General features: G+C 71.7%; 184 protein-coding genes and 1 pseudogene (2 of these 185 running past the window's edge). 84 read left to right on the top strand and 101 right to left on the bottom strand.

Going from position 1 to position 230,686, the window contains the following annotated elements; all coding sequences use genetic code 11:
* Together POL25_RS07825 and POL25_RS07820 are read left to right on the top strand one after the other, a co-directional pair.
* On the top strand, positions 1-296 hold the 3' portion of the coding sequence (locus POL25_RS07825) for a putative ABC transporter permease (RefSeq protein ID WP_272085285.1). 154 nt of this gene lie to the left of the window's left edge; the window shows 296 of its 450 coding nt (coding positions 155-450); its start codon lies beyond the left edge, outside the window; its stop codon occupies positions 294-296.
* A 461-nt stretch (positions 297-757) separates the two neighbouring features.
* Positions 758-1,702, top strand: a complete 945-nt coding sequence (locus POL25_RS07820) for a hypothetical protein (RefSeq protein WP_272085284.1) — start codon at positions 758-760, stop codon at positions 1,700-1,702.
* A 121-nt stretch (positions 1,703-1,823) separates the two neighbouring features.
* Here POL25_RS07820 and POL25_RS07815 read toward each other — a convergent pair whose 3' ends face one another.
* From POL25_RS07815 to POL25_RS07790, 6 genes are all read right to left on the bottom strand, one after another.
* A complete protein-coding gene (locus POL25_RS07815) occupies positions 1,824-2,123 on the bottom strand; it encodes a hypothetical protein (protein ID WP_272087240.1) in 300 nt (99 codons plus the stop codon).
* A 57-nt stretch (positions 2,124-2,180) separates the two neighbouring features.
* Positions 2,181-2,882, bottom strand: a complete 702-nt coding sequence (locus tag POL25_RS07810) for a hypothetical protein (RefSeq protein WP_272085283.1) — start codon at positions 2,880-2,882, stop codon at positions 2,181-2,183.
* A gap of 17 nt (positions 2,883-2,899) precedes the next feature.
* Positions 2,900-3,952: a beta propeller repeat protein gene (locus POL25_RS07805; RefSeq protein WP_272085282.1), complete on the bottom strand. Its 1,053-nt coding sequence runs from the start codon at positions 3,950-3,952 to the stop codon at positions 2,900-2,902.
* Positions 3,953-4,185: 233 nt separating this feature from the next.
* The gene (locus POL25_RS07800; RefSeq protein WP_272085281.1) at positions 4,186-4,578 is read right to left on the bottom strand and encodes a hypothetical protein; all 393 of its coding nucleotides are present in this window, start codon (positions 4,576-4,578) and stop codon (positions 4,186-4,188) included.
* A gap of 105 nt (positions 4,579-4,683) precedes the next feature.
* Positions 4,684-6,012, bottom strand: a complete 1,329-nt coding sequence (locus tag POL25_RS07795) for a restriction endonuclease subunit S (protein WP_272085280.1) — start codon at positions 6,010-6,012, stop codon at positions 4,684-4,686.
* Positions 6,009-7,880, bottom strand: coding sequence for a type I restriction-modification system subunit M (locus POL25_RS07790; RefSeq protein WP_272085279.1), 1,872 nt, complete (start codon positions 7,878-7,880; stop codon positions 6,009-6,011). Before POL25_RS07790 ends, POL25_RS07795 begins: the two co-directional genes overlap by 4 nt.
* A gap of 256 nt (positions 7,881-8,136) precedes the next feature.
* Between POL25_RS07790 and POL25_RS07785 the strand changes: the two genes are divergently transcribed.
* Positions 8,137-8,868, top strand: coding sequence for an RNA recognition motif domain-containing protein (locus tag POL25_RS07785; RefSeq protein WP_272085278.1), 732 nt, complete (start codon positions 8,137-8,139; stop codon positions 8,866-8,868).
* 695 nt (positions 8,869-9,563) lie between these two features.
* Here POL25_RS07785 and rpsI read toward each other — a convergent pair.
* Positions 9,564-10,031 (bottom strand): 30S ribosomal protein S9, encoded by a 468-nt coding sequence (rpsI, locus tag POL25_RS07780; RefSeq protein WP_373372086.1) that lies wholly within the window; start codon positions 10,029-10,031, stop codon positions 9,564-9,566.
* Positions 9,988-10,422 (bottom strand): 50S ribosomal protein L13, encoded by a 435-nt coding sequence (rplM, locus tag POL25_RS07775; protein WP_267703748.1) that lies wholly within the window; start codon positions 10,420-10,422, stop codon positions 9,988-9,990. Before rplM ends, rpsI begins: the two co-directional genes overlap by 44 nt.
* 291 nt (positions 10,423-10,713) lie before the next feature.
* Between rplM and POL25_RS07770 the strand changes: the two genes are divergently transcribed.
* The 3 genes from POL25_RS07770 to recN are packed head-to-tail and all read left to right on the top strand — an operon-like array spanning position 10,714 to position 14,345.
* A complete protein-coding gene (locus POL25_RS07770; RefSeq protein ID WP_272085276.1) occupies positions 10,714-11,652 on the top strand; it encodes a GGDEF domain-containing response regulator in 939 nt (312 codons plus the stop codon).
* Entirely contained in the window at positions 11,652-12,569 is a 918-nt protein-coding gene (locus tag POL25_RS07765; RefSeq protein ID WP_272085275.1) for an NAD(+)/NADH kinase, read from the top strand. The genes POL25_RS07770 and POL25_RS07765 overlap by 1 nt, the downstream gene beginning before the upstream one ends.
* A 39-nt stretch (positions 12,570-12,608) precedes the next feature.
* Positions 12,609-14,345: a DNA repair protein RecN gene (gene recN / locus POL25_RS07760; RefSeq protein WP_272085274.1), complete on the top strand. Its 1,737-nt coding sequence runs from the start codon at positions 12,609-12,611 to the stop codon at positions 14,343-14,345.
* Between the two features lie 134 nt (positions 14,346-14,479).
* Here recN and POL25_RS07755 read toward each other — a convergent pair whose 3' ends face one another.
* Complete coding sequence (locus POL25_RS07755; RefSeq protein ID WP_272085273.1) at positions 14,480-16,330, bottom strand: serine/threonine-protein kinase; 1,851 nt, start codon at positions 16,328-16,330, stop codon at positions 14,480-14,482.
* 209 nt (positions 16,331-16,539) lie between these two features.
* Between POL25_RS07755 and POL25_RS07750 the strand changes: the two genes are divergently transcribed.
* From POL25_RS07750 to POL25_RS07735, 4 genes are all read left to right on the top strand, one after another.
* Positions 16,540-17,337: a hypothetical protein gene (locus tag POL25_RS07750; protein ID WP_272085272.1), complete on the top strand. Its 798-nt coding sequence runs from the start codon at positions 16,540-16,542 to the stop codon at positions 17,335-17,337.
* A 268-nt stretch (positions 17,338-17,605) separates the two neighbouring features.
* A complete protein-coding gene (locus POL25_RS07745; RefSeq protein ID WP_272085271.1) occupies positions 17,606-19,354 on the top strand; it encodes a CFI-box-CTERM domain-containing protein in 1,749 nt (582 codons plus the stop codon).
* Positions 19,355-19,396: 42 nt separating this feature from the next.
* Entirely contained in the window at positions 19,397-19,630 is a 234-nt protein-coding gene (locus POL25_RS07740) for a hypothetical protein (protein WP_272085270.1), read from the top strand.
* A 292-nt stretch (positions 19,631-19,922) separates the two neighbouring features.
* On the top strand, positions 19,923-21,713 hold the full coding sequence (locus POL25_RS07735) for a serine/threonine protein kinase (protein WP_272085269.1): 1,791 nt from the start codon (positions 19,923-19,925) through the stop codon (positions 21,711-21,713).
* Positions 21,714-21,745: 32 nt separating this feature from the next.
* Here POL25_RS07735 and POL25_RS07730 read toward each other — a convergent pair whose 3' ends face one another.
* The 3 genes from POL25_RS07730 to POL25_RS07720 are packed head-to-tail and all read right to left on the bottom strand — an operon-like array spanning position 21,746 to position 23,748.
* Positions 21,746-22,210, bottom strand: a complete 465-nt coding sequence (locus tag POL25_RS07730) for a hypothetical protein (protein WP_272085268.1) — start codon at positions 22,208-22,210, stop codon at positions 21,746-21,748.
* 4 nt (positions 22,211-22,214) lie between these two features.
* Complete coding sequence (locus POL25_RS07725) at positions 22,215-23,288, bottom strand: PAAR domain-containing protein (RefSeq protein WP_272085267.1); 1,074 nt, start codon at positions 23,286-23,288, stop codon at positions 22,215-22,217.
* Between the two features lies 1 nt (position 23,289).
* Positions 23,290-23,748, bottom strand: coding sequence for a DcrB-related protein (locus tag POL25_RS07720; RefSeq protein WP_272085266.1), 459 nt, complete (start codon positions 23,746-23,748; stop codon positions 23,290-23,292).
* A gap of 244 nt (positions 23,749-23,992) precedes the next feature.
* Here POL25_RS07720 and POL25_RS07715 point away from each other — a divergent pair, with 244 nt between their 5' ends.
* Both POL25_RS07715 and POL25_RS07710 read left to right on the top strand, forming a co-directional pair.
* Positions 23,993-25,909: a type VI secretion system Vgr family protein gene (locus POL25_RS07715; RefSeq protein WP_272085265.1), complete on the top strand. Its 1,917-nt coding sequence runs from the start codon at positions 23,993-23,995 to the stop codon at positions 25,907-25,909.
* A gap of 13 nt (positions 25,910-25,922) precedes the next feature.
* Positions 25,923-28,415: a serine/threonine protein kinase gene (locus tag POL25_RS07710; protein WP_272085264.1), complete on the top strand. Its 2,493-nt coding sequence runs from the start codon at positions 25,923-25,925 to the stop codon at positions 28,413-28,415.
* A 192-nt stretch (positions 28,416-28,607) separates the two neighbouring features.
* On the opposite strand, the gene POL25_RS07705 is transcribed toward POL25_RS07710, so the two are convergent.
* The 3 genes from POL25_RS07705 to POL25_RS07695 all read right to left on the bottom strand — a co-directional run bounded on the left by POL25_RS07705 (position 28,608) and on the right by POL25_RS07695 (position 31,915).
* Positions 28,608-29,279 (bottom strand): hypothetical protein, encoded by a 672-nt coding sequence (locus POL25_RS07705; protein ID WP_272085263.1) that lies wholly within the window; start codon positions 29,277-29,279, stop codon positions 28,608-28,610.
* Between the two features lie 318 nt (positions 29,280-29,597).
* Positions 29,598-31,217, bottom strand: coding sequence for an adenylate/guanylate cyclase domain-containing protein (locus POL25_RS44180; protein WP_272085262.1), 1,620 nt, complete (start codon positions 31,215-31,217; stop codon positions 29,598-29,600).
* Entirely contained in the window at positions 31,214-31,915 is a 702-nt protein-coding gene (locus tag POL25_RS07695) for a geranylgeranylglyceryl/heptaprenylglyceryl phosphate synthase (RefSeq protein ID WP_272085261.1), read from the bottom strand. Before POL25_RS07695 ends, POL25_RS44180 begins: the two co-directional genes overlap by 4 nt.
* 317 nt (positions 31,916-32,232) lie before the next feature.
* On the opposite strand from POL25_RS07695, the gene POL25_RS07690 reads away from it, so the two are divergent.
* The 4 genes from POL25_RS07690 to POL25_RS07675 all read left to right on the top strand — a co-directional run bounded on the left by POL25_RS07690 (position 32,233) and on the right by POL25_RS07675 (position 37,974).
* Complete coding sequence (locus tag POL25_RS07690) at positions 32,233-33,786, top strand: NHL repeat-containing protein (RefSeq protein ID WP_272085260.1); 1,554 nt, start codon at positions 32,233-32,235, stop codon at positions 33,784-33,786.
* 245 nt (positions 33,787-34,031) lie between these two features.
* Positions 34,032-35,297 (top strand): outer membrane protein assembly factor BamB family protein, encoded by a 1,266-nt coding sequence (locus tag POL25_RS07685; RefSeq protein WP_272085259.1) that lies wholly within the window; start codon positions 34,032-34,034, stop codon positions 35,295-35,297.
* Between the two features lie 475 nt (positions 35,298-35,772).
* A complete protein-coding gene (locus tag POL25_RS07680) occupies positions 35,773-36,615 on the top strand; it encodes a hypothetical protein (protein ID WP_272085258.1) in 843 nt (280 codons plus the stop codon).
* Positions 36,616-36,651: 36 nt separating this feature from the next.
* Positions 36,652-37,974, top strand: a complete 1,323-nt coding sequence (locus POL25_RS07675; RefSeq protein ID WP_272085257.1) for an RNA polymerase sigma factor — start codon at positions 36,652-36,654, stop codon at positions 37,972-37,974.
* Here the strand turns inward: POL25_RS07675 and POL25_RS07670 are convergent.
* Positions 37,943-38,317, bottom strand: a complete 375-nt coding sequence (locus tag POL25_RS07670; RefSeq protein WP_272085256.1) for a hypothetical protein — start codon at positions 38,315-38,317, stop codon at positions 37,943-37,945. The genes POL25_RS07675 and POL25_RS07670 overlap by 32 nt on opposite strands.
* On the opposite strand from POL25_RS07670, the gene POL25_RS07665 reads away from it, so the two are divergent.
* The 3 genes from POL25_RS07665 (at position 38,289) to POL25_RS07655 (ending at position 43,318) form a co-directional block, all read left to right on the top strand.
* On the top strand, positions 38,289-39,710 hold the full coding sequence (locus tag POL25_RS07665; RefSeq protein WP_272085255.1) for a hypothetical protein: 1,422 nt from the start codon (positions 38,289-38,291) through the stop codon (positions 39,708-39,710). The two genes, POL25_RS07670 and POL25_RS07665, sit on opposite strands and share 29 nt — an antisense overlap.
* 107 nt (positions 39,711-39,817) lie before the next feature.
* Entirely contained in the window at positions 39,818-41,623 is a 1,806-nt protein-coding gene (locus tag POL25_RS07660) for an FG-GAP-like repeat-containing protein (protein WP_272085254.1), read from the top strand.
* A 111-nt stretch (positions 41,624-41,734) separates the two neighbouring features.
* The gene (locus POL25_RS07655; protein WP_272085253.1) at positions 41,735-43,318 is read left to right on the top strand and encodes an FG-GAP-like repeat-containing protein; all 1,584 of its coding nucleotides are present in this window, start codon (positions 41,735-41,737) and stop codon (positions 43,316-43,318) included.
* A 69-nt stretch (positions 43,319-43,387) separates the two neighbouring features.
* Here the strand turns inward: POL25_RS07655 and POL25_RS07650 are convergent, their stop codons facing one another.
* From POL25_RS07650 to POL25_RS07605, 10 genes are all read right to left on the bottom strand, one after another.
* Positions 43,388-44,893 carry a hypothetical protein gene (locus POL25_RS07650; RefSeq protein WP_272085252.1) on the bottom strand — a complete coding sequence of 502 codons (1,506 nt, stop codon included), beginning with the start codon at positions 44,891-44,893 and terminating at the stop codon, positions 43,388-43,390.
* Positions 44,894-44,991: 98 nt separating this feature from the next.
* Complete coding sequence (locus tag POL25_RS07645; protein ID WP_272085251.1) at positions 44,992-46,065, bottom strand: hypothetical protein; 1,074 nt, start codon at positions 46,063-46,065, stop codon at positions 44,992-44,994.
* A 4-nt stretch (positions 46,066-46,069) separates the two neighbouring features.
* Positions 46,070-48,730, bottom strand: a complete 2,661-nt coding sequence (locus POL25_RS07640; RefSeq protein WP_272085250.1) for a TonB family protein — start codon at positions 48,728-48,730, stop codon at positions 46,070-46,072.
* Between the two features lie 166 nt (positions 48,731-48,896).
* Positions 48,897-49,670 carry an energy transducer TonB gene (locus tag POL25_RS07635; RefSeq protein WP_272085249.1) on the bottom strand — a complete coding sequence of 258 codons (774 nt, stop codon included), beginning with the start codon at positions 49,668-49,670 and terminating at the stop codon, positions 48,897-48,899.
* On the bottom strand, positions 49,667-50,086 hold the full coding sequence (locus POL25_RS07630; RefSeq protein WP_272085248.1) for an ExbD/TolR family protein: 420 nt from the start codon (positions 50,084-50,086) through the stop codon (positions 49,667-49,669). Before POL25_RS07630 ends, POL25_RS07635 begins: the two co-directional genes overlap by 4 nt.
* Before the next feature lie 3 nt (positions 50,087-50,089).
* Positions 50,090-50,815, bottom strand: coding sequence for a MotA/TolQ/ExbB proton channel family protein (locus POL25_RS07625; protein WP_272085247.1), 726 nt, complete (start codon positions 50,813-50,815; stop codon positions 50,090-50,092).
* Between the two features lie 12 nt (positions 50,816-50,827).
* Positions 50,828-51,769 carry a hypothetical protein gene (locus POL25_RS07620; RefSeq protein ID WP_272085246.1) on the bottom strand — a complete coding sequence of 314 codons (942 nt, stop codon included), beginning with the start codon at positions 51,767-51,769 and terminating at the stop codon, positions 50,828-50,830.
* Positions 51,770-51,773: 4 nt separating this feature from the next.
* Entirely contained in the window at positions 51,774-53,552 is a 1,779-nt protein-coding gene (locus POL25_RS44175) for a porin (protein WP_272085245.1), read from the bottom strand.
* Positions 53,549-53,956, bottom strand: a complete 408-nt coding sequence (locus POL25_RS07610) for a hypothetical protein (RefSeq protein WP_272085244.1) — start codon at positions 53,954-53,956, stop codon at positions 53,549-53,551. The genes POL25_RS44175 and POL25_RS07610 overlap by 4 nt, the downstream gene beginning before the upstream one ends.
* 48 nt (positions 53,957-54,004) lie before the next feature.
* Positions 54,005-55,186, bottom strand: a complete 1,182-nt coding sequence (locus POL25_RS07605; protein ID WP_272085243.1) for a hypothetical protein — start codon at positions 55,184-55,186, stop codon at positions 54,005-54,007.
* A gap of 820 nt (positions 55,187-56,006) precedes the next feature.
* Between POL25_RS07605 and POL25_RS07600 the strand changes: the two genes are divergently transcribed.
* On the top strand, positions 56,007-56,291 hold the full coding sequence (locus POL25_RS07600; RefSeq protein ID WP_272085242.1) for a hypothetical protein: 285 nt from the start codon (positions 56,007-56,009) through the stop codon (positions 56,289-56,291).
* Between the two features lie 830 nt (positions 56,292-57,121).
* On the opposite strand, the gene POL25_RS07595 is transcribed toward POL25_RS07600, so the two are convergent.
* Positions 57,122-58,225: a TolB-like translocation protein gene (locus POL25_RS07595; RefSeq protein ID WP_272085241.1), complete on the bottom strand. Its 1,104-nt coding sequence runs from the start codon at positions 58,223-58,225 to the stop codon at positions 57,122-57,124.
* A 385-nt stretch (positions 58,226-58,610) separates the two neighbouring features.
* Between POL25_RS07595 and POL25_RS07590 the strand changes: the two genes are divergently transcribed.
* The gene (locus tag POL25_RS07590) at positions 58,611-62,084 is read left to right on the top strand and encodes a WD40 repeat domain-containing protein (RefSeq protein ID WP_272085240.1); all 3,474 of its coding nucleotides are present in this window, start codon (positions 58,611-58,613) and stop codon (positions 62,082-62,084) included.
* A 26-nt stretch (positions 62,085-62,110) separates the two neighbouring features.
* Here POL25_RS07590 and POL25_RS07585 read toward each other — a convergent pair whose 3' ends face one another.
* Both POL25_RS07585 and POL25_RS07580 read right to left on the bottom strand, forming a co-directional pair.
* Positions 62,111-62,539, bottom strand: a complete 429-nt coding sequence (locus POL25_RS07585) for a hypothetical protein (RefSeq protein WP_272085239.1) — start codon at positions 62,537-62,539, stop codon at positions 62,111-62,113.
* 117 nt (positions 62,540-62,656) lie between these two features.
* Positions 62,657-64,066 (bottom strand): sensor histidine kinase, encoded by a 1,410-nt coding sequence (locus tag POL25_RS07580; RefSeq protein WP_272085238.1) that lies wholly within the window; start codon positions 64,064-64,066, stop codon positions 62,657-62,659.
* 579 nt (positions 64,067-64,645) lie between these two features.
* Here POL25_RS07580 and POL25_RS07575 point away from each other — a divergent pair.
* Together POL25_RS07575 and POL25_RS07570 are read left to right on the top strand one after the other, a co-directional pair.
* Complete coding sequence (locus POL25_RS07575) at positions 64,646-65,296, top strand: FAD-dependent oxidoreductase (protein WP_272085237.1); 651 nt, start codon at positions 64,646-64,648, stop codon at positions 65,294-65,296.
* On the top strand, positions 65,263-65,841 hold the full coding sequence (locus POL25_RS07570; protein ID WP_272085236.1) for an NAD(P)/FAD-dependent oxidoreductase: 579 nt from the start codon (positions 65,263-65,265) through the stop codon (positions 65,839-65,841). Before POL25_RS07575 ends, POL25_RS07570 begins: the two co-directional genes overlap by 34 nt.
* A 15-nt stretch (positions 65,842-65,856) precedes the next feature.
* On the opposite strand, the gene POL25_RS07565 is transcribed toward POL25_RS07570, so the two are convergent.
* From POL25_RS07565 to POL25_RS07535, 7 genes are all read right to left on the bottom strand, one after another.
* Positions 65,857-66,465, bottom strand: a complete 609-nt coding sequence (locus tag POL25_RS07565) for a histidine phosphatase family protein (protein WP_272085235.1) — start codon at positions 66,463-66,465, stop codon at positions 65,857-65,859.
* Between the two features lie 80 nt (positions 66,466-66,545).
* Positions 66,546-66,698 (bottom strand): hypothetical protein, encoded by a 153-nt coding sequence (locus tag POL25_RS07560; RefSeq protein ID WP_272085234.1) that lies wholly within the window; start codon positions 66,696-66,698, stop codon positions 66,546-66,548.
* Between the two features lie 260 nt (positions 66,699-66,958).
* Positions 66,959-67,816 (bottom strand): efflux RND transporter periplasmic adaptor subunit, encoded by an 858-nt coding sequence (locus tag POL25_RS07555; RefSeq protein WP_272085233.1) that lies wholly within the window; start codon positions 67,814-67,816, stop codon positions 66,959-66,961.
* A 191-nt stretch (positions 67,817-68,007) separates the two neighbouring features.
* A complete protein-coding gene (locus POL25_RS07550; protein ID WP_272085232.1) occupies positions 68,008-70,215 on the bottom strand; it encodes a peptidase domain-containing ABC transporter in 2,208 nt (735 codons plus the stop codon).
* 15 nt (positions 70,216-70,230) lie between these two features.
* Complete coding sequence (locus tag POL25_RS07545) at positions 70,231-71,190, bottom strand: efflux RND transporter periplasmic adaptor subunit (RefSeq protein WP_272085231.1); 960 nt, start codon at positions 71,188-71,190, stop codon at positions 70,231-70,233.
* Positions 71,191-71,198: 8 nt separating this feature from the next.
* Positions 71,199-72,146: an ATP-grasp domain-containing protein gene (locus POL25_RS07540; protein ID WP_272085230.1), complete on the bottom strand. Its 948-nt coding sequence runs from the start codon at positions 72,144-72,146 to the stop codon at positions 71,199-71,201.
* Between the two features lie 100 nt (positions 72,147-72,246).
* Positions 72,247-72,471 (bottom strand): hypothetical protein, encoded by a 225-nt coding sequence (locus POL25_RS07535; protein ID WP_272085229.1) that lies wholly within the window; start codon positions 72,469-72,471, stop codon positions 72,247-72,249.
* Between the two features lie 643 nt (positions 72,472-73,114).
* On the opposite strand from POL25_RS07535, the gene POL25_RS07530 reads away from it, so the two are divergent.
* On the top strand, positions 73,115-73,915 hold the full coding sequence (locus POL25_RS07530) for an OmpA/MotB family protein (RefSeq protein WP_272085228.1): 801 nt from the start codon (positions 73,115-73,117) through the stop codon (positions 73,913-73,915).
* 69 nt (positions 73,916-73,984) lie between these two features.
* Here POL25_RS07530 and POL25_RS07525 read toward each other — a convergent pair whose 3' ends face one another.
* Both POL25_RS07525 and POL25_RS07520 read right to left on the bottom strand, forming a co-directional pair.
* Entirely contained in the window at positions 73,985-74,245 is a 261-nt protein-coding gene (locus POL25_RS07525) for a hypothetical protein (RefSeq protein ID WP_272085227.1), read from the bottom strand.
* Complete coding sequence (locus POL25_RS07520) at positions 74,242-74,538, bottom strand: hypothetical protein (RefSeq protein ID WP_272085226.1); 297 nt, start codon at positions 74,536-74,538, stop codon at positions 74,242-74,244. The genes POL25_RS07525 and POL25_RS07520 overlap by 4 nt, the downstream gene beginning before the upstream one ends.
* 497 nt (positions 74,539-75,035) lie before the next feature.
* Here POL25_RS07520 and POL25_RS07515 point away from each other — a divergent pair, with 497 nt between their 5' ends.
* The 3 genes from POL25_RS07515 to POL25_RS07505 all read left to right on the top strand — a co-directional run bounded on the left by POL25_RS07515 (position 75,036) and on the right by POL25_RS07505 (position 77,854).
* On the top strand, positions 75,036-75,818 hold the full coding sequence (locus POL25_RS07515) for a hypothetical protein (protein ID WP_272085225.1): 783 nt from the start codon (positions 75,036-75,038) through the stop codon (positions 75,816-75,818).
* 225 nt (positions 75,819-76,043) lie between these two features.
* Positions 76,044-76,646, top strand: coding sequence for a hypothetical protein (locus POL25_RS07510; protein WP_272085224.1), 603 nt, complete (start codon positions 76,044-76,046; stop codon positions 76,644-76,646).
* 89 nt (positions 76,647-76,735) lie between these two features.
* Positions 76,736-77,854 carry a Type 1 glutamine amidotransferase-like domain-containing protein gene (locus POL25_RS07505; RefSeq protein ID WP_272085223.1) on the top strand — a complete coding sequence of 373 codons (1,119 nt, stop codon included), beginning with the start codon at positions 76,736-76,738 and terminating at the stop codon, positions 77,852-77,854.
* A gap of 94 nt (positions 77,855-77,948) precedes the next feature.
* On the opposite strand, the gene POL25_RS44170 is transcribed toward POL25_RS07505, so the two are convergent.
* Positions 77,949-80,153, bottom strand: a complete 2,205-nt coding sequence (locus tag POL25_RS44170; protein WP_272085222.1) for a DUF11 domain-containing protein — start codon at positions 80,151-80,153, stop codon at positions 77,949-77,951.
* A 283-nt stretch (positions 80,154-80,436) separates the two neighbouring features.
* On the opposite strand from POL25_RS44170, the gene polA reads away from it, so the two are divergent.
* Positions 80,437-83,106, top strand: coding sequence for a DNA polymerase I (gene polA, locus POL25_RS07495; protein WP_272085221.1), 2,670 nt, complete (start codon positions 80,437-80,439; stop codon positions 83,104-83,106).
* 64 nt (positions 83,107-83,170) lie between these two features.
* Positions 83,171-83,968, top strand: coding sequence for a leucine-rich repeat domain-containing protein (locus tag POL25_RS07490; RefSeq protein WP_272085220.1), 798 nt, complete (start codon positions 83,171-83,173; stop codon positions 83,966-83,968).
* A gap of 134 nt (positions 83,969-84,102) precedes the next feature.
* Here the strand turns inward: POL25_RS07490 and POL25_RS07485 are convergent, their stop codons facing one another.
* The 3 genes from POL25_RS07485 to POL25_RS07475 form a co-directional block, all read right to left on the bottom strand.
* Positions 84,103-85,113, bottom strand: a complete 1,011-nt coding sequence (locus POL25_RS07485) for a ferritin-like domain-containing protein (protein WP_272085219.1) — start codon at positions 85,111-85,113, stop codon at positions 84,103-84,105.
* Between the two features lie 253 nt (positions 85,114-85,366).
* Positions 85,367-85,909, bottom strand: coding sequence for an STM3941 family protein (locus tag POL25_RS07480; RefSeq protein WP_272085218.1), 543 nt, complete (start codon positions 85,907-85,909; stop codon positions 85,367-85,369).
* 54 nt (positions 85,910-85,963) lie between these two features.
* Complete coding sequence (locus tag POL25_RS07475) at positions 85,964-86,746, bottom strand: hypothetical protein (protein WP_272085217.1); 783 nt, start codon at positions 86,744-86,746, stop codon at positions 85,964-85,966.
* Positions 86,747-86,829: 83 nt separating this feature from the next.
* Here POL25_RS07475 and POL25_RS07470 point away from each other — a divergent pair, with 83 nt between their 5' ends.
* The 3 genes from POL25_RS07470 to POL25_RS07460 all read left to right on the top strand — a co-directional run bounded on the left by POL25_RS07470 (position 86,830) and on the right by POL25_RS07460 (position 90,222).
* Positions 86,830-88,020, top strand: a complete 1,191-nt coding sequence (locus tag POL25_RS07470; protein ID WP_272085216.1) for a hypothetical protein — start codon at positions 86,830-86,832, stop codon at positions 88,018-88,020.
* A gap of 348 nt (positions 88,021-88,368) precedes the next feature.
* Complete coding sequence (locus tag POL25_RS07465) at positions 88,369-89,766, top strand: DUF1552 domain-containing protein (RefSeq protein ID WP_272085215.1); 1,398 nt, start codon at positions 88,369-88,371, stop codon at positions 89,764-89,766.
* A 168-nt stretch (positions 89,767-89,934) separates the two neighbouring features.
* On the top strand, positions 89,935-90,222 hold the full coding sequence (locus tag POL25_RS07460; RefSeq protein ID WP_272085214.1) for a hypothetical protein: 288 nt from the start codon (positions 89,935-89,937) through the stop codon (positions 90,220-90,222).
* 51 nt (positions 90,223-90,273) lie between these two features.
* On the opposite strand, the gene POL25_RS07455 is transcribed toward POL25_RS07460, so the two are convergent.
* Positions 90,274-91,266, bottom strand: coding sequence for a hypothetical protein (locus POL25_RS07455; protein ID WP_272085213.1), 993 nt, complete (start codon positions 91,264-91,266; stop codon positions 90,274-90,276).
* Between the two features lie 57 nt (positions 91,267-91,323).
* On the opposite strand from POL25_RS07455, the gene POL25_RS07450 reads away from it, so the two are divergent.
* Together POL25_RS07450 and POL25_RS07445 are read left to right on the top strand one after the other, a co-directional pair.
* Positions 91,324-91,899 (top strand): 3'-5' exonuclease, encoded by a 576-nt coding sequence (locus POL25_RS07450; protein ID WP_272085212.1) that lies wholly within the window; start codon positions 91,324-91,326, stop codon positions 91,897-91,899.
* A complete protein-coding gene (locus tag POL25_RS07445; RefSeq protein WP_272085211.1) occupies positions 91,896-92,369 on the top strand; it encodes a 3'-5' exonuclease family protein in 474 nt (157 codons plus the stop codon). The genes POL25_RS07450 and POL25_RS07445 overlap by 4 nt, the downstream gene beginning before the upstream one ends.
* A 113-nt stretch (positions 92,370-92,482) precedes the next feature.
* On the opposite strand, the gene POL25_RS07440 is transcribed toward POL25_RS07445, so the two are convergent.
* On the bottom strand, positions 92,483-93,343 hold the full coding sequence (locus tag POL25_RS07440) for a PAS domain-containing protein (protein WP_272085210.1): 861 nt from the start codon (positions 93,341-93,343) through the stop codon (positions 92,483-92,485).
* Between the two features lie 102 nt (positions 93,344-93,445).
* Here POL25_RS07440 and POL25_RS07435 point away from each other — a divergent pair, with 102 nt between their 5' ends.
* On the top strand, positions 93,446-95,278 hold the full coding sequence (locus POL25_RS07435) for a sodium:solute symporter family protein (RefSeq protein ID WP_272085209.1): 1,833 nt from the start codon (positions 93,446-93,448) through the stop codon (positions 95,276-95,278).
* 254 nt (positions 95,279-95,532) lie between these two features.
* On the opposite strand, the gene POL25_RS07430 is transcribed toward POL25_RS07435, so the two are convergent.
* From POL25_RS07430 to POL25_RS07420, 3 genes are all read right to left on the bottom strand, one after another.
* Positions 95,533-98,022, bottom strand: a complete 2,490-nt coding sequence (locus POL25_RS07430) for a PAS domain S-box protein (RefSeq protein WP_272085208.1) — start codon at positions 98,020-98,022, stop codon at positions 95,533-95,535.
* Positions 98,023-98,618: 596 nt separating this feature from the next.
* Positions 98,619-99,089 (bottom strand): nuclear transport factor 2 family protein, encoded by a 471-nt coding sequence (locus POL25_RS07425; RefSeq protein ID WP_272085207.1) that lies wholly within the window; start codon positions 99,087-99,089, stop codon positions 98,619-98,621.
* A gap of 922 nt (positions 99,090-100,011) precedes the next feature.
* A complete protein-coding gene (locus POL25_RS07420) occupies positions 100,012-100,230 on the bottom strand; it encodes a helix-turn-helix domain-containing protein (RefSeq protein ID WP_272085206.1) in 219 nt (72 codons plus the stop codon).
* 1,036 nt (positions 100,231-101,266) lie between these two features.
* Between POL25_RS07420 and POL25_RS07415 the strand changes: the two genes are divergently transcribed.
* Positions 101,267-102,433 (top strand): serine hydrolase domain-containing protein, encoded by a 1,167-nt coding sequence (locus POL25_RS07415; RefSeq protein WP_272085205.1) that lies wholly within the window; start codon positions 101,267-101,269, stop codon positions 102,431-102,433.
* 53 nt (positions 102,434-102,486) lie between these two features.
* Here POL25_RS07415 and POL25_RS07410 read toward each other — a convergent pair whose 3' ends face one another.
* Together POL25_RS07410 and POL25_RS07405 are read right to left on the bottom strand one after the other, a co-directional pair.
* Positions 102,487-103,188: an oxygen-binding di-iron domain-containing protein gene (locus POL25_RS07410; protein ID WP_272085204.1), complete on the bottom strand. Its 702-nt coding sequence runs from the start codon at positions 103,186-103,188 to the stop codon at positions 102,487-102,489.
* A 145-nt stretch (positions 103,189-103,333) separates the two neighbouring features.
* Positions 103,334-103,891, bottom strand: a complete 558-nt coding sequence (locus POL25_RS07405) for a hypothetical protein (protein ID WP_272085203.1) — start codon at positions 103,889-103,891, stop codon at positions 103,334-103,336.
* Positions 103,892-104,096: 205 nt separating this feature from the next.
* Here POL25_RS07405 and POL25_RS07400 point away from each other — a divergent pair, with 205 nt between their 5' ends.
* The 4 genes from POL25_RS07400 (at position 104,097) to POL25_RS07385 (ending at position 107,912) form a co-directional block, all read left to right on the top strand.
* The gene (locus tag POL25_RS07400) at positions 104,097-105,224 is read left to right on the top strand and encodes a hypothetical protein (RefSeq protein WP_272085202.1); all 1,128 of its coding nucleotides are present in this window, start codon (positions 104,097-104,099) and stop codon (positions 105,222-105,224) included.
* A 74-nt stretch (positions 105,225-105,298) separates the two neighbouring features.
* Positions 105,299-105,886: an RNA polymerase sigma factor gene (locus POL25_RS07395; protein WP_272085201.1), complete on the top strand. Its 588-nt coding sequence runs from the start codon at positions 105,299-105,301 to the stop codon at positions 105,884-105,886.
* Positions 105,876-106,685 carry a hypothetical protein gene (locus tag POL25_RS07390; RefSeq protein ID WP_272085200.1) on the top strand — a complete coding sequence of 270 codons (810 nt, stop codon included), beginning with the start codon at positions 105,876-105,878 and terminating at the stop codon, positions 106,683-106,685. Before POL25_RS07395 ends, POL25_RS07390 begins: the two co-directional genes overlap by 11 nt.
* A 255-nt stretch (positions 106,686-106,940) precedes the next feature.
* Positions 106,941-107,912 (top strand): hypothetical protein, encoded by a 972-nt coding sequence (locus POL25_RS07385; RefSeq protein ID WP_272085199.1) that lies wholly within the window; start codon positions 106,941-106,943, stop codon positions 107,910-107,912.
* Positions 107,913-108,017: 105 nt separating this feature from the next.
* Here POL25_RS07385 and sigJ read toward each other — a convergent pair whose 3' ends face one another.
* Positions 108,018-108,902 (bottom strand): RNA polymerase sigma factor SigJ, encoded by an 885-nt coding sequence (sigJ, locus tag POL25_RS07380; protein ID WP_272085198.1) that lies wholly within the window; start codon positions 108,900-108,902, stop codon positions 108,018-108,020.
* 480 nt (positions 108,903-109,382) lie between these two features.
* Entirely contained in the window at positions 109,383-110,294 is a 912-nt protein-coding gene (locus POL25_RS07375) for an alpha/beta hydrolase family protein (protein ID WP_272085197.1), read from the bottom strand.
* 219 nt (positions 110,295-110,513) lie between these two features.
* On the opposite strand from POL25_RS07375, the gene POL25_RS07370 reads away from it, so the two are divergent.
* A complete protein-coding gene (locus tag POL25_RS07370; RefSeq protein ID WP_272085196.1) occupies positions 110,514-110,849 on the top strand; it encodes a winged helix-turn-helix transcriptional regulator in 336 nt (111 codons plus the stop codon).
* Positions 110,850-111,014: 165 nt separating this feature from the next.
* Here the strand turns inward: POL25_RS07370 and POL25_RS07365 are convergent, their stop codons facing one another.
* Positions 111,015-112,064: a DUF4241 domain-containing protein gene (locus POL25_RS07365; protein ID WP_272085195.1), complete on the bottom strand. Its 1,050-nt coding sequence runs from the start codon at positions 112,062-112,064 to the stop codon at positions 111,015-111,017.
* A gap of 118 nt (positions 112,065-112,182) precedes the next feature.
* On the opposite strand from POL25_RS07365, the gene POL25_RS07360 reads away from it, so the two are divergent.
* Positions 112,183-113,559 (top strand): mercuric reductase, encoded by a 1,377-nt coding sequence (locus POL25_RS07360; protein WP_272085194.1) that lies wholly within the window; start codon positions 112,183-112,185, stop codon positions 113,557-113,559.
* A gap of 63 nt (positions 113,560-113,622) precedes the next feature.
* On the opposite strand, the gene POL25_RS07355 is transcribed toward POL25_RS07360, so the two are convergent.
* Complete coding sequence (locus POL25_RS07355; RefSeq protein WP_272085193.1) at positions 113,623-117,129, bottom strand: CHAP domain-containing protein; 3,507 nt, start codon at positions 117,127-117,129, stop codon at positions 113,623-113,625.
* A gap of 475 nt (positions 117,130-117,604) precedes the next feature.
* On the opposite strand from POL25_RS07355, the gene POL25_RS07350 reads away from it, so the two are divergent.
* Both POL25_RS07350 and POL25_RS07345 read left to right on the top strand, forming a co-directional pair.
* Positions 117,605-120,367 carry a serine/threonine-protein kinase gene (locus tag POL25_RS07350; RefSeq protein WP_272085192.1) on the top strand — a complete coding sequence of 921 codons (2,763 nt, stop codon included), beginning with the start codon at positions 117,605-117,607 and terminating at the stop codon, positions 120,365-120,367.
* Between the two features lie 206 nt (positions 120,368-120,573).
* Positions 120,574-121,437: a sigma-70 family RNA polymerase sigma factor gene (locus tag POL25_RS07345; RefSeq protein WP_272085191.1), complete on the top strand. Its 864-nt coding sequence runs from the start codon at positions 120,574-120,576 to the stop codon at positions 121,435-121,437.
* 491 nt (positions 121,438-121,928) lie between these two features.
* On the opposite strand, the gene POL25_RS07340 is transcribed toward POL25_RS07345, so the two are convergent.
* From POL25_RS07340 to POL25_RS07330, 3 genes are all read right to left on the bottom strand, one after another.
* Positions 121,929-122,369: a hypothetical protein gene (locus POL25_RS07340; protein WP_272085190.1), complete on the bottom strand. Its 441-nt coding sequence runs from the start codon at positions 122,367-122,369 to the stop codon at positions 121,929-121,931.
* Positions 122,370-122,963: 594 nt separating this feature from the next.
* Positions 122,964-123,248: a hypothetical protein gene (locus POL25_RS07335; protein WP_272085189.1), complete on the bottom strand. Its 285-nt coding sequence runs from the start codon at positions 123,246-123,248 to the stop codon at positions 122,964-122,966.
* A gap of 54 nt (positions 123,249-123,302) precedes the next feature.
* Positions 123,303-124,709 carry an inorganic phosphate transporter gene (locus POL25_RS07330; RefSeq protein WP_272085188.1) on the bottom strand — a complete coding sequence of 469 codons (1,407 nt, stop codon included), beginning with the start codon at positions 124,707-124,709 and terminating at the stop codon, positions 123,303-123,305.
* 292 nt (positions 124,710-125,001) lie between these two features.
* Here POL25_RS07330 and POL25_RS07325 point away from each other — a divergent pair, with 292 nt between their 5' ends.
* A complete protein-coding gene (locus POL25_RS07325) occupies positions 125,002-125,862 on the top strand; it encodes an Ig-like domain-containing protein (protein WP_272085187.1) in 861 nt (286 codons plus the stop codon).
* The gene (locus tag POL25_RS07320) at positions 125,859-126,236 is read left to right on the top strand and encodes a hypothetical protein (protein ID WP_272085186.1); all 378 of its coding nucleotides are present in this window, start codon (positions 125,859-125,861) and stop codon (positions 126,234-126,236) included. The genes POL25_RS07325 and POL25_RS07320 overlap by 4 nt, the downstream gene beginning before the upstream one ends.
* A 130-nt stretch (positions 126,237-126,366) precedes the next feature.
* On the opposite strand, the gene POL25_RS07315 is transcribed toward POL25_RS07320, so the two are convergent.
* From POL25_RS07315 to POL25_RS07290, 6 genes are all read right to left on the bottom strand, one after another.
* Positions 126,367-128,043 (bottom strand): hypothetical protein, encoded by a 1,677-nt coding sequence (locus tag POL25_RS07315; protein ID WP_272085185.1) that lies wholly within the window; start codon positions 128,041-128,043, stop codon positions 126,367-126,369.
* A 103-nt stretch (positions 128,044-128,146) separates the two neighbouring features.
* Entirely contained in the window at positions 128,147-129,376 is a 1,230-nt protein-coding gene (locus POL25_RS07310) for an ABC transporter permease (protein WP_272085184.1), read from the bottom strand.
* Positions 129,373-130,110: an ABC transporter ATP-binding protein gene (locus POL25_RS07305; protein ID WP_272085183.1), complete on the bottom strand. Its 738-nt coding sequence runs from the start codon at positions 130,108-130,110 to the stop codon at positions 129,373-129,375. The genes POL25_RS07310 and POL25_RS07305 overlap by 4 nt, the downstream gene beginning before the upstream one ends.
* 13 nt (positions 130,111-130,123) lie before the next feature.
* Positions 130,124-131,656, bottom strand: a complete 1,533-nt coding sequence (locus tag POL25_RS07300; RefSeq protein ID WP_272085182.1) for an efflux RND transporter periplasmic adaptor subunit — start codon at positions 131,654-131,656, stop codon at positions 130,124-130,126.
* 115 nt (positions 131,657-131,771) lie between these two features.
* On the bottom strand, positions 131,772-132,152 hold the full coding sequence (locus tag POL25_RS07295; protein WP_272085181.1) for a hypothetical protein: 381 nt from the start codon (positions 132,150-132,152) through the stop codon (positions 131,772-131,774).
* An 84-nt stretch (positions 132,153-132,236) separates the two neighbouring features.
* Positions 132,237-133,982 carry a serine/threonine-protein kinase gene (locus POL25_RS07290; RefSeq protein WP_272085180.1) on the bottom strand — a complete coding sequence of 582 codons (1,746 nt, stop codon included), beginning with the start codon at positions 133,980-133,982 and terminating at the stop codon, positions 132,237-132,239.
* 182 nt (positions 133,983-134,164) lie between these two features.
* Here POL25_RS07290 and POL25_RS07285 point away from each other — a divergent pair, with 182 nt between their 5' ends.
* From POL25_RS07285 to POL25_RS07265, 5 genes are all read left to right on the top strand, one after another.
* Positions 134,165-135,178: a PAAR domain-containing protein gene (locus tag POL25_RS07285; RefSeq protein WP_272085179.1), complete on the top strand. Its 1,014-nt coding sequence runs from the start codon at positions 134,165-134,167 to the stop codon at positions 135,176-135,178.
* A gap of 18 nt (positions 135,179-135,196) precedes the next feature.
* Positions 135,197-136,309, top strand: coding sequence for an immunity protein Tsi6 family protein (locus POL25_RS07280; protein WP_272085178.1), 1,113 nt, complete (start codon positions 135,197-135,199; stop codon positions 136,307-136,309).
* A 7-nt stretch (positions 136,310-136,316) separates the two neighbouring features.
* Positions 136,317-137,096 carry a hypothetical protein gene (locus tag POL25_RS07275; protein WP_272085177.1) on the top strand — a complete coding sequence of 260 codons (780 nt, stop codon included), beginning with the start codon at positions 136,317-136,319 and terminating at the stop codon, positions 137,094-137,096.
* A gap of 74 nt (positions 137,097-137,170) precedes the next feature.
* A complete protein-coding gene (locus POL25_RS07270; RefSeq protein WP_272085176.1) occupies positions 137,171-138,955 on the top strand; it encodes a protein-arginine deiminase family protein in 1,785 nt (594 codons plus the stop codon).
* Entirely contained in the window at positions 138,952-139,611 is a 660-nt protein-coding gene (locus tag POL25_RS07265) for a hypothetical protein (RefSeq protein WP_272085175.1), read from the top strand. Before POL25_RS07270 ends, POL25_RS07265 begins: the two co-directional genes overlap by 4 nt.
* 173 nt (positions 139,612-139,784) lie before the next feature.
* Here the strand turns inward: POL25_RS07265 and POL25_RS07260 are convergent, their stop codons facing one another.
* The 6 genes and pseudogenes from POL25_RS07260 to mgtA all read right to left on the bottom strand — a co-directional run bounded on the left by POL25_RS07260 (position 139,785) and on the right by mgtA (position 145,822).
* Positions 139,785-140,810 carry a cytochrome-c peroxidase gene (locus POL25_RS07260; RefSeq protein WP_272085174.1) on the bottom strand — a complete coding sequence of 342 codons (1,026 nt, stop codon included), beginning with the start codon at positions 140,808-140,810 and terminating at the stop codon, positions 139,785-139,787.
* Positions 140,758-140,943 (bottom strand): annotated as a pseudogene (locus POL25_RS44875) (cytochrome c peroxidase); the annotation flags it as partial. The pseudogene POL25_RS44875 and the gene POL25_RS07260, both read right to left, overlap by 53 nt.
* Positions 140,944-141,233: 290 nt before the next feature.
* A complete protein-coding gene (locus POL25_RS07250; protein ID WP_272085173.1) occupies positions 141,234-141,740 on the bottom strand; it encodes a hypothetical protein in 507 nt (168 codons plus the stop codon).
* Positions 141,741-141,820: 80 nt separating this feature from the next.
* Positions 141,821-142,192, bottom strand: a complete 372-nt coding sequence (locus tag POL25_RS07245) for a DUF7668 domain-containing protein (RefSeq protein WP_272085172.1) — start codon at positions 142,190-142,192, stop codon at positions 141,821-141,823.
* 8 nt (positions 142,193-142,200) lie between these two features.
* Positions 142,201-143,121, bottom strand: coding sequence for a cation transporting ATPase C-terminal domain-containing protein (locus POL25_RS07240; RefSeq protein WP_272085171.1), 921 nt, complete (start codon positions 143,119-143,121; stop codon positions 142,201-142,203).
* A gap of 19 nt (positions 143,122-143,140) precedes the next feature.
* Positions 143,141-145,822, bottom strand: coding sequence for a magnesium-translocating P-type ATPase (gene mgtA / locus POL25_RS07235; protein WP_272085170.1), 2,682 nt, complete (start codon positions 145,820-145,822; stop codon positions 143,141-143,143).
* Between the two features lie 298 nt (positions 145,823-146,120).
* On the opposite strand from mgtA, the gene POL25_RS07230 reads away from it, so the two are divergent.
* The gene (locus POL25_RS07230) at positions 146,121-146,591 is read left to right on the top strand and encodes a hypothetical protein (protein WP_272085169.1); all 471 of its coding nucleotides are present in this window, start codon (positions 146,121-146,123) and stop codon (positions 146,589-146,591) included.
* Between the two features lie 117 nt (positions 146,592-146,708).
* On the opposite strand, the gene POL25_RS07225 is transcribed toward POL25_RS07230, so the two are convergent.
* Together POL25_RS07225 and POL25_RS07220 are read right to left on the bottom strand one after the other, a co-directional pair.
* Positions 146,709-147,725 (bottom strand): family 43 glycosylhydrolase, encoded by a 1,017-nt coding sequence (locus POL25_RS07225; RefSeq protein WP_272085168.1) that lies wholly within the window; start codon positions 147,723-147,725, stop codon positions 146,709-146,711.
* 271 nt (positions 147,726-147,996) lie between these two features.
* The gene (locus tag POL25_RS07220; protein ID WP_272085167.1) at positions 147,997-148,761 is read right to left on the bottom strand and encodes a haloacid dehalogenase type II; all 765 of its coding nucleotides are present in this window, start codon (positions 148,759-148,761) and stop codon (positions 147,997-147,999) included.
* A 96-nt stretch (positions 148,762-148,857) separates the two neighbouring features.
* On the opposite strand from POL25_RS07220, the gene POL25_RS07215 reads away from it, so the two are divergent.
* Genes POL25_RS07215 through POL25_RS07205 form a run of 3 tightly spaced genes read left to right on the top strand, consistent with a single transcriptional unit; the run spans position 148,858 to position 152,526 of the window.
* Positions 148,858-149,751, top strand: a complete 894-nt coding sequence (locus POL25_RS07215) for a LysR family transcriptional regulator (protein ID WP_272085166.1) — start codon at positions 148,858-148,860, stop codon at positions 149,749-149,751.
* A gap of 22 nt (positions 149,752-149,773) precedes the next feature.
* Complete coding sequence (locus tag POL25_RS07210) at positions 149,774-150,928, top strand: DUF8467 domain-containing protein (protein ID WP_272085165.1); 1,155 nt, start codon at positions 149,774-149,776, stop codon at positions 150,926-150,928.
* Positions 150,929-150,981: 53 nt separating this feature from the next.
* Entirely contained in the window at positions 150,982-152,526 is a 1,545-nt protein-coding gene (locus POL25_RS07205) for an amidase (protein WP_272085164.1), read from the top strand.
* A 50-nt stretch (positions 152,527-152,576) separates the two neighbouring features.
* Here the strand turns inward: POL25_RS07205 and POL25_RS07200 are convergent, their stop codons facing one another.
* The 6 genes from POL25_RS07200 to POL25_RS07175 all read right to left on the bottom strand — a co-directional run bounded on the left by POL25_RS07200 (position 152,577) and on the right by POL25_RS07175 (position 160,119).
* Positions 152,577-152,831 carry a hypothetical protein gene (locus POL25_RS07200; RefSeq protein WP_272085163.1) on the bottom strand — a complete coding sequence of 85 codons (255 nt, stop codon included), beginning with the start codon at positions 152,829-152,831 and terminating at the stop codon, positions 152,577-152,579.
* A gap of 171 nt (positions 152,832-153,002) precedes the next feature.
* Positions 153,003-155,192 (bottom strand): M4 family metallopeptidase, encoded by a 2,190-nt coding sequence (locus POL25_RS07195; RefSeq protein WP_272085162.1) that lies wholly within the window; start codon positions 155,190-155,192, stop codon positions 153,003-153,005.
* 693 nt (positions 155,193-155,885) lie between these two features.
* Positions 155,886-156,869 carry a TFIIB-type zinc ribbon-containing protein gene (locus POL25_RS07190; protein WP_272085161.1) on the bottom strand — a complete coding sequence of 328 codons (984 nt, stop codon included), beginning with the start codon at positions 156,867-156,869 and terminating at the stop codon, positions 155,886-155,888.
* Positions 156,856-157,749, bottom strand: coding sequence for a TFIIB-type zinc ribbon-containing protein (locus POL25_RS07185; protein ID WP_272085160.1), 894 nt, complete (start codon positions 157,747-157,749; stop codon positions 156,856-156,858). The genes POL25_RS07190 and POL25_RS07185 overlap by 14 nt, the downstream gene beginning before the upstream one ends.
* 335 nt (positions 157,750-158,084) lie before the next feature.
* Positions 158,085-159,032, bottom strand: coding sequence for a WD40 repeat domain-containing protein (locus tag POL25_RS07180; RefSeq protein ID WP_272085159.1), 948 nt, complete (start codon positions 159,030-159,032; stop codon positions 158,085-158,087).
* Between the two features lie 184 nt (positions 159,033-159,216).
* On the bottom strand, positions 159,217-160,119 hold the full coding sequence (locus POL25_RS07175; protein WP_272085158.1) for a LysR substrate-binding domain-containing protein: 903 nt from the start codon (positions 160,117-160,119) through the stop codon (positions 159,217-159,219).
* 121 nt (positions 160,120-160,240) lie between these two features.
* Here POL25_RS07175 and POL25_RS07170 point away from each other — a divergent pair, with 121 nt between their 5' ends.
* Positions 160,241-161,155 (top strand): SDR family oxidoreductase, encoded by a 915-nt coding sequence (locus POL25_RS07170; RefSeq protein ID WP_373372085.1) that lies wholly within the window; start codon positions 160,241-160,243, stop codon positions 161,153-161,155.
* A gap of 46 nt (positions 161,156-161,201) precedes the next feature.
* On the opposite strand, the gene POL25_RS07165 is transcribed toward POL25_RS07170, so the two are convergent.
* Entirely contained in the window at positions 161,202-161,999 is a 798-nt protein-coding gene (locus POL25_RS07165; RefSeq protein ID WP_272085156.1) for an AraC family transcriptional regulator, read from the bottom strand.
* 101 nt (positions 162,000-162,100) lie between these two features.
* On the opposite strand from POL25_RS07165, the gene POL25_RS07160 reads away from it, so the two are divergent.
* Entirely contained in the window at positions 162,101-162,925 is an 825-nt protein-coding gene (locus tag POL25_RS07160) for an NAD-dependent epimerase/dehydratase family protein (RefSeq protein ID WP_272085155.1), read from the top strand.
* Positions 162,926-162,979: 54 nt separating this feature from the next.
* Here POL25_RS07160 and POL25_RS07155 read toward each other — a convergent pair whose 3' ends face one another.
* A complete protein-coding gene (locus POL25_RS07155) occupies positions 162,980-163,117 on the bottom strand; it encodes a hypothetical protein (RefSeq protein WP_272085154.1) in 138 nt (45 codons plus the stop codon).
* A gap of 305 nt (positions 163,118-163,422) precedes the next feature.
* Between POL25_RS07155 and POL25_RS07150 the strand changes: the two genes are divergently transcribed.
* From POL25_RS07150 to POL25_RS07125, 6 genes are all read left to right on the top strand, one after another.
* Complete coding sequence (locus tag POL25_RS07150) at positions 163,423-163,572, top strand: hypothetical protein (RefSeq protein ID WP_272085153.1); 150 nt, start codon at positions 163,423-163,425, stop codon at positions 163,570-163,572.
* Positions 163,573-163,683: 111 nt separating this feature from the next.
* The gene (locus POL25_RS07145; RefSeq protein WP_272085152.1) at positions 163,684-165,054 is read left to right on the top strand and encodes a vWA domain-containing protein; all 1,371 of its coding nucleotides are present in this window, start codon (positions 163,684-163,686) and stop codon (positions 165,052-165,054) included.
* Between the two features lie 256 nt (positions 165,055-165,310).
* Entirely contained in the window at positions 165,311-166,360 is a 1,050-nt protein-coding gene (locus tag POL25_RS07140) for an ABC transporter permease (protein ID WP_272085151.1), read from the top strand.
* The gene (locus POL25_RS07135) at positions 166,357-167,127 is read left to right on the top strand and encodes an ABC transporter ATP-binding protein (protein WP_272085150.1); all 771 of its coding nucleotides are present in this window, start codon (positions 166,357-166,359) and stop codon (positions 167,125-167,127) included. Before POL25_RS07140 ends, POL25_RS07135 begins: the two co-directional genes overlap by 4 nt.
* The gene (locus tag POL25_RS07130) at positions 167,124-168,047 is read left to right on the top strand and encodes an MlaD family protein (RefSeq protein WP_272085149.1); all 924 of its coding nucleotides are present in this window, start codon (positions 167,124-167,126) and stop codon (positions 168,045-168,047) included. Before POL25_RS07135 ends, POL25_RS07130 begins: the two co-directional genes overlap by 4 nt.
* 17 nt (positions 168,048-168,064) lie before the next feature.
* Entirely contained in the window at positions 168,065-168,712 is a 648-nt protein-coding gene (locus POL25_RS07125) for an ABC-type transport auxiliary lipoprotein family protein (RefSeq protein ID WP_272085148.1), read from the top strand.
* Positions 168,713-168,773: 61 nt separating this feature from the next.
* Here POL25_RS07125 and POL25_RS07120 read toward each other — a convergent pair whose 3' ends face one another.
* The 4 genes from POL25_RS07120 to POL25_RS07105 all read right to left on the bottom strand — a co-directional run bounded on the left by POL25_RS07120 (position 168,774) and on the right by POL25_RS07105 (position 175,954).
* Positions 168,774-172,439, bottom strand: coding sequence for a M36 family metallopeptidase (locus POL25_RS07120; RefSeq protein WP_272085147.1), 3,666 nt, complete (start codon positions 172,437-172,439; stop codon positions 168,774-168,776).
* Positions 172,440-172,659: 220 nt separating this feature from the next.
* On the bottom strand, positions 172,660-173,451 hold the full coding sequence (locus POL25_RS07115; RefSeq protein WP_272085146.1) for a hypothetical protein: 792 nt from the start codon (positions 173,449-173,451) through the stop codon (positions 172,660-172,662).
* A gap of 980 nt (positions 173,452-174,431) precedes the next feature.
* Complete coding sequence (locus POL25_RS07110; protein ID WP_272085145.1) at positions 174,432-174,938, bottom strand: hypothetical protein; 507 nt, start codon at positions 174,936-174,938, stop codon at positions 174,432-174,434.
* Between the two features lie 101 nt (positions 174,939-175,039).
* Positions 175,040-175,954 (bottom strand): SMI1/KNR4 family protein, encoded by a 915-nt coding sequence (locus POL25_RS07105; protein ID WP_272085144.1) that lies wholly within the window; start codon positions 175,952-175,954, stop codon positions 175,040-175,042.
* 284 nt (positions 175,955-176,238) lie between these two features.
* Between POL25_RS07105 and POL25_RS07100 the strand changes: the two genes are divergently transcribed.
* Entirely contained in the window at positions 176,239-177,129 is an 891-nt protein-coding gene (locus POL25_RS07100; protein WP_272085143.1) for an FHA domain-containing protein, read from the top strand.
* 112 nt (positions 177,130-177,241) lie between these two features.
* Positions 177,242-178,411 carry a hypothetical protein gene (locus POL25_RS07095; RefSeq protein WP_272085142.1) on the top strand — a complete coding sequence of 390 codons (1,170 nt, stop codon included), beginning with the start codon at positions 177,242-177,244 and terminating at the stop codon, positions 178,409-178,411.
* Between the two features lie 100 nt (positions 178,412-178,511).
* Here the strand turns inward: POL25_RS07095 and POL25_RS07090 are convergent, their stop codons facing one another.
* The 3 genes from POL25_RS07090 to POL25_RS07080 are packed head-to-tail and all read right to left on the bottom strand — an operon-like array spanning position 178,512 to position 183,084.
* Positions 178,512-180,569, bottom strand: coding sequence for a cation:proton antiporter domain-containing protein (locus POL25_RS07090; RefSeq protein ID WP_272085141.1), 2,058 nt, complete (start codon positions 180,567-180,569; stop codon positions 178,512-178,514).
* 24 nt (positions 180,570-180,593) lie between these two features.
* Positions 180,594-181,616, bottom strand: coding sequence for an AI-2E family transporter (locus POL25_RS07085; protein WP_506417449.1), 1,023 nt, complete (start codon positions 181,614-181,616; stop codon positions 180,594-180,596).
* A gap of 58 nt (positions 181,617-181,674) precedes the next feature.
* Positions 181,675-183,084 (bottom strand): WS/DGAT/MGAT family O-acyltransferase, encoded by a 1,410-nt coding sequence (locus POL25_RS07080; protein WP_272085139.1) that lies wholly within the window; start codon positions 183,082-183,084, stop codon positions 181,675-181,677.
* A gap of 447 nt (positions 183,085-183,531) precedes the next feature.
* Between POL25_RS07080 and POL25_RS07075 the strand changes: the two genes are divergently transcribed.
* A complete protein-coding gene (locus tag POL25_RS07075) occupies positions 183,532-185,154 on the top strand; it encodes a sensor histidine kinase (protein WP_272085138.1) in 1,623 nt (540 codons plus the stop codon).
* Positions 185,155-185,392: 238 nt separating this feature from the next.
* On the opposite strand, the gene POL25_RS07070 is transcribed toward POL25_RS07075, so the two are convergent.
* Positions 185,393-185,944 carry a hypothetical protein gene (locus POL25_RS07070; RefSeq protein ID WP_272085137.1) on the bottom strand — a complete coding sequence of 184 codons (552 nt, stop codon included), beginning with the start codon at positions 185,942-185,944 and terminating at the stop codon, positions 185,393-185,395.
* A 300-nt stretch (positions 185,945-186,244) separates the two neighbouring features.
* Between POL25_RS07070 and POL25_RS07065 the strand changes: the two genes are divergently transcribed.
* The gene (locus POL25_RS07065) at positions 186,245-186,961 is read left to right on the top strand and encodes a hypothetical protein (protein ID WP_272085136.1); all 717 of its coding nucleotides are present in this window, start codon (positions 186,245-186,247) and stop codon (positions 186,959-186,961) included.
* Positions 186,962-187,097: 136 nt separating this feature from the next.
* Here the strand turns inward: POL25_RS07065 and POL25_RS07060 are convergent, their stop codons facing one another.
* Both POL25_RS07060 and POL25_RS07055 read right to left on the bottom strand, forming a co-directional pair.
* Positions 187,098-187,676 carry a hypothetical protein gene (locus tag POL25_RS07060; RefSeq protein ID WP_272085135.1) on the bottom strand — a complete coding sequence of 193 codons (579 nt, stop codon included), beginning with the start codon at positions 187,674-187,676 and terminating at the stop codon, positions 187,098-187,100.
* 129 nt (positions 187,677-187,805) lie between these two features.
* On the bottom strand, positions 187,806-188,216 hold the full coding sequence (locus tag POL25_RS07055) for a nuclear transport factor 2 family protein (protein WP_272085134.1): 411 nt from the start codon (positions 188,214-188,216) through the stop codon (positions 187,806-187,808).
* Between the two features lie 86 nt (positions 188,217-188,302).
* Between POL25_RS07055 and POL25_RS07050 the strand changes: the two genes are divergently transcribed.
* Complete coding sequence (locus tag POL25_RS07050) at positions 188,303-189,136, top strand: helix-turn-helix domain-containing protein (RefSeq protein WP_272085133.1); 834 nt, start codon at positions 188,303-188,305, stop codon at positions 189,134-189,136.
* A 22-nt stretch (positions 189,137-189,158) separates the two neighbouring features.
* On the opposite strand, the gene POL25_RS07045 is transcribed toward POL25_RS07050, so the two are convergent.
* Positions 189,159-191,048: an ABC transporter ATP-binding protein gene (locus tag POL25_RS07045; RefSeq protein WP_272085132.1), complete on the bottom strand. Its 1,890-nt coding sequence runs from the start codon at positions 191,046-191,048 to the stop codon at positions 189,159-189,161.
* Positions 191,049-191,515: 467 nt separating this feature from the next.
* Between POL25_RS07045 and POL25_RS07040 the strand changes: the two genes are divergently transcribed.
* Positions 191,516-192,364: an oxidoreductase gene (locus POL25_RS07040; RefSeq protein ID WP_272085131.1), complete on the top strand. Its 849-nt coding sequence runs from the start codon at positions 191,516-191,518 to the stop codon at positions 192,362-192,364.
* A 19-nt stretch (positions 192,365-192,383) separates the two neighbouring features.
* Here the strand turns inward: POL25_RS07040 and POL25_RS07035 are convergent, their stop codons facing one another.
* Both POL25_RS07035 and POL25_RS07030 read right to left on the bottom strand, forming a co-directional pair.
* Positions 192,384-192,986 (bottom strand): nitroreductase family protein, encoded by a 603-nt coding sequence (locus tag POL25_RS07035; RefSeq protein WP_272085130.1) that lies wholly within the window; start codon positions 192,984-192,986, stop codon positions 192,384-192,386.
* A 264-nt stretch (positions 192,987-193,250) separates the two neighbouring features.
* On the bottom strand, positions 193,251-194,066 hold the full coding sequence (locus POL25_RS07030; protein WP_272085129.1) for an alpha/beta fold hydrolase: 816 nt from the start codon (positions 194,064-194,066) through the stop codon (positions 193,251-193,253).
* Between the two features lie 644 nt (positions 194,067-194,710).
* Here POL25_RS07030 and POL25_RS07025 point away from each other — a divergent pair.
* From POL25_RS07025 to POL25_RS07015, 3 genes are all read left to right on the top strand, one after another.
* Entirely contained in the window at positions 194,711-196,996 is a 2,286-nt protein-coding gene (locus POL25_RS07025) for a WD40 repeat domain-containing protein (protein ID WP_272085128.1), read from the top strand.
* 81 nt (positions 196,997-197,077) lie between these two features.
* A complete protein-coding gene (locus POL25_RS07020) occupies positions 197,078-197,698 on the top strand; it encodes a hypothetical protein (RefSeq protein ID WP_272085127.1) in 621 nt (206 codons plus the stop codon).
* 419 nt (positions 197,699-198,117) lie between these two features.
* Positions 198,118-199,587, top strand: a complete 1,470-nt coding sequence (locus POL25_RS07015) for a hypothetical protein (RefSeq protein ID WP_272085126.1) — start codon at positions 198,118-198,120, stop codon at positions 199,585-199,587.
* Between the two features lie 42 nt (positions 199,588-199,629).
* On the opposite strand, the gene POL25_RS07010 is transcribed toward POL25_RS07015, so the two are convergent.
* Positions 199,630-200,748: an MBL fold metallo-hydrolase gene (locus POL25_RS07010; RefSeq protein WP_272085125.1), complete on the bottom strand. Its 1,119-nt coding sequence runs from the start codon at positions 200,746-200,748 to the stop codon at positions 199,630-199,632.
* Positions 200,749-201,137: 389 nt separating this feature from the next.
* Here POL25_RS07010 and POL25_RS07005 point away from each other — a divergent pair, with 389 nt between their 5' ends.
* The 7 genes from POL25_RS07005 (at position 201,138) to POL25_RS06975 (ending at position 208,073) form a co-directional block, all read left to right on the top strand.
* Positions 201,138-201,743, top strand: coding sequence for a hypothetical protein (locus tag POL25_RS07005; protein WP_272085124.1), 606 nt, complete (start codon positions 201,138-201,140; stop codon positions 201,741-201,743).
* A 285-nt stretch (positions 201,744-202,028) separates the two neighbouring features.
* The gene (locus tag POL25_RS07000) at positions 202,029-202,229 is read left to right on the top strand and encodes a hypothetical protein (protein WP_272085123.1); all 201 of its coding nucleotides are present in this window, start codon (positions 202,029-202,031) and stop codon (positions 202,227-202,229) included.
* Between the two features lie 378 nt (positions 202,230-202,607).
* Entirely contained in the window at positions 202,608-203,336 is a 729-nt protein-coding gene (locus POL25_RS06995; RefSeq protein ID WP_272085122.1) for a hypothetical protein, read from the top strand.
* 95 nt (positions 203,337-203,431) lie between these two features.
* Entirely contained in the window at positions 203,432-204,415 is a 984-nt protein-coding gene (locus tag POL25_RS06990; RefSeq protein ID WP_272085121.1) for a glutathione S-transferase family protein, read from the top strand.
* 278 nt (positions 204,416-204,693) lie between these two features.
* Positions 204,694-206,055 (top strand): sigma 54-interacting transcriptional regulator, encoded by a 1,362-nt coding sequence (locus POL25_RS06985; RefSeq protein WP_308477890.1) that lies wholly within the window; start codon positions 204,694-204,696, stop codon positions 206,053-206,055.
* A gap of 85 nt (positions 206,056-206,140) precedes the next feature.
* Complete coding sequence (locus POL25_RS06980; protein ID WP_272085120.1) at positions 206,141-206,413, top strand: hypothetical protein; 273 nt, start codon at positions 206,141-206,143, stop codon at positions 206,411-206,413.
* Between the two features lies 1 nt (position 206,414).
* On the top strand, positions 206,415-208,073 hold the full coding sequence (locus POL25_RS06975) for a hypothetical protein (RefSeq protein ID WP_272085119.1): 1,659 nt from the start codon (positions 206,415-206,417) through the stop codon (positions 208,071-208,073).
* A gap of 33 nt (positions 208,074-208,106) precedes the next feature.
* Here the strand turns inward: POL25_RS06975 and POL25_RS06970 are convergent, their stop codons facing one another.
* The 5 genes from POL25_RS06970 to POL25_RS06950 all read right to left on the bottom strand — a co-directional run bounded on the left by POL25_RS06970 (position 208,107) and on the right by POL25_RS06950 (position 217,479).
* A complete protein-coding gene (locus POL25_RS06970) occupies positions 208,107-209,210 on the bottom strand; it encodes a hypothetical protein (RefSeq protein WP_272085118.1) in 1,104 nt (367 codons plus the stop codon).
* Positions 209,211-209,244: 34 nt separating this feature from the next.
* Positions 209,245-209,604: a hypothetical protein gene (locus POL25_RS06965; RefSeq protein ID WP_272085117.1), complete on the bottom strand. Its 360-nt coding sequence runs from the start codon at positions 209,602-209,604 to the stop codon at positions 209,245-209,247.
* A gap of 15 nt (positions 209,605-209,619) precedes the next feature.
* Positions 209,620-210,948: a GAF domain-containing sensor histidine kinase gene (locus POL25_RS06960; RefSeq protein WP_272085116.1), complete on the bottom strand. Its 1,329-nt coding sequence runs from the start codon at positions 210,946-210,948 to the stop codon at positions 209,620-209,622.
* Between the two features lie 616 nt (positions 210,949-211,564).
* Complete coding sequence (locus tag POL25_RS06955; RefSeq protein WP_272085115.1) at positions 211,565-213,901, bottom strand: hypothetical protein; 2,337 nt, start codon at positions 213,899-213,901, stop codon at positions 211,565-211,567.
* Between the two features lie 362 nt (positions 213,902-214,263).
* Complete coding sequence (locus POL25_RS06950) at positions 214,264-217,479, bottom strand: serine/threonine-protein kinase (RefSeq protein ID WP_272085114.1); 3,216 nt, start codon at positions 217,477-217,479, stop codon at positions 214,264-214,266.
* Positions 217,480-217,581: 102 nt separating this feature from the next.
* Between POL25_RS06950 and POL25_RS06945 the strand changes: the two genes are divergently transcribed.
* Positions 217,582-218,508 (top strand): ADYC domain-containing protein, encoded by a 927-nt coding sequence (locus tag POL25_RS06945; protein WP_272085113.1) that lies wholly within the window; start codon positions 217,582-217,584, stop codon positions 218,506-218,508.
* Between the two features lie 147 nt (positions 218,509-218,655).
* Here POL25_RS06945 and POL25_RS06940 read toward each other — a convergent pair whose 3' ends face one another.
* The gene (locus POL25_RS06940; protein WP_272085112.1) at positions 218,656-220,149 is read right to left on the bottom strand and encodes a lamin tail domain-containing protein; all 1,494 of its coding nucleotides are present in this window, start codon (positions 220,147-220,149) and stop codon (positions 218,656-218,658) included.
* A 415-nt stretch (positions 220,150-220,564) separates the two neighbouring features.
* Here POL25_RS06940 and POL25_RS06935 point away from each other — a divergent pair, with 415 nt between their 5' ends.
* Entirely contained in the window at positions 220,565-223,039 is a 2,475-nt protein-coding gene (locus tag POL25_RS06935) for a WGR domain-containing protein (RefSeq protein ID WP_272085111.1), read from the top strand.
* Between the two features lie 48 nt (positions 223,040-223,087).
* Here POL25_RS06935 and POL25_RS06930 read toward each other — a convergent pair whose 3' ends face one another.
* Both POL25_RS06930 and POL25_RS06925 read right to left on the bottom strand, forming a co-directional pair.
* Positions 223,088-224,062: a hypothetical protein gene (locus tag POL25_RS06930; RefSeq protein ID WP_272085110.1), complete on the bottom strand. Its 975-nt coding sequence runs from the start codon at positions 224,060-224,062 to the stop codon at positions 223,088-223,090.
* An 88-nt stretch (positions 224,063-224,150) separates the two neighbouring features.
* Positions 224,151-225,692 carry a metallophosphoesterase gene (locus POL25_RS06925; protein WP_272085109.1) on the bottom strand — a complete coding sequence of 514 codons (1,542 nt, stop codon included), beginning with the start codon at positions 225,690-225,692 and terminating at the stop codon, positions 224,151-224,153.
* A gap of 705 nt (positions 225,693-226,397) precedes the next feature.
* Here POL25_RS06925 and POL25_RS06920 point away from each other — a divergent pair.
* The 3 genes from POL25_RS06920 to POL25_RS06910 are packed head-to-tail and all read left to right on the top strand — an operon-like array spanning position 226,398 to position 230,087.
* The gene (locus POL25_RS06920) at positions 226,398-228,491 is read left to right on the top strand and encodes a type VI secretion system Vgr family protein (RefSeq protein WP_272085108.1); all 2,094 of its coding nucleotides are present in this window, start codon (positions 226,398-226,400) and stop codon (positions 228,489-228,491) included.
* 22 nt (positions 228,492-228,513) lie between these two features.
* Entirely contained in the window at positions 228,514-229,284 is a 771-nt protein-coding gene (locus POL25_RS06915; protein ID WP_272085107.1) for a hypothetical protein, read from the top strand.
* A gap of 2 nt (positions 229,285-229,286) precedes the next feature.
* Positions 229,287-230,087 carry a glycoside hydrolase family 19 protein gene (locus POL25_RS06910; RefSeq protein WP_272085106.1) on the top strand — a complete coding sequence of 267 codons (801 nt, stop codon included), beginning with the start codon at positions 229,287-229,289 and terminating at the stop codon, positions 230,085-230,087.
* Between the two features lie 9 nt (positions 230,088-230,096).
* On the opposite strand, the gene POL25_RS06905 is transcribed toward POL25_RS06910, so the two are convergent.
* On the bottom strand, positions 230,097-230,686 hold the 3' portion of the coding sequence (locus POL25_RS06905) for an immunity protein Tsi6 family protein (protein WP_272085105.1). Its footprint extends 526 nt past the window's final position; 590 of the gene's 1,116 nt are visible here — the last part of the coding sequence; its start codon lies off the right edge, out of view; it ends in the stop codon at positions 230,097-230,099.

Below are 230,686 nucleotides of genomic sequence, written 5' to 3'. Positions count from 1 at the left end.
ACACGTATGTGTGGATGTTCCCGCTGTACGGGGCGGGCGGGCTGCTGTTCGAGCCGATCCACGAGGCGATCCGCGGCTGGCCGTGGCTCGGGCGCGGGGCGCTGTGGATGGTGCTGATCTTCGTCGTCGAATACGTGGCCGGGGCGGCGCTCTGTCGATTGACCGGGCGCTGCCCGTGGGACTACAGCTATTCGCGCTATCACCTCCACGGCCTCATCCGCTTCGATTACATGCCGGTGTGGTTCTTGTTCGGGCTGGTGCTCGAGCGCTTCCATGACGCGGTGGCGGCGATGTGAGAGCGAGCGCCGGGCGAGCGACGAGCGTCGCGAGAATGACGGGACCGCTGGCGCGCGAGCGTGCGCGGGAGGCGGGCACCTGCGCGCACGGACAATCGTCGCGGTCGCTCGTCCGCGCCGGCGGATCGCGCAAGCCGGCAAATCGCAGATCCTGCTGAAACCGCGGTAACGCCCGCAAACAGCGAGCAGCGTGCATTCACAGGATAGCTCGCATTGCGCCACACCAGCCCTGTTCGTGGTTGCGCTCGCGCTCGCAACATCATGGTCGAGCCCGCTGCGCGTTCGACGAGGCGCGCCGTGGCGGCGAAGCTCGGCGCTGGCAGGCAATATTCACGGCCGCACGAAAAAATCATGCAAACGCCGGCCGCCGGGGAAACGTGTTCTATATGTCTCAAAGAACACATCGCACATTGCGATCCCGCCCGTGGCCGGCGGCGGGCACGTGATGTACCCTCGCGGCCATGCAACTCTCATTTCTTGTGAAGACGCCGGTGATTTCCCTGTTCGTGGCCATGCTCGCTGCCGGCTGCGGTGACGACAAGGGCGGCGATACGGAGACCTCCGGCGTCGCCACCGATTCGACCGCCGGCACCCAGGGCACCCAGGGCACCCAGGGCACCGACGCGACCGCGGGCACCGACGCGACCGCGGGCACCGACGGAACTGCCGGCACCGACGGAACTGCCGGCACCGACACCGAGACGGTGCCGACGACCGCGGGCCCGACGACCGAAGACCCGACGGCGGGCGGCAACGGTCAGTTCTGCCAGGAGGCCTGCGCGGGCGACGACGACTGCAAGCTGATGGGCCTCGACCAGGGCTACACCTGCCAGAACGAGCGCTGCGTCAACGACTCGTTCAAGTGCTCGACCGACACGCAGTGCAACGCGACCATCAGCGGGTGGGTGCTCGACTGCGCGGCGCAGGCCGACTGCATGATGGGCTACGCCTGCGTCGACATCGGCGAGGGCGTCGGCAAGTGCGCCATCGTGCCGAGCGACTTCATCATGTGCGAGACGCTGACGCAGGAGCAGATCATGGCCACGCCGATCGAGGGCGGGGCGGAGGTCGCGGTCTGCGGCAAGACCGGCGCCAAGTGCGAGAACGAGGCCTGCTTCGACCCGTGCGAGGCCAACACCGACTGCCCGGCGCAGGGCGGCCACCCGGTGTGCAACACCGGCTCCGGTCGTTGCGAGTGCGGCAGCGACGCGGACTGCTCCGGCGCGGGCATCCCGGGCTACGCGGTCTGCAACAACGGCGTCTGCGGCTGCGGCCAGGACTCCGACTGCGCCGGCACGCAGTACTCCGACACGTGCTTCGAGGGCTCGTGCGGCTGCTCGACGGTCGATGTCTGCATGAACGCGCAGGTGTTCGACGGCACGACGAAGATCTGCGAGGGCGTGTGAGCCCGGCGCCGCCGGCCGCTCCGTGATGGACGGAGGCCGGCGGTCGCACCGACGCCCGGGCGCCCGGGCGTGAAGTGCCACGATTCGCGCGAGCGCGCGGGTCGTGGCATTCGCCGTTGGTTCAGCTGCGGTACAGCGGGAAGAACTGGAAGGCGCGCGGCCACTCGGCGCGCGGCTTGAAGGCGAGGGCCACCTCGGCGCCGTCCAGCGCGGACTCGGTGAGGACGACGAAATCACCGGCGGCCCGGGCGGCGGCGAACTCGGCGTCGCCGACCTTGCACACGACCTTGCGGAACGGACCGGCGAGCCACTCGGTGACCTCGGGCTCGTCGCGGAAGCGCAGGTAGGCGGCCAGGGAGGCGTGGGCCGCGGCGACCATGGCGAACCCGAGCGGGACGCTGGCGCGGATCAAAATGTACATCTTCACGGGCCGGATCCTCCGCGAGGTTTTGGCGTATGTCCCGAGGGACAGGCGCGCTCAGGGGCCGAACATGCAGCCATCCTCGGTCAGCTCGGTCGGGGCCGACAGCGGCATGGTGGCGTCGAAGCTGAGGGTCTGGCCGGCGGCGTCGAGCCCGACGTGGACCTCGGCGAGCAGGCCGTCGAGCACGGCGGGATCGGGCAGCTCGTCGGGCGGGATGATCGGGACGACGCCGAGCACGCCGCCGAGCACGTCGTCGCAGCCGACGTAGTAGTAGACCTCGCCGCTGAAGAAATGGCCGGCGGGGTTGATGTCGTAGCCCTCGACGTCGACGGTGAGGTTGAAGATCACCATCTCGCCGGCGGGCAGGTAACCGCCGAACTCGGGGTAGAGGCCGAACATCCACGAGCCCTGGCCGCCGCACTCGAGCGGGAGGGTGACGCCCTTGGCGAGCTGGTTGTCCTGGTAGTCGTAGAGATCGAGGAAGGGCGCGGGGGCGCCGGCGTCGAAGCCCCAGCAATAACCTGGGTCGCCGGTGGTGCTGCTGGCGGTGGTGTCGCTGGTCGTGGTGAGCTCGCCAGAGGTCGGGGTGCCGGTGGTCGGGGCGGTGGTCGAGCTGGTGGAGGTGGTGGCGTCGGTGGTCGTGCTCGTGCCGTCAGTGGTGGTCGTGCTCGTGGCGACGTCGGTGGTGGTGCCGGGGTCGGGGGTGCAGGCGGCGACCCCGAGCAGGAGCAGGACGGACAGCGAAGGCAAGCGCATGCGGCGAGGATACGCGGTCACGGACCGGGGTGGCGGAGGATGACGCCGACGTGCGGCGGCATGCCGGCGAGGTTGCCCCCGACGGCGAAGCGCGGGCCGCCGGTGAAGCCGAACGCGGCGTGCAGCAGCAGGTGCGTCGGGCTGTCCTCTGGTTCAGGCTCGAGGCTGCCCGCGGTGACGCGGAGGATCTGTCCGCCCGAGCCGGTGACGAAGCCCGCGCCGCTGTCGTCGAGCCACACGCCCGACAGGCCGGGCCGATCGAGCGTGGTGCCGGTCCACTGCTGGCCGTCCCACCAGGCGAGTCGCGCGTTCGCGCGTCCGCCGACGGCGAGGCGGTGCGCGGCGGGGCCGCTGACGCTGATGAGGTCGGCGATCGAGCCGGTGTCCTGCTGCGTCCAGGCGGCGCCGTCGTACTGCAGGATGACGCCGAGGTCGCCGACGGCGGTGATGTCGGCGGGGCCGGTGCCGACGATTTTAAAGAGGGCGTGGCAGCCGTCGGGCAGCGGCGGCAGGATTTCGGGGGCCCAGGCTTCGCCGTCCCAGCGCAGCACGGAGGGGCCGCCGACGAAGCCGTCGCCGCCGACCGCCCACACGGCGTCGGGAGCGGCGCCCCAGACGCCCCACAGCGGCAATTCGAAGCCGGTCGCGGTCGAGGTCCAGGTGTCGCCGTCACGCCGGAGCGCCGCACCGGCCTCGCCGACGGCCCATATGCCGTCGCCGACGCCGGCGATCCAGTGCAGGCGCGGGGTGCCGGGGGGGAGGGCGAGCTCGGTCCACTCGATGCCGTCCCAGCGCAGGGCGAGGCCCTTCGAGGTCGGGCCGACGCCCTGGCCGCCGACGGCGATCACGTCGTCGGGCTGCGGGCCCCACAGGCTGAACAGCGCGCCCTTTTCGACGCCGAGCTCGAGCGCGACCTGCCAGCCCGCGGGCTCGCCGGTGGTCGGGTCGGTGGTACCGGTGGTGAGAGTCGTGGTGGTCGTGGTGGTGGTCGCGTCGGTGGTGGTCGCGGGGGCGGCTGGGCAGGCGCCGAGCAGGAGAGTCGCGGCGCAGAGGCGCAGGCGGGCGAGCATGCGGGCGAATCTAGCGCGGGCGGAGGCGGATGGGCAGGAGCGAGCGCGCGCGCCGGGGAGGTGCACGGAGGGGATTGCGGGTATGTCCCCAGGGACATGTCGTGGCGGGCATGTGGGATATGTCCCGAAGGACATGCTCTTCAAGGCATTTCGCGGTGCTACGATTGCCGAGGTCGTCGGATACGCATGAAGAAGTGAATGCACGTCGGCGCCGCGCGGACCCGGCTCCGCGCTCAGCCGGCGCCGCGGTGGAGCAGCAGCTGCAGCGGGGTGCGGCCGGTGGCGCGGGGCAGGCCGCGGAGGCAGGCGACGCCGAGGACGAGGTCGACGAGGGCGATCAGCACGACGATCCGGCCGGCGGTGGCGGGGAAGTCGAGGGCGAAGGTGAGGAAGAAGAACGCCAGGCGGCTGATCGCGCTCCAGTAGGGGAACGTGCCGTAGCGGCGCAGGTCCGAGGCCGACACCCACAGCACGAGCACGCTGAACAGCGCCAGCAGGGCCGGCAGCCACAGCCAGAACGGGGAGGGCGGGACGGTGATGCCGAGCAGCGGCAGGACGCCGGGCACGAGGAACGCGGCGATCATGCTGGCGTTGAAGAGGGCGCAGATCCGTACGAGCTTCTTCATCGGGGAGCCTCCGCAGGCCGGGGGCCACCACGATAACCCCGGGGCGCGGTCCGGGTCACGCGGTCGGCGGCGGCGGGACATGTCCTCGGGGACATGTCGTGCGGCTCACGGGCGCAGGCGGGCCTGGGCCGACATGAGGCGGAGCAGCAGCTCGTCGCGGGTGGTGACGAGGGCGGCGCGGAGCTCGTCGCAGGCGCCGATCTTGGCGAAGTAGGGGGCGGTGAGGGCGTCGAAGGCGTCGCGCATCATCACCGGCGGGAACTCGATGATGAGCGTGCGCAGGTCCTTGAGGGTGACGTGGCCGAGGCCGGTGGTCTGCTTGGCGCGGGCGAAGGCGAGCAGCTGCGGCTTGAGGCTGCGCAGGAGGCCGAACAGGTAGGCGCGGTCCTCGGGGCGCTTGCCGGCGATCTTGAAGATGTGCTGGTTGAGCCAGGCGGGGCCGCCGAAGTAGAGGAAGGTGTCGATCGAGGTGTCGGGGTTGCCCGACCAGGACAGCAGCAGGTCGCCGCGATCGATGCGCCGCCCGCCGTCGCGGCGCTCGCAGTAGCGGGTCTGGCGGGTGATGCCTTGCTTGAGCTCGCCGATCTTGATGACCGGCAGGCCCTGACCGGTCGGGCTGAAGTCGGGGAGGCCGAAGGCGCTGCCGTTCTGGAACTCGGCCAGGTCGGTCAGCGGCAGCAGGCGGTAGGCGAGCGGGAACTTGCGGTCGGCCTCGACGGTGAACGCGGGCGCGAGCCGCGAGTGGAGCGCCTCGTCGACCGACGGGTGGCGCAGGCCGCTCTCCTTGGCGGCGGTCGGCGCATGTTCGATGAACCATGTCCGAAAGAGCAGGTCGACGAGCTGGACGAGCACGGCCCGCTGGTCGTCGCACAGGCTGATCCGGCGGTCGAGGGCCGAGAGGGCGGCGGCGATGGCCCGCTGCTCGGCGAGCGGCGGGAGCAGCAGCGGGGTCTGGCGCAGGGTGCTGAGGTTGGTGTGCGGGACGCCGGCGGCGATGGTCCAGTTCTCGACGTAGCGCTGGACCTCGGGCGAGCGGCACCAGTAATAGACGTACTCGGGGTCGGCGCGGGCGAGGTCGCAGGTCAGCTTCATCTGGCTCTGCGACAGCACGAAGCGCCGCCACGGCAGGTCGTCGGGCACGAGGCCGACCTGCGAGACGGTGCCGCGCTGGGTGAAGATGACGTCGCCGGGGTAGGCCTGCGAGCGGCGCAGCGCGTCGGCCTTGTCCGGGTGCACGAACACCAGCTCGTCAGGGTAGAAGCGCCGCTCGCCGTGGCCGAGGTTGCAGCCGCGGATCACCGGCACGCCGTCGGGGTCGTCGACGTAGTCGGCCTGGGTGAGGTCGGAGCCGAACGGGCCGCCGGCGATCGCGTTGTCGGTCTCGGCCTTGATGGCGTCGAGGGTGCAGCGCACCCAGTGGGCCGGGGCGCTCACGGGACCTCGACCCGGGCCAGCGCTTCGGCGATCTCGCGGTCGAGCGCGGCGGCCCGGTCGATCTGGTCGAGCAGCTCGCGGCGCAGCCCGGTGAACTGCTCGGCGAAGTCCGGCGCGGCGTTGGCCGCCTCGGCCGGCTGCACGTGCCGCGTCGGCGCGAGGATGAACTCGTGCTCGGCGAGGGTCGGCAGGTCGACGGCGCGGCAGCGACCGGGCACGTCGGCGTATGTCTTTTGGGACATGCCCTCCTGGGCAGGTGCTCCGCGCCAGGCGTGGTAGAGCCCGGCGATCTCGGCCAGCTCCTCGGGGCGGAGCGCGAGGTGGGTGCGGTCGAGCATCGCGCCCATGTCGCGGGCGTCGATCATGAGGATCTGGCCGCGGCGGTCGCGGCCGCTGGTCTTGTCGCGGGCGAGCAGCCACAGGCACACGGGGATCGAGGTGCTGTAGAACAGGCGGGCGGGCAGGGCGATGATGCCGTCGACCAGGTCGGCCTCGACGATCCGGCGCCGGATCTCGCCCTCGCGGCCGCCGACGGTCAGCGAGCCGTTGGCGAGCACGAGGCCGGCCAGGCCGCGCGGCGCCAGGTGATGCAGGATGTGCTGGACCCACGCGAAGTTGGCGTTGGCGTCGGGCGGCAGGCCGAAGCAAAACCGCGGGTCGTCGGCCAGCGCGGTGGCCCCCCAGGCGCGCGCGTTGAACGGCGGGTTGGCGAGGATGTAGTCGGCCCGCAGGTCGGCGTGCATGTCGCGCATGAAGCTGTCCGAAGGCTCAGCCCCGAGGTCACCCTCGATGCCGCGGATGGCGAGGTTCATGCGGGCGAGCCGCCACGTGGTCGGGTTCGACTCCTGGCCGACGATCTTGAGCTCGCCGCGGTGACCGCCGTGATCTTCGAAGTAGCGCTCGCTCTGCACGAACATGCCGCCCGAGCCGCAGGCGGGGTCGTAGATGGTGCCGCGGGTCGGCGCGAGCAGGGCGACGAGCAGGCCGACGACGCTCGGCGGGGTGTAGAACTGGCCGCCGTTGCGACCCTCGGCCGAGGCGAAGCAGGTGAGGAAATACTCGTAGACGCGGCCGAGGACGTCGTGGGCCTTGCGGCCCTGCGAGCCGAGATCGGGGATGTCGTCGAGCAGGTGCAGCAGCTCGCCGAGGCGCGCCGCGTCGAGCCCGGGGCGCTGGTAGATCTGCGGCAGGATCCCGCGCAGCGTCGGGTTCTGGGCCTCGATCGCGGCCATCGCCTGATCGAGGTCGTGGCCGAGCTGCGGCGAGTGAGCCTTGCCGAGCAGCTTGTCCCAGCGCGCGGCCGCGGGCACCTTGAAGCCGCGCGTCGGCGGCGGCTTGGCCCCGGCGGCGCGCAGCGGCGGGCCGACCTCGCTGATGAACTTGAGGAGGAGGAGGCCGAGCACGACGTGCTTGTACTCGGCGGCGTCCATGTTGTTGCGCAGGCGATCGGCGGCCTGCCACAAGGTGGCCTCGAAGCCGAGCTCACCGCGGGCCTGACTCTTGGCTCCGCGGCGCTTGGGCGGGGCCGCCGGGGCGCCCGCAGGCGGAGGCGCGGGCGCCCCCGGAGCCGCAGGTGCGGGCGGGGGCGCGGGCGAGCGGCCGTCGGTGAACAGCAGGCGATCGATGAGTTCGGCCGGGTCGCCGAAGGTGTCGCGCAGGCCGACGAACCCGCAGACCTCGCGCAGCTCGAGCACGCTCAGTCGCTCGAGGAAGCCGCGGAACTCGTGATAGCGGGCGGTGCAGAGGAGGTCGATGAGCTGGCCCCGCTGGCGCTGCGCGGGCTCGGAGATCTGGAGGACGCGAGCGAGCTCGATCAGGCGCGGGGTCTCCAGGGCCGCGAGGATCATTTCGTGGCGTGAGAAGAACATGAAGCGGGTGCCGTCCGGGGAGGGGCGCGCCGGCGCCAGGAGCGAGGCGTGACGCAGTTCAGGACCGCCCTCAAGGGCGTGGGGGTTGTACGACATTTCTGCCCCGCTTGTGGCCGGAGACGAGAGGCCGAGAGGAGAGGCCGAGAGGACGGGAGACGAGAGGACCGAGAGCAGATGGAAGCAGGAAGACGGTCTGGCTGTCGGCGCCGCCGGGGCGCCGATTGACAGAAGGCATGGTTCGCGCGCAGCATCCGAAGTGAGGCGCCGCGCGCACGCGCAGAGCGAAGAGAGAATGGCGAGGAAATTATTTGTCGGTGGCCTGAGCTGGAACACGACCGACGAGGGATTGAGAGCCGCATTTGCAAACTTCGGCGCCGTGACCGAAGCGAAGGTCGTGACCGACCGTGAGACCGGACGATCGCGGGGCTTCGGCTTCGTCGCGTTCCAGGACCCGGCCGACACCGAAGCGGCGATGCAAGCGATGGACGGCGCGACGCTCGACATGCGGCAGATCCGCGTGAGCGTGGCCGAGGACAAGCCCCGTGGACCGCGCCTCGATGGCCCGCCGCGCCCGGGCGATGGCCCGCGCCCCGGTGGGCCGGGCCGTTCTTTCAATGATCGCGGCGGACCCGACTCGCGCCCGCTGCCGCCGCGCGAGGGATCGCCGGGCGACCGCGGGTTCGGCTCGCGCCCGCCAGGCCCGCCGAACGATCGCGGGTTCGGCTCGCGTCCGCCGGGCCCGCCCGCCGGACCGGGGCGGCCGTCTCGCAACTTCGATTCAGGCCCGAGCCACGACCGCGGCGGGCCGCCCGCGCGAGGCTTCGTGGCGGCGCCACCTCCGGAACCCCCACCCGCCGAGGGCCGCGGGCGGAAGGACCGGGACCGGGACCGGGACCGGGACCGCGACGAGAGCGACGGCCCGAAGAAACGCGCCGGCCGCGGGCGTCGACGCCACGAGGAAGGCGACGGCGACCTCGACCTGGACTAGGGGTCAGGAGCTCGGAGAGAGGTGACGGCGGTCCGCGAGGCCGCCGTCGCGGGGCCCATGCGACGGGCGCAGGCGTGTCCGAGAGCACGGGGCCATGCGGCGGCGGGCGCAGGCGTGTCCGAGGGCACGGGGCGAATCGAGGAGGCGATCCCTGGCGCCGACGACCGTGGCCGTCGTTGCGGATGCACGGACCGGGGCGGAGCATGCGGGTCGCAGGGGCGAGTGGGGTCGAACGACCCGCGTAGAGCTCACCCGTCGGGATACGCCGCGAGGTTCCCTCGCCTGTGAAGCACGAGGCCGCGGGCCCGGCCGAGCCCAGCCGCGCGACGGGGACCGGAGCACGAGGCCGCGGGTCCGGAGCGAGCCCAGCCGCGCGGCGGGGACTGAGGCATGAGGCCGCGGATCCGGGTCGGGCCCAGTCGCTACGGGCACTGAGGCACGAGGCCGCGGATCCGCGTCGAGGTCCAGCCGCGCGGCGGGGACTGAAGCATGAGGCCGCGGAACCGGGTGGAGTCCAGCCGCGGGTCGCCGCTGCGGGAGCATCCCGGGTACGACCAGACATGCTCCTGAGGACATGTCCGAACGTGCAGGTCGCAGGGGACATGCCCCCGAGAGACAGTCGGTATCTCGGGCGCCGAAAGCAGCGAGAGCGGAGCTGTGAAGCTCCGCTCTCGGGGGCGCGAGCGCCAGGGGGCTCAGCGCTTGCTGAACTGGAAGCGACGGCGGGCGCCGGCGCGGCCGTACTTCTTGCGCTCGACGGCGCGGGAGTCACGGGTGAGGTAGCCGGCGCTCTTGAGCGACGAGCGAGCCTCGGGGTCGATCTGCAGGAGGGCGCGAGCGATGCCGAGGCGGATCGCGCCGGCCTGGCCGGACAGACCGCCGCCGTTGGCGGTGGCCCAAATGTCGTACTTCTCGCGGCTACCGGCGGCGACCAGGGGCTGCTCGATGAGCTTGAGGTTGGTCGGGCGGCAGAGGTAGCTGTCGGCCTCGCGGCGGTTGATCAGGATCTTGCCCTCGCCGGGGAACAGCCACACGCGGGCAATCGCGCTCTTGCGACGGCCGGTGGCGTAGTACTTCATCGTGTCTTTGGCCATGAGACGAACCGTGGGTGCTGGAGTGTCAGAACGGGAGCTTGTAGGGCTTGGGCTGCTGCGCCTGGTGATTGTGCTCGGGCCCGGCGAACACCTTGAGCTTGCTCACGGTGGCGCGACCCAGCGGCGAGCGGGGAAGCATGCGGCGGACCGCGATGGTGATCAGCTCTTCCGGCTTCTTGCCGAGCAGGGTGCGCGCCGAAGCGGACTTCATGCCGCCCGGGAAGCCCGAGTTGAAGTAGTAAAACTTCTTGTCGAGCTTGTCGCCGGTGAGCTTGACCTTGTCGGCGTTGACGCAGATCACGAAGTCACCCACATCGAGATGCGGGGTGAACGTGGCCTTGTGCTTGCCGCGAAGGATGTTGGCGATCTGACTCGCAGCGCGACCGAGGGTCAGACCGGTGAGATCGATCAGCAGCCAGTCGCGGCGGATATCGGCGGGATTGGGGTAGTGCGTACCCATGGGCCGGGGATGGATACGCGAGCCCTCCGGGGCTGTCAAGCGCGGGTCGCGGCGTCGGCGTCGCCCTGGGAGGCTCCTGGCTGCGATGGGGCGGGAGGTTCGGGCTCAGACTCACATTCCGGGCGGGGAGCGGGTGGGCGATCTCCGCCGGGGTCGCCGGCGGGGAGAGGGCTGGGCCCCTGGCGACGACTCGGACATACTGGGGCGAGTGGTTTCCGGGCAGACACAATCCCCTCGGCGCCCCGGGCCCGAAGGCGTCGGCCCGGCGGGCCGGAAGGTGAGCTGAACGGGGTGACCGCGGGCCAGTCCAGCTCCGGCGTGAAGATCCTGGTCGCCGACGACTCGCCGGGCGAGCGGGCCACGGCGCGCTCGGTGCTCACCGAAGCCGGCTTCGTGGTGGTCGAGGCGAACGACGGCCAGCAGGTGCTGGAGCTGTTCAACAGGGAGCGCCCGGCGCTGGTCATGCTCGACGTCGTCATGCCCAGGATCGGCGGCCTCGAGGTGTGCCGGATCCTCAAGGCCAAGGCCAGCGGGTTCCTGCCGGTCCTCATGGTCAGCACCCGCAACTCGGTCAACGCCCGCGTCGAGGGCCTCCGCAGCGGCGCCGACGACTACCTCGGCAAGCCCTACAACCCCGACGAGCTGCGCGCGCGCATCGACGTGCTGCTGCGGACGCGGGCGCAGTTCTCGCTCGGCGACGGCGCCGAGGGCGACGGCCCGCGGGCGCGGCGGGTCGAGCTGGGCGCCGACGAGTTCCGCCGGCGCCTGCAGGAGGAGTTCGAGCGGGCCGAGCGCTACAGCGACCCGCTGGCCTGCTTGCGCATCGAGGTCGACGAGCCCGAGGGCGCGCGGCCGGCGGCGGAGCTGACGCCGGCGCTGCACGCGATCATCGAGGGCAACGTCCGCAAGATCGACCTCGTGCAGCGCACCGACGATCGCGGGTACTTGCTGGTGCTGCCCAACACGCACTTCCCGGGGGCGCTGACGGTCGCCGAACGGGTCGCGCGCGAGGCCCGGCGGCCGCTGCTGCACCCCTCGGCGGTCCGCACCGCGGCGACGAGCGGGTTCTCGGTGTCGATCGGCGTGTCGTTTTATCCCAACAAGGACACCCGCTCGCTGCAGGACCTGCTCGACCTCGTCGACGCCGCGCTCGAGCGGGCCCGGCGCGAGCAGGGTGGCAAGATCTGCCTGTTCCAGCACCAGGGTTACCTCTACTCGCCCGACGACTGATGTCGAAGCGTGTACCGATCGCCGCGGTCCGCCGCGTCCTCCTCTACCCGCGCGACGGTGCGCGGGCGTTCGAGGCGACCGTCAACGCGACCCGCTGGCTGCGCGAGCACGCGGTCGCGGTCAAGGTCTGCGCGCTGCCCGACGACAGCGGCGCCGCGGCGCTGCGACGCGAGGGCGCGGAGGTGGTGGAGAGCTGCGAGGGGTTGGCCGAGGGCTGCGACCTGGTGGTGGCGCTCGGCGGCGACGGCACGCTGCTGCGCGCCAGCCGGTGGGCGGCGGAGGCCGGGGTGCCGGTGCTGGGCATCAACCTCGGCGACCTCGGCTTCCTGACCGCGTACCAGGCGGAGCAGGGGGAGGTCGGGCTGGCGGCGGCGGTGCAGGGGCAGCTGGCGTGGGAGCCGCGGCTGCGCATGCAGATCGAGCTGCTGCGCGGCGGCCGGGTGTTCCTGCGCGAGGCGGCCTGCAACGACGCGTACATCAAGCACGGCGAGTTCCCGCGGCTGCTGGCGCTGGCGACCGACGTCGGCGGTCAGTTCATGGCCACGTACAAGGCCGACGGGCTGATCGTGTGCACGCCGATGGGCTCGACCGCCTACAACCTGGCCGCCGGCGGTCCGATCGTGGCGCCCAGCGCGACCGCCTTCACGATCACGCCGATCTGCCCGCACAGCCTCACGCACCGGCCCGTGGTGGTCGACGCGGCGTCGCTGATCGAGATCACCTACGAGGGCCCGGAGGAGGGCGGCGCCTTCCTGACGATCGACGGCCAGACCAGCGTGTCGCTCGAGCTCGGCGACCGCATCACCATCGGCGCCGCGCCTGACCCGCTGCGCCTGTGCCCCCCGGAGTACAGCGTGTTCCGGGTCCTGGCCACCAAGCTGGGCTGGAGCGCCGGTATGAGCGGGCGGACCCGCTGACGCGCTGACGCGCGGCTGTGCGCATGCTATAGCGCCGTCGTGCTCAGCTACTTGCACATCCGCGGGCTCGCCCTGCTCGACGACGTCGGCCTCGAGCTGGGGCGCGGGATGAACGTCCTCACCGGTGAGACCGGCGCGGGCAAGTCGATCATCGTCGACGCCCTGGCGCTGCTGCGAGGGGCCCGCGGACGGGCCGAGATCGTGCGCCAGGGGGCCGACGCGGCCCGGACCAGCGCGCAGTTCGAGCTCGACGCCGGGACGCTGCGGCGGCTGGCCCCGGCGCTCGACGAGCTGGGGATCGCCGAGGGCCGCGAGGCGCTGGTGCTGGAGCGCGTGGTCGGCCGGGCCGGCCGCGGGCGCTCGGTGGTCCAGGCGGTGCTGACCACGCAGGGCATGCTCGAGCGGGTCGGCGAGCAGCTGATCGACATCTGCAGCCAGCACGAGCACCACTCGCTGACGCACGTGGCCCGCCACATCGACCTGCTCGACGCCTACGCCGGGCTCGACGGCGATGCGACGACCTACGCCGAGCAGTACCGCGAGTGGCAGGCGGCGGCCCAGGCGGCGGCCGACCTGCGCCGGCGCGCGGCCGAGGGGGCGGCGCGGGCCGATTTCCTGCGCTTCCAGATCGAGGAGATCGATCGCGTGAGCCCGGAGCCGGGGGAGCTGGTCGGGCTGCGCCAGCGGGCGCTGCTGCTGCGCGACGCCCACCGCTGGGCCGCGTTCGCCCGCCAGGCTCACGACGTGCTGTACGAGTCGGACGACGCGATCGCGGGCCGCCTGGCGATGCTGCTCGACGAGGCCCGGCGCGGGGCCGACAGCTCGCGCCTGCTGGGGGAGATCCAGGAGCAGCTGGTGGCGGCCCAGGTGGCGTGCGAGGAGGCGGCGGCGGCGGCGGCCCGGTTCGCCAACGAGATGTCCTTCGAGCCAGGTGACCTCGAGCAGGTCGAGGAGCGCCTGCACGACCTCGAGACGCTGAAGCGCAAGCACGGCGGCGACCTCGAGGCGCTGCCGGCCAAGCTGACGGCGATGCGCGAGGAGCTGTCGCAGCTCGAGCACGCCGATTCGCACCTCGAGGCGCTCGACGCCCGCGAGCAGGAGCTGCGCGGCAAGTGCCTGCAGCGCGCGGGCCAGCTGCACGCGCGCCGGGCCGCGGCCGCCGAGGGGCTGGCGCGCGCGGTCGAGGCCGAGCTGGCGGCGCTGCACATCCCGCGGGCCCGGCTCGAGGCCAGGGTGGAAGAGCTGCCGCCGGCGCAGCTCGGGCCGCGCGGGCTCGACCGGGTCGAGTTCATGTTCTCGGCCAACCCGGGCGAGCCGGTGGCGCCGCTCAACCGCGTGGCCTCGGGCGGCGAGCTGTCGCGCGTGCTGCTGGCGGTCAAGAGCGTGCTGTCGACCGGCGACGCGGTCACGACCTACGTGTTCGACGAGGTCGACGCGGGGGTCGGCGGCGCGGTGGCCGAGGCGATCGGCCGCCGCCTGCACGCGGCGTCGCGCCAGCGCCAGGTGCTCTGCATCACCCACCTGCCGCAGATCGCCGCGTTCGCCGACGCCCACTTCCGGGTCGAGAAGCACACCCAGGCCGGCCGCACGATCACCCGCGTGGTCAAGCTGTCCGACGAGGAGCGCGTCGAGGAGCTGGCGCGCATGCTCGGCGGCTCGCGCGTGACCACCAGCGCCCGCGAACACGCGCACGCGCTGATCGCCGAGGCCCGGGCGACGCCGCCGCGCAAGAAAGAGCCGCGCGCCGGTCGGCGCGCGCAGGCCCCTCAGTCCTGAGGGCGGCCTGTCCTCCGGGACATGCTCGTTCGGGCATGCTCCCGAGGGCATGTGCTTCGGGGCATGTCTCGAAGGGCATGTCGCAAGGGGCAGGCTCGCGGACCTGTCCTCGCGGACAGCGGCCTCGCGCGAGCCTATAGCGAGACCTTGCGGCCGAGGACCATCTTCGGCTCGAAGGCGGTCGAAAGCACCGCGTCGGCCAGGCACTTGCCGAGGGCGTCGTGGACCGAGGGCACCGAGCGGGTGACTTTGCCGTCGAGGCCGATCGCGTAGTCGATGACGATCTTCGGCCCTTCGATCGCGCCGTGGGTCTTGCGACACTTCTGGGCCTTGCGCTCGATCTGCTTGAGCGGGTCGACCGGCGCCGCGGGCTTGGCGACGCCGCGCTTCTTCTCGACCGCGGGCGTGGGCGGCGTGACCTCGGGCTCGAGCGGCGGCAGGGCCTGCTCGGGCGTGGGCGTGGGCGGCTCGGCGTCGGGCGTCGAAGGCTCGGGCGAGGCGACGGCGGGCGGGTTGCTCGGTGGGGTCTGCTCGGGCGCCGGATCCGACGGGGATGAGGGCGCGGGAGGAGGGGACGGCGGAGACGGTGAGAGCGCGGCGCTCGGCGGGGTCTCGACGCGCTGCGGCTGCGCGGGCGTCGGGTCGTCGCCGCGGGTCAGCGCGAACGCGACGGCGGCGGCGCCGAGCACCCCTGCCGCGGCGAGCACGAGCAGCGGACGCGAGCGACGGGGCTGCGGCGGCGCGAAGGCGGTGGTCGGGCTGGTCCGCGTGCCCTCGCCCGGGGTCGCGGCGTCGGACGTGAGCCCGCCTGCGGACCGGCCCGCCTGCGGCTCGTGCACGGGGGTGGTGACGGGCGTCCTGGCTTCGTGTGCCGCGGCCGTCGCGGCGTGCTGCGGCGCCGTCGGTGCGGTGGTGGCGTGCTGCGGCTCGTGTGCGCCCTCGGCGACGGGCTGCTTCGGCGCGTGCGCCGTCGCGGCCTCGGGGCGGGCCGCCTCTTGCGTGGGCGCGGTCGCGGGGCGGGCGAGGTCTTCGAGCCGGTTCGTGCCCGGCTGCGTCACCGGGCTCTGCAAGTCGCGCGAGAACCGATTGGAAGTGGTGATGGGCGCGAGCGCGGGCGCCTCGCGCTGCAGCAGCTCGGCCAGCGCCAGGCCGACCTCCTGCATCGATTGAAAGCGATCACCTGGCCTCTTGGCCATGGCCTTGAGGACGATGGCGTCGAGCGCCGGCGAGATGCCGGCCGCGGGCGCGAGGCTCGACGGGGCCGGTGGCGCGGACTCGCAGTGCTGCATGGCGACCTGGATCGGCTCGCCGGTGAACGGCACGCGGCCGGTCAGCAGCTTGAACATCACCACCCCGAACGAATAGATGTCGCTGCGGCGGTCGAGGTTGGCGTTGCGGACCTGCTCCGGCGACATGTAGCTCGGCGTGCCGAGCGTGATGCCGGTCTCGGTCAGCTCGGAGTCGTCCTCGGCGCGGGCGATGCCGAAGTCGAGCAGCTTGCAGATCTCCTCGCCGTCGCGCTTCTGGGCCAGGAACACGTTCGAGACCTTGAGGTCGCGGTGAATGAGGCCGTTGTCGTGGACGCAGGCGACGGCCCGGGCGATCTGGCTGGACCACGCGCAGGCCTCGTGGACCGTGAACGGTCGCTCGCCGCGGCGGCGCACGCGGGCGTCGAGGTCCTCGCCCTGCAGCAGCTCCATCGCGAAGTACACCAGCCCCGACGGCTCCTCGCCGAACGCGTAGATGTCGACGATGTTGGGGTGGTCGAGCGAGGCGATCATCTGCGCCTCGCGCAGGAACCGCTCGACGCTGGTGCGATCCTCGGCGAGCTTGGCGTGGAGGATCTTCAGGGCGCAGCGGCGGCGCAGCCGGGTGTCCTCGCCGACGTACACGTCGCCCATGCCGCCGCGGCCGAGCAGGCCGATCACGCGGTACCGATTCTCGAGCACCGTGCCGATCACCTGGGCGTCGCGGTCGGCCACCATTTCAGGGCTCTCTACCACCCCTGCGCGGGCAGCAGCAACGCGGGCGACCAGGTGCACTAATGCGCGGCGCGATATCGTGGCTCGCGGCGCGGCGCAGGCGCGGCCGCGGGACGTGTTACGGTCGCGGCATGGCATTTCGTCGCGTGCGAGGACGCATCCAGGCGCTCCTCGTCTGGCCCCTTTGCGCTTCGCTCTCGCTCGCTCCGGCCGTGACGAGCGCCGCTCCGGCGCCGGCCGACGACCTCGTGAAGTTCGACAGCGGCTTCCGCGAGGGGCAGGACCAGTTCAACCGCGGCGAGTACCTGTCGGCCGCGCGCACGTGGAGCGGCGCGGTCGAGCGGCTCCACGAGTCGCCCGACAACAAGGACAACCGCGCGGCGGTCTACAGCTACATCGCCGACGCCTACGGCAAGTCGGCGCGGAACGGCGCCGGCCTCGACATCGTGCGCGAGGGGCTGGCGGTGCTCGACGCCTACGCCGCGCAGTTCACCGCCGCCTATCCGGGCGAGGCGCTGCCGGCCCAGGTGATCGAGACGCGCGATCGGTTTCGGGCCGCCAGCGACGCGGCCGACGCCGCCGCAGCGCCGCAGCCGCCCGTGACGGGGCCGCGCGAGCCACCCGGCGCGCCCGTCGACGCGCCGAAGCAAGGCAAGCCGTGGCGCGGCCTGGCGATCGGCGGCGGCGTGTCGCTCGGCCTCGGCCTCGCCAGTCTCGGGTTGTTCGCTGGCGGGCTGGCGCGGGTCCGCGACGGCCAGCGGCAATTCGACGACCCCGCCAACGCGTGTCCGCCGAACGACCCGCAAGGCGCGTGCAAGGCGATCGACGACGGCGCCAAAGCTTGGGACGTGGCGGCGACGCTCGGCGTGTTCCTGGCGCCGGTGCTGCTCGGGGCGGGCGGGGCGTTGCTGGCGGTCGGGCTCAAGCGGCGCGCGGCGGAGCGGCGGATGAGCATGGCGCCGACGTTCGGGCTGCGCTCGGCCGGGGTGACATGGGCGCTGCGGTTCTGACGCGGCGCACGGAGTGATTCGCTACGGTCGTGTACGCGGCCGCGCGAGCGACTCTCGCGGGCATGATTCGGGATGCGGTGCAGAGCTCGCGCTTCGGGATCTTCTCCGAGGAGTGATTCGCGAGCGAGACCTCGCGCGCCGCGAGTGACTCTCGCGGAGGATTCCTTCGACGGGTGACCCGGGAGGCGCTCTGCCCTGGCCACGACGCCCGCCTTGCTCGTCGTCGCGGCCGACGAAGTCCGCCGCGGGCCTGTGCTATCGTCCTCGCGTGCCGCGCTCGCCGACGCTCTTGCTCGCCGCGCTCCTGCTCGCGCCGACGTCGGCCGTGCGCGTCGCTGCAGCAGCCGAGCCGGTGCTGGTCGAGTTTCACTTCACGCCGGTGAAGAACGCCCAGATTGCGATCTGGCTCGAGGACGCCAAGGGCAATTACGTCCGGGACGTCATGGTCACCCAGGCGGTCGGCAAGTACGGGATCGGCAACCGGCCGGGGATCTGGAACTTCCTCTCGAGCTGGCGCGCGCCGTACGGGCCGCGCGTGTCGGTGCTGCCGGTGTGGGCTCACCGGCGCGGCAAGACCTACCCGAAGATCATCCTTCACGACGAGGATCCTGGCGACCTCGACTCGCTCGGCTTTCACGAGAACACCTCGTCGGACGAGCCCTACTTTTGTCGGCCGCTGTCGCCGTCCGAGCACGAGACGGTCGCCGTCGACACCATGACCTGCCCCTCGCCCAAGGTCTTTAATTCGGACAAGGGGCAGTTCGATCCGGAGGGCGACATCAGCTGGTACCCGCCGCGCAACGACATCCTCGCGTTCGACCCAGCGCTCGACGCCGAGGAGACCCAGACCTACGCGACGCTCAACGACCTCGACGCCGTCACGGCCGCGACCCCGCCCGGCGACCAGGCCGCGTTCGTGACGGTGCTGGTGCCGCCCGAGGCGATGGCCGGGGCGCCGCTCACGGCCTACCTCGAGATCGGCGTCGAGGCCGACGAGAATTCGGCCTTCAGCTTCGACCGCGACGCCGATCATTATGTCGACCCCGACCTCTCGGCCTACGGCGTCGAGTACCTCGGGCAGCCCTCGGTGGTCTACGCCGTGCCGTTCGATCCGTTCACCCAGGGCTTTCGCGGCACCGTCGATTACGCTGGCTACGCCGACTGGGACGGGGCGACCGGCGCGCTGCATCCGCCCGATCCGACCATCAGCGCGGCCGACGGCAGCGGCGCCGATCGCCTCAAGCTCATGAGCAAGAACGGTGAGACGTTCCGCTGGGGCGTCTACTCGCACGGCGGCCCGGGCGAGGGCGGCACGACCGGCGACGGCGGGAGCGGCAGCGACAGCGGCGAGTCCGACGGTCCGGACGGCACGACCGGCGGCGATCCCGGCGACGGCTGGGGCTCGTGCGCGCAGGTCCACGCGCTGGCGCCGATCGAGGACCTCGCGCTGGTCGGCGAGTCGTTCGATCGCGTGCAGGTCAGCTTTCGCCTGCCGCCGCCCGCCGACCCGACGATCGCGCTCAAGGAAGTGCACGTGTTCTCGATCGCCAGCAACGCGCCGCTCACCGAGGAGCTGCTCGGCGCGGCCCACCAGTCGACCTTCTCCGCCGCCGAGCTGGGCCGCACCGAGGGCCTGGTGAGCGTCGAGGTCGGTGAGCTGTGGGCCGATTACACCTACCAGTTCGCGGTCCGCCACGAGGACGCGTGCACCAACCGCAGCCCGCTGGTGACCGCGGACATCACCACCGAGGCGCAGAAGTTCCAGACGGTCGACACGTTCTGCTTCCTCGCCACCGCCGCCTGGGGCGCGCCGTGGGCGGCCCAGGTCGCGGCCCTGCGGGCGTTCCGCGACGATTTTCTCAAAGCCTCGCCGACCGGTGTCGACCTGGTCCGCTTTTACTACGCCCACAGCCCGCCGCTCGCGCGGGTGATCGCCCGCGAGCCGTTGCTGCGCGGGCTGGCGCGGGTGGTCCTGCAGCCGGTCGCCGACGCGGCCGCGCTGGCGACGTCGCGCTGACCTTGTGGACATGTTCCTAAGGACATGTTGAGAGGCGATCCGATGGCACGTTCTTACAAGCGGCACCCGGTGGTCGCGGTCACCACGGCGAGCAGCGAGAAGCAGGACAGGCTGCGTGACAGCCGGTGCCGGCGGCGGAAGCTCCGCGCGGCGTTGAAGTCTTCGTCCTGCGAGCCGCCGGTCGAGCCGCGGCGATCGGGGAGCGCGGTGTTCGCCAAGGACGGCAAGCGCTGGCTGGCCGCGGACGCCTCGCCGCTCCGGCGACTGCGCAAGTAGCTGCGTGACCGCGCTCGGTTCGTCGGGCTACGCGTGCGAGGCTCCGCGCGGCGGCCGTCCGCGGATGGCCTCGTGGCCTCGCCGAGTGATTCTCCCGCGACTGCGATCGATAGCGACGCCGGACCGCCGTCCGCGGATGGCCTCGTGGCCTCGCCGGGTGACTCACCCCGCGACTGCCACCAATCACAGCAGTGCGCGCTCGCGGCTCGGCCGGCGACGCGCGCCCTCGCTCGCGGCCGCTCGCGTTGACGGCCACGCGGGCCGCGGCCTATCCTCCGGTCGCACAGCGCTCTTGTCCGGCAGCTTCCCACCGCGCGTCGGCGATCGGATCGCCAATCGTTACAAGCTCACCGCGTTCGTCCGCGGCGACGGTCCGGCCCAGGTCTTCCGCGCCCAGGACGCGCAGGGCGGCGGGGTCGTCCTCGTGGTCTTCGACCCCGCGCGCTGCGAGCCGGACACCTGGGCCTCGTTCGCGCAACTTATCGAGGTGACGACCGCGGCGGCGCTGCCCGGCTTGTCGCTGCTGCAGGGCGTGAGCGAGACGCCGCCGTCGCCGCCGCACTGCCTGGCCGAGGTGGACCTCGGCCGCAGCTTCGACAGCCTGCGCGCCGAGGAGGGCCGACTCCCGTGGCAGCGAGCGCTGAGCCTCGGCGAACAGGCGGCGGCGATCCTCGAGGAGGTCGAGGCGACGATCGGTCTGCCTCATCGCGCGCTGACGGGCGCGCGCTGCTCGGTCGGCGCGCAGGGCCAGGTCAAGCTGCTGGACTATGGGATCGCCGAGCTCGAGCCGATCGAGGGCCGCGCCGACGAATTGGGGTACCGCGCGCCGGAGCAGCAGAAGGGCCCGGGCGACGCGGCCAGCGACGTGTTCTCGCTGGCGGTGATCTTGTTTGAAATGATCGCCGGCGAGCGGCCCTCGCCGAAGCAGGCCAGGAGCCTGCGCTCGCTGGTGCCGGAGGTGCCGCCGGCCGTCGACGAGCTGCTCGCGCAGGCGCTGGCCGTCGAGCCCGAAGCGCGCCCGCCGAACGCGGCGGCCCTGCGTGCTTCGCTGCGCGAGGTGCTCGGGATCGACCCCGCGCCGGGCTTGCCGGGCGCGTCGCCGACCCTCGAGTCGGCCGCGAGCGAGAAGCCGACGGCCGCCGGCCCTGCCAAGCCCGCGATCGCGCCGAGCGCCCCGCCGACGCTGACGATCGGCGGGAGCTCGCAGGCGCTGCCGGCCCCACCCGCCGGGGCGAGCTCGGTCCGCTCGCTGGCGGCCGGCCTGGCGCCGCTGGAGGAGCCGCGGACGTCAGGGCTGTTCGAGCGACTGCGCGGCCCCTCGGCCCCGCTGGCAGGCCCACCGCGCAGCGAGCCGCTGCCGTCGACGGTGCGCGGCGCGGCGGCCCTGCGCATGTCGGAGGTCCCCGCCGCGCGCATGGCCTCGGGCCCGAGCGCCGCCGCGAGCGCGTCCGGGCGCATCGATCGGACCGAACTCCTGCCGGAGGCCAATGCGACGCCGGCAGGCCGTAGCGACCGCACGGAGATCTTCGTCGAGGACAAATCACAGCCGGTAGCTCGCACGGAGATCTTCGTCGAGAACAAATCACCGCCGGCAGCTCGCAGCGATCGCACGGAGATCTTCGTCGAGAACAAGTCACAACCGGCAGCTCGCACGGAGATCTTCGTCGAGAACAAATCGGCGCCGGCGGCCCGCACGGAGATCTTCGTCGACAGCAAGCCAGCGGCCCGCAGCGACGGCGGAGCGGCGCCGGTTCGCAACGACCGCACCGAGATCTTCATGGGCAACAGCGGCCAGTCCGGCGCGCGCACGGAGATCTTCATGGGCAACAGCGGCCAGTCCGGCGCGCGCAACGATCGCACCGAGCTGCTGCCGCCCTCCGTCTCTTTCACCGCCGGGCAACCCCAGCCTGACCGCGAGCGCTCGCTCGCTCCCGCCGCGGCCCCGCCGGCGCGCTCCGGGCCGCCGAGCCCCTCGGCAGCGCCCGCGCCCGAAAAAGCGGCCAGGTCGCCCGTCAAGGTCGCGCTGATCGTCGTCAACACGGTCCTGCTATTGCTGGTCGCGCTGGTCCTCGCATTGCGCTGAGGCGACCGCCTCGCCTGGCTCTGAGGACAGCTTCAGCGCCCGACCGGCGGGTTGCCGTCGCGCACCGCGTCGTCGAACACCTGCCCGAGCAGCTCGGCCGCCTTGGGGTCGCCGTTGCGTACGGCGAGCAGCAGGCGGGCGATCGGCTCGGCGATCGGCAGCACGTCGACGACTCCGGTCGCGCGCTCGATGCGGAGCTCGAAGCGGCCGTCGGTGCGCTGCCAGAACGAGCGGGCGTGGGCCTGGATCGTCTCGCCGAGGTACTGCGCGGCGCGGCGCGACACCTCCTCGAGCGCGTCGGGCGAGCCCTCAGCCAGCACCTGGGCCACGATCGGCGCCAGCTTGGCCAGCGAGGCGCGGCTGAAGTCGAGGTTCTGCCGCCAGAACATCAGCCGCGGCGGCATGTAATTCCGCTCGAGCCAGCGTCCGGCCAGGTCGGCCTCGACGATGAAGCCCTCGAGCAGATCGTCGACCTCGTCTTCGTCCGTGTGCGGCATGGCGTCATCCCCCTGCCGGAGCATGCCACGACGTGTCGCAGTTGTGGCCCTCGGGGGGCTTGGCTTCGATCGCCTTTTGGAACGCCGAGTTGAGCGCGCCGAGCAGGTCGGGCGTGCCGAGCTCGAGCGGGCCGGCCGACATCAGCGAGGTCATCACATTGTTGACCCGCTGGTTGCGCGTCACGCCCGGTCTGACGCCCTCCTTGCCGACCAGGTGGGTCCAGTTCTGCGACCACCGCTGGTACGACCACGGGGTCTTGCCCTCGGCGGCCTTCCTGGTGAGGTAGCGCTGCCATGACTGCGACCGCGCCACCGAGCTGGTCGCGCTCCACGAGCCGACGCGGGGCAGCTTGCCGGCCGCCGCCCCGCCGAACATCCCGAGGGTCAGCTCGATGCCGATCGCGGCGTACCCGGGGTCGACGCCGAGGGCGTTGCCGACGGTCGTGTTGATCGCCTTGTAGGTGCCGTAGTCCGACTGGTACAGCCCGACCGCGGCCAGCGAGCCGAGCGCCGACGCCGGGTAGATCGCGATCGTCGTCGCCGTCAGGACGAAGCCGAGGCGCGGCAGGATGAAGTCGATCAGCCCCTTCTCCGTGCCCTTGACGCGGTGCTTGGGGCCGCCGACGAACACGTTCGGCGAGCCGGCGCCGACGATCGCGTCGCACAGCAGCTGATCGCCGACCCGCGTGACCGGGGCGCAGTGGACGAGCACCGTGCCGCTGCCCTCGACGACCACGGTCTCGCCGTGCGGGAACACGACCGGGATCCAGCACGGCTCGGCTTTGCGGCCGACGGCGACGATGTGCTGGTTGTTGACGTGCACGTCCGGGTAGCCCTGCGACAGCGCGCCGGTCGTGATGTTGGAGCCGAAGGCGCGGGCGATCAGCTCGCCGGCGATGCCGCCTCCGACCGCGCCCGCGGCGGCCAGGGCGATGAGCGCCGCGCCGCCGGTCGCGGCCGTCGCCACGGCGATCGCCACCACCGCGACGGCGCCGACCACCGCGCCGATGGCGAAGCCCATCAGCCCGGGGCTGTGCTCGATCGGGTCCAGGACGCGCGCGACGGCTGCCCCGGTCATGTCACTTCCCCGCCGGCGTGAATCGTGCGCCCCGCAGCACCGCCTCGAACGTCTCCTTGAACTCCGGCAGGTGGCGCTGCGAGGCCGAGGTGATCACGCACGCGACCTGCCCGGGGGAGTACATCACGCTGGTGTGGGTCTGCCGGTACACCGTGCCCTGGGCGGTCCACGTGAACTCGATCTCGAGCGCCGGCTGCCCGCCGAGCTTCGAGTCGCGCCGCTCGATCAGCGAGAACCCCGGCAGCGTGCGCGCCAGCTCGATCATCAGCCCGTCGACGAAGCGCGTCAGCTTGGTGCGGGCGTCGATCGACTCGACGCGCACGACGACGCTCGCGCCCTCTTCGCCCTCGACGCCGTTGGTGAATGCGACCAGCGCCTTCTTGCCCCACGTCTTCGGTATCGGCAGGAACATGCCCTCGCCGGCCGACATCTCCTCGAATTCCTTCTCGTCCGTCTTCATATCGTCGCCGCCATCGCGCGGGGTCGCGTCGAGCGGCCACGATATCAGCCCGCCGCGGCCGAGTCATGCGCCGCGGCCGGGCGCGCGAACGCGCCGGCCCGCGCGCGCGATCGTTCGCCGGGCGACTGCTCGCATTCGCCACTGTGCATTCATCTCCGCGCATGAGGCCGCCGGCGCGCACGTTTGACCTCGGCTCCGGCCCGGGTGTAACCTCGGAATGTGGAGCGCCTCGCTCGATTGACGTATGACTGTCGATAATTCACGTCTCACCGTATTCGAGCTGAAGGTCGCCGGGACGCCGATGGGGGTGGTCCGAATGGCCGGGCGCGAGGCCCTCTCGAGCCTGTTCGAGTTCCACGTCGAGGTCGCCGACCTCGACCTCGACCCCGAGACGCTGCTCGGTCAGCCCGCGCTGCTCGAGATCCGGGCCCTGGACGCGCCGCGGCTGGTCCAGGGGATCGTCACCGAGGCCGAGTACGTCGGCCAGACGCGCAGCCACCAGCTCTACGAGCTCACGATCGCGCCGCTGGCCCACCGCCTGGCCCTGCGCGAGGGCTGCCGGGTGTTCCAGAACAAGACGACCGAGCAGATCGTGACCGACGTGCTGGTCGCGGCCGGGATCCCGCGCGACTTCTTCGCCTTCAACCTGACCGCCGAGTACGGGCCGCGGAACTACTGCGTGCAATACCGTGAGACCGACCTCGCGTTCGTCCACCGGCTGCTCGAGGAGGACGGGATCTTCTATTACTTCAAGCACGAGGAGGCGCGGCACGTGTGGCTGATGGCCGACCACGTGCAGGCGCACCAGCCGATCGACGGCACGCCGACGGTCGACTACAACCCGCCGACGGGGGCGGTGCAGGACCGCGAGCACGTGCACGAGTTCCGCTTCGGCGGGCGCCTGCGGCCCGGCAAGCTGTCGCTGCGGGACTTCAACCTCCACCGGCCCGACCTCGGGCTCGAGGCCCAGGAGGCGGCCCGCACCAACACCGACCTCGAGGTCTACGAGTTCCCGGGCGAGTACCAGGAGCCCGGGCGCGGCGGCCCGCATCAGGGCCAATTCTTGGCCAAGACGCGGCTCGAGGAGCTGCAGTCCCATCGCAGGTTCGGCTCCGGCGTGAGCGACTGCCCGCGGCTGTCGGCGGGGCGCACGATGACCCTCGCGGGCCACCCGAAGCACGAGCTCAACGCCGAGTATCGCATCATCCAGGTCGAGCACACCGGCAGCCAGCCGCAGACGCTCGGCCAGGACGAGTCGGGCGCGAGCGAGTACCGCAACCGCTTCACGGTGACCGAGCTGCGGCTGCCGTTCCGCCCGGCGCGTCAGACCCCGCGGCCGGTCATGCGCGGCGTGCAGACCGCGACGGTGGTCGGCCCCGAGGGCGAGGAGGTGCACACCGACGCCGAGGGCCGCGTGCGCGTGCAGTTCCACTGGGACCGCGAGGGCCTGCACAACGAGACCAGCACGACGTGGGTCCGCGTCAGCCAGGCCTGGGCCGGCAACGGCTACGGCTCGATGTTCCTGCCGCGGATCGGCCACGAGGTGCTGGTCGACTTCATCGAGGGCGACCCGGACCGACCGATCGTCATCGGCCGCATCTATCACGGCGGCAACGACACGCCGTATCCGCTGCCGGCCGAGAAGACGAAGAGCACGATCAAGAGCGACAGCTCGCCGGGCGGCGGCGGCTTCAACGAGCTGCGCTTCGAGGACCGCAAGGGCTCCGAGGAGATCTTCCTCCACGCGCAGAAGGACTGGAACACCCAGATCCTCAACAACATGACCGAGTCGGTCGGCGTCGACTGCACCGAAACCATCGGCTCCAACCTGACCACGTCGGTCGGCTCCAACCGCACGACGACGATCGGCAGCAACGACTCGTGCCTGGTCGGCGCGGTCCACTCGGTGACGATCGCCCAGCCGTCGACGCCCCCGCCGAGCGTGCCGGCGACCGGCACGACCATGCAGGACACGTTCTACAAGGTCACCAGCGGGGCCGCGCGCATCGTCCTCAACGGGCCCGACGTCTTCATCATCGCCGAGGGCAGCGTCGCGGTGTCGGCGACCGCCAACATCACCCTGGCCGCGGGCGGCAACATCAGCGTCCTTGCGACCGAGCAGCTTATCCTCAATGGTAAGCTGGTGAAGATCAACTGCTGAGCCGCGAGCGTCCGTGCCCGAAGCCTTCGCACCCGCTGTCGGTCACCGCTTCGCCGGTCGCTTCGAGCTGCAAGAGCTGCTGCGCGGCAGCGGACCCGCGCGCGTGTTCATGGCCGCCGACGGGGCCGCCAGACCGCTCGTGCTCGTGTTGTTCGATCCGTCTGCTTGCAGCCCGAGCGCCTGGGCCGCCTTTCTGCGGGTCGTGCACGCGGCGGCGGAGGCCGGCCTGGGGGCGCTGCGCAACGTCCCGACGACGCCGCCCGATCCGCCGTTTTGCCTCGCCGAATCGCCGGTCGGCTGGAGCTTCGATCGCCTGCGCCAGGGCGGTCCGGCGTGGTGGCTCAAGCAGACCACGCCGCGCTGGGATCGCGCGCTCCGCCTCGGCGAGCGCGCGGCGGCGCTGCTGGAGCGCGCCCACGCGGCGCTCGGCGTGCCGCACCGCGCCCTGACGCCGCAGCGCCTCGTCGTCACCGAGAACGACGAGCTGACGATCCTCGACTTCGGCGTCGGCGAGCTCGAGCCGGTCGCCGGCCGGGCCGATGATTGCGGCTACCGTGCGCCCGAACAGGCCACGTGCGCCGGCGATGCCCGCAGCGACGTGTTCTCGCTCGCGTCGGTGGTGTTCGAGCTGATCGCGGGCGAGCGGCCGTCGCCGAGGTCTCCGTCGCGGCTGCGATCGCTGGTCCCGGGGGTGCCGCAGGCCGTCGACGAGCTGTTCGCCGAGGCGCTGGCGACCGAGCCCTGGCAGCGCTACGCGGACATGGCGGAGCTGCGGGCGGCGATGCGCGAGGTCCTCGGCCTCGGACCGGCGCCGGCGGTCTCGGTCGCGCCTGAGGCTCGATACGAGCCGCCTGCGAGCGTCTCGGCGGAGCACGATCCGGAGGCCGTGCTCCCGCGCAGCGACCTGCCGATCTTGCCGGGCTCGCCGGGCGCACCTGGCCCCGCGAGCGTGGTGCCGCCGGTCCGGGAGCGGTGGATCGCGCCGACCTCGCCGGGCGCGGTCGCGTCGGCGCCGGTGAGCTCGATCGTGTCGGCGCCGCCCGGTGGGGTCGCACCGTCGGCGTCGTCGAGCCTCGCGAGCTCGATCGTATCGGCGCCGCCGGGTGGGGTCGCACTCGCGGCAGCGCCGAGCCCCGCGAGCTCGTTCGCATCGCCGCCGCGCGGGTCTCTGCTCGCGCCGCTGGGGCTGCCGTCGTCGCCGGTCCCCACGCGCCCGGCCGATTCGGCGCCGCCGCGCGGATCGCTGCTGCCGCCCATCCAGCCGCGGGCCGTCACGCCGGCGTCGTCGCCAGCGAGCGGCGAGGCGCCCGTGAGCAAGACGGAGATCGACTGGACGCGGCCGCGCCCCGACTCGTCGTCGTCCGCGAGCTCCGGTTCGCTGCGGTACTCGAAGCTGGTGGGCGCCGAGAAGACCGACATCCTCGCGGTGCCGGAGGACCCGATCCGGCCGCCCGCGGCGAAGACGGAGCTGCTGCCACCATCACCCGCGCAGGCGGCCTTCACGCCCGTGAAGACGGAGCTGCTGCCGCCATCACCGACGAGCCCGGTGGGAGCGCGGACAGAGATTTTGTCGTCACCGCCGGCGAGCACGGTGGGGGCGCGGACGGAGATATTCACGTCACCACCGACGAGCACGGTGGGGGCGCGGACGCAGATTTTGTCGTCACCGCCGGCGAGCACGGTGGGAGCGCGGACGGAGATTTTGTCGTCACCGCCGGCGAGCTTGGCGGGGGCGCGGACGCAGATTTTGTCGTCACCGCCGGCGAGCACGGTGGGAGCGCGGACGGAGATTTTGTCGTCACCGCCGGCGAGCTCGGCGGGGGCGCGGACGCAGATTTTGTCGTCACCACCGGCGAGCACGGCGGGAGCGCGGACGGAGATGTTTACGTCGTCGTCGGTGAGCCCTGCCGCGCCACGGACGGAGATGTTCACGTCGTCGGTGAGCTCTGGCGCGCCACGGACGGAGATGTTCACGTCGTCGTCGGTGAGCCCCGCCGCGCCACGGACGGAGATTTTCACGTCGTCACCGGCGCGTCCCCTTTCGCCAGAGGAAAGGCCGGCCGAACGGACGGAGGCGTTTCACGCGGACGAACCGGCGCCGGCCAACCGGGCCGCTCGCACCGAGATCTTCTTCGGCCATGGCGCGACCACGAGCGCCGAGCGCACCGAGATCTTCGTCGGCGATCCCGCGAGCGGAAGGACCGGCCGCACCGAGCTCTTCGTCGGCAATCACGCGACGCCGGCGGCTCGCTCGGAGCGCACCGAGCAGCTGTCACCCGGGCCGAACTTCACCGAGCCGCCGCGCACGCCGGCGAACCTCGAGCACGCCCCCGAAAGCGCGGCGACAGGCCCCGCGCAGCCGAGGCCCACATCGGAGGTCGCGCGGCCCGCGACCCGCGGCGCGCCGCTGCCGGGGAAGGCATCGGGGTCGCCGGTCAAGCTGCTCCTCTTCACCGTCAATGCGGTGCTGATCGTGGTGATCGTGCTGGTCCTGGTACTGCGCTGATCCTGCTCACAGCAGGAGCTCGCTGCTCCGACAACAAGCGTGCCGCGGCTCGAGCCAGTCGGCTGACGCAGCAAGCAGCAGCGAAGCATCCACCGGCATGGACCTCGGCAGGTCGAGGTGTTCAGATTTTCTAGCGAAACCATGATGATATGTCCAAAGGGACATATCATCGCACCACGAACCTCGCCCGGCTCACCGGCGGAACGGCAGCGCCTTGTACTGGGCGACCACCACCTGCTGATCGTGGACCACGGCGAGCAGGCGTTGCCAGCGGGCGTTGGCGTCGGCGAGGGCGGCCACGCGGGTCGACAGCGCCGACTGGCTGGCCTCGACGGCCTCGAGCTGCATCGAGGTGCGGGCGCCCGCCAGCCAGGCCACCGCGGGGGCCATCATCAGCATGAAGCTCATCCATAGCGACAGGCGGAAGTAGCCGCCCACGCCCGGGACCGCGGCGGCGCAGATGAGCGCGAACACCAGCGCGCTGACCCCGAGCAGCAGGGCGACCGGGCCGGCGATCTGGACCAGGCGGACCACGCTCGGTGGCGGCGGCGCGCCGTCGCGGCGGGCGGCGACCAGGCGAACCGCGACCTGGCGTGATGGACATGTCTCCAGGGATAGGTTCTCGGCGTAACATTGGGCGCTGACGACCGCCGAGAACTCGCCGCGGGACACCGACAGGCGCACACCCTCGATCAGTCCGTTCAGCTCGGTGGCCTCGGTGCGGAAGCCCTCCGAGGGCGGGAAGTGCACCTGGCACGCGTCCTCGACGGTATTGGCGACGTTGCGTACGAGCTCCCCGGCCTGGCGCACTGTCCACGCCGGGCGCCGGACCGCCCACTGGTAGTTCAGGTCGCTCGTCCCCATGACAGATCTTTTTACCCGCAGGCGAACGTCCCGTCCACCGCGGCCGCCCCGGGCGCGAACACGATGGCGATCGAGGCCGCGCGGAGCGGGCGCGGCGGTCTGGCGCGGCGACCCCGAGCGCGCATTCCGAGCGAGCCGAGCGCCGCGAATCATTCGCGCTCACGAGGTGCCGACGCGGCGAGCCCGAGCGCGGTTTGCCACGTTCGCCCGGCGCTCGCCCGGCGCCCCGCGGCGACTACGTGCGAGCGCGACCCGCCATTCCCCCCGGTGACCTGCATGGCGATCCGCTCGCCGGCCCCCGCAGACGACCTCGCGGGCTTACGAGGTCTTCAGGCCCAGCAGCGGGAACACCGCCGTGGGGCGCGATTTGCCCTTGAGATGGACCGTCACCGGCGCGCCCACGACCGCCGCGTCGCCGAGCAATACCCGCGTGACCTCCGAGATCAGCACGTCGTGGCCGACCTCTTTGCACGCCGACTCGATGCGGGTCGCCGTGTTGACCGAGTCGCCGATCAGCGTGTAGTCGAGCCGCTGCGGCGCGCCGATGTTGCCGGCGATCGCCTCGCCGGTGTGGACGCCGACGCCGATCCGCAGCGGCTGCGAGCCCTCCGCCGCGAGCGCGGCGTTGAGCTGCGCGAGCCGGCGCTGCATGCCCAGGGCCGCGCGGGCCGCCGCGCGGGCCGAGAGCTCGGGGGCGAGCCGGACCGGGGCGCCGAACACCACGAGGATCGCGTCGCCGATGAACTTGTCGATGAGGCCGCCGTGCTCCATGCACTCCTCGACCATCTCGGTGAAGTAGCGGTTCAAGATCCGCACCACCTGCTTCGGCGGCATGTGCTCGACCAGCGGGGTGAAGCCGCGGATGTCGGCCATCAGGATCGTCGCCGTGACGAGCTCGCCGCCGAGCTCGAGCCCGCCCTGCATCACCACGTCGCGGACCTGGCGGGTGACGTAGCGGGTGAAGGCGTCCTTGATGAAGTCGCGCTCCTCGAGGCCGCCGAGCATGCCGTTGACGGCGGCGCTGAGCTGGCCGACCTCGTCGCCGCCGATCGGCAGGGCGCGGCGCGACAGCTGGTCGGGCGTCAGCGTGCCGACGAGGTCGGTCAGCTCGCGCAGCGGGTCGGTGGTGTGACGCGTGACCAGCAAGCAGCCCGAGAGGCTGACGAGCAGGCCGATCGCGGTGACCACGAGGATGTGCAGCGCCAGCGCCGACGGCTCGTGGGCGGCGATCGCCGCGCTCGCGCCGCGATAGGCCAGGGTGCCCGAGATCACCGCCCCGGCCAGCTGCACGCCGACGATCACGATCGCCATCTTGGCGCCGAGGCCGAGGCGGACGATCCCGGGGCCGATGACCGGCAGCATCGGGCTGCGCGCGATCAGGGCCCGGCGCAGCGGGCGGGTCGCGGCGTCGGTGTAGAGCCAGGCGAAGATCGCGTCGAGCACCGCGGCGAGCAGCCCGCCGACGGCGATGTGGAGGCCGAGCCAGACGTCGCCGGTGATGGCGATCATGATCGCCGCCGCGCAGAGGCCGACGGCCACCGCCGACAGGCCGATGAAGATCGAGATGCGCGCCGGCCAGCTCAGCGCCTGGCGCCAGGCGTCGAGGTCGACGCTGTCGCCGGGGCGGCGCAGCCACGGTCCCAGGCGGTCGACGAAGCGGAGGTGACGGAGGTAGACGACGGCGATCGAGGTGACGACGAGGCCGGCGAGCACGACCAGGAATTGCGGCAGCGCGCCCGGCGGGAACTCGGTGGCGACGGTGATGTAGTAGGCGCCGACGACGGCCGCGGTCGAGCCGATGGCGATCGCCACCGCGAACACGCGCAGCAGCTCGCGCGGGGGCGGCAGCGGCAGGTCGGGCCCGGCGGCGGCGCGCGGGCGGGTGAGCAGGCGCAGGCGGGGGGACGTGCCTGCGGGGTCGTGCGGCGGTTCGTTCACGCGGGCCTGAGCAGGGCGTCGTAGAATTCGCGGGCCAGGCGGAGCGGGTCGCTGGCGTCCTCGTACATGTCGGAGGGCGTCACGACGGTGTCGGCGCCCATGCGCAGCGCCTTCTCGCCGCTGGCCGGATCGAACTCGTCGGAGATGACGAGGTGGAGCCCGGAGACCTGCTTGAGCGCGGCGATGAGGGCCGGGTCGATCGCCAGCGCCGGGTCCTCGTAGTCGAGCGCGAGGTAGCGGTAGCCGATCATGCGGGCATAATTGGCGTAGCCGAGGATGATCTTCGGCGACGGGACCAGGAACGCGTCGAAGTACCAGCGCGCGGTGCTGTTGCCCATGATGAAGTAGGCCAGCGGGATGAAGTTGAGGCCGCGACGCGCCACGTGCATCGCCGTGGCCACCGAGCCGGACCCGAACGGCCGCGCGTAGTGCGAGTTCGAGTTCATCACGTCGGGCAGCAGCACGACGTCGGCCGGCGCCAGCGAGTCGGGCCCGGCCGGGTAGAGCACGACCTGCAGCCGGGTCTGCTCCTTGATCTTCATCGTCAGCCCCGGCAAGTCGGCCGAGCCGGTGCCGCCGAGCAAGATCTGGCGGTAACCGATGCGCTCGAGCTCGCGGTAAAAAGCGAGGTCGGAGAAGCTGTCAGGATCGAGCAGCGGGAGATAGCGCTCGAACACGAAATTGCGGTCCTGCTCCACGTCTGGGCCTCCGGTCTCTCCGGCCCGCTGGGCCTTGTGGGCCCCAGGGTATCGCATCCGCGGTCGGCGCGGTTGTGCGGAAACGAGCAAGCTCCGGGGCCGGGGGCGTGGGTTCCCTCGCGTGCGCGCCGCGGGCAGCCCGGCGATCGTGACAGTGGATAGGCAGGCATCGGGGGCGGCGACGTGAATGTAGCGACCCGTCGCGGCGAGTCCCGCCATTCTCGAAGGTCTCGCCGTTATCTGCAGCGCCTGGGGCAATCCGCCCGGCGAGCTCCGCCCCGGATCGCGGCCCGGCGATCGGGTGTATGCTGCGAGCCATGATGTTTGTCCGCCCGTTATTCCTGGCCGCTTCGATCGTGCTCGCCTGTGGCCCGCCCAAGGATTCGGGGGACAGCACCGAGTCCGCGGGGACGACGGATGAGGAGCCTGGCATGTCGACCACGGGGGCGACGCCGACGACGAGCGGGGGGATGACGGGCACCTCGACGACCGGCACCTCGACGACGGACGGCAGCGGCACCGACGGCGAGTCGGAGGAAGAGCTCTGCGGCGCGCCGGGCCAGGTGCGGTGGATCAAGCAGTTCGACGCCGCCTCCGACACCGGTTACAACGGGCTCGGCCTCGCCGTCGACGGCGGGGGCAATGTGATCCTGGTCGGCAAGTTCCACCACCCCGCCAGCTTCGGCGGTGAGACCTTCGCCGTCACCGACGATTGGCCCGACGCGTTCGTGGCCAAGTTCGACACCGAGGGCAATCACCTGTGGAGCCGCCATTTCGGCGGTCTCGGCGAGCAGCGCATCGACGAGGTCGCGGTCGACGACGACGGCAGCATCGCGCTCGGCGGGCGGTTCAGCGGTTCGATCGATCTCGGCGGCGGAGAGCTGACCGCGGTGAGCTTCATGGACGTCCTCGTCGCTCGGCTGTCGCCCGAAGGCGAGCACCTGTGGAGCCGCAGCTTCGCGGGCTCGGACATGGCCACCGTCGGCAGGGTGTCCCAGATCGCGGCCGTGCACGGCGAGACGGTCTTCGCGGCGGACATCGGCACGCCCACCGACTTCGGCGGCGGGCAGATCGGGCAGCCCGACAGCAACAACAGCTTCGTGGTGACGCTCGACGCGGCGGGCGAACACGTGTGGAGCCAGGCGATGGGCGTCGACGCGCCGGGGAGCTTCGAGTCGACCGGGCTGGCGGTCGATGGCGACGGCGTGGTGTGGGTGTCGGGCCGGTTCGAGCATTCGGCGCTCAGCGACGACCAGCCGCCGATGCCGTTCACGACCATGAGCATGTATGTCGCGCGCTTCGCCGCCGACGGCCAGCCGCAGCCGATGCTGGTGAGCACGGGCGACCCGGCCCACATGCCGTACTTTCCGACGCTCGCGGCCGATGGCGTGGGTCGGGTCCACGTCGGCGGCTCGTTCTTCGGCGGGCTGGAATTCGGCGGGGCGCTGCTGGGCAGCAGCGGCTCGGTCGACGGCTTCTTGCTGACGCTCGACGGCGAGGGCGCGCCGCTGCGGCAGCTGGCGTTCGGACAGGGAGAGCACGAGGAGCAGGGGCTCCTCGACATCGCCGGCGACGCGGCCGGCAGGACGGCCCTCGCCGGCCAGTTCCAGAGCGGCATCGATCTCGGCGGCATCTCCCTGAGCGGCAACCCGGCGGTCGACGGCTTCGTGGCCAAGCTCGAGGTCGACGGCGCGACCCGGTGGGCGCGGTCGTTCGGGGCGGAGAGCTGGGGGGTCAGCTCCGAGGTCGCGCTCGACGCCGCGGGCGCGGTGTACGTCGCGGGGCAGTTCCGCGACTCGATGGCGCTCGACGGCCACCTGGTCGGGCCGGCCGACGATTACGACACGGTGCTGATGAAGCTGTGCCCGTGAGGGGTCACCGCGGCGAGCCCGGGGTGATGCTCGCCGGTCTCGCCGGTGGCGTGCGCGCCGAGTCACTCGATCGCACGAGCAGGTCCGACCCGGGTCGGATGGGCGGCGCGCACGCGTCGCGCACGCGGAGTGATTCGCAGGTGCGGCCCTCGCTTCGTGGGCCCCGCGAACTTTTTTCCCCGATCGACGGGCGCCTTGACGGAAACCGTGGGGGCCGGGGACGAGCTTCGGTGGAGGACAACACCATGCGATTTGCCGCCCTATCCCTCACAGCGCTCGCTCTATCGGCCTGCGTCCCCTCGATCATCGTCGGTGACGCGCAGCAGGGTGAATCCGCCACCGACGAGCCCGTGCTCACCACCGGCGATCCGGCCGGCGGGGAGATGCCCACCGGCTCGACCACCGGCGCGCCGCTGCCCGCGGTGTGTGGCGACGGCGTGGTCGGCGACGGCGAGGCCTGCGACGACGGCAACGACGAGCCCAACGACGGCTGCGACGCCGACTGCACGGTGACCGGCACTGTCGTGTGGACCCGCCAGGGCAAGGGCCAGCTCACGGACCTCGCCGCGGCGCCGGACGGCACGATCTACATCTGCACCACCGGCGTGTTCGAGGAGCTCTCCAAGCTGAGGGCCTTCGCGCCCGACGGCGCCGAGCTGTGGACCATCGATCTGCCGGACAGGGGACCTATCACCGTCGCCACCGGGGGGCAGATCGTCCTGACGACCCCTCACTCCGGGATTCATCGATTCGCCCCCGACGGCACGGAGCTGGGCTCATGGACGCCGCCCGAGGAGTTCATCATCGACATCGCCGCCGCCGGCGACGGGCTGTTTGCGATCTCGGGCTCGAACGCGGTCGAGGGGCAGATGCTGGTGCGCCGCCACGATCTCGAGACGGGCGAGATCGTGTGGGAGACGGCGACGGCGGAGGGCCCGATCGTCAGCCCCGCCGAGGTCGTGGTGGTCGGCGAGCGGGTCCTCGTGCCCGGGCACCTCTTCGACGAAGAGCGGCGGCCGATGCTCGCCGCGTTCGCCACCGACACCGGCGCCGCGCTCTCGCTCGCGCTCGACGACCCGCTGAACCCGGCCTGGAAGTCGGTCGCGAGCCTCGGCGACGGCGGTCTCGCGCTGGCCGGGCAAATCGTCGAACCCGGGGCGCACATCGTCCGGCGTGTGACGGCCGATCAGCAAGCGGCGTGGACCGAGCTCACCCTCGACACCGCCATGCAGCGGCTCCGGCCGGAGCAATTGGCTGCGGGCGCGGGGGGCCACGTCGCCGTCGTCGGCGCCGACGCGCGGGACAACTGGACCGCGACTGTCCACCTGTTCGACGGTGAGGGCGAGGTGCGGTGGACTTCGCGGTTCTCCGACCCGTCCGAGGACAAGCTCGGCGAGGCGCTCGCGGCGACCTTCGGCGCCGACTACCTGGTGGTCGGCGGACACGTCTTGACCCGGCTCGATCACGACGACAACAACCAGTGGTGGGTGCGGCGCTTCGCCGTGGATTGAGCGCTCGGCCTGGCTCTCAGGGCATGCTCGAAGGGGCATGCTCGAAAGGGCATGCTCGAAGGGGCATGCTCGAGCGGACATGTCGTTGATTTGACGGCTGGGAGTCGCGGCCGAAGAGGGAGCTCGGGGTCGTCGAGGCGTACCGAGTCCCATGGGATTTCCGCGAGGCGAGCATCGACCTCACGAGCCGCGTGCGAGGGCGCGGCGGTCCGGAGCATGATCTTTCGGACATGCTCGAATGGTCATGTGCTTTGCGCCGCGTCCTCGTCCGAGCGCGTCTCGCAGCGTCGGGTCGGCGGGTGAAATGGGTGGCTCGTCCCGGGTCGGCGGCCAGCTTGCGCGATCGAGCGTGAAGCGGCCTGCGCGGGTCGGCGCCGCCGGAGCGGGCGTGTGCCGAGCTCGACTGTGGGCCTCGTCGCCGCTGCTCGGTCCCGCCGCTTGCCGGAGCAAATGCCCGGCCGGTACCATCGCTGCGGTGCTCGCCCCCTTCTCGCTGTCGCTGCTGCTGGCGTCCGCGCCGGCCGTGGCGTGGCAGGCTCCGCCCGAGTGCCCGACGGCCGCGGACGTGCGGGCGCGGCTGCAGACGACCGTGGCCGACGTGCCGCGCTCGGCGGTGACCGATTTTCGCGCCCGCGTGACCCGCGTCGACGCGCAGACCTGGCGGCTCGAGACGGCGGCGCGCGGCGAGTTCGGGACCACCGAGCGGCCGGCGGTCGAGTCGGGCCATTGCTTCGAGTTGGTCGACGACTTCATCCATTACGCCGACACCGTGTGGCGCACCTGGGCGGTCGACGAGGCGCCGGCGAAGCGGCGGCCCGCGCTGCACGTGCGCCTGGCCGGGCAGGTCGGGCTCGGGCTGCTGCCGCGCGGGGCCTTTGGCGGCGGGCAGGCGATCCTCGGGGTGGTGTGGAAGCACGCGCGGCTCGAGCTCGGGCTCGCGGCCGACGGGGTCGACGGCCTGCGGCTGCGGCCCGACGACCCGGCGTTCCGCTCGGACTGGGTCCGCGGCTCGCTGCTGGTGCGCGGCTGCGGGGTGCTGCCGACCCGGCGCGTCGATTTTTTGCTGTGCGCGGGGGTCGAGGGCGGGGCGCTGGCCGGGCGCGGCGGGGCGGCGTGGAACCGCGCGGTCCCGACCTTCAACGTCCACGCGGCGCCGGGGCTGGTGTGGTGGTTTCACCGGGTCGTCGGCCTGTGGCTCGGGGCCTCGGGCGGCCCGCTGCTGCCGCCGCTGGAGCCCCGAGGCGCCGGCGGGAGCTACGGAATCACTCGGTTTTTCTTCGCCGGCGGGCTCGGCCTCGAATTTCGTGCAAGCCAGTGACGGAACGCCCCGGAGCCGGGCAGCCCAGAAGACCCCATGACCCGCGACCCGAAGTTCGCCGCCATTTACACCGAGCACGCCGCGCACGTGTGGCGGCTCGCGCGTCACTTCGGCGTCCCACCCGAGCAGCTGCACGACGTCGCGCAAGAGGTGTGGGTCTCGGTGTTCCGCCAGCTGGAGAGCGTCGACCTGACGCGCCCGCTGAAGCCGTGGCTGACGGCGGTGGTGTGGAACCACGTCCGCCACCTGCGCCGTGGCTACGCCCGCCACATGCGCAAGGCGCAGGCGCTGACCGACGCCGAGACGGCCCGCGAGGCCCGCGAGGAGCCGATGTCGCGCAGCGAGGCGGCCTGGACGCTCGAGGCGGTGCTGCGCGAGCTGCCCGAAGACCAGCGCGAGGTGCTGATGCTGTGCGACGGCGAGGGCCTGTCGGCGCCGGAGGTGTCGGAGGCGCTCGGGGCCCCGCTCAACACCATCTATTCGCGCCTGCGCCTGGCTCGCCGCCGCTGCCAGGCGTTCGCGGCGACGCTTGGCGCGGCCGGCTGGGCGCTGCTGATCCAGCGCCACTGTCTGCAGCAGGGGCCGGCCCCGGGCGAGCTCGATCGCCTGAGCGCGGCGCTGTCGGGGCCGATCCCGGCGCAGCTGGGCCCGGTGGCGGCTGCCGGGCAGGCGGCGCCGCGCTCGGGGCTGCTGCTGGGGGCGGCGGCGATCGTGGCCACGGTGGTGGCCGCGGCGGCGCTGATGGCGGGGCTGCGCGAGGAGTCGACCGGGCCGGCGATCGCTGCCGTCGGCGCGCGAGGCGTCGAGGCGCAGGAATCACCGCAGGCCGCGGCGAGCGGCGAGGCGGGGGAATCAGCGCAAGCGAATGGTGGGGGCGAATCCTCAAAGGCGGGCGAGGCAGCATTGCCGGTGGCGGGTGAATCACCGCAGTCGGCCGGCGAGGACGAATCACCGCAGTCGGCCGGTGAGGACGAATCATCAAAGGCCGCGATCGGGAGCGAGCCCTCGCCGCCGACTGTCGCGCCGCGTCGTCCGGCGCGCCGCAGCGCTCCGCCGCCGCCCGTGAGCGCCCCGCCGGTCGAAGATCCGTCGAGCGCGCGCCGCAACAGCCTGGCCGCCGAGCACCGGATCCTCGACGAGGCCAAGGCCGCGCTGGCCGCGGGCAACACCAGCCTGGCCCTGTCGCTGCTGGACGAGCACCGGCGCGATTTCCCGCGCAGCCCCAGCGCGGACATCCGCGACCTGATGCGCGTGCGCATCCACTGCACCCGCGGCAACGTGGCGACGGCGCGCACGGTCGCCGACCAGTATCCGAGCGATCCGCAGTTCACGGCGCTGATGAAGCGGTGCAAGGCGTGAAGCCAGCGACGACGCGATCCGCACCTCGCCGGCTGTCCAGACACGACAGGGATGCGGCGGCGCGAGGCGTGAGGTCGGGTGCGACGCGATCCAGACCGCGCCGGTCGTCCAGACATGACAGGGATGCGGCGCGAGGCTTGAGGTCTGCGACGAGGAGAATCACCGGTTTGCGACGGCTCGCATGGACTGTGATCCTCGCCTGCACGCCGCAGGTCGTGCCGATCGACAGCGACGGGGCCGGATCGACCTCGGTCATCACCAGCACGACGACGGGGGGCGAGACGACGATCGCGGAATCGACGTCCTCCGGGGCGATGATACCGACGACCACCGGCACGACCACGGGCGCGCTCGAGTGCGAGCCGCCGAGCGGACCGGGGAGCTCGATCGCCTCGCTGATCCACGTCACCGGCGCCGGCAAGCAGACGCTGCAGGCGGTCGCGCTCGACGGGGCGGGCAACACCTACGTGGCCGGCAACTTCGACCAGGAGATCGCGATCGGCGGCTTTCAACACGCGCTGGCGATCGGCGAGCAGGCGCCGTTCGTCGCCAAGTTCGACTGCGCCGGCGCGCTGCAGTGGTTCACCGCGGGCGAGCCGCAGGACGCGGGCGCGAGCGGCGTCGCTCTGGCGCTCGTCGTCGGCGAGACCGAGGTGTACATCGGCGGCAGGTGCGCGGCGCCGCTGAGCTTCGGCGCGCTGCCGGTGCTCGCGGGCGGCGGGGCGTTCGTCGCCAGCTTCGCTGTCGAGGACGGCGCGCCGACGGCTGCCACCACCGCGCTGGGTCAGGCGACCGAGGTGCGAGCGCTCGCGCTCGGCGACGCGGGGCAGCTGTTCGCGGCCGGCGACTGTGCCAGCGCCGATCCGGACACCTTTGGCTTTCTGATCGCCGCCCTCGCGCCCGCGCTCGACCAGGTCACGCCGCGCTGCCTCTTGAGCCCGCCGGTGATCGATCCGATGAACGGAGAGCCGGTGCGCACCACCACCGCCTCCGCCGTCGCGGTCAGCGGCGACGCGGTCTTCATCGCCGGCCAGATCACCGGGCCGGTCGCGGGTGACGAGCCCGTGGTCGTCGGCGCGGCCAATGGATTCGTCGCCCGCGTCGGGCTCGACCTGCCCGAGGATTCGGAGGCCATGTTCGCCGGCGACAGCTGGATCGTCACGCTCGGCAGCAGCTACAAGGACCGCGTCAACGGGCTCGCCGTGACCGACGACGGCAGCGGCGACGTCGTCGTCGTCGGCCTCGGCGAGGGGCAATTCTTCCCGGGCCTGCCTGGCTGCGAGGACGACTCGCTCGATCGTTACACCGGCTTCGTCACCCGCCTCTCGGCGCTGGACGGCGGCTGCGTCGCCCATGACATGCTCGAGTCCGGCACGATCCAGGCCGGCGAGGTCCACGCGGTCGCGGTCCACCAGGGCGCCATCTACGTGCTGGGCCAGTTCGTCGGCACGCTCGAGGTCGCTGGCGACACGATCGCGGATGTCGGCGACACCGGCATTCGCATGTTCCTGCTCGACCTCGATTCCGAGCTGCGGCTCAACTCGCACGCGATCAGCGACCAGGAGCCGGGGGGCGAAATCTGTGTCGGCGACGGCGAGTCGCGCGCGCTCGGCTATGGCATCGCCGCCAGCGCGGAAGTGGTCGCCGTGGTCGCGGACGCCTGCGGCGACGGGGTTGGGCTCGGTGGCCAGGCGATCGCCGACAGCGACGCCATCCTGGCCGGATTCGTGCCGTGACCGCGCCTCGAAAAAAATCGTCGTCGGCGTGACGGGCCGTGACGGATGGTCGGCGAGCCGGGAAGACAGCGTGAGAGGTGACCGAGTCACCCCAAGGAGTCCCACGCATGTTCGTCTCGACCGATTCCTCGCGGCCCGCCCGCGGCGCTGCCGTCCTCGCCCTCCTCACGCTGCCGGCCCTCGTCGGCGCCTGTACTGACATGGCCGCCGACGCCGTCGACACTCTGGATGATGATGTCGACCTCGCCGAGGGCGAGGAGCCCGGCGACCCGCGCGGCATGCAGCCCGGCATGGCGGACCTCGTCCAGCCCAGCGAGCCCGCGGCCGGCAGCATCCAGGCCCCGCTGCCGGCGGCCTACTGCACGATCAACGTCGCCGGGGTCAATCGTGCCACCGAGACCGATTACATCCCGCGCGTCATCGCCTGCGAGAACGGCGGCGCCGACTTCGAGGCGCTCAAGGCCCAGGCGATCGCGGCCCGCTCGGTCGCTTATTACGCGATGGCCAATGACGGCACGATCTGCGACAGCCAGGGCTGTCAGGTCTACTCCTGCGGGATCGCGCCGCAGGCGATCCATTACGAGGCCGCGGCCGAGACGGCGGGGCAGTACCTGTCTCACAACGGCTGGCTGACCTACGGCTTCTACGTCGCCGGCGATCCCAACCTGCCGCAGTCGAGCTGCATCGACACCGCCAACGGCTCGGTCGCGGCGACCGAGAAGTACGTCACCTTCAACGACGGCAAGAGCGGTCAGGGCGTCTCGCAGACCACGCTCGGCTACGTGTTCCCGCTCGGTTCGGCGGGCTACGGGCAGAATCGCGGCTGCATGTCGCAGTGGGGCGCGCGCTGCCTCGAGCAGAAGGGCCGCGACAGCAGCGGGATCCTCCGCTTCTACTACGGGGCCGACATCCAGATCCTGCAAGCCCAGGGCGCGTGCGTGGTGCCGGCCGAGCCGCCGGAGCCGCCGAAGCCGCCGCTCAAGCGAGCGAGCCAGTCGAGCAACCGCGACTACAACGGCGACGGCGCGGACGACATCTTCTGGTATCAGGCGGGCGACGGCGCCGATCCGCTGTGGCTCGGCAAGGCGGCCGGCGGGTTCACGCAGACGTTCGCGCCGAACGTGCAATCGCTGTACTTCACGGTGGCGGGCGACTTCAACGGCGACGGCCGCGGCGACGTGTTCTTCTACGCGCCGGGCGAGCTGCCCGAGGCGATCTGGAACGGCACGGCCAATGGTGGGTTCACCAAGTCGACGCCGAAGACCAGCGGCGGGGCGGTGTTCAACGTCGGCGGCATGCACTACCAGCCGATCGCCGGTGATTTCGACGGCGACGGGTTCGACGACGTGCTGTGGTACGCGCCGGGCGAGGCCGACGATTTTGTGTGGTACGGGCTCGGCGGCAACAAGTTCGAGAACGTGCCGATCACGATCGCCGGCACCTACTTGCCGGTCGCGGGCGACTTCGACGGCGACGGCCGCAGCGACATCCTGTGGTATGGCGGCGGCGAGGCCCCGGAGGCGGTGTGGTACGGGCGGGCCAGCACCAACGTGCCGTTCGACAAGACGACCACCAGCAACGTCGCGGGCCTGTATCTGCCGTTCGCCGGCGACTTCAACGGCGACGGGCGCGACGACATCTTCTGGTACGCGCCGGGCGAGGCGCCCGACAACCTGTGGAACGGCACGGCGGCGCGCGGCTTCAGCAGCAGCCAGCCGAAGCGGCAGGACGGGACGGCGTGGAACGTGATCGGCGGGTTCACGGCGGTGCCGGGCGACTTCGACGGCGACGGCGACACGGACATCGTGTGGTACGGGCCGGGCGGCGACAACGACAGCGTGTGGTACGCGACCGGCAGCAACCGCTTCGAGCCCGGCCTCCTCAGCGTGTCCGGCAATTACGGGCCGGTCTGACAGTCACGCGAAACAACCTTTGCAATGTTGATAGCGCCGCGCACCTTCGCGGCCCGACAATCGGTGGAGATGACGACCATGCATTCCATGTTCAATGGTAATTCCCTGCGAATGAAGCTCCTGCGGCCCGCCCTGGCGGCGGCGGCCCTGTGCGCCTGCGATGCCGAGCAGGTCGACGACCTGGCCGACGCCGAGACCACGGCCGACGCCGAGGACCCGGCCGGCGCGCCCGAGGGCCTGCCCGACGGCCACGAGCACGGCCGCGAGTACACCAGCGAGGACCGGCCGGCGGCCGGGATCAGCTGCGCCGCCTCGAGCGCGACCGGCTACGTCGACGGGGTGCCGTTCCAGATCGAGCTGGTGACGGTCGACGGCGAGCCGGTCCAGATCGCCACGGCGAACGCGTTCTACGTCATGCAGCAGGCGGCGGCGGCGGGCGGGGTGCACATCACGGTGGGCAGCGGCTTCCGCACGATGGCCGAGCAGGAGTACTTCTGGAACTGCTACCAGACCTGTTCGTGCAACAACTGCAACATCGCCGCCAAGCCGGGCTACAGCAATCACCAGAGCGGGCACGCGCTCGATCTCAACACCTCGTCGTCGGGGGTGCTCGCGTGGCTGAACGCCCACGGGGCCAGCTACGGGTTCAAGCGCACGGTGCCGAGCGAGCCGTGGCACTGGGAGTGGTGGGGCGGCGGTCCGGGCGGCGGTCCGTGCGGCGCGGCCCCGCCGGAGCCGCCGGAGCCGCCGAAGCCGCCGCTCAAGCGGGCGAGCCAGTCGAGCAACCGCGACTACAACGGGGACGGCGCGGACGACATCTTCTGGTATCAGGCGGGTGACGGCGCCGATCCGCTGTGGCTCGGCAAGGAGGCCGGCGGGTTCAACCAGACGTTCGCGCCGAACGTGCAATCGCTGTACTTCACGGTGGCGGGCGACTTCAACGGCGACGGCCGCGGCGACGTGTTCTTCTACGCGCCGGGCGAGCTGCCCGAGGCGATCTGGAACGGCACGGCCAATGGCGGGTTCACCAAGTCGACGCCGAAGACCAGCGGCGGCGCGGTGTTCAACGTCGGCGGGATGGACTATCAGCCGATCGCCGGTGACTTCAACGGCGACGGGTTCGACGACGTGTTCTGGTACGCGCCCGGCGGCGCCGACGATTTCGTGTGGTACGGGCTCGGCGGCAACAAGTTCAACAACGTGCCGATCACGGTCGACGGCAACTACCTGCCGGTCGCGGGCGACTTCGACGGCGACGGCCGCACCGACATCCTGTGGTACGGCGGGGTCGAGCTGCCCGAGGCGGTGTGGTACGGGCGGGCCAGCACCAACGTGCCGTTCGACAAGACGACGACGACCAATGTCGCGGGCCTTTACTTGCCGTTCGCGGGCGACTTCAACGGCGACGGGCGCGACGACATCTTCTGGTACGCGCCGGGCGAGGCGCCCGACAACCTGTGGAACGGCACGGCGGCGCGCAGCTTCAGCAGCAGCCAGCCGAAGCGGCAGGACGGGACGGCGTGGAACGTGATCGGCGGGTTCACTGCCGTGCCGGGCGACTTCGACGGCGACGGCGACACGGACATCGTGTGGTACGGGCCGGGCGGCGACAACGACAGCGTGTGGTACGCGACCGGCAGCAACCGCTTCGAGGCGGGGCTGCTGAGCGTGTCAGGCAACTACGGGCCGGTGTGATCGCGGTGTGATGATTCGGCGCCCCCGGGGTCCGCGATGTCGCGGGCGCCGGGGCGCTTTCGTGGCCCGTCACGGCGCGCGCGCCAGAGCTGCTTGTACGTCGGCGTTGTCGACGTCGCGCAGAGCATCGAGGCCGCGCGAGGCGTCGAGAGCGAGCTCGCCGCAGGCCCTCAGCAAGGCCAGGTGCACGCCCCAGTGCACGCGGGGGGGCGCCTCGAGGAGTGGCAGCAGCGACGCGAGGGCGGGCGCGGCCTGCAGCTCGATCAGCGCTTCCACGGCGCGGAGGCGGACAGCCTCGCGCGGATCTTCGAGCACGTGCCGCGTCAGGAGCGGGATGACCTCGGCGCGCGGCGTATGTGCCACGCAGGTCGTCAGCGCGTAGGCTGCGTCCATGCCCGCGACCCACGGACGCGCGAGGTAGTCCCGGGCGCACTGCGCGACGGCGGCGTCCGGGGTGGTCTTGGCCAGCCAATCGATCGCATGGCTCGCCACGGCAGGGCGCGGATCGCCGACGAGGCGGAGCAGCGCCGCCTGTTCGCCCCACGCGGCGAGGAGGTGCCCGCACGCGCCGCGCACTCGCGGGTCGGGGTGCTCGACGAGGAAGGGCACGAGCCGCGCTCGATCGGCCGGGCCGACCAGCGAGGGCTCGGCCCGCAGCCGGCGCAGCTTGTCGCCCCACGGGCCGTCGGGATCGGCGAGGTCGCGGAGCAGCCGGGCGGCGTCGAGCGGCTGGCGCACGGGCCTGGGCGCCGACGTCGGCTCGCTGGCCGACGGCTGCAGGTCGTCCTCGGTCAGCGCGAGGATGTCCCAGACCGGCTTCATCCAGGCGAGCAGGTCGGTTCGTCGGGCGCCGACCGGTCCTTGCAGCGCTTCCGCGAACGAGTCCTGGTTGTCGAGCGCCTTCGCGGCCGCCTGCCCGCGCTCGCCCGCGGCGGCGCGCACCTCGGCGAGGCGCAGCACGACCCGCCGGGTCGGGTAATAGGCCAGGGCCTGCGCGGCCGCGATCGCCACGGCGTCGACTGAATCGTCGAGGGCGCGCAGCAACGGGACCTCGGCGGCGACCGGCTCGTCCCACAACAGGGTCTCGGCAGCGGCCTCGCGCACGCGCGCGTCCGGGTGCGCGAGGGCGGCGATCTTCAGCGCCTGAAACCGCGGCGCCTCGAAGCCCCAGGCCATCGTATGGATCGCCGCGCGATGGAGCGAGTGCCCGGGATCGGCGGCGATGGTGGCGACGAGTCCCGCTTCGTCGTGCTCCATGGCGACCATCGCCTGCCATTGCTCGACCGGATCGCCGTCGCGGATCAGGCCGGTCAGTGTGCGGCGATCGAGGCCCCGGCCGGCGCGCAAGACCGACGCGGCCGCGCTCCGCAGCGCTTCAGGACGCGTGCGATCGGCGAAGATGGCGACGAGCGGGGCCTCCGCGCGCGGATCGGCGAGGAACTGCAGGGTGATCACGATCTCGTCCTGCTCGTCCTCCGTCAGCTCGGGCACGACGAGGCGCGCGAGCAACCGCGCGGTCCAGGAACAATCCTTCGTGTCGCGGATCTTCGTGTGCGGGATGACGGGGCCGGACATCGCGGGCCCGAGTTTAATGGAAGTTCCGCCCGGCAGCGCCAATGCGGCGGCCTGATGTTTTTAATGGGAAAACATGTCCTGGAGGACGTGAGTGAGCGTCACTCGACGCGCACGGCGAGCTCGCGCCAGTCGGCGGCGCCGCGGTCGTCGCGGAGCACCACCCACAGCGTGAAGTCGCCCGGCGCGTCGGGGGCGGTCCACACGTTGTCGCTGAACGCCTCCGCCTCGGCGGGCGCGCGGCCGGTGCGAGCGGCGTCGTAGCGGCCGCCGGTCGCGTACCAGGCCACGCGGATCGCCTCGCGCGTGGTGACGAGCTCCAGGGTGGTCGGGTCGAAGCGCAGGTAGGTCTCGGCGCCGCCGCAGCCGAGCGGGCCGCCGCAGTCGGCGGGGCAGCTGGCGGCGGCCTCGTCGAGGGTGCACATGGAATCGCCGCACACCGGTGCTTCGGGACATGTCGCCCAGGCCAGGCGCAGCGGCAGCGCGCCGCCGGGCTTGACCTTCGTGACCGCGTCGGCGGCAATGACCTGTCCGTCGCGCTCGACCGCCACCACCGCCGGTGCGCGGTTGGGCCGGGCCCGGGCGCGGTACTCGGCCGACTGCTGCTGGGCGGCGCCGGCCAGGCCGCAGGTGATGCGCAGCTGAAACAGCGTCAGGTCGCTGTCGTCGTCGCCTGCGACGATGCGCAATGGCTGGTAGTAGCCACCGGTGATGTCGGGATCGACCGGGCGCCCCGCCGGCTGGTCGCCGATCGCGGGCGGCGGCTCGGGTCCGAACAGGCGGCAGCCGGGCGCGGGCGCGGGTGCGGTGACGGAGAGACCTGTCCCGAGAGCCAGCAGTGCGTCGCCCTCGCGTTCGAGGCAGGCGCGGCTGACCGGCCCGAGCTCGGCGAGCGGGCGGCGGGCGGCGCAGAAGGCCCACTCGAGCGGGCCGTCGACGAGGGTGCCGCTGGCGTCGACGTAGAGGGCCGACAGCGCGACCGGCTCGCCCGGTACGACCTCGGCCGGCTCGGCGCGCACGGCCAGCACGCGCGGGGCGTCGACGCGGGCGAGGTCGACCTCGAGGTCGGGCACGCAGGCGAGCAGCGGGGCGACGGCGAGCAGGTGGCGCATAAGACATGTCCTCAAGGACATCATAAGACCCGACTGCGTGATGAAACATGTCTCATCGGACATCTCATCAGAACTCCCACTGCAGGCCGAAGGCCGGTAGGACGGGGAAGCCGCGGATGTAATCGCGGACCGCGAAATCGGGGGAGTAGGCGATCTCCTCGGCGTTCTTGCGGTTCCAGGCGTTGAGCACTTCCAAAAAGACGTCGAGGTGGGTCCTGGCGATGTCGAAGCGCTTGCCGATCCGCAGGTCGAGCTGGACGAAGGCGGGGATGCGCGTCGAGTTGTGGGCGCCGAACACCGGCTGGAACCGGTCGAAGGTCGAATCATGGTAGGCGCCGACCACGGGGGTGCGCGGGAAGCCGGTGGCGTAGCGGAACCGGCCGCTGACCTCGAAGCCGCGCGGCAGGGCGTAGGCGAGCACCGCGGTGAGGATGTGGGTCTGGTCGTAGTCGGAAAGGCGCACCGGCGCGTCGGGGCCGTTCTGTCGCTCGGAGCGCATGAGGGTGTAGGCGACCCACCCGAACAGGCCCTTGAACAGCTCCTGCCGCAGCAGGAACTGGGCCCCGTACGAGCGGCCGCTGCCGAGAGGCGCCAGACCCTGGGCCGGCAGCGGCGAGTCGACCGGGCTGCGCATCGCCAGGCGATTGCTGCGGGTGAAGAAGGCGGTGACGTCGAGCGAGAGGGTCCGGGTGAACTTGACGGCGGCGCCGACGACGGTGTGCAGCGCCCGCGAGGTCGGCAGGCGCGGGTTGCCGAACACCGCCGAGAGATCTTCGGGCGCGGGCATCTGGCGATAGAGGCCGGTGGCGCCGCGCAGCTGCACGCGCCAGTGCGGCTCGCCGACGACGGCGAAGCGCGGCTCGACGGCGAAGTCCTGCTCGAACAGACCTACGGCCGGGACGCCGCTGGCCGGCGGGTTGCGGCGGCTGACGCTGCGCGCGTAAGGATCGATGCGCAGGCCGGGCAGGACGCGCAGCTTGCCTGACCAAAAGGACAGCTCGGCCTGGGCGTAGGGCGCGAGCCCGACCGAGGTAGTCTGCCAGTCGTCGCCGCCGATCTGGTCGGGCGGCGGCTGGCCGAACACGCGGATGTCGCCCTCGCGCGCGGGCAGGCCGAGCGAGCCGCGGCGCGACAGCTGCGTGATGTTGACCTCGGCGTCGAGGCCGACGTCGAAGGTGAGCCAGCGAGCGGCGCGCAGCCGCCGATTGGCGCGCACGCCGACGAGCCAGCCGGAGGAGGCGAGCGAGGTGGCGACGTCGCCGTAGCTGCTGACCTGGGCGGCGCGGGTGTAGCCGACGAAGGGGGTGACGGTGAGGTTGCCGCCGCCGTCGTAGTCGCGGGTCCAGCGGGCGTAGACGCGGCCGAAATCGAGGCGCCGCTGGTCGAGCACGGCGAGCGCAGGGTCGGCGCTGGGGATCCCTCGCGCGAACCGGTCGCCGCTGGCGAGGCCGACGATCTCGATGCGGTCGCGCGAGGAAGGTTTAATAGCGAGGCGCAGCTGGCCGTCGCCGTAGCGGGGGATCGGCAAGAAGGCGCGGGCCGATGGGTCGAGCAAGCGGTCGGCCCACAGTTTTAAATAGGAGGCCCGCACGGCGACGGCGAGGCGGACGCGCTCGCGCTTGTCGAGGGCGACGGAGACGACGGCGGAGGCGTCGAGGGTGTCGGCGGCGAGGCGGCCGCGCACGCGCTTGCCGTCGGGCGTGCGCGTGCCGACCGAGACCATGCCGCCGAGGCCGCGGCCGAACGCGGCGCCGTATCCTCCGGGCACGAGCTCGATGCTTTCGACGAGCATCGGATGAATGACGGAGCGCAGGCCGCCCTCGTGATAGAGGCGGGGGATCGGTACACCGTCGACGTAGACGCGGGTGTCCTGCGGAGCGGCGCCCCACACGATCAACTGGCCCGCACCGGCGGCGCTGCGGGCCACGCCGGGCAGGCTCTCGACCACGCGCAGGACGTCGCCGGAGGTGCCAGGGACCTTGCTGGCCTCCTCGGCGCGCACGGCCGTCGATACGACCTCGCGGCGCAGCGGCGGGGCGACGACGACGATCTCGAGGTCGTCGCCGCTCGGCGCCGCGGGCTCGGGGTCGACCAGCGAGACCTCGTAGGCGAGGTCGTGCTCCTTGCCCGACTCGAGCGCTTCGGTGAGCTCGAGCGCGGGCAGGCGATCGCCTGCGAGGGTGACGGTGGCTGTGCCCGGGGGCAGGTCGCTGAACCGGAACTCGCCGGCGGCGTCGGTGACGGCGACGACCGGCGCGGCCAGGCCAGGGAGGCTGACGGTGACGGTGACGCCGGCCACCGGCGCTCCGCTGCCGCGGCGCTTGATCACGCCGTGGTAGGCGGCGGTGGTCGGGACGGCGGCGGCGAGCTCGAATACGTAGCGGTAGGCGAGCTTGATCGCCGACGGCTTGCCGTCGACCTCGGCCGGGCTGAACCTGAACTTGAGGGCAGCCGCGACCGCGGCGGCGTCGAACGCCGGGCCGGCCGACTCGGTGACCTCGGCGCTGTGGACCGCGCCGGTCTCGTCGAGGTGCAGCCGCAAGGTCACCGCGGCCTGGCGCCCCGCCGCCTTCTCGCTCTCGGGGTAGTCGGCCGGGACGAACTCGACCAGCTCGGGCGCGCGGGTCAGCTGCGGCGCCGGCGGGGCCCAGGCGTGGGCGGCGGCGACCGTCGGGGCGAGGGCCAGCAGCGCCGCCAGGATTGTGGAAACTGCTGTCTTCAGGGACATGTGCGAAAAGACAGACGACGAGCTCGTGCGAGTGGCTGTCCTCGAGCACATGTCGAGGTCCTCGCTCGCGGCTGTCTTCTTGGACATGCGCGAACGGACAGGCGCGGGCTCGCGGCGCGAGGATGGCTTCAGGGACATGTCGAAACGGGCAGCCATGCGCCGACGGTCACAGCGTGAACTTGATCGAGATGGTGAGCGTGGTCGCGACCGGCTTGCCGCAGCGGGTCGCGGGCTCGAACCTGGCGGCCTTTGCGGCGACCTTGGCGGCGGCGTCGAGGTCGGGGTGGAGCGAGGCGAGCACGGTGACGGCGCCGACGCTGCCGTCGGCCTTGACCTCGAGCTGGACGCGGACCTTGCCCTCGACGCCGGCGGCCCGCGCGGCCTCGGTGTACTGCGGCTGCGGCAGCTCGAGCGGCTTCGGCTTGACCTCGGGCTCCTCGCAATTGTCGGCGGCAGCCTTCTTGGGCCTGGGGTCGAGCGAGCGCGTCTTGGTCTCGACCTTCTCGCGCTTGGCCCCGCCGCCGCCGGGGCTGCCGCCGGGGTCGCCGGCCGGCACGGACAGGCCGCCGGGTCCGCCGGCGTTCGTCATCGGCACCCCGAATTCGGGCACCTCCGGGGCCGCAGGCGGGCTCGCGGGCGCGGGCTCCGGGGCGGGCTTGGGCTCGGCCTTCCTGGCCTTCGGGGCAGGTGGTGCGGGCGGCGGCGGGGCCTCGGGCGCGGGCGCCGGCGGGGCCTCGGCGATCGGCTCGGGCGGCGGTGGTTCGGGCTCGGGCGGCGGTGGCTCGGGCTCGGGCGGCGGCTCGGTGACCTTGATGACGATCGGCGGCGGCGGCGGCGGCTCGGGCTTGTCGACGCTGCGCACGCCCAGCCACAGCGCGCCGTGAAACAGCGCGCTGATGACGTAGACCGCGCGGGCCGTCAGCCGCCGCCGATCGCTCATGGCTTCTTGCGCTCCACGTTGACGGCGAAGCTGGTGATGCCCTCGACGCGCGCGAGGTCGAGGACGTGCACGACGGCGCCGTGGTCGGCCCGCTCGTCGGCGCTGACGACCAGCGTCATGGCCTTGTCGGCGGCGTAGAGGCCGCGCAGGCCGGTGACCAGGGCGGCCTCGTCGACGGGCTGCTTGTTGAGGTAGAGCGCGTGCGCGTCGGTGATGGTGACGGCGGCGACGGTGGCGGTCTTGCCGTCGCTGGTGGCCGTCTTGGGCAGCTCGACCTTGAGCGTCTGCGACACGATGTAGGTCGCCGACACCATCATGATGACGAGCAGCACCAGCATGACGTCGACCAGCGGGGTGACGTTGATGGCGGCGATCGGGGCGCGGCGGCGGCCGCCGGTGTCGGTGGTGCCGGCCATGGCCTACGCGCCTCCGCTGCGGATCGGCTCCAGCGGGCGACGTGCCGCGCGCGCGGGCAGGCGCGCCAGGTTGTCGGGGTCGTGCGCCTCGGCCTCGGCGCGCGCCTCGGCCAGCTTGAGCCAGGCCGACAGCAGCCGCGCCAGCGCCAGCACGCTGTTCTCGAGCTCGCCGGCCTTCTTCTGGGCGACGTTGAAGCCGATGACCGCGGGGATGGCGACGAAGATGCCGACGGCGGTGGCGACCAGCGCCTCGGAGATGCCGCCCATGACGTTGCCCATGGCCGACTGGTCGCCGGTGCCGAGGTAAGAGAACGCCTCGATGATGCCGAGCACGGTGCCGAACAGGCCGACGAACGGGGCGTTGTTGCCGATCGTGCCGAGCAAGACGGTGCCGCGATCGAGGCCGGCGCGCTCCGAGGCCAGGCCGCTCTCGACGGCGTCGAGGAAGGCCGCCGAGCCGCCCTCCTTGAACAGCATGGCCTGACGCAGGACCTCGGCCTCGACCGTCTTGCTGCCGGCGAGGGCGGCGTCGATGCGGTCCTCGTCGCGGGCGGCGATGGCGGCCAGCAGGTCCTGGCGCAGCTGCTCGCCGCCGGCGCGGTTCTTGCGGAAGAACAGCCCGCGCTCGACCATCGCCGCGATCGACAGCACCGACAGGGCGAACAGCAAGTAGAGCACCCAGGTCGCGCCGAGCAGGGCGATCTTGATCAGTTCATCGACGACGTTCATAAGGCACGGTCCTCACGGTTGCTTGCTGGCCATCACGTAGAGCGGGGTCTTGCCGCCTCCCGTGGCCTGGAGGTCGACGAGCGCGCCGCCGGTGCGCGCGTCCTCGACGAGGGCGAAGGTGCCGTCCTCGCGCTCGACGCGGCGGTAGACGGCGGCCGAGAACAGGGTGCCGGGGGCGCCGCAGGCGTCGTAGAGATCGGCGTAGATCAGATAGGTGCCGCGCGCGGGCGGCTCCTGGAACACGACCGACTCGCTGTTGCGGCCGTCGATGGCGCAGCCGGCGTTGCTGTCGCGCACGAGCCTGCCGGTGGTCGGGTCCTTGACGACGCCGGCCGGGACCTCGGTGTCGATCTTCTCGCCTGAGGTCGGGGTGGCGTGGGCGATCCGCTTGCCGCCCGGGGTCTCGACCACGAGGTCGAGGTCGACGTCCTGGTCCCACTCGAGCGTGATCACCAGCGCGGGCGGCGGGATGGTGGCGTCGCAGGCGTTGAGGTTGTCGGGCAGGCGATCGTCGCGGACGCACACCTCGAGCTCGAAGGCCGGGCCGCAGCGGCCGGCCTCGTCGATCGCCGCGAGCAGCAGGGTGTGCACGCCGGGCGGGGCGCCGCCGCCGATGTCGTGGCGGAGCTGGAAGTCGCGCTCGCCGGGGTACATCGGGTTCTTGTCCTGGACCGGCCGCACCCACCAGCCGCTGCCGAGATCGGCGAAGCGCACCGCGATCGCGTGGGCATCCTCGGTCGTGCGGCCGCTCAGCAGGCGATCGCGCTGGCCGACGGTGAGGATGCCGGACGAGGTGTCGAGCGACGTGACCTTCGGGCCCGCTGCGACGAGCGGCGGCTCGGCGTCGAGCAGCTCGCCGTCGGGCACGCGGATCGGCTCGAAGAGGCCGAGCTGCTGCTCGACCTCACCGGTGCAGGCGACGGTAAACAACAATGCGAGCAGCGCCGCGCGCATTTGATTAAAATTCCCCCTGCAGGCGGACGATGAACTGGTCGTTCTTGAGGTTGGCCGGGACGCCGCGGCTGTCGCGACCGAGGGCGTCGAGCACGGCGTCGTACTGCAGCACCAGGCGACCGCGCACGCCGGGGATCCACCCTGGCGGCAGGAGGGCGCCGACGATCGGCGAAATGGTGTGGATGGCGGCGGCCTTCGGCACGAACTCGCCGCGGCGGCGGTCGAGCAGGTCGGTGTTGGGGTCGTAATAATCGTAGCGGCCGCCGACGACGGCCCGGCCGAACAGCTCCTGGATGACTGCGACGTAGCCGTGGAGCTCGCGCAGGTCGGCGCCGACGACCACGGGGTCGGCGACGATGAGGTCGCGGTCGAGGTTGCTGGCGATCGTGCCCTCGGCGAGGATCTGGGTCCAGCCGGCCTTCGAGCGCAGGCCGACCTGGAAATCGGCGCCGACGGCCCAGCGGCGGAAATTGAGCGACGGCGTGGCGGCCTGGCCGGGCACTGCCACCAATTCGCCGGTGTCGATCGCGCCGTTTTCGTTGAGGTCACTCCATTCGAGCCGGTTTTTGGTCGCCTGGCTGCCGCGGTGGAAACCTGTCCCATAGAGCAGGCTGACGCCGCCGCTGAGGGCGTGCTTGCCGGGGCGAGCGGCGAAGCCGAAGCGGCCGATGTAGTCGGGGGCGCGGGTCGGGTCGGTGGTGTTGCGGGCGCCGGCGCGGTCGTCGAGCGGGGTGCCGTTCATGACCGCGAGGTCGTAGCGGAACGCCGCGATGCCGCCGCGCACGCGCACGCCGACGTCGACCGGGCCCGGGAAGAACGCCAGCGAGCCGAGCGAGCGCTCCATGAACATCATCTCGCGCTGGCCGAGGCGCAGCTCGTGGCCGAACGGAGCCTCGGTGAGGCCGGCGGTGACCATCAGGTACGGCGGCCGGGCGGCGTCGGGGTTGCGCCAGACGAAGCTCAGGTTGGCCTGGCGCACGCCGACGAACGGGCCGCGGGTGGTGCTGCCGTCGAGCTCGAAGTCGAAGGCGACCCATTTCCAGTCGCCGCTGATCCGCAGGCGGCCGCGGCGGACCATGAAGCGGTTCTGATTGAGCGTCGCCCCGCCTTGCTGGATCTGGTCCTCCGACAGCTGGCTCCACTGGTACTGCGATTGGATGTACCCGCTGAGGCGCACGCCCCATTGCGACACGCCCGCGCCGGGGCCGAAGCCGATGTGCGTCGGCGCGATCTCGGCGCGGCCGACGTCGCCGACCCGCACGAACGGGTTGCGCGCGCGGGACTTGAGGTGCTCGGCCTTCTCGACCCGGCGCTCGTTCTCCACCGTGTCGAGGCGGGCCTGCACTGCCGCCAGTTGCTCGCGCAGCCCGGTCAGCTCGGGGTCGGGCTGCCGCGGTGGTTCGGCGACCGGCTCTTCGATCGGGACGGCGTCGAGGTCCGGGGTTGCCGGCGCCGGTGGGGGTGCGGCAGGCGACGTCGATTGGTTCGCGGGCGTCGCCGGCGCGGTCGTCGGTGATTTGCTCGCAGTCGCCGGCGCCGTCGAGGTCGTCGGGGACGAGGGTGATTTGCTCGGGGTCGGCGGGTTGCTCGGCGGCGACGTCGGCGGGTTGCTCGGCGACGTCGGGGCGGGTGTCGGCCTCGGTGATTTTGTCGGGGGCGGCGGCGCGTCGTCCTCGTCCTCGATCTCGATCGAGACCGACGGCGCCGCGGCGGCGACCTGCGGGTACGCCAGGACCAGCGCGCCGAGCCAGGCCACGGGGTGGGTGCGTCGAGAGAAGATCACGGCAGCGGCGGCAGCGTCCCGTCGTCCTTGAGCAGCGGGAGGCGGTCCTTCGTGTTGGGGAAGGGCTCACAGGTCGCGTCGGAGCACGCGCTCAGGTGCTGCTTGTGCGTCGTGGGCGGGCAGCTCCAGCAGCCTTCCGGGGTCTCGCACTCGGCGGGGTCGCCGGTGGTGCTGGTGGGTGGGTCGGTCGGCTCGTCGGTGGTCGAGCCCTCGCTGGTCGAGGTCCCGGTCGGGTCCTCGGTGGTGGTGCCGGGGTCGGTGGTGTTGCTGGTCGGCGTGGCCGAGGTCGCGGGGTCGTCGGTGTCGTCGCCGGGCGGCTGGACCTGCTCGTTCGAACAGGCGCCGACGAGGCCGACGGCGAGCGCGAGGACGAGGGCGCGGGCGGGGAGGGAGGCGATGGGCATGGGGCTCCTGGAGGCTTGGCGGATGGCGCGAGGGACAGGTCGCAAGGGTCAGATCACCTCGCAGTAACCGTGGCGGCAGACCGGCGCGTCGGCAGAGCAGTCACCGTCGCCCGCGCACGCGTGGCAGTCGGTCCCGCCCGCGGCCCGTGACTCGTAGTAGCAGCCGCACGGCGCGTCGGGCTGGAGGCTGTAGAGCGGCCCGATCTCCTCGTCGCGCCACACCTGCATCGCGCACTGCGGGATGGTGCCGTTGTCGATGATGATGTCGAGCAGCGGCAGGCCATCGGGCAGCGGCTCTTCGCCGGTGAAGAAGCCGACCAGGCGGCGGGTCTCGGGGTTTGTGATCACGCCGTCGCCGCCGACCGGGGCGTAGAAGTTGTAGGGGCTCCACAGGTCGTAGTGGCCGTCGCGGACGTTGCGCTTGTCGAACCCGGTGGCCGTCGAATCGGGCCAGTAGGCGCAGGTCTGGTCGCGGGCCTGGTAGGCGAGCGTGTGGACGGTGTCGCGGTTGAGGTCGGCGACCTCGGTGCTGACGAAGCCGAGCGCGGCCTCGGGGTTGACCGACTGGCCGACGCCCGAGATCATGGCCTGGTTGGTGCCGACGTCGTTGCCCTTGAACTTTGTCGGCGGGATGCCGGCGCCGAGGGCGATGGCGATCAGCGCGGCCGAGGTGGCGTTGCGGCTGTAAAGCTCGGCGTCGACGGTCCACGGGGCGACCTGGCCGAGCGCGGCGCCGAAGCCGTAGACGAAGTAGACCGCGGCGGCGCTGATGGTGGTCTGGCTCGAGTTGTTGGAGGCGATGAGGCTCCACGAGGTGATCGGGCCCGGGAACTCGGCGATGCCGTCGGGGATGGCGTCGACGCCCTCGCACAGGGTGCCCTTGACGCCGAGCATGCCGAAATCGGGCTCGGTGCCGGTCAGGGCGAGGTCGCAGGTCTGCTCGGCGCCGTCAGCGTCCCAGTAGTTGGCGGTGCCGGTGATCTTGGTGCCGTCGACGAAGTAGGTGATGCCGAAGCAGGCGCCGGGGCTCTGGTAGACGAGGTCGATCGGGTCGTCGATGGCGTGCAGCGCGGCCGCGACCTTGGCCAGCAGCGGCTTGCTGGCGCTGCCGCCGATGCCGATGACGGGGTTCGGGAGATCCGCGCAAGGAGCGGCCAGGACCCCGCGCGGCGCGAGGGTCAGCCCGAGGGCGGCCGCGAGCGGGACGTACGAGGCGAGGCGAGGGGACATGCTGCGTGGAGGAATCCATTAAAAAAGATGCCTTGCAAGTTAAACTGAACGACCTCCAGTTCGGCTCCAGGCCGGATTTGCGGACGTAGAGCCGCAAGAACGGGGATATGGGGCATATCTTCGTTGGAAGAGGGGGTCCTTAAGGGTGTCGGGTCGTTAATTTTAGTGAAGGCGCAAAAACGAACGTGCGGAGAATGGAGCCGCGTCGCGCAAGCGACATGGCGCGAGAGCCAGGCCGGTCGTCGCGGGTGTTCGGTCGAGACTTCGAAATATGGGTGGGCAATGCAGTGAGTTTGCGGGGGCCGAACTGTGGAGCGCATGAGCCTGAGAGGATTCCCGGGTGCGAGCCGTCGGCGGCGGTCGTACACGCGTCGACGAGGGGAGAATGTGGGTACTTCTCAATGCGCATTTTGGTTCAGGCAAGCGGAGGTCCGAATGCCGTCGGTTGGGGTGACGAGGCCGCGGTGCGACCGCCGAGAGCGAGGAACGGCGTGCCGTCGGCGGATTCGCCGTTCGGCCGCGGATGCGTGAGGAGCACGGCTTTTGCTCGCGGCGGCGTGATGGCGTGATTTCAAAAATCGGGGCTTCGATCGGGGCGTCGTGGTGGCGTGATTTCAAAAATCGCGGCGTTCGCTCGGCGCAATGGCGTGATTTGAAAACTCGCGGATTTCGCTCGCTGCCGCCTGTTGGCGTGATTTCAAAAGCATTTTGCAGGCAACGGGTCGCGAACAGGTCTTGACTCCTCGCTGCATTCTGCGAATCTCATGAGGACCGCGTCGCTCGAATGGGTCGGGGACGGCGGTACACTTTGGAGGTTTCTATGCGTTTGACTCAAATGTGGTCCCTGATGGCTGTGGTGCTGGCGTTCGGCGGGGTCGGTCTGGCTTCGCAGACCGCGAAGGCGATTTGTTGCAACGCGCCCCTCTGCCAGCGGGAGGAGCCGCCGTCCGTCTGCAACAACTGCGTCGAATGCCCTGGGGTCGAGGCCGAGCAGATGTCGGCGGTCCGCGAGATGGTGTACGACGAGGTCGAGGGGGTCTGCTACGAGACCGGCGACGTCGAGGCGGTGCCCTGCGAGGGCGCCGAGGCCGGTCCGGCGAACTGAAGCGCCTCGCGGCCGCAGAAGGCCGTGTTCGGAGGCCGAGGATCGACGGTCGCGCTGTCGTGAACCGGCGCGTCGGCGGTCGGCGTGAATCGTCGATTACATACCGGTGGTCGTGCATCGGCGGTAGGAATCGTCGCCAGCGTGGCGGCTGTCGTGAATCGATGCGGGATCCGGGTCCGCGCATTCGCAAGAGCTCCGCGGTCCGTTCGCGACGGATCGGGGGGAACTCGCCCTGGCGCTCGCCAGGGCGAGGATTGGCTTACTCCGACGAGTCCGTGGATTCGTCGGAGTGTCGGGCTATTGGGTCGGCAGCGGCCGCCGTGGGCCACGGACGTGGACGCGTTGGGTCCTTCGCGTCGGCCGCAGGCGTGGCTAGTTGCGCCTCGTCTGCATGGCTCACAACCTGCGAAATTTGTTTTCGCAGTCGGTCGCGCCGCATCCGCCGCTGCTCGGTGAGGCTACCCGCGCGGCGACAAGCGGGGCCGGCGACGCCCTCCGCAGGCGGGCACGGAGCGGCGGAGTGGGACGCAGGTGGGAGCGGCCGCAGGCAACCGCGCGCAGGCGCCATCGTCCGCGAAGTGCACACGAACCTGTCCCAAGCGACAGGTCGCCATCGAAGCCCGAGGGCGCCGAGCACGTTGCCTGGGAGGGCCCCGCCGCGGCGAGGGACCCGCTCCGCCGCTCCGTGCCCGCCGTCACCCAGCTCTCCAGGCCCCGCGTCTTCGGACGCGCCGTCACCCAGCTCTCCAGGCCCCGCGTCTTCGGACGCGCCGTCACCCAGCTCTCCAGGCCCCGCGTCTTCGGCCGCGCATCTATCTCAGGCAGGCCGCCTAGCGGCCGAGCGAGAGCACCCGGACGTCGATCGTCTCGCGCACGCAGCTCATGCCCGGCGGTTCGCCCGATGGGTCCGTGTACCACTCGACGCAGCGGACGGCGGAGTCGGCGATGAACAGCCCACCGCCGTCCCCGAACACCGGGCCCGCGACGGCCATCGCGTCGGCGGTCCAGAGCACGTCGGGCGGCATGCCGTCGGTGATGCGCACGACGGCGCCGCTGTCGTGGACCCCGTAGAGCTGCCCGCCCGCGTGGAGCAGCTCGCCCGGGAGCGCGGCGCCGCCGAGGTCGAGGACTCGCGGCGCGCCGCCGGTCCGCGAGACTCGCTCGATGGCCATGGGGTCGGTGCCCTGCGTCCGGAAGTAGTACACGTGCTCGCCGACCTCGACCCCGGTCGGGCGCTCGTCGCCGAAGCCTTCGACCAGCACGCTCGGCGGACCCCCGGCGACCGGCAGCGCGAACAGCAGGCGGTCGCTCGCGGCCGGGTCGGACTCCGGGAGGTAGCCGGCGGCGTAGACGACCCCGTCGGCGAGGTCGAAGTCCCAGCCGTGGCGGTGACGCGCGAGCACCCGGGTCTCGCCGCCGTCGACAGGGACGGCGAGCAGCTGCGACTCGTCGGGGAACCCGGACACCGCGGTGTTCCACACGACCGTCTCACCGTCGACGCGGAGCCGGTGGGCGTAACCGGCGAACTCGGCGAGCACGACCGGCGCGCCGCCAGCCGCCGGCGCGCTCAAGATCCGCGGGCCGACCGTGCCGTCGTCGCCAGCGATCCAGAAGAGCGTGCCATCGGCGAGCGCGAGGCCGTCGTTGAACGGCCGCGCGTCGGCGATCAACAGCTCTGCCGGGCCGCCACAGCGAGGCACGCGGTGGATCGCCCGTCCGTCGGCGAAGTACACGAACGCTTGGTCGGCGACCAGCTGATCCGGCGCGTACAGGTGGGTCGTCGCGTCGGTGAAGGTCGCCGTGTGGATCGCCGTGCCCGGCAGCACCTCGCACATGCCGGGGCCCTCCTCGGTGTCCGTCGTGTCCGTGCCGCCGTCGCCGGAGAGCGGACCACACGCGGCGAGGACGAGGACGCAAATGCGCAGGCGAGGCATTTTTCGAGTATGGCACGGTGCGCTGCGTCGTCGCGTTTTGACGCCGCCGCGTCCGCGGCGGGCCTTTTCGATCGTCGTGGGTGCTGCGGGCCGCAAAGCAGTGGACTTGTAGGTCTCGTGCCAGCGTTCGAGTTTGCCGTTGGGCTGTGGGTAACCGGTCGAGATCCGGACATGGGTCATGGCGGCGACGCGGATGAATCCCGTGAAGTCGTGGGCGATGCACCGCGGGCCGCAGCGGCAGCCTGCAACGACAGGCAATGGCGGCGGCATCGGTGCCAGCGCGGCAGAGGATCCGCCCGAGCGAGACCGAGGGGCGCGACCTGGCGCCGAGCAGGGTTCCTCCGGTGATGGATCGAGGGCGCGAAAACGGGTAGACCCGGAGGCGATGGCCATCGAAGTCCGCGGCAAGACCGTCGTCCTCACGGGGACTTTTTCGAAGTTGAAGCGCGCCGAGGCGGAGAAGCAGCTGGCGGCGCTCGGGGCCAAGATCGGGAGCAGCGTCGGCAAGACGACGCACATCCTGTTCGCCGGCGAGAAGGCGGGCAGCAAGATCGACGCGGCCGGGCGGCTCGGGATCATGGTGCTCGGCGAGGATGAATTGATGGCGGTGCTGGCCGGCGAGGACGCGGCGGCGAAGCCGGCCGCGGCGACGACGGTGGTCTCGAAATTCGCGGGGCTCGACGCGGACGCGGCTGGGCCGGCGCTGGCGAAGGCGATCGAGGCGCTGCCGTGGGATGCGTTCGAGGCCGACCGCGACCTGCCGCCGCTGCGCGAGGCGCTGTACGCCCACGAGGCGGCGCACGGGATCACGGCGGCGCACCGGGCCGCGACGGCGCGGGTGCAGGAGCTGGCGACGCTGGGGCACGCGCACGGGCACGACGTCGTGCCGGAGTGGAGCGCGCTGTCGGCCGACGGGCGCTTCCTCGCCACCGGGTCGTGGGTCGGGGCCGACTACGAGCGCGGCGGGGTGCTGCAGATCTGGGACGTGCGCGCCGGTCGCTGCGTGAACATCCTGCGGATCCACGGCGGCGTCGGCTGGCCCGACTACGGCGACTGCGTGCAATGGCGACCCGATGGCAAGCGCGTCGGCCTGGCGTTCGACACCAACGGGGTCGGCAGCTTCGATCCGTTCGCGGCCAGCGGCCAGCCCGATTCATGCGCGTACGTCACCGACGGGTGGAGCCGGCCGCCGTCGTGGGCGTGGTCGTCGAACAGCCGCGACGTGTACATCGCCTGCTGGGGGCCGAACCTGGCGCTGGGGGCGATCGTGCCGCTGACGGGGCGCAGCCCGAAGCCGCGGTGGTGCGAGTCGGCGGGCCTGTCCGACCCGAGCGATCCGAACTCGGAGCCGCGGCTGCAGCCGATGAAGGGGGTCGACTGGTCGCACTCCGATCGCATCATCGGCTACAGCGGGTGGTCGCAGCTGTTCGCGCTCGACTCGCGGACAGGCAAGCTGCTGTGGGAGCAGAAGGCCCACTCACCGGTGTCATTCTCGCCCGACGGCAGCGAGTTTGCGATGCACCCGGCGGGGATCGTCTATTACGACGCGAGCACGGGGCAGCCGAACGGCAAGCTGCCGATGCACGTGGGGGCGGCGTCGCTGCTCTATTCGCGCGACGGGTCGCGCCTGGCGGCGATCGTGGCGCCGGGCAATCCGTATGGCGCGGAGCCGGGGATCTTCATCTACGACGGGGGCAATTACCGCTACAGCCCGGACGCGCCGGCGCTGGCGACCGCGGAGGACGAGGACGAGGACGAGCAAGGCTCGTACGATTTCGCGTGGCGCCCTGACGGCAAGGCGGCGGCGATCTCGGTGAATGGTCGCTTGCAGCTGTGGGACCTCGGCGAGACGCCGACGCTGCGGCTCGACATCGCCGAGCCGAGCGGTGGGGTGAGCTACGGCGACGGGGTGCTGGTCAGCCACACGTCGAAGGGGCTGGCGTTCCTGCGCGAGCGCGACGGGGCGGAGATCGGGCGGTTCTTGCCGGCGGTCGAGGCCGACGGCGAGAGCCCGTTGATGTTCGGCGATGAGGACTACGGGGAGTCGTGGGATTGGAACCCGGCGTTCCCGCTCGACGGCGAGCGGGTGGCGGCGGCGCTGCCCGAAGGGGTGGTGATCGGGCCGCCGGAGGCGAGCGCGACGGTGGAGGAGGTCGACGCCAAGATCGCGTGGGTCGTCGGCCGCAAGTGGGCGTGGCCGTGGCGCTGGGGCGAGGCGAAGGTGTGGCCCGACGCGGCTTCGGCAGCGACCGACAAGGCGGCGCCGGCGGGGTTCAAGCGCAAGTTCGGGGCCAAGAAGGGCAAGGCGGCGCCGGTCCGCGCGGCCAAGTCGAAGGAGCTGCCGCCGGGCGGCACGCTCGACGACGTGGCGGCGCTGGTCGAGAAGGGGGTCCAGGGGATCGGCGAGAGCTATCACGGCAATGATTACCGGCGGAAGCTGGCCGAGCGGTCGATGGTGCTGGGGATGTTCGAGCGCGCGGCGGCGGCGGTCGACAGCGCCGATGGCTGGTGGACATGGGAGGACCCGTGGTTCGCGGCGTCGACCCGCGGCGAGGTGGTGGTGGCGGCGCTGGCGTGGCGCACGGCCGGGCCGCCGCTGACCGACGTGCAGACGGGCACGCTGCGCCGCTGGCTGGGCGAGGCAGAGAAGCTGCTGAAGAAGAAAGAGGCCAAGCAGCGCTCGCTGGCGCCGCCGCAGGCGATGATCGGCGCCGGCTGGGTGCTGCTCGGCGAGCGCGAACGCGGCGAGGCGCTGCTGGAGACGGCGGTCGCCGGCGCCGATCCGGAGAACAACGCGAGCGAGAACCGGCGCCCGATCGCCGAGGCGTTGACGGCGGTCGGCAGGATCCGCGAGGCGATCGACGTGCTGGCCGACGGCAAGGAGGAGCCGTCGTGGACGGAGACACCGCGGGCGTTCTCGACGATCTGCCCGCGCGCGTCGGTGGCCGAGCTGAAGCACCTGCTGAAGAAGATGAAGGCGCGCGGGGCGGCCAGCGAGTTCTCGCTGCTCGACCGCGGGCTGGCGCGGCTCATCGCGCTCAAGGCCTGGGACGAGGCGGAGGCGTGGATCGCGGCGAGCGAGGGGCTTTCGACGACGGCGGCGCAGTCGCGGCTGGTGACGGCGATGGCGGCCGCGGGCGAGTCGGCGCGGGCCGAGAAGGCGCTCGCCGCCGAGCTGGCGCCGAAGCACCCGAGCTGCGCGACGCACCTGCTGGCGCTGGCGCGCGTGGCCCCGGAGCAGGCGCGGCCGCACTTCGAGAAGATCGTCAAGGCGGCGGCCAAGCTGCACAAGGCGGGCGAGGGCGAGTTCCTGCGCGACCTGGCCGGCGTGGCGGCGACGCTGGATCGGCTCGAGGTGGCGGAGAAGCTCGAGAAGCTGGCGACCGACGCGGGCGAGCGGTTCGAGGCCCGCGTGGGCGTGCTGACGGCGCTCGACCCGAAGCACGGCGAATGGCAGCAGTGGTTCACGCGGGCCCGCGAGGAGCTGCCGAAGCGGCGCCACACGGTGCAGCAGCTGGCGGGGCTGGCGTTCCGCGGCGGGCTGACGGACGTGGCGAAGACGCTGCTCGACCAGGCGATCGAGCAGGCCCGCGCCGAGAGCTACCCGGACGTGGTGCTCGAGGAGGTGAGCAAGGTGATGAGCGAGTTCGGCGACCAGGCGGGGGCCCACCGCGCCTTCATGGCGATCAGCAAGGGCATGCGCTCGTATCGCAACGGGGCGCTGCTCGACGCCTACGAGGCGCGCGGGCAGTACGCGGCGGCGGTCGAGATCTTGCGGCAGATGCCGCAGGGGCTGAACGGGGCGCCGCAGCGCGGGCTGCAGATGCTGCTGAAGGCGACCGACCGCGACGGTTTCTAGGCGGGGCCGGAGCGGAGTCCGGCGCGTCAGCGCGGGCCAGGCGGCGGGGCGGGGACAGCGAGCTCGGGCGCGAACTCGGCGGTGAGCTCGGCGACCAGCTCGGCCTCGAGCTCGGGCTCGAGCTCGGCGGCGGGCTCGGTCGCCAGCTCGGCCTCGATCTCGGCGTACGGGCGGCGGTCGGTGGTCGAGAGATCGCAGGCGACGCCCGGGTCGTCGGAGAACTCTTCGTCGGTCAGCAAGCGGCCGTCGGCGACGTCTTCGCCGGTGGCCCAGCGGTGGTGCTCGACGCAATCACCGCCGCGCTTGTGATGGTGGTGGCCGTTCACCGAGTCGGTGGCCCACACGCCGTGGCCGCAGTCGTGGCCGCGCTTGTGGTGATGATGGCCGGCCGCGTCCGAGGTCGCCCACCAGCCGTGATGGCAATTCTCGCCGCGCTTGTGATGGTGATGTCCCATGTCTCCTCCGGCCACCAAGCGTTGCGCGGATCGGCGGCGAAGCATGGGCGTGCGCGCGAGCGGGTGACCGCGGCTACGAACGGCGCGAGAAACCGCGCGCGGGCCGGCGCGCGCGGTTCAATGCGAGAGGGAGCGCAGGGCGGTCAGCGGGGCGGCCACGGCGCGGCGGGGCGGCAGCGTGGGGACGCGGGCCGGCGCGGGCTCGGCGGTCCAGCGGCGCGGGACGGCGATCGTGAAGGTGGTGCCGACGCCGAGGCGGCTGGTGACGTTGATGCAGCCGCCGAGCAGCTGGACGATCTCGCGCGTGAGCGCGAGCCCGAGGCCGGTGCCGCCCTGGCGCCGCGTGGACTTGTCGTCGACCTGCACGAACGGCATGTAGATCCGCTCGAGGTCGTCGGCGGCGATGCCGATGCCGGTGTCGACGACCTTGAACTCGATGCTCGTCTCGCCGCGGCCGTAGACCTTGTGGATCGACAGCTCGATGGTGCCGCCCTCGGTGAACTTGCAGGCGTTGCTGAGCAGGTTGAGCAGGGCCTGGCGCAGGCGGACCTCGTCGGTGAACACGGCCCCGGAGGCGTCGCCCGAGACGACGAGCCGGTTGCGGTGTACGCCCGCGAGCGGCGCGGCGAGGCTCTGCAGGCGCGCCACGAACTCGCTGAGGTCGAACCAGTCGGCCCGGACCTCGAACTTGCCGACCTCGACCTTGGAGAGGTCGAGGATGTCGCTGATGATGGCGAGCAGGTGACTGCCGGCGCCGTGGATCTTGGTCAGGTCGGCGCGCACGCCCGGATCGTCGGTGTCCTCCTCGAGCATCTCGGAGAAGCCGATGATCGCGTTGAGCGGGGTGCGCAGCTCGTGCGACATGTTGGCGAGGAAGATGCTCTTGGTGTTGTTGGCCAGGTCGGCGCGCTCGCGGGCGACCTTGAGGTCCTCGACGGCGCGGTTCTGCCGGCGGAACAGGTCGCGGCTGCGGGTGGCGTCGATGAAGGCGGCGGTCGCCGTCGTCACCAGCAAGGCGTCGAGGATCATCAGCTTGCCGAAGTTGTAATAGGGGCCGTGGCTGCTGGGCGGGAGGTACACCAGCATGAGGGTGGTGAGCGCCAGGTTGAGCGCGAGCATCCACCAGATGAACCGCGGGCGCAGGGCGAGGCCCGAGATGATCACGCCGAGCGCCATAAACCAGATGCCGTCGTTGAGCCCGTGGAAGCGGAACAGGATCGCGGCGGCGACGCTGAGGCTGAGGTTGGCGCTGACGAATATGCCGGCGAGGTCGACCCAGCCGCGCCGCGCGAACATGATACCGAGGCTATAGTTGCATATCACCGAGGCGAGCACGACGAAGCTCATCGGCAGGTCGCCGGCCGGATCGGCGAGGCCGATCGGGATCGCCAGCAATACGGTGATCGCGGCGAAGGTGATACAGAGGGTTATGAACGACCGCGCCCGCCGGACCACGTCGTGATCCTCGCTGCGGACGGTGAACAGTCCCCGCAACAACAATGAACCGGTGGATAACACCTCAGGCATGACCGGATAGCGGGAGGTTGGCATACGCCGGGTCGGGGCGCCACGGACGACAGGGCGTCAAAGATGATGCAAATTTGCAGGGAGAAGCTTTGTAGAGGTAGCTGTAGGGTTGATGCCAGGGTGGGCAAACTGCAGAGTCTGGCGGAGATACACGCACTTGTCCTAGCGTGAATGGCCGGTGCGCCAGTCTGCCTGTGAAGAAGGCATAATGAGTGGTGGCGCGATTTCGTACGACCGGCGAGTCGTGGCAATCTGCGGGGCAATGGCACGAGTTTGCGGGGGCGGGCGCGCGGGCAATGGCAGGTGGATGACGCCGCTCCGCCAGAGGCTGGTCGCCGGTTTGGCTCGCTCGTGCGCACGCGCGCCCTGACGTGATTGGACGCGTGCTCGCTGCCTGCCACGGGGCCCGTCGTGGGGACGCAGGAGAGATCTCGGCGGAGCGAGCAGTGCTGTCGCGGCGGTCGCGATCGCGGGCCGAGACCGAGGCGCGACGCGTGTCCTGAATCGATGCACCGGACTCGGCCGCGGCGCGGGCCCGGTGGGCCGGACAGAACTGTGTTAGCTTGCCCGTCCGCGCGCATGGCCCGTCTCACCCGCGAGCGAAATCTCCGTACCGGCCGCTCGTTGTGGACCCTCAGCCCGGGCCTCGGGGTGCCGGTGCGGCCGCTGACGGAGGCGATCGCGGTCGATGTGGCGGTGGTCGGCGCGGGCGTCAGCGGGGCGCTGATGGCCCGCGAGCTGGCCCGCGATCACACGGTGGCGGTGCTCGACCGCCGGGCGCCGCTGATGGGCTCGACGATCGCTTCGACGGCGCTGATCCAGTGGGAGATCGATCGCTCGCTGGTCGACCTGGGACGGCGCGTCGGTCCGGCGCGGGCGCGGCGGGCCTATGCGCGCTCGTACGCGGGGGTGGCGGCGCTGCGCGAGATCGTGGCCGAGGATCGGATCCGCTGCGGGCTGCAGCCGCGGGCGACGCTGTACGTGGCCGGTGACCTGTACGGAGCGCGGGCGCTGGAGGAGGAGGCGGCGGCGCGGGCCGAGCTGGGGCTGCCCAGCCGGTTCGTGGCGGCGGAGGAGCTGCGCGAGCGGTTCGCGGTGCCGCGCACGGGGGCGATCCTGTCCGAAGGGTCAGCTTGCGCCGACCCGGGGCGATTGACGGCAGGGCTGCTGCGCCGGGCGATCGATCGCCGGTCGAGGTGGCGGAGGCTTTCGGCGATCCGGAGGGGGTGACGCTGACGACGACGGCGGGGCCGGCGGTGCGCGCCCGGGCGGTGGTGTTCTGCTGCGGCTATGAATTCCCGAAGTGCGTGCCGACCGACGGGGCGAAGGTGGTGTCGACCTGGGCGCTGGCGTCGCGGCCGCGCACGCGCTGCCCGGAGTGGCTGAAGCGCACGCTGGTGTGGGAGGCGTCGTCGCCGTACCTGTATGTGAGGACCACGCCCGACGGCCGGGTGGTGGCCGGCGGCGAAGACGAGGACGGGCCGACGGCCCACGCCGACCCGGAGCGGCTGCGCCGCAAATGCGCGCAGGTGGTGGCGGCGCTGGGCGAGCTGCTGCCGGCATTGACGCTGAAGGTCGAACACCGCTGGGCCGGCGCGTTCGGGACCAGCGCCACCGGGCTGCCGCGCATCGCGGCGGTGCCCGGGCTGCCGCACGCGTGGGCGGTGATGGGGTTCGGCGGCAATGGCATCACGTACTCGGCGATCGCCAGCGAGATCGTGGCGGCGGCGATCCGGGGCGAGCGAGATCCGGACGCGGACCTGTTCGAGGCGTGACCGCGCCGGCGCGGCTCACGGGCGGTAGCGCAGCTCGAGCGTGTGGACCTGGCCGCGCGCGCCCGGCAGGGTGACGACGAACAGGCGATCGTAGGCGTCGTCGGGGAGGTTCGGCTGGCCGCCAGATTCGACGGTGTCGCGCACCTGGCCGCCGAGCGCCTCGACGAGGCCGGGCACGGTGTTGGAGTGGCCGGCGACGACCGCCACCGCCCCGGCCGGGAGCGCGCGCAGGGCCGCGACGAGCTCCTGCGGGGCGCCGGCGGGCAGGACGGCGATCTGCACGCCGGTGGCGTCGGCGAGCGGGCGCAGGGTCGCCTGGGTGCGCCGGTATTCGCTGGCGAACAGGTGGGTGACGCCGGCGCGCACGAGCAGGGCGGCCAGCGCCTGCGCGCGCGCCTCACCGGCGGGGCTCAGGCCCGGATCGCGCGGATCGTCGGTGGCCTTCTCGCCGTGGCGCGTGAAGAGGACGGTGGTGAGGGCCACGGCGGCCTCGGGCTCGGGGGCCGACGCGGGGGCGGTGGAGGGCGTGGCGGGCTTGCAGGCGCTCGTCGGCAGGGCGAGCAGGCCCGCCAGGCCGAGCGCGGCGCCCAGACGTCGGCGCGAACACAGGAGGGGGCGAAGCATGGATGTGTCTCGGATGCGCGCGGCGGGCGGGAGGTTTCTCGGCGCGCGACGAACGCGAGAAAATCATTGGACGAGGTCGGTCAGTAGCGCTGGTGGGCGATCGCCTCCTCGACGAGGTCGAGCTGCGATCCGTCCCAGCTCCACAGGTTCTCGACCTGCAGCCCGTGGCGCGGGCCCCACAGAGTGCCGGGTCCATGACCTCGCGCGCGGGGATCGGTCGGGCGGCGTGGCACTGATGGGCGTGTTCCAGCAGCCGGCGTTGCCAGTCGGCCTGGTCGCGCGAGGGCGGGCGGGCAGGGCTGGTCGGCGCGGCGGTTGGTCGGCCGCGGCCTTGCGCTTGAAGAGGTCGAAGAGGCCCACGCCACGACCTTATCGCGGATGGCGCGGCGGCACGAGGGCTCAGCGGCGAACGGGCGACCGGCGGATCGTTCGCGTTTGAGTGAACATAAATTTGAAGACATGTTCTTTGGGGCATGTCCCGAGAGGCATGCGTTCAGTCGCCGGCGAAGCGGACCTCGGCGACGGTGCCGACGCGCAGGGCCGCGGCCTGGTCGCCGGCGAGGCGCGCCTCGGCGAAGATCAGCCGGGTGCCGACCTCGATCTCGGGGGCGATCGTGATCACCTCGGCGGCGACCTCGGGGCCGCCGGCGAAGCGCACGCTGACGGGGGCGCCGAGGCGCAGGGCCTGGCTGCGGGCCTCGGGGACGGCGAAGCGGAGCACGCGGGCGTCGGAGATCAGGCGCACGACCGGCTCGCCAGCGGTCAAGGTGGCGCCGGCGTCGACGTGGCGGCTGGCGATGACGCCGGCGAACGGGGCCCGCAGCTCGGCCTCGGCGATCCGCGCGGTGGCCTCCTCCATCTTGCTGCGCTGCTGCGACATCGAGGCCCCGGCCCCGCGCTTGCGGGCGGCCGCGAGCTTCTCGGCGTAGCGCTGCTCGCGGAGCTCGGCGCGCGAGACGTAGTCCTCGAGCTGCTCGACGTCGGCGCGGGTGACCCGGGCCCGATCGAGCTCGAGCTCGAGCCGCTCGAGCTCGGCGCTCGAGGCCTTCCACGCGGCGGTCGCGGCCGCGAGCTCGCTGCGATCGCCGCGCACGTCCATCTCGGCGACGACCTCCCCCTGGTCGACGTGGTCGCCGACCTCGAGGTCGAGCCGCTCCAGCCGCGAGAAGCCGGACGAGACCAGCACGACCTCGGCCTCGGGCACCAGCACGCCGACCATCGGCGCGGGGGCGAGGGCGGGCGCGGTGGTGGACGCGGGGCGGTGCTCGGCCGGGGCGGCGTCGACCCGTGCGGGCGCGGGCTCGCTGCAGGCGGCGAGCAGGGCGGCGAGCAGGCATGGCACGAAGGACATGTCCGCGAGGACATGTCGTGCCGTGGCGACGAATCGCCGGCGGGCGGGCGAGCGCGGCGGCTGTGGCCGGTCGGGCAGCGCGGCATGACGCTGCCGGGTTCGCAAGCCCGCGCCGGTCGAGGTGTCGAGATGTCTCTCGGGGCATGTCGAGAGGGACATGTCCGAACGAGCATCCATTTTGTACGGGAGCGTCACGGCGCCTCCCTCTCGTAGAGCCGGCGGTACGGCGGGCAGCGCTCGAGCAGGTCGCCGTGGCGGCCGGCGTCGACCAGGCGGGCCTGGTCCATCACCAGGATGACATCGGCGGCGATCACGGTGCTGAGGCGGTGGGCGATGACGATCCGGGTGCAGTCCAGGGCCGCGAGCGAGCGCTGGATCGCCGCCTCGCTGATCGTGTCGAGGTTGCTGGTGGCCTCGTCGAGCAGCAGGATCGCGGGCTTGCCGGCGAGGGCGCGGGCGAGGGCGAGCCGCTGGCGCTGGCCGCCCGACAGCGAGGCGCCGCCGTCGGCGAGGATCGTCTCGTAGCCCATCGGCAGGGCGGCGATGGCGTCGTGGATCGCGGCGCCGCGGGCGGCTTCGACGACCTCGTCGAGGGTCATGTCGGGGCGGCCGAAGGCGATGTTGTCGCGGATCGACACGCCGAACAATTCGCCGCGCTGGGTGACGACGCCGAGCTGCTCGCGCACGCTGCGGAGGTCGAGGCCGGCGAGGTCGAGGCCGTCGTAGAGCACGCGGCCCTGCTGCGGGCGGTAGAGACCGACCAGCAGCTTGGCGAGGGTCGACTTGCCGGCCCCGGAGGCGCCGACGACGGCGACGAACTGACCGGGGGCGATGTCGACCGAGACCTCGACGACGGCCGGCGGGACGCTGTCGGAGTAGCGGAACGAGATCGCCTCGGTCTGGATCCGCCCGGTCAGCCGCGGCGCGCGCTTGACCTTGCCGGGGTCCTGCTCGGGCTCGGACTGCATGACGTCCTCGATGCGCTCGAGGTAGCTGCCGAGCAATTGGAACTTGAGGGTGACGGCGACCAGGGCCGAGAGCGGGCCGAGGAAGCCAGCGCCGAGCGCCGACAGGCCGAGCATGGCGCCGAGGCTGAGCTCCCCGCTCAGCACGAGGGTGGCGCCGGTGCCGAGGATGATGAGCGGCGCGGCCATGCCGAAGCTGGCCAGCAGGGCGCCGACGAGGGCGTCGAGCCGGCCGCGGCGCAGCGAGACGTTGAGGGCGTCGACGAACAGGTTGGACCAGCGATCGACGGCGCGGAACTCGGCGCCCATGCTCTTGAGGGTCTCGATGCCGCCGAGCAGCTCGACCTCGTAGCTCGAGGTCTTGGCCTGGGCGGCCAGGCTCTCGCTCATCAGCTCGCGCTGGATCCGCCGCGTGGCCCAGTAGAGCGACAGCTGCACGACCGCGAGCGCGACGACGACGCCGCCCATCAGCGGGCTGGCCCAGAAGATGAGCACGAGGTAGAGGCTGACGAGGGTGCCGTCGAGCACGGCCGAGAGCGCGCCGGAGGTGAGGATCTCGCGGACCACGGCGTTGCTGCCGAGGCGCAGCATGAGGTCGCCGGTCGAGCGCCGCTGGAAGAAGGCGAACGGCAGGTCGACGAGGTGGTCGAGGAAGCCGATCGTCATGTCGGCGTCGAGCAAGGTGCGCAGCTGGACCAGCAGGTTGGCCCGCACCCACGCGCTGATGAAGGTGAAGATCACCGTCATCACCAGGCCGAAGGCGAGCACCTGCAACAGGTCGAGGTCGCCGCGCGGGATGATGCGGTCGACCAGCAAGGTGGTCATCAGCGGCAGCGCCAGCGCCAGTAGCTGGACCAGGACGGACATCATCAGCGCGCGGGTCCACAGCGCCGGGTGAGCGAGGATCCGCGCGAGGTAGCGGCGCACGAGCGGGCGCTTGCGGGCCTCGGGCGAGAAGGCCTCGCCGGGCTCGAGCAGCAGGGCGACGCCGGTGAAGGACTGGTCGAACTCGGCGGGCGAGACGCGGCGGCGACCGTGGGCCGGGTCGAGGATGTGGACGCCGCGGCGGTCGAGGCGATCGAAGACGACGAAGTGGTTGAACTCCCAGTGGAGGACGGCGCCGCGCGGGACCAGGCCGAGGTCGTCGAGGTCGTCGACCTGGACGCCGCGGCCGCGCAGGCCGTAGCTGCGAGCGGCGCGGAGGATGCCCAGCGCGCTGACGCCGTTGTGGTCGGCGCCCATGGCGGCGCTCAGCTCGTCGATGCCGACGTGGCGGCCGTGGTAGCGCAGCACCATCGCCAGGCAGGCGGCGCCGCAGTCGGCGGCGGTCATCTGCTGCACGTGCTCGAGCTGGCCGCGCGGCCCGGAGGCGCCCAGCCGGCTGAGCGCCGGGAAGCGGCGAGACAGCGCGCGGTCGGGCTCGGGCGAGGTCATGACGGGCGGCCGATCTCAGAGTTGTTGCAGCGCCGGGACCAGGGTCTCCAGCAGCGTCGCCGAGCGCACCTTGGCCTCGAGCGTGCCCTGCATGCCGTCGTAGACGCGGTACTCGGTGCCGTCGGCGACGAAGGTGTCGGCCGGCAAGACGGTGACGACGACCACCACCGGGCCGCTGAGGTCGAGCGCGCCCTCGCGGTCGCGGCCGAGGTAGCGCATGGCCTCGGCCGGACCGACGACCTCGTCGGCGACCGTGCGCACGACGACGTCCTGGCGGCTGTCGGGGAAGCCCTCGAGCGCGAGCGACAGGCGGGTGTCGGCGGCGCCGAGCAGCGGCCGGTAGTGGCCGGGGAACAGGCCGACGACGACGGTCTGGGCGGCGTCCTGCTCGACCGCGACGACGGCGTCGCCGGGCGCCAGCGCCTGGCCCGGGCGCACGCGCACGTCGGACACCACGCCGGGCTCCGGCGCGACCACCGAGCGCTCGGCCGCCCGCGCGCGCGCGAGCTGCAATTGGCCGTCGAGCGCGGCCAGGCGCTCGCGCCGGGTGTCGTCGGCGGGGGCCCGCAGCAGCTCGACCAGGCGCTGCTCGTACTCTCGCTCGACGCGCGCGAGCTCGGCCCGCTGCGAGGCGTCGTCGAGGCGCACCAGCACCTCGCCGGCCTCGACGCGCTGGCCGAGGCGCACGGGGATGCTCTGCACGGTGCCGGAGGCGGAGGTGGTGACGACGAGCCGACCCTCGCGGCGGACCACCGCGCGGCCCTCGGCGTACTCGCCGACGCGCACGGTGGCGGCGAACACCAGGCCGGCGCCGACCAGCAAGAGGGTCACGGTGACGGCCCAGCGCGTCCAGGTGGGGACGATGTGCAGCGGGTGCCCGGGCCGCGAGGCGCCGCGGTGGGCCGCGAGGGCGGCGTCGCGAAACACGACGCGCCGCGCGGCCTGGTCCGCCTCGTGGTTTCTGGGCTCGCTCACGGTGTCCCTCAGGCGCCGCGTCGGCCCCGATGCGCGAGCAGAGCGTCGCACAGCGGGCCGCGGATGTCGACGCCGGCGCGGGCCTCGAAGCCGAGGAACATCGCCGAGGGGTTCAGCTCGAGGATCCTGGAGCGGCCGTGGCGGTCGGCCTTGATGTCCATGCCGGTGTAGCGCAGGCCGATGATCTCGGCCGCGCGCACGCACTCGCGGGCGACGGCGTCGTCGAGCGCGATCGGCTCGATGCGCTGCTCGTTCTGGCGGAAATCGATCGCGTCGGTGACGATCCGCAGGGCGCACACGACGGCGCCGTCGATCACGTAGACGCGCACGTCGTCGCCCGGCAGCAGCTCCTGGAAGCACACCGGCGCGGCCTGGAGCTTGTCCAGGCGCTCGTCGACGAGGTCCTTGGCCTCGACCTTGCGGGTCGCGGCGCCGCCGGCGACCGGCTTGTAGACGACGTCGCCGTGGAGGTCGCAGAACCGCCGCACCGCCGCGGGATCGTTGGTCCACAGCGTGGCCGGCACCGGCAGGCCGGCGGCCTGCAGCAGCGCGATCTGGTACGGCTTGGTGATGTTGTGGGCGGTGCCCGTCGGGTTGTAGAACGCGGCGCCCAGCGCCTCCCAGCGCAGCAGGATCGCCGACAGCAGGGTCGAGCGCTCGCGGAACGCCAGGGTCGTGCGCCGCCAGTCCTCCTTCATGGCCTCGTCGGCGTCGACGCCGTAGGCCGCGGGGCTCTGGTAGAGGCTGCGCACGTACACGGCCGCGGGGCGACCGACGCGGCGGCCCGCGATCACGATGTCCTCGGGCGCCTCGCCGAGCGCGATCGGCAGGTCCTCCGGGAACTGCTGGGCGTCGAGCACCACCGGCTCGCAGCCGCGGGCGCGCACTCCCTCGAAGACGGCGGCCGCGTGCGGATCTTGGAGCGAGCCGACGATGACGATCGGAGAATCGGACATGGAAAAACGCCTGGAGAGTACGAGGTTGCAGGGGCGAGCGACGCGGACGAAGCGGCGAGCGCCGGGGGCAGACGAGCCGCCCCCGGCGCTCGCAGACGGGCTATTCCTCGCCCAGCGCCTTGGTGGTCGGGCCGCCGCCCTCCTCGCCGATGGCGAGGGTGGTCATCGGCGGGTCCTCCTCGCCGATGGCGAGCGTGGTGGGCTCCGGGCCCTCCTCGCCGAGGGCGAGCGTGGTGTAGATCGGGCCCTTGCCGCCGGTGACCTGGCCGAGGTCCTCGATGAACAGGTCCTTCAGCTGCTTCTTGCTCTTCTTGTCGTTCTTCATGACGTTCTCTCTGTATTGCGGGTAATGACCAATGGAATGGTGGACGGACGCGCATTCGTCCGCGCGTACGAATGCGCTCACTCGGAGGCGCCATTCGCGCCCCGAAGTGGTACTGAGAATGCACGATCGGCCCCGTTCAGGCCCAGTTATTTTTTCGTCGTCACGTCCGCTCGTAGTCACGCCGATCACGCCCGATAGTCGTGATCCGTCCGTGAGGACGGTGCAACGGCGCCCCCAACGATGTTCTTCGTGCGGCCCTAGGCCCCCACGCGGGAGAACTCCGCGCTGATCCTCGGGATTATGCTGTGTGTATCTCCGCCCCTTCGCGGGGAGTCCGCACATTGCGCGACGAACGCTGCGGGTAATTCCCGATCGCCGGTGATCGCCCGATCGCTGAATGATAGCCGTGATCGACGTCACCGGAGCGGCCGCGCAACGCCGTGTCCGAGCCGACCGGTCGGCGGACATCGCGACCCGAGGGCGGCAAACGCGGGCGCGGCCCGTCCGCTACAATGACCATAGTGTCACATTCGGCGCAGGCCCCGCGAGCTCGCGTGCGGGCCAGCGACCCCGACCGTGGCCCGCGGAGCCGATCGACGATCGCGGGCTCCCGCGCCGGCCGCGAGTCCGCTACGCTTTCGCCATGCCGAACAAGCATCTCCGTGCAGTCGTCGCCGTCGCGGCATTCATCGCAGGCTCTGCCTGCGGCGCGCAGCAACCGGGCGGGTCCGGCTCCGCAGCTTCACGCGAGGCCGAGCCCGGCGCGAACCCGCGGGTGCAGCAGCTCGAGGAAGAGCTGGCCGCGGCCAAGCGCGAGCTCGACGCGCAGAAGGCCGAAGGCGAGGTCCTGCGCAAGTCGGAGACCGAGCTCAAGGTCAAGGCCGACGAGGCCGAGGCGCTGCAGAAGAAGCTGACCGAGGTGGTCGGCAAGTTCGGCGACGTCACCACCGAGGACGGGATGGTCCGCGTCGAGCTGATCGACAAGATCCTGTTCCCGGTCGGCGAGGCCGACCTCACCGACAACGGCCGCGAGGTGCTGGCGCAGGTCGGCGCGGCCCTGAAGGACATCGAGGACAAGCAAGTGTGGGTTCAGGGGCACACCGACGACTCGCCGATCGTGATTCGCAAGCCGAAGAAGGGCGAAGAGGCCAAGGCCAAGAAGGGCGACAAGGCCGACAAGACCGCCAAGGCCGACCCGAAGGCCGCGAAGGGCGAGGAGCCGCCGGCCCCCAACGACGCGGTGCTGCCGTTCGTCACCAACTGGGAGCTGTCGGCCGCGCGCGCGCTGACCGTCGTCCACTATCTTCAGGACGAGACGAAGATCGATCCGTCGCGGCTGGCCGCGGTCGCGTTCGGTCAGTACCGCCCGAGCAGCAAGTCGAAGGCGAAGAACCGCCGCATCGAGATCGTGCTGTATCCGAAGGCGAAGCTGGCGCCGAAGTGACACGGACGAGCCCGGCTGGCATCCCGCGAGGGACCGAGGATGCCAGCGGGCGCGACCGCGGGGCTGAGATCAGTAAGGGTCGGGGACGCGGATGTACTCGACCTCCCACGCGGAGCCGTCGGTCGTGACATAGGCGACGTGCATTCGCGTCTCGGTCACTTCGATCTGCCCGCTGCCCGCGCGCCAGCCGGCGACGTCGCCCTCGACGCGATACATGCCCTCGGGGAGCTCCTCGGGGCAGGGCTCGTTGCAGCCGAGACCGGGCGAGGCGGCGCCGAGGGCCGTGGCGGCGACGAACAGCACAGTGTTGCGAAATCGTTGCAGCGTCATGGTTCGCTGTCCCGGCTGATATGGAGGAAGAGCACCTCGTTGCCGGCGTCGTCGACCGTGGTGAACGTGCGCTCCGCGAGCCGGAGGACCGCGTGGCCTGACCACACCTGCGCCGAGGGATCGCCGTCGCCGGCGACGCGACGGACCTCGTGCAACTCGCCATACTCGTTGTCTTCGCAATCGAGGGAGTAGGCCCGCGCGTCGCGGGTGCGGAGGGCCGCTCCGAACGAGAGTCCCGCCGCGACACAGAGTGCGGCGGCGATCCAGCTGTTGCGCTCGTACCAACGTCTCATGAGGAGTCCTCCCGGGCGAGAATACGCGGCCCGCTCGATCGGGCCGCGCATGCCCGGAGTCGCCGCCGCGGGGGGAAAAATTGCGGGTCGCTCCAAAAGAGGAAGCGGAGCCTGCTGGCGCGAGGCCGGGTCTCACGGGCGCGCGCTCGTGGCCGACTGTGGGGGGCAGAGCCCGGGGCGAGCACGCTCCCGGGGCGGCGGCGGCTCGCCGGGAGCAGAGCCGGGGCGAGCAAGATCTGGCGCCGTGGCGGCGCTGCGGACAGCAGTCTGCGGGCGGGCCGGGGTGGGCCGGGGCGACGGACCGCGCGAGCTGCGGCGGGGGCGTGCCGTGGCCGGCCGGCGTAGGGGCCTCGGAGACGCCGTTCGCCGGGTCGGGGGCGAGTCTGCGCGTCCGCCGGGGCGCGGGCCGGCCATCGGCGACGAACCCCGCGGGTCGCGCGGGCGGGATGTCGCTGGCCGGCATCGCCGAGGCGCGCGAGGCGTGGCATGCTGGGCGCATGAAGGGCCGGTGCCTTCGGCTCGGGGCGCTGGTGGCGACGGTCCTGTCGCTGCCGGGCTGCCACGTGCCGCTGGAGCCCGAGACTTCGCCGCCGCCGCTGCCCGCCAGCGCCTACGACGTGCTGGCCGACCGCTGCGACCGCGGCGACGGGCCGGCGTGCGTCGAGATGGCGGTGCAGTACCGCGAGCTCGGCGAGCTGCCGCTGGCGGCCGCCTACGCCCGCCGGGCCTGCGACCTGGCCAACCCGTTCGGCTGCGCCGCGCTGGCGCGGGCGTTCGAGCGCGGCGAGGGGCTTCAGCGCGACCCGACGGCCGCGACCTCGCTGTACGTCTCGGCCTGTCTCGGGGGACATGCCCCTTCGTGCATCTCGGCGGCGGCGGGCCTGGGCGAGCCGGACGCCGGCGAATTCATGCGCCGGGGCTGCGGCGCCGAGCCGGTGCTGTGCCCGACCAAGCGCGAGCCGCTGTTCATCGGGGTCGACCCGCTCGACCAGGCCAACGTGGTCCTGACGATGGCCGAGCGCCGCCTCGAGCTCGGCGACTGCTACCGCCGCGCGCTGGCCCGCCAGCTGACGCTGCAAGGGCGCGTGGCGCTCGAGATAGCGATCTCCGGCGACGGCCGGGCCCGCGCGGTGGCGATCCTCGAGAACATCCGCGAGGCGCCCGAGGTCGGCGCCTGCGTGGCCGACATCGCCGCGGCGACCCTGTACCCGCCGACCATCTCGGGCGAGATCGCCGTGGTGCCGTGGCGGGTGCAGTTCGAGCCGGGCGTGCTGCGCTGATGTCTCTGAAGACATGTCCTTCGGGGCATGTCGTGAATCACCGCCGTGAATGGATAAAATGTCCCGAAGGACATGTCTTCGCAATCGCGGGGCGGCCCGCGGTCCGGTGACGCGACCCGGCGCGCGCGGGACCGTCGGCGCGGCCGCGCCCGGGTGAACGGCGAACCATCACACCCGTGAAGGCGCGCGCTGGCGCGGGCGGCGAGCGGCGATACGTTGGCGGTGATGCTTCGCCTGCGCTTCACCTGCTCCGCGGCGCTGCTGCTCGGCGGCTGCGTGTTCGACAGCGCGGGCGTGGGCGTGGGTGCGGGCACCACGAGCACGACGACGAGCCCGGCGAGCACGAGCACCGGCGAGCCGACGACGGGCGGCGGCTCGACGACGACCACCGGCGAGCCCGCGGAGCCGCCGACGAGCAGCGCCAGCGGACCCGCCGAGCCCGAGACCACCACCGGCACCAGCGACGCCAGCACGACGACGACGACCGGCGCGACCACCGAGCCGGAGGAGCCGGCGCCGCTGAGCTTCGAGGCCGACATCCAGCCGATCTTCGCCGACTACTGCACGTGTCACGGCGACGGCAAGCCCGACCCGGATCTGGGGATCGGGCGGGCCTGGGCCAGCATCGTCGGCCGGCCGTCGGACGACGTGAAGGGGATGGACCTGGTCGCGCCAGGCGCAACCGCGGACAGCTACCTGTGGCACAAGATCGCCGGCAGCCAGGACGAGGTCGGCGGCGAGGGCAAGCGCATGCCGCCGAACGACGAGCTGCAGCCGGGCGACGTCGCGGCGATCCAGCAGTGGATCGCCGACGGCGCGCTGCCGTGAGCGCGGCGCGGTCCCCGAACTCGGGTCCGGGAGGCGCCCAGGGCGGACCCGCCCCGCGGGGCGGCGTGATTGCGTTACCATCGCGGTCCATGCGAGGTGCGGTTCTTTTCAACGGCAACGCCGAGACCGTCGACGCCCTGGTGCAGACGGCGGCGCCGCTGCTGCTGTCGTCGCGGCACGAGGATCCGGAGGTCGCCCGCTCGCGGCGGGTCGTGCTCGTCACGGCCGCCTGGGGCGACGGCGAGCACGACGAGGGCCACGTCAAGCGGTCGCTCAACGCGATCGGCCTGCCGTCGCGGTTCGAGCACGGCTACGACACCAGTCTGGTCAACCTGTCGCTGCTGCACGAGGTCCGCGGCCTGGCGCGCACGTCCCCGCGGCTGCTGGCCGCGTGGCACGAGGAGCGCCGGATCGCCGAGATGGCCCGCGCCTTTTACCTCGAGCACAACGCCCACCTGATCCAGCTGTTCCGCCGCACCCTCGCGGTCGCCAAGCGCGAGGACCCGACGATCACCGTCGCCCGCCTGGCCGGCGACCAGGGCCACTACGGCACCGGCGGCCGGCTGCTGCGCTACACCCTGTCGCGCGAGCTGCGGCACGCGCTCGACACGCTCGAGGCCAACGACGACCACCTGGTGAACCTGCTCGACCAGATCGAGCAGCGCACGTTCGACGCCGTGGGCCTGCAGTACGACCCGGCCTGGCGCGCCGCGCAGGAGCGGCTCGAGCGGCGGATCCTCTCGGCCAACAGCATCATCCTGTTCGGCGGCCACCTCGACCTGCTGCTCGACGCGCTGCGGTTCTTCCGCCTGCGCAACGTGCTGGCCGAGGCGCTGCGCCGCGGGACCCAGCTGGTGGCGATGTCGGCCGGGGCGATGGTGCTGTGCGAGCGGGTCATCATCTACGACGACTTTGCGACCAAGCGGCGCGATTTCCAGCTGTACGACCGCGGCCTGGCGCTGGTCCGCGACATCCAGCTGTTCCCCCACTGCACCGAGCGGATCCAGACCGACGACCCGGACAACCTGGCCTACCTCGCGCGTCGCTTCCGCCACCACGCGTGCGTCGGCCTCAACCAGCGCTCGTTCCTGCTGTTCGAGCTCGGGCCCCACCGCGCCGCCAGCGTCGGCGCCGACGACTGCGTGATGGTGTTCGACCCCAGCGGCCGCAAGCTCAGCTACCACCGCGGCGAGGTCATCCGCATGTGAGGTGGCCGGCGGGACATGCTCGAAGGAGCATGTCCCACAGGCAGGGTCCCGCGGGGCATGTCGCTTCGAACATGCCCCGAAGACCAGGTGAATTTCACCGCCTGCGCCGGCGGCGCGAGCCGGCCAGCGCGGCCAGGGCCAGCAGCAGCGGGCCGTCGCGGTCGCCCGGGCGGCCGTCGCAGTCGCAGCCGAGCAGGTCGCTGACCTTCTCGTCGTCGGCGAGGTCCTCGAGTTCGTCGACCGGAGGGGCCTCGTCCTCGCCCGCCTCGGGGTCCAGGCACTCGCCGGGCGAGGCGTCGTCCGACGAGCACTCGAGGCCCAGCGGACAGAAGTTGCCGACCGCGCGGCAGCCGTCGACGCACACACCGAGGTAGCACACGCGGCCCGACAGCAGCCCGCCGCACTCGGCGTCGGCCAGGCACTTCGTGCAAGCGCCGTCGATCTCTCCGTCGCAGTCGTTGTCGAGGCCGTCGCACAGCTCGTCGGCGGGCGGGCCGGCGACCGCGTCGCAGGCGACCCCGCCGAGGCCGTCGCACACCAGCGCGCCCTCGACGAGGCACTCGCCGAGGCCGGTGGAGCACGAGGCGCCGAGGTCGAAGCCGTCGTCGACGAGCTCGTTGCAGTCGTTGTCGAGGCCGTCGCACAGCTCGGGGCCGGCGGCCTCGCACGCGCAGGCGCTCGTCAGCGGGTCACACACCTCGAGCGGGCCGCAGTCGAGGTCGTCCAGGCACTCGACACACACGTTCGGCACCGGCCCGAGGTCGCACAGCGGGGTGTCGAACGGGCAGGGCGCGACCTCGTCGCACTCCTCGACCAGGAACTCGAGCGGCGCCTCGGACAGGAATTCGTCGGCCGACGCGCCCAGCAGGCCCGCCGCCGTGACCGTCGCCTGGTGGCTGACGATGCCCTCGGCCTCGTCGTCGATCACGACCTGAAACCGGACCAGCGTCGAAGCGTCGATCGCCAGGCTGCCGCCGACCTCCTCGTCGGCGCCGACGCCGAGGCGGACCACCAGCTCGTCCTCGATCGCCTCGCCCTCGTCGTCGAGCGCGACGTCCGACAGAAACCCGGGGCCGCCGACGACCTCGAGCGTGCCCGGCACGAAGGTGACGGCGGCCGGCAGAGTGTCGGTGAGCACGACCTCGACGGCGTCGTCGTTGCCGACATTGGTCACCTCGATCGTGTACTGGGCGACGTCGCCGGGGACGAACGCGCCGCCGCTCAGGTCCTCGACCGTCTCGACGATCTCGAGGTTGGGCGCGGCGGTGGTGATCGAGACGACGGTGGTCGCCAGCAGGATCGCGTCGCCCGCGGTCGTCACCGTCATCGGCAGCGAAGTCTGCAGCGGGTCGAGGCGCGCGGTGATGTCGACGATGTCGAGGTCGAGGCCCGAGCCGCTGGCGGGCAGCCCGGACAGCCGCGGCAGGTCGCCGACGACCGACAGGGCGAAGCCGAACGCCCCGCGCGTGCCGTTGAAGAAATCGTCGATCGGGTTGAGCGCGTCGCCCAGCGGCACGTCGGCGAGCAGCAGCTGGTCGCCGACGTCCCCGTGATCGCCGGCGAGGCCGGCCACCGCCAGCGTGCCGCCGACGCCGACCTTGGGCACGACGAAGCCGGCGAACGCGGTCTCGCACGGCTGCAGCGGCAGCACCGCGTCGAGGCCCTCGTAGACGCCGATGCTGCGCAGTGGGTCGAACGGCCGCTCGTACACGACCACCAGCCACCACGCCGCGAAGATCTCCTCGTCGAGCAGGTGCTGGAAGGGCCGCACCTCGACGCCGCCGACGCGGAACAGCCCCGGCCCGTGCTCGATCACCAGCTCGCCGACGTCGACCGAGCACACGTAGCTGCCGTCGGCGCTGACGTAGCAGGCGTCGGCCGACAGCTCGACGTCGAGGAAGCCGGGCCGCTCGAGCACCACGGTCGAGTCGGCGCCGGCGATCGCCAGCTGCGCGGCCCAGTAGAGGAACGCGTGCGTCGGCCGGGCTCCGGGCGGCAGCAGCAGCACCGCCGAGCTGCGCGCGTCGTCGGCCTCGATCGCCACGCTCGCGGCCGCGGCCCCGGCCACCGGCGAGTCGGCGCGCCACAGCACGTCCGCGGCCCCGTCGCCGAGCTCCGCCCCGCAATTGCCCACCTTGCCGACCAGCGGGGCCGGGGTCGCCGGCGAGCAGTCGTGGGCCAGCGTGTTGCCGACCAGCACGAAATCGCCGCGCTGGACGATCTGGGCCCGCAGCAGCGGCGCCGCGCCGGCCGAACCACCGATCAGCAGGCCCACGCCCAGCGCCGCGACGCTCGTCACTCCCCGACCCGGCCGCATCGCTCCTCCGTGGCGATGAATGTGCCCGGCGGACCCGAGATTTCATGCGACGCGAAGCACAGCAGACCGCCGCGCGGCGCTTGCCGACATGACCCTCGGGACAGGCTGTCTTCGACGGCAGCGACGCTCGAGCCCGCTGCCTCGCCTGCGGCGCCGTCCGCACGCGGTGCCGCCACGAAGGTGCGGCAGCGCGGCTCGTCGCGGCTTCAAGGTCGAGCCCGGCGGGGGCTCGCGCGCGAACACGCCCCGGCGTATGATGCCGCGCATGGCGAAGGCAGAGCGGCTCGTATTGGTCGACGGCTCGTGGCTCATCTACCGGGCATTCTTTGCGATCCCGGCCAACCTGCAGACCAAGACCGGGCTGCCGACCAACGCGATCTTCGGCTTTGCGACCATGTTCCGCAAGCTGTTCTCCGGGCGCATGCCCGAGCGCGGCGCGGTCGTGTTCGACACCCCGGCGCCGACCCACCGCGAGCTCAAGTACCCGCAGTACAAGGCCCAGCGGCCGTCGATGCCGGGCGAGCTCGCGCAGCAGCTGCCGGTCATCGATCGCCTCGTCACCGCCAACCGGTTCCCGCTGGTGCGTCAGCCCGGCTACGAGGCCGACGACATCATCGCCACGCTGGCGCGGCGCGGCGTGGCGGCCGGGCTCGAGGTCGTGATCGTCGCCGGCGACAAGGACCTGGCGCAGATGGTCGGCGACGGCGTGCGCATGCAGGACACGATGCGCGACGTCACCTACGACGCCGAGCTCGTGCGCAAGAAATGGGGCGTCCCGCCGGCGCAGATCCCCGACCTCCTGGCGCTGATGGGCGACACCGTCGACAACATCCCCGGCGTGCCCGGCATCGGCCAGAAGGGCGCCGCCGGCCTGCTCGAGAAGTACGGCTCGCTCGACGGCGTGTACGAGCACCTGGGGGAGCTCAAGGGCAAGCAGAAGGCCGCGCTCGAGGAGCACCGCGAGGCGGTCAAGCTCTACCGCCAGCTAGCGACCGTCGACGCCGACGCCGCGATCGGGGTCACGATCGACGCGCTGCGGCTCACGCCGCCCGACCCGAAGGAGCTCGACGCGCTCTACCGCGAGCTCGAGTTCTTCTCGCTGCTCACCGGCGGCGGCGACGCCAAGGTCGGCGACGCGCCCGACATCGAGGTCGAGGTCCCGGCCAGCGTCGACGCGGCCCGCGCGGCGATCGGCGCCTTGCCGGCCGGCCAGGCGGTAGCGATCGTGCCGCTGTTCGAGCCGCCGACGCGGGTCCACCACGCGCAATTGGTCGGCGTGGCTCTGGCCACGGACGGGCGCAAGCCGCTCTACCTGGCCTTCCGCGGCGTCGGGGCGGCCCTCGGCGAGCCCGCGATCGAGCTCCTGCGCGGGCTGCTCGGCGATACGAGCCGGCCCAAGGTCGTGCACGACCTCAAGCAGCTGGGGATCCTCGCCGGGCGCCACGGCCTCACGCTCGGCGGCGATTTCCTCGACACCATGCTCGCGTCGTTCCTCGTCGACCCCGTCAAGTGCATCCCGCACGGCCTCGACCAGGTCGCCCGCGAGTACGTGCAGCGATCGATCCCCGCCGTCACCACCTTGCTCAAGAGCGGCAAGTCGGCGCGCCTGCCGAGCGCCGTCGAGGTCGGCGCCGCGGCCACCTACGCCGCCCAGCTGGCCGACGTCGTGCTCGCGCTGGCGCCGGTGCTGCGGGGCCGTCTGGGCGAGGCCGGGCAGACGGCCCACTACGAGGCGGTCGAGCGCCCGCTCGTCGGTGTGCTCGCGCGCATGGAGCTGGCCGGCATCCGCGTCGACCGCGACGACCTCACGCGCATGGGCGAGGAGTTCCAGCGGCGTAAGGCGGAGATCGAGGCCCGGATCTACGCGCTCGCCGGGCGCGAGTTCAACATCGGCTCGACCAAGCAATTGGCCGACGTGCTGTTCGAGGAGCTCAAGCTGCCGGTCATCAAGAAGAACAAGACCGGCTATTCGACCGACGCCGAGGTGCTCGAGCGGCTCGCGGCCAAACACGAGATCGCGCGCGAGATCCTGGCCCAGCGCGAGCTCGCCAAGCTGATCAACACCTATACCGACGTGCTGCGCGACGCGATCGCCCCCGAGACCGGGCGGATCCACGCGACCTTTCAGCAGACCGTCGGTGTCTCCGGTCGCCTGATCTCCACCGACCCCGACCTGCAGCGCACGCCGATCCGCACGCCCGAGGGTCAGCGCATTCGTCGGGCCTTCGTCGCGCCCGAGGGGCGGCGCATCATCTCCGCCGATTGGAGCCAGATCGAGCTGCGCGTGCTGGCCCACTTCAGCCAGGACCCGCGGCTCGTCGAGGCGTTCCGCGACAAGCTCGACCTCCACCGCCGCACCGCCGCGCTGCTTTTCAACGTGGCTCCCGAGGCGGTCACCAAGGAGCAGCGCAACGTCGGCAAGACCGTCAACTTCGCCACGATCTACGGCCAGGGGGCCACCGCGCTCGGGCAGATCCTCGGCATCGCCCGCAAGGAGGCCCAGAGCTACATCGAGCAGTATTTCACGTACTACGCCGGAGTCCGCGCCTGGCTCGATCGCACGATCGCCGAGGCCCACGCCAGCGGCTACGTGACCACGCTGCTGGGCCGGCGCCGCTTCATCTCCGAGCTGGCCAGCCGCAGCGACACCGACCGCGCCGCCGGCGAGCGCATCGCCGCCAACACGCCGATCCAGGGCTCGGCGGCCGATCTCTGCAAATTGGCGATGCTGCAGATCGACCGCGAATTGCCGGCCGTGGCCCCGAGCGCGCGCATGCTGCTGCAGGTCCACGACGAGCTGGTGTTCGAGGTGGCCGAGGCCGAGGTCGACGCCGTCACCGACCTGGCGCGGCGAGTGATGGAGCGGCCGTACCCGCTCGACGTCCCGCTCGAGGTCGGCATCGGCGTCGGCCAGAGCTGGGGCGAGGCGCACTGACGCCGCGCGGCGAGCGGAGCGTAGCGCGAGCGCGACCCGGCTCCGGCGCGGTACCATCGCCGCGATGCACGTCGTCGACCTGTCCCGTGAGGCGCTCGAGGTCGCGGCGCTGGGCGACGTCCCGGCGCTCGAGCTGCGGGCCGAGAGCGTCGAGCCCGGGGCGCTGGCGGCCGCGCTCGCGCAGCTGCGCGAGGTCCGGGGCCTCAAGGCGCTGCGCCTGCGCTCGCGCGTGCGCGCATTGCCGCCGGCGCTGACGGAGCTGCGCGGGCTGCAGCAGCTCGAGCTCGTCGACCCCGAGCTGCCCGGCCTGCCGACGGCGATCTGCGAGCTGACGCGCCTGCGCAGCCTCCGGCTCGAGCTGCTCCACCTCGCCTCGCTGCCGCGCAGCCTGGGCGCGCTGACCCGCCTGCGCGAGCTGTACGTCGATTCGCACCACCTCGCGCGCCTGCCCGACAGCCTGGGCGCGCTGACGGAGCTGCGCGCCTTGACGCTGCTGCTGCGGCACGTGTACGTGCACGACTGGGAGCGCCCGGCCCACTTCCCGCCGCGCTTCGAGCAGTCGCGCGAGGCGCTGTTCGGGCTGTTGTCGCAGTTGTCGTGCCTGACGTCGCTGACGCTCGGCGAGCCGGGCAGCTGCGGCTGGCCCGAAAAGGTCTTCACGCAGCTGCCGGCCGAATTCGCCGGCCTGCAGGCGCTCACGGAGCTGAGCTTGACCGCGGTCGCGTCCCGCATGCCGATCCCGCACGGCGCGGTGATGCCCGGGGTGCGGCGCATTCGTGCCAGCGCGTCGTGCTTTCTTGCGACCGAGGCCGAGCTGGCGGCGATGTTCCCCCACGCGGCGATCGGCCTTGAAGAATCATAGCAGCGCGAATGCCAGCACCGCGCGGGAGACAGTGTCCCCCGCGCGGCGATCGGCCCTGTCGAATCGTAGCAGCGCGAAGGACCGCACCGCGCGATCGCGGCGGCGCCCGGCGATCAGCCCGCGCCGCCGCCGACTTAGCGGAATGTCGGGACCCCGCCGGCGGCCCACACCGCCACGATCTGGCCCGGGAGCGCCCACATCGCCCCCAGATCCAGCGGGTCGGCGCCGGCGAAGCCCTTCTCGAGCGCCGCGAGCAGCCGCGAGAAGCCGAGGTCGAGCTGCTGCTGGGCGGCCGCGAGCCCGCTGCTGCCGGTCGTGGGGTAGGTGCGCAGCGGCCCCTCGAACTTCAGCATCGCCTGGACCATGCGGAAGCGGGCGAAGTGGCTGACGCGGTCCTCGAGGTCGTCGAGGTCCTCGGGGCGCAGGTCGGCGTCGATGAACGGCCCGCGGCTGCCCTCGCCCTGGCCGACGATGGCCCCGACGATCTGGTCGGCCTGCCGGCGCGCGGTGGCGCTGTCGCCCGCGATCACGGCGCTGAAGCCGGTGTAGTCGTCGTCAGGGTAGCCCGGGTCGGCGAATTCGCTCTTCTGCCGGTGCTCCGCCGCGGGGTCGTAGAGCGTGTCCCACAGCGCGTCGAGGCCCTGCTCGATGGCCTTGTAGAACTGCCCGATCGAGTCGTAGACCGCCTGCGGCCCGTCCGGCGGCGGATCGGCCGCAGGCTCCGGGGTCTCGACCGCGGCCAGCAGCTTCATCTGGGTCGCGTCGGCGGCCCCGAGCTGGACCGGCAAGGTCGAGCCGATCCACGGCGGGAACCCGTCGTAGCGCGGCGCCCACGCGCCCGTGAAGCTCGGCGCGTGGCCCCGCGCGGCGAACAACGCGTTGTAGAGATTGGCCGCCAGCTCGAGGTGCAGCATCTCCTGCACCACGATCGAATAGATGTTGTTGAACGCCAGCTGCTCGCGGCTGCGATTGGGGTTGTCGCGGCTGCGCACCGGCGTCAGCGTCGGCGGGTGCTGGGCGTCGGTGCCCGGGACCTGCAGCGAATAGGCGGCAGTCAGGTAGAGCGGGATGGTCCAGAGCTCGAGATAGACGGCCTTCTGCAGGTGATCGAGCAGGGCGTCCGGGGTCCAGGGGTCATTGCGCACGGGTGCCTCCGAATCTACGGTGCAACTATGATGGTTCGGCACGGTATCACGCGAGGCCGGTGCGGTCAAAAGGTCTCCGTGGGCGCAATGCATGGAAGCCCCGCGGGCGGGCGCCCGCCCGCGCCCGCCCGCGGTCGTTGCTACGACTGCTTTGATTGAGGCGCGGTCTCGTGCCACGAATCCGAGTTCATTCGCCGCGCGACGGACCCCGGCACCGGTGCTCACGCGCGTTAGCGCAATGCTGCGAGCGAGCTCAGGCGGCCTCGACGCCGTCGACGGCCGCGGAGGCGCCGTGGGCGACGGCGTAGGCGTGGACGAGGGCCCGCAGGGCGGCGAAATCGACCTTGAGGCCGTGCGCGGACACGAACAGGCCGTCGGCGACGAGGCGGCGATTGGCCGCGCGCGTCCAGCGGGCCACCCGCGTCAGCGTCAGGCGCTGCTCGATCTCCGGCGGCAGCGCGACGATCAGGAAGCGCTGGCTCTGCACCGTACAGGTGGAGATGCGCTCGATCGCGGCCCAGGGGATGAACTCGCGGGCGACTCGCAGGTCGCGCAAGCCCTCGGGCGAGAGGGTGACGACCGCCCCCATGGTGAAGCACTGCCACAGCCACATGAAGGTGCAGAGGCCGAAGAACAGCACGCCGAGGCCGCCGATCGCCGCGGCCACGACTTCCTCGTCCGCCGGGGCGATGAAGAACAGCGAGAGGCAGGCCGCGGTCATCCCCAGGCCGAGCGCGGCGTATCCCAGGGTCCGCAGCGGGGAGACGAAGATCTCGAGCGTACGCGTCGGGTCCACGGCCATGGTCCTCGCATTGTGGCCCGGGGGGGCGGTGGTGTCCAGGCGCGCGCCTCAGGGCATCGAGCAGGCGTAGAACGCAGCGAACGGATCCTCGCAGCCGGCGACCAGCGGGCGCTCGGCTGCGTCGCAGGTGAAGGTCGGTTGCTCGCCGGCGCACGCGCGCAGGTCGGAGAACTCGGCCTTGCACGCGCCGGCCTTGCTCTCCTCGCAGCCGGCGACGCAGGCGGCGGGGTCGGGCGGGCCGCCGGCGCACATCGGCACGATCACGAGGTCGCACAGGGCCTCGCACTCGAGGCACGGCTCCGGGAACACCTCGACGCGTTGCCAGGCGCCCTCGCTGCAGACCCAGGCGTTGCAGAACGAGCACTGGTCAGAGCAATCGGTGGAGCAGGAGGCGCCTTCGACGGCGCACGGATCGCCCTCGAGCGGAGGATTGCTCGGATCGCAGTCCCCATCTTCACATTCGGCCCCCGGCTGATTCGTGAAATGGACCCACGCGCCGGCTTCACAGGTGGCGCCGACGAACTCGACGCACAGGTCGTCTCCTTGCTGGCAGACCTCGCCTTCGACGGCGCACGGGCTACCCGCGGGCGGCAGACGATCTTCGCACGGGACGACGTCGCCGCCGGTGAGGGCGGTGGTCGGCGCGGTCGGGTCGGTGCTCGCAGTGGTGGTCGTCGTGGTGGTCGCGGTGGTGTCGGTGGTGGTCGCGGTGGTGTCGGTGGTCGCGGTGGTGGTCGTCGTCGTGATCGCGTCGGTGTCGGAGTCACTGCCGCGGCCGGGGCAAGCGGCGAGCGCGAGGGTCGTGGCGAGCAGGGGCAAGGCAAGGCGCATGCGCGGACGATGCCCCAGCCGCGCAGCCGGCACCAGGGCCGCGTCGTCGCCGGCGGGTGCTAAGCTGGGTTCGAGCGCCCCGCATGCCGTCCGCCGCCGACCCCATCCATGCCATCGACGCCGAGCTGGCGTTCACCCGCAGCGAGGATGTCTCGCTCGACGAGCGCGGCCTGCGACGCGCGCGGACGCTCGACCCGGACACGCGCGCCGACCCGGCCTCGTACGATCGGCGGACCTGCCCGGCGTTCGATGCCTCGGCCCCGGGCGGGCTGCAGCCCGAGCTGCGCGAGCACGGCTTCACCTACCTCGACCTCTCGCGGCGGCGCGCGCTGCAGGCCGCGTTCGCGCGGGTGCGCGAGGCCGGTCGGCTCGGCCCGGGCGACGTGGCCCAGATCCGCCGCCACCTGCTCGGCCGCACGTTCGCGCTGGCGAGCGGCGAGCGCCTGCTGCTGCTGTTCATCGCCCGCGAGGGGTTCTTCATGCGCCGCGCCGGGCCGAACGGGATGGCGCTGCCGCGCGAACCCAACCCGGAGATGAACGAGCACGACGCATCGGTGGCGGTGCACGCCGATCAGGACGTCGAGGGCACGCCGCTGCGGCAGCTGCTGCGCGGGGCGGCGCCGTGGCTGTTCCGCCACGATTCACCGCAGCGCCGCAATGGTCGCTCGCGCCTGGCCCTGCTCAATGTGTGGATCCCGCTCGATCAGGTGACGCGGCCGCTGGTGCTGATGGACCGCCGCTCGCTCGACCGCAAGAATCATCAGCTGCGCTATGGCCTCGTCACCGACGCGATCCTGCCGCGCGGCGAGGACATGCGGATCAACGACATCTGGACGTTCTTGCACGACGACGCGCAGCGCTGGCACTTCACGTCGGAGATGGAGTCCGACCGCGCGTACGTGTTCGAGACGCTGGGCACGCCGCACGGGTCGTTCATCCTGCCGGGCGAGGAGCGGGCCGAGGCCCGCTATCGCCAGATCGACGCGGTCGTGGCCGCTGTCCGTCGCGGTGATGCCGAGGCGGTGAAACGTGGCCTGCAACCGATCGAGGACGATCGCTGGCGCGCGCCGGCGACGGCCTCGCTGGCGCGGGCGATCGCGGCGATGGAGCAGCTGCTGGCCGAGGCACGCGCGGACCCATCGGCGCTGGTGCGCGGCGAGGAGGCGTCCGGCTGGTGCGCGCGGGCGACGGCGGCGGCCGAGCGGGTGGTCCGCAAATCGCTCGAGATGCGAGCGGTGGCGCTGCTGCTGCCGCGCTGGTGGCCGGGCCGATAGCAGGGGTGCCTGAGAGACGGTCTTATCATAGGACATGGATGGCACATGTCACGGCGGATTTGGCGCCGGGTGTGACGTCTGCAGCGCGTGAATGGCGTCCACCCACGAAGTGAACGCCGGTCGTCCGTCGAGGTCGCTGGCCGCTTCTGCTGGCATCCGTCGGCCGGCGGGGCGTGACCTCGGGCCGCGCGGGAATTCATGGCAGCGCCGGATGGAACGCGGCAAGCCGGGGTCAATTGGCGCCGCGACGGATTCGCGGCTCGCCCGGCGGAGGCCCCTCGGGGCATTGCTGGTGGTGCGAGTCGGGTCTCCCACGCGGTCGGAGCGAGCTGCAGCATGAGGCGACGGATGTTCTTGCGAGGCGCGGGCGGGGTCGCGGTCGCTTTGCCGTGCCTCGAATCGCTGCTCTGGCGGCGCGGCACGGCGCGGGCGGCCGAGCCCGGTGGCAAGCGGCTGGTCGTGTTCTTCACCTGCAACGGCGTCGACATGGAGAGTTTCTTTCCGCAGGCGCCTGGCCCGGTGACCGTGGAATCGCTGACGGGCACGGCGCTCGAGCCGCTGGCCGCGTACCGGGACAGGCTGTTGATTCCGCGCGGTCTGCACATGGTGCCCAAGGGGTGGGGGCACGATCCCGGGACCGCAGGCAACGATCATGCCATGGGCATGGGCCACAAGCTCACCGCCCAGCCGCTCGACCCGGACACGCTCTATGCGTGCGGCGTCTCCGTCGATCAATTCGCGGCCGCGCGGCTCAACAAGGACGGGCGGCCGTCGCTGACGCTGTCGGTCGGCTGGCGTCACTCCGACGTGTTCGGCCACATCTCGTATGCGGGCAGCGGCATGCCGGTGACGCCCGAGGGCAACCCGTGGCTGACGTACCAGGATCTCATGGGCCTGGGCGGGCTCGACGAGGGGGCCAAGCTGAAGATCGCCGCGCGGCGGCAGAGCGTGCTCGATCTGGTCGAGGACGAGTTCAAGTCGCTCAAGGCGCGCGGCCTCGGCAAGGACGACGCGCTGAAGCTCGAGATGCACGCCGACTCGATCCGCGACCTCGAGCTCGAGATGGCCGGCAACGGTATCATCGCCTGCGCCCTCGACCCCGCGCGGGCGGCCGAGCTCGCGGCGATCGATCCGGAGGCGGTGCTGCTCGACGCCGAGTTCAAGGCGATCGGGCGCATGCAGCTCGACGTGCTGGCGATGGCGATCGCGTGCGGGGCGACGCAGGTGGCGACGATCCAGTGGGCGTCGGGCTCGGGCGGGCCGATCTATCAATGGGACGGGATCGATCACGAATACAACCACCACAAGCTGTCGCACGGCAACACCAAGGACGACGACAGCGGCGAGGAGGTGGCCGGTTACAAGGAGATGCTGGCGCAGATCGATCGCTGGCACGCGCAGCAGTTCGGGCACCTGCTGGCGCGCCTGGCCGCCTACGAGGAGGGCGACGGCACGGTGCTGGACCGCTCGGCTGTCGTGTGGATGCACGAGCTGTCGGAGGGCCGGATCCACTCGTACGTCGACCTGCCGACGGTGATCGCGGGCGGCGCGGGCGGCTACCTCAAGCAGGGGCAATACCTCGACCTGGTCGGCGACGCGGACCCGTGGGACCTGCGATACCCGCACAACCGCCTGCTGATCACGCTGCTCAACGCGGTCGGCTGCACCGGCGAGGACGGGGCGCCGGTCACGGAGTTCGGGCGGGCGGGGCTCGATCATGGCGAATACGCCGAGCTGCTGGCGTGAGCGCGCGAGCGCTCGTGGCGAGCGAGCGTCCTCCGCCTGAAGCGCTGCGCACGGGGGCGGCTGGAGTGGGCAGGACGGGCGCGGGAGCAGGGCGGGTGGCAAAGCCAGCCGTCGGGTGCCGCGTCGCCGGGGCGGACTCTTTCGTACCAGGCCCGGCTGAACGCCTTCATGGACGGCATCGATCAGTACGACCGGCTCGATTCGCGCGAGGAGCTGGACGCCCGGCTCGAGCTGTTGCGGCAGGCCCATACCGAGGGCGCGGCGCTGGAGGCGAAGCTCGAGGGCTGGCCGGCCGAGGTGAAGGCGATCGTGAAGGGGCCGGACCGCGAGGAGTTCCTGGACGGCGAGCGAGAAGGCGGCTCGTCGTGGCGATCGACCTCGCGCGGTGATCCTCGCGGCGCTGTATGCATCACTCCGCGTCGCTTCGCCGCCGCGGTGATGCTCATAGTGCTGTGATGCGCTCCTCGCTGCTGCGGTGATTCACGCGCTTGCGCGCGTCACCATGATTCACGCCTCGCGGCGCTGCTGGCGTTCGACGCGGGCCAGCAGCTCGTGGTCGCCGAGGCGCCCGGCGATCGCGTGGGCGCGGGCCCGGGCGCCGTCACCCGCGGGCGAGCCCTGGATGCGCGCGACCAGCAGCAGGCCCATCGCCCGCAGGCGGGTGTAGCCGCCGTCGCCCGCGTGCTCGCAGGCTCGCAGGGCCAGGCGCAGCGCCTCGTCGGGGCGGCCGGCGCGGAGGTAGCCGAACGCCAGCCCGGCGTCGCGGCGGTAGCTGGCGAATGGATGGACATCGATGGTGGGCAGCGCCTCGAACAGCGCCAGCGCGGCCGCGTGCTCGCCGGCGCGGTTGCATTGATAGGCGCGCTGGTCGAGCAGGCGCGCGTGGAAGCAGGCCGCGTCGGCGGGCGCGAGCGTGGCCGTCGCCAGCATTTTCTGGGCGGCGTCGAGGGCCGGGTGGACCGGCTCGCCGCGCTGGCTGGTGGCGTAGGCCTGGACCAGCGCCAGCTCGACGCGGGCGTCGTCGTGGCCGGCCAGGCCGGCCAGCGCGGCGCTGGCCTTCGTCAGCTGGGCGCTCGCCTCGTCGAGCCCGCGGGCCCGCAGCGCACAGCTGGCGTGGCCGAGATGCAGCCACACGCGCGCGCGCGAGGTCGACACCGGCGGCCGGTCCCACAGCCGCAGCTGATCGACGCACAGCGGCAGCGGCAGGTCGCCGAACGGGCTGTGATAGAGGCCCATCCAGCGCACCCGCGACTCGACCGACGTCGGCACCCCGAACACCCGCAGCAGGCGCTGGCCCCAGATCCCGCCGTCGAGCTGGCCGCGCCGCCGCAGCCGCCGCAGCGCGCGCTCGATCGACGCCACGTCGTCGCCGGGCGCCTGCTCGATCAACTTCCACGCGACCGCGGCGAGCGTGCCGTGCTCCTCGATCAGCGCCGCCAGCAGGTCGCCCCAGGTGAAGCCCGCGGCTTGTCCGGAATCCTGTCCGCCCTCGTCGGCCACGCCGACACTATACCTGGCCGCGAAAGGAAGCTTTGCCACCGCGCAGCCCGTAACACCATGTCCGAGACCATCCACCGCTACCTCGTCGTCGACCTCGAGGCGACCTGCGACGATCAAGGCGCCGTGCCGCGCGAGGAGAGCGAGATCATCGAGATCGGCGCCGTCCTGGTCGACGCGGCCACGCTGGCGCCGATCGCCGAATTCCAGACCTTCGTGCGCCCGCGGGTGCACCCACGGCTGTCGCCGTTCTGCGTCGAGCTGACGACGATCACCCAGGCCGACGTGGCCGGCGCGCCGCCGTTCCGCGCGGTCGCGCCGAAGCTGGCCGCGTTCGGGCAGGGCGCGCTGTTCTGCTCGTGGGGCGGCTACGACCGCAACCAACTGGCGCGGGACGCCCGGCGCGCCGGCGTGCGCGCGCCGCTCGGGCCGGGCCACCTGAACCTCAAGGAGGCGTTCGCCCGGGCCGCCGGCGAGGCCCAGAGCGGCACCTACGGGGCGCTGCGCCGCGTCGGGCTCGAGCCGACCGGGACGCACCACCGCGGCATCGACGACGCGCGGAACATCGCCCGCCTGCTGCCGTACGCGCTCGGCCGCGCGGCGATCCCGGCGCGCGGGGCCCGGAGGCCGCGATGAGCCGCGACCGACCGTGGATCATGGTCGACGTCGAGACCTCGGGGCCGATCCTCGGCCATCACTCGCTCACCGAATTGGGCGCGGTCGTCGGCACGCCGGAGCGCGGGGTGATCGATCGCTTCGAGGTCCTGATCGCGCCGATCGGGGAGGCGGTGCGGGCCAGCCGCGGGTCGTTCGCGCGGGCCCAGAAGGACGGCCTGCCGCCCGCGGAGGCGATGCGCCGGTTCGCCGAATGGACGCTGCCGCACCGCGAGCGGCGGGCCAGCTTCATCGCCCGCCCGGCGGCGTTCGACTGGCCATGGGTCGTCTGGTACGCGTGGACCTTCCTCGGCGACAACCCGTTCGGCTTCAAGGCGGTGTGCGCGTCGTCGTGGTTCGAGGCCCGCGGCCGGATCTTCCGCGTCGACCTGCCGCACCGCGCGGTCGACGACGCCGACATCCAGCTGCGCCACTTCTTCGCCCACGGGTGAAGTCAGGCGAATCGGACATGTTTTGAAGGGCATGTCCGCGAGGTCATGCCCGATAGTACATGTCTGCAAGGGCATGCCCGAGAGGACATGGCCTTTCTTTCCAAACGAGAAGCTCAGGCGCGGCCGGCGGTGGCTTCGCGGACGGCGTCCTGCAGGGTCGCGCGGACTGCGATGCCGGTCGGCTCGATGGCCAGGGACGCCAGCGCGGCGGCGACGGCGGGGCGCAGGCCGGTCCACACCAGGCGGGCGCCGAGCAGGCCGGCGGCGCGGGCGGTGCGGGCCAGGCCGGCGGCGGCGGCCTCGTCGATCTCGGCGACGCCGGTGAGGTCGACGATCGCCACCCGGGCGCGCGCGGACGCGAGGCCTTGCAAGAGGGTCTCCAGCGCCTGGTCGAGGCGGGCGGCGTCGAGGCGGCCGATCATCGGCATGACGAGGATGTCGTCGCGGATCGGGATCAGCGGGGCCGACAGCCGCAGCAGCGCGGACTCGTGCTCGCGCAGCAGCTGTTGCTGGCGCAGGTTGTCGCGCAGGGCCTGCTCGTGGCGGACCTGGTCGGTGATGTCGCGGGCGACCACGAGCACCGAGTTGGTGGTCAGCGGGGAGGCGTTGGCGCTGAACCACAGCTCTTCGCCGGCGATCGTGCGGCTGTAGACGGTGTTGATGACGCGGCCCTCGCCGAGGGCCTGGCGGATGTCGGCGAGGAACATGTCGGCCTGGGCCGGCGGCATGACCTCGTGCATGGTCTTGCCGAGGAACTCCGGCGCGGGCTTGTAGCGCGAGCCGGGGGCGGTCTCCGGCAGCCGCAGGTAGCGGCCGTCGCGGTCGACGATCAGCACGGCGTCGGTCATCCCGGCGAACATGGCCCGCAGCTCGGCCTCGCTGGCCCGCAGCGCCGCGGCCTCGGCCTCGAGCTCGGCGACGCGCCGACGCAGGCGCGCGAGCTCGGCGGGCGGGGTCTCGGCGGGGTCGGTCATGCGCGCGGCGACTGTATCGCAACTCGCGCCCGCGGCTCAGCGCGCTGGTCCGGTGTGCAGCGGGTTGCTCGGGCGGGCGGCCCGGACCAAACCCTCGTGCGCGTGCTCGACCTCGTCCTCGTCCTCGCCTTCGTCGCCTACTCGGTGAGCGCGGGCCTGCGGGCGCGCCGGCTGGCCTCGCGCGATCTCGGCGAGTTCTTCCTGGCCGGCCGCACCCTGCGCGGCTGGCAAGCGGGCGCGAGCATGGCCGCGACGCAGTTCGCCGCCGACACCCCGCTGCTCGTCACCGGGCTGGTGGCGGCCGGCGGGCTGTCGCAGCTGTGGCTGCTGTGGATCTACGGGCTGTCGTTCCTGCTGCTGGCGTACGTGTTCGCCGGGCCGTGGCGGCGGGCGCAGGTGGTGACCGACGCGGAGCTGGTCGAGCTGCGCTACGGCGGCCGCGGGGCGCTGGCGCTGCGCGCCTGCAAGGCGCTCTACTACGGCGGGGTGCTCAACGGGGCGGCCCTGGCGATGGTGGTCGTCGGCGCGGTCCGCTTCACCGAGGTGTTCATGCCGTGGCACGCGTGGCTGCCCGAGGCGTGGTTCCAGCCATGGGTGACGCTGGTGGGGGCGTTCGGCGGAGGGTTCGTGGCTGTCGGTGGGGCGTCACCCGAGGTCGCCGGCGCCGACGCGCTGCTGAGCCTCGTCGTGCTGCTCGGGTTCACGGCGCTGTACTCGCTGACCGGCGGGCTGCGGGCGGTGGTCGCGACCGACGTGGTCCAGCTGGCGATCATGTTGATCGGCACGGCGCTGTACGCCGGGGCGGTGCTGGTGGCGGCCGGCGGGCCGTCGGGCATCACCGCGGCGCTGGTGGCCCACCACGGCGAGGCGCAGGCGACGGCGTGGCTGTCCCTTTGGCCAGGTGAGGAGATCGGCCCGGCGCTGCTGGTGGTGCTGGTGCTGCCGTGGCTGTTCCAGGCCAGCGCCGACGGCACCGGCTACCTGGCCCAGCGCTGCATGGCCTGCACCGACGAGACCGAGGCCCGCCGCGCGGGGCTGCTGTTCGCGTGGCTGCAGATCGTGATCCGCAGCGTGCCCTGGGTGATCACGGCGCTCGGGCTGCTGGTGCTGCTGCCCCCGGGGCCAGGCCCGGTCGATGTCGCCGCGCGCGAGCAGACGTTCGTGCAAGGCATCGACCTGCTGCTGTCGCCGGGGGCGCGCGGGCTGATGCTGGTGGCGATGCTGGCGGCGCTGGCGTCGACGATCGATACGCACCTCAACTGGGGCGCGAGCTATTGGAGCCACGACGTCTACGGCCGCTTGTGGTGCGAGGCGCTGCGCGGGCGCAAGCCGTCCGGCCGCGAGCTGGTGTGGGTGGCCCGGGCGGCCAACGTGGGGCTGCTGGTGGTGGCGTTGATCCTGGCGGCGAAGGTGGGATCGATCCAGTCGGCGTGGCACGTGAGCCTGCTGTTCGGGGCGGGGATCGGCGCCGTGCTGATCCTGCGCTGGCTGTGGGAGCGCATCAATCTGTGGTGCGAGTTCGCGGCGATCGCGGTCAGCCTGGTGCTGGCGCCCGCGCTGCTGGCGTGGTCCGAGGACGCGCACTGGCGCCTGGCTGTGATGGCGGTGAGCTCGACGACGGTCACGATCCTGGTGGCCCTGTTCACGAAGCCGACGGAGGTCGGGGCGCGGGTCGAGTTCTTCCGCCGCGCGCGCCCGCCAGGCTTCTGGGGCTGCACGGCGAGCGCCGCGGGCGAGGACCCACGCGCTCCGCGGCAGGCGCTGGCGCGCGCGCTCGGGCACGTGCTGCGCGACGGGCTGGCGCTGTACCTCGCGCTCTACGGGGCGGTGCGGGTGCTGTTCCCGCTGCCCGGCGAGGGGCGGGTGGGGGCGATCGCGGCGCTGGTGGTCTCGGCGGCGCTGGTGGTGTGGTCGCGGCGGTCGCGGGTCGAGTGATTCGCCGCCCGGCACGGGCGCGGCGAGGCGGCGGAGTGTGGTGATTCGCGGGTAGAATGAGGCGGGGTGTAGTGATTCGTGGGCGGGGCGAGGAGGCGGAGTGGGGTGATCCTAGGGTAGAGCGAGGATGTGGTGTAGCGATTCGTGGCCGAGCGATGAGGGGGAGTGGGGTGATTCTCTGGCAGAGGGGAGGCGGGGTGTCGGGATTGGCGGGCGCGTCCATGCGAGGCGGGTGTGGTGATTCGAGCATCGCGTCAGGGCGACGGTGCGGCGGGCAGGGCGATGGCGGTGACCGGCGGGGCGTGGTGCGGCAGGCGGACGTGGAAGGTCGAGCCCACGTCGGGCACGCTCTCGACGCTGACCGAGCCGCCCATGGCCTCGGCGGCGTGGCGCGTGACCCATAGGCCGACGCCGAAGCCGCCGTAGTGGCGGCCGGACACCGCGCGCTCGAACCGCTGGAACACGCGGGCCTGGTCCGCGAGCGAGATGCCGATCCCGCGGTCGCGCACCGACAGGACCACGTGCTGGGGCCCGGTCACCAGGCCGATGTCGATCGGCTTGCCGGCGCCGTACTTGAGGGCGTTGGACAGCAGGTTGCGGACGATCTGCTCGACGCGGGTGCGGTCCCAGTGACCTTCGATGCACGCCGGCATGTCGAGGTGGATCGGGCAGCCGGCGCGGGCGAGCTGCTCGGCGAAGCCGTCGGTGGTCTCGCGCACGAGCGCGACGAGGTCGAGGCGCTCGGGGACGAGGTCGAAGCGCCCGTCGGTGATCGTCGAGACGTCGAGGAGCCCCTCGACGAGCCGGTGCAGCCGCTCGGCCTGGCGCACGAGAGCGTGCACCTTGGGCGCGATGTTCGCGGCGGGCAGCGGGCCGGGCTCGCGGCACTGCTGCTCGAGCCGGCCGAGCTGCAGCATCAGCGGCGTCAGCGGGGTGCGCAGCTCGTGCGAGGCGACGGCGATGAACTCGTCGCGCTTGCGCAGCGCGGTCTGCATCTCGCCGTAGAGCCGGGCGACGTCGAGCGCCTGGGCGATCCGCAGCGCCAGCTCCTCGGCCAGCGCGAGGTCGTCGGCGTCGAAGACCCGCGTGCTCGCGCCGAGCACGAGGACGCCGAGCCGCTCCGAACGGGCCGTCAAGGGCACCACCACGGTCGAGCGGTAGCGCAGGCGCTCGGTGAGGGGCTCGCCGCCCGGCATGCCCGGCAGCGCCGGGGTCCGGCCGTCGAACTGCACGACCGTGAACCGCACCTCGCCGTGCTTCACGAGCGTGAGCAGCTCGCCGCGGGCGTCGCAGCGCCGCCGCACCAGCTCGTGATAGCTCGCCTCGAGCTCGAGGTCCCCGGCGGCGACGGCGACGGGGTGCGAAGGGCCGAACTCGCCGCGCTCGTCGAGCAGCTCGACGACGGCGAGGTCGGCGGCGGCGGGGACGAATTGGCGGACGACCTCCGCGAGCGAGTCGATGGCGTCGAGCGAGGCCGCGAGCTGTTTGCTGGCCTCGGACAGCAGGACGGCGCGGCGGCGGGCGGCCCGCTCGACCCGCAAGAGCCGCTCGTTCTCCGCCTCGGCGTGCTTGCGCCCGGTGATGTCGAAGAACGAGGTGACGACGGCGCTGGGCTGCTGGGTGCCGGCGAGGAACAGCGGCCGCGAGTTGATGGAGATCCAGGTCAGCTGACCGTCGGGCTTGTGCACGCCCATGATGACGCCCGACAGCGGCTCGCCCGACTGCAGGGTGGCGGTCGCGGGGTGGGCCTCGCCCGGGAACGGCGAGCCGTCCTCGTGGACCGCATACCAGCGCGGGTCGAGCGAGGTGCGACCGAGCATCTGGTCGCGCGTCAAGCCGAGCAGGCGCTCGGCGCTGGCGTTGCAGGTGTGGATGGTGCCGTCGCGGCCCTGGAGCACCATGCCCTCCTCGAGCGCGGCGATCGAGGTCCGGTAGCGCTCCTCGCTGGCGCGCAGGGCCTCTTCCTGGCGCTTGCGCTCGCTGATGTCGAGGACGCCGCCGAGCATGCGCGTGGGCCGGCCGTGGGCGTCGCGCAGCACCCGGCCGCGGGCGAGCACCCACGCGATCGCGCCGTTGGCCCGCACGATGCGGTACTCGAGGTCCTGGAAGCTGCCGACGATCAGGCTGCGGCGCACGTCGGCGTCGACGCGGGCGCGGTCGTCGGGGTGGATCCATTCGCACGCCTCGGCGTAGTCGGCGGGCGGGCCGCCGCGGCCGTGGATCCGCACCATCTCGGCGTCCCACACGAGCTCGCGGGTGTGCACGTCGAGGTGCCACATCCCGAGGCCGGAGGCGGCGGCGGCGAACTCGAGGGTGTCCCGCTGCTCGCGCAGCCGCTGCTCCATCCGCGCGCGCTCGGTGACGTCGCTGGCGATGAGGGTGAGGGCGACGACCCGACCGTCGCTCCGGACCGGGCCGACGCGGGTGTCGTAGCGCCGGAGCTCGCCGCCGACGGGGGCGAGCGCCTCGAAGAAGCCGGGCTCGGCGGTGTCGACGACCCGGCGAAAGCAGGCGCGGGCCGCCTCGTGTGATTCGGAGGCGAGATAGGTGAACACGCTGCGGCCGATGAGGCCGATCGTGGCGTGCTGCGGGGAGATCCGGTTGGTGAAGCGAATGATGCCCTCGGGCGAGACCATGGTCACGTAATCGGGGCTGCTCTCGAGCAGCGAGAACAGGACCGGCGAGACGCGCTCGAGCTCCGCGAACACGGAGGAGGACGGTTCTGGCGGGAGGAGTGTGGACACGAGACCACTCCAACAATAACGAGCGCCCGACCGGGCCCGCACCCTAAAATAAGGGTAAAGCGCGCGCCGCAACCGTTCGTCGCCCGACTCCGCCGCCCGGACCGCGGCGCGGTCCGGTCCGCGCCAGGTCCGCTCGCGGCGCTCCGTCGCGCGCGCCGGATCAAGACCGGCTCAAGCGGGGCCGCCTCCGCGCGCGTGCGATGGCCGCGCCCGCCGGGCCGGCGTTGTCATGAGATGACCGAAGAGACAGACGATGGCGCAGGCGGAGCTCGCTCTGCCGCTGCGGCGACGCGTCGGCGACAGCCTCGCGGTCGGGCCGCTCTGCGCGGCGTGCACCACGATGATGTCGCGCGGGCGCCGGCTCGACCTCCGGGAGCACGTGGCCAGGCCTCCGGACGCGAGCGGCCGCGGCGAGGTGGGCGGCCGCTGGTCGAGGCGCCGCGTCAGGCCGGTGATCCGTCCGGCCCGTCGATGGGCAGCGAGGCGACTCCTCGACGGTCGCAGTCCGACGGAGGCACGCGGACGCTGCGGCGCCCCGAACCCCCGCTCGCATCGTCGCGCGGTGAGGTGGCCCGCCGCGCGACCGATGCCCCGGGTCAGAGGCCGAGGTCGGACAGGCCCGGGTGGTCGTCGGGGCGGCGACCGAGCGGCCAGTGGTATTTGCGATCGGCGGCGGCGATCGGCAGGTCGTTGATGCTGGCGTGGCGCCGCGTCATCAGGCCGCTGGCGTCGAACTGCCAGTTCTCGTTGCCGTAGCTGCGGAACCACTGGCCGGAGTCGTCGTGCCATTCATAGGCGAAGCGCACGGCGATCCGGTCGCCGGCGAAGGCCCACAGCTCCTTGATCAGGCGGTAGTCGAGCTCGCGCGCCCACTTGCGCTCGAGGAACCGGCGCACTTCCTCGCGGCCGACCGGGAACTCGGCGCGGTTGCGCCAGCGGGTGTCTTCAGAGTAGGCCCGGGCGACGCGCTCGGGGTCGCGGGTGTTCCAGGCGTCCTCGGCGGCGCGGACCTTCTGGCGGGCCGTCTCTTCGGTGAACGGGGGCAGCGGCGGGCGAACGTCGGACATGCCCGTGCTTTGCCGGGGAACGCCCGGTCTGTCAACCCTGCCGCAGGCGGTGCGGGGTTTGGCGGGGGCTCGCGGGCGCCGGGAGCGGTGAGATCGGAGAAAGATGCGGCTGCGCCGGGACATGTCCTGAGGAGCATGTTTTGAACGATGCTCTTGAAGTACGCGCGACACTCGGCGAGCTGCTGTCAGGCCCGGCGTCGGTGATTTCCGCCGCAGGCGGTGCGGGGCTTGGCGGGGGCTCGCGGGCGCCAGGAGCGGTGAGGGCGGAGATCGGAGAAAGATGCGGCTGCGCCGGGACATGTCCTGAAGAGCATGTTTTGAACGATGCTCTCAAGTACGCGCGACACTCGGCGAGCTGCTGTCAGGCCCGGAGTCGATGGTATCTGCCGCAGGCGGTGCGGGGTTTGGCGGGGGCTCGCGGGCGCCGGGAGCGGCGAGACAGGGCGGGGATCGGAGAAAGATGCCGCTGCGCCGGGACATGTCCTGAAGAGCATGTTTTGAACGATGCTCTCAAGTACGCGCGACACTCGGCGAACTGCAGCCAGGCCCGGAGTCGAGGCTGTGGATTGGCCGGATACGAGGCATGGAGGTGACCGGTAGACATTGGGGGACTCGGACTTCGGCGACGATCGGGTACGCTGATCGTCACGGTCGTCGCAATCGGCTGGGCACGGAGATGTGGCCGGCAGTTTTGCTATTGAAGTGGTTCGGTCCCCGGCGAACGGGGTCGCGGTGAATGAGAGCGTATGGAAGGTTCGGCTTCGCGCTTCGTTCGCAAGGCAGCGCCGCTCGAGTGAGGAGGTCGAGGGGCGCGTGCATTGCGGATAAAAAGCGCGCGACCTCGCGCTCCGACGGCTCGAGAACCCGACGCGGACGAATCGCGCGCACCGGCCGGTGTGCGCGCATTCGACCGCGCCACGGCTCACGAAACTCCGGTCGGGCCCGAGGCGCTGCCGCGCGGCGGGACGGCGCCGCGGGTCCAGTCGAGGCGCAGCTTGATGATGCGCCGCTTCATGGCGTGACGGGTGATACCGAGGAGTTTGGCGGCGCCGACGATGTTGCCGGCCCGCTCCAGCGCCTCGAGGCAGAGGCGCCGCTCGGCGTTTTCCAGGTTGAAATCTTCAAGGATGAACTGAGGCATGCCCAGGTTTGTAGCGCGCGACCATGGTCTGGCGCGGATCAAGCCAGGCTGAATATCGGCGCGCGAGAGCGTGCGTCGATGTCGGGTCCGACAGGTGCCGGGCGATCCACGCATGCGGACGGCGTATTGGGGTGAGCCGTCGCGTTCCCGAGCGAGCCGGACCGTCGAGGGTGATTCGCGGACCGACAAAGGTCGATGCATGCAGTCATGGCTGTGGGTGATGCGATGCGGGTCCGAGCCGTACGGAGGAGCGTTGATTCGCGGGGAGGCGGGTGCCCGCGATCGCGGCTGCCGGGAGAGCCGATGTGGATCCGGTTCGCGGAGGGTTTTGTGGTCGAGGGGTTTGCAGGCGTTACCGCCTCGATCGTCAGGGTAGCGTGTCACGAGCACTGCGTGGATCGAGCGAGCGGAGTCCGGCGATTGGCGAGGCTGCCCAGCGACGCAGCGCGTCTCACCGTAATCGAGGGATTGCAGGCGTTTTCCCGGATCGGTCGTCAGGGGGTCGTGTTCTCGGATGTCTGGGATGGATCGAGCGGAGCCCGGCGATTGGCGAGGCTGCCCGGCAGCGCAGCGCGTCTCACCATTCGCAAGCGTGTCGGGGAGATCGCACGGATCTCCACGCTCCTCGTGCGAAGGCGCGAGCAAGGTGCAGCGGCGATCGTGCGAGGGGCCGGGATGATGAAAAGGACATGTCTTAAAAAGCATGTCCTGAAAGTCATGACGTTTCAGGGTCGGTGGACTCATAGCGAGTGCGCGACGGTTGGATCCGCCGCGCGCAAGCTCGACGTCTTCCTCGCCGTGTCTCGCCGATGAGGCGGTCGCCCAATCGCATCGAGTCACGTGAAACGTGTTGCCAGTCGCGTCCAGGAGCGCCGCCGGGGTCGCAGGTGTGTGTGATAGGTCATGCCTGGCGAGCGAGCCGCACCGATGAGTCTCGGGGCGGGCGGCGGTCTACCCCCTGCAAGGCCAAAGAAAGGCGAGGAGACGAATGGAGCGAGACACCCGAAGAAAATTCTCGGAGACCAGGCTCGAGCGTGTGCGCGAGGGGATGGCCGGCTACGTCGAGCGCGGCGAGGTGCCGGGGCTGGTGGCGGTGGTGAGCCACGGCGACGAGGTGCACACCCTGGCGCTCGGGGCCCTGGCGCTGGGCGGGCCGCCGGTCCGGCGCGACAGCATCTTCCGCATCAGCTCGATGACCAAGCCGATCACCGCGGTGGCGACGATGATCCTGGTGGAGGAGTGCAAGCTGCGGCTCGACGACGCCGTCGACGCGTGGATGCCCGAGCTGGCCGAGCGCCAGGTGCTGCGGGCGATCGACGGGCCGATCGAGGACACGGTCGCCGCGGCGCGGCCGATCACGGTCCGCGACCTGCTGACGTTCAGGCTCGGCTTCGGGATGCTGATGGCGCGCCCGGACGCGTACCCGATCCTGCGCGCAGCCGCGGCGCTGGGGCTCGGAGCGGGCCCGCCGGCGCCGGCGGAGGTGCCGCCCGGGGACGAGTGGCTGGCGAAGTTCTCGCGGCTGCCGCTGATGTACCAGCCGGGCGATCGGTGGCTCTACAACATGGGCTCGGAGCTGCTGTCGATCCTGATCGCGCGCGCGTCGGGGCAGCCGTTCGCCGAGTTCCTGCAGGCGCGGATCTTCGCGCCGCTGGGGATGAAGGACACGGGGTTCTTTGTGCCGGAGGCGCAGATCGATCGCCTGGCGACGAGCTACTGGCCGGGGCCGGACGGGACGCTGGGGGTGTACGACGAGGGCCGCGGCGGGCAGTGGAGCCGGGCGCCGGCGTTCGCGTCGGGGGCGAGCGGGCTGGTGTCGACGGTCGACGATTATCTGGCGTTCGCGCGCATGCTATTGGCCGGCGGGACGCTCGCAGGGCAGCGGATCCTGTCGCGGCCGTCGGTCGAGCTGATGACGACCGATCACCTGACGCCGGCGCAAAAGGCCAAGTCGGGCTTCTCGCCGGAGGACTTCGCCGCGAGCGGCTACGGCTTCGGGGTGTCGGTGGTGACGCGCCGCGACGAGGCCCACGCGCCGATCGGGCAGTACGGCTGGGACGGCGGGCTCGGCTCGCAGTGGCGCAGCGATCCGCAGGAAGGCGTGATCACGCTGCTGCTGACGCAATGCATGTGGTCGTCGCCGCAGCCGCCGCCGGTGTGCCGTGATTTCCTGGCGCTGGCGTATCAGGCGATCGACGATTGATACGAGAGGCAGGATCCCCGCATGGCGCGCTCGCCATGCGGGGCCTGTGATCTTCAAGGCGCGGCGCCGGCGAGCGTGGTGGCGAGGGTGCGGAGCAGCGCGCCGCCGTCGCCCTGCCACGCGCTGCCGTGCATGCAGGCGAGGGTGGTCGGCCCGGTGCTGGCGAGGCGCTCGAGGATCGCGCTCTGGCGGCGGCCGTGGGCGAAATAGTCCATCTGGGCGCGGAAGGCCTCGCTGGGCCCGAGGATGTCGCCCTCGGTGAGCGGGACGTCGCAGCCGCCGCTCTGGGTGAAGAGGTCGCCGCACAGCAGGGTCCGGGTCTCGCGCTCGAACAGGTAGCCGCACTCCCAGCCGTGCGGCACGTGCGGGGCGTCGAGCCAGGTGACGCTGTGGCGGCCGAGCGTCAGCGATTCACCGTCGGCGAGGGCGCGCGGCGGACGATCGGCGAGGTCGGTCATCGAGACCAGGGCCGCGACCTGGCTGCACACCGGCGCCGCGTGCGGGGCGACGGCCAGGAGTTGGTTGAGCGCGCCGCACTCGTCGGCCTCGACGTGCGAGAAGCCGATCCAGCGCAGTCGATCGAGCGCGACGACGCGGGCGATCGCGGCCCGCACGCTGTCGAACAGCCCGCGCGGCCCGGTGTGGAACAGCAGCGGCTCGTCGTCGACGACCAGGTATTGATTGAAGTTGAAGCCCGGGACCTCGGTGTTCAGGCGGAAGATCCCCTCGGCCACCTCGTCGACTCGCGTGTCCATCGCGCACCTCCGGGCCGCAGTCTAGCGTGATCGCGGAGGGTCGCGCGCTCGCGGGGCGGCGGACCGCGAAGATCGGAGATCCAGCGCGCGGCGAGGTTGCGCGCCACAGCTCCATCCGCAGGCCGCGGGGGCTCTGCCCGGGGGTTCACGGGGCGAGGTGCGGATCGGTGCAGGTCGTCTTCGTGATGACCTTGCGCGGGCGCTTCACGACGATCTCGACCTTCGCGGGGTCGACGGCGCCGAGCGAGCGGATGGGCGTCGGCTCGGGGGGGTGCGGCTGGCCGCAGCCCTCGAGGCAGGTGCCGCGCTTGACCACGCGGCGGATCTCGACCTCCGGCAGCACGACCACGATCGTCCAGCCGTCGCCGCGGCGATGGTAGCGGTGCTCGGCCGCGACGAGGCAGCCGCACGGCTCGTCGACGGCGCACGGCTGCTCGAGGAAGCCGAGCTCGTCGCTGCCGTCGCGGAGGACCAGGCGCGGATCGGTCTCGAGGGGGCGCCAGCGCGGCGGACCGGGCTGCGGCTGCTCGTGGTCGACGATCGCCGGCGGGTCCACGGTTGGAGCGGAGAGCGGCGCTTCGTCGGTCACGGCGGCCGCGTCGGTGTCCGCGGGGCCCTGCTGGAGCGGGCCAGGGCGGGCATGGGTGCAGGCGGCGACCAGCGCGACGGTCAGCGCGGGCCGGAGCGAGGCGGCGCGGAGCATGGCTCCGAGGGTAAGAGACCGGGCCGGCGACCGCCAGAGCACGTGGTCTTTCGGACATGTCGGATGGGGCATGTCGAAAGGGGCAGGGACGGGGTCGGGAGCGAGCCGTCGCCCGGGGTGCGGCGGGTTTCGTGGTGCGCGCGCTGGCGATCGGTCGCGTCTGCGTTTGCATCACCCGGCGGCTCACGTATCCTGCGGCGACCGCATGGGTCGGGCATCGCTCTCACGCCGCGCGCCGGGGCTGCTCGCCCTGTGCGTGGGCATGGGCGCGGCGGGGGGCTCGGGGGCCGCGTCGCCGCCGGGCGCGGGGGAGGTGCCCGCGGCGGCTGGCTCGGGGGCCGCGTCGCTGCCGGCGATCGTGTGGGACGCGCCCCCGGGTTGCCCGGACGGGGCGGCGCTCACGGCCGAGATCTCCCGTCACCTCGACCCCACGAGCGCGCCGGCGCCGACGGGCAGCATCCGCGTGCAGGCGCGCCCGAGCGGCGAGCGCTGGCACGTGGTGGTGGCCATCGAGGCGGAGGGGCGCACGCAGGAGCGCACGCTGGCGGTCGCCAGCTGCGACGCGGCGGTCCGTGCAGCGGCGTTCGTGATCGCCATCGCCGTCGATCCGGCGCAGCGCGAGCCGCAGGACGTCGTGCCCGCGCCGCCGGCCCCGGCCGCCAGCGCGCCCGGGCCCGACGAGGCCGGGCCCGCGGCGCCGAGGCCCGCGGTCGCGCCCGTGGGGCCGCCGACGCCCGAGGAGGCCGGTCCGGAGCCGATCGCGGAGGACCCGGCGATCCCCGCCGCCGGGGCGCCGCGGAAACCGAAGAGGCGAGCGGTCCGCGGCCTGGTCCAGTTCGGGCCCGGCGTGCAGGCGGGCATGCTGCCGGTGAGCGCCGGCCTGGCCGCGGCGGTCGGGCTGATGTGGCGGCGGGCGCGGCTGACGGCCGGCTACACGCGGTGGTTCGAGGCCGAGGTGCGGCGCGGGGGCGAGCCGGCGTTCGGGGCCCAGTTCGCGGTGCACGCGGGGCAGCTGCGCGGCGGGCCGGTGCTGCGCGCGGGGCCGCTCGAGCTGCCGCTGCAGGTCGGCCTCGAGCTGGGGGCGCTGCAGGCCCGGGGCGTGGGCGGCGACACCAACTACGAGGCCACGACGCTGTGGGGCGCGGTGACGGCGGGGGCCGGGCTGGCGTGGGCGCCGCGGGCGCTGCGAGGGTTCGCGGCGCTGGTGGTGCTGGCAGAGGCTGCGATCTCGCTGCGGCGGCCGCGGTTCGAGTTCGCCGGCGGCCGCGAGCTCCACCAGGTCGGTCCGGCGGCGTTCCGCGGGTTCTTGCTGGTCGAGGCGCGGTTCCCGTGAGCGATCGTGCGCCGGGCCAAAAAATCGTGCGTCGGGGTTAATGCGATCGGGCGCCGGCGGAAAAGACTGGTCCGGTGAGCAAGACGCTCGACACGCCGCTGACGTCGGCCGGCTTCGCGGCCGGGCCGGCGATCGAGTGCGGCGCGCCGAGCGTGCGCGAGGTGTTCACCCGCCACCTCGGCACGGTGTGGCGGATCGCCCGCGCGCTCGGGGTCGCGGCCGATGAGGCTGACGATGTCGCCCAGGAGGTGTTCCTGGTGGTGCACCGCCGGCTGCACACGTTCGAGCCGTCGCGCTCGCTGCCGGCGTGGCTGTTCGGGATCACCCGCAACGTGGTGCTGATGCGCCAGCGGGCCCACACGCGCCGCGAGCGGCGGCTGTCCGCGGTCGAGCCGCCGGCGCCGCCGCGCGAGCCGGAGGCGTCGCTGGAGCTGCAGCAGGCGGCCGCGTTCATGCAGGAGTTCCTCGACGGGCTCGACGAGGACAAGCGCGTGGTGTTCCTGCTGGCCGACGTCGAGGGGCTGACCGCGTCGGAGATCGCCGAGGCGCTCGAGATCCCGCTGGGCACGGTGTTCTCGCGGCTGCGGGCCGCGCGGATCAAGCTCGAGCAATTCAGCCAGCGCCTGCGCGCTCGCTCCGTCCGGAGGCCGCATGACCGATGAATCGCCGTCCGCTCGCGCGCTGATCGCCGCTTACCGGGCCTGTGCGCGCCCGTCCGCCGCCGCCGAGGCGCAGCTGTGGGCGACGCTCGCGGCGGCCGAGCGGGACGGACCGCGGGGCCGCGAGGACCGGCCGAGCCGCGCGCCGTGGCTGGCGCTGGCGGCCGGGCTGCTGCTGCTGGCGGCCTGGCAGCTCGACCTGGCCCGCATGTTCGTGCCGGGACAGGTCCTTCAGGACATGCGGCACCAGGCCGAATACGACGCCGCGGGGCCCGATTCGCAGGACGCGAGGATCCGGGCGGACGGCGAGGGCGGGCCGCGCGAGGCGGGCACGCCCGAGCTCGAAGGGCAAAAGCTGGTGGTCACGCCGCCGCGCGAACGGGCGGCGGGCCAGGGGCGCGGGGCGCAGGCGGGGGCGAGGGGGCGCGCGGCGAGCAGGGCCGAGAGCGGGACCGGGGCCGCCGAGGCGGCCGAAGGCGGCGACGAGGCGGTCGCCGAGGGGGACCGCATGCTGGCCGAGATGGCGCTGCTGCAGCAGGCCCGAGCGGCCCTGCGCGGCGGGCAGCCGGGCGCGGCGCTGGCGGTGCTGGAGCGCCACGCCGAGGAGTTCGCGGACTGCTGCATGCTCGAGGAGCGGCAGGCGCTGCGGGTGCAGGCGCTGTGCGCTGCGGGCGAGGCGGCGCGTGGGGCCGTGGAGGCGGCGGCGTTCTTGCGCGCCCACCCGCGCTCGACGTACGCCGGGCGGGTGGCCTCGGCATGTCCCGAAGGGCATGCCCCTAAGGACAGGTCGAAGGACCTCTGAGGCGACGCATGCGACGGTCGGGCGGCGCGGACGGAATCCGGGTGTGGGCGCGAGGCGCCGGCGCGGGGACGCTGACGAGGGCAGAGGATCGCCGCGCGCGTCGGGGCGGGCGGCGCTTCGGGACGGCCGCTCGCTGTCGCGGGGCGCGCCGCTCGCCGACTCGTGGGAGTGCGCGCGAGCGTCGATGCATTCGGGGCGACGAATGATTAATGCGGAGAGCAGCCGGCGGCCAATCTCCATCCGAGGACCATGAACATGCGTCATTCCACATCTCCTTTCATCACGCGCGCGGCCGGCCTCCTGTTCAGCGGGTTGGCGCTGGTCGCCTGCGATCCGAAGATCCTGCTCGGCGAGTTCGGCGACAGCGAAGGCCCGCAGAGCACGGGCGGCGGCGACGGCACCGAGGGGCAGAGCTCGAGCAACGGCGGCACCGAGGGGCAGAGCTCGGGCGGCAGCCAGGGGTCGAGCGAGGGCGGGTCGAGCGAGGGCGGGTCGAGCGAGGGCGGATCGAGTGAATCGGACAGCGGCGGCGAGACGACCGGCGAGACGACCGGCACCACCGGCGGCGGGAACGAGTGCAGCGTGTGGCATCAGGACTGCCCGTGGGGGCAGAAGTGCACGCCGGCCGGCAACGACGGCCCGTCGTGGAACGAGTGGCGCTGCGTCGACCTCGACCCGAACCCGCAGCCTGTCGGCGACAGCTGTCACGTGGTCGGCGGCCCCACGAGCGGCGAGGACGACTGCGAGATCGGCGCGGTCTGCTGGGACGCCGACCCGGTGACCGGCGAGGGCACCTGCGTGGCGCTGTGCGGCGGGACGCCGCAGTCGCCGAGCTGCGCCGCGGGGCACCACTGCGCGGTGCTCAACGAGGGCATCCTGAACATCTGCCTCGCCAACTGCGATCCGCTCCTGCAGAACTGCGAGGGCACCGACGCGTGCTTGCCGCTCGAAGACGAGTTCGTGTGCGTCCTCGACGCCAGCGGCGCCGAGGGGCAGGCGTTCGACCCGTGCGAGTTCCTCAACGCCTGCGATCCCGGCCTGTTTTGCGCCGATCCGGCGCTGGCCAGCGAGTGCTCGCAGACGGAGGCGGGCTGCTGCCTGCCGTTCTGCGTCCTCGACGACCCCGACTTCTGCCCGGGCGTCGACCAGGTGTGCATCCCGTGGTACGCGCCGATGACGGCCCCGCCGGGGTTCGAGGACGTGGGCGTGTGCGGGCTCGAGCCGTGAGGCGCGGGTGGCGTTCATGACATGTCCGAAGGGGCATGTCATGAGCGCCGATGATATGTCTTGATGTACATGTCGTTTCGAGCATGTCCGATGAGACATGGAATATCAGCCGTCGAGGTCGCCGAGGTCGAGCCTCCCGAGGCGCTCGGGATCGACGAGGGCGTCGATGGCGGCGATCTTGCCGGCCTTGACGACGAAGCTCATGACCGAGAACGGCTCGCCGCCGGGGGCGACGACGGCCCCGGCGGCGCCGTTGACCACGGCGGGGCGGACGAACGGGGTCATCGCGGCGAAGCCGAGCGAGTGCTCGGCGACGGCCTGCGGGCCGCGGGCGACGACCGAGACCTCGGCGCGCGCGGTGCCGCCGTCGGCGCGGAGGATCACGTCGGGGTCGAGCAGGGCGACGAGGGCCCCGAGGTCGCCGGCGCGGGTGGCGGCGAAGAAGGCGGACACGACCTCGCGCTGACGGGGGAGGTCGGGGTCGGGCACGGGGGCGGCGGCGCGGACCCGCCGGCGCGCGCGGCTGGCCAGCTGCCGCGCGGCTTCGGGCGTGCGCCCGCACAGCGCGGCGATGGCGTCGAACGATACGCCGAAGCTGTCGTGGAGCACGAACGCGAGCCGCTCGGCAGGCGCGAGCTCGTCGAGGACGACGAGCAGCGCGAGGCCGACCGACTCGGCCAGCAGGGCGTCGCGCTCGGGGTCGACGCCAGGCTCGCGGCGCACGACCGGGTCGGGCACGTGCGGGCCCAGCGGCTCCTCGCGCCGGGTGCCGCGCGCGCGCAGCAGGTTGAGGCAGATCCGCGCGACCACGGTGGTGAGCCACGCGCGCAGGTCGTCGACGGCGGCGGAGTCGGTGCGGGCGAGCCGGAGCCAGGCGTCCTGCACGGCGTCGTCGGCCTCGCTCAGCGAGCCGAGCATGCGGTAGGCGACGCCCCGCAAATAGGTCCGGTGCGCCTCGAAGCGGGTCGCCAGGCAGTCGCGCTGTTGCATCGGTCAGGTCCCTCGGTCGCGGTCTCGTCGAGGGAAGACCCGCGAGGCCGCGCCGATGTGACCGCGAGGCCGCGCGCACGGGCGGTGCTGCTGGTGAAAACGAGGCGGGTGGAAGTGAGCAGGCTCATGGGGGGACCCGGCGTGGCACCCGAGCGCGGAGGTTCGACATGTCCGAAAGGTCATGTCGATCGGCAGGGCGCGCGTCGGCGAGCATGCGCGAAGGTGAGGCCTCGTCGGCCGCGAGGCGGCGGCTAGAATTGGCGCGGGAGGAGGGGCCATGAAGACGAAGAGCAAGGTCAAGGCCGGCACCAGTCACCACGGCTGAGCGCCCCGCCGAGCGCCCCGCCGAGCGCCCCGCCTGCGGGGCGCTCGTTGATTTTTGCGGTCGCGGGGGTGCGGGCGAATCGGATGTCCTCGAGGACAGGTCGTCGGAGGATGTTCGGCGCTCGGATGTCACTATCCGCCGGGTCGACCTGCCGGTCAGGCCTTGCCGTCGAGGCGTGCCGGCGGGCTCGGGTCCGCCGCGAGCTGGCGGCGCGCCTCGTCCCACGCTGGATCGTCCGGCTGGAGGGCGCTGCGCAGGTACGCGTAGGTGAGCCGCTGGACGGCTTCGACGCGCTCGGGGCTTTCGTCGGTGGTCTCCGTGACGCGGTCGCCGGAGATGCCGCCGAGCATGTGCTCGCCGGCGAAGACGGTCAGGAGCCAGTCGGCGCCCGGGCTCAAGATGAAGGGATCGGCGAACCAGTCGGGGCCGCGGACGGTCAGCGGCGAGCGGTCCGCGTCGCCCGCGACGACGAGGACCCGCGTCGTCATCTCCGCGTAGCTCTGGTCGAGGTAGGGCGTGTGCTCGCGGGCGAAGGCGCTGAGGTCGGCGCCACCGCGGCCTGCGGCGCAGAGGAGTACGCCAGCGCAGATCCGCGGGTCGGACAGGTCCTCGCCGGGGCGACCGTCGGGCCCGACCATCCGCGCTCCGAGCAGCAGGCTCGTCGTGTGAGCGCCGAACGAGTGACCCGCGGCGGCGATGCGCCCGCGATCGATGCGCCCGGCGAGCCCGGGCACGGCCTGCTCGAGCGTTTCGAGCCCGTCGAGCGTGCGCTTGACGTCTTCGACGCGGATGCGCCAGACCTCGGGTGCGCGCGGGTCATGCTCGGCCAGGGCCACCGTGCGCGAGTCGAGGAACGTCGGCTGGATGACGACGAGGCCGCGAGCCGCCCAGTACTGCGCGAGCGGTGCGTAGGCGTCGCAGGAAGAAGCGAAACCGTGCGAGAAGACGACGACCGGCAAGCGATCGCCGCGCACGGGCGCGGACACGCGGAGCTGGAGATCGACGCCGCGGCCCGGGGCCGGGAGCACGAGCGGAGCGACGGAGACGACGGGATGCAGGGCGGGCATGAGCGTATTGCCTGCCGGGGTTGGCTGGTCCATGAGCGGCGTTGCCTTTCTCGCGCGCGAGCGTTCGGATCGCGGCGCCGTCTGCATGGTACGGTCGGCGCGAGCGAAGAGAAGACGGCACCTTTCACGCAGCAGCGCACCTCGAGGTAACGATTGGCCAGATCCGGCACGAAGACGGCGCCGCCCACGATGCGCCTGTGCGAGACGGAGGAGTCCCGGGTGGTCCGCGAGCTCATGGGCAAGCTCGGGGACAAGTGGAGCGTCCTGCTCGTCGTGATGCTGGCGAAGGCGCCGGGGCAGCGCGCCCGCTTCTCCGAGCTGCAGCGGATGCTGACCGGCATCTCGCAGCGGGTCCTGACGACGACGCTGCGAGACGCCGAGCGCGACGGCTTCGTCGCGCGCGAGGTGTTCGCCGAGGTCCCTCCGCGCGTCGAGTACGAGCTCACCGAGCTCGGCCGCAGCCTTCTGGGGCCGATGGAACACCTCGCGCGCTGGATCGGCGAGCACTGGCCCACGATCGCCGCGGCGCGGGAGCGGTTCGACCGCCGCGGATGAGGCACCGGCTCGCTGCAGCCGCGGCGGCGCCGCGGGTGCCGGGCCCGGAGAACGCGGCCGCCGTGCTGCGCGCGACGGTATGCCCCGAGGGGCATGCTCTCAGGGTAATGTCTTCAAGGGCATGTCTCTGGGAGCATGTCTCCGAGGGCATGTCTTGGAGTATCGTCAGCGCGCGCGCTTGAGCGGCAGGTAGTGCAGGACCGCTTGCTCGAGCGCGTCCCAGCCGGCGGCGTAGGAGGCGCCGATGCGAGTTGCGTGGACGAAGGCGGCGTCGCCGACGGCGACGCCCTCCTTCCAGTCGATCGGCACCCCGGCCTTGCGGTGCTCGTTGCCGACGTCGAGCGTCGAGCGGCCGCGGGCCCAGCGGAACTGGGTGGTGAAGAGGTGGCGGCCGGTGGCCGAGCCGAGGACCTCGAAGGCGAGGCCGTCGCGCGTGTACACGAGCTTGAGCTCGCCGTCGGTCTTGCCCTTGTAGGTCGCCTCGGGGCCGGTGAAGCCGCGCGCGCGCAGGCCGGCCCCGAGGTCGCGATCGACGGCGGCGACCAGCGGCGCGAACGTCTCGGCGAGCCTGGCCTGCCTGTCGTCGGCGGTCTCGGGCTCGGGGAAGCAGCGGAAGCTGGTGACGACGCACACGGGCCGGTCGTCGGCATCGAGGCCGAACCAGGTCGGGTAGTGGCCGTCGCCGTCGCCGGAGCGGAACAGCACGACGTTGTCGTCGGCCTGCGGGTCGGGGCGGTGGCTGACCCACGCGCCGCCGTTGGCGGCCAGCTCGGGGCCGATGCGGTCGTAGGCGTTGTCGGCGTCGAGCTCCCGCAGCCGGCGCAGGGCGACCTCGTCGGCGAAGCAGCCGAGCCCGGTGCCGACCGGATAGCCGAAGGTCTCGCGCGGGCCGAGCGTGGCGGGGTCCTGGCCGGCGATCGTGGCCATCTCGAAGCGCAGGGCGGGGGCGTCGCGCAGACGGAGCTCGGCGAAGCCGATCGCGCCGCCCGCTTTGGCGACGTAGAGGACCACGGGGTAGCTGCCGGGCGCGAGGACGCGGGAAAACGGCGGGCGCTCGGGCTGCACGAGGGCGTCGCAGGCGACGAGGCGGCCGCTGGCGAGCACGAGCGGGCCGGCGACGAGCACGTCTTTGAGGCCCGTGGCCCGCTTGCCGGCGAGGTGCGCGGCGCGGAGCGGGACGAAGGCGTTGGGCAGCGGGTAGCGTGGCGAGGTCATGCTGCCGGTGACCTTATCGCAGGCGCGGGGGGCGGACGAGCGGCGCCACGAATGCGGCACTTCGCAATCGGGTGGCCGGCCGGTTGCCGCGCTCGGCTTCGCGGTCACCATCCGGGCGATGGACGGCTACGACGTGGTGATCCTCGGCTCGGGTCAGGCGGCACGACCCCTCGCGCTGGCGTTCGCCGCGGCCGGTCGCCGGGTCGCCTTCGTCGAGCGCGAGCACCTCGGCGGCACCTGCATCAACACCGGCTGCACGCCGACCAAGACGATGGTGGCGAGCGCCCGGGTGGCCTACCTGGCGCGCAGGGCCGGCGATTTCGGGGTGCGCGCGCACGCGGTGAGCGTCGACATGACGCGGGTGCGCGAGCGGACGCGCCGGATCGTCCGCCAATTCGTCGACTCGAGCCGCGCCGCCCTGGTGGCCCAGCCGGCGATCGATCTGCTGCTCGGCGCCGGCCGCTTCGTCGGCCCGCGCCAGCTCGAGGTGCGCTTGAACCACGGCGGGGTGCGCCAGATCGCCGGCGAGGTGATCGTGATCGACACCGGCGCGCGCACCCAGGTGCCCCGGCTCGAGGGCCTCGAACAGGTGCCGTGGCTCGATCACGCGGGCATGCTCGAGCTGGCCGTCGTGCCGGAGCATCTGCTGGTCCTCGGCGGCGGCTATGTCGGCCTCGAGTTCGCGCAGATGTTCCGCCGCTTCGGCAGCCGGGTGACGATCGTGCAGCGCGCGGCGCAGCTGTTGCCCCGCGAGGACGCCGACGTGGGGGCGGCGATCGGGGCGGTGCTGGCGACCGACGGGATCGAGATCTGGCTGTCGAGCCAGGCGCGGCGGGTCGCGAATCAGGGCCAGGCGATCGCGCTCGTGTGCGACACGCCGGGCGGCGAGCGCTCGCTCGTCGGCTCGCACCTGCTGGTCGCCACCGGTCGCACGCCCAACACCGAGGCGCTGGACCTGCAGGCGGCGGGGATCGAGGTCGACGCCGGCGGCCACGTGAAGGTCGACGAGCGGCTGGCGACCAGCGCCCCGGGGGTGTTCGCGGTCGGCGACGTCAAGGGCGGGCCGGCATTTACGCACATCGCCTACGACGATCACCGGATCTTGCGCACCAACCTATTGGAGGGCGGGCAGGCGACGACGCGCGGGCGCATGGTGCCGTATGTGGTGTTCACCGATCCGGAGCTGGCGCGCATCGGCCTGTCCGGGGCCGACGCGCGCCGCGAGGGCCGGGACATCCGGGTCGCGCGCATCGGCATGGACCAGGTGGCGCGCGCGCTCGAGATGGACGAGGCCCGCGGGTTCCTCGAGGTCGTGATCGACGCGCGCAGCCAGCAGATCCTCGGCGCGACGATCCTCGGGGTCGGGGCCGGCGAGCTGATGGCGGTGATCGAGGTGGCGATGATGGGCGGGCTGACGGCCCCGGCGCTGCGCGACGCGACCTTCGCCCACCCGACGCTGGCCGAGTGCCTCAACACGGTGATGGCGGCGCGCTGAGGCGCCGCGCGAATGTCGTCACCCGTGAATGGCGAGACCACGGCGGTCTCGCCACCGGCCCGATCATTTGGCGATCAGGGTGAGGTTGTCGAACCAGATGTCCGTGCTGCCGCCGTCGCTGCCGCCGCCGAGGCGGACGACGATGCGCTTGCCGACGGCGACGTCGCCAGCCTTGACCGTGTGGGTGACGCCCTTGACGGCCGTCCAATCGTTGCCGGCCGAGAACTTCTCGGTGGCGAGCGGCTTGAAGGTCATGATGTCGCTGGTGTTGGTGAGGTAGCCGATCTGGAACGGGACCTTGCCGGTCTTGTCACCACCGCCGTTGACGTGGCCCTTGAAGGTGTAGGTCGTGCCGGCCTCGAAGGTCGCGTCGAGGATCTGGCCGACGGTCTCGGAGCCGGCGGAGTAGTAGCCGAAGCGCAGGCCGAGGCCCTGCCTACCCGGGCGGTCGTGAAGCTCGTGGAGGGTCCAGGCGCCCTCCGGGCCCCAGTTCTGGAGCCGGTCACCCGGCTTGCCGTAGGCGGGGATCGACTCCATCGTGCCGTTGGCGAGCGACATCGCGGCGCCGCCGCCGTCGCTCACGCCAGCGTCGTTCGACCAGCGCGAGGTGCTCAGCACGTCGGGCTTGCCGCTCTTGAGCACGTGGTAGGTGCTGCGCACGCGGTATTGATAGCCGGCGTCGGCGGCGACCGGCTTGTGGCATTGCCAGACCTCCTTGGTGCCGGTGACCCGGAAGTAGTCCTCCTTCGGCATCGGCTGCCACGGCGCGTGGATGTCGGGCTGCCACTCGACCTGGAACTTGCTGCCGTAGGTGCTGGTATCGACCCATTTGACGAGCAGGCCCTGCGGGCAGTTCTTGTGCGCGGGCACGGTGGGCAGCGGCACCGGGGCGGGCAATGGATAGACGACGTGCGGGGTCGAGGGCGCCGACACGCAGTTGTTGGTGGGATCGAAGCCGATCACCCGCAGCCAGATCTGCTGGTTCATGAACGGGCTCACGTCGATGTCGACCGGGCCGGCCTTGGCGTTGGTCTCCTGCACGGTGAGCCACGGGCCGTTGGTGCCGCGGGCGTACTCGATGCGGGTGGCGAAGCTGGCGGGGGCGTCGTAGGTGAACTCGACCTTGCTGCGGCGCGGGTCGTCGAGGTTGGTGACCCGCGTCAACACCGGCTTGGTGCCGCCCGCCGGGCAGGCCTTGCTGGTCTGCCGCAGGTAGGTCACCGGCGCCGAGCCGACGCCGTCGCTGAGGGTGCGCTCGCCGTTGAAGATCGCCTTGACGGAGTACTGGGCGTCGACCTTGGCCATGTCGACGTAGCTCTTCTTGTCGCTGCTGACGGTGGCGATCGGCGAGGCCGACCACACCGGCTCGCTGAGCTGTTTGCGGTAGATCTCGTAGGAGGTGACGCGGTGGTTGGTGTCCTGCCACTTGAGCAGGGCGCCGTCGGAGCTGTCCTTGGCGACGGTGACGTTGACGGGCGGGCGCATGCGCCGGCCCTCGACCGGCAGCGAGGCGGTGACATTGGTCTCCTTGCAGGCGCCCTTGACCGCGAACACGCGGTAACGATAGCTGCGGTCCTCGATCGGCAGCGGGTTGGGGTCGGCGAAGGTGACCTTGCCGGTGCCCTGCTTGCCGTCGATGCGGTACTGCACCAGCGCGCCCGACTCGTTGTCGGTCCAGCGCTTGATGATGAACTCGGTCTCGTTGGTGGCGTTGTCGGTGAACTCGAGGGTGGCGCGGTCGACCCGGGTGGTGATCTTCTCGATCTCGGGGGCGCGCGGCGGGCTCTTGGGGATGACGACAGGGGATTGCGGGGCGGGCGGCGAGACCAGGGGCTTGCCCTCGGGGGTCTGGAACAGGGCGCGCACGCTGTAGAAATAGTGCTTGCCGGGGCTGGCCTCGATGTCGTTGTAGGTCAGCACGGTCGGCAGGGTGGAGGCGATCGGCTGCAGCTGGCCGCCCTCCTCGCGGCGCATGATCTCGTATTTCTTGAGGTGGGCCGCGGTCGCGGCGGGGTCGGGCTTCCAGGTCAGCTTGACGCCGGCGCAGTCGTCGTTGACGAGCGGGCTGACGAGCGGGGCCTCGGCCACGCAGTCGCGCGCGAACACGACGGGGTCGGTCCAGGCCGACGGCTTGCCGGCGCGGTACGACCGCAGGCGCACGGTGTAGTTGGCGTCGACGGCGGCGTCGAAGCTGTGCGTGAGGCCGACAGCCGGGACGATCACCGGCTTGGGCTTGGGGACCTGCGTGCTCGGACCGGTGAACTCGAGCTCGTAGCTCTCGCCGCCGGCCGCGGCGACCCACGAGGCGTCGAGCTTGCCGTCGCCGCACCGCATCGCCAGCTTGGGCCGCTGCGGCAGCGGGGCCGGGGTGGTGTTGTTGGGCGCCGGGGTGGTGAACACGCCGTCGGCGGTGGTGGCGGAGACGTCGGAGTAATTGAAGGTGCGGACGCTGACGCTGTAGTTGGTGGCCCCGAACAAGCTGACGAGCTTGTGCTCGCGGTCCTGGGGGCCGTTGCCGGGGATGACGGTACCGTCGACGGGGCCGACGGTGACCGGGTTGCCGATGCCGCGGCTGTAGACGATCTGGTACTGCGTCTTGGTGCTGCCGGCGTAATTGGGGCAGGCGGACTTCCAGCGCAGGAACATCTGGCCGTAGACCTTGGGCACGAAGTCGGCGGTGACCAGGCTCGGCGGCTCGAGGTTGACGCCGGTCATCGCCGGCGACTGCTTGATCTTGGCGCCGACGATCGGCGGGTCGACCATCTCGCGCTCGAGCACGTACTCGAATTGCGAGCAGGTCGGGACGTCCTCGAAGGTGTCGGTGTAGATGTCGCGGACGTTCTTGACCGGCTTCGTCCACTGCTCGTGAAGCACCTTGGTGCCGCCCTCGAACTTCCAGATCTTGCGATGGAGGCGGAACTTGGCCCGGCTGCAGGCGGAGGTGCCGAACGAGATCTCGACGGTGCCGCGCTTGGCCAGCTTGTCGTTGGGGTCGGGCTTGACGAAGGCGTGGCTGATCTTCAGCGGGTCCTCGCAGCGCTCGCCCTCGGCCGGGAACAGGCTGCCGAACGCGCGCACGAACGCGAACGGGGTGTCCTTGTCGCGCGCCTCCTTGACGTTGATGCAGCGGTCGCCCTTGAACACGCCCGGGGTCCAGTTGTACTCGCTGACCTTGACCCAATCGCCGACCACGCAGTCGACGACGGCGACGTGGCCGGCCCCGTAGGCCTGGTTCTGGTACGGCTGGCTGACCATGACGGTGCCAGGCTCGGGGTTGTCCTGCACGCAGGTGACGCCGGACTCACCGCTGCATTTGGGGTATTCGGCCCAGGTCCAGGCGTTGCCGGAGTGCTTGAGCTTGGAGCGGTAATTGGCGTACTCGACGCATTCGACGTGGCCGACGGTGGTGGTCCAATTCTTGGGCGGCGCCGGAATGTTGGGACACTTGGCGTGGCAGTCGGCTTCGGTAAGGGGCGCGGCGGCGGCGGTGCCGGCGGCGCCGAGGACGAGGGCAGACAGGACGGCGGGGCTGCAGCGCGAAATGGCAATGCGGGAGATCGGGCGAATCATGACAGTGGCACCTGTGCGCGAGGACGCGAGCGACGGCGGCGGGCGCGGCGACGATTCGCAAGCGCGCGCACCGGCCGAGCCCGCTGGCCCCTCGCGGGGATGACAGGGCGGCCGTCGCGATGTCGCAGGGCGATGAGACGAAAATCGTGGGCGCGCGACCGCACCGCGGCCGCGGGGCTCGCACGCGGGACGATCGAGCTCGAGTGCGGCGCTCGAGGGCCGGGCAATGCGAAGTTCGACAGCGGCCGCGGCAGCGGGCGATCGCCGTGATGTGAATCGGGTCGGGCCCGAGTGATATGTCTTTTGAGACATGTCGAGGCGCAGATCCACGCGAGCTTCGGCCGCGCTCGCGCGCCGCGGTCGGCTCGCTTCCTTGTTATCGTGGCGGCGCGGCGATGACGGACGGCGAGGGCAGGGCGAGCGCGGGGGGCCGGCGAGCGGCGGGTCTCGTCGTGGTGCGCGCGGGGGCGACGGCGTGAGCGGGTTCGGCGACTGCCTCGCGGAGCACACGCTCGACGCCTTGAGTCGTGGGCGGCTGTCGCCGGCCGAGCAGGCCGCCGCGGCGCGGCACCTCGACGGCTGCGACGCTTGCCGCGAGCTGCTGGCCGCGCTCGCGCGGGTGGAGGTCGGCGAGGTCGAGTCGAACCTGGCGACGCGGCCGCGCGGCGTCGCGGCGCCCCGGCTCGCCGCGGGCGACCGGATCGGCCGCTACACCGTGCTCCACCTCGTCGGCGCTGGCGCCATGGGCACCGTGTACGCGGCGTACGATCCCGAGCTCGATCGCCGCGTCGCCCTCAAGCTCGTGCATCACGGCTTGCTCGCCGGCGACGCGCGCGAGGCCGCGGCGGCGCGGCTGTTGCGGGAGGCCCAGGCGCTCGCGCGGCTGTCCGATCCCAACATCGTCACCGTGTTCGACGCCGGGCGCTTCGAGGGTCAGGTGTTCCTCGCCATGGAGTTCGTCGAGGGCGGCACCTTGCGGCAGTGGCTCATGGTCGAGCGGCGGTCGCCGGCGGCGATCGTGGCCATGTTCGTCGCGGCCGGGCGGGGGCTGGCGGCCTTGCACGGGGCCGGGCTGGTGCACCGCGACTTCAAGCCCGACAACGTGTTGGTCGGCGGCGACGGGCGCGTGCGGGTGTCCGACTTCGGGCTCGTGCGCGTCGCGCCGGCCGCCACTGCCAGCATCGAGGAGACGTTCGATCCGGCGCGGCCGCTGCCGACCGGCGGCGAGGCCATGACGCGCACCGGGGCGCTGCTCGGCACGCCCGCGTACATGGCCCCGGAGCTGTGGCAGGGCGCCCAGGCCGACGCGCGCAGCGATCAGTTCGCGTTCTGCGTCGCGCTGCACGAGGCGCTGCAGGGGGCGCGGCCGTTCACGGCGGCGGTGCTGTCGGGCGCCGCGGGCGGGCGGATGGTCGCGCAGGGTGACCGGATCCCCGCCGGCTTGCGCGCGCCGCTGGCGATCGGCCTGGCGCGCGCGCCGGAGCGGCGGCACGCGTCGATGGCGGCGTTGCTGGCGGCGCTGGGGCGCGGGCTGACGGCGGCGCGGCGGCGGCGGACGGCGCTGCTGGGGCTGGGCGTGGGGCTGTGCGCCGGGCTGTCCGCGTGGGGTTGGCAGCACGCCCAGGCGCGGGAGCTGGCGGGGCGCGAGGCGGCGTGCGTGGCCGCGGGGGCGCGCATCGAAGCGGTCTGGGGCGCCGCGGCGCGGGCGGACGTCGAGCGCTCGTTCGCGGCCACCGGCAAGTCGTTCGCGCCGACGACCTTCGCCAAGACGGCGCCGTGGCTCGACCGCTGGGCCGCCGACTGGCGCGGGGCGGCGGAGACGGCCTGCAGGGCGCACACGCTCGCCGGCACCTGGGACGCCGAGCTGCGGGCGCGCGCCGAGGACTGCCTCGACGAGGCGCGGGCCGGCTTCGCCGCTCTGGTGGACGAGCTGCGCGACGCCGACGCCGTGGCGCTGACGCAGGCCACCAACGCCGCCGCCGAGCTGACGCCTGCCTCGCGCTGCACCCAGCCGGCGGCGCTGCGCGAGCGGCCCGACGTGCCGCAGGCGCAGCGCAGCGCCGCCCGCGAGCTATGGGTCCGGCTGGCACGCGCGCGCTCGTTGCAGGCGGTGGGCGACTACGCGGCGGCGCAGGCGGCCGCGCACGCGGCGATGGCGGCGGCGCGGGCCTCGGGGCTGCCGGAGCTGATCGCCGAGGCCGAGTTCCGCGAGGCCGGGCTGCACGAGAAGCGCGGCGACTATGCGGCCGCGGAGGCCGGCCTGCTGCGCGCGCTGGCGGCCGCCGAGGGGGCGCGGGCGCGCGGCCTGGCGCTGGCGGTCACGACCGACCTGGTCTACGTGGTCGGCTACGCGGCGGCGCGGCCCGCCGAGGGGCGGGTGTGGGCCCGCTCGGCGCAGACGCAGCTGGCGCTGCACCCGGGGGCCTCGCCGCTCGACGAGGCCCACCTCGACAGCCGGCTGGCCAGCGTCGACGACGTGGTCGGCGACTACGCCGAGGCGGCGCGCCTGCACGCGCGCGCGCTGGCGGTGCGCGAGCAGCAGCTGGGCCCGTGGCACCCCGACGTCGCGCGCAGCCTGGTCGGCCTGGCCGCGGCTCGCCAGGCGCAGGGCGAGCTGGACGCCGCGAGCGAGCTGTACGGGCGCGCCCTGACCATCCAGCAGCGCGTGTTCGGGCCCGAGCACCCCGACGTGGCGATGACGCTGCACAACCTCGCCGGGGTCCGCTACGGCGCGGGCGCGCTCGACGACGCCGCCGGCTTCTACGAGCGCGCCCTGGCGATCGCCGAGCGGGTGCTGGGCCCCGACCACCCCGGCGTCGCCGACACGCTGAAGGACCTCGGGGTGGTCCAGCGGGCCCGCGGGGAACTGGCGGCGTCGCTGCGGCTGCAGACCCGGGCGCTGGCGATCTACGAGCGCGCGCTCGGGCCCGACCACCCGCGCGTCGGCAACAGCCTGAACAGCCTGGCGCTGGTGCAGCGCGACCTGGGCGCGCCGGCCGAGGCGGAGCGGCTGCACACGCGCGCGCTGGCGCTGTTCGAGCGGGCGCTGGGGCCCGATCACACCGAGGTCGGCGGGGTGCTCTACAACCTGGCGGAGCTGCGCAGCGAGGCCGGGGCGCACGCCGAGGCGGCGGCGCTGATGCGTCGCGCGCACGCGATCTACGCGGCGGCCCTCGGGCCGCAGCACCCGGAGACAGTCGATATGGCGCGGGAGCTCGCGCAGCTCGAAGCGCGCTGAGGCGGGTCGCGCAGGCCGCGGAGCGAATTGCGTCGAGGCTCCGACGAGCGCGGCGCAGGTGCACGCGGCTCGCAGCGCGCCGACGCTCCGACGAGCTTCGCGCACGAGCACGCGGCTCGCAGCGCGCCGATGCCACGAGAAGCAGCGAGCTCGTGCGCGCGCGGCTTTACGGTCCCGGGGGCCGGCAGTATCGTCGCGCCGCGGCGATGCGCGACGAGACCATCCTTGAGCACGCGCCCGTGCGCGCCACGGAGCCCGATCCCGCCGCCGAGGCGCTGCGGTCCCGCCTGTACGCCGAGGGCCGCGCCGCCTGGCCGGGCCTCGACCTCGCGCGCGCGGACTTCGTGGCCCACCTCGACCGCCACGCCGGCGCGTGCGAGCTGGCGGCCCTTCACGCGGCCGATTTTTACCTCGCGTGCGCCTGCCACCGGCGCCTCGCGGGCGCGTCGGCGGCGATCCAGGCCCGCCACGGCGGCGAGCTCGAGGCCGTGCTGCGGAGCCGCAACGTCCCGCCGGCGCACCGCGACGACCTGCGCCAGGCGCTGTGGGAGAAGCTGCTCGTCGGTCGCCCGGACGCACCGGCCAAGATCGGCGACTACGCCGGCCGCGGTCCGCTCGGCGGCTGGCTGCGGGTCGCCGCCGTGCGCATGGCCCTCAACTTCCGCGAGCAGGCGCGCACCGATCGCCTGGTGCCCGCGGCCGAGCTGGTCGAGGCCCACCACCCCGCGTCGCCCGACCCCGAGCTGTCGTTCCTCAAGTCGCAGTACCGCCGCGAGGTCGAGCAGGCGCTGCGCGACGCGCTCGCCGGCCTCGAGACCGACGAGCGCAACGTGCTGCGCCTGTATTTCCTCGACCGCCTGAGCATCGACCGGATCGCCGCGGTCTACGGCATCCACCGCGCGACCGCGGCCCGCTGGGTGACGCGCGGCCGCGAGGCGCTGCTGCGCGGGACGCAGGCGCTGCTCGAGCGCCAGCTCAAGGTCGAACGCGCCGAGGTCGACAGCATCCTCGGCCTGGTGCGCAGCCAGCTCGAGCTGTCGATGAGCGGCCTGTTCCGCGCGCGGGAGTGAGGCGCGGGCGAGCCGCGAGCGCCGATCCACTTGCGACGGAGCGGTGGCCGCGAGCGGTGGCCGGGAGTGAGGCGCGGGCGAGCGAGCCGGAGCGACGGGCCGCGGATGACGAGCCGCGGCCGCGAGCGGGCGAACGGGGGGCCAGGAGTGAGGCGCGGCGGGCGAGCCGGAGCGACGGGTCGCGGATGACGAGCAGCAGCTCCGCGGTGGCCGCGAGCGGGGGAGCGGGGGGCTGGGAGTGATGCGCGGCGAGCGAGCCGCGAGCCGAGCGACGGACCGGTGGTGGCGAGCGAGCCGGGAGTGACTGTCGCGCGGGTGACGAGCGGCGAGATAGGCGGCCGCGAGCGGGGAGCGGGGGGCCAGTGATTCGGGCTCGCACGGGCCCGTCGCACCGGCTGTCGCTCGCTGGACGGGTTAGCCCGAGACGCGCCCGGCGGGCGCGTGACCTGCGTGGCGAGACCGCGGGCGAGCCCGAATCACTGGCCCTCCGCTCAGCCGAGGAACTGACAGCCGCAGCCGCAGCTGTTGTAGAACGGGACCCACCCGACCTCGCAGATGAAGAGGATCTGCTGGCACAGGTCCTGGCTGTGCGACACGAACGTGCGGCCCGGCTCGGCGCACAGGATCGGCTGCGGCACCTCGGCGCACACGCCGGCGCAGCTCGGCCCGCCGACGAAGGCCTCGCAGTCGTCGTCGGGGTCGTCGATGCAGACCTGTCCTTCGGAGCAGGTGAGTCCGAGCGCCTCGCCGCACGGGACCGCCTCGCAGCGGCCGGGGCAGGGCCCGCGCAGCGGATCGCAGGCGTCGTCGGGGTCGTCCTCGCACAGCGTCCCGAACGGGCACGGCAGATCGCCCGGCGCGCCGCACGGGGGCGGCGGAGGCGGCGGTGCGACCAGATCGCAACCTGTCCCGACGGCCAGGAGAGCGGACATGGCCGCGGCCAAGCACATGCGTCGCACCATCTCGCTCGCCCCCTGGAGCCGCGGCAGCCGCGACGTCCCGGCGAACAGTCTGAAACGAAGTCCGCGGCCGGCTACCGCGGGCGCCTCGCCGCTGTGCCGCGGGCCACGCCGCGTCCGCATGGCGGAGCGAGCCGCGGAAGCGGGCGAGCAGCCGCTCGCTCGCCGACCAGGCGAACGAGGCGCGTCGTGCTCGGCCGCCGGTCGTGCTGCGAGCCCTGCGCCACGGGTCTCGAAGGGCAGGCTGCACCGGTCGCCGCCGTGCGATTGCCGTCACGCCGCCTCGCGGGGCTCTGGGGGGCGCACGGCCCGGCGCGTCACCCGGCGCATGCTCGTCGCAAGCGCGAGCGGGTCACGTCGCGTTTCGATGTGGCTCGAGCTCGCGGCACGCGCCGCGCGGGCGGGCCAGCATCACGCCGCGCGTGCACGCCCGCGAGGCGCGCCCGCATGACGCGAGCGCGTCACTCGCCGCTTCGCGCCGCATGTCACGACGCTTGCCACTCGGCGCGTCACGCGGCGCGCCCGAGCGTCACGCCGCCGGTGCGTCACTCGGCGCGTCACGCCGCGTCACTCGGCGCGCACGTGCGTCGGCACGATGTAGGTCTCGTCCTCGTCGCCGAGCTTGATCGTCCAGCAGTCGGCGCGCGCGGCCACCAGCGTGAAGCGGGTCTTGGCGCGCAGCTTGCCGTCGCCGAGGCGGTCCTGGCCGCAGCCGCTGTCGAAGAAGGGCGTCTCGCGGGTGACGGAGTACGTGCCGCCGATGTTGGCGTCGGGCGACTTCGTCGACTTGTCACAGGCGATCGCCGCGATCGCCAGCACGGGCACGAGGAACCAGGACCTGCTGCTGGGCATCGAGAGCGGACCTCCGGCGCGCACTATAGCCGCTCGCCCGGGCGCGACGCCGCGCTAACAGAGCATCGCGCGGAACACCAGGAACAGCACGCCGGCCAGCAGCATCGAGGCCGGCAGCGTCAGCACCCACGCCGAGGCGATCTTCACCACCGTGGCGGCCTGTAGCCCGGCGCGCTGGGCGACCATGGTGCCTGCGACCCCCGAGGACAGCACGTGCGTGGTGCTGACCGGCAGACCGAGGCCGGCGGAGATCCCGATCGTGCTCATCGCCACCAGCTCGGCCGAGGCGCCCTGGGCGTAGGTCAGGTGCTCTTTGCCGATCTTCTCGCCGACGGTCACGACGATGCGCTTCCAGCCGACCATGGTGCCGACGCCGAGCGACAGCGCGACGCAGAACAGGACCCAGTTGGGCGCGTAGTCGGTCAGCTCGCGCAGGTCGGCGCGCGCCTCTTTGATCCGCCTGGACTCGTCCTTCGGCACCACCAGCGCGCCCGACTGGTCGAGCTTCTTCAGCGTCGAGTCGATCAGCAGCACGTCGCGGCGGACCGCGAAGCGCTGATCGGCCGGGACCTGCTCGGGGTGGGTCGCGGAGCCGAGGGTGGCCTTCAGCGACTGCAGCTCGTCCTCGACCTCGTCGAGCTGCTTGCGCACGTCGGGGGCCGACGTCGCCGCGGTCCCGAGCGCGTCGTGGATCGTCACCACCGCCGCCTCGGCCTGGCGCATCTGCGCCTCGCTCAGCGCCAGGTTGATGGCGAACCCGGCCGGGACCACGCCCATCAGGATCAGCATCACCAGGCCGACGCCTTTCTGGCCGTCGTTGGAGCCGTGGGCGAAGCTGACCCCGGTGCAGGTGAAGATGAGGACGCCGCGGATCCACGGCGGCGGCGGGCGCGAGCCGAGCGGCGCGCGGTACAGCTGCGGGTCGCGGATCAGCCGCTTCGACAGCAGCAGCAGCAGCGCCGCCAGGGTGAAGCCGATCAGCGGCGACAACAGCAGCGCCAGGCCGACGTCCCAGACCTTGGCCCAGTTGACGCCGGCGCCGAACTCGTGGCCCGGCAGCATCGAGTTGGCGATGCCGACCCCGAGGATCGCGCCGATCATCGTGTGCGAGCTCGAGGACGGCAGGCCGAGGTACCAGGTGCCGAGGTTCCACAGCGTCGCCGCCAGCAGCAGCGACAGGATCATCGCCAGCCCGAGGCCGACGCCGCTCGACACCAGCAGCTCGATCGGCAGCAGGTGGATGATGCTGAGCGCGACCGCGAGCCCGCCGACGAACACGCCGAGGAAGTTGCAGATGCCCGACAGGATGACCGCCGTCCACGGCCGCAGCGACCGGGTGTAGATCACCGTCGCCACCGCGTTGGCCGTGTCGTGGAAGCCGTTGACGAATTCGAACCCGAACGCGATGAGGAGCGAGACGACGAGCAAAAATCCGGTCGTCGTCGTCAGTCCGTGGAACATCGCCTCCATGAGGTTCTCCTCGGTCGAGGCCGCCAGGAGGCCGCCTACGCCCGAAATCTACGCGGGGTCGAGCGGTCTGTCAGTCACGGGACGGCGGCAAAAACCGGCGAGAACGTGACACCTTGGTGACAACTGTGTGACGCGGCAGGCGAGCGGCCCCGCGCTCGATGCGCGCCTGAAGACTGCGTCGGGGTCGCCCGGTCTCCCTTGCGGCTGCCTCGCCGTCCGGTCAAGATCGAGGACGGACGCGGTCTGCGTCTCGATCTGGCCCTTACGACCTGTTCTTAAGTTTATGTCCTCAAGACCATGTGCCTTCTCCCGCCCGCTGCTCCTGGCGGGGCTCCTCGCCCTCGGTGGATGCCTCGACGACTGCAGCGATGCCCCCTACGACCCCCAGCCCGGCCCTGGCGAGCTCGGCAACGGCGAGTTCCATTTCCGCTGCATCGGCGCGGACGATCCGGCCTGTCCGACCGGCGAGTCGGTCGGCGACTTCCCGGTCCGCGTGGCCGTGGGCGCCCGCTTCGCCCTCGACTACACTTGGAACGAAGATCTCTCGCGGCCGCCGCCCGAACTCCGCACCGGCGCCGCCGAGCGCCTGAGCCTGAAGGCGGGGATCTTCACGGCCGTGGCCGCCGGCCACACCGCCGTCCTGGCGCTGCTGCCGGACAGCGCCATCGGCGACCTGATCCACGTGTTCGCGACGAGGCCGGCGACGCTGGCGATCCAGCACCAGCGCGTCGACTACGACGCGTACACGCTGGCGGCCGGGAGCGAGCTGGAGCTGGTGGCGATCGCCCGCGACACCGACCGCTACGTGCTCGCCGGCCTGCTCGCGTTCACCTTCGAGGTGGCCGACGACGGGGTGGTCGAGGTGGTCGGCACCGGCGACGGCCACGTGATCGTGCGCGCCGTCGCGGCCGGCAGCACGACCGTCAAGGCGAGCCTCGGCGACCTGGTGGCCGAGCTGGCGCTCACCGTCGAGTCGGGCGAACCACCGCTGACCACGACCGACGCGACGAGCGACAGCACGACCGACGAAAGCACGACCGACGCGAGCACGACCGACGCGAGCACGACCGACGCGACGAGCGACGGCACGACCGACGCCAGCACCGGGGACTCGACCTCCGACACGACGGGAGGTGCGCTGTGATCCGCTCCGCCTTCATGACCCTCGCCGCCGCCGGGCTGCTCGCCGCCTGCGGCCCGCGCTACCAGACGGTGACCTTCGAGGTGCGCAGCCAGCCGCCTGTGCCGGTGCGCCTGACCGGCGACGAGCTCGAGGTCCCGGTCGGCATCGCCGTCGCGGTCCACGTGACGATCGAGAGCAGCGCCCGCATCGAGTTCACCAACAAGGACGCGCTCGCGCTGGTCAGCCAGGACCGCGACGTCCTGCTGGCCGAGGCGACGCCCGGGGCCCACAACTTCGTGCTCGTCGGCGTGTCGGTCGGCGAGACCTGCATCGCCGTCGAGGTCGAGTACGAAGAAGAGGAGTGCATCCCCGTGCGCGTGGTCGCGGTCGACTGAGCGCGCCGGCCCGGCTCTCCGCAGGGGATGGGCGCCTGTTCGCAGGTGTCCATCACGACATGTCCCCCAGGACATGCTCAAGAGAGCATGTCCTGGACGACATGGCGTGATGGACATGTCCCCGGGGACCTCAGGCCTCGCCGCCCGCCGAGTGGACGGCCTGGGCCAGCCGCTTCTGCAGCGCGTCGGACTCCTTGTCGCTGGGGATCAGCGCCAGCAGCGACGACTGGGCCTCGGTCTGCGCGGTCGAGACCAGCGACGACAGCTCGCGCAGGTCCTCGGCGCTGACCTGGACGCCGTCGATGAAGCGCTGCGCCAGCACCAGGTCGACCTGCTGCAGGCGCCGCTGGTAGCCGTTGAACACCGCCAGGCGGGCGGCCGCGCGGGCGCCCGCGACCTCGACCAGGCGGCCCTGGAAGCCGACCTTGCCGAGCAGGGTGAACACGGTCCCGGCGCCGGCCAGCACGAGCGCCTGGAACGCGTCGTAGCCCTCGCGGAACGTCAGCAGCAGGCCGCCCGAGATCGCGGTGACGCCGACCAGGAACACCACGATCCACATGCCGACCGAGATCCAGGTGGCGACGCCGTCGCCGAGCGCGATCCAGCGGATGTGCTCGCGCTGGCGGTCGTCGAGGTCGGCCACCACCTTGCGCCGGCTCTCGAGGTCCTGGTGGCGGATCTGCAGGCGGTCGATCGCCACCGACCCGCCGAGCTCGATCAGCAGCCGGCGCGCGGCCGTCTCGCGGGTCATGTTGCCGCAGCGCAGCCCGGCCGCCAGCGTCTCGACCACCGCCGCGCGCTGCATGCTGCGCAGCGCCGACGCCAGCTTGTCGTCGCGGTCGCTGCTGGCGGTGGCGACGTCGAGGATCCGCTCGACCGCGCGCGAGGTGGTGAGCAGCAGCTCGAGCGCGCCGGCGGCCTCGAAGGCGACGCCGGGGCTGGCGCTGTCGAGCTCGGCCATCAGCAGGTCGGTCTGGGCGATGCCGAGGCGGCCGATCGCCCGCACCGCCAGGCCGACCATGTCGTAGTACTCGCGCCGGCGCCGGTTGGTGACGACGAAGCGCGCCAGCGTGTGCGAGGCCTCGGCCGCGCGCGAGGTGCCGCCGAAGCGGGCCATCACCGACACCGCGTCCCACGTGTACGAGGCGAACGGCGCGGCGTCGACGATCGCCTGCACGTGGTCGAACGCCTGCGCCAGCGGCGTGGCCCGCAGCGCCCGCAGCGCGGCGCTCTGGGCGTGCGTCGGGTCGACTGGCCCTTCGACCAGGTAGCGGTTGCCCGCCGGCACCGGCTGCGGCGCGCCGTCGATGCACCACAGCAGCGCCGCGACCGCGTCGCGGTCCTCGTGGTCGGCCGCCAGCAGCGCCCAGGCGAGGCAGCGCAGCTGCAGGCGCTCGCCGGTGTCCTCGGCCAGGGCGCGCGCGCGCGCCAGGGTCCACGCGTGGTGCTCCTTGCGCTCGTTGGCGGTGACGATCGTCCAGTAGCGGACCCACCGGTTGGGCTCGCGCGCGCGGTCGCTGGCCGCGTCCATCAGCGCGCGCGCCTCGGCGTCGTCGCCAGCGACCACCACCAGCGCCGACATCTGCCACGAGCGGGTCCACGAGCCCGGGTGCTCCTCGTCGTCGACGCGCCCGGCCGTGTCGGCGGACAGGATCTTGATCAGCGCCGCGCGCAGCGAGAACGCCGCCGGCGAGCCCTGCGACACCAGCACGCGCAGGTGGTCGAGCAGGTGCTCGCGGGCCTGCTCGCCGCCGTCGGCGAGCACCTGCAACATCTGATCGAGGTCGTTCGGCGGGGCGACGGGCATCAGCCCCGACTATACCCGACGGCCCCGGCGCGCGCCCGCAGCTCGCGGGCGGGGCGGGGACGTTTTCGCACGATGGCCCCGAGGACATGTCCCCGGGGACATGTCACTCGTAGCGCAGCGCCTGGATCGGGTCGAGGCGCGAGGCCTTGTGCGCCGGGTACAGGCCGAAGCCGACGCCGACCAGCGCGCTGCTGCCGAGCGCGAGGGCGACGATCTGCGGGTCGATCTTGGTCGCCCAGCCGAACTCCGTCGACAGGTAGGTGGCGACCCCGAAGCCGAGCGCGACGCCGAGGAGGCCGCCGACCGAGGCCAGCACCACCGCCTCGATCACGAACTGGATCCGGATGTCGCCCGGGCGGGCGCCGATCGCCATGCGCAGCCCGATCTCCCGCGTCCGCTCGGTCACGCTGACCAGCATGATGTTCATGATGCCGATGCCGCCGACCAGCAGGCTGACGAGGGCGATGCCGGCCAGCAGGCGCGTCATCGTCTCGGTGCCCTCCTGGCGGGCGCTGGCCGCCTCGGCCAGGCTGCTGACGGAGAAGTCGTCGGGCTCGTCGTCGCGCAGCTTGTGGCGCTCGCGCAGCAGCGTCGTGATCTCGGCCTGGGCCCGGCGGGTGTCGTCGGCCGAGGCCGCGCCGACGTAGATGCTGCCGCCGAGGTACTGCCGCAGGCCGCCCTGGACCTTGGCCGCGAACGTGCCGGCCGGGACCATCACCACGTCGTCGGCGTCCTGGCCGGTGGCCGCCTGGCCCTTGCGCGCCAGCACGCCGATGACCTCGTACGGGACGTTGTTGATCCGCACCGTCGCGCCGACGGCGTCGGCCGGGTTGCCGAACAGGTTGTCGACCACGGTGCCGCCGAGCACCGCGACCTTGGCCTTGGTGGCGACGTCCTGCTCGTTGAAGGGCCCGCCGTACTGGAAGGTCCAGTTGCGGATCTCGAAGTACTCCGGCGAGGTGCCCTCGGCCGAGGTGGTCCAGTTCTTACCCTCGCCGAGGATCTGCACGCTCTGGCGCAGGCTCGGCGCGACCTTGGTGACGTACAGCGTCTCCTTGCGGATCGCGTCGACGTCGGTCCACAGCAGCGTCGGCTGCGAGCCGGCCCCGCCGCGCACGCCGCTGGTCTGCGCCGACCCGGAGCGGATCACCAGCAGGTTGGTGCCCATCTTGTCGAACGCGCGCTGGACCTCGGCCTTGGCGCCCTCGCCGATCGCCACCATCGCGATCACGGAGCCCACGCCGATGATGATGCCGAGCACCGTCAAGAACGAGCGCATCTTGTTGAGCAAGAGCGCCAGCAAGGCCACGCGGAACGTGCTGAAGAGGTTCATGCGTCCCCCTCCTGGAAGTTGGCCAGCGCCGTGCGGGCGTCGACCGGCGCCTGCGCGACGTCCGACAGGATCTTGCCGTCGCGCATCATCACCACGCGGCTGGTGAACTCGGCGATGTCGGGCTCGTGGGTGACGAGCACGATGGTGATGCCCGAGCGGCCGAGCTCCTGGAACAGCGCCATGATCTCGAGGCTGGTGCGCGAGTCGAGGTTGCCGGTCGGCTCGTCGGCGAGGATCACCTTGGGCCGGTTGACGATCGCGCGGGCGATGGCGACGCGCTGCTGCTGGCCGCCCGACAGCTGCGCCGGCGTGTGGTCGAGCCGCTTGCCGAGGCCGACCTTCTCGAGCGAGAAGGTCGCCCGCTCGCGCCGCTCGGCCCCGCCGATGCCGGCGTAGACCATCGGCAGCTCGACGTTCTCCTGCGCGCTGGTGCGGGCCAGCAGGTTGAAGCTCTGGAACACGAAGCCGAGCACCTTGTTGCGGACCGTCGCCAGGTCGCCGCGCCCGAGCTTCGACACCTCTTTGCCGGCCAGCTTGTAGCTGCCGGAGGTCGGGCGGTCGAGGCAGCCGAGGATGTTCATCATCGTCGACTTGCCGGAGCCGGAGGTGCCCATGATGGCGACGAACTCGCCCGGCCGGACCGCCAGCGACACGCCGCGCAGCGCCCGGACCTCGACGTCCTCCATCGTGTAGGTCTTGACCAGATCGACGGCCTCGAGGATCGGCTCGGACATCGCCCTGCTCCGTTCAGAACCCGCCGCGACGACCGCCGCCGCCGCCGCCGCCGCCGCGACCGCCCGCGCCGCCCATGGTGTTGAACGGCGACCCCGTGGCCGCCTTCGTCACCGGCTCGCCCCCGGTCGCGCCGACGATCACCAGCATGCCCTCGGTCAGCTCGCCGCCGACGATCTCCGTCATCGCCCCGTCGCTGATCCCGATCTGCACCGGCACCGGCTTCGGCTGGCCGTCGACGAGCGCCCACACGGTGCGGTTGTTGTCGAGCTCCGAGCTCTGCCCGCGACGCCGCCGCCGCTCGCCCTTGCTGTCCTCGGCCGGCGCCTCGGCAGCCTTGGTGTCCTCGGGCTTGGCGTCGGCCTTGGTGTCGGGCTTGGCGCCCTTGGCATCGACCTTGGCGCTCTTCGTATCGGCCTTGGCGTCCGCGACATCGGCCTTGGCGTCGACGGCTTCCGTCTTGGCGTCTTCGGTTTTGGTCTCTTCGGCCTTGGCTTCGCCGGAGTCCTCGCCGCGCTTGCCCCCGCGTTTGCCCCCCCGCTCGCCGCCCGCCGACTTCGGCGCCAGCGCGGCCAGCTTCGGGTCGGACGGGGTGAAGCGGAGCGCCGCGTTGGGGACGGCCAGCGCGTCGCGGCGCTCGTCGACGATGAACGTCACGCTCGCGGTCATGCCGGGGCGCAGCTTGAGCGAGTCGTTGTCGACGCGGACCACCGCGTCGTAGGTGACCACGTTCTGCAGCGTCAGCGGCGAGTTGCGGATCTGCGCCACCGTGCCGAAGAAGCGCTCGTTGGGGTAGGCGTCGACGGTGAAGCGGACCTTCATGTCCTGCTTGAGCGCGCCGACATCGGACTCGGCCACGTTGGTGTGGACCTCCATCGCCTTGAGGTCCTCGGCGATCGAGAACAGCTGCGGCGCCGACAGCGAGGCCGCGACCGTCTGCCCGACCGACACGTCGCGCGAGATCACGACACCGTCGATCGGCGAGAGGATCGTCGTGTAGAGCAGGTTGACGTCGGCGGTGTCGATCGCCGCCTTGGACACCGCCAGGGCCGCCTGCGCCGACTCCACGCTGGCCTTGGCGACCTTGTAGGCGGCGTCGGCGGCGTCGACCTCGGCCTGCGGCGCGACCTTGTCGGCGAGCAGCTGCTTGGCGCGGTCGAGGTTGATGCGCGCGTTCTCGCGGTCGGCGATCGCCCGCGTCACCGCGGCCTGCGACGACTTGTAGCTGGCCTTGGTCTTCATCAGGTCCGACTGGAACAGGCTCGGATCGATGCGGGCGATCACGTCGCCCTTCTTGACCTCGGAGTTGAAGTCGGCGAACAGCTCGACGATCCGCCCCGACACCTGGCTGCCGACCGCGACCGTCTTGACCGGCGACAGCGTGCCGCTGGCGGTGACCGTCGCGGTCAGGCGCGCGCGCTCGACCGGCTGGGTCCGGTACTCGACCGCCGGCGCCTCGGTGACGGCGAAGCGCTGGTAAGCATAAAAACCGCCCGCGCCGAGAAGCACGACGGTCAGGAGCGGCGCCAGGAAGCGAGGCAGAGCCATGCGTTCGTTGTACGTACCTAGCAAACGCCCAGGAGCCCGGCAACGGGCCCCGCCGCGGAATTACCCCCGGTTTACGTCGCGTTTACAGGTCTCTCGCGCCCTACGGGCAGCTACGCTACCTTGGGCGCGCTTTGGCGAGGGGGTGCACTTCCGCGCCAGAGGGCTTCTCCGGTGTTTCTGCAAACGCGGCCGCGTCGCGGTCGAAATGAAGACTGGCCGGCTTCGAGCGGATCATGCGCGTCAACTCCACATCGCGGTAGAGGCGCCTGCAGATCCTCTCGACATGAGGGCGCCTCCCGGGCTGACCGTGCTCGTCGCAGGAGACGAGGTCGCTGCGAGAGTGCCGGAGATGAGTGCGGGCATTCTCGCAGCCGAGTCTTATTCGAACGCGCAGGATGTTGTCGTAGCTTTCTTTGCTGCCAGTTCGGCCGTGGACGAGCGACTGCCGCGAATCGATGGTGTCGACATTCTTGGAGCCGGGCCCCGGCGCGATCATTGCTTGAATTGCAATCCCTCGATGCGCGCCAACCTGCGCCCATAGTCGGGCGCTCCCTCGTCTGCTCGGGGCGAGCCGTCGCGCTCAGGTGATCAGCAGCCACAGCGCTGCGAGGACGAGCCCCGCGAGGCATAGGGCGCCGATCCACATCCACGTCGACTTGAACGAACTTTTCACCGGCTTAGCGATCGTCGGCGATCGCGCCGACGGCGTCGCCTGAACCCGATCGGCCGGTGGTCGAACCTCGGCGGTAGACCGAGCCTGCGGTTCCGGAGGCAGCGGGTCGAAAGCTGGCGGCTCGACCGCCGGAACCGGGCGTGCCGGTTCGGGCGGCAATAGCAGCGTCGTATCGACGGGGGGCAGTGGGTCGGCGATATTCTCGGTCGGCGGGTCTGCGCCCGCAGCCGCTCCTGGGCTCGCCACCAGGACTGCTGCGCTCGCCTTCGCCTGGGCCAGCGCGAACGAACCTCGGAGCGATTTTTCGGGTGCGGCCTGCTCTTCGCGAACGATTGCGATGTCCGCTCGCACGACCTCGGTCCGCTCGCCATTCACCGGCGTCAAACGCAGGACCGGAGGGAGGAGCTCAGTCCTGACGGTGAGCGGGGGGGACGGAGTCGATGAGACCGGAGGAAAGATCTCGGTCCTGTCGGTGAGCGGGGGTGCCGGAGTCGATGAGACCGGAGGAAAGATCTCAGTCCTGTCAGTGAGCGCAGGTGCCGGAGTCGATGAGACCGGGGGGAGGAGCTCGGTCTTGAAGGCCGCAGGTGCCGCAGTCGGCGGGGCGGGGGGGAGGAGCTCGGTCTTGAAGGCCGCGGGTGCCTGAAACGAGACCTCTGCGCTCGACATCCGCGGAGCCGCAGCCTTCGCGATCGAGGGTAACGATGGCCGTACCGGCTGACTCGCTACATTCGCCAGACCCGGGCCCACTCCGACTGCGGGTCCCGGCTTCGTCGACGGCATCACGGACGGGGCCGCCCTCGCGCCCGGCGGCGCCGAGCGGATCGAGAGCGAGGAGAAATCGCGTCTGGGCTTGGGCCGAGGAGCCGCCGCGGTCGTCGCCTCGGCGGCACTCAGCAGCTCGCGGAGCCCGGCGCGCATCGCCGCGAGATCGGGCCGCTGCGCCGGATCCTGAGACAACGCCCTGGCCATGAAATCGTCCACCGGCTGCGGCACCGCGGCGAGCGAGCGCAGCCGCGGAGGCGTCTGTCCGGCCGACTTCTGATTCGTGATCAGCTCGGTCAGGATGACCGCGAGCGTATATGCGTCGCTGCGCGAGTCGCCGCCGCCTTGCCGCTGCTCCGGCGCGCGATACCCGGCCTCGTCCGGACTGCCGAGCTCCAGCTCGGCCACGCCGAAGTCGATCACCCTGACGTCATCGCGAATCGTCAGCGTGCAGCGCGACGGCGTCAGGATCCGGTGAGCGACGCCCGTCGCTGCGTGGGCCGCGTGCAGGATCTCAGCCGTGCGCTCGCCGAGCATCAGGGCGCGCCGCCACGGCATCGGCCCCTGGTCGCGCAATTTGTCGAACCCGCGGAACACCCGCGGCTCGGCCAGGCAGAACGGCGGGGCTGGCGGCGTGCTGGCGACCCCCTGCGGCAGCACCAGCCCCGCGATCTTACTGGCCGTCGCCGCGGCGACGATCCGGGCGAACGCAGCCCAAGCGTTCGGGTGCGCACACGTCGGGTCGAGCAGCAACAGCGCGACGTCGAGGCCCGCATGGTGATCGAGCGCCAGGAACGCCCGCACCGCGCCCTCGCTCCGGAGCGGCGACTTGAGCTCATAGCGGCCGGCGAAGCGCTCGCCGATCTGCGGTGAGAACGAGGTCGACACGCCGACGAACGCGGAGCATGCACGCGATCGCCGGCGCCCGTCAATTGGGGTATCACGATACCCACCTGAGCCTCGCCTCGTCTGGTGTTCGCCTCCGCCCGGCGCGATCTCGGCCATCCACATTCGGCCGCAGCACGCGTCTCGGGTCGCCGCGTCCGGCTTATGATAGGATCGCCGGATCCATGCCTGACGCCGCTCGAATCAGCGACTTCCACGTGTGCCCGAAGGCCGAGCCCGGCCCCGTCCCTCACGTCGGCGGTCCGATCTTCAGCGGCAGCGCCAACGTGATCATCGGGTTCTTGCCCGCCGCGCGCCAGGGGGACAGCGTCGTTTGCTTTCCGGTCGGTCCGACCGACAGGATCAGGCAGGGCTCGTCGACCGTGCTGATCAACAGTCGTCCCGCTGCCCGCAGATCGGATCCTGGTTCTCACGTTTCTGGCGACCTGATCGTCGCCGGCTGCCCGACGGTCGTGATCGGCGACTCCACCCAGGCCTTCACCTTCCGCGGCGCCGCCCGGCGCGGCACCCCCTTCTGCGAGGAATGCGAGCGCAAGCGCCAGGAGATGGACCAGCACGACGATTCCGCCGAGGTCGTCCCGCCCGACCCCGACACCGCGACCCTCGACGACGACCGACCTCCGTCCGGCGCCGAGCTCGGTCGCGATCTGCTGGCGAGCTCGCTGCTCAACAAGCAGGGGCTCGCCGCCCAGCCCAACCTGAACGATGGGCTCGACGCCGAACGGGTCGCCGCCAGAGTCGCCGTCGCCTATCAGTTCTACGCCGCCCACGCCGGCGAGAAGTTCAAGCCGAGCAGGCTGACCTCGCACATCCGCGCGATCGACCTCTCGCAGCCCGTCGAGGTGATCGCGGTCGCCGCCCGGACGCTTCACCAGCGCGGCTACCCGGGTGGGGTCAACGGCGAGTACTTCGCGCTCGATCCGGACCTGACGCCGGAGCAGCTCGGCACCTCCGCGATCGTCTCCGGGCCCGACGGCACACGTGTCTCAAGAGACAGACGAACCGTCGAGTACGGCGAAGCCCCTGCGTTCGGCCTCAAGAGCACCGCCGCCTCCGTGATCGACACCTGGACCTTCCCGAGCACCGCCACGGATCGCGGTGAGCAGATCACGTGCCAGGGCGGCGGCACGCAGGTGTACGTCCCGCGGCTCTTCCACCTCTCCAGCCGCAACGTCTGAGGCGACACCATGGCCGACATGATGCGGATTCTGTCGCGCGACGCCTTCGCCCAGGTGCTCGTCGAGGCCCGCCGCCGCACCCGCACGCTCGACCCCTCGCGCTGGCCGCTGCTCGGGCAGATCGAGGCACAGCTCCAGTTCATCGCCGAGCAGACCAAACAGGGCCGCGTGCCTCACGAGGAAGATCGCATGCGCACCACCCTCGGCCCGCTCGCGGCTCGCAACCTCGAAGACATCGACCCCGAATACGCCGACCAGCTCGAGGAGATCGACTACACATTTCGCCGCTACCCGCAATTGCCGCACGGTCCGTCCGTGCGTCGCCGCGGCGTCTTGCAGGTGTGGTCCGGGCGCGAGACCTACCGCAAGCTCGTGCTCGACCTCGGCGTCCCGCGCACCGTCGGCAGCGCTCAGGCCGACTTTGTCGTCCATGGCGACACCGCCGGGTCACCGCACTTTCAGATCGTATGGGACGGCGTCAGCGCCCACGTCCAGGCCGAGGGTACGCACCGCCTTGCTATCAATGGTGTGGCCACATGGTATGGCGAGATGGCCAACCGCGGCTGGATGACCGCCGTCCGCACGGCCTATCGCTTCCTCGTCGAGGACCATACCCCGCCCCCCGAACCCATCGACGCCGCCGCCGCCGCCCTCGACGCCCTCACCGAGCTCGCGCGCCGCTGCGGCTCCGGCAACCTCTACGCCATCATCGACGCCGCCCGCTCCGAACGCGCCCTCCAGCTCGTCGAGGAGAGCATCGACCCCTACGCCTCCCTCTACGACGGCGAACAGGGCCGCGCCTTCGACGACATCGCTCCCTACCTCGTCCACCTGCAACCGAGCTCGGGGCTGCTGCGGCGCCTCGTCACCGAGGGCTGGGGCGACGCCTGGGGTGTTTATGTGGAGAGCAGCGCCGGCTTCGAGAAGGTCCGCCGCCACTTTCGCCAATTCCTCAAGGTCGAAGTCGAGGGCGAGGCAAAGCCGAGGTTCTTTCGTTTCTACGACCCACGGGTGCTATGCACCTTCGCCGAGGTGATGACGCCCGAGCAGAGATCGGAGCTGCGAAGAGCGGTCGACGCGGTCCTGTTCGAACGAGCCACTCACGGCCTGCGGATGGGCGTGATCGAGTGAGTCCGCGATGCTGAAGATCAGCGCCACACAACTGGGGGCGTTCGAGCGCGCGGCGCTCGCCGACTTCGAGGCGCGCATGCTGGCGCACCTCAAGCGGTTCAGCCCGCGGCACCTGCGGATCGTCGGCGATCCCGAGCTCGGCGAGCTGATCGTCGTCGGCTGCACGCGAGCCGAGACGTACGGGCTGGTCTCCGAGCGCGGCACGCGAATTTACATCGAGCTGATGCTGATGTTCGGCGCCGGCTTCGACACCGACCCACAGCACGCGTGGGCGGTGGAGCCGCTGCGCGCGGGCGACGGCGAGTTCGCGCGCCTCGACCGGCTCCGCGACGCCGCCTGGCGCTTCCTCGACCGCACGGCCAGCGACGACCTCGACGCCGCCGGGCGCTCGCAGCCGGGTCGGGCGGCGGCCGAGCTGCAGCAGTTCGCGCAGCCCGAGCGCACGCTGAGCGACGAGGCGGGGCTCGACCTGCGGGCCCGGCTGGTGGCGCTGCTCCGCCGGGTGTTCCCGGCCAAGTGCGAGGCCATCGGCGAGCCGGCGCTGGTCCGGACGGTCGAACAGGCGCTGGCGAAGGCGCGGAGCTTCGCGCTGATCAGCGAGCGCGGGCAGGCGCTGTTCGTCGGCCTCGCGGTGATCTTCGGCGGCGATCTTCATGGCGATCCGCAGTTCATGTGGGCCAGGCGGGCGCTCGCCGAGGTCGGGGACACGAACGAGCGGACGCGGATCGAAGCACTGCTGCGCGGGGCGATCGGGTGCCTCGATCGCTTCTGGGCAGAGGAGGAGTGATGGGATTAGGTGGCGGAGTCCAGCGGGGAGAGAGCGAGCGCGGGCCGACGGCGGCGACCCGCCCGGGTAATACGATGGAGGCGTGCCTGGTCGAGTATCACCTGCACGTCGACGCCGACCGCGACGGCGTCGTCGACGACGATCGCAGCCACAACGACCGCTGGGCGTGGGGCCCCGGCAGCAAGGGCGCGATCATCCTTTGCAACAACGACGACGAGGATCGGCAGCACTGCTGCGACAACGAGGACGCGCAGATCAACACGGCGCCCGATCCCGACGACATCGCCCCGCTGGTGATCCGGCGCGCGGCCGGGCACCCGCCGGCGCCGGGCTCGTGGCGCGGGTTCCTCGAGGTCTCGGCCGAAGATGCCCCGCGCTTGCGGGTGTTCGCCAGCCGCAGCAGCGGGGCCGCGCAGGTGCTCGGCGCGGGGGTCGGCGACCCGGCCCAGGGCGGCACCGCGGCGGTGCTGAGCTGGCCGCTGACGGACCTGAACTTCACCGAGAAGGAGCTCGGGGTCGAGGCGGTGATGTACGCTCAGGGCAGCTTCACGGGCGAGGTCGTGATCAAGCTGCGGATCGAGCGAGGCGGCTCCGGGACGTACGAGGAGCAGGTCCGGATGCGGGTCGCGCCGTGGATCGCGTTCAACCACCTCGACCCGACCACGCGGGTGTACGTCGGCGAGGCGATCGACAACGCGGAGTTTCGCCGCGACCTCGCGGCCCAGGTCGCCGCCGCCGGGTTGCCCGCCCCGGAGGTCGCACCGCCGCCGCACGGCAGGGATCGCTGGTTGCAGGACGCGATGGAGCTCGGGTTCTCGAGCCTGCCGCGGACCGGCCCCCCGGCGGCGCGCCACCTGCCCGTCGTGCTGCGCACCGCCAACAATCGCAGCGAGATGAGGTGGGGGACCATCGACCGCTACCCGCGCGAGCGGATGCTCGAGCCCGGCTTCGGGTGGGTCCAGGCGATGCCCCCGGGCATTGGCGGTACCCTCGATTCGTTCGGCAACCTCGAGTGTTCGCCGCCGTTTACCCACAGCCGTCGCGGCAAGGAGTACAAGTTCGGGCGCCTGGTCTACGGCGAGCACGTCGACGGCGGCGCCCGACGCAACATGCAGCCCGATGTCGTCGATTTCCTGCGCGCGCAGCAGGTCCAGGAGCCGTTCACGCTCGACACCGGGTGGCTCGAGGTCGGCCACGTCGACGAAGTGATGACGTTCGTGCCGATGAAGAACGCGCCCAAGAAGTTCAAGGTCGCGCTCGCCAGCCCGAACGAAGCGTTGACGATCCTGCGCCGAATGAGGGCGGCGCGGCAGGGCGCCACGCCGCTGCTGCAGCTCACGCCGCCGCCGCCGCGGGCCGATCGGCCGCCGACCGACGCGACGCCGCAGGAGCTGTACGACAACTACCCGCTGCGCACAGTCGACGCGATGCTCGACGACGCGACGTTCATGGACGTGCAGGTGATCGTGCAGGAGTACCTCGACGGCGTCAAGGCCAAGCTCATGGAAGAGCTCGACCTCGCCGAATCCGAGATAATCCCGCTGCCGGTGCTGTTCATGCTGGACCGAACGTATTTCATCGCCTATACGCCAGGGGTGGTCAATATGCTGGTATTGACGAAACCCGACAAGACGGTGCGGCTCGTGATCCCCAAGCCGTTCGGGCCGATGATCGACGGGGTGTGCCAGTTCGAGAGCCACATCCGCGCGGCGCTCGGGCCGCCGGGACTGACCGGGGTCGACCTCGAATTCGTCGACGACTTCTTCACGTATCACGTCAATTCGGGGGAGATCCACTGCGGGACGAACAGCAAGCGGGAGCCACCGGTCGATCGCTGGTGGTGGGAGCAGCAGGTATGACGCAGCATTGGCCAGAGTTCACGGCGCTTCGAAGACTTCACGGCGAGGACTACGCGCACCAGCGCGACCGGGTGCTCGTCGACCAGACAGCGGTGATGACCTACCTGCCGGCGTTCGCGGGCGACCCCGACTGGCTGTGGCGGACACTGGCGGCGATCGTCCGCGGCTGGAGCGAGCACGCGGCGCTGTATCGTCAGGTGCTCGCGGAGCTCGACCAGGTCAACGTCGAGGCCGAGGGCAAGCGAGTCACCGGCATCTCGCGGATCTGGACCCAGTACGCCATGAACGCCCGCAGAGTCTACGGACCGGCGATCTTGCCGCTGTGCTGGGAGGTGATCCTCAAGTTCGGCGATCTGTGGCCGCGCTGGAAGGTGGTCACGTTCCTCGAGATGATCGGCGCGGTGCCCAAGGCGGAGTCGGTCGAGCCGGTGCTCACATTCATGGAGGAGGTCGCGCCGGTCGACTTCATCGAGGCGGCGGCCAATACGTTGCGCGACCTCCGGTCTGTCGACGTGCAGCCGGCCCTGACGGCGCGCATGCTCGTGGTCGAGGCGGCGGTGCGCGCCCGCGGCAGCCTCGACCCGCGCAGCGCGGAGCTCCTGCGCGTCTGGTCCAAGCTGCGCAAAGAGGCCGCAGCCGACTCATCGCCGCCCTGATCGCGAGCCGGTGGAGGTCGCCGGTTGCCGGATGGCGTCGCGTGGGACCCCTGTGAGGCTCAGCCAGCGTCGGCGGGCACGCGCGTGACCTCGGCGGACGACGAGCCGGCGAACCCCGCGCGGGGTGCTTGGCCCGAGGACCCTCGGCTCGCCGGGCGCGCGCGGGGCCGGATTCACCTGTCCGTCAGCGTGCGCAAGAACGCGACGACATCTTCCTCCTGGGCCGGCGTGAGTCCGAGATCGCCGACGTCGACATCGAGGTTGCGCGGCACCTCGGGCGCAGGCCAACACGTAACTCTCTCTCCGGGGTCGTTCGCCGCACACTGGGGCAGGACAGCGCGCGTGTTGTAGAAGTGGACCAGCTCCTCCAGGCTCTTGAAGTACCCATTGTGTCCGTACGCCTTGGTGAACGAGGGCCGTGGCCGGCGGTCGACGTTGCGCAGGGTCGGCACCCGATGCTTACCCTCGTTGACCGTTGCATATTCGGCGTACTCCGGGCGGGTGGCGAGGAAGCCACCCAGGCCGAGATCGACGTACGCCTTGCCGAGCGGATTGATGGCGGGCGGCTGATCGTAATATGGGTTCTCCGGATTACGCGGTGCACCGATGTTGGCGAACGTGAAGTCGGTGAAGAGCGGCGGGCCGCCCTGGTCCGCACCGGCGATCGCGTGGCAGTTTTTGCATTTGGCCTCGCCTTTGAACAGCGCCAGGCCCCTCTGCTCCTGGTCGGTGAGTTCGGTCTCTCCCGAGAGGTACCGGTCGAACTTCGAGCTGAACGGGCTCATCTCGCGCGAAGCCTCGTAGCGGGCGATCGACCGCGCGATCGCTGCGAATGCGGCGTCGACGTCGTCACAGACGGCGAGGCCCCACACGAAGCGCAGCAGCAACCAGTACTCTGATTTCAGGCTGCACACCCGCGTCACGAGCGCGGCCGCGTCGGGGAGCGCCTGCTCCACCGGGTTGAGGAAAGGCCCCTGCGCCTGATCGGCTGCCGGATTGCCGAGCTTCTCGCCGGTCGCCCGGCCGTCCCCGAAGTTGCCCCCGACGAACTCGCCCGCAGGGGGGGCGGTGCAGCGGCGGGCTGAACGACGCGTATGCGCTACTCGGCGGCTTTCGCGGGCCGAAGCGCCCCGGAACCGAACCCTCGTAGACGGCGCCGTGGGCGTCGATGTCCTCGACGGGCCCGGTCCAGCCGACATCGCGGCCATGGCACGCCGCGCACGCTTGATTGCTCCCGATCGAAAGCGATTCGTCGAAAAAGAGGTGCTTGCCGAGCGACTCGACCGCAGTGAGCCCGGCTCGCGCCGATTCGGTCGCCGGCTCGCCGTCCATGGTGAGGAACGAGACGAGGAACGTCGAGGCTGCTGTGACCATCGTCTGCATACTCTGTCCTTCGCGCCAGTCGGCTGCGTCGGCAAGCTCGGCCACGGCGCTCCTTTTTGGGTGTAGCGGGCATCGTTGTGACGGCAACCGGCCGGTCGTACGGCCGTGGCTCGTCCGCTCGGTCGAGTCACGGCCGCGAGGCGATCTAGCAATAGCGACTCGCGGCCACCAGAACTCAGCATGTCGGCATAGAGGCCCGCTCTCTCGGGTCTTGCTCTCGGGCGGTCGCGCTGAGCCTGTCAAGGCTCGAGGATCGTGGTGAACATCGCCCCGAGCGCGAGCTGGCAGTCGGCGGTCCGCAGGTCCGCCCGGTCGCGCGCAGCCTGGACGCATTTCGACTCGGGCCGGCCGTCCGCCTGTCTCGGGCAGCGCTCGACGGCTGCACGGCGCTCGCGTTCCACGGTACCGAGTTCGTCGATGCGGTCGATGCAAGCTTGGCTCTCGAGCGGCAGCGAGCGGCACTGCGCCATGAAACGCTCGCCGGCGTGTGCGAGCGCGCGGCGCAGCTCGGCCTCGTCCTGTCCGGGCAGCGTATCCCTCAGCGATTGCTCCCACAGCGTCAGCATGACGTCCCGCGCGTGCGCACAACGTCGGTCGTGCTCGGTGCAGGCGAGCAGCACGAGGAGCATGGGGGCGATGAGCCAAACACGCATGGCCAAAGCGTAGGCGGGGTTCCGGAGCGTCGCCAGCGCCGTGGCGCAGGCGGCGCTGCCTCGCATCGTCAGGCCATTGGATAACGGCAGCATCGAGATACCGGACCTCCGGCGCATGTTCTGCAGAATGGGGGCACGAGCGCCCGAAGGCGCGGTTCGCTGGACTCTGGCGGTTACGCGGTCGCCAGCGACTGCGTGGAGGGATGAACGTCCTCGATCTGACCGACCAGCTCCGCGCCCTGGCGACGGATGTGTAAACACAGGCACAGGTCGCTGCGACCGCCTTCCTCCACCGTCCAGAACGGCAGCTTGACGCGCCACGCTTCCGCGTTCGGGCGGCTCTCGACCTGCATGTAGATGATCGCCTCCCCTGGAATTGGGCGAACCGTGAGCAGGTGGCTGGCTAGCCCCTCGGCCAGTTGACTGCGAGTCAGCCGACCCGGCAAGAAGCTTTGGTCGTCGATGCTGCCCTCGGCGATCGCACCGGCGATCTGGTGAGCGATTCCGAAGAGCTGGAGCGCCAGAGAGTGAGGGTATCGGAGCATGCGGCATTTCATGGGCTGGCTTTTCGGACCACGCCAGCGGAGGGCCGTTCTGTCGGGGCTGCCTCCCCGCGGAGCAAGGTTTCGCTCGCCGGAGCCCGTCGTTCATCGGGTGCGACCGCAGCGACCCCGTGCCTCTCACGCGGCCGGATGGCCTTGAAGGCTTCGAACCACGACACGCTCAGGACGCCCGCGCCGATGCAGAAGAGGATGTCGCGCGGTCGCAGGGGGGCGAACCGGAACAGCTCCCGCAGGCCCGGCACGTAAAGGACGAGCGCGAGGAAGACGACCGCGCCGCCGGTCACCCACCAGAGCGCAGCATTTCGACCCCTGGTCGCGGTCCGCACCCGAGACCACGTACGATTGGTGAAGATGAGGCCGAGGTTGGCCACCATGAAGGTGGTGAACGTCAGTCCCCTGGCGTCGGCTCCTCCGCGCCCACGACTCAACGCGAGCCCGTAGACCGCGACGACGACGAGCATCACGATCGCCCCCTGAACCAGGCTGAGGGCGATGGAGCGGCGATCGAAGAGCGGCGCCCGCGGGTCCCGCGGCGGACGGGTCATCACATCGGACTCCTCCGGCTCGGCCTCGAAGACGACGGAGCAAGCCGGGTCGATCACGAGGTGCAGGAACGCGATGTGGATCGGCAGCAATACGAGCGGCCATTCAAGAAAGACGGGGATCAAGGTGAGACCGACGATCGGCACGTGCACCGCGAGGATGTATGCGAGCGCCTTGCGGAGGTTGTCGATGATACGGCGGCCCGAGCGGACGCTGTCCACCAGCGAAGTGAAGTCGTCGTCGAGCAGCACGAGAGTGGCCGCCTCGCGCGCCACGTCGGTGCCGCGCCCGCCCATGGCGACACCGATGTCGGCGGCCTTCAGCGCCGGGGCATCGCATGCCGTGCGCTCGGCTGCCGGCCACGACACAATGCGCCGTCTGCTGCCGCTACTCGAGGAACCGAGCGAACAGCCGGCGCTTGACGCCCTCGACGAACGCCAGATAGGTGACGGAGACGACGACGAGGAACAGGAAGAAGCCCGGCGGTAGCGCGACGAACCCGAGCGGCGTGGCGAGCGGCGTCCAGGGCAGCACGAGCGCGGTGATTACGACGGCCAGCGCGGTGAGCACGAGCGGTCGGCTCGGCCGGCTGTCCCACGGGCGCGCGGCGGTACGAATGACGAACAACACCAGCGTCTGCGTGACCAGGGACTCGACGAACCACCCGGTGTGGAACAACGCGGGCGACGCGTGGAACAGGTGGAGGAGCGCGTAGAACGTGAGGATGTCGTAGAGCGAACTGACCGGCCCGAGGACGACCATGAAGCGACGGATCAGGCCGATGTCCCACCGCCGCGGCTTCTTGAGGAAGCCGGGGTCGACGTTGTCGGTCGGGATCGTGATCTGCGCCAGGTCGTAAAGGAAGTTGTTGAGCAAGATCTGGGTCGGGAGCATCGGCAAGAACGGCAGGACGACGAAGGCCCCGGCCATGCTGACCATGTTGCCGAAGTTGGAGCTCGTCCCCATCAGGACGTACTTCATGACGTTGCCGAAGGCGCGCCGACCCTCGAGGATGCCGGCGAGGAGGACCCCGAGGTCGCGCTCGAGCAGGATGACTTCGGCGGCGTCGCGGGCCACGTCCACGGCGCCGGCGACGGAGATCCCGACATCGGCGCCGTGGAGGGAGGGCGCGTCATTGATGCCGTCGCCGAGGTAGCCGACGACGTGACCGCGGGCCCGGAGCGCGCGGATGATGCGGCTCTTGTGCGCGGGCGAGACCCGGGCGAAGAGGCGGGTCTCCTCGGCGACCTTGCCGAGCGCGGCGTCGCCGAGGCGGTCGACCTCGGCGCCGAGGAGGATCTGGCCCGGAGCGATGCCGACGCGATCGGCGATGTGGCGCACGACGAGCTCGTTGTCGCCGCTGACGATCTTGACCCGTACACCCTCGGCGGCGAGCGCCTCGAGCACTCGAGCCGCGCCGAGGAGCGGCGCGTCGACGAAGGCGAGGAAGCCGGCGAGGGTGAGGCCGGCCTCGTCGCCCGCGCGCAGCGGCGCGACGTCGGTGATCTCCTTGTAGGCCACGGCGAGCACGCGGTATCCGTGGGTCGAGAGCTCCCGGAACGTCGCCTCGCAGCGCGCGCGCAGCTCGGCGTCGAGGGGCCGCCGCGCGCCGCCGGTCTCGCAGGAGGTCGCCTGCGCCAGCAAGCCCTCCGGCGCGCCTTTGGTGACGAGGAGGCTCGCGCCGTCCTTCTCGGCGAGGATGCTGATGCGGCGGCGTTCGAAGTCGAAGGGGAGCTCGTCGAGCTTTCGCCATCCCCGCAGATCGGGGTGCTCGTGGCGCAGCACGGCGGCGTCGAGCGGATCGATGCCGGCGCGGTCGAGCACCGCGTCGTCGAAGCCGTAGTCGATGCCGCTCTCGAAGAAGCTGTTGATGCTGGCGAGCCGGAGCGGGCGCTCGTCCGCGGCCCCGAACGGATCGACGTGGCGCTCGAGGGTCATCCGCCCCTCCGTGAGGGTGCCGGTCTTGTCGCAGCACAGCACGTCGATGCTGCCGAGGTTCTGGATCGCCGCCAGGTTCTTGACGATGACCCGCTGCTTCGCCATTCGCAGCGCGCCCTCCCCGAGCGTGACGGTCGTGATCATCGGCAGGAACTCAGGCGTGAGCCCGACGGCGAGCGCGAGCGCGAACAGCAGCGCCTCGAGCACGGGGCGGTGGCCCGCCGCCGCGATCACGAACACGAACAGCACCAGGAAGACGACCGTCTTCAGGATGAAGGCGCCGAAGTCGAACATGCCGACCTCGAACTCGGTTCGCGGGCCCCGGCGGGCGAGCGCGCGGGCGATGTCGCCGAATTGAGTGCGCGCGCCGGTGGCGACCACCAGCGCCGTGGCGACACCGCTGACGACCGAGGTGCCGAGGAAGACGGCGTGGGGCATCCCGGCCGGATCGCGGACATCGCCGGCCGGGCCCGCGGTGGCCTCCTTCTCGGCGGGCAGGGGCTCGCCGGTCAGGGCGGCCTGTTGCACGTGCAAGTCCCTGGCGGTGACGAGGCGACAATCGGCCGGGACGAGGGCGCCGGCGGCCAGGCGCACGACGTCGCCCGGCACCAGCTCGCGCTGCGGGACCCTGATGAAGTGCCCGTCTCGCAGGGCGGTGGCCTCGGGCGCGACGCGACCCCGCAACCGCTCGGCCGCGGCCTGCGAACGGCGGGTCTGAAACGTCTCGAGCGCGATGCTCAGGGCGATCATCACGAGGATGATGCTCGCGTTGACGAGGTCCCCGAGCGACAGCGAGACGACGCTGGCGAACGCGAGGATGGCGATCAATGGGTTGGCGAAGCGGGCCAGGACGTCGCGCACCAGGTTGGCGCGCTGGGGGGGCACGACCTCGTTGAGTCCGAGCGCCGCGAGGCGGTCTCGTACCTCGCGGTCGGTCAGACCGCGCTCGGAGCTGCGGAGCTGCGTGAAGGCTTCGGACAGCGCCGCGGTCATGGCCCGCATCGGGTCGGCCTCGACCCCCACGCGGGCCTCGGCCCGTCGCGCCCGTCGCGCCTGCAAGGGGCGCGCGTGGCGGTCGCCCGCGCCGGTCGAGACGGCGTGCGTCGGCGCTTCGTCGGTACGGCTCCGCATGGAGAGGGCCGTAGAATTGGACCACCTTTGCGCGAGCGCCATGACCTCCCGGCCGGCTCTTGCAGCCGTTCGCTCGTCGGTCGTGTCGGGACGGCCTTGCGCTTTCGACGACCGCGCGGTGCGAGGCGCCGCTCGTATAGCGTCAGCGCCGGGGTGCGAGCCGAGGCCAGTGACAGGGAGCACGACTTACTCGGCCCGTTCGATACCCGCGGCACGACTCGAGCTCGGCGGGGCTCGGTCGCCAGCGACGGCCGAGCGAGCGTACAGACACTTGCGCAAGTGTGCTACTGTCGCGGCCGTGTCCAAGTTCGATCTCGTGGCCGCAATGGAAGACCGCAAGCGTGAGCTCCTGATCGAGCTCCTGCTTCAGCACCCCCAGCTCACCCTCGCAGAACTGCAGCAATTGGCGCGCGGAGAGCTCGGCTCACTGCTGCGCTCGATCACCATCTCTGACTTGCAAGGGCGTCATGGCTCACAAACCCCCGTCCGAGAGGCTCCGGGGGGCAAGGCTGCCCCGGCCAAGTCCCACCCGACGAATACGGTCGAGGTGGCGGACGTAAATACGCGAACGCATGCCGGCCGCGAAGCCTTCGACAAAAGGCTTCTCGAGGTCGTGACGGCCATCGGAGGCCCCGTCAGTGCCTCACAAGTTCAAGAGCGCATCGGTGGTTCCAACATGCAGGTCCGCGCAGGTCTGAACCGCCTCATCGAGGCCGGGGAGCTCACCTGGTCCGGAAAAGCCAGGGGAACCCGCTATCACCTGAACTGAGCGGACGCTCGGTCCCCTGTCGGAGGCCAGAGCCGTCTGCCTGGCCCTGCACGACCGATGACACGCCCTCCTCTCCCGCCGCAGCGACGAGCTGTGCGCAGTCTGTCCGGGGTTGTTTCAGTCATCCCGGGCCTCGGCTGGGAGCGCGTGAGGCGGAGCCTCCTGCCGGCCGGCTGAGACGGCGACGCTGAAGCTCGGGTCCTGAGCGGGCCAGCGTGGCCGAATGTGCACGTCAGCGAGGCCGTCGCCGCGATCGTCGAACTCAATCGGACTGACCCACACGTCGCGCTTACAGCCGGACTGCTCGCACGGGACCTGCGCGAGACGGTGGTGGACGAAGTACCAGCGCTCGCCGTCAGGGCCGAGCACAGCAGAGCCGTGCCCGAAGGCCTGGCCGTCGCTCGGGATCAGGAAGCGGCCGACGAGCCGCCCGGGGTTGGTGTACACCAACTCCTCGACGGACTTCGCGGCGACCCAGTACACGTGGTAATAGGGGGAGTCCCAGTTGCTGCCGCTGAGGAGGAGATACACGTATTCGCCGCGGCGAAACAGGCTCGGGGCCTCGACGACGCCCAGGGAAACACCGTCGCGTAGCATTTCCTCGCCGAGAGGGCCGCGCGTCATCGACAGCATCTGCTCGCAGCCGGAGCAGCTGGCGGCGAGGCGCGCGAGCGTCTCGCCGTCGTGGGGGGTGCCGGCGTGGATCTGCGCGGTGGCGAGGTCGCAGCGGACGGCGAACGGATCCTTGAGGTCGAGCTCGACGAGGTGGACGTGTTGGCCGTGGTTGGCGAGCTCCCACGCGAGTGTCGGCGGGCTGTTGGTGTACCAGGAATAGGCGAGCCACCAGCGACCGGTCTGCGGGCCGTGGAACACCGTCGAGTCGAGACGCATGATGAGGTGGCAGGGGACGCCTTGGCAGTCGTCGGAGGCGAAGTCCAGACTGTGCGGAAGGACAGGGCGATAGAGACAGGTCGAGAGCTCGGCGCCCGCCGGCAGCGGCTCCCACGGTCGGGCGGGCGGGGCGAAGGGGCCCGCGGGGCTGGTGGACCAGGCGAGGTAGATGCCGCTGTCTTCGTCGTACGGCGGACACGGCGACTGGGGGGCGGCGAAGCGCTGAGCGGTGAACGAGAGCATGAACGAGGCCGCGCCGAGCGCCGGCGATGAGTGTTCCCGTGTCCCGGCTGGGGTTCGCCCTCCCGGCTGCCTTGCGGAGCTTCTATCAGCAGATGAACGGCCTGTCGCTCGCGTTCCACTCGTCGCGCGGCGGCTTCGCCGACGGCATCCACGACCCGACGGTGCCGCTCGCCGTCGAGATTCGCACGCCGCTCCCCTGGGTCGAGCCAGCCGACGAAGGCCCCGCGATCTTGGCCCATCCCCGATGGCCAGACGCGGCTTCCTCGACGGTTCAAGCGGCGACGAACGCGGCGAGATCGGCGAGCGTCGCGCCAGTCGCATGCGCGGCGGCTGACAGGGCCTCGGGCGCGACTTGGAGGCGGTTGAGCCAGAACGTGGGAAAGCCGTACCAGGCGGCCCCGGCGGCGTCCCAGCCGCCGAACGCGGCAAAGACTATCTGCTCGCGCGGGACGCCGAGCGCGGTCGGTCCGAGTGCGTAGGCCCGCGGGCTCGGCTTGTAGGTCCGGGCGCGGTCGGTGCTGATCTGGTCGTCGAACAGGTCGGCGAGCCCGGCGTGCGTGAGCAGGCGATCGAGCATCGCCGGCGAATAGTTGGCGAGGGGGGCCAGGCGCAGGCCGACGCGCCGCCATGCGTCGAGGGCGGCGCGGGTGTCGGGCCACGGCGTGAGCTCGGAGTATGCGGCGACGAGGCGGCGGCGCTCGGCGGCGGACAGCGAGAGACCGCGTGCCCCGGCGGCGTAATCGAGGGCCTCGCCGGTGACGAACTCGAAGTCGCGGTATTGGTCGGCGGTGGCGCGCAGCCATGCATATTCGAACTGTCGGACGCGCCAGTCGCGGCACAGCTCTGCGGCCTGACCGGGGGCGACGGCCTCGGCGGCCCGCTCCACGCCGCGTGGGTCGAACAGGGTAAACAGGTCGAAGCAGATCGCGCGGATCTCGGCGCGGCCGCCCACGGGCGGCTGGGCGCCCGTGGTGCGGCACGCACCGAGCAGGCCGCCGGCGCCGGCGACCACGCGGAGGAACTGGCGGCGAGACATGCCATCGAGCATGACGGGTCCCGGCAGAGAGGTCGATTGCCGAACGGCACACGCCTGGCATGCATTTCTGCATGGGGCCGTGTACGCTGGCAGGCGGTGCTCGACTGGGACGACCTGCGCTTCTTCCTCGCGGTGGCCCGCGCGGGCTCGTTCTCGGCGGCGGCGCGCGGGCTGGGGGTGACCCAGCCGACAGTGGGGCGCCGGATGGCCGCGCTCGAGCGGACGCTCGGGGCGCGGCTGTTCGTGCCGGCGGCGACGGGTCAATCGCTGTCACCCTCGGGACGGATGATGCTGGCGCGCGCCGAGCAGATGGAGGCCGCGGCGCTGGCCGCCGAGCGGGTGGCCGCGGGGCGCGACGTGGGGCTGCGCGGGCGCGTGGTGATCACGGCGTCGGAGTGGCTGGTCGGCAGCGTGCTGGGGCCGCTGCTGGGACCGTTCGTCGGCGAGCACCCGGGGCTCGAGCTCGAGCTGGTGGCCGACGTGCGGCACCTGAGCCTGTCGCGCCGCGAGGCCGACATCGCGGTCCGGCCGTCGCGCTTCGAGCAGGCGGAGGTGGTGCAGCGGCAGGTGGGCGCGGTCGCTTTCGGCCTGTACGCGTCCGACGGCTACCTCGCGCAGCGCGGCATGCCGGACTTCGCGGCCCAGTGCGAGGGGCACGTGCTGATTGCGATGAGCGAGTCGCTGACGAAGATCCCCGATGTCGAGTGGTTGCCGCAGATCGCCGGGCGAGCAAGGGTGGGCGTGCGCACCAACGGGCGCGAACCGATGGTGACGATGGCCGCGGCGGGGCTCGGCATGACCTGCCTGCCGCGTTTCCTCGGCGACCGCGCGCCGAACCTGCGCCTGCTGCCGACGCCGGTACCGGGCCCGCGGCGGCAGCTGTGGCTCGGGGTGCACCGCGACGTGCGCTCGGTGCCGCGGGTGAAGGCGAGCGCGAGGTTCCTGGCGGAGGGGCTCGGGCGGCTGGGGTGGGCGCTGGGGCCGGCGTGACCGCGGCGGCTCCGCTCGGCCGATGAATGCCCAGGAGCGTCACGCCGAAGCTCTCACTGAGCGCCGGCGTCGCGGTCGAGATGACGACTGCGCTCGACTGCAGAGCCTGCACGTCCATCGGTGTTTCCCAACCACGCCTGACGCGCTGGTAGGCGGTGCCGTCGCCGACGACGCCAGCTCGTGCGCCCTCGGGTTCGTGGCGACCCGTGGGTCGGCACCGATCCGGGCGAGCTGTTCGGCGCCCACGTCCGAGCTCGAGCGTGGCACAGTGACAGGCGTGCGCTCGCAGCTCATCACGCTCATGGCGCCCGAAGATGAAGCCGCCTTCCTGAGCTTCGTGTTCGAGCGGCCGACCGTCTCGCTGATCACCGACGTGCGGAGCCCGGGCCCCGAGTTCCCCCGCACGCGCGAGGTCCGGGAGATCCACAGCCTGCATTGCATGCTGTGGGACGCGGCCATCCTCCCTCGGCCGCATGTCGAGCACGTCGCGTCGTGCGACGACTACTGCCTGCGCTCGGACGAGTCGCTCATCCAGTTCCTGCGCTCTCCGGTCAAGGGCACCTCGATCGGGGTGGGCCGTATCGCGCTCGCCACGGGCTGGAGAGGGGCGCCAGCGACGAACCCGAAGACCGCGCGCGCGATGACCTCCTGGTTCAACGCGCTCGGCCGCTGGATCAAGGCGAACTTCGAGAATTCTTTGGTGTATGCGTCGGACTTCAAGCCCGACGTCGGGAGCCGGGAGCGGACTGTCTGGGTCGGGCCCCGCGCCATCGAGCTGTCGTCACAGGGCTGGAAGCTCAAGCACGACGGGCCCCCCGAGTACTCTCTGCACTACTTCGAGCCTGCCGAAGAGGCCGCTGTGCTGGCACGCTACCGGGCGCCGAAGAATTTTGTCGGCGTCGGGCGCGTCGTTCACGTCGGGGAGGTCGTGTCGGAGATGCTGCAGAAGCAGCTCTTTCGCATCGCGCTGGATCGGGACGCCCCCTTCGCAGAGTTCGAGGGCCCCTTCTCGTGCACGAGGCCGGCGCCGAAGGTCGGCGACGAGGTGGCCTGCGTGTTCAACGAGAACATCCTCGGCAGACACCCCGAGTCCTGGGAGCCGCGCGAGATCAAGAAGCTGACGCCCGCCAACCGGGACCGCGTCCTCGAAGGGCTCCGGAAGACGTGGCGGGTGTGACGGCAGGAGTCACCGGACACCCGCGCGGCGAGTGGTGCGGTAAGGTAGCCGCGATGCGTCGCGCCCTCGTCGTCGGAGTTGCGGTCCTCCTCGCCAGTTGTCGTCCCGGTGCCGACGCGCGGGAGCCCGACAGCGTCGCGCCGGCGGTGATCGAGCTCGACGTGTCGACAGCGCAGGCGCAGATGAAGGACGGCTCGCTGACTTCGGCGCGGCTGACCGCGGCGTACCTCGAGCGGATCGCGGCGATCGATGTCGCGGGCCCGCGACTGTCCGCGGTGATCGAGCTCAACCCGCGGGCGCGCGCGGAGGCCGAGGCGCTCGACCGCGAACGCGCGGCCGGCCGCGTGCGCGGGCCGCTGCACGGGATCCCGGTGCTGATCAAGGACAACATCGACGTCGTCGGCATGGCCAACTCGGCCGGCACGGTGTTGCTGGCGACGCATCGCCCTCGCGCCGATGCGCCGCTCGTGGCCCGCTTGCGCGCGGCCGGGGCGGTGATCCTCGGCAAGGCCAACCTCAGCGAGTGGGCCAACCTCCGCTCGCTGCGCGCGGTGTCGGGCTGGAGCAGCCGCGGCGGCCAGACGCGCAACCCCTATGTGCTCGACCGCAACGCCTGCGGCTCGAGCTCGGGGACCGGCGCCGCGATCGCGGCCAGCCTCGCCGCCGTCGGCGTCGGCACCGAGACCGACGGCAGCATCATGTGCCCGTCGGCGGTCAACGGCCTCGTCGGCCTCAAGCCGACGGTGGGCCTCGTGAGCCGCGAGGGCATCATCCCGATCTCGGCGACGCAGGACACCGCGGGCCCGATGACGCGCACCGTCACCGAAGCGGCGCTCGTGCTCGCGGCGCTGGCCGAGGGCGAGCCGCGCGACTACGTGAAGGGGCTCTCGATCGACGCGCTGCAGGGCAAGCGGATCGGCGTGCTGCGGCAGGCGATGGGCTACCACCCCGATGTCGACGCGCTCACCGAGGCCGCGGTAGCGACCCTCGTGGCCCGCGGCGCCGAGGTCGTGGACCCGATCGAGATCGCTACGTGGAACAAGTGGGACGAGGTCGCGCTCGACGTGCTGCTGTTCGAGTTCAAGGACGGCCTGAACCGCTACCTCAAGGACTCGCGCGCGCCGGTGTCGTCGCTCGCCGACGTGATCGCTTGGAACCGCGAGCACGCGGTGGTGGTGATGCCGTGGTTCGGGCAGGAGCTGTTCGAGCAGGCGCAGGCCAAGGGCTCGCTCGACTCGCCCGAGTACGTCGCGGCCCGCGAGACGGCGCGCAAGCTCGCGTGGGACGAGGGGCTCGGGGCGGCGCTGAAGCAGCACAAGCTCGACGCGGTGGTGGCCCCGACCACCGGACCCGCCTGGCCGATCGACCCTGTGCTCGGGGACAGGTTTACGGGCAGCGGCACGAGCATGGCCGCGATCGCCGGGACGCCGAGCCTGACGGTGCCGATGGGCGAGATCCACGGGCTGCCGGTCGGGCTCGCGTTCCTCGGCAAGCCGAACGGCGAGGCCGAGCTGCTGGCGCTCGGCTTCGCGTTCGAGCAGGAGACCCGGGCCCGCAAGCGGCCCACGTATCGGCCGACGATCGCGCCCGGACGCTAGCGCAGGGCCCGTGACCTGCCGAATGACGTCGCGCGGGACCCCTGCGCGGCTCAGCCAGCGTCGGCGGGCACGCGCGTGACCACGGCGGACGACGAGCCGGCGAACCCTCGCTCGAGGTCGGCGATGGCCGCTTCAGGGGCATGGAACACGAGCACCATCGACGCGCCCTGGTGCGGATAGGACGGCTTGCCGTCGCGTCGGACGCCGCGCCGTCGCCAGCGTCGCAACCATTCCGCGAGTTCTCGCTCGGCGGACGTACCGGTCTCGACCTCGACTCGGACAAGCGTCGTCCGGACTGTCGCCACGCGTCGATGCTCGTGCGGCAGCGACCGCCTGTCAACCTCGCCGGGCCTGCGACTGCTTCGGCTCGGCGTGCATGCGACCGGGGCAGGGCGGACCACGAGGTGATATCAAAGGACATGGCGCGATGAACATGGCCCGAGGACCATGTTCGTCGCGCCATGTGGATCACGAGGTTACTTCACGCCAGCGGTCAGCGTGTAGTTTCCGGCGCCAGCGTACGACCCAACCGTATACGAGTAGAAGCCCGCGGTGCCGACGTAGGAGATCGACTCGCTCGACGTCTCGGTCTCGGATTTGGCCACCTGGGCCCAAGCGCTGCCGTTCCACTTGAGGAGATACAGGTCGAAGTCCGTCCCGTTCGGCCCGGTCAGGCAGGCCGTGTGCGTCTTGGTCGCGGTCGTCTGATAGTACGAGCCGTTCGGCTGGGCCTGCTGGGCCCCTGCGCCGGACAGGGTTCCCTGGTACTGCGTGCCGGTGCAGCTCCCGCCGCCGCCGCCACCGCCGCCACCGCCGCTGCCCGGGTCGCCAGGCACGCCGACGGCCGTCCACGCCGCGTGCACCGCAGCGACCTCCGCCGAGGCCGCCCCGTGGATCGCGGTGGCCGCCTGGGCCGTCGCGTTGCGGGCGTCCTGGAAGGTCGCGGTGGCCGGCAGATAGGTCACCAGGGCGTCGTAGAAGATCTTGCTCGCCTTGGTGATCCCGATGCCCGCGACGTTGTTGGAGGTCTTGCCGCGCGGGTGGACCCCGCCGGTGACCAGCAGCTTGAACGCCAGGTTGGCGATGCCCGAGTTCAGATGCACGCCGCCGTTGTCCTGGCTGCCCTGGTAGCGGGTCGGCCAATAATCATACGACTGCCCGTCCTTGATCGGGTCGTCCATGTAGCGCATCGCGTCGCCGGAGGTGTTCGGCGTCCACGACGCCTCGGCCAGCTTCCACGTGGCCGCCGAGACCACGCCGCCGGCCAGGTGGGCCTGCAGCGAGGCCGCCATGACGTCGGAGAAGGCCTCGTTGAGCGCGCCGGACTGGTTCTGATAGACGAGGTTCGCCTCGTATTGGGTGACCGCGTGGGTCAGCTCGTGGGCGACGATGTCGAGGTCGCGCGCGAGCGACGAGAAGTACTGCCCGCTGCCGTCGCCGTAGACCATCTGCGAGCCGTTCCAGAACGCGTTGTCGTAGCCGACGCTGAAGTGCACCGTCGAGTGGATCGTCGCGCCGGCGCCGTTGAACGAGTCGCGGCCGAACCGATCCTTGTAGAAGTTGTAGGTCGTGCCCGAGTAGTTGAAGGCGTCCTTGACCGAGAGGTCGGCCGAGCTGCCCGGGTTGGCGATCTCGGAGCCGGGCAGGTTCTCGCCCTTCTTGGCGTCGTAGACCCTGCGCGCCAGCGCCCGGTGGTGCTGCGGGTGACGCGTCACGAGCTCCCCGGTCCGGGCGTCGGCGAACACGAAGTCGCGCTCGGGCCCGTCGGCGCTGGTGTAGGTCACCTCGGCCATCCATGCGAGCGCCACCGAATCCTCGGTGACCACATAGACGAGGTCGGGCGCGTCGGTGCTGGCTGCGTCGGCCGGGAGACCGGCGAGCACCGTCGCCAGCGCCGCCTCGCCCTCGATCTCGGGCTCGCTCGCCACTTCCTCGCCGGCGATGAACCGCCCGCTGACCGCGTGCACGCGCCCGCTGACCCCGTCGGCGTGGACCGTCAGCGCGCCGCCGATGACCGGCAGGTCGTGCAAGTACTGCTGGAACTTCACGTGGACCTGACCACGGTCGTCGCTCTTCACGCGCATCGGCTCGAGGTCGGTCGCCGCGTGCATGCGGAACACCGGCGCGACATCCTGCAGGAACGTCTGCGCGGCCGCCCGCGCCTCGCCCTTCGGCAGGAACCCGAGGTCGCCCACGACCAGCGAAGGCACCCCGTCGCCCGCCGTCACCACTTGATCGATCCGCGGCAGCCGCGACAGCGCCGTCTCCTGCGCCACCATCAGCGCGGTCGGCCGCTGCTTCGCCGCGTCGGCGACCATCCCGGCGTCGACCAGGAAGCTGTCACCCAGCTCGAGCCGCGCCGGGATCACGCCCCATGCCTCGCCGCGGCGCGCCAGCAGGTCCTGCAGCAGCGCGCGGCGCCCATCCTCACCGACCACGACGACCCTGGCGAAATCGATCGGCCCGGCTGCGAACGAGAACCGCACCGCCTCCGCCCCCAGGTCGAGCTCGAGCACGCCCGCCGCCCCGAGCCCCTCGAGATCCTCGGCGGTGACGATGCGCTCCGCCGCGGAAGCATCATCACCGGCTGCACCTCCTCCCTCTTGGCAGGCCGACAGCAGGAAACACGAGACGATCGACGAGACGACTCCAGCGGTACGAAGCATGCGCATTCCTCCTCCAGCGGGCATTCAGGGTCCATCGAATGGCCCTGTCCCGTGGAACATGTCCGAAGAGCCCTTGCCCAGAGGCAAGGAGTGGGTCAGCACGACCCCTATGACAGCAGCACCATACCAGAGCTGACCTGTATCCACAATCTCTTCGTGCCGACCCAGGCCAGTGCCCTTCGCCCCGCCGAGCGACGCGTCCCGGAGCGCGTGGCGGCCCGCTGCGAGCTGGTTCATCCGCGAATGCGATGCCCCGAGACGGCTCGCGCGCGCCTGGTAGGGCCCCCTCAGGACGCGCAGGCGCCTCGATGGCCGGTGTGCGCTTGGCCGGGTGCTCGGAGGATACGCTGGCCCGCAGACGGCGAATGCGGGCTGCGACCACCACCGACACCCAAAGGATGGGGCTGCTGGCCCCGGAGCCACACGAGGACGCGCTCGTGGCGGGGACGGGCGCTCACGTGAATGCGCGGTCGCAATTGCCCTGCTCGCGCGAGGGGAATCGCAGGCCCGTGTCGGGCAATGCGATGATGCGATCCTCCGCCCGGTGATGTCCGGCCCTGTTCGACAATGCACCGTGCGTGACATACGGTCCGCCGGGCGCGCGAGACCCATCGTTTGTCCTTTGGTGGTGGCGAGCGGGCGCGGCCCCCCGGGGGTGGCACGGCGCATTCACGGCCCCATCGGCCTCTCTCGTCAATCGGCCAGGACCACGATCAGCGCGACGATCAGCGCGATCGCGGCGAGCCCTCCGACGATCACGAGGACGATCCGCGCGATCGAGAGCGGCGCTTTGCCGGTGACCACCGCCGCGTCCTGGCCGTTGACCACCGCGCGGTAGAGCTTGTCGCGGTAGCGGTAAGCGAGCACGTAGGCGGGGAAGGCGAGGCGCTCCGAGTCGAGGCGCCTGGGCAGCACCGCGACCGAGAGCTTGCGCTGGCGGCTGCCGGGCACCCACTCGCTCGCGTGCACCAGCGCGGCGCGCTCGAGCCCCTCGGCGATCGCCCGGCGGGCCGCCGATCGCTGGACGTCGAAGCGCTCGATCAGCACGCCCGGGCGGGCCTCCGGCGGCGGGCCGCCCGATTCGACGCGGTAACCGCGGCCGATCGCCTGGCACTCCGCAGCGCTCAGGCCACGGGACGCCGGCACCAGCACGCTTCGCAGGTTCAACGACTGCTGGCCCGCGTGCGGGGCCCAGGACGCGCGCCGTGAGCCGACCTCGGAGTCGGCGGCCCAACTGACCAGCACCTCGGCGTCGAACACCCAGCCGACCCACCACAGCGGCTTCAACTCGCCGATCGTCGCTGCCGCCTGGAGGTCGCTCGGGCGGAAGAAGCCGAGGGTGCCGAGCCAGCGCCGCAACCCCTCGGCCGCCGCCGCGGGGTCGACCGTGAACGGCAGGTAGGCGGACGCCTCCTCGACCGGGTCCTCGGGGCGCTCGACGTGCATCAACGAGCCGCAGAACGAGCACTTCGGCGCGCGGACCTCGACGTCGTAGGACACCGCAGCGCCGCAGCCCTCGCAGCGGAGCAGCTCGACGTGCGTCTCGGCGCTGACGAGCGCCTCACCCGGCGTCGGCAGCCCGCACACCGCACAGCGCAGATCACCGGCTTCGAGCGGCGACTCGCAGCGGCCGCAGGCCGAGCGGGCCGGCGTCGCGGGAGTCTCAGCGCTGGGCAAGCAGCACCCCCGCGGTGATGAGGCCGACGATCAACAGGACCAGCGCGCCGATCTTCACCCACGAGCGCGGCGGCTTGCCGAACACCTTGCCGGTCTGGCCGTTGACCAGCAGGCGGACCACGCGGTCGTCGGCGAAGCGGACCGGCAGCACCCACACCGGCGCGAGCATCAGGACCTGGGCGATGTCGGCGAGGCGGGCGCTGACCTCGAGGTCCGACTGCCGGTCGCCGGGCAGGATCTTCGCGATGCGCCGCTGGACCTCGGCCATCGCCTCGGCGACCGCGAGCTCGCGGCACACCTCGGCTGTCATCGACGCCTCCTCGGCGATCCACCCGGAGAGCAGGCGCGGCGAATAGCGGTGGAGCGCGCGCAGGTCGAAGGGCTCGACCCCCTCGAGCTCGTGATTGCCGATGCCCCGCGAGGCCGTGACGACGACGTCGCTGACGTAGGCCGAGTAACTGCCCGCGAGCGTGTGCCACTCGGTCTCGGTGCGCGTGCGCGTGGTCGTGCGGCCCTTCGAGTCCGTGGTCGTGTAGGTCACCGTGTAGTTCTCGCCGATGCGGGCGGAGTACTCCGCGTGGGCCGCCGCCGAGAACAGGTACGAGGGCACGTAGATCCCGCGGATGGCCTCGACCGTGGCCTTGCGGAACGCCTCCGGGGCGAGCCAGGCCCGCCTCACCCAGCGCCGGGCCGCGGCCAGCGCTTGCTCGTGCGGGACGATGAACGCGAGCACGAAGTCCGGCTGCGGCAGCCCGGCGTCCCGCGGCCGCTCGACCACCGCCGGCGAGGCGCAGTACGGGCAGGTCGCGGTCCGCAGGTGGGCCTCGACCTGGATCTGCGAGCCGCACGAGCCGCAGGCGAATTCGACGATCTCGCTCACGCCGGGCCGCGATCGTGCCACAGGTCGTCGTCCCACGGCCGTGACGAATTCGATTTCGGTGTCCGCGCACGGCCGCCGCGAAATCGCGCAGGGACCGAGCAGAGTGCTCGATCCGGCGCACGCGCGCTTCGATGAGTCGTCGGCTGATGGCGCGACGCTGCTGCGTGGGGACACGGGCGACTACGCGGCGCCCGACGTCGAGCCCGAGAAAGAAGAAGCGTTCAGCCGCGCGTTCCTCCTCGCGAGGAAGCCCGTCGACATCGCGCTCCGCATGCCGTGGTCGAAGACCCTCGCTGCGCCGGCTTCGGTGCCGGTGAACGACCGCGTGCGGGCCGTCAGCGGCTGCGCCGCGCCGCCTCGACCAGCCCGGTCGCGCGCCAGATCTGGACCGCCTGATCGCAGCGCGGCACGACGACCAGGTGCTCGCGGTCGGGCGTCAGCAGTACACGCTCGATCGCGCCTTTGTTGTACGGCTTCAGCGTCAGCGCGCTGCTGCCGTCGGTGCGGTCCCACAGGACGAGCAGCGGATCGTGGGCGCCGCCGGTCGCCACCAGCTCGTCGGTGACGAACGTCGCCGTCTGGGCGCCGAGCTTGTGTTCGCCCGTGAAGCCGGCGCGCGTCTCTCCGCTGGCGACATCGACGATCGCGGTCGTCAGCGAAGGGACCAGCAGCTCTTCGCCGTGAAAGCTCATGTTCTGCGCGGAGCCGGAGATCCGCAGCAGGCGGCGCTCGGCCCCTGACTGGGGGTCGCACAGGCGCACGTTGCCGGCGGCGTCCGCCGTGACCAGGAGCTCGCCGTCGGGAGACAGCGCCGCGTCGGCCATCCACATCTGCTCGTCAGCGCAGGCGGCGAGCACGGTCCCGTCGTCGAGGTCGATCCGCGTGCGCCGGCCGTCGTGACCGCCGAGCCACGCCGAGCGGCCGTCCTGCAGCACGGCGAGCCCGTGCAGGCGCGTGTCGCAGACGCGGTGCACGGCGACGCAGCGCAGCTCCGGCCAGGTGAGCACCGCGACGGAGCCGACCCACAGGGTGGCGATCACCCGCGTGCGATCGGCCGTGAACTCGAGGCACGAGACCGCGTCGTACACGGCGGCGGGCACCTCGACCTCGCGCGAGCCGCCGCTCACGAGGTCGATCACGAGGATGCCGCTGTTGCGGCCGAGCAGCAGCGTGGCGCCGTCGGGGTCGAGCGTCGCGCAGTAGTTCCAGCCCTCGATCGCGATGTCGCGCTCGAGACAGGCGGCCATGAGCTGCTTGCGGTCTTTCAGGGGTGCGAGTGGCATCGACGAGCTGTCGACGTGTACCAGAAGTTCGCGCCGGCGAGCGCTCGGGTTCGCGTATCGCAGCAGGTCGCGCGCCGGCGCCTCGTCCGAGGAGGCGCCGGTGTCCCGTTCGTTCCTGAGGGTCTCGCGGCCGATGGGCTGCCCATTCGCAGGAGAACGCATCCTCGGCCGGGTCGAGCGTGTCTCACAGAGGCTTCACGAGCTCGCTGACGACGGGTGAGAGCAGCTCCGTCAGCCAGGTCATCACGGCGCGGACGCGACGCGGCGCCGCGCGCCCGTGCGTGTGCAGCAGCGTGATGGGCACCGGCCTCGCCGTGAGCTCCGGCAGGATCTCGACCAGCTTGCTCGCGTGCCGTTCCTGCCCGGGGCGCGGCAACTGCACGATGCCCAGGCCGGCGATGCACGCCGCCTCGTAGGCGTCGTAGTTGTCGACCGTCAGCGCGCTGCGCATCGGCAGCTCCTTGTAGGTCGTGCCGTCGAAATACTCGAAGACCGGGGCCGAGTCGGTGGCGTAGTGGACGACCAAGTGGTCGCGCAGATCCTCCAGCGTGCGCGGAGTCCCGTGCTGGCGCAGGTACGAGGGGCTCGCGCAGTTCATCATCGTCGCCTCGCCGATCCGGCGCCCGACCAGCCCCGGTTCGTCGACCGGCCCCACGCGCAGCACGACGTCGAGCCCCTCGCGCAGCGCTGCCACGATTCGGTCGCTCGCGCAGATATCCAGCTGGAGCTGCGGATGGCGCGCGAGCAGCTCGGGCAGCCGGGGGATGACGAAATCCCGCGCGATGAGGACCGGGAGCTCGACGCGCACCCTCCCACGCAGCCCGCGACCCGCCTGAAACAGCGCCCCGATCTCTTCGGCCTCTGCGAGGAAGCTGTGGGCGCGCTTCAGCAGCACCTCTCCCTCTGCGGTGAGGTACACGACGCGAGTCGAGCGGCGGAGGAGCCGAGCCCCGAGTTCGCCCTCCAGCCTTTGCACATGCGCCGACGCGCGCGCCTTCGGCATGCCGAGCTGCTGCGCGGCCTGGGTGAAGCTGCGCAGCTCGGCGACCCGGACGAACACCTTGAGCGAGTCGAGGTCGAAGCTCATTGTCTGATACTAGCAGACAGTGTGTCGGGCGAGCGCGCTCTTCTCCGGTGTTCGTAGGGTCCCTACCATGCCGCCATGGAACTCGAGGACTCGATCCGTCCTCGTCACCGGCGAAAGCATCATGGCGAACTGGAAAACCACCGACATTCCTGCTCAGAAGGGCCGTCTGGCCGTCGTCAGCGGCACCGGGGGGCTCGGACTCGAGGATGCCCTGGGGCTCGCGCGGGCAGGGAGCGAGGTCATCATCGCGGGCCGCAACCCGCAAAAAGGGGCGGACGCTGTCGCCAGGGTCCTCGCCGAAGTGCCATCGGCGATTGTCCGGTTCGAGCATGTCGATCTCGCCAGTCTCGAGTCCGTGGCGGGATTCGCCGCGCGGCTGCGGAGCCAGAGCGACAGGATCGATCTCTTGATCAACAACGCCGCCGTGATGACGCCGCCGAGCCGGCAAGAGACCTCGGACGGCTTCGAGCTGCAGTTCGGCACCAACTACCTCGGCCATTTCGCCCTGACGGCCCAGCTCATGCCGCTGCTCCGCAATGGGACGAGCCCGCGCATCGTCACGCTGTCGAGCGTCGCTGCGCGGGATGGTGCGCTCGCTTTCGACGACCTGCAGGCGGAGCGGAGCTACGCGCCGATGCGGGCCTATGGCCAGTCCAAGCTCGCCTGCCTGATGTTCGCCCTCGAGCTGCAGCGGCGCAGCGAGGCGAATCGGTGGGGCGTCACCAGCATCGCCGCGCACCCCGGCATCTCGCGCACCGACCTCCTTCACAACGCTCCCGGCCGTTGGAGCGCCGCCGGGCTCGCCCGGACGCTCCTGTGGTTCATGTTCCAGCCGGCATCGCAGGGCGCGCTCCCGACGCTGTTCGCCGCGACCTCGCCCGAGGCGAGGGCCGGCGCTTACTACGGCCCGGACAGGCTGGGAGAGATGCGTGGCTCTCCGGCCCTGGCGAAGGTTCCGCCGCGAGCGGAAGACCGGGCCGCCGCCGAACGCCTATGGCGCGTGTCGGAGCAGCTCACCGGCGTCTCCTTCGCCTGAGCGCGCTTCCCATTCGTGGTCGCGCACCGCGGACGAACCGTAGCGATCAGCCGATCGCAGCCGCCACCCGCAGCTCGCCGAGCAGCGCCCGCGGCGGCGCGCCGGCGATGGCGTGGAACTCGGCGATCAGGTGGGCCTGATCGTAGTAGCCGGCGTCGGCGGCGATCGTCGCCCACGCGGCCCGTTCGTCCGCGCGCGCCGCATGCAGGGCCCGCTGGAAGCGCGCCAGCTTGGCGAACGCCTTGGGCCCGATCCCGAAAGCATCTCGGAACACCCGCCGGAGGTGGCGCTCGCTCACCCCGAGCGCCCTGGCGATGGCGTTCACGTGCGCGCCGTCGGCCGAACGGGCGCGCAGCTGCTCGGCGGCTGCGAGCGCCAGGCGCGAGCAGGGCGGGCACGCATCGGTCGCCACGCGCTCGGCGATCGCCGAATTGAGGACCTTCGCGGCCGCGAGCCCGTCGGCAGCGACGGCGAGTCGTTCGAAGAGACGGCGCGCCGCGGCGTCGCCCCAGACATCCTCGAGCGCGACGATGCGGCCGGCGAGCGTCGACGCCGGGACGCCGAACACGGCCTCGGAGGCGCCCAGCCGCAGCCGCGCGCTCATGCTGCGATGCGTCCCGCGCGGGACTTTGCGCCGCACTTGCTCCCGCGCGCCGAGCACGTGTGCATCGATCCCCCTCCGCGACGCCGGCCCGAAGCGGACCACGATCTCGACCTGCGCGTGGGGCAGCAAGACGTGCGGCGTACCGGCTTCGGGCTCGTGGACCTGCAGCGCCTCGACGATCGCCGCCGTCGAAGCGCCGCTCGGATCGTGAGGCTGGCGAAGGGCGGCGCCGAGGTGCATGGCAAACAGGATGAAGGCACGCGCTCGCCCGCACAAGCGGGGCCGCGACGTTGTCCGGTTTTTCCAATCCGTCGGCCGCGTGGCTCGCTACGGTCGGAGCCATGAAGATCCTCGTCACCGGAGCGACCGGAAAGGTCGGAAGCCGTCTCGCGCGTCGCCTCGCCGACCGCGGTCATCAAGTGCGCGCCCTCGTGCGCGATCCGAGCCGCGCCGATGGCCTGCGCAATGTGGAGCTCGTGCGCGGCGACCTGCTCGACGCCGCCTCGCTCGTGGCCGCCGTGCGGGGCGTCGACGCGGTCGTCCACTGCGCCGCGTTCTTCCGCGGCGCGACGCCGGAGCAGGCGCACGCCGTCAACGACGGCGGCACGCAGCACCTCGCGCTCGCGGCCCGCGCCGCGGCGGTCCAGCGCTTCGTGTTCACGAGCACCGGGCTGGTGTACGGCGCGAATGGCGGGCGCGCCGCGAGCGAGGGCGATCCATGCACGCCGGCCCCGGGATACCCGGCCAGCAAGCTCGCCGCCGAGCGGGCCCTGTTCGCGATCGACGGCCTCGACGTGCGCGTGCTCCGGCTCCCCTTCGTCTACGGCGACGGCGATCCGCACATCGCGGAGGTGGTCCCGATGATGCGCGGCTTCCTGCCGACGCAGCGCATGTCGATCGCTCACCACGCCGACGTCGCGCAGGCGGTCGCGCGCGTGCTCGACGCGGCGTCGCCGTCGCACCGCATCTACAACGTCGCCGATGACGAGGCGCCCGATCTGGCGGCGCTGTTCGCCTCGGTCGGTGCGCCGCCGCCCGACGGCTCCGCCGCCGAGGCTGGGCGCGGGTTCGAGATCGTGGTCGACGTCAGCCGGATCCGCGAGGACCTCGGCTTCCGCCCGGAGTACCCGCGCCTCCAGGACGCCATCGCCGCCGGCGCCACGTGACGCGAGGCGGGGCAGGGCCGCGGCGATCGCACTGTCACTCACCGGACGCGGGCACTAGTTGCTCTCGGCCTCGTGGACGTTGACGTAGATCGCCTCGGTGATGTCGGTGGCGATGGCGAGGATCGCCAGCCCGCCGGTGACGGGCGCGGTGAGATTGTGCGATGATTGGGTGAATGCGAGGACGTTGGGCATGGGATCGACTCCGGGCAGAAAAATGGGAGGACCGGCCGAATGAGCGCAGGGCGTCGGCCGGCCGGTCGCCATGAATGAGCGTAGTGAACCCCTCGCCCGGGGCTGGCCGCAGATGGCCAGCCGCTGCCACGGAAGCGGGCCGCTGCCGCGCGGACGCGCGCCCGGGCCCTGTCTCGGCCCGGGCTCGTCGTCCTCGATCGTCGCCAACCCGAGCAGGCCCGGCGCGTCCGCAGCGATGTCGCAGGAGGTGCGCCCGCTGCCGGGGCCGCGGTGGCACCGGCGCTGCCTCGCGCATGACCTGCGCGATGTGTCGCACGCTCCCGCCCGGCGCCCGGTCCCTGTGGACGATCCGGGGCCGGGCGGTTTGCATCGAGGACGTCGGCTACGTGTTTGCCACCATGCCGCCGGGCGTCCGGCTGCGCGCCGATCGACCGCCGCCCGGGCCGGGCCTGTGATACACGATTGATCGAACCACGCGGCGGCGAACCCGGCCGACCGGCCGTCGCGTCTAAACATTGCTCCACGATCAGCCCGTGCCGGCCGCGATCCGCCGAATCATGTCCACCGTGTCGATACGTCTCCTCTCGTCAATCTCGCTGCTCGCCCTCGCTTGCAACAATGACAGCAACCCGCTGGACTCCGCGGGCGTCGATCCGGGGTACGTCAGCGGGGCGTGCATTCAGGGGCAATGCTTCGCCGGGCTCGTCTGCCAGGGCGACAACCTTTGCATGAGCCCCGGCGGCGGGTCCGGGGGCGACCCGAGCGGCGATCCGGGCGGCGACCCGACCGACGGCTCGACCGACGGCTCGACCGACGGCTCGGCCAGCGACACGAGCGCGGGGCCGGGCGGCGGGCCGGGCGGCGATCCGACCAGCGGACCGTCGAGCGATCCGACCGTCACGGGCGGCCCGGGGCCGACGTCGGACAGCGATCCGACCACCGATCCGCCGATGACCACCGACGAGCCGGTCACCTGCAAGAACCTCCAACTGGACGCGCCGACGACCAACCTGATCTTCGTGCTCGACCGCAGCGGCTCGTTCTCGGTCGGCACCTGGGATCACGACGGCAACCCCGGGACCCCCGCGGTCAGCAAGTGGAGCAGCCTTCACAAGACCTTGACCGCGGTGGTCGGCAAGTATCAGGCGCAGCACAAGCTCGGCCTGATGATGTTCCCGTCGAGCGCCGCGGCGAGCGACTACAGCGCTGCGGCTTGCGTCACCAATACCAAGCCCGAGGTCGCCCCGGCGCTGGGTAGCGCGGGGGCGATCGGCGCCGCGTTGCCAGCGGCGAACGCGATGCTCAAGGGCGCGACGCCGATGGCTCGCGGCCTCGACGGGGCGCTCTCCTCCCTCGATTCGGCGCCGGCGAACGAAGCGCGGGCGATGGTGCTCATCGGCGACGGCTCGCCGAATTGTTCCGACAGCGCGCCAAACACCGACGGGCTGTTCGAGACCCTCGACACCAGCGCCCACGGGATCGTCGGCGCCGCCTGGTCGAACGACCAGATCCCGACGGCCGTCGTCGGCGTCAACCTGCCCGACTCCTACAGTTCGGCCATGAAGGACGGCAACCCGGACAACACCAACCCGGTGGAAGAGTTCAACAAGCTCGCCGTAGCGGGCGGGCGCCCGCGGACCGGCGGGGCCAAGTTCTATGACGCCACCAACGAGAGCGAGCTCGGCGCGTATCTCGACGAGGCGGTTTACGTGACCCTCGGCTGCGAACTCACCCTCAACGAAACGCCGGCCGACCCGACCGTGACCCGCGTGACGGTCGACGGCATGAACTACGCGTATTCGCCGAACCTTGATTGTTCGACCGGCGACGGCTGGGTGTACAGCAGCGGCAACAATTCACGCGTCCGGCTGTGCGGGGCGGCCTGCGAGGGACTGCTTTCGTCAGGGAGCGCGCAGGTCGACCTCGACTGCCCGTGAGGGTCGCACGCGTTCGGGTGCTCGCTGCAATCGAGCGAGCGATGCCCCCGCGCCGGGCCCGAGCGAGGCGCATGACCGCCGCGCCTGCCAGTCCCCGCCGAGCTCGACGGAGGCGGGCGGCGATCTGGCGGTGGCCGCGAACGTGGGGCGGTGCAGGGCGGGAGCGGCGCGTCGCGGGTCGCCCGCATGGGGAGCCAGCGGGTGTTCTCCTGGTCGGCCGCTGGTCGGGGCTGGCCTCTTTGTCAGACTGCCGGCCATGGACGTGCGCCTCGACGCGATACGGCCGCGCTCGCTGCTGCATGAGCTCGAGATTCACGCCCGGACCCGACCCGCCGTCCTCCGGCTCGATCTGTCCGCGCTGCGCCAGATCGACAGCACGGGCGTCGCCACGCTGCGCGCCGTCACGCGCCGGCTGAGGCGCTCGGGCGTCGCCGTCGAGCTGCACGGCGCCACGCCCGAGGTCATGCGCGTGCTCGCCGAAACGCCGGAGCCTGACCCCCCAAAACACCCGCCGGAGCCGGGCGTGCTCGAGAGCCTGGGCCGATCGTGCTTCGCTTGGTGGAGCGGCCTGTTGACGCTGGCCGACATGGTCATCGAGGCGATGCAGGGCGCCGCCGGGGCCGTGGTGGGGCGCCGCACCTTCGCCTGGCGCGATGTCGTGGAGCAGCTCGAGCTCATGGGGGCCGACGCGCTGCCCATCGCCGCGACGATGAGCTTTTTGCTGGGTCTGGTGCTCGACTTCCAGACCTGGGTGCAGATGCATTACTACGGCACCGAGTCGGTCGTGCTGGAGTTCGTCGGCATCGGCATGGCCCGCGGGTTCGCGCCGTTCATCGTGGCGATCCTGCTGGCCAGTCGCACGGCCCCGGCCATCGCCGCGCAGCTGTCGACGATGGAGATGCGCCAGGAGAACGACGTGCTGCGCGTCATGGGCATCTCGCCGGTGCGGCACCTGGTGGTCCCGCGCCTGTTCGCCATCACGCTCGTCACCCCGGCGCTCTCGCTGATAGCGACCGCCAGCGGCATCCTCGGCGGCTTGCTGGTGACGGTGTGGCTCGACCCGCACTGGATGGCGGCGTTCGAGACGATGCTGCGAGAGATGACGCTCGGCGACCTGTGGCTCGGCACGGTCAAGTCCGTGCTGTTCGGGTGGGTGATCGGGCTCGCCAGCGCCTTCACCGGGCTCCACAGCGGGTACGGAGCGCTCAGCATCGGCATCGCGGCCACGCGCGCCGCGGTCGCCAGCATCCTCTTCGTCATGATCGTCGACAGCATCGTGACCACGCTATGGACGATGGCGCAATGAGCTCGGCGGCGCTCGTGGAGCTGCGGGACGTGGTCGTCGGATACGGCGAGCTGCCGATCTTGACAGGGGTCGACCTGCGCATCGACACGGGCGAGATCGTCAGCGTCATCGGCGGCTCGGGCAGCGGCAAGTCGACGCTGCTGCGCGCCATGGTGGGGCTGCTCGAGCCGGCCGCGGGCGCGGTGTGCCTGTTCGGCCAGGACCTCTACGCGACGCGCCCGCGCTCGCGGGGGCGCCTGCTGTCGCGCGTGGGCGTGCTGTTCCAGAGCGACGCGCTGTTCAGCTCGATGTCGGTCCTCGACAACGTCATGTTCCCGGGTCGCAAGCTCACCGATCTGCCCGACGCGGTGATCCAGGAGCTGGCGCTCATCGAGCTCGCGAGGCTCGGTGTGGCCGATCTGGCCGAACGCATGCCGCAAGAGATCTCGGGCGGCCAGGCCAAACGCGTCGCGCTGGCGCGCGCCAACGTGCTCGCCCCCGAGCTCGTCTTTTGCGACGAGCCGACCTCCAGCCTCGACCCGATCAACGCCGCGGTCCTGGGCCGCGAGTTCACGCGCTTGCGCGACGACCAGGGCTCCACCGTCATCCTCGTCACCCACGACATGGAGATGGTCAGGACGCTCTCGGACCGCACGGTCGTGCTCGCTGCCGGGGGCATCTGCGCCGTCGGTACGCCTGCGACGCTGGAGCGCAGCGAGGACCTCGACGTGCAGGCGCTGTTTCACGGCGAGCCGACCCGGGAGTCTCAGGAGTCGAAGCGAGCATGACCCGCAGCCGCACTCAAGCCGTGAAGCTCGGGATCTTCGTGGTCAGCGTCGTCACGGTCATGGTGCTGGCGCTCGTGCTGGTGGGCGGGCTGCGCCTGGGGCGAGCGACCGCCGCGTATCACATCGTCACGAGCGGCGGGGCCCTGGGCATCGATCGCGAGTCCGCCGTCACGATGCGCGGGGTCGAGATCGGCAAGGTGGCCGCCATCACCCTCGATCGCAGCGATTTCGGCCGCGTGCGGATCGATCTGAAGATCGAGCCCGGCATCGAGATCCCCGCGGCGTCGAAGGCCTACTTTCAACGGGTCGGAGTGACCGGCCAGCGCGCCATCGACATCACGGGAGGCACGCTCGCCGGTGGCCGGCTGGCTCCCGGGAGCACCATCCCTCGCGGGGAGACGACGCTCGAGGCCCTCGAGGCGCACGCGAGCGGGCTCGGCGACGAGGTGAAGACGCTGGTCGCGGAGGCGCGGCAGGCCGTCCGGGACGCGCAGAAGGTGATCGCGGCGGTCGATCCCGATCGGGTCGCCGCGGTCGTCGACGCCGTCGACCCACGGCACATGGCGGCGCTCCTCATGCACGGCGCGCGCGCGGCGAAGCGGCTCGATTCGGCCAGCGAGCAGATCGGGCAGCTGTTGAGCCAGGGGCGCGCCTACTTCGGCGATCTGGCCCACGCCGGCGAATCCTTCGCGCAGCGGGCCTCGACAGCGCTGGAGCACGCCGACAGCGCGTCCCTCGAGCTCTCGCGCCTGCTCGTCGTGGCGGGGTCGATCCTGAACGCGAACGAAGACGACGTGCGCGCGGCGATCGGCAACATCCGCGGAGTGTCGCAGGACGCCCGGGCTCTCGTGCGGGCGTTGCGGGCGCGGCCGAGCTTGCTGCTCCACTCGAAGCCGCCCAGGGAGCGCGAGCTGCGATGAAGCGCCTTCGAGCGGCCGTGGCCGCCGCCATCTTCGCGTGTGCGCCCATGGCTCCGAACACGCATCTCTACCGCGTGGAGCTGCCCGCCGGGCCCGGCATGTTGCCCCCGGATAGCGAGCCGCAGGCGTGCGCGAGTCTGCTGGTGAGAGACATGCAGGTGGCCGGGGCGTACGACGACGTGCGCATGATCTATCGCGAGTCCGAGTATCAGCTCCAGCGCTACGAATACCATGAGTGGGTCGTGTCGCCCGGGATCCTGGTGAGCGACGCGCTGCGCGACGGGTATGCCACGAGCGGTTGGTTCGTGCGGGTGGAGCGGGAGTACGACGCGTCGATCGACGCGGTCTTGCAGGGGCGCGTGCTGGCGCTCGAGGAGGTCGACCTCACCAGGACGCGGTGGGCCGCCCACCTGCGGCTCGCGCTCGAGCTGCTGGACAGCCGGACCCACGAGCGGTTGTGGTCCCACGAATACGATTTGATGCGCCCGCTGGAGGAGCGTAGCCCGCGCGGCATGGCAGGGGCTACCAGCGGCGTGCTGCGCGAGGTGGTCGACGTGAGCGCGCCAGCGCTGGCGGCGGCGCTGTCACGGCTGTGCGCCCGCGACGACGCCGCAGTCCCACCGCTCGACGGGAGGCGATCGCCCGCCCTTGCTCCGGGCCCGTGACGGTTGCCATGGACCGCGGCGCCGAGTCGCCGCGGTATGCACATTGTCGCCGCGCCCGGATTTACGTGACCCGGCGACGGCGGCGCAGCGCCAGGAGCGGCAGCGCCAGCCCGGTCAGCCAGCCGCCGCGGGGATCGGCGACGCAGCCGCAGCCGGTCTCCGCACCGCTGCTCATGCCCCCGGAGTCGGAGGCTTCGTTCGAAGTATCCGTCGACTCGCCGGTCCCGCCGGTCGGCTCGCCCGAGCCGCTGGTCGGCTCGCCGGGGCCGGTCGACTCGCCGGTGTCGCTGGTCGTGGGCTCCTCACCGGGCAGGCAGACGCCGGCGTCTGGGACCAGGCGCGGGAACGGACTGTCGACGATCCCCTGGAAGCGGAAGTTGTCGAGCGTCCAGCCAGCCTGGCCGAGCACCGTATCGGTGCCGATCCGGAAGCGCACGCGCAGCGTCTGGCCGGCCAGCGCCTGGCCGAAATCGAGGACGACGGGGTTCAGCTGCGGGTGACCCGGGCTCATCAGGGCGAACGCGGCGCGACCGACGAGCGGGTTTTCGGCGCTGATGATCGTGTCGTTGTAGCCGACGCCGCCGATGATCTCGGCGACGTCTTTCCAGGTCTCGCCGTCGTCGTCGGACAGCTCGATGACGCCGCCGTCCCACGCGTAGCCGAACGTGGCGTCGAAGGAGTAGGCGTGGTCGAAGGCGAGCGAGAAGTCCTGGTCCTCGGCGACCGTGAAGGCCGGCGAGACGAGCGCGGTGTCGGTCAGCGTGCCGAGGTCATTGCCGTGCCACGCGTGACCGTCGGGCCCGGACTCGCGCGCCCACACCGACGCGCCGAAGTCGCCGGTGGCGGTCCAGACGGCGGCGACCTCGACGTCGTCCTCGCTCGCGCCGGTGAGCGCGACGTCGGCGCTCAGCGTCGCGTGCACGACCTGCTCGACCGGCCCCTCGCAACCACCGGGGGCCGTCAGTCGCACGCGCAGCGCCACGCGCGTCGGCTCGGTGATGCCGGGGTCCAGCGCCACGGCGATCGTATGCGGGCTCGTCTGCTGCGGCGCGAGCTGGGGCAGGGCCACGACGGGCCCGTCGGGGAACACCAGGCCCGGCGGCGGATCGACGATCTCGACCGTCGCGCCGGCGAGAGGCACGACGCCGCCATTGTAGACCTCGAACGCGACACGACCGCGCTCGCCGTCGTCGAGGATGCCGTCCCCGTCGCACGAGAGGACGCTGTCGTCGAAGCTGGCGCCGAGCAACACGCCGCGGCCGCGCACCTCGTAGTCCTCGACCACGCCCTCGAAGGTCGTCGACCACCGCGGCGGCGACTCGGCGCAGGTGCCCGCCCCGCGATCGGCGAAGGCCGCGGCGACCGCGAGCATGTCGTCCTCGCTGGTGGCGGAGATCGCCATGAGCAACGCGTCGCGCCGCTCGGTGATGGTCGGCTCGTACGGCGCGAGCATCATGCCGGCGACGACGTAGTCCGACATCCTGCGCCGGACGGCCTCGAACCCGAGGTCGTCGGCGTGTAGCTCCTGCAGCGCGACGTAGCTGTCCCACAGCATCTCCGCCCACACCTGCCCCGCGTTGTGCTGCTGGCTGTTGAGCAAGCCGTTCGGGCTGAACAGCGGGCCCTCGGGCAGCTGCACGTCGTCGCCGATGTGGCGGAAGGTCAGCGGATTGACGGCGAAGTCGGTCGAATAGGCGTACTGGCGCGAGTTGAAGAACTGGGTCGGGTCGATCGAGGCCCAGGGCGACCAGTTGAGCACGCCGTGCAGATCGTCGCCCTCGCGCACGCTCATCAGCATGGCGAGGAAGTCGGACCACCCCTCGCCCGCGGCGAGGTAGGTCTGGCCGCTCGCGTCGCCGAGGCGGTTGTGCACGAAGTGGCCGAACTCGTGCGCGATCAGCAGCGAATCGAGGGCCGCGTCGCGGGTCGGGCCCTCCTCCGCGGCCATGTGCACGGTGAACTCGGGGCCTTCGAGCGCGGCCTTGAGGATGTCGCCCTCGGCGAGGGTGAGGCCGAGGGTCGGGATGTTGGGGTTGAGGACCGTGAGGTCGTCGAGCGGCACGACCGGCTCGTCGGCTGCGACGTCGTCGGCGATCAGCACCCCCACCGCGCCGGCGTTGAGGGCGTTCCGGGCCTGGGCCTCGAAGATGCACTCGCCCCGGTCGAGCAGCACGATCTTGCCCTTCACGTCGCTGTTCAGCGGTTCACAAGCGTCGTTGAGGTCCGCGCCAGCGCCGTCGTTGGCGAGCACCAGCGGCGCGGTGACGTCGTAGGCCGCGGGCCCGAACTCGGCGATCTGGCCGTCGAGCACCAGACCCAGCGATTCCACCGAAAGGTCGCTGAGCTTGCGGATCCCGTCGAACAGGCGCAGGCGCAGGCGCGGCGCGGCGCCGTCGAGCGTGATCAACATGCTGGCGTTGTTGCGCAGGCCGATCTCCCACCCGTTCAGGACCTCGACCAGCATCGGGTCGTCAGCCTCGCCGCCGCGCCCGAAATTGTCGGACTGCGCGTTGCCGGTCGCCTCGACCAGGCCCGAGTCGTACCACCAGTCGTGCTGCCAGTTGGTGACGTAAAACGCGTGCGTCAGCGCGGCCATCATCTGCGCACCGCTGGTGGTGGCCGCCTTCGTGAAGTCGTAAGCGCGATCGAACACGCCGGGGGCGGTGACGGTGGCACGAAAACGATTGTCGACCGGGTCGGTGTCGAGGGGATCGGTGTAGGCGTCGACGTTGTTGCCGACAGTCTGGGTGGCGTTCGCGGGCAGCCAGGGATCGGAGACGCCCTCGGGGTTGGTGTTGAGGCCCTCGACCGTGACGAGCGCGGCGTCGGAGTAGCCGTCCGGGAGGACGTTGGGGAAGCCGGTCGGGTGGGGGTTGAAGTCGGCGAGCGGACCGTCGAGCGGCCGCCGATCGGCGGGATCGGCGTACACGCGATACTGATGGGCATACACGGTGCCGTCGCGGCGCATCAACAGCCGGCCGTCGGCGGCGGCGACGACGTATTGAAACACCTCGTCGCTCGCCCCGAGCCGGGTCTGCAGCTCGACGAGGTAGGCGGCGACGAGCGCCTCGCCGGTCGGGAAGTAGACCGGCCGCGCCCGCGCCGGCGCGACCAGCCGCAGGCCCTGGCCGGCCGTCGCTCCGCTCGCCGCCGCGAAGCGTCGCCACGAATGTCGCCCCTCGATCTCGACGAGCGGCACGGCGACGCCGTGGAGGTCGCGCAGGGCCGCCGCGATCGCGGCGTCGGGAGCGGACGCGAACGGTCGCGCGGCGCCCGGGTGCGCACCGGGGTGCAGTGACCCGGAGACGGCGAGGAGGCGCAGCGAACGGTCGAGCAGCAGCTTGACGTCGCCGTGATGGAGGTCGATGCCGTCGACGGTCTGCCGCAGGGCGACGATGATGCCGCCGCGCCCGGTGTCGTGCACGAAGAGGGTCCGTGCCCCGGCCAGCACGTCAGGCGTGACGCCATACGCATCGAGGTGACGCTCCAGCTGCGCGCGCGCAGCCGCCTCGGGAGAGCGCGACGCCGGCTGCGGCTGGCCGCGAGGGATCCACATCAACGAGGGCGTACCGGGCGCGCGGGCGACCGCGGAATCGCCAGAGACAGGAGTCGGCGTCACCTCGGGGTGGGCCGCCCACACGTCGAAGTTGGGTCTCGCGCCGGTGGCATCCGTGGCAGCGAGCAGCGCGAGCAGCGTGAGGCATGACGAGGGAATAAATAGTGGCATGCGATCAATCTATCAGCCCGAGCTCGGGGCGTTCGCCCGTTCACTGCATGCCCGGGTGACATGACTTCCGGGCCGGGGGCAACGATTTTTGCGAATGATGGAGAGAGGGCTCCACGGTGGCATTCGGCTGGCTTTGCACCCGACGGCGACAGCGCGGCCGAGCGCGGCATCGTCGAGCGCCGCGATCGAGGCGGCGCTCGGCCGATGTGGGCCCGCGTAATCACTGCGCGCAGCGCGGCGCCACGAACGTGCCATCGAGCACGATCTGTCCCTCGATACCGTACGCTCGCAGGTTGCAGAGCCGGCCGGTGACGGACGCGTCGTCGATCGCATCGATCTCGAGCGTGCCCGACACCGCGCCCTCGGCCTCCTGACAAACGTCGCCGCCGTCGTTCGAGCGGGCGATCGCGCCGATCGGGCCGTCGGCGAGCGCGTAGACGCCGGGGGCCTGGAACTCGCCCGGGATCTGCAGCGACACGTCCCAATTGTGGCCGCACGCGAGCTCGGCGTGAGGATCGGCGCAGGTGAAGCTCTGGCTGGAGAATCGCAGGTACAGGCGGCCCGGCTCGCCGCCCGTGTCGCCTTCGATCTGCGATTCGAGATAGGCGAGGACCTCGGCCTTGACCGGGCTCGCCGCGCCCACGCACGACTGCGGATCGCTGCCCGTGGAAGTCTCCTCGGGAGGTTCGTCGGTGTCGCTCGCGCTGGCGGTATCGTCGGTGTCGCTCTCGAACAGCGTCGTGCTCGATTCCGCAGGCTCGTCGGGATCGACGGTCCCCGTCCCCGGGAACACCGTGGTGCTGGTATCACCGGTCGTCGAATCCTCGGTGCTGTGCGGCTCGACGCCCTCGGTCGCGGAGGTGCTCGTGGGGGTCACTGGCTCGGCGGAGTCGGTGGTGCTCGCCGGCGCCTCGCTCTCCGTATCGGTGGAGGTGTCGAGGTGCGGATGGGTGGTTGCGTTCTCACAAGCAAGGAGGACCGCAAGCGCGAAGCAGGAATAAATAAAACGCATGCATCGCATGTAGCACGGGCCGAACTCGCCGCCATCAGAACCGCAACGGACATGCGCCGGGCGAACGTGATTGTCCTGCCTGCATTCGCCAGCGCGGCGACGAAACCCCTCGTTCCGCCCTCGGGTCCCGCAGCTCGCCGATACCGCTCGAATTGCGGTCGCGACGAAACATACCGAGCAGGCGGCGGTTCGCCGGCGCGGGGACTGGCAGTTGAAGGAGAGAATCGAGGGCCCGAAGTGCTATTATTCTCGCGTGGCGTGAGCGAGCCGCCGAAGACCTGATTCGAGGGTCCGGTCCTCGGCGCTGCGCCCTCCCTCCTGTCCGCAAACAAGCCAAGGATCAAGCCAAGCTGAAAAGGGTGGAGGCCGGGAGCTCGTGCGCCTGTCGTGCCGCATGTCACCCCGTCGACGCAGATCCACTTTGACGCCAGAGTCATCCGCGCGCGGGCTGCACGACGTGCGCCGGTTGGACTGTCGGCCGGGCTCGCACCCGGTGGGACGACGCTCGTGACCGTCTGCGCGCCGCAGGTGAGACAGCCGTCCACGAACGGCCGTTCGTAGTTTGTCGGCGAGCACCCGCCCATGCCCGCGATACCCGCGACGACGACCTCCGCGCGGGCGCAGAGGCTCGGGGAGGTGCCGGGGCGGGAGGGGCAGGGGAGCCATGAATCTGTCCTTTATTCTCCGGACCCTCGAGTTTTCGTTTACCCCCTCGTCGAATCTTCTCGGCGACGGCCGCATCCCGTTCGCTGCACGCGCATTGTGAGCACCGCGCCCGAGGCCTGCTCACATGCGACCTCCTGGCGATCGCCGACGGGCCACGGGGCCGGAGGTTGCGCCTGCGCGGTCGGGCTCGTGGCGGCGGTCGCCGAGCGCGGGCCGCGGGTCGCGCCAGGCGGGAACAGGAGCGGCGAGGGCAGTGGCGGGCGTGCTCTGCGCGAGAACGAGATGTCCTTCGAGACAGCTCGCTACAATGCCGGTCAGGCGACTTCGAGGGGCTCCCAGGCGCCGTCGTCGCGGGCGTGCAGGCCGTCGACGAGGTCGTAGCGGTCGCAGCCGGCGGCGTCGCGGGCGGTGAGGATCCGGCCCGCCTCGTCGAGCTCGAGGCTGCGCCAGTCGCCCCAGCGGTCGAGGACGAGCTCGAGCGGGAGCTCCTGGTCACGCCGCGGCCAGCTGTAGAAGTCCAGCTCGCCGCGCGGGTGGGCGAGCACCTGGCCGTAGAGACATCCCTCGTGCAACCACGCGAGGGCGCCGCGCGGGTGCCAGACGACGTCGTGAGGGACGAAGGTCTTGTCGTGGCTGCGGTAATCGAACTCGAGGCCGACCATGACCCAGCGCAGCGGATCTGCGGTCGGCGCCATGATCTGGATCCCGCCGTAACGGTCGCCGTACGACCCGGCGTCGGACCACGGCTGGCCGGACTCGAAGGCGAGGATGAGCTGTCCTCCGGGATAGAAGCGGGCGAAGGCGCCCCGCCGGCGATGCACCCGGGGCGCTCGACGCAGCGCGCGTGGTCGCGTTCCGCGGTCGAGCCAGCGCTCGGCGGCGCTCGGGCAGCCGCGGTCCGCCACGGCTACTTCGACATCCACTACCTCTGAACCTCGCCGTCGCCGGCAGTCGCCTCGTCCGCCTCCTCCGGCGAGAGCCCGCGGAGCTTCGCATCCACCAGCTCGCGCGCGCGCGACGACTTGGCGGCGGGCGACATGCCGGGGGGCAACAGCCGCTTCATCGCGCTGACCAGCGCGTCGCTCGTGGCGCCCTCGTCGCGCAGCCGCTCGACCAGCCTGAACTGCGCGATCTCGTCGTCGAGCCAGCGCTCGTACCAGGCGACGAGGGTGTCGTCGGTCTCGACGATACGGTCGTCGTCCCAGTGCACGATGCGCCCGACGTCACCGGTACACACCACGCCGGAGTAGAGCGAGCATCCCGAGAACAGGAGCGTGACGATGCCGGTCAGCCGCGACGGCGACAGGTTGGCGCTCGTCGGCTCGGGCGGCTGCGCCTCGGTGCGCACGCCGAGCGCGCGCAACGCCTCGATCCCCGGGTACGCGGTGGCTGGACGGCGGCCCTTGAGCTCCGCCGCGGCGAACAGGCCAAAGTCGGGTCCCGCGCCGCCGTCGCCGACATCGAGATAGAACGCGTGCAGGCCGGGCGGAAGCTTCGCGCCGAGCTTCTTTTCGATCGCCGCGAGCTGGCGCGTGGTGGCCGTCGGGCGCAGGAGGTACCGGTGGGTCCGGGCGCCGAATGTCGTGTACCCGCGATCGAGCTCACGCAAGATCTGGAGCTTCTCGACCGCGCGCTCCCAGTCGGTGCGATCGCCGGACCACGCGGGCCGCGGGATGGGTGCGGGTGTTTCGGCCGGCGCGATTGGCTCGAACGCGCCGGGCTCGGCGCGCACCTGCATCATCGCGCTAGCGAGCGGCACGCCCTGCGCGATGAGCTCGTTGAGCTTGCGCTGGGCGGCCCGGGTGAGTCGGCGCGCGGGTGCAGCTTCCTCGTTCATGCGGGCGCCTTCTGTACCGTACGCGCGTGGAGATTCAAGCCTTTTTGCCGACAGGGGAGCGTGCGACGACCCTGGAGCGTGTCGTCGAGATCGTCGCCGGCGTCGGCCTGGCCACCGGAGGTCCGCCGGCGTGCGTGTTGTTGCCCGTGGCTCGAACTTGCCCATCTTCACCCCTCCGCTTGTCTCGATGGCCGGGCGGCGCCGGCCACAGCGTGGCCCGGTGAAGGGTCGATCTCGGCTTCGCGGTGAAGGCCGTCCGTGGCCGTCCGTGCTATTCACACATCATGGCCGAGGAGCCGCGTCGCATCGCCGAATACCTGCGCCTCGACGACGAGCGGCCGTTCATTCACAAAGCGTTCGACCAAACGCTCGGCGACGCCGATCGTCTCGCCTACGCGGCGCTCGTCGAGGGCAGGGACCCCGAGCGCGCCGAGTGGCTGCGCCTCGAGGTCGCCCTCCATTCAAAGGCGACCGACGACCCCGCCGTGCTCACCCGGTTCGTCGCGCTGGCGCGCGAGATCGGCCGCGACTACGCCGACGCGCTGCTGCGCGAAGCGATCATGAACTGCGGCAGCGAGGGCGCCAGACAGGCCGCGCCGCGGGTCCGCTTCGCCTTCGCCTGCCCCAAGCGGTGGGAGACGCTCGCGCCCTCCGACAGCGAGTCGGTCCGGATGTGCCAGCAATGCAACGAGCGCGTCTATTACTGCGAGACCGTCGCCGACGCCGAGGTCCGCGCGTTCGCGGGGCAGTGCATCGCCATCCCCAAGCCGCTCACGGACGGCGGCGTCCGGACCGTACAGCTCGGCCGCCCGGACCCCGTGCGCGACTGGGCCGATCGCCTGTTCTCGTACGGACCCGGCGCCCCCAAACACGTCGAAGCCCTCGTGGTCCTCTATTCGCTGGACACCGAGCTCGTCGGTCGCTCCTTCATGCTGAACCCGGCGGGCGTCACCGTCGGGCGCGGCCTCGACAACACGATCGTGCTGGGCAGCGACTCCGTCTCGCGCTGCCACGCCCGCCTCGAGCCGCGCGACGACGGCTGGTGGGTCGTCGACAACCACAGCACCAACGGCACCTACGTCCACGACGAGCAGGTCGAGGAGGCGCGCCTGGCCACCGGCGACCTCCTGAAGATCGGCAGCACGGTCTTCAAGTTCGTCGGGGCACCGGCGTGACCCGTCAACAAAGGGCGCCGGGACGCGCTACAGTGCGAGGGATGGCGGATGTCGAAGGACGGCTGGCGAGCATGGAGGCGCATTGCGTGGTCGTCCTCCGGTGGAGAAGATCATGACAGTGACGATCGATGACGGGGGCGACTCGGGCAGCAGGACGGAGGAGGCGCTCGCGCGGCTGTTCGCCGACCCGCGGGAGCATTGGGACAACCTCGAGATCGCGGTGCAGGTCGGACGGACGTATGCGGCGATCCACTGGACGGGGTTCGACGAGGATCAGGAGGCGGTGGGCTCGGGGTTCTTGATCCGCATGGACGGCGAGAGCCCGCTCGGGGCCAGCGACACGCCGGAGATCCTCGAGCTGCTCGACGGCGGGAGCGAGCCGTTCGAGGCGACGGCGCGGCACCTGCTGACCGCGGAGGAGGCGTGCTGGCTGGTGGGACGGCTCGAACGCGGCGAGCGCCCGACACACTGGCCCGACGGGCGCCCGCTCGTGTGGAGCGTGGCGACGGTCGACGACGCGCCGTGGGCGGCGGTCGGGAGCGTGGAGCCGCCGTACTGGGATCGGCAGACGGAGCTGCTGTACGGGAGCGTGGTCGACGACGAGGGGGACGAGGAGCCGGAGTGGATCGGGCAGCGGGCGCTGCTGGTGCGGGGGACGCTGACGGCGGACCAGGCGGAGGCGCTGCCGCAGACGGCGATCTGGCCGGTGCTGCGCCAGCTCCACGATGTCGACGATGCGCTGTGGTTGGCGACGATCGCCAGGCATCCGCTGCCGTGGTTGCAGTCGCTGATCGTCGTGCTCGACGAGCTGGACGGGCTCGCGGAGGCGGTGCGGGGGCTGCCGCGGCTGGTCGAGCTGGGGGTCCACAGCCTGTCGCCGACGCTGCCGGCGATCGTCAGCGAGAGCCTCGAAGAGGTGCTGCTCGAGGGCCTGGGCGAGGGGCTGCTCGATGCGTTCCTGCGCGAGTCACGGTTGCCGGCGCTGCGGGTGCTGGCGATCCACAGCGCCATGCTGGCGGCCCCGGTCGACTTCTCGCCGCTGGGTCAGGGGGTGGTCGTGCACGTCGAGTACGCGGCGGACGACGACCTCGGGACGATCGGCCACGCCGCGAGCGCTCGCACGCTGGCGCTGGCGCTCGAAGCCACGCACACGCCAGAGGCGCTGGTCGCTGCGCTCGTGTCGCGGGTGGAGGGCGACACGTGGGTATCGACGGTGTGGGATCACGCGGAGGCGGCGGTCGAGCTGGCGCGCCTCCGCGGGGTCCGGCTGCAGGCGCGTTGAACGGGCACGTCGACCTCGCCTTCACGACGCCGGCCCGGGACGGGCGATCATCGCGGCCCCGGATGTCACGCATCAGGGCCAGTGCGCCGAAGGGCGAGCCTCAAGGCTTCGGGTCGGCGTGGAGGATGATTCGCGCTGCCGCGAGCGCTGCTTCGGGGCCGAGGAGGACGAGAACGTCGGCCGGTTCGAGCGGTTGTCGCGGCGCCGGTAGGAGCGCACCGACCCCCTCGCGCTCGATGGCGACGACTCGCGCGCCGCTGCGCGACGCAATGTCGAATGGGTCGAGTCCGTTCCGGGCGACGATGCTGCCCGCCTCGAGGCGGATCCGTCCCAAGCCAGGCAGATCGGGCGCTGGTTGCGGTGGCTCGGCGACCTCGACGGGCTCGCGTCCCTGACGCGCCAGCACCTGGACGATGAGCTCGGCGCCGGCATGGGTATGTTCCTCGAGCGTGGTGATGCCCTGCCACACCTTGTGAGCGAGGACGGCGACGACCAGCACCAGGACGAGCACGCCCGAACGGAAGGGGACGAACGGCTGGGAGACGATCACCAGCGGTACGCCGACGATGAAGAGCACGGCCAGCTCGATCATGACGGTCAGCGCGGACCACGGCGCTCGCCGGTCCTCCGGCGCGTCGGGCTCGTGATGGCGCACGGTGTCATCCGTGAGGGTGCGGGCGAGCGCCGCGCTGCGTCGGAGAACACCGACGAAGAACAGGCCGGCGAACAGCAGCGTCGCCGCGATCCACACGACGCTCACGAGCGTCGCCGGAAGCGCGAGGCGGCGGGACACGAGGGCCTCGAGCGCGTCTCGGCCCCGGCTCGATCCCGCGAGCACGGCGACGAGCAACACCGCGTCGACCACCAGAAACAGCGCGTCCCGTGCGAGGCGGCCCCTCGCCGTGAACACCGGCGGGGCGGACCACAGGCGCTGGGTCCACGCCACGTAGATCGCCAGCAGGAGGCGCAGCCTGACGGGCAGGCGCGCCTCGAGCGCGGCGGCGGCGTCCTGGGAGCGCCGCACCATCCACGGCGTGATCACGGACGTGAGCAGGGAGACGCCGACGACGACCGGAAAGATGAACTCGCGGGTGACCCCGGAGGCGATGCCCAGCCCGGCGATGATGAACGAAAATTCGCCGATCTGCGCGAGGCTCATCGCTGCGCGCACGGAAGTTTGCAGCCCATGACCGAACAGGACCGCGCCGAGCGAGACGCTGGCGACCTTCCCGACGAGCACGAGGGCGGTGAGCGCGAGCACGGGGAGCCAGTGCGCGACGAGCCGCGACGGGTCGATCGACATCCCGACCGCGATGAAGAACAGCGCGCCGAAGATGTCCCGCAGCGGCCGAACCACGTGCTCGACGCGGGCGCCCTCCCCCGATTCGGCGACGAGGAGTCCGGCCATGAACCCGCCGAGCGCGACCGAATAGCCAGCGGCCGACGTCAGCGCGGTCGTGATGAAGCAGATGGCGATCCCGGCAATCAGCGTGGACTCGGCCCGATATTGTCCGATGATGCGGCGGACGAAGCGCGGCACGACGAGCAGGCCCGCCGTGAGCAGCAAGACGAGGAACCCGAGCAGCTTGCCGAGGGTCAGCGCGAACTGAGTCGCGGACAGGCCGGCGCCCGCGGCGAGCGCCGTCAGCACCGAGAGCAACAGGATCGCGATGAGATCCTCGAACACGAGGATGGCGACCGTGACCGTCGTGAACTCCCCGCCGAGGTGCTGATCCTCGAACGCCTTGGCGACGAACATCGTCGAGGATATGGCGACGCACCCGCCGATGAACAGGCTCTCGACCCTGGTCCAGGCGAACGCTCGACCGACCAGGTAGCCGCCCGAGACCATCAGCCCGACGACGAACAGCGCCGTCATCCCGGTCGACGGGCCGATGCGGGCGATCTTTCGCAGGTTGAATTCGATGCCGATGCCGAACATCAGGAGGATGACGCCGAATTCGGACATGGCGTGCGTGAGGGCCTCGCCGCCGGGGCCGGCGATCATCTGCCACGGCATGTGCGGCCCCAGCAAGACACCTGCGAGCAGATAGCCGAAGATGGGCGGTTGCCCGAATCGTTGCGAGACCAGGCTCGTCACCGCCGCGGTGCCCAGGACGACGCCGAGGACCTGGAGAGTGTATGTGAGGCTCGCCATGGTCCTGCGATTCGGCGACTGCGATCACTGCACCGGAGCCGGATCCGGCGGGGGAGCGGCCGCGGCGTCCCCGGGGTGGCGGAACGCCTCGAACAGCGAGAGGGCGATCGCCAGCACCACCGGCCCGAGCACCAGGCCGATGAGCCCGAACACTTGCAATCCGCCGAGCACCGCGAAGAAGATGAAGAGCTCGTGCAGCTTGGCCCGCTTACCGACGAGCCGGGGCCGCAGGAAGTTGTCGACCAGGCTGATGACCAGAACCCCCCAGAGCGCGAGCAGGATGCCCTTTATCCACGCGCCGGACGCGAAGAGGTAGATCGCCGCCGGGATCCAGACCACGAACGCGCCGGCGAGCGGGATGAGCGACAGGAAGACCATCGCCACCCCCCAGATGATGGCCGAGGGCACGCCGAGCACGGCGAACGCCAGGCCGCCGAGCACGCCCTGAAGCGTCGCGATGACGAGCACGCCGTGGACGCTGGCGCCGACGACCTCGCCGATTCGGCGCAGGATCTCGCGGGTCTGTCGGTCTTGCAGGGGGATCGCGCTCGCCATCGCGTCGCGCACCATCCTCCCGTCGCGGAACAGGTAATACGCGACGAATACGACGAACAGCGCCCGAATGAACAGGCCGAGCACGTTGCCGAGCACGCCGAGCGTCCGGTTGGCGAGCTGCATGCCGAGCGCTCGCAGCTGTTCGCTGATCTGGTGCCGGATCTGCGCCAGGTCGACGTGGCGACCCAGCCACCGCATCGCCGGTCCGGTGAGCTCGGAGTCGGGGTCGAGGAGCTGCCCGAGCCCGGTCTGCAGCATCCCGATCGCCGGCGCGATCTCGCGGGCGATCGCCCACGCCACGAGACCCATGGGCGCTCCGATCACGACCACCACGAACAGGGTCGACAACCCGGCGCTCAGGTCGGGCCGCCTCACGTGCGCGAGGATTCGCCGGTGGACGGGCTCGAAGGTCAAGGTCAACACCCCTGCCCACAGGAGCACGTCGACGAACGGCTCGAGCATCAACCAACAGAGGTAGAACGCGCCTACCACCGTCGCGAGCAGGATGAGCCTGCGAGCCTGTTCGCGCCGAACGGCGTCTGTCTCGTCGTCATTCATGGGACTGGATGCGATGGCCGCGATCCGGCCCGGCGCTCTGGACCGCGACGACGAGCTCGGCGAGCGCGTGCTCGCATTCTGCGAGCAGGGCGCGGAGATCGGGGAGGGTGTCGGGGCAACCGACCGCGGCGAGGTGCAGCGTGTCGCGGTAGCTCCACACCGTGAGGTTGAGGCCGATCTGCGCGAGCAGCGGCCCGCCGAGGTAAATGCTGTCGAGCGCGGAGCCGACGAGGTATCGCGTCTCCGTCGCCCCGCGCACGTTCGAGATCACGAGGTTGACCGGCGGTCGCGGCAGGCGGGGCAGCACCTGGTTCATGAACAGCTGCATCAGCCAGGGGCGCGCGTACTCGCTCCATTGCTCGAGCAGGCCGCCGATCTCGTGATCGTGGGCGTCCTTGGCCGCCTCCGTGAGCGCGTGGATCTCTCGCAGGCGCGCCAGCGGATCGGCGACATCCGTGCGCAGCGAGACGAGGAGGCTCGACACCTTGTTTCCGCTGAGACGCACGTCCTCGAGTCCCCCCGTGGCGACCGGGACGCTCGCCAGCAACGGTCGACGATGGACCTCGCCGTGGCCCTCCAAATAGCGCCGAAGCGCGCCGGCAACCACGCCGAGGACGACGTCGTTGAGCGTGCAACCAGTCAGGGTCTTGATGGCCAGCACGTCCGCGAGCGGCAGGTCGACCGTGGCGAAGCTGCGTCGCGGCGTGAGCGGGGCGTTGAACGCGGTCCGGGGGCCGATGAAGGGGAGCGAGAGCTTGTGGCCGCGCGTGCGCTGCAACAGCTGCACGGCGGCGCGCGCCGTCCTTCCGAGGAGGCGTGGCAGCCGGGACAGGCCCCGCAGACGATCGTGGAGCGCGTCGAGGACGAGCTGCCGCGCGCCGGGTAGCGGCTCCGCGGCCCACGTGCTCGTCGGGGGCGCCACGACGTGGTCGTCCCGATCGCTGGTCATCACCCGCTCCAGCACTGTGGTCATCGCCGCCCCGTCGATGACCGCGTGGTGCACCTTGCACAGGAGCGCCACTCGGTGCTCTTCGAGGCCTTCGACGAACGTGATCTCCCACAGCGGGCGGGCGCGGCTCATGGGAGTCGAGAGGAGCTCGCCGACCAGGGACTCGAGGGCGCGTCTGTCGCCGCGGGGCGCCAGCTTCGCCCGTCGCAGGTGCTGGGAGAGGTCGAGCGCGGGATCCTCGATCCACACCGGATGGTAGAGGTCGCCCGGGACCTCCACGATCCTGCGCCGGAGCAGGGGGATCAGGTGGACGCGGCGCTCGAACAGCCGCCTGATCCGGGCGAAGGAGTAGCCGCCCGGTACCTGCGACACGTCCATGAGCATGAGGATGACTGTGTGCATCGACACCGACGGCGACTCCATGTAAAGGAAGCTCGCGTCGAGTCCGGTCATTCGCTGCATCGGACGCGTCCGTGGCGGAGTGTGGCCGCGAATCCTGCGGGCGCCAGCGGGCGGCCGGGCTGGGGTCGCGCGGTCACTCGCCGCAGGCGGCGGTTCGCGCGCGACACGTCGTGTCGTACGTCTCACAGTCAGCGCCTGGCGCCGCCGTCCTGTTCATGGCGTCAGCCGACGCAGCCGCAGCGCGTCGACGATCACGCGCGCGAGCGAGACCTGCGGATGCATCGTCGCAGCCTCGGCCGCTGGCCGCGTCCGCCGCTCGATGTCGCGGCGACCGCACTCGCAGCGGGCTGAAGCTGGTGCGCTCGGCCAAACGTGCTCGAGCTCAAGCGATCGATCGGTGAACCGATATCGACGACTTTATTACGTCGTTCTCGACGGAGATCGAGTGTAGTCGACGCGCTGTCTGCCGCGGTACGGATCTCGGAGTACAATCATGATGTGGCGTCCTCGACCGGTTTCCTCGACCGTCATGGTGACGAGATCCTCAAGACGTGGGCCAGCGAGGCCAGCCGCGCCGCGTCCGCTCGTGGGCTGTCCGACGTCGAGCTCAAGAACTTGATGCCGGTCTGTCTGGCGGCGCTGACGGGCGGCGCCGACTGGAAGGTTCTCATGCGTCACATCGAGAGCCACCTGTCGGATCGAATCCGCTGGGGCTTCGAAGTCGGGGAGGCGGTGGAGGAGTTCGCCATCCTCGAGCGTTGCATCTCGTCCTGCGCAGCGATGGCCCCGGCGGACGAACGGCCGTCCCCCGATGAGCTCGCGCGGATCTTCATCGCACTGCAGAGCATCATGGTGCGGACGACGGACTCGTTCCAGGTGCACATGCAGCTCGACGAGCAGCAGGAGAAGCGTTTCCTCCGACAGCTGCGGACGCTGGCCGACCAGGCGCTCCACGCACCCGGGGCGCCGCTGGGAGAGCACCTGAAGGAGATGCTGGCGGTGATCATGGAGGCGATGGCGGCGCAGTGCGCGGCGCTGTTCCTCTATGATCCGCGGAGCGAACTGTTGGTGACCCAGGCCGCGGTCGGGCTCGCCGAGGACGACTTGCAAGAGATCATGACGTCGCTCGACCCTGCGACGGTCACCGGCCTGATGGCCGCGAGCGCGGAGCCGGTCGCCATCGACGACGTCGCGACGACCGAGCTCGTGGTCAGCGACGCGCTGCGACGCAGCGGCATCCACTCGCTGCTCGGCGTGCGCCTCCCGCAGCGCGACCGGATCCGCGGCGTCATGTACGTGGGCACGCGCGTCCAGGGGCCATTCTCCACCCGTGAGCTCCGGCGCATCGAAGCGCTCGGCGAGGGCATGACCCTGCACCTCGAGAACGGGCACCTGCACGCGGAGCTGCGGCTTCGGATCGATGAGCTGGAGGCCGAACGCGCGCTGCGGGAGCGCTTCACGGCCATCCTCGCGCACGACCTCCGCGGTCCGCTGGCCAGCGCCAAGATGAGCGCCCAGATCCTGGTACGGCTCGGCGACCGGGCCGCCCGGCCCGATATCGTCGCCCGGATCGATCGCAACCTCGAGCGCGTCGATCTCATGATCCGCGACCTCCTCGACGTCAGCCGGATGGAGGCGGGACAGCGCTTGCCGCTGAACATCGCCGCGTGCGACCTCCGCGAGGTCGCCGAGGACGTCGTCCAGGACCTCGAGGCCCAGCACGGCCCGCGCTTCGTCATCGAAGCCGAAGGGGATGTTCGCGGCATGTGGAGCCGCGACGAGCTCCGCCGGGCGTTGTGGAACCTCATCGTCAACGCGCTCAAGTACGGGCGTGCCGACACGCAGGTCGCCATCCGGCTCGCGCGTCGCGGCGATGACGTGCGCGTGTCGGTCCACAACTTCGGTGACCCGATCCCCGACGAGCACCGCGAGCACATCTTCGACGTGTTCTCGCAGCGACGTCGGGCGCCGAAGGCAGAGGAGAGCTGGGGGCTCGGGCTGGCGTTCGTCCGCGCCTGCGCCGAGGCCCACGGCGGTTCCGTCGAGGTCGAGAGCGCCGCGGGGGTCGGGACCACCTTCACCGTCACGCTGCCGCTCGATGCGCGGCCGTCTCAGAAGTAAGCGCCGGACCTTCCGCTCGCCAGAGCGAGCCCCTGGCCGGGGGCCCATATTTAGATAGCACTGAACGAGGCCCTCAGTGGTCATGGGATCACCCCGACTCGAGTGTCTCGCAGGACATGACCTCCAGGACATGTCTCATGGGAGGCCCTCGCCCCCGCTCTTGCGGCCCGTCCGAGCACGCGCGGGGCGCCGGCCGCCCCGGCGATGGCGAGCTGCGCGCGGCTCACGGTTGCGACTTTCAGGTCTCGGCCGGTCCCGCGCCGTACCTGCCGACGTAGCCCGGTGAGAAGCTCGGCGTGCTTGCGAGCTCGCCACCGGTTCGGGCGTCGAGCGTGACCTCGAACCACCCGCCCGGCGGGTCCCGCTCGGCGTGCACGACCAGCCGGTCGCCGTCGCGGCAGCCGTCAGCCCCCGTGATGCCATCGACGGCGACGTCGCGGGCCGTCCATCGGATCGACAGCGACGCATCGATAGCGATCACGTCGGTGCAGGTGAGCACGATGAGCAGCTCGGTGCCGTCGCCGAGAGTCGCGTGTCCGAAATGGCCGAAGAAGGAGGAACCGGAGCGATGAACGTCGAGGTGCAGGCGAGGGGCGCCGGACGCGAGATCGAAGAGCCACACATGCTCCCCTGCGCCGACGCACGCCACACCGCCGGGCCGCCAGAGGAACGCCTCGCGGAAACACGCGTCTCGAAGCGCCGATGCTTCGAGGCGGACCGACCACCGGTCTTCGCCGTCCTCGCCGAGGAGAACGAGGCGGGCGCTTTCCAGATCGAGCTCGAGCTCCACGCACGGGAGAGTACGCCCTCCCCGGCGTACTCGCAGGCGCTCTCGGCGGGGTCACGCGGCGACGGACCCCGCGCGCGCGAGGAGCTCGAAGACCTCTCCGCGAGAAGTCGCGCCCAGCGGGACCACGCGCTCGAAATCAATTTCCTCGAGCGCCGCGACGTCCCGGCGATGGTTCGCTGACAGCGTCGTCCCTCCGAGAATCGCCGCCTCGACCCTTCATCCGCTCCACTTCTTCGTCCGCCAGCGATGCGTCGCCAAGGTGTTGCGATCCGCGTCGCGCCAGGGTTATAGGTGCCGCCGATGCATCGCGGGTTCGCCGTCCCCTTCGTCGCGCTCCTCGCCGCCTGTGGATCGGGCCCATCCGCCGAGGAGGCGCAGGCGTTCTGGTCCGCGTACGAGACCCTCGCACCGATCCGCACCAGGCTCGCTGCGGTCGATGCTGCACTGCCGGCGCCGGGCAGCGAGACGAGCATCGCGTGTGCTCCCCGCGTGGCGACGAGCAAGCTCGCGGCCATCCACTTCGCGCAGCTGGAGTACCTGCTCGAGAAGCCCACCCAGGTCGAGCAGTGGGAGCGCATGAACCTGACCGACGAGGGCTTTCAGCGCATGTGGAACAAGGCTGACGCGCAGAATACGCTCGACAAGTCGGGGGCCTCGACGAGCGAGGCCGCCGGCCTGCGCGCGGCCGCGGAGACGCTCGCTCCCGTGGACACCCTCGTCGTCTTCAGGCCGAGCCGCATCGAGCAGGGCGAGCTGGGGGACAGCCCCGAACCCGGCGCGCGAGCGATCGTGCGTGACGCCCGCTGGGAGGGCTGGGCGTTGGTCTATCGCTTCGCGGACCCGCCGGTGCTCGAGGGCGCGTTCGCGGTGGCCGCGAGCAACGGCGCCGAGGTGTCGCGGGTGGTCCCGCGCGGCACGTCGCTCGCGGCCAGCGATCTTCTGCATGACGCGATGCAACGGCTCGAGGAGCAAGCGCGGGCCCGGTTGAGCGTGCCTGGCTGCCCGGCCAGCGAGTGAAATGCAGGCGAGTCGAGCCGGTCGCGCCGGCGTCCGGTGAGCGCGAGCCCATCGGGCGCCCGGCCGCGGACGAGCTTGACGTGCCTCTGGCGTGCGGCGGATATCTCGAGCCCGGCGAGGCCGCAGCGATCGTCGTTCACTGCAGGACGGTCGAACAGCGGGACGCGAGCGGGAAGAGGTCGGGGACGAGGGGCTGGTCGGAGGTCGGGCTCGCCGGCGTGGGGTCCGGCAGCGGGGACGGATCGCACGGGTGGTCCCAGCAGTGTTCGCCGCGGAAGTCGCCGACACGGGGGCACGGGCAGCTCGTCTGGGTCATAGCGACCGCTCGCTCCTCGGTCATGGGCTGCGGGTCCGGACGTGGCGCGGGCTGCGGGGGGCTTGCAGCGCGAGCGGGCAGCGCGGCGAGGGCGGCCGCGACCTGGTCGCGGCGGGCGGCATCCCAGATCGTCAAACCGTGCTCGCGTTCGACGAGGCAGCGCTCCGCCCACGCCGCGCCGCGGCGCTCGACGATCACGTGGTCCCGCTCGCACCAGACGCGGACGTGAATGGTGCCGAGCGTGGGGTCGCGTTCGCGGGAGCGACGGGAGCGGCCGGCGCACGGCAGCAGATCCGCCGTCGTGTCCGCGGGCGGCGGTCGCACGCCGCTCGGTGATGGACCGGCGCATGCGACGAGCAGCGCGACGAGGAAGACGAGGCAGTGCTCCGGCGTGGGCATGGGCGCCATGTTACCCGTCGAGGGCGAGGGGCGGAGGAGCTCTCGCCCGCTGTCTCAGCGAGGGACCGCGGCATCCTCGTCGAACCGGCCGACAACGGCGCGGAGCTTAGCGATTCGCACCCCACGAGATCATGCCACCGGCGCCTCGCGCCCGCGGGGATGGGCGGCGGACTTCCACCACTCGAAGTTGGCGGGTGCCTGGGCCACTGGCTCGATGATCTCCCACGCCTCGGCGATCAGCCCGGCCTCGAACCGCCAGATGTCGACGACCGCGATCCCCGGACCGGCGCCCGGGAGCCGGCGCTGCGAGTACATCACGACGTGGTCGCCGGCGGCCAGCATGTGCTGGATCTCGACCTGCATGTCGCCCATCGGCACCGGGCGGGCGGCGGCGAGCCACTCCGCCCGGGTCCGAGAGCTCGAGCCCGGCCGGTGGTGCACGAAGTCCGCGCTCAGCAGCGGTTCGAGCGTGTCGATGTCGCCCGTCTCGATCACCCGCGCCAGCGCCCGTTCGACGATGTTTCTGTTGTCCGTGGTCATGGCCGCAGTGTTTCCGCGGTCGCGACGGCTGTCGATGAACTCCGATTTCATGGCGCTCCGCTCGCGGACGGGTACTCTCGACGAGCGTGAACACGGTCGGGGAACTCCTGCGGCAGTGGCGACATCGTCGGCGGCTCAGCCAGCTGGAGCTCGCGCTCGCCGCCGACGTCTCGCCGCGTCACGTCAGCCTGGTCGAGACCGGCAAGTCCAACCCGAGCGCCGACATGGTCCTCCGGCTGGCGAAGCAGCTCGGCGTGCCGCTGCGCGAGCGCAACCGGCTGCTGCTCGCCGCGGGCTTCGCACCCCGGTACGCCGAGCGGCCGCTCGACGACGGCGCGCTGGCGGCGGCCCGGGACGCGGTCGGGAGGGTGCTGCGCGCGCACGAGCCCTATCCCGCGCTGGTCTTCGATCGCCGGTGGAACATCGTCATGACCAACCGCGCCGTCGACCCGTTCTTCGCCCACGTCGCCCCCGACCTGCTGCGGCCGCCGGTCAACCTGGTGCGGCTGGGGCTGGACCCGCGGGGGCTCGCTTCGCTGGTCGTCAACCTGGCCGACGTGCGCGCGGTGTTCCGCGCCCGGCTCACGCGCCAGCTCGCCGTCGCTCCCGACGCCGAGCTGCTCGCGCTCTACGAGGAGCTGCTGGCGTCCGACCCCGATGAGGCGCCGGGCCGGACTGTCGAATCCGACGTCCTGATCCCGATGATCGTCCGCGTCGAGGGACGGGAGCTGCGCCTGTTCTCGACCATCACCACGTTCGGCACCCCGATGGACATCACGCTGGACGAGATCGCCATCGAATCGTACTACCCCGCGGACGAGGAGAGCGCCGCCTACTTCACGCGGCCCGGCGGTCGTTCCAGGCCTGACGGTCCTGCAGCGTCGTCGGACTCGCTGGCATCAAAAGCGGCCTCTCGCTGAGGGCGCGGCCTGTCGAGGAGGATCACCCGACCGCGGCCTGGTGGCGGACGAGTCGGGTATAGGCGCCGTCGCGGGCGAGCAGCTCGCGGTGGGTGCCGCACTCGACGACGCGGCCGGCGTCGAGGACGAAGATGCGGTCGGCCTTGCGGATCGTGCTGAGTCGATGGGCGATGACGAGGCAAGTCCGGGAGCGCATGAGGACCTCGAGCGCGCGCTGGACGATCGCCTCGCTCTCGGCGTCGAGCGAGCTGGTCGCCTCGTCGAGGATGAGGATCCGCGGATCCTTGAGGAGCGCGCGGGCGATCGAGATCCGCTGGCGCTGGCCGCCCGAGAGATTGACGCCGCGCTCGCCGAGCCGGGTGTCGTAGCCGTCGCCCAGGCGGGTGATGAACTCGTGGGCGTAGGCCGCCCGGGCGGCCGCCTCGATCTCCTCGTCGGCAGCGTCCGGGCGGCCGTAGGCGATGTTCTCGCGGACCGTGCCCGTGAAGATGAACGACTCCTGCTGGACGATGCCGACGGCGGCGCGCAGGGCGGTGAGCGAGTAGTCGCGCACGTCCACCCCATCGATCAGCACGCGCCCGGAGGTGACGTCGTAGAGCCGCGGCAGCAGCGACAGCAGGGTCGTCTTGCCGGCGCCGGACGGGCCGACGACGGCGATGAGCTCGCCCGGGCGGGCCTCGAGCGTGACGTGGTCGAGCACGCAAGGAGCGTCGCGGGCGAGGCTCGCGGTCGAGGTGTCGCGGTCGTCGTCCAGGCCCACGCGCGACTCGTCGCAGTCCTGCCGGTAGCGGAAGCTGACGTCCTCGAAGCGGACGTGGCCCCGCTGCGGCGCGACCCGGTGCGGCCGGGCCGGCTCGACGACGCACGGCTGGACCTCGAGCATGCGGAACACCCGGCGCATCGCCGAGATGCTGGTCTGATAGACGATGTTGAGCTCGGCGAAGCGCCGGACCGGGCCGAACAGGATGAGCAGATAGCCGAGGAAGCGGGTCATGGTGCCCGCGGTCATCTCGCCGTGGAGCGCGAGCCAGCCGCCGTAGCCGAGGACGAGGGTCGTGCCGACGTCGACGAGGAGCTGGCCGAAGGAGGCGACGAGGTGGCCCTCGTGGCTCTGCGCCACGACCAGGCCCTCGTGGCGCGCGACCTGCTCGGCGAAGCGCCGGGCCTCGCGCCGCTCGGCTGTGTAGGTCTTGATGAGCGCCTGGCCCGAGATTTGTTCGACGAGGTTGCCGGAGATCCGGGTCAGCTGACCGTGCATGCGTTCGCTGGCTCGCTGGACCCGCGGGTTCATCACCGCGAACACGAGGATGTAGAGCGGGAACAGCAGCAGGCAGGCGAGGGTCAGCTTCCAGCTGATAGCGAGCAGCAGCGCGACCGCGATCGCCAGCTGCACGGCGTCGAGGGCGGCGACGATGAGGCCCATGTAGATCAGCGAGGCCGCCTCGTGGACGTCGTGGACGACGCGGGCGAGGATCGCCCCGGTGCGCTCGCGGGTGAAGAAGAGGAGGCTGAGCTTCTGCAGGTGGTCGAACAGCTCGCGGCGGATGTCGGCGACGATCCCGTAGCCGAGGCGGATGTTGAAGTGGCCGCGGCCGTAGACGACGACGGCGTGGCCGATGGCCGTCAGCGCGGCGAACTCGGTCAATCGCCGCAGGGTCGCCACGCGCGCCGCGAGCGGGAACGCCGGGTCGGGCGGCGCGACGATCACGTCGACGGCCGAGCCGATGAGCCACGGGTACACGAACGAGAGGGCGAAGCCCAGCACGCCGAAGCAGATCGTCAGGGCGGCGTATTTGCGGTGCGGCCCGACGTATCCCAGCAGCCGGAGGAGCGGCGAGCCTGCGGCGTTCGCATCGGCCGCGCGGGCGTGGTCATGCGGATCGGCGGCCGCCGTGAGGAGAGGAGTCGCCATATCGGCCCTGTGCGAAGAGCGAGCCTCGCGGCGAATCGCATGAAACGCTCCAGTCTGGTCCATTCAGGGCCCCGCGGAGCCGAGCCAGCGGCGCGCCCGTAATGTCGATGCTCCTGTCCGGGCGCTCGCTCGGCAGGGGTTCCTATCATCGTCGGGCGCGCACCGAGCTCCTCTCTCGTATGTGATACCTGGCGCGCTCGCTCTCGCTGGAGCGGTGGATGGATGATGCGTCAGGACCCGCGGCCGACAAGGGGCGGAGGAGAGCAAAATTTCCTCAAGAGGGGCGCGCAAGGGCAATGCCCAGGATGCGCAACGTGGACGGGCAGCCGTGCGACGAGGCGGCGCCGCGCGAGCGCGAAGACCCGCGGCTCGATTGTGAATCCCAGCTTCACGAACCTTCCATCGTGGGCGCGTTACTCTTCACGATCGCCGGCGCTAAGGTCTCCTCGTCCAGAAGGAACTTCATCATGATCACGAAGCCATCGAAGCAAGTTTGGTTCATCACGGGGGCATCGCGGGGCATCGGCGCGGAGATCGCGGCTGCCGCGCTGGCGGCGGGGGACGAGGTCGTGGCGACCGCGCGGGACCCCAGGCGAGTCACCGAGCGGCTCGGCAGCTCCGCGTCGCTGTTGCCCGTCGCGCTCGACGTGACGAGCGAGCAGTCGGTCGCGGCCGCGGTCGAGGCGGCGCTGGCTCGCTTCGGGCGCATCGACGTGCTCGTCAACAACGCGGGTTACGGGCTGATCGGCGCGGTCGAGGAGACCTCGGGCGAGGACGTGCGGCGGCTCTACGAGACCAATGTCTTCGGGTTGCTGGCGGTCACGCGCGCGGTGCTGCCGACGCTCCGCAAGCAGCGCTCGGGGCACGTCATCAACCTGTCGTCGGTCGGCGGCTACCGATCGGGCCAGGGCTTCGGGGTCTACTGCTCGACGAAATTCGCGGTCGAGGGCCTCTCGGAGGCGCTGCACGCCGAGCTGGCGCCGCTCGGGGTCGCTGTCACGATCGTCGAGCCCGGGTACTTCCGCACCGAGTTCCTCGAGCCGCAGTCGGTGGTCGAGACCGATCCGAGCATCGCCGACTACGCGGAGACGGCGGGCAAGGTGCGCGCGATGGCGAAGTCGGTCAGCCTCCAGCAGCCCGGCGACCCGGTGCGCCTCGCTCGCGCGGTGGTCGAGCTGTCCCGCGCCGAGCACCCGCCGCTGCGCCTGCCGCTCGGCAGCGATACGGTCGCGGCCATCGAGGCGAAGCACGCGTTCGTGGCCGAGGAGCTGGCGGCCTGGCGCGCGGTGTCGGTGTCGACCGATTTCCCGCGCTGAGCCCGACGACGCGCGCCGATCACGAGGCGTCGAAGGCCCGCCGCGCGCCGCTGCCGTCGAGCACGGTGGCGACATCGGCGAGCACCAGCGGCGCGCGCGGGGCCGGGGCCGTGTCGTCGCTGGCGCGGCCGAGGTGGATCCACCCGAACATGTCCTCGCCCGCCTCGAGGCCGAGCACGCGGGTCAGCGCGGCGCCGCGGGTGAACGGCACGCTCTTCCAGTTGGCGCCGATGCCGAGCGCGTGGGCGGCGAGGACCACCGCATAACCGGCGCAGGCGGCGGTGGCGTGCTGCTCCCAGCGCTCGATCTTGTCGTTGCGCGGCGAGGCGATCAGGGCGATCAGGGTCGGCGAGCGGAAGGCCTTGGCGCGGATCTTCTCGAGGCCCGTGGCCGGCATGTCGGGCCGGCGCTCGGCCGCGGTCTGGGCCAGCGCGTCGCCGAAGGCCGCCCGCCCTTCGCCCTCGACCACCACGAATCGGTAGGGGCGCAGCGAGCCGTGGTCGGGCACCGTGCCCGCGGCCGCGAGGATGCGCGCGAGCTCGGCATGGGTCGGGCCCGGGTCGTTCAAGACGGGGGCGCTGCGGCGGGCGAGCACGAGGTCGAGCAAGGGTGCGTCCTTCATGCCGTAGCTGTCCCGCCGGCGGCAGCGGACGTCAAGCCGCGGCGAGCCAGCGACAGCGGCGCGCGTCGTGACCCTCCTGCGCATCGCAGGCGCGAGCCTCATCGCCGCGGCGGTGGATCCGCCGCGAATCGGACCGGGCCCCGTCGTTCATGGGAGCTTCGCTTCGCCGAATGAGCAGGACCGTCACGGCGAGCCAGCCTCCGCGCCGCACGCTCGCGCATGACGCGCGTCCACGCTCGTGACGGCCTCGTTCGCGGCGCCGTTTCAGCCGTGGCCGGTCTTGCCGGTCTCCTCGAGCTCCGGGTCCGCGCTCGAAGCCTCGACCTCGGCGATGAAGGCCGACAGCCGCTCGCACAGCTCGACCGGCCGATCGAACTGGATCGCGTGCGCGACCCGTGACACGTGCGAGAACTGCCCCCGGGGCAAGGCTTCGGCCAGGCGCATGGCCACCCGGTCGGGGATGATCCAGTCGCGTCGACCGCGGAGCACCAGCACGGGGCATTGCACCGATTGCGCGAGCGCGATCGGGTGATCGCGCAGCATCTCGCGCGCGCTCGCCAGGTACCGGCGCGCGCCCATCTGGGCCGTCATTCGCATCAGCGTGAGGTTGTAGGCCGCCGATTCGAACACGGAGTCCGCGACGAGCCCGAGCGCGTAGCGCAGCGGCGACTCCAACTGGTCGCCGGTCGTCGGCCCGATCAGCGTCAGCGAGGCCACGCGCTCCGGGAATTGCCGGGCCAGGGCGAGCGCGACCTGACAGCCCATCGAGTTGGCGACGACGTGGGCGCGCTCGACCGCGACGGCGTCGAGGAAGCGAGCCTGCCACTCGCCCAGGGAGGCCATGCCCAGGGCCTGCCGCGGGCCCTCGGACTCGCCATAACCGGGCATGTCGGCCGCGAGCACGAGGCCGCCGCGCGGAGCTTCGGCGAGGTGCTCGAGCGTCGGCAAGAAGGCGTCGCTGGAGCAGGCGAGGCCGTGAACCAGCAGGAGCGGGCGGTCGCCGGCGGTGGGCTCGATCTGCCGGTAACGGGTGGAGCGGCCAGCGACGGAGGTCCGCACGATCGAGAGGGCGCGTGGCATCGGCGAGCTCGGTGTGTATCGAATGATCGCAGCGCGCTGCTTCGTGGCGTCGATCGGGCGCATCCTTCGTGATGACTCGCGTGGGCCGAAGTCGCGCCTGCCTCACGGGCGCCGCTGCGGCCGCGTGGAGCGGCGATCGACGTGCTGCGCGTGTCGGGGCCGGGGCGCGAGCGCGGCGAGCTGAGCCGTGGGGTCGGAGCGAGGTCTTCCGCCTGCGCAACTCGCTCAGCATAGGTATCGGGCAGGCGCCGCCCGTCGGCGAGGCCGACCCGGGCCTCGGCGTGTGCAGCAACGGCAGCAACGACGATGCCCCCGCCGATCACGGGTGCGGGAGCTGCCGGGACACGGCCACGGGGAGCGCGGGCGCAAGGTCGAGCCCTGGTGGCATTACTGCGACGAGCCTCCGAGCCCGCCCGCGTGCGGCTGCTATCCGAATACGCTGTCGTTCTGGTCGTGTGTAATCGACTGTAAATAGGAGGATCGCCGTGAACATTCGAACCTGTGTTGCTTCGCTGTCCGGTGCGCCCAGAGTCTGTCGCACCGTGGCGGGTCGTGTGTGTTTCGCCGGGGCCGGGGCGGGTCCCGTAATCGCCGAGGGTCGCAATTGAGTGGCGAGCGCGGCGAAGGCTCGCGATAAGCGTGGGATGGTCCAGGGGTCCGACGGGTCGCGCGCACCAGGCAATTCCACCGACGCGGGGCGCGGCGCGCCGCTCACCCTCGCGGCGCTCGAGCGGCGGCTCGGCGAGCTCGGGGCGGTCGGGCTGGCAAACGAGCTGCGAGCCGTCGGCGAGGCGCTGCTGGCCGATGCGATCGAGCGCTCGGCGGACGCGCTGAGGCGTGATTCGGGGCAGCTCGCGGCGCACCTGGCGGGGCGGCTCGGCGGCGCTTTGCCGCCTGAGTTCTTCACGGGGCGCGCGGGGGCATGGTTGAAGCCGCTGGCGGCGAGCCTGGAGCCGCCGCGCAGCCCGCTGCGGGCGACGCTGATCGGGCACACCGAGGAGGTGCGCGCGGTGTTGGTGGCGGCGGACGGTCGCACGCTGCTCTCGAGCGGCGAGGACGGGCGCGTGCTGTGCTGGGACCTGCCGACCGGAGAGCTGCTCGGCGAGCTGCTCGGGCATCAGGCGACGGTCAACGCGATGGCGCTGACGCCGGCCGGCGACCGGCTGCTGACGGCGTCGGACGATGGCACGATCGGGGTGTGGAACACGGCCGACTGGCTGCTGATCACCCGGCTGCGCGGGCACACGCGGTACGTGCGGCGGGCCCTGGCGAACGCGGCGGGGCAGGTGGTGTCGGGCTCGAACGATGGGACGATCCGCGTGTGGGACCTCGCGAGCGGGGCGCAGGTGCGGGTGATCGAGGGGCACCGCAAGGCGATCACGGCGCTGGCGTTGCTGGGGGACGGGACGCGGGTGGCGGCGGCGTCGACCGACAACTTGCTGGCGGTGTGGGACGTGACGACGGGCGAGCGGGTGGCGACGCTGTTCGACGGGTCTTCCGGGTACCGCGGCGAGGTGATGGGGTTGACGCTGTCGCGCAACAACGACAGCGGGGTCGGGCACAAGCACTTCCCCAATCGCATGTGGGAGGGGCCGGACGGCGGGCTTTACAGCGCCGAGGACGAGCTGGTGCGCTGGGACCCATCGACGGGGGGGCAGGTAGCTCGCGGCGGAGAGCACGTGTGGCCGATCGAGGACGTCGCGGTGGCGCCGGAGCTGGTGGCGACGGCGTCGTCGACGGTGCGGCTGCTCGCGCCCGACGGGACGCCGCGGGCGACGCTGTACGGGCACGAGGGATCGGTGACGGCGGTCGGGTTCTCGCCCGACGCGCGCACGCTGGTGTCGGGCGGCAGCGATCATTCGCTGCGGGTGTGGGACGTCGAGGCGGCGCTGCAGGCCCCGGAGTTCCCCCGGCACAGCGGGTGGAGCCCGGAGGTGACGCCGGCGCCGGGCGGGTGGCGCTGCGCGACGCACTCGAGCGACGGGATCGTGCACCTGTGGGACGTCGCGACGGGGGCGCACGTGCGGGCGTTCCACCACGACGTGGCGCTGCTGTCGGCGGTGTGCTTCACGCCCGATGGGTCGCGCATGGTGGTGACTTCGTCGCGCGGGCACCTGTGGTCGTGGGACGTCGCGAGCGGCGAGCGGGTGACGGCGATGGAGGAGGAGTACTGGTTCAAGCATCTGGTGCCGCTGCGCGACGGGGCGCGCGTGCTGACCGGCGCGGTCAACCGCGAGCTGGCGATCTGGGACGTGCAGCGCGGCGGGGCGCCGGAGCTGTTCGCCGGGTCGTCGATGCAGGTCACCGGCCTCGAGCTGACGCCCGACGAGCGGCTGGTGGTGGTGACCACATTCGGGATGAACAGGGCCGGGTCGCTGCAGGTGTGGGACTTCGAGCGGCGGATCAAGCTGGCGGAGCACCAGGCGAGCGGGACTTCGAGCTTCGACCGGCTGCTGCTGGCGGACGCGGGGCGGCTGGCGGTGGCGGTGGACGGCGGCGTCGTGCAGGTGCTGGCGCTGCCGGAGGCGCGGCCGCTCCACGTGCTGACGGCGACGCAGCAGGGGGAGATGCAGGTGGTGAAGACGACGGACGAGCGGGTGCTGGCGGGGTGCGTCGAGGACGGTCGGGTGGCGCTGCGCGAGTTCGACGTGGTCCGCGGGGAGCTCGTGCGCGAGCTGTCGGTCGCGCTCGACGACGGCGACAGCGAGCCCTCCTTGCTGGCGCTCAGCGTGACGCTGGACGGGCGGCGGGCGTCGATCGTCGCCGACGGCAGCGCGCGGCTGGTCGAGCTCGAGTCTGGGCGCCTGCTGGCGCGGTTCGTCGGCGACGCGAAGATCGGCTCCGGGGCGGTGCGGCCCGACGGCGCGGGGGCGCTGGTCGGCGAGCAGAGCGGGCGCGTCCACGTGCTCGCGCTCGTCGGCGGCGAATAGCCCGGCCATACAGCGGTGTGAAGAACTTACGAATTGTCGGCGCCCGGCGCGGCCCCTACGATGATCGTGAGAGCACCTTCCATGCACTACCGTCATTTGTCGATCTCTGCCCATTGCCGGGCCGGCGCGCTGGCCTTCACCGTGCTCGTCGCTTGCGGCGGCCCGGAGCCGTCCGTGACGACGAGCGACGGATCGACGGAGCCGGGCTCCTCCAGCGGCGACTCCAGCGGGCAGCCCGGCAGTGGTTCGAGCCAGGACGCCAGCGAGACCGGGGCGCCGACCGGCGATTCGAGCGGCGACGGCGGGACGACCGAAGCGTCGTCCTCGACGACGGCGAGTGAGACCAGCGAGACCGGCGTGGCGGCGCCGACCTTCAGCGAGATCCACGCGACGATCTTCGCGGCGCAGGGGTGCCTCTCCAACTATTGTCACGGCGGCATGGCCCACGACCCGGAGCTGCTCGACGAGGCCACTGCGTACACCAACCTGGTCGGGGCGGCGGCGTCGCAGGCGTCGTGCGGCATGAGCGTGCGGGTGGTCCCTGGCGCGCCGGAGGAGAGCGTGCTGTGGCTGCGGGTCCGACCTTCCGCCCTCGATGATGGGGAGATGTGCGGGGCGAAGATGCCGCTGGGTTCACCGGGTCTGGGAGACGCCGATGCCCGGCGGATCTACGACTGGATCGCCGCGGGCGCGCCCCAGTGAGACCGGGGCGCTGCGCGTGGCTCTCGGGACCTGGCCTCGAGGGCCGGCGCTCGCGCCGCCCGTGGCGGTGACCGTCTCGTCGGGCCGCCTTCCATGAGAGCTGCCGGGATACGGGTGCCGCGGGACCGCGGCTCCGAACCTGTCCCCGAGGTCATGCTGGATCGGGCCCCGGGCGGCGGCTCGCCGCGAGGCGCCCGCGTGCGGCCTGACGGTGAAGTCACATGTCCGAAAGGTCAGGCCATGAGGAGTCCTGGTCGCCGCAATCTGCGTCGTGCTTGCACGGGCAAGCGTGACCTCTCTCCGCGGGCCCGGTGCCGCGGCCCCGGGCCCTGGCGAGGTCGTCGCGGTTGGGGCCCTGGACTCTGAAGCGCAGCCCGGTGTAAGGTGCTGCGGTGCATCGATTCGACGATCGGCCTCGCATGTTCGCTGCCACGTCCTGGTGGGCGCTCTCGCTGGTCTCGGCGCTCGCTTCGGGCTGCTCCGACGACGGCGCCGGGCAGACCGCGACGCAGGCGAGCTCCCCGGGGACCCTGACCACGCTGCCGGGCACGCTGTCGGACGGCACCTCGACCGGCACCTCGACGGGGGCCCCGACGAGCACCTCGACGACCTCGACCGGCCCCGGCGAGGACACGCTCACCACCACCACCGAAGCGGTCACCACGGGCGGGCCCGGCGGGCCCAAGTTCGACATCGGCGGCGGCGACCTCGGCGGCATCGACACCGACGGCTGCAGCTTCACGCCCGACGCCAACCTCACGGGCACCGTCTACGCGCCGAACCTGCAGCTCCCGATCTCCGGGGCGCTGGTCTACGTCACCGACGGGCCCGTGGAGCCGCCGGTCGACGGCGTGTTCTGCTCCGAGTGCGTCAAGCTCGCCTGCGACACGCCGAACACCTTCACGGGGCCCGACGGGAGCTTCTCGCTGCCCGCGGTCTCGGGGCCGAACCAGAAGCTGGTGATGCAGAAGGGGCAGTTCCTGCGCGTGATCGATCTGGCGGTCGCGCCCGGCGAGACGGCGCTGCCCGTCGAGCAGACCCACCTGCCCGGGCAGTGGAATCCGGACGCGGGGATGTGGATCCCGCGCATCGCGGTCTACGACACCGATCCGGACAAGGTGAAGAACGTGCTGGCCAAGTTCGGCATGGGCCAGGTCGACGGGACCGGCGCGCTGATCCCGGGGACCGAGAGCTTCACGCTCGTGAACGACGACTCGCCGACGTTCCTCGAGAACCTGACGGAGATGAACAAGTACCACATCATCTTCGTGCCCTGCGCGACGACGAAGTTCTGGGTCGGCGCGCCGAACGTGCCGGACTCGCGCCGCGAGAACGTGAAGGCCTACGTGGCCGCGGGCGGCAAGTGGTACGCGACCGACCACTCGAACGAGTACATCGAGGCGCCGTTCCCCGATTACCAGGAGTTCCACGCGCCGGCGATGCCGGACATCCAGCCGGCCTACGACTCCAACGGCCTGGTGGTCGACCCGGAGATGCTGGCCTGGTTGCAGGCGCTGCCGCCGGCGCTCAAGGACATCGGTGGCGGCAACCCGACGCTGAACAACCTGCCCGGCATCCTGACGCGGCTCAACTACTCGGGCATCGATACGATCTCGCCGGTCATCGTCCAGGACATGGAGGGCAAGGACATCGACGTCGGCCACCACACGTGGGTCGAGGGCCCGTGCGGGAGCTGCTCGAACCCGCAGATGATCCGGCCGATGGCGATCACCGGGCAGTACGGCTGCGGCCGGATGATGTACAGCACCTTCGAGAACTCGAGCGACAATCACCCGGGGCTGAACCCGCAGGAGTTGGTGCTGCTCTACATGATCCTCGAGATCGGCGTCTGCTTCGACAAGCCGCCGCCGCCGCCGCCGCCGGGCTGAGGATGAGCCATCGCCGGCGCCGTCGCGTCGTGGTCTTGGCCCTCAATCGAGGGGCCAGGGCAGCGCGGCGGCGTCCTCGGCGGAGACTTCGGGCGCGTCCGCGGGGGCCTCGCTGCGTTCGCCAGCGGCGCTGGCTCGCCACCACGGCTCGACGTCGCCGACGCGGGCCGGCTCGAAGGGCTCGCCGAGGCGAGGCATCGCCAGGTGGACGCCAAGCCGGGGGGCGCGGGCCACGAGCTGCTCCGCGGGGTCGTCCCAGGCGTGGGTGGCGAGGCTGAAGGTGCCCCAGTGGACCGGCAAGAACAGGCCGCCGCCGAGCAGCTCATGGGCCGCGAGGGCGCGCTCGGGGCCGAGGTGGATGTCGCCCCAGCCAGGGTGAAAGGCGCCGACCTCGAGCATGACGAGGTCGAAGGGGCCGAGGCGCTCGCGGATGTCGCTGTATTCGGTGGTCAGGCCAGTGTCGCCGCTGAAGAACAGGGCGTGGCGATCGCTGCGCACGGCGAAGCCGGACCACAAGGTGGTGTTGCGCGCGCCGAGGCTGCGACCGGAGAAATGCTGCGAGGGGGTGGCGGTGACGACGACGTCGCTGCCGGGCACACGCGCGCTCTCCCACCAATCGAGCTCGGTGATCCGCGCAGCGGGGATGCCCCAGGCCTCGAGGTGGGCGCCGACGCCGAGGCTGGTGACGAACGGCACCGCGGCGCGCACGAGGCCCTGAATCGTCGAATAGTCGAGGTGATCGTAATGATCGTGGGTGATGAGCACGAGGTCGACGTCGGCGAGCGCGGCGAGCGGCACGGGGATCGGCTGGAACCGCTTCGGGCCGGCGAAGCCGAGCGGCGAGGCGCGCTCGCCCCACACCGGGTCGGTCAAGATCCGGACGCCGCCGATCTCGAGCAAGACCGTCGAGTGACCGAGCCAGGTGGCGCGCAGGCCCGTGTCCGGCCGCCGCGACCAGGCGGCGCGTGGATCGACGGACGGGAGCGGGGCCCCGGGGAAGCGCCGCGGGCCGCACAGCAACTCGCCGATGCCCGGCATGCCGCCAGTCTTCAGATCGGGCAGCACCGGGTGCAGATTTTTGAAGGCGTGACCATCCCAGCGCGGCGACGCCCGCATCCGCTCGAGCCGCTGGCCTGCTGCCTGTTTGCCGAATGTCTTCATGCAGTCCTCCCGTGGCCGGTCGCGCCTGCGAGGCGAGCGAGCGCGACGGAGCCGGGCGCGCGGGGCCGGAGCCGCACGCTCATGCTCCGCGCCCGGCGTGCCCACGCCGGCCCGGCAGCTCGTCCTCGGCTTCTCCCGTCGACCATGTTGCGGGCCCTGTTCGCGGCGGCCCGAGAGCACGGTACGCTGGCACCGGCGCGACCTCAAGGCGAGACGCGCGGGCTGTCCTTCGCGCCAGCCCGGCGGCGTCGTCGTGATGCGGCCTCGATCGGGCGGCGACGGCGGACCCTGGCGTTTTCGCCCCGCACGACCAGCGGCGAGCCAGCCGGTTCGCCGCTCGCGGGCACCACGCGCTCGACGCCACCCGCGGCCTCTCGTAGGCTCCGCGTATGCGTTTCTTGCCTTGCTTTGCCTTGATTTGCGCCCATCTGGCCTGCTCCCCGCAGGTGCAGGGCACCGACTCGACGACGACCACCGAGGCGACGGACTCGAGCGCGTCGACGGACTCGAGCGCGTCGACGGACTCGACGGACTCGACCAGCCCCACCGGCACGAGCGAGACGACCAGCACGACCGGCACGAGCGAGCCGACCAGCACCAGCACCACCACCAGCACCACCACCGAGGCCCCCGGCACCACCGACCCGACGGAGAGCACCAGCACCGGCCCCGTCGATACCACCGAGGGCTCCTCGAGCTCGACGGGCGCGCCGGTGGACGATTGCTCGTTCCTGGTCGGCAAGCTGTTCCTCAGCGACGAGGAGCTCGAGTGCGGCAAGGGGCCCAACGGGCTCGAGATGTGCCCGTGGAAGCTGAAGTTCACGGCCGACACGTTCGATCACCAGCTCTCGGACTACGGCCTGCAGGGCACCTATACGTGCGTCGATGGCGTCATCGAGGCGTTCGACATGCAGCAGCTGGCCCACGGCGGCACGATCGACGCCGCCACGGGCGAGCTCGTGTGGGACGAGATCGTCTACCACCCGGCGGACTGAAGCGGCGCGAGCCGTTGACCCGCGCGAACAAGGCGGCGGGCCGACCGCAGTGTCGCTCGGCGCATGCGCTGTCGCCTCCGCGGGAGTGCGCTCCTGTCGCACCCCCACCAACCTGACCCCGGGCCGCAGGCGAAGCGTCAAGCCCGGCCTTCGGGCCCGTCGCATCCAACGACCTCGACAGAACAACGAACAGGGGAGCGGCCGAAGATCGGCGTTCCGCGATGCGCGGCGAGGGTCGGTCGGCGCCGTCGATGCGACGACGCGGAGCAGCCCCCGGCGACCGTCGTGATCGAGCCGACCGCGGGACGCACTTCGCGCACTGGCGCGCGAGCAAAAACCGACCATGCCGGTATCACGATGAGCAAACTTCTTCGAGGTGCAGTCGCGGGTGTTGGGGCTTGGAAGCTCGGCGGTGGTGTCATTGGCACCGTCCTGATCTTCATCCTCTTGTGGATCGTGCTCGGCAACTTCGGCATGTTCCAATGATCGTCATGCGAGCGGGGCGCTCGCGCGCCCCGTGGCGGGCGATCGCGGTGCGTGCCGCTCGACGCGGTCCTCGCGTTGCGAGGACCCTGGCGGTCGAGGCGAGCGGTTGCGGGTTCAGCCGAACGTCGCCGGTCCTCACGCTCAGCGTGATACGATCGTCGTTGATAGGAGATGTCTCGAAGGACAGGTCAACGATCGCGGCCGACTCACTCGTCCGCGCGGCGGTTATGTCGCCGACGAGCGGAGCGAGGGCGCAGCCAATCGGGCGGAGCGCCAGCAGACCCGCGGTCATGATCGGGGCCGATGGCCGGCAGCGGAGCTGGGTCACGCACTACGAGGTGATCGTCCGCCGGTCCGCGGCGCACCACGCTCGTAGCCATGCTGAAATTCGCCGCCGAGAAACTCAAGCTGATCCAGTCGCTCTTGCTCGAGCTGTTCGAGCCGCCGCAACTGCGCAAATTCATCGCCGAGTGGGGCGGGCGACAGATCGCCAACCAGATCCCGCCCGAGGTCGTCACCGCCGAACTGCTGGCGCACGGCGTCACCATGACGCTCGAGCGCAACGGCATGCTCGACGAGACGCTGTTCGTCGAGCTGTACCGCGAGCGTCCGCGCTGCAAGCCGGAGATCGAGCGGGTCGCCCAGGAGTTCGGGGTCGTCATCGCGGGCGAGGCGAGCCTGGTCGCGGTCCCGGGGGCGCTGGTGGTGCGCACGCCCGACTACGTGATCCAGAACGCCTACGCGTCGCTGCGCGGCCAGCGGGACCTGCTGCGCACGTTCTTTCAGGGGCCGGTCTCGATCCACGGCGCCATCGAGGTCCTCGGCCGCGACCAGGATCTGACCCCGGCGATCGAGGCCATCCGCGCGTGGATCCGCGAGCACGCGGGCGCCTTCAGCTATGCGCCCGTGCGCAACGCGCTGCACCAGCTCGGCCTGCTCGCCGCCGGGATGGCGGCGCGCGATGACGGGCTCAGGAAGCTGACGATGATCGCGGCGATGCTGCTGCTGCCGCAGCTGGAGGGTCAGCTCAAGTCGCTCGCGCGCTTCGCTCAGCTCACCGAGAGCGAGCTGTACTCGATGGCCCTGCAGCAGCTCGACGGGGGTTGACCGCCGAACCCGGATTCGGGCTCCCGGGGGCGTGCTGGCGGCGGTGGCCCGGCCGGCGTTTTCGATCATGGTTGTCGCCGCGGAGGACCGGAGCCATGGGCATGCTCATCGACGGGGTGTGGACGACGAAGTGGTACGAGCCGGACGAGGCCGGCAACTTCGTGCGCCAGGAGTCGCAGTTCCGCGAGCGCGTGACGGCCGACGGCAGCTCGGGCTTCCCGGCGCTCGCCGGTCGCTACCACCTCTACGTCGCCCACGCGTGCCCGTGGGCCCACCGGACCCTGCTGGCGCGCGGGCTGCTCGGCCTCGAGGAAACGATCTCGATCTCGGTGGTCGATCCGTTCATGGGTGACGACGGCTGGGCCTTCACCGACCGCGACGGCTGCGTGCCCGACCCGATCTTCGGGGCCCGCTTCTTGCGCTCGATCTACCTGCGGGCCGACCCGGGCTTCAGCGGTCGCACCACGGTGCCGGTGCTGTGGGACCGCGAGCGCGCGACGATCGTGTGCAACGAGTCGCGCGAGATCTTGCGCATGCTCGACGTCGAGTTCGCGGCGCTGCACACCCGGCCCATCACGCTCTATCCGCGGCCGCTGCAGCGCAGCATCGATCGCACGATCGAGAAGATCTACGGGCCGATCAACAACGGGGTGTACCGGGCCGGCTTCGCCACCGAGCAGGCCGCGTACGAGGCGGCGGTGCGCGAGCTGTTCGCGGCGCTCGATCACTGGGAGGGCGTGCTCGCAGGCCAGCGCTTCCTGTGCGGCGAGGTCGTGACCGAGGCCGACCTCTGCATGTTCACCACGCTGCTGCGCTTCGACCCGGTCTACCACGGGCACTTCAAGTGCAACCTGCGGCGGATCGTCGATTACCCGCAGCTCTCCAATTACCTGCGCGACCTCTATCAATTGCCCGGGGTGGCCGCGCTGTGCCGGCTCGATCACATCAAGGAGCATTATTATCGCAGCCACCCGCAGGTGAACCCGACGCGCATCGTCCCGCTCGGCCCGATCTCGAACCTCGAGCAGGCGCACGATCGCGGCCGCTTCAGCGGCGAGCTGTTCGCGCCGAAGTCGTGAGGGCGGCGCCGATCCTCGTGCGGGCGCGGGTGCCCTGACGTCGCGGCGCGCTGCGCCACCGCGCGCGCCATGGGTCGCCTTCGCGCCCGCGCTGCGACCCGTGAGGACCAGCACTTCGGCGCGGGCGGGCGACATGGCGAAAGGGACAGGTCGCGGCCGGGCGCCGGGCTTGTGGCGCGGCCGTCCGCGGGCGGGCGTTCGCGGTGGCGGGGCCGTGCACGGGCCGGGCCGGGGGGCGCCTCGTTGCCCTCGCCGGCGTTTGAGCGTAGGCGTAGGCGGTGACCGGCCGGCGAGACGACGAGGGGGCGGAGCTGTCGCGTGCGAAGGGCGAGACGGCGGTGTGCGAGGGCGGCCGCGGCGGGCCGCTCGACGTCCGTCGCTTCCGTTTGACGGTGATCGAGGGGCCCGCGCGCGGGCAGGTGTGGCAGTCGAGCGGGGCGCGCTGCTCGCTCGGGGCCCACCGCAGCAACGACCTGGTGCTCGCCGATCCGACGGTGTCGCGGTTCCACTGCGAGGTGGTGGCGGAGGCCGGCGAGCTGCGCGTGCTCGACCTGCAGAGCCGCAACGGCACGGTGCTCGACGGGGTGCAGGTGCGCGACGCCAGGGCCCGGGCGGGCAGCGTGCTGCGGCTCGGCAATTCGGCGCTGCAGCTCGAGCTCAGCGCCGAGGTGAACGAGGTGCCGCTGTCGGAGGCGACGTCGTTCGGGTCGCTGTCGGGGGCGTCGCCGGTGATGCGGGCGACCTTCGCGTTGCTCGAGCGCGCGGCCGAGAGCGACGTGACGCTGCTGCTCGAGGGCGAGACGGGCACGGGCAAGAGCCAGGCGGCGCAGTCGCTGCACCGCGCCGGGGCGCGTCAAAAGGGGCCGTTCGTGATCGTCGATTGCGGGGCGATCCACGGCAACCTGCTCGAGAGCGAGCTGTTCGGCCACGAGAAGGGGGCGTTCACCGGGGCGACGGAGCGGCGGGTCGGCGCGTTCGAGGAGGCGTCGGGAGGCACGCTGTTCCTCGACGAGGTCGGCGAGCTGCCGCTCGACCTGCAGCCGAAGCTGCTGCGCGTGCTCGAGGCCCGCGAGGTCCGCCGCGTCGGCGCCAACAGCTATCGACCGGTCGATGTGCGCGTGGTGGCGGCGACGAATCGCGACCTGCGCGCCGATGTCAACGCGGGCCGGTTCCGCGCCGACCTCTACTTCCGCCTGGCAGTGATCACGATCCACATGCCGCCGCTGCGCCGCCGCCCGGAGGACATCCCGGCGATCGTCGACGAGCTGCTGCGTTCGCTGGCGGTCCGCGGCGAGGCGGCCGAGCCGCTGCGCGCGCCTGCGTTCGTGGCCCGCCTGCAGCAGGCGGCCTGGACCGGCAACGTCCGCGAGCTCCGCAACTACCTCGAGCGCTGCGCGGTGCTGCGGACGATGGGCCCGCTGGCAGAGCAGGCCGGGCCGGGGAGCGACGAGCTGGTGATCGACGCGTCGCAGCCGTACGCGGCGGAGCGCCAGCGCATCATCGCCGAGTTCGAGCGCGGGTACTTCGAGCGGCTGCTGCGCCTGCACGGGGGCAAGGTGGCGCGCGCGGCCGAGGCGGCGGGGGTCGATCGCACGTACATCTACCGCCTGCTGCGCCGCCACGCGATCGAGCAGCCCTGACGCATCGATCGCGGCTCGACGCGGCCGCCTCGCCGGAGGGACGAGGCGCTGCGAGGGCGCCGTGGGCCTGGGTATGCGGGGCTGGATGGCCGGCGCACTCGCGGGCCGCGCTCGCGCCAACGAGGTGATCGCCACGATCGACGCGAACGCAGTGGGCCGCGAGTTCATGCCCGGCGAGGTGGCGGCGGTCGAGGATGCGAACAACCGCTATCGCCGACTCGACGGGACCGCGATGGCCATCGGTATCGTCGGAGGTGTAATCCTGCTTACAAGTTTGGCTGTGCTCATCGTGAGGCCGCGCGCGGCCTCACGGGCGCGAGTTCGCGCCTGCGGCGCTGGAGTCGTGTATGCCTTCTGATATGGCTCGCCAATCGGCCCTGGTCGTCGTCCTGCTCGCGCTGGCTTCATGTCGTGATGCGCCGAATTACGCTGCGTTCCTGGCCCACGACGCTCAGATGTCCATGGGGACAGGTAGCGAGGGCAGCGGGACGACGGGGACCACCGGCGTCGAGGACACGACCGCTCCATGGACGGGCAGCTCCGAGGCGACCGCCACCGGTGAGGTCTCGAGCTCCGGCGAGGCGGGCCCGACCACCGCGGTCGACGGCGAGCTGCTGCTGCCGCAAATCCTGTCCGTCGATGTGCCCGCCTCGGTTCACCTCGCTGGGCCGGTCACGGTGACAGTGCACGCCGAGCACGCGACGGCCGTGCGCGCGACGCTCGACGGGGTCGAGCTGCAGCCGTTCGAGGATCAGGGCGGCGGCGTCTGGCTGGGCCTCGCGCCGTGCTACGGCTCCGTCGACAACGGCGACCACGTGGTCGAGGTGAGCGCGACCCACGGGCCGCTCGCCGCCAGCTGGCCGCCGGTGCCGTTCACGGTGTCGACGCCGGCGCCCGGCGGGCAAGCCTGGGCGGTGCTCGCCCCGCCGGCCTCGACGACGCGACGGGCGGCCGCCACTGCCGAGGGCGACTTGATCGAGGTCGGCGCGGTGGAGGTCGAGGGCGTGATGAAGCCGGCGATCCGCAAGCGCTCGGCGGCCAACGGCGGCGAGATGTGGGCCGAGGGGACGATCGTTCTCGACACGCGCGAGGGCTCGGCGGACGCGATCGCGGTGCGGGCCGACGGGTGGATGTGGGTGGCGATGAACGTCGTGAACCCGAACAAGAAGTGGCAGCCGCGGATCGTCCTGCTCGACGCCGACGGCCACGCGACCGGCATCGAGGCGCCGACCGAGCCCGGCGCCACGGTGCGGGGCATCGGCGTGACCGACGACGGCGGCTTCTTCGCGGTGGGGTTCGGCGGATCGGGCCTCGGTGACATGGACGTCGTGTACTGGCGGATGAGCGGCGAGGACGTGGCCACGGCGAGCGCGAAGCTGTGGGACTACTTCCCCGAGGGACAGGCGGACCTCAAGCACACTTTCGACGATCTCGCGTTCGACGTCGTCGTCGCCGACGGCGTCGCGTGGGTGGTCGGCGCGAGCACGGGGAAACACGACGGGCTACTCAACAAGGAGAGGAGCCGCGGCATAGTGGTGCGCCTCGACGTGAACACCGGCGCGGAGCTCGGCCCGGCGGCGGTTGCCGAGTCGGTGAACGTGTGGCGCCACAGCATGTTCCTCGCGGGTGGACAGCACCCCGACGGCGGCGTCGTCGTCACCGGCTCCGAGAGCATCGACGACGGCAGCATGCAGCGGATCACCGTGCAGGCGTTCGACGGCAGCAAGAGGACGTACTACACGAGCGAGCTGCCGGCATCGGTCGCGTACGGGACGGGCGTCGCATGGACCGCTCACGGCGCGCTCCTGTTCGCTGGCGTCGTGGATGTCGGCGACGGCCTTCGCGGCGCGCTCTACGGCCGCGAGCTCCCCGGCCTCAACTTCGATCATTTCATCATCGGGACCGAGCCCTCGGCCGCGCACGGGCTCGCCCTCGACGCTTACGAGCAGGTGTACCTGATCGGCGAGCGAACGCTCGGCGGCGTGCGCCAGGCCCGGGCGTCGCGCGTCGCCCGGTGAACGCCGCCCGGTCGCGCTTCGCCCGCTGGGCGCTCACTGCGGGATAAAGCTGTTACACGCCTCGTGAACGAGGCTCGCGGCGGCGCCGTTGAAGAACGTCGAATACTCGTCCGCGCACACGTCGCCTTGGTCGTTGTATGGGAACAGCTCGATCACGTCGGTGAGGTGCTGCGGCCCGGGAGGCTCGTTGTAGGTGCATCCCGGGACAGGCTCGTCGAGAAGCAGTTGCGGCACGATGGCGAGCGCGACCACGGCGTCCTCGTCGCCACCCTTCGCCGCAACGATGGCGTCATGGGCCTTCTTCGGGCTCAGGATCGACTCGTCGTCCTCGTTGTCCATGATGAACACGAAGACCAGGAGCGCGTCGGGTCGCAGAAAACCCGCGTTGCAGCCCGCGGGCCCGTTGAGCTCGGGTGACAGCGCTGCGACGAGCGAGTCGGCGAGGGGCGGATCCTTGCCAAACGTGCCCACTTGCGTGATGCACTTGAACGCTTCGACCGGATCCGGCTCCCCGTCGATGATGTAGCGGTTCCCGCCGTAGAGGTCGCAGGGCTTGTTGTAGGCGTAGGCCCCGGCGTTGAAGATGAGTCCGGCGCCCAGGGTCTTGTCGCAAGTCCAGACCTGCTCGACGTACTTGCCGCACTCGTAGTTGAGCGCGTGCTGACCGCAGTTGCCGATATTCAGGCAGAAGTCGGGCGACTCGCACTGAGTGCCCCGCCATGAGCCGTCGGTGTTGATCGAGACGACGTGCGCGTCGAAGCCGGCGAAGTCGTCGGCGATCGTCTCCATGAAGCCGGGCAGGCTGGCGACCAGTTGGTCCTGCTCGGTCTTCATCGTCCCGAGGGCAGAGATCGCGAACACGAAATCGATCTTGCCCTTGCAGCCCGCGGGCGTCGGGTCGCCGAGGTCGGGCGGCAGCTGCATGTCGAACGTCGACGCCGCGCCCGAGCTGCTCGCGGCGGCGCTGTCCTCGGCGCCGCCGCTGGTCGAGCTCGACGTCGAGGTCGACGTCGTCGTGCTGCCCGAGCTGGTCGAGGTGTGCGCCACGGAGGTCACGCCCGGGCCCGTCGAGAACGCCGGCGGGCTGTCTGTCCCGCAGGCGAGCGCGAGGGCAGCGGCGGGGGCGAGACGACGCATGGCCCGTCAAGCCTACCCCGGCCGACGAGCGCTGTCACGCCCGCCTCGTCGGCGGTTCAGCGGCGCGTGTGCCCGATGGTGACCGGTTCGTCGAGCTTCCGGACCGCGAGCTCGGTGGGAGCGACCCTTGCTCGGGTCCGAGTGACCGGCGCTCCCACGATCCGACGCCACGCGCAGCGCCGATCAGCGCCGCCTCGATGACCGCGTCTTCATGCCAGACCTGCACGATACTGGCGGCGACCGCCTGCGCCTGCGCAGGACCGAGGGCCGAGAAGTCCGCTGTCTCCCAGGCCGCCGATCCTTCGGCGAACCTCAACTCGGCGACCACCGCCTCGTCGACGGTGACGAGACCGACCCCGGAGCCGTCGTCATCGGTATTTACGGCGATGGACACCCGGCCAGCCTCCTCTCATGTGTGCGAAGCCGGCCCGCCGTCGCCCTCGCGCCGGCCCTCGCGCCCACCGCACGTCGCCTCGGCGGACTCGCCGACGGTCGGCTCGTACATCGGCAGCGCCAGGCGAAAGCAGGCGCCGGGCCCGTCCGCGTGCTCGACCACCAGCGTGCCGCCGTGCGCCTGGACGATGCTGCGGGCCAGGTAGAGGCCGAGGCCGAGGCCGGACGACTTCGGTCCGAGGGCGAAGCGGTCGAACAGCGTCGGCAGGAGCTCGGCGGGGATGCCGGGCCCGAAGTCGCGGATGCGGACGAGGCTCCAGTTGGCGCCGTCGAAGCGGTCGCGGCGGATCGTCAGCGACAGCCCCGCCCCCTCGGGGGAGTGGGAGGACGCATTGTGCAGCAGGTTCTCGAGCGCCTGCCGCATCGCGTCGGGGTCGGCCCGCGCCAGCACCTGCGGCGGCGCCTCGATCTCGATCCTCCGCCCGCCGGTGGCGAACAGCGCGGCGGTGCCGCGGGTGAGCTCGACGAGGTCGACGAGCTGCAGCCGGAGGTCGAACAGGCCGCGCTCGATCCGCTCGACGCTGAGGAGATTGGACAGCACCCGCGCCAGCCGCTCGACCCCGCGGCTCGCCTTGCTCAGCTCGTCGACGTCGGGCGCGCGCGCCTCTGCCTCCGCCCGCACCGTCAGCACGTCCAGCCGCGCGGCCAGCGGCGTGATCAGGTTGCGCAGGTCGTGCGCCACGACCGCGACCAGCTCCTCGGCCGTCCGCTGGCGCGCGCGCTCGGCGGCCACGCGGGTGGCCTCCTCGACCAGCTCGGCGCGGTGCGTCACCACCCCGACCCAGTGGGCCACGGCGGCCAGGAACTCGAGGTCGCTCCAGCGGTACTTGTTTCGGGTCGCGGCCGCCACCATCAGCACCCCGCGGCGCTTGCCTTGCACCTCGATGGGCACGGCGATCGACGACTGCACCTTGAGCCCCTCCTTGATCCCCTGCAGCTCGCCGGGGTCGGCCTGCACGTCGTCGCACAGGTGGCGCTTGCCGGTCTGGAACACCTCGGCGGCGCGGCCCCCGTTGCTGAGCGGCATGTAATCGAGGCCGAGAGCACGCTGGAGGCGGGACATCGGCGAATCATTGGTCCCGAGCGCCACCAGCGAATCGCGGGCGGCGTCGTGCAGGAACGCGTCCACCTTATCGGTCTCGATCACCGAGGCTACGACCTCGCAGGCCTCGACGAGGGTTTCGCGGACCGACGTGACCGGCAGCGCGAGCAGCCGCGTCAGCGCCAGGAACAGCGGCGGTTCGGTCGCGCGCTCGCCGGAGGTGGAGTCGGAAAGATCGGCCATGGGCACACGGGCGTGCAGGCCCGGATCGTATGGACCAAACTCCGGCGATGGGCGAGCCCGCGCTCCTGCCGGGCGGCGGGCGCAGGGAGCAACTCCCGCCCGCCGCATCGTCGCCCGGACGCGGCGCGCCTGGGCGCAGGAGACGCGCCGTCCGCCGTCAGCGCCAACGCTGGAAAAAACCCCGGCCGAACCGCCCCCCGGGCAGGCTGCTCCGCGGGACCGGCTCGCGCCGATGTCCACGGCGTCTACGCGCTCTCCGATCGCACCGTCATCGTCCGCGGCGTACTCCGCGAGACGGTTGTCACCAAGGTCGATCCGAACCTCGCTGGCCGCGGACCGGGCACCTACTACGCCGTCGTCGATCCAGCCACGGGCGAGCTGGCCAGGACGGCCCTAGCCGACCCCGTAGTACACGGCGCTGCCAAAGAAGCCCTCGAGGTTCATGTTGTCGGCCTCGCCGTTGGCCCTTGGCCTCGATGAACTTGGCGTTCCAGGGGAAGACGCGCTTGCGGAGGTAGTCGATCCCCGCGTCGCAGTAGGCTCTCCAGGCCGCGTGCATGCGGGTAGCGTCGAGGCGGTAGAGGACGAGGCGGCGCGGTCGGGCATTGCTGCGAGTTCAGGGCACGTCGTAGGTGGCGCTGGCGGTGGGGCTGCCGCTGGCGGGCGGGACGTGGGCCGTGACGCGCCACGAATGATTCGACCAGTTCGAACCGGAGTGGAGGTGGCACGGGTTGTCGGCCGGCGTGTAGGTGCACTCGCCCCAGCCTTCGTCGCCGATCGGGACGCACTGGATGTCCCATTCGGGCTGGCCGCCGCGGAAGGCGGTGTCGATCTCGTACTCGTAGGGGCCGTGGATCTGGTGGTCGGCCTCGATGGCGATGATGAACTGGTGCGGGCTGTTCACGTCCTCGGTGGTGGCGGCCCCGGGCGCCCGGAACTTGAAGCGTGGGTACTGCTGACAATCGAGGAGGACGCCGTCGCGCGGGCTGACGATGACGGGGCCGCCGGTGAGCGGCTCGCAGAAGGTGGGGTTGCACTCCTTCCAGATCTCGCCGGCGGCGAGGATGACCTTGATCGGATCGAACAGCGCCGCGCCGAACGCTCTCCACCCGAACTCGGCGCCGCCCTCCCAGAAGGCCTGGTTGCAGGTGTCGCACTGGGAGTGGCCGAGGGTGTGGCGCAGGCCGACGCTGGCCAGCGGGGCGATGTAAGGGCCGTCGAGGAAGCCGAGCGTCAGGACGAATTTGGCGAGCAAGGTGGCCCGGACTTCGGGGCCGATGGCGGCGCCGAAGGTGTCGAGGAAGCCGCCGACGTTGGTCTCGAGGTCGGTGCGCCAGCCGGTGTGATCCTTGACGGCGCTGGCGCGGCCGCGGGCCTGAAGCGTGCCGGTGAACTTGAGGGCGGCGGCGAGCTGCAGCTCGGGCTGCAACATGACCGACAGCGGGACGGCGAGCGGCAAGGTGCCGAGGTAAATCTCGCCGAACGCCAGCGAGTGGGTGAGCGCGGCCTTGACGACGATGGTGATGTCGAGCGCCGGCGCGATGGCGAGGTCGGCGTGGGGGATGCTGAAGAAGCCGACGTCGAGCTCGAAGCGCTCGATCTCGAGGCCGGGCTGGAGGTGCAGCTCGCCGTTTTCGGTGACCTTGAACACGAACTTGGGGCCGTTGGGCGCGGGCTCGGTCTGGTGAACGACCTGGTCGAGCGCGAGCTTGGCGGGCGCGGGCTCGTCGAGGCTGGCGGGGAAGTCGAGCGCGGGGACGATCTCGTCGGGGCAGGGCTCCTCGACGCAGCGGGCCTGGGAGGTGTCGATCTGCAGGTCGCGCGCGCCGAAGAAGCCGCCGGCGAGGACATCGTCGAGGCCGACCGGGAGGCCGGTGAGCTCGAGGTCGGCGTCGACGATCGTGACGCCTTCGACGCGCAGCATGTAGCCGCGCGGGCCGCCGTGACCGACGACGATCTCGCCCGGGGTGACGTCGGGGAGGGTGCCGGCGTCCTTGAAGTGGAGGACGACCGTGCTGAGGTCGGGCGCAGGCGCGACGGTGATGTCGGCGCCGAGGAAATCGGGCCGGTCCTCGAGGAACCGGACTTCGGGCTTGTAGTCGAGGTGGTTGGCGTAGATGTCGGTGCCGGCCCAGGCCCGCCGCTGACCGTCGGTGACGACGAGCTCGGGCTGGTGCTTGCCGACGCCGTAGGTCCACTGCGGTAGCGCGGCGGTCTTGATCAGCTCCGTGGTGTGGTCGCAGGGCTCGAGGATCTGGTCGGGCTGACCGTCGCCGTCGAGGTCGAGCTCGCAGCGCAGCTGGGCTGCGGGATCGGCGTCGAGCCGCCAGCCGAAATGGGCCGACACGGGCGCGTCGCCCCAGCCGGCTTCGACCGGATCGAAGCGATCGACGGCGAGCGGGGCCTCGTCACAATTTTCGTCGCCGCCGATGGCGGAGAAGATCAGCCGCGACTCGGCGGCGTAGGTGTCCTTGTACGTGCGCTGGACATCGATGGGCTCGCCGAAGGCGAGGTCGAGCTCGTAGTGGCAGTCCGGCAGGCGCGCGCGCAGGAGGTAGCCGTCGCCGCCGCCGAGGCGGGTGGTGTGGACGTCGAAGGCGGTCGGCGGATAGGCGGGGTTGAGGCCGAGGCCGATGCCCTGCGTGGTGTAGGCGGCGAGGGTGAGGCGGCGGTGATCGGCGGCGCAGGCGGGGGTGACGGTGAAGGAGAGCTCGACGAGGTCGCGCGGGCGGGCGAGCTCACCGAGGCCGAGCTCGAGGTCGCTGGTGACGTCGACGGTGCCGTCGTCGTGGTGCAGGCGCAGCTTGAGGTCGTCGAGGCAGTCGAGGCCGGGGGTGGCGGTGAGGAAGGCTTCACGCGCGGTAGGAGCCGGCTCCGGGGCGTGCTCGGGGTCGCAGGCGGCGACGACGGCGAGGCTGACGGTGGTGATGAGACGCGAAGATCGAGGATGCATGGGTTGGGCTCTCGCGGACCGCCAGTGCAGCGCCCGTGCCACGCGCGGCGAAGGGGCGGCGGGGGCTGCTCCCTCGGTTTGCGAGCAGGTTGTGGTCGGCCGGTCGACGCGCGAGGCGGGGGCGTGGCGGCGCGGACGACAACCGGCGAGCGCCCGGGTGATGCGCGGGTCACTCGGTGATGCGGAGCGATGGCCCGAGTGACGCAGCGAGGACCGAGGGCGCGAGTCGTTCGGTGATGCGGAGCGATCGCGCGAGTGATGCGGCGAGGACCGAGGATGCGAGGTCGTTCGCTGATGCGCTCGCGGAGTGATTCGCGTCGGACGGGACGCGGAGCGGGCGCGGAGCGATCGCGTGGAGCGAGTCAGTGGGTTGCGAGCCAGGTGCGGACGGCTTCGGCTTCGGCTTCGTGATTGTCGGCCGAGGCGAGCGTGGCGAGGGCGGTCTCGGCCAGCTGGCGGGCCTGGGACGGGTCGGCGACGAGCCTGGCGCGGTCGAAGCGGAGCCGGGCCAGCGCCGGCAGGTCGGGGTCGGCGGCGGCGACGTAGATCTGCTCGGCGCGCTCCAGGTGGGCGCGGGCCTGCTCGGGGCGGCCCGCGGCGGCCTCGCTGACGCCGAGCTGCGCCAGGGCCCCGGCGGTGCGCGGGTTGTCCTCGGCGACGACCTCGGCGAGCACGGCGACGGCGGCCTCGCTGGCGAGCAGGGCCTCGTCGGCGCGGCCGAGGGCCTGGCAGGCGCGCGCCTCGAGCTCGTGGGCGCGGGCCAGCAGGAGGGCCTGGCTCGGCGCGCGGGCCAGGGCGTGGGCGGTGGCTCGCGCGCTGGCCAGGGCCTCGGCGGGGCGGCCGAGCGTCAGCTCGAGCTCGGCGCGGTCGCACTCGAGGTCGCGGCGGCGGGCGTGGTCGGGCGGCAGGGCCTGGGTCAGCAGGGCCTCGGCGCGGGCGTGGTGCTGCCAGGTGGCGTCGCGGTCGCCGAGCAGGGCGGCGGCGTGGGCCGCGAGCGCGGCGATGTTGGCGAGCGCGAGCGGGTCGTCGCGGCCGAGCAGCAGGGTCTCGGCGAGGGCGAGGTGGTCGCGGGCGACGGCCGGGCGGCGGCGCACGAGGGCCAGCCACGCCAGCTGCTGCTCGACGAAGGCCAGGGCGGCGTGGTCGGGGTCGGGGCGAGCCTCGGCGGCGGCGCGCACGGCCAGGAGGGTCGACTCGGCGTCGGCGAGGCGGCGGTGCTTGAGCTGGGCCATGCCGAGGTTGGCGCGCACCAGCAGGGTGGTCGGGTGGGCCGCGCCGAAGGCCCGCTCGCCGATCGCCAGGGCGGCCTGCAGGGCCTGGGTGGCCGCGCCGGTGCGATAGAGGTCGTTGCGCAGGGTGCCGAGGTTGGCGAGGGTGTAGACCAGCTCACCGGCGTCGGGGCCGAGCGCGGCGGTCTTGGCGGCGACGGCGGCGACCAGCAAGGCCTCGGCGCGGGCCCACGCGCCCTGGCCGAGCGCGACGGCGCCGGCGTTGTTGAGCAGCTCGCCGCGCAGGGCCCCGCGATCGCCGATGCGATCGAGCAGGGCGAGGGCGACCTCGTGATCGGCGGCGGCGGCTTCGGGGCGGCCGAACCGGTAGCCGCGCACGAACAGGCGCCGGGCCAGGGCCTCGGTGGCGACGCGGTCGTGGCCGCTGCGCAGGCCCTCGCGGAAGGCGGTGGTGAGGGCCTCGTCGGCGGCCGCGGGGTCGCTGGCGAGGAGGGCGCGGCCGCGTGACAGCGCCAGCTCGGCGCCGAACGGGCGGTGGCCGGTGGCGGCCGCGGCGGGCGCGAGGGCGTCGGCGGCCAGCACGGCGCGCTCGTAGAGGCCGGTGCTCTCGAGCGCGCGCACGTGGGCGAGGCCGGCCTGGAAGCGGGCCACGGCGGCGGCGAGGGCGGGGTCCCGCGGCGGCCGCAGGGGGTCGGCGAGCAGGCCCTCGAGGTCGCCGCAGGCGGCGATCGGCGGCAGGGCGTCGGCGGCGAGGGCGGCCCCGGACAGCGAGGCGGCGTCGACCTCGGCGAGCACGCCGGTGAGGGCGGCCAGGTCGGTGCGGCGCAGCTCGAGGCAGCGCATGCGCAGGTCGTACTGGGTGTCGGACTGGCGGCCGGCGCGGTGGGCCTGGCAGGCGTCGTCGTGCATGGCGGCCCACTCGCCGGCGTAGGCGCCCAGGCGGGCCTCGAGGTGGGCCCAGGTGGCCGGGGCGAACGGCTGGCGCAGGCCGAGGATGGCGGCGCCGAGCCGGTCGCGGCGGGCGTCGTCCCACACGCCATGCAGGGCGGCCGCGCCGTCGGGGCAGGCCTGCGGCCCGGCGGCGGCGAAGAACCACCCACCGAGCAGCCCGAGCAGGCCCAGGCCGGCGCCGAACAGGCCGATCTGGAGGCGGCGGCGGCGGGCGGCGGCCGGGTCGCCCGCCAGCGCGGCCAGCAGGGCGTCCATCGAGGCGTGGCGGCGGGCGGGGTCGGGGGCGAGGCCGCGCACCACGGCGCGCCGCAGCCACGCAGGCACGGCGGAGCCGGGCGGGGCCGGTTCGACCTCGCCGCGATCGATCGCCGCGCGCAGGGCCGCCAGCGAGCTGCGGGGGAACGGCGGGGCGCCGTAGAGCGCCTCGTAGGCGGTGACGCAGAAGCTGAACTGGTCGCTGCGCTCGTCGCAGGCCAGGCCGGCGTGCTGCTCGGGGGCCATGTACGCCGGCGTGCCGAGGACCGCCCCGGCGCGGGTGAGCGCGACGTCCAGCAGCCGGCGCCCGGGCGAGGCCGCGGGCGGCGTGGGGTCGGTGTCGCCGGTCTCGAAGGCGCGCGCGAGCCCGAAGTCGGCGACCTTCACGCTGCCGTCGACGCCGACGAGGGTGTTGTGCGGCTTGTAGTCGCGGTGGACGATGCCGGCCCGGTGCGCCGCCGCGAGCCCGCGCCCGGCCGCGAGCAGGACCGGGAGCACGTCCTGCCAGGGGCGCGCGGCGGCGGCCAGCCAGGCGTCGAGGCTCTGGCCGCGCACGAACTCCATGGCGATGAAGTGCTGGGCGCCGAGGCCGACGACCTCGAACACGGAGACGATGTTGGGGTGCGAGAGGCGAGCCATCGCCTGGGCCTCGCGCAGCAGGCGATCGTCGCCGCGGCCGCCCGCGTGGTGCAGCAGCTTGAGCGCGACCTTGCGGTCGAGCAGCTCGTCGTAGGCGGCGTAGACGACGCCCATGCCGCCGGCGCCGAGCCGCTCCAGCACGGTGAAGCGACCGAGCCGCACCGGCGCGGCGCCGAGCCGCTCCACATCGCTGGCGAGGGCGTGGCCCGGGGCGACGGTGATCCGCGAGGGCTCGTCGAGGGCGGCGGTGATGGGCCGCGGGAGGGCGCTGTCGACGAAGGAGGCGGTGGGCGTGGACGCGGCGTCGACGAAGGGCGCGGTGGCGGGCGGTGGTGAGGACGGGGCGTCGACGAAGGGGGCAGTGACGAGCCGTGGCGAGGAGGCGGTGACGCGGGCGGGGTCCTCGAAGGCGGCGGTGGCGGGCGAGGACGCGGCGTCGACGAGGGATGCGGGGACCGGTCGTGGCGAGGACGCCGGGGCCGGCGCGGGGGGCTCGCGGGTCACAGGCGGGAGGCTAACGGCGTGTCGGCAGCGCTGCAAACGGGCGCGGTCGCGCGCCCCCGATCGGGCCCGAGATTTGCAGAGGCGCCGGGCATGCGACCTGCCTTGCCGCTCTGGACCCCTGTCGGCCCCCTCCTCGCGTCCCTGCTGTGGACCGCCTGTGCCCCCGAAGACGAAGCCGCCGAGCTGCGCGTGCTGCTGACCGGCGGCAACTCGGGCGGCGGCACCGTGTTCAACACCCACGTGCTCGACGAGCACGAGTTCTCCGAGCTGGTGCCGTCGCTCGGCGTGCCGCACATGGGCGTGCGGCTCGACCGCGTCGCGCTCGCGGACGAGGAGGATCTGGCGGGGCTGGTGGAGGACACCGGCGAGCTGATCGGGGTCGACGGGTTCGGCGAGACGCGCCGCGGCGCCGCGCTGCTCGGCTCGGCGTGGTCGATCGGCTTCAACATGGGGATGGTGAATCGGACGATGTTCCTGATCGACGCCTTCGAGGCCGACGGGGTGCCGCGCTACCGCTTCTATCACCACCAGGGCGACGTCGAGGTGCCGAATTGCCCCGACGCCGCCAACGAGCCGGGCAGCGCGCGGGTGCTGTCGGGGCTCACCATCGACGAGAGCACCGGCGAGGTGTCGGCCGCCCCGGGCACGCTCTACCTGGCGTGCGACACCGGGGCGACCGGCAAGGCGGCCGAGCTCGGGTATTATGATTTGGCGCGCACGACGGGCGATCTGGGGCTGTTCGAGACGGCCATTCGGGTGATCCGCGCCGATTATTGCTATGACGGGACACCGCACACGCAGGCCGGGGTGGAGCTGGTGCTCGAGGACGTGTGGTGGATCCACGGCGCCACCGAGCAATACTTCAAGAGCCCGGTGGAGGCCGCGTGGGGCCATGACGGGCTGGTCTGCCGCGGCAAGGGCCGGCTCGAGGACATCGATTGCCTCGACAAGAAGGAGGTCCCGATCTGCCCGGAGGGGGCGACATTCGCGACGCTGCCAGACGCGCTGTTCATCACGCGCATCCCATAGATCCTCGCGCCCGGCCCGAGGGCTGATTGTGGCCTGTACGCCCTCGGGGGACCCCTCTCGGGGAATCGCGGTGCCGCGATCGAGGTGAATGTCGGCAGCGCGCCCTGCGATGAATGCAATCGGGCGCGCCGCGGAGGTTCGACGCTATCAGGGCAGGTTGGCCGCGGCGGGGGTGATGTTCTTGGTGAACTTCCAGTCGCTGGCGGCGTTGTTGCTGTCCTTGCCGTTGGGCAGGCGGACCAGGGAGCCGGCGCCGGCGGCGTCGTCGATCACGCTGGCCGGCAAGGCCATGCCCTCGACCAGGCTGACGACGCCGATGCCGGCGATGTTGACCGCGGTGATCGGGCCGTCGTACGAGAGGGCGTCGACCAGCTTCTTGGCGGTCTTGTCGATGAGGGCGATGCCGTCTGGGTCGCTGCCGCCGTTCTGAATGATGCCGTTGCTGATGGTGACCTTGAGGGCCGGAGCGGGCACGGCGAAGTTGGCGTTGGCGAGCACGAGGTACTGGCCCGGGTTGATGCTGCCGGCCAGGTTGATGGTGGCGTAGGTGGTGTTGGTGGCGCCGTTGACGAGCACGACGGCGTGGTTGCCGAGGTCGATCGGGGCGCCGGAGGTGTTGAGGATCTCGATGAACTCGGCGTTGTCGCTGCCGGGCTGGTCGTAGTCGACCTCGTTGATGACGAGGCCGACGCCGGCCATGCACGGGCCGCAGTCGGGGCCGCCGCAGTCGATGCCGGTCTCGCCGCCGTTCTTGACGCCGTCGTTGCAAGTGGGGCCGACGCAGATGCCAGCCTCACAGTCTTTTTTGAGGCAGTCGGCGTCGAGCTTGCAGGCGAGGCCGTCAGCGCAGGGGCTGCAGGACTTGCCGCCGCAGTCGAGGTCGGTCTCGTCGCCGTTCTTGGCGCCGTCGTTGCAAAGGGGGATCGCGCATTGACCGTCGAGGCAGACGCCGCTCTGACAGTCGGTGGCGATCAGGCAGTCGAGGGCGGCGCCGCACGGATCGCACTCGGGGCCGCCGCAGTCGACGTCGGTCTCGTCACCGTTGGTGAGATCGTCGCTGCAAGTGGGTGCCTGGCAGATGCCGTCGATGCAGGTCTGGGTGGCGCAGTCGAGGTCGACGGCGCAGGCCTGCGATTCACCGCAGGCAGGACAGTCGGGGCCGCCGCAGTCGAGGTCGGTCTCGTCGCCGTTTTGAAGCTCGTCGTCGCAGGTGGCAGGCACGGGGCCGCAGGAGCCGTCGATGCAGCTATGGCCGGCGCAATCGTCGTCGAGGACGCAGGCGTCGCCGTCGGGGCAGGCCGGGCAGGCCGCGCCGCCGCAATCGATGTCGGTCTCGTCGCCGTTCTGCAGGCCGTCCTTGCACGATTCGGCGGCGGCCGTGGTGCCGTCAGTGGTGTCGGTGCTGACGTCGGTGGTCGACGAGGTGGTGGTGGTGCCCACGTCGGTGGTGGGCTCGTCGGTGGTGACAGCGGTGGTCGGCTCGCCGGTGGTCGGGTCCCCGGTGGTGGTCGAGGTGGTGGTCTGGGTGGCGCCGACGGTGGTGAGCACCGCGGTCGTGGCGGCGGTGAGTGCGGAGGAATCGTCGGTGCAGGCGGGGAGGAGGAGGACGAGGACACCGAGGCGGGGGGCGAGCTTCGACATGCCGGGGAGGGTATAGAAGCCGCGCGGCGCCGTCCAAGGCCCCTGCATGTGCGTCGATTCGAGACGGGCCCGTGACGCGGTCGTCACGGGGCTCGATGGTTTGTGTCGGTGGGTGTCGGTACTATGTGTATTGCGCCATGCCGGGTGGATGACGGCGCTGTCAGATCTGCGGAGCGGAGGGCACGATGCGCCCCGGGTGCCGTGGCGGGGCCTCGTGGACGGGGTGAGCCGGAGGTTGGTGATTTGCGAGTGCGCCGTTTGCGCTTGTGGCGAAACGAGGGGGCGTCCTGTGCTCGCACGGGTCCCGGTGGCGCCGCCGCGATCGCTAGGTTTTTGGGGCGCTGCGGGTCGATTGACAGCCGATCTCGCAGCAGGTAGCAAGACACACTCTGGCCCGCGGTAGAGGAGAGGATCGATGCGCTCGTTCACGTTTCAGGACGGAAATTCGGACAAGTTCTGGGAGATCGCCGTCGAGGGCGAGGCGACGAAGGTCCGCTTCGGTCGGGTCGGGACGGCGGGGCAGACGAAGGTGAAGGAGCACGGCTCCCGGGCGGCAGCGAAGGCGGCCGCCGAGGCGCTGGTGGCCGAGAAGCTGGAGAAGGGCTACGCGGAGGCGGGGGCCGGGGCGAAGAAGAAGAAAGCGAAGGCCGAGCCTGCGAAGGCGGCGAAGGTAGCGAAGGCCGAGCCTGCGAAGGTGGCGAAGACGCCGGCGAAGGTAGCGAAGGCCGAGCCGGCGAAGGTTGCAAAGGCCGAGCCTGCGAAGGTGGCGAAGAAGCCGGCGAAGGTCGCTGCGAAGGCGGCGAAGCCTGGGGTCGCGGCGGCGGCGGAGACCGCAGTGACGAAGGCGAAGGCGGAGAAGCCTGCCACGACTTCCCAGACGGAGGCGAGCGACGCGGTGTCGGCGTTCGTGGCCCCGGACGAGCGGCTGGCGAGGCTCGACCGCAAGCGGCTGGCGGCGAGTCTGGTGAAAGAAGAGGACGCGTACGGCCAGATGCAGCTGCTCGAGGCGGCGGTCGAGCCGTTGCTGGCGGACAGCGACGAGGTGCGTCGCGTGACGTTCGGGCTCCTGTGGGAGCTGTGGGCCAACGGCTGGCTCTCGCAAAAGAAGGTGGCGCCGGCGGTGAAGCGGTCGCTGCTAGCGAACCTCACCGAGGGGGTGGAGGACGAGCAGCTGTCGCTGTCGGCGCGCGAGGTGCTGCGGCTGTTCTCGCGGGTCGATGCGCCGGGGTTGCCGGCGGGGTACCGCGAGCTCGCGGACGCGGACATTCGCGGGCTGGCCAGCCGACCGCTGCGCGAGCGTGAATATGAGGAGGAGTCGACCCAGACGCTGTTCCCGGGGTGGCCGAAGCACCTCGACGAGATCGTGGTGCGGCTGGGCGCCGAGGGGCTGGCGACGCTGACGCGAGACCCCGGATTCGCGGGGCTGCCGGCCTGGCAGCGCGACGGGGTCAATGCAGTGATGCGCCGCCGCGGGATGCGGACGCTGGAGTTCTCGGGCAACATGGCAGCGCGCCTCGCGTTCGCGTTCTTGCGCGAGGGCTTCGGGGTGGAGCGTGTGGGCGGGGGCCTGTCGGGTCGCTACGTGGCGCGGGCGGTCGAGGGAGAATGGCGCGACGACGTGTCGCTGCCGCTCGTCGACGGGCGCTTCGGGCCCGAGCTGCTGCAATATGTGGAGCTGTTCACGGGGCGCGACGAATGGCAAGAGGCGCTGCTGTGGTTCGTATTGTCGCCGCGGGCGGGATCGCGTGGGCCGGGGTCGTTCGCGCAGATCGTGCCGGCCCTGGACATCGCCTCGCCGGCGCAGCGGCGGGCGCTGATGGGCCACTATGCGACGGACCCGGAGGACCTGCTGCGATTCGCCACGGCCGAGGAGCTGCTGAGGTGGGCGCAAGGCGAGGCGGAGGACGAGGACGATTCGCTGCCGCAGCGCAGCGCGCTGCCGGCGTTGCTCGCGGCGGGCCGTCAGGGCGAGCCGCTGCCCGAGCCGCTCGTGGAAGGTGTTCTGAAGGACAGGTGGATGCTCGACGGCTACGGGCGACTGGGGCGGGACCGGGCGACGTGGGGCACGCCCGAGGGCCTGGGGCTGCGCAGGACCCGGCATTACATCGAGCTGCTGCGCCTGCTGCCGCGCGACCGCGCCAGGCGAGCGCTGCTGGGGCGCGTGCGCGGGGAGAACGATTCGGCGCTGATCGCCGGGCTGTTCGACGACGAGGTGATGCGAGCGGTGGTGGCCGCGGTGCGGGCGAAGAAGCAGCCGGAGGCGCTCCTGCTGCCGTACGGGGCGGCGCTGGTGGGGGAGGCGGCGACAGGGCCGCTGTACGCGGCGTGGAAGGCGGTGCCGGCCAAGGAGAAGCCGGCAGAGATGGAGCTGCGCATGGCGCTGGTGTACGCGCTGGCCCGGGCGGAGGCGTGGCCCGAGCCGATCGATCAGGCGCTGCAGTTTCACGGCTGGGGCGAGCAATGGCGTGACCCGATCCTCGGCGGTTATGGGCACGCGGACCAGTTCTTCCAGAAAGAGGTGCTGCCGGCGCTGGAGGCGGCGATCGAGAAGCTGCCAGCAGCGCGGCGCGAGGCGGTGCTGGCCCGGGCGCTGGCAGACGCGGCGCCGGCCAAGCTGCCGCCGTTCGTGCGCACGCTGCCGCTGGTGGCGCGCACGCCGGCGCTGCACGAGGCGGCGGTGCGCAGCCTGGTGGCGTGCGAGCAGAAGCTGGACCTCGAGGACTGTGGGCATTACTTCGACGAGCTCATCGCGCGCACTTCGACGGCGGAGCGCGAGCGTTTGCTGGTGCTGGCGTTCTCGCTGGCGGGCAAGCGCAAGCAGGAGCTGTGGGGGCAGTTCGTCGACGAGGACCGCTACGAGGCGCTGCGCCGCGGGGGCAAAGCGAGGTAGACGGCCTCAATCGGCGCTTCGCGGATCGAGCCGCGGTGCGCTGCTTTTTTAGACCCGCTCCAGGCGCCAGACGGTCGTCTGCCGGGTCCCGTGGTGCCACACGACGGCCGCGAAGCGGTCGGGGGCCAGCGGGGCGGCGAGCTCGATGAATCCCTCGCTGTCGCTCACCGCGTCGAAGCCCACCAGGGGGACCAGCGCAGCTTCGCGGAGGTCGGAGGCGGCGACGATGGGGCCCTGCTCGGTCGCCAGGAGCAGCACGTGGTGGTCGTCGAGGAAGCCGCCCCACACGTCGATGCCCATCTGCACCTCCGGCAGGTCGTCTGCCACCTCGAGGCGCGCGGCGATGTCGAGCTGCGGCCACGTCGCGACCACCGCGCGCCCCGGATCGCTGGGATAAGGCGGCAGCAGCACCCGGGTGCCGTCGGGGCTGAATCCCCGGTTCACGAACGCCTCGGCGGGGAACACCTCACGGACCGTCAGCGCGTCACCCTCGGCGCGGATCACCGTGAGCACGTTGCCGTCCTGGCCCATGATGAAGTCGCAGAGGACCGCTGGCTCGGTCGGGTGCACGAGGGCGTGCGCCCACGCGGCGTCGGCCTCGACGCGTCGTTCGTCGAGCACGAGCCCCTCCAGGTCCATCAGCAGCACGCGGTGGAACTCCGAGAAGGAGCGGCCCCCGGCGGGGGCGCCGGGCGCGGTGACAATGAGGCGATTCGGTGTGATGAATGTGGCGGAGTCCGCGGCCACCGCGATGACGGCGGGGTCCGGGCGCAGGGTGTCCGCGACGATGCATAAACCACCGTCGATCGCGGCCGCGAGCGCGCTCAGATCGGGCCGCGCGTCGAGCAGCTTCGCTTCGGGGGGCAAGCCGGTGGGCGAGCGGCGGAGGGGCTGCAGGTCCTGGTCCCACGCCGTGAGCGTGCCGTCCTTGAGCGAGAGGTGGGGTCCTCGCGCGGTCCTGCTCAGGGGCAACGTGCCTTCGAGCTCCGGCACCGTTCGGACCAGCTTCGCTTGCATGGGCATGGGCGGCACGGTAGCAGCCCCGTGGCCCCGGCCGGGCCCGCGGAGGGTCGGCGGGGCGTGACCAGGCTCAGCGCGCGCGCGCCATGCGTCACTGCACCTTGAAGGTCTGGACCGGCGTCTTGACCTTCGCGCCGCACTCGTTGACGACGGCGTACCACTCGTAGCTGGTGCCGGGCTTGAGGCCCTCGGCCGCGAAGGCGAGGGCGGGGCCGGGGCCGCTGATCGAGCCCTTCAGCTCGAACACGCCGGTGGCCGCGGAGAGGTCGACCGTGAGGGTGAACTGCTCCTTCGGTCCGGTCATCGACTTGTTGAGCGTCGGCGAGAAGGTCTCGACCTTGAGCTGGTTCTTCTTCGGCGAGAACCGCCACAGGCGCATGTAGCCGCAGCCGCCGGCGCAGTCCTCGGCGCCGATGATGAGGTCCTGGTAGTCGGCCAGCATCGAGTGGATGACGTGGCCCTTGTGATTGTCGGTGCGGCGGTTGCGGAACTCCTTGATGTGGCCGCTCGTCATCAACTGGACGTTGTCGACGGTCTTCATCGCCTCGTAGATCTGCTTGCCCTCGCCGGAGAAGCCGCCGTCGGCGCGGACGATATGGTGGGAGTTGACGATGCCGAGCGCGTGCGGGTGGTCCTTGAAGACGCCGCGGGCCCACTGGAGGACATCGGGGTCCTGGCCGAGGTCGCCGCGGTATTCGAGGCTGACCATCACGACCTCGAGGTTGCCGGCCTGGACGACGATCCAGTTGTTGTCGTTCTTGCTGCCGTAGTGGCCGCCGTAGTAGCCGCGCTTCTCGAACCGCTTGACGCCGAAATACTTGTTGAAGAGGCCCGTGCCGAAGGGCTTGTTGTCGTGGGCGTGGGCGCCGTTGTCATGGTTGCCGACGGCGATGCCGTAGGGGATGCCGTCGGGGAAGTTGGGCTTCTCGGTCTCGAGGGTCGTCATCGCGGTCTGGGCGCGCTGCCACTCGAGCTCGATCTGGTTGCCGTGCTGGACGACGTCGCCGTTGTGCAGCACGGCGACGATGCGGTCGGTGTTGCGGTGCTCCCACACCCATTTGGTCTGGTCCTGGTACTGAGGGAAGTTGCCGGGGAACTGGGTGTAGTTCTGCGTGTCCGGCATGATGACGATCGTGAAGTCGTCGTCGTCGCTGAGCTCGTGGACCTCGCGGAGGTGAAACTTGGCGGTGGCGTCGGCGAGGATCTGGCCGCTGAGGGTGACGGCGAGCTCGGTGGTCGCGCCGGCGATCGTGGCACCGTCGGCAGGGGCGCTCGGCACGGCGTCGAAGTCGGCGGGCGGGGTGTCGCCGCAGCCGGGCAGCAGCGGCTCCTCGGGCTCGCCAGTGCTGGTGCTGTCGTCGAAGCCGGTGGTGCTGTCATCGACGCCGCCGCTGGTGGTGCCAGCGACGGTGGTGCCGGAGGTGGTCGGGTCTTCGCCGCCGCTGGTGGCGGTGGTGGCCGCGGTGGTCCCCGTGGTCGTGTCCTGGCCCTCGCTGGTGCCGGTGGTGGTAGTGCTGCTGCCGATCGCGCCGCCGGTGGTCGTCGGGGTGGCGGTGGTGGTAGTGGCGTCGTCGGTGCAGGCGGCCACGAGCGAGAGGACGGCGATCCAGGAGGCGGGGCTCGATGCGCGCATCCGCGAATCTTACGATCGGCGCAGGCGCGCGCCTAGCCCGATCGTGCGAGTTTCGCCGCTCTGCGCAAGCAGAGGGGGGATGATTCCCGCACTGCAATGCGTGCTCGGACAGTCGAGGTACGAGGGGTCGCTCGCACGCGGCAATGGCATGACCACAGCGGGCAATGCCTGCAGCGGGATTGTGAGCACCACGAGGGCGCCGCTGCCGGGTGACGCGGCGTGGCATGACTGCCGCGAGCCATGGGCACGCCGAGATCGAGGGCCCTGTGGATTCGCTCCTGGGTGGCGCCACCAGGGGGCCCCGGGGCGGCCCCAGGACGGCTTCCAGGCGGTTCGGGCTGCGTCGCGGCCGCTGCGCCGCGCACGGACCTCTGCGATCGCGACGGGGCGAGGCTGCCCGCGGGGTCGTCATGGCCGACCCGTGGTTCGCACATTGCCGCGGCGTCGTCGCGCAGCGAGCTTCGCAGCGGGCCCCGCGAGCACCCATGATTGCCCACCCGTGCCCGTCGCGCCCGTGCGTGGCCGCGTGGCGTCGGCGCTGACCTCCGCGAGCTCGCGGGCATCGCGGCCGCGGGCGCGCGCAAAGACGCGTTGACGCAGCACCCCCTGCGTGCAAATCATGCCCAGAAGCGGTCAAACGGCCTCCATCTCATGAACCAGCCCGATCTCGTGTCGTCCGGCTCCGGGTCGCTCGGAGACCTTTCCGTGTTCACCCTGGACGTGGCGGACCTGCCGCTGCAGGTGGTGCGATTCACCGGGCAGGAGTCCATCTCCGAGCTGTTCCGCTTCTCGGTCGAGGTCGCCAGCGCCTCGCACATCGACCCCGAGACGTTCGTCGGTCAGCCGGCGCTGCTGACGATCCAGGGCCTCGACGTCGAGCGGGTGATCCACGGGGTGGTGTGCGAGGCGGAGTACATCGGCGAGACCCGCTATCTCCAGCGATACGCGCTGATCGTCGAGCCGTGGGCGCACCGGCTGCAGCACCGCCACGACTGCCGGATCTTCCAGGACAAGACCACGGAGCAGATCGTCGGCGAGGTGCTGACGAAGGCCGGCCTGCCGCGCGATTGGTTCCGCTTCTCGTTGACCGGGACGTACGCGCCGCGCAACTACTGCGTGCAGTACCGCGAGAGCGACCTGGCGTTCGTCAGCCGGCTGCTCGAAGAGGACGGCATCTTCTATTTCTTCGAGCACGAGGCGAATCGGCACGTGTGGGTGATGGCCGACCACGTCGGGGCCCACGGCCCGATCCCCGGGACCGCGACGGTGTGGTTCAACCGGCCCAACAACCTGATCCAGGACCGCGAGCACGTGAAGGAGCTGCAGATCGGCAGCCGCGTGCGGACCGGCAAGGTCACCCTGCGCGACCTGAACCTCCACCGGCCCGACCAATCGATGGAGGTCAAGGAGGCGGCCAAGCAGAACCCCGAGCTCGAGCAATACGACTACCCCGGCGAATATCAGTACCCGGGGCGGGGCGGGCCGCACCAGGGCCAGGCGATGGCGCGGATCCGCCTCGAGGCGCACCAGGCCACCCGCCGGCAGGCCGTCGGCGCCAGCGACTGCCCGCGGCTGGTCGCGGGGGCGGTGATGACCCTGGTCGGGCACCCGCACGAGGAGCTCAACGGCGAATATCGCCTGCTCCGCGTCGAGCACAAGGGCGAGCAGCCGCAGGCGCTGCTGCACGACGCCAGCGGCGAGATGTCCTATCATAACAGCTTCACGGCGACCGAGCTGAAGGTGCCGTTCCGGCCGGCCCGGGTCACGCCGCGGCCGGCGGTGCGCGGGGTGCAGACGGCGACCGTCGTCGGGCCCGACGGCGAGGAGATCCACACCGACGAGCACGGCCGGGTGCGCGTGCAATTCCACTGGGACCGCGAGGGCGAGCACGACGAGCGCAGCACCTGCTGGGTCCGCGTCAGCCAGGCGTGGGCGGGGCACGGCTGGGGCACGATGTTCCTGCCGCGCATCGGTCACGAGGTGCTGGTCGACTTCATCGAGGGCGACCCGGACCGGCCGATCATCACCGGGCGCATCTACCACGGCATGAACGAGACGCCGTACACGCTGCCGGAGCACAAGACGCGCAGCACGATCAAGTCGGACAGCTCGATCGGCGGCGGCGGCTACAACGAGCTGCGCTTCGAGGACAAGAAGAACGACGAGCAGATCTTCCTGCACGCGGAGCGCAACATCGACGTGCGCGTCAACAACGACGCGTTCTCGACGGTGTTCCGCCACTCGCACGTGACGGTCGGCAGCGACGAGCAGGGCAAGGCCGGCGACAGCCTGGTCCAGCTCTATCACGACCATCACCTCAAGGTGCACCGCCACACCACGGCGCACCTCGGCGGCGACGTGCAGCTGCTGGTCGGCGGCATCGATGCCCCGGGGCGCGTCGACCTGCACGTGCGCAGCGACAAGCTCGAGCTGGTCGACGGCGACAGCCACGCGCACGTGCGCAAGAGCCTGCTCGAGAAGGTCGACGACTCGGTGTCGCGCATCGTCGGCGGCAACGAGCAGGCCCGCATCGCCGGTCGTCTGGCGGTCGAGGCCGGCGACGAGGTCCACTTCAAGGCCAGCAGGATCGTGCTCGACGCCGGCGAGGCGCTGACGATCCAGGGCCCGGGCGGGTTCATCACCATCGACGCCGGCGGGATCTACATCAAGGGCAGCATGGTCTATATCAACAGCGCGGGCTCACCGGTGCGCGGGGCCGCGGCCGATCCGCGGACGGCGGCCGACGCGAAGGACGCCCTGCCGCTCAGCGCGATCGAGTCGGAGCGCGGGTCGAAGTGAGCCAGCGTCAGGGACGGACACGATGCTGACGATCGGCAAGGACCAACTGGCGCGCTTCCGCGAGCCGCCGCGGCGCGCCTTCGAGATCGAGATGGTGGCCCACCTGGCCGCCTTCTCGCCGCCGCTGTTCAAGACGCTGGGCGAGGCGCAGATGCTGGTGGTCGTGCAGCAGGGCATGCAGGCGGCCGAGCGCCACGGCTTCGACCTGCGCGGGCCGGTGCGCATGTACCTCGAATTGATGCTGCTGTTCGGCAGCCGCTTCGACACCGATCCGCAGTACCCGTGGTTTCACGAGCTGCTGACGACGGCGACCGACGATCCGCAGATGCAGCGAGCCGGGCGCATCCATGACCGGGTGACGGAGTACCGGCGGCAGGTGGCCGGGCCGGACGACGACTTCACGTTCGCGGCGCTGCGGCGGATCCTGCAATTTGCGGAGCAGCCGCTCGAGTACCCGCCGGCGCAGATCGTCGGCGAGCTGGCGCGCCAGTTTGCGGCGGTGTACCCGGAGAAGGCGGCTTACATCGGGGAGCAGGCGCTGACGAGCCTGATCGCCGAAGGGGTCGAGGCGGCGCGTGGCCTCAAGTCGCCGAGCGCCCGCGGCGAGGCGCTGATGAGCGTGCTGATGTTCGCGTTCGGCCACGGCTGCGCCGACGATCCGCTGTATCCGTGGATCGCCAACACCATCCGCGACGGCCTGGCGCCAGAGCCGGCGAGGTGGCCGGTCCGGCTCGAGAAGAAGGCGGTCACCTGGCTGAAGCACGTGCTGGGTGACCTGCCGAGGAGGAGCTGAGCATGGCGCACCGGCAGGGACTTAGCGATCTCAACACGGGGTCCGGCGCGAGCCCGGTCAACTCGCCGGTCGGCGCGTGCGTGGGCGATTGCCCGCGCTGCTGCGCGAAGGTGACGCAGGAGCAGATGACGGCGATCTTCCCCAGCGCCTCGTCGGCCAAGATCACCGCGGTGATGGACGCCTTCAACAGCGCGTTCGAGAAGTTCGAGCTCAACCGCTGCCTGCGCAAGGCCCACTTCTTCGCCCAGATCCGGCAAGAGGTCGGGGCGTCGATCAACGCGCTGACGGAGAACCTGAACTACAAGGAGTCGGTGCTGAAGGAGAAGTTCAATTACTTCCGCGACAACCCGGCGGAGGCGGCGCTGTACGGCAGGAACGACGATCACCCCGCCGACCAGGAGGCGATCGCCAACCGGGCCTACGGCAAGCGCAACGGCAACGGCAGCATCGAGAGCGGGGAGGGCTGGCTGTACCGCGGGCGCGGGTACATCCAGATCACGGGCAAGGAGATCTATCAGAACGTGCAGAACCAGATGAACGCCCGCTACCCCGGCAACGGGCTCGACATCGTGGCGAACGTCGAGCAGACGCTCGAGCCAAAGGGCGGGATGCTGTCGGCGATGGCGTACTGGCGCTGGAAGAAGCTCAACGAGAAGTCCGACCTCGGCGACACCGGCGCGCACGTCGACGCTATCACCGACGTCGTCAACTACTACACCGATTCGAGAGAGAGCCGGAAGACGCACTTCAACACGACCAAGGTCGTGTTCAAGGTGGCCGAGTGCACCAACCGCCCGAAGTGAGCGCGGCGGTCAGCGCAGCTCGCGGAGGCCGCCGTCTTCGTCCTCGTAGAGGATGCAGCCGAGGTCCTGCAGCAGCTCGGCGCGCTGCTCGGCGGTGAGGACCTCGGCGGTGGTGCGCATGACTCTCGGGTCGTAGAAGCGGAAGAACAAGCGGCGTGACTGACCCTCGCCCTTGACGACCAGGAACTGGCGCAGGTGGCGGCGCACGGCCTCGAACTCGGCGCTGCTCTCGAGGAAGATGCCCCAGGCGTCGCCCCAGCCCTCGGTGACGAGGCGATCGAGCAGGCCGGAGTCGCGGCGGAACTGGACGAGGTAGGGGGCGACGTCGTCGAGGGCGCGGCCCGGTTCGCCGTCGTAGAGCGAGGCGTGGGGGTCGACGCTCTCGTCGAGCAGCACGAGGGCGCGGTCGGAGCGAGCGGCGTCGATGACGGCGTAGAGGTCGCCGGCGTCGCGACGGCGGCGCAGCTGTTCGAGCGCGGCGGCGCTGGCGGGCGTGGGCGCGGCGGGCGAGCGCGGCGGGGTGCGGTCCTCGACGAGGAAGCGGAAGGTGGTGGCGCCGGCCTTGACCCACCCGCGGTTGGCCAGCTCGCCGTACCACC

Source organism: Nannocystis bainbridge, from assembly GCF_028368995.1.
Taxonomy (GTDB): Bacteria; Myxococcota_A; Polyangia; order Nannocystales; family Nannocystaceae; genus Nannocystis; species Nannocystis bainbridge.
Note: the sequence above shows the minus strand (reverse complement) of the source record. Positions and strands in the feature narration are given on the sequence as shown.

Bases quoted from the DNA above. Each gene is read 5' to 3' on its own strand.
- POL25_RS07155 (WP_272085154.1), bottom strand. From the start codon at position 163,117: ATGCCCAACGTCCTCGCATTCACCCAATCATCGCACAATCTCACCGCG.
- POL25_RS06925 (WP_272085109.1), bottom strand. From the start codon at position 225,692: ATGCGCGCATCGAGCCCCGCCTCCTGGATCGCCGTCCTCTCGCTCGTG.
- polA (WP_272085221.1), top strand. From the start codon at position 80,437: ATGGCGAAGGCAGAGCGGCTCGTATTGGTCGACGGCTCGTGGCTCATC.
- POL25_RS07585 (WP_272085239.1), bottom strand. From the start codon at position 62,539: ATGGGACATCACCATCACAAGCGCGGCGAGAATTGCCATCACGGCTGG.
- POL25_RS07220 (WP_272085167.1), bottom strand. From the start codon at position 148,761: ATGTCTCGCCGCCAGTTCCTCCGCGTGGTCGCCGGCGCCGGCGGCCTG.
- POL25_RS07665 (WP_272085255.1), top strand. From the start codon at position 38,289: ATGATACCGACGACCACCGGCACGACCACGGGCGCGCTCGAGTGCGAG.
- POL25_RS07160 (WP_272085155.1), top strand. From the start codon at position 162,101: ATGAAGATCCTCGTCACCGGAGCGACCGGAAAGGTCGGAAGCCGTCTC.
- POL25_RS07595 (WP_272085241.1), bottom strand. From the start codon at position 58,225: ATGCCTCGCCTGCGCATTTGCGTCCTCGTCCTCGCCGCGTGTGGTCCG.
- POL25_RS07815 (WP_272087240.1), bottom strand. From the start codon at position 2,123: ATGTACATTTTGATCCGCGCCAGCGTCCCGCTCGGGTTCGCCATGGTC.
- POL25_RS07725 (WP_272085267.1), bottom strand. From the start codon at position 23,288: ATGACCGGGGCAGCCGTCGCGCGCGTCCTGGACCCGATCGAGCACAGC.
- POL25_RS07475 (WP_272085217.1), bottom strand. From the start codon at position 86,746: ATGCGCCTTGCCTTGCCCCTGCTCGCCACGACCCTCGCGCTCGCCGCT.
- POL25_RS06915 (WP_272085107.1), top strand. From the start codon at position 228,514: ATGCTGACGATCGGCAAGGACCAACTGGCGCGCTTCCGCGAGCCGCCG.
- POL25_RS07530 (WP_272085228.1), top strand. From the start codon at position 73,115: ATGCCGAACAAGCATCTCCGTGCAGTCGTCGCCGTCGCGGCATTCATC.
- POL25_RS07010 (WP_272085125.1), bottom strand. From the start codon at position 200,748: ATGAAGACATTCGGCAAACAGGCAGCAGGCCAGCGGCTCGAGCGGATG.
- POL25_RS07175 (WP_272085158.1), bottom strand. From the start codon at position 160,119: ATGAGCTTCGACCTCGACTCGCTCAAGGTGTTCGTCCGGGTCGCCGAG.
- POL25_RS06930 (WP_272085110.1), bottom strand. From the start codon at position 224,062: ATGCCCATGCAAGCGAAGCTGGTCCGAACGGTGCCGGAGCTCGAAGGC.
- POL25_RS07390 (WP_272085200.1), top strand. From the start codon at position 105,876: ATGACCGATGAATCGCCGTCCGCTCGCGCGCTGATCGCCGCTTACCGG.
- POL25_RS07265 (WP_272085175.1), top strand. From the start codon at position 138,952: ATGACGCAGCATTGGCCAGAGTTCACGGCGCTTCGAAGACTTCACGGC.
- POL25_RS07450 (WP_272085212.1), top strand. From the start codon at position 91,324: ATGTCCGAGACCATCCACCGCTACCTCGTCGTCGACCTCGAGGCGACC.
- POL25_RS07105 (WP_272085144.1), bottom strand. From the start codon at position 175,954: ATGAACGAGGAAGCTGCACCCGCGCGCCGACTCACCCGGGCCGCCCAG.
- rplM (WP_267703748.1), bottom strand. From the start codon at position 10,422: ATGGGTACGCACTACCCCAATCCCGCCGATATCCGCCGCGACTGGCTG.
- POL25_RS06995 (WP_272085122.1), top strand. From the start codon at position 202,608: ATGCTGAAATTCGCCGCCGAGAAACTCAAGCTGATCCAGTCGCTCTTG.
- POL25_RS07525 (WP_272085227.1), bottom strand. From the start codon at position 74,245: ATGACGCTGCAACGATTTCGCAACACTGTGCTGTTCGTCGCCGCCACG.
- POL25_RS06960 (WP_272085116.1), bottom strand. From the start codon at position 210,948: ATGGCCGATCTTTCCGACTCCACCTCCGGCGAGCGCGCGACCGAACCG.
- POL25_RS07090 (WP_272085141.1), bottom strand. From the start codon at position 180,569: ATGGCGAGCCTCACATACACTCTCCAGGTCCTCGGCGTCGTCCTGGGC.
- POL25_RS07625 (WP_272085247.1), bottom strand. From the start codon at position 50,815: ATGAACGTCGTCGATGAACTGATCAAGATCGCCCTGCTCGGCGCGACC.
- POL25_RS07135 (WP_272085150.1), top strand. From the start codon at position 166,357: ATGAGCTCGGCGGCGCTCGTGGAGCTGCGGGACGTGGTCGTCGGATAC.
- POL25_RS07550 (WP_272085232.1), bottom strand. From the start codon at position 70,215: ATGACCTCGCCCGAGCCCGACCGCGCGCTGTCTCGCCGCTTCCCGGCG.
- POL25_RS07345 (WP_272085191.1), top strand. From the start codon at position 120,574: ATGCGCGACGAGACCATCCTTGAGCACGCGCCCGTGCGCGCCACGGAG.
- POL25_RS06940 (WP_272085112.1), bottom strand. From the start codon at position 220,149: ATGTCGAAGCTCGCCCCCCGCCTCGGTGTCCTCGTCCTCCTCCTCCCC.
- POL25_RS07195 (WP_272085162.1), bottom strand. From the start codon at position 155,192: ATGCTTCGTACCGCTGGAGTCGTCTCGTCGATCGTCTCGTGTTTCCTG.
- POL25_RS07315 (WP_272085185.1), bottom strand. From the start codon at position 128,043: ATGCCCGTCGCCCCGCCGAACGACCTCGATCAGATGTTGCAGGTGCTC.
- POL25_RS07720 (WP_272085266.1), bottom strand. From the start codon at position 23,748: ATGAAGACGGACGAGAAGGAATTCGAGGAGATGTCGGCCGGCGAGGGC.
- POL25_RS07130 (WP_272085149.1), top strand. From the start codon at position 167,124: ATGACCCGCAGCCGCACTCAAGCCGTGAAGCTCGGGATCTTCGTGGTC.
- POL25_RS06970 (WP_272085118.1), bottom strand. From the start codon at position 209,210: ATGCGTCGTCTCGCCCCCGCCGCTGCCCTCGCGCTCGCCTGCGGGACA.
- POL25_RS07325 (WP_272085187.1), top strand. From the start codon at position 125,002: ATGTCCTCAAGACCATGTGCCTTCTCCCGCCCGCTGCTCCTGGCGGGG.
- POL25_RS07755 (WP_272085273.1), bottom strand. From the start codon at position 16,330: ATGGTGGCCGACCGCGACGCCCAGGTGATCGGCACGGTGCTCGAGAAT.
- POL25_RS07600 (WP_272085242.1), top strand. From the start codon at position 56,007: ATGCGTTTGACTCAAATGTGGTCCCTGATGGCTGTGGTGCTGGCGTTC.
- POL25_RS07800 (WP_272085281.1), bottom strand. From the start codon at position 4,578: ATGAAGAAGCTCGTACGGATCTGCGCCCTCTTCAACGCCAGCATGATC.
- POL25_RS07685 (WP_272085259.1), top strand. From the start codon at position 34,032: ATGCGATTTGCCGCCCTATCCCTCACAGCGCTCGCTCTATCGGCCTGC.
- POL25_RS07655 (WP_272085253.1), top strand. From the start codon at position 41,735: ATGAAGCTCCTGCGGCCCGCCCTGGCGGCGGCGGCCCTGTGCGCCTGC.
- POL25_RS06990 (WP_272085121.1), top strand. From the start codon at position 203,432: ATGGGCATGCTCATCGACGGGGTGTGGACGACGAAGTGGTACGAGCCG.
- POL25_RS07515 (WP_272085225.1), top strand. From the start codon at position 75,036: ATGAAGGGCCGGTGCCTTCGGCTCGGGGCGCTGGTGGCGACGGTCCTG.
- POL25_RS07640 (WP_272085250.1), bottom strand. From the start codon at position 48,730: ATGTCCCTGAAGACAGCAGTTTCCACAATCCTGGCGGCGCTGCTGGCC.
- POL25_RS07340 (WP_272085190.1), bottom strand. From the start codon at position 122,369: ATGTCCGCTCTCCTGGCCGTCGGGACAGGTTGCGATCTGGTCGCACCG.
- POL25_RS07250 (WP_272085173.1), bottom strand. From the start codon at position 141,740: ATGCTGCCGTTATCCAATGGCCTGACGATGCGAGGCAGCGCCGCCTGC.
- POL25_RS07385 (WP_272085199.1), top strand. From the start codon at position 106,941: ATGCGTCATTCCACATCTCCTTTCATCACGCGCGCGGCCGGCCTCCTG.
- POL25_RS07205 (WP_272085164.1), top strand. From the start codon at position 150,982: ATGCGTCGCGCCCTCGTCGTCGGAGTTGCGGTCCTCCTCGCCAGTTGT.
- POL25_RS06975 (WP_272085119.1), top strand. From the start codon at position 206,415: ATGGCTCGCCAATCGGCCCTGGTCGTCGTCCTGCTCGCGCTGGCTTCA.
- POL25_RS07330 (WP_272085188.1), bottom strand. From the start codon at position 124,709: ATGTTCCACGGACTGACGACGACGACCGGATTTTTGCTCGTCGTCTCG.
- POL25_RS07375 (WP_272085197.1), bottom strand. From the start codon at position 110,294: ATGCCCGCCCTGCATCCCGTCGTCTCCGTCGCTCCGCTCGTGCTCCCG.
- sigJ (WP_272085198.1), bottom strand. From the start codon at position 108,902: ATGCAACAGCGCGACTGCCTGGCGACCCGCTTCGAGGCGCACCGGACC.
- POL25_RS07405 (WP_272085203.1), bottom strand. From the start codon at position 103,891: ATGCTCCGCGCCGCCTCGCTCCGGCCCGCGCTGACCGTCGCGCTGGTC.
- POL25_RS07275 (WP_272085177.1), top strand. From the start codon at position 136,317: ATGCTGAAGATCAGCGCCACACAACTGGGGGCGTTCGAGCGCGCGGCG.
- POL25_RS07645 (WP_272085251.1), bottom strand. From the start codon at position 46,065: ATGTCCGATGAGACATGTTTCATCACGCAGTCGGGTCTTATGATGTCC.
- POL25_RS07420 (WP_272085206.1), bottom strand. From the start codon at position 100,230: ATGCCTCAGTTCATCCTTGAAGATTTCAACCTGGAAAACGCCGAGCGG.
- POL25_RS07060 (WP_272085135.1), bottom strand. From the start codon at position 187,676: ATGCCCACGCCGGAGCACTGCCTCGTCTTCCTCGTCGCGCTGCTCGTC.
- POL25_RS07820 (WP_272085284.1), top strand. From the start codon at position 758: ATGCAACTCTCATTTCTTGTGAAGACGCCGGTGATTTCCCTGTTCGTG.
- POL25_RS07470 (WP_272085216.1), top strand. From the start codon at position 86,830: ATGCCGTCCGCCGCCGACCCCATCCATGCCATCGACGCCGAGCTGGCG.
- POL25_RS07210 (WP_272085165.1), top strand. From the start codon at position 149,774: ATGAATGCCCAGGAGCGTCACGCCGAAGCTCTCACTGAGCGCCGGCGT.
- POL25_RS07165 (WP_272085156.1), bottom strand. From the start codon at position 161,999: ATGCACCTCGGCGCCGCCCTTCGCCAGCCTCACGATCCGAGCGGCGCT.
- POL25_RS07015 (WP_272085126.1), top strand. From the start codon at position 198,118: ATGTTCGCTGCCACGTCCTGGTGGGCGCTCTCGCTGGTCTCGGCGCTC.
- POL25_RS07285 (WP_272085179.1), top strand. From the start codon at position 134,165: ATGCCTGACGCCGCTCGAATCAGCGACTTCCACGTGTGCCCGAAGGCC.
- POL25_RS07490 (WP_272085220.1), top strand. From the start codon at position 83,171: ATGCACGTCGTCGACCTGTCCCGTGAGGCGCTCGAGGTCGCGGCGCTG.
- POL25_RS07180 (WP_272085159.1), bottom strand. From the start codon at position 159,032: ATGCCACTCGCACCCCTGAAAGACCGCAAGCAGCTCATGGCCGCCTGT.
- POL25_RS07715 (WP_272085265.1), top strand. From the start codon at position 23,993: ATGACTGTCGATAATTCACGTCTCACCGTATTCGAGCTGAAGGTCGCC.
- POL25_RS07355 (WP_272085193.1), bottom strand. From the start codon at position 117,129: ATGATTCGCCCGATCTCCCGCATTGCCATTTCGCGCTGCAGCCCCGCC.
- POL25_RS07575 (WP_272085237.1), top strand. From the start codon at position 64,646: ATGGCCCGTCTCACCCGCGAGCGAAATCTCCGTACCGGCCGCTCGTTG.
- POL25_RS07460 (WP_272085214.1), top strand. From the start codon at position 89,935: ATGGACGGCATCGATCAGTACGACCGGCTCGATTCGCGCGAGGAGCTG.
- POL25_RS07335 (WP_272085189.1), bottom strand. From the start codon at position 123,248: ATGCCCAGCAGCAGGTCCTGGTTCCTCGTGCCCGTGCTGGCGATCGCG.
- POL25_RS07025 (WP_272085128.1), top strand. From the start codon at position 194,711: ATGGTCCAGGGGTCCGACGGGTCGCGCGCACCAGGCAATTCCACCGAC.
- POL25_RS06980 (WP_272085120.1), top strand. From the start codon at position 206,141: ATGGCCGGCGCACTCGCGGGCCGCGCTCGCGCCAACGAGGTGATCGCC.
- POL25_RS07790 (WP_272085279.1), bottom strand. From the start codon at position 7,880: ATGTTCTTCTCACGCCACGAAATGATCCTCGCGGCCCTGGAGACCCCG.
- POL25_RS07080 (WP_272085139.1), bottom strand. From the start codon at position 183,084: ATGACCGGACTCGACGCGAGCTTCCTTTACATGGAGTCGCCGTCGGTG.
- POL25_RS07705 (WP_272085263.1), bottom strand. From the start codon at position 29,279: ATGGGGACGAGCGACCTGAACTACCAGTGGGCGGTCCGGCGCCCGGCG.
- POL25_RS07660 (WP_272085254.1), top strand. From the start codon at position 39,818: ATGTTCGTCTCGACCGATTCCTCGCGGCCCGCCCGCGGCGCTGCCGTC.
- POL25_RS07810 (WP_272085283.1), bottom strand. From the start codon at position 2,882: ATGCGCTTGCCTTCGCTGTCCGTCCTGCTCCTGCTCGGGGTCGCCGCC.
- POL25_RS07580 (WP_272085238.1), bottom strand. From the start codon at position 64,066: ATGCCTGAGGTGTTATCCACCGGTTCATTGTTGTTGCGGGGACTGTTC.
- POL25_RS07100 (WP_272085143.1), top strand. From the start codon at position 176,239: ATGGCCGAGGAGCCGCGTCGCATCGCCGAATACCTGCGCCTCGACGAC.
- POL25_RS07510 (WP_272085224.1), top strand. From the start codon at position 76,044: ATGCTTCGCCTGCGCTTCACCTGCTCCGCGGCGCTGCTGCTCGGCGGC.
- POL25_RS07260 (WP_272085174.1), bottom strand. From the start codon at position 140,810: ATGTCGGCTGGACCGGGCCCGTCGAGGACATCGACGCCCACGGCGCCG.
- POL25_RS07020 (WP_272085127.1), top strand. From the start codon at position 197,078: ATGCACTACCGTCATTTGTCGATCTCTGCCCATTGCCGGGCCGGCGCG.
- POL25_RS07535 (WP_272085229.1), bottom strand. From the start codon at position 72,471: ATGAAGAACGACAAGAAGAGCAAGAAGCAGCTGAAGGACCTGTTCATC.
- POL25_RS07730 (WP_272085268.1), bottom strand. From the start codon at position 22,210: ATGCCGCACACGGACGAAGACGAGGTCGACGATCTGCTCGAGGGCTTC.
- POL25_RS07675 (WP_272085257.1), top strand. From the start codon at position 36,652: ATGACCCGCGACCCGAAGTTCGCCGCCATTTACACCGAGCACGCCGCG.
- POL25_RS07465 (WP_272085215.1), top strand. From the start codon at position 88,369: ATGTTCTTGCGAGGCGCGGGCGGGGTCGCGGTCGCTTTGCCGTGCCTC.
- POL25_RS07035 (WP_272085130.1), bottom strand. From the start codon at position 192,986: ATGAAGGACGCACCCTTGCTCGACCTCGTGCTCGCCCGCCGCAGCGCC.
- POL25_RS07565 (WP_272085235.1), bottom strand. From the start codon at position 66,465: ATGCTTCGCCCCCTCCTGTGTTCGCGCCGACGTCTGGGCGCCGCGCTC.
- POL25_RS07520 (WP_272085226.1), bottom strand. From the start codon at position 74,538: ATGAGACGTTGGTACGAGCGCAACAGCTGGATCGCCGCCGCACTCTGT.
- POL25_RS07650 (WP_272085252.1), bottom strand. From the start codon at position 44,893: ATGTCCGGCCCCGTCATCCCGCACACGAAGATCCGCGACACGAAGGAT.
- POL25_RS06910 (WP_272085106.1), top strand. From the start codon at position 229,287: ATGGCGCACCGGCAGGGACTTAGCGATCTCAACACGGGGTCCGGCGCG.
- POL25_RS07170 (WP_373372085.1), top strand. From the start codon at position 160,241: ATGGCGAACTGGAAAACCACCGACATTCCTGCTCAGAAGGGCCGTCTG.
- POL25_RS07045 (WP_272085132.1), bottom strand. From the start codon at position 191,048: ATGGCGACTCCTCTCCTCACGGCGGCCGCCGATCCGCATGACCACGCC.
- POL25_RS07365 (WP_272085195.1), bottom strand. From the start codon at position 112,064: ATGACCTCGCCACGCTACCCGCTGCCCAACGCCTTCGTCCCGCTCCGC.
- POL25_RS07310 (WP_272085184.1), bottom strand. From the start codon at position 129,376: ATGAACCTCTTCAGCACGTTCCGCGTGGCCTTGCTGGCGCTCTTGCTC.
- POL25_RS07305 (WP_272085183.1), bottom strand. From the start codon at position 130,110: ATGTCCGAGCCGATCCTCGAGGCCGTCGATCTGGTCAAGACCTACACG.
- POL25_RS06935 (WP_272085111.1), top strand. From the start codon at position 220,565: ATGCGCTCGTTCACGTTTCAGGACGGAAATTCGGACAAGTTCTGGGAG.
- POL25_RS07295 (WP_272085181.1), bottom strand. From the start codon at position 132,152: ATGATCGCGCCGGGGCCCGGCTCCAAGAATGTCGACACCATCGATTCG.
- POL25_RS07120 (WP_272085147.1), bottom strand. From the start codon at position 172,439: ATGCCACTATTTATTCCCTCGTCATGCCTCACGCTGCTCGCGCTGCTC.
- POL25_RS07410 (WP_272085204.1), bottom strand. From the start codon at position 103,188: ATGGACACGCGAGTCGACGAGGTGGCCGAGGGGATCTTCCGCCTGAAC.
- POL25_RS07225 (WP_272085168.1), bottom strand. From the start codon at position 147,725: ATGCTCTCGTTCACCGCTCAGCGCTTCGCCGCCCCCCAGTCGCCGTGT.
- POL25_RS07540 (WP_272085230.1), bottom strand. From the start codon at position 72,146: ATGTCCGATTCTCCGATCGTCATCGTCGGCTCGCTCCAAGATCCGCAC.
- POL25_RS07095 (WP_272085142.1), top strand. From the start codon at position 177,242: ATGACAGTGACGATCGATGACGGGGGCGACTCGGGCAGCAGGACGGAG.
- POL25_RS07005 (WP_272085124.1), top strand. From the start codon at position 201,138: ATGCGTTTCTTGCCTTGCTTTGCCTTGATTTGCGCCCATCTGGCCTGC.
- POL25_RS07440 (WP_272085210.1), bottom strand. From the start codon at position 93,343: ATGACCGACCCCGCCGAGACCCCGCCCGCCGAGCTCGCGCGCCTGCGT.
- POL25_RS07620 (WP_272085246.1), bottom strand. From the start codon at position 51,769: ATGCGCGCGGCGCTGCTCGCATTGTTGTTTACCGTCGCCTGCACCGGT.
- POL25_RS07055 (WP_272085134.1), bottom strand. From the start codon at position 188,216: ATGACCACGGACAACAGAAACATCGTCGAACGGGCGCTGGCGCGGGTG.
- POL25_RS07555 (WP_272085233.1), bottom strand. From the start codon at position 67,816: ATGTCCTTCGTGCCATGCCTGCTCGCCGCCCTGCTCGCCGCCTGCAGC.
- POL25_RS07805 (WP_272085282.1), bottom strand. From the start codon at position 3,952: ATGCTCGCCCGCCTGCGCCTCTGCGCCGCGACTCTCCTGCTCGGCGCC.
- POL25_RS07635 (WP_272085249.1), bottom strand. From the start codon at position 49,670: ATGAGCGATCGGCGGCGGCTGACGGCCCGCGCGGTCTACGTCATCAGC.
- POL25_RS07690 (WP_272085260.1), top strand. From the start codon at position 32,233: ATGATGTTTGTCCGCCCGTTATTCCTGGCCGCTTCGATCGTGCTCGCC.
- POL25_RS07065 (WP_272085136.1), top strand. From the start codon at position 186,245: ATGCATCGCGGGTTCGCCGTCCCCTTCGTCGCGCTCCTCGCCGCCTGT.
- POL25_RS07150 (WP_272085153.1), top strand. From the start codon at position 163,423: ATGTGTCGCACGCTCCCGCCCGGCGCCCGGTCCCTGTGGACGATCCGG.
- POL25_RS07140 (WP_272085151.1), top strand. From the start codon at position 165,311: ATGGACGTGCGCCTCGACGCGATACGGCCGCGCTCGCTGCTGCATGAG.
- mgtA (WP_272085170.1), bottom strand. From the start codon at position 145,822: ATGCGGAGCCGTACCGACGAAGCGCCGACGCACGCCGTCTCGACCGGC.
- POL25_RS07740 (WP_272085270.1), top strand. From the start codon at position 19,397: ATGGCACGTTCTTACAAGCGGCACCCGGTGGTCGCGGTCACCACGGCG.
- POL25_RS07765 (WP_272085275.1), top strand. From the start codon at position 11,652: ATGTCGAAGCGTGTACCGATCGCCGCGGTCCGCCGCGTCCTCCTCTAC.
- POL25_RS07360 (WP_272085194.1), top strand. From the start codon at position 112,183: ATGGACGGCTACGACGTGGTGATCCTCGGCTCGGGTCAGGCGGCACGA.
- POL25_RS07400 (WP_272085202.1), top strand. From the start codon at position 104,097: ATGGGTCGGGCATCGCTCTCACGCCGCGCGCCGGGGCTGCTCGCCCTG.
- POL25_RS07590 (WP_272085240.1), top strand. From the start codon at position 58,611: ATGGCCATCGAAGTCCGCGGCAAGACCGTCGTCCTCACGGGGACTTTT.
- POL25_RS07115 (WP_272085146.1), bottom strand. From the start codon at position 173,451: ATGCGTTTTATTTATTCCTGCTTCGCGCTTGCGGTCCTCCTTGCTTGT.
- POL25_RS07245 (WP_272085172.1), bottom strand. From the start codon at position 142,192: ATGCTCCGATACCCTCACTCTCTGGCGCTCCAGCTCTTCGGAATCGCT.
- POL25_RS07270 (WP_272085176.1), top strand. From the start codon at position 137,171: ATGGAGGCGTGCCTGGTCGAGTATCACCTGCACGTCGACGCCGACCGC.
- POL25_RS07280 (WP_272085178.1), top strand. From the start codon at position 135,197: ATGATGCGGATTCTGTCGCGCGACGCCTTCGCCCAGGTGCTCGTCGAG.
- POL25_RS07445 (WP_272085211.1), top strand. From the start codon at position 91,896: ATGAGCCGCGACCGACCGTGGATCATGGTCGACGTCGAGACCTCGGGG.
- POL25_RS06955 (WP_272085115.1), bottom strand. From the start codon at position 213,901: ATGCATCCTCGATCTTCGCGTCTCATCACCACCGTCAGCCTCGCCGTC.
- POL25_RS07030 (WP_272085129.1), bottom strand. From the start codon at position 194,066: ATGCCACGCGCCCTCTCGATCGTGCGGACCTCCGTCGCTGGCCGCTCC.
- POL25_RS07425 (WP_272085207.1), bottom strand. From the start codon at position 99,089: ATGTCCGACGTTCGCCCGCCGCTGCCCCCGTTCACCGAAGAGACGGCC.
- POL25_RS07630 (WP_272085248.1), bottom strand. From the start codon at position 50,086: ATGGCCGGCACCACCGACACCGGCGGCCGCCGCCGCGCCCCGATCGCC.
- POL25_RS07505 (WP_272085223.1), top strand. From the start codon at position 76,736: ATGCGAGGTGCGGTTCTTTTCAACGGCAACGCCGAGACCGTCGACGCC.
- POL25_RS07300 (WP_272085182.1), bottom strand. From the start codon at position 131,656: ATGGCTCTGCCTCGCTTCCTGGCGCCGCTCCTGACCGTCGTGCTTCTC.
- POL25_RS07040 (WP_272085131.1), top strand. From the start codon at position 191,516: ATGATCACGAAGCCATCGAAGCAAGTTTGGTTCATCACGGGGGCATCG.
- POL25_RS07610 (WP_272085244.1), bottom strand. From the start codon at position 53,956: ATGCCCATCGCCTCCCTCCCCGCCCGCGCCCTCGTCCTCGCGCTCGCC.
- POL25_RS07605 (WP_272085243.1), bottom strand. From the start codon at position 55,186: ATGTCCCCTCGCCTCGCCTCGTACGTCCCGCTCGCGGCCGCCCTCGGG.